This window comes from Nafulsella turpanensis ZLM-10 (genome assembly GCF_000346615.1).
In the GTDB taxonomy this organism is placed as follows: Bacteria; Bacteroidota; Bacteroidia; order Cytophagales; family Cyclobacteriaceae; genus Nafulsella; species Nafulsella turpanensis.
In genome coordinates this window covers 1-230686 of sequence record NZ_ANNU01000006.1, presented here as the reverse complement: position 1 = coordinate 230686, position 230686 = coordinate 1, and the positions used below count along the sequence as shown (strand labels likewise).

Below are 230686 nucleotides of genomic sequence, written 5' to 3'. Positions count from 1 at the left end.
TAATCTATCTTTCTCTGTTGAACCAAAACTATAAGTGGCTCTCCCTGTGTTGGTGATAAGCATCTCCACGGGTTGCTACCTCATCGTCTGCCACTAAATGGGTGGTTAAGGCAGCAGCAATCTCGGCCAAACCAAACAATAAGTGCGGCAGGTATACATAATCCGCAAAGCCAAAGAACCATGGCGAGGTGGCCAGAAAACCACCTACTATCCCGTCAATCCACAGGTGGGTTTTCATTGATAATTTTCTGCTGGCCCCCATTTCGTAGTCGGTGAACAGGCTGTAAAGGATGCCACTCACACCAACTGCTACAGGTATCCAGGTTTCCCAGCCGCCGGCATCAAAATTAAATAACCAGGGAGAGGCGATGAGTAGTAAACACATAAGATAATCCATTACCCCATGTGTTTTGGTTGATATAAATCTCATATCTGAAAAAATTATGTTTAGAAAAAGTTGTAAAATATTTATTTTACTTGGTGAGGGATTATACGGGCCGGCTCTGTTTTGTTTGCATAAAGACAGAAAAATTTTTCATATTTTATTGTAAATGAGTTGGAAAGGTGTTTGTAGGTAACAAGGCAGGGCACTGGTTTTGTGAAAACAGACTGTACGCCCTAAATTGTATTCCTGTAGCAGGATACCTTTCCTTCTCATTTTTACTTTAGGAATTAAAATGTGGAACATGACGAGAAAAGGTAGGCTCATACCCTCATGCCGGAACAAAAGAACAGATGAAGTCAGAAATAAAAATAAAACTACATGCGCAGTGCCTTCAGTGGGTGGCAGGACGAATAGAAGAAGCCACAAGAACAATGGAGGAAACCCAAGCAGCTGCGAATGAAGAAACTAAAAGCAGTGCGGGAGACAAATACGAAACCAGCCGGGAAATGATGCGGCAGGAGCAGGATAAAGTCGCCTGGCAGCTGATGGAAAATTTAAAGCTGAAGAAGGTGCTGGATAGCCTTAAGCCTGAAATTACCCACGAAAAAGGACAGTTAGGTAGCCTGCTGCGAACCTCAGAAGGAAACTTTTACCTCTCGGCCAGCCTGGGACAGTTAAAAGTGGACGGTGAGGTATATATGATGATTTCGCCGGTTTCTCCCCTGGCGCAAAAGCTGCTGGGTAAGCGGAAAGGGGAAGAGGTCCAGCTGAATGGCCGCCACTTTTATATTGAGGAAGTCCTTTAAACCAGAGAGACAAACAGAATGGAATTTATCATTCCAGAGCAGAGCCGATCATCTTTTTATTTATTGTATAGAAGTATTTAGTAGCGCGATATGAGCGGGGCACACAAGTCGTTTTGCAGGGATTGTTTCAGCAAAACCTGACAAGTGACGAGGGGCTTAAAAGCACGCTGAGCTATGTTTTCAGGGTGCTGAACGACCTCATTTATTCAGAAAAAGAAATGTTAAGTTCCAACAAAGAGTTGCTGAAGACTATAGGAAAGGATTAAGGAGAGCAGTGTCATCCTGCATTATCCACTTTAGTCCTTTCCGAAATATAAAAAAACTAGAGCATCCGGATAACATGCCTGCCAGTGTTTGGTTGACAAAGAAGAGATGGCTTTTAACCGTCTGATAATCAATATTTTTTGTAGCTAAACGATTTTTTATGGCAAATGTAGCAATAAACGGATTGGGCCGTATCGGGAGAGCGGCCCTGAAGGTTATTCTGGAAAACGAAGATCTCAATCTGGTAGCCGTCAACGACCTGGTGCCGGCCGATAACCTTGCTTACCTGCTTCGGTACGATACCGTTTACGGTCGGTACCAGAAAGCAGTGGAGGCGGAAGGAAATAAACTGCTGATTGATGGGAAAGAATACCCGGTTTATAGTGAGAAAGATCCGGCTAAGCTTCCATGGAAGGAGCTGGAGGTAGACCTGGTGTTTGAATGTTCAGGAGTATTTACCAAACGTGCCGACCTGGAGAAGCACCTGAAAGCAGGCGCCCGCAAAGTTATTTTATCGGCCCCGGCAAAAGAAGATGATATACGCACGATTGTCTATGGCGTAAATGCCTGGGACGAGCAGGACGATATTATTTCTACCGCCAGTTGCACTACTAACTGCGTATCGCCGGTAATGGAAATTCTGAATCGTCGCATTGGCGTAAAGAAAGCCAACATGACCACCATTCATGCCTATACTTCCAGCCAAAACCTGGTGGACGGGCCGCACAAGAAAGCCCGCAGAGGACGTGCCGCCGGAGCCAACTTTGTGCCTACCACCACAGGGGCAGCTATTGCCGCGGCTAAGGTAGTGCCTGAAATAGAAGGCCGGTTCGATGGAGCTGCTATTCGTGGGCCGGTACCTGTAGGTTCTATTGCCGATGTAAACCTGGTAATGGAGCGGGAAACTTCAGTGGAGGAAATCAATGATATTTTCCGGGAAGAAGCCGAAAGTGAACGCTACAAAGGAATACTAGGTGCTTCTGATGATGAACTGGTATCATCAGACATCATTCAGGATTCCCGTCCTTCCGTAGTAGACCTGAGCATGACGCAGGTAGTTGGCGGTGACCTGGTAAAGGTAATGAGCTGGTACGATAATGAGTGGGGCTATGTAAACCAGATGGTGCGCGAAGCCAAACATGTACTGAGCATGCAGCATGCAGAGTAACTTTTGTTGATCGTTGCTGGTTGTTTGTGACAGTAGGGCATGTCTACCCTTCCATGAACAATGGGAAAACACCTCTTTTCCTAAATCTTTAAATTGGTTACTGAATACTATCTGCCAACAACCAACAACGGTCAACTAACCAAAAAAAGCCTACTTCTTCTTACGTTTCTTTCCTCCTTTTACCTCCTGATCAGCCTCCTTCATCAGGGCTTTCCAGTTGGTGCTCTTTTCTTCGCTTAAGTCGAGGGTCTGGACATAGGCTTCCTTGTCAATTTCCAGTACCCGAATTTCCTTGCCCAGGAAGGATTCTACGGCTTCCAGCATCTCTGTTTCCTCAGGGCTGCAGAACGAAATGGCCGTTCCTTTATGAACGCCGCGGCCTGTTCTTCCTACGCGGTGTACATAATTTTCGGGCTGGTCGGGTATATCATAATTAATAACATACTCAACATTGGGTATATCAATGCCTCTGGCGCTTACGTCTGTGGCAATCAGCATTTGCTCTTTATTGTCCTTAAACTGCCTTAGTACCTCTAAGCGATCCTGCTGTTCCTTTCCGCCATGAATAATGAGGCTTTTAATGTCTACACGCTCCATTGCCTTCGCTACTCTTTCGGCCCTTACTTTGGTGCGGACAAAAACCAGCATTTTACTGTCGGGCTTTTCCTTTACCAGGCGCTCCAGGAAAAAGCGCTTATCGTCCATTTCAATAAATGCAACCGTGTGGTCCACGTTTTTTGATACCCGGTCTTTAGGGGATATTTGAATGCGAATAGCGCGGCGAACAAGAGAATAGGCTAGCTCTTTTATTTTCTCATCAATCGTAGCCGAAATGAAGAGAGTTTGCCGGTGGCGGGGTAACTGGGCGATCAGCTGGCGTATATCCATCAGAAAGCCTTTTTCGAGCATATGGTCGGCTTCGTCGAGTACCAGTATTTCTACTTTGTTGAGCCGGATGAACCCCTGGCTCACGAGGTCGAACATACGGCCTGGAGTGGCTACCAGTATATCGATGCCCTTTTCGAGCTGTGCAATTTGCGGCTCCTGGTCCATGCCCCCCACCACGCACATGGTATTAACGCGGGTATGACGTCCCAGCTGTTCAAATACCTCCGTAATCTGGATGGCCAGTTCGCGGGTCGGCACCATAACCAGGCATTTGATTCCTTCTTTGCGCTGAAATTTCTTTCGCTCGTGCAAAAGGTGCAGCACGGGTATGGCGAAGGCCGCTGTTTTACCAGTACCGGTCTGGGCGATGGCCAGCACATCTTCTCCCTTTAATATGGGCGGAATGGCCTTGTACTGAATATCAGTAGGGCGTTTAAAACCCATTTTGTCAAGGCTCTTTTTAATCTGGGGAGAGATGGCGTAATCTTCGAATTTCATGCTGCAATGATTAAAAACCGATGGAATTTGCTGCTGTGTTGGAAAGCAGAAAGGTTTGTTCCATTAGGCACGACAAAGATACAAACTTCTCAGCCAGCCTAGTGCGGGTCTTTTACTTATTTTAAGAGAGTAGCCGGCTTAGTTCGGAAAGTTATAGCGGTCGCCGTATAAAGATTCGATGTAGCGGAAGTACCAGAACAGCTCATAGTTGAGTTCAAGCCCGTAATCTTCCATCGGGCTATAGTCAATTCTGTTTTGAAAAGGATAATCGAGTGAACCATTCATGGGTTGCAGATCAACTTTTTCGTTCCAGGACCTGACATAGCGTTCATTCCAACGCTCATAGTAAGAGGGTGAATAATAACTTACAGGTCGTGCATAGGTAGCTTTCCAGGTCTGGAAGCCTGGGTCAAGGATAATGAGCTCATGTTCTTCTCCATCGCCCTCCTGCTGGCTTACCAGGTTAGGGGAGGCTGGTGCATCGTTTTGTGGAATGCCTCCGGGAGAGCAGGCGGCAAGACTAAGGAGACAAAGGATATATAGGAACTGTTTCATAATGCTGTTTTCTTTATTTAAGAACGCAGCAATCGGGAAAATAGTTGATTTGCCCCTTCAGCGGTTAAAGCCAGGGAGTATTTTGGGGTAAAAGTAATAACATTGCCCTTTTACTAAAAGCCAGGTGCGATGGATTGACTGTCCAGTCTACAGTTACTTACTGCTGCTACTATTTTAAAACCACCTAAAAGGGCAGTTGCTCAAGGTCTACATTTCCGCCGGTAAAAATCAGGCCGATGTGCTGACCCTTCCAGTGCTCTTTGCTTTGTAAAACAGTGGCTAAGGGCACCGCAGCCGAAGGCTCTACAATTACCTTCATGCGCTCCCAAATCAGGCGCATGGCCGCAATAATTTCCTCTTCCGAAACCCGGATGATTTCCTGCACATGCTCCTGTATGAGGGCAAAAGTTTTTTCGCCCAGGGAGGTGCGGAGGCCATCTGCCACCGTATTGGGGCCCGTCTGGGGAATGAGCTTTCCGGCCTGCAGCGATTGCCAGGCATCGTCAGCCCCGGCAGGTTCTCCTGCAATCACCCTGGTGCCGGGGGAAAAGTAGTGTGCAGCAAGGGCAGAGCCGCTGAGTAATCCTCCGCCACCCACAGGAGTGATGAGTATATCAAGTGGCTCGGCTATCTGCTCGAACAGCTCCATGGCAGCGGTAGCCTGGCCGGCAATTACCCGGTAATCATTGTAAGGGTGTATAAAAGTAGCACCGGTCCGTTCCACCACAGCCTCCAGCGTATCTTCCCGGGCCTGTAAAGTCGGCTGGCAAAAAATTACTTCCGCCCCATACTCTTTTACCGCAGCTACTTTTACCTTCGGCGCATTTTGGGGCATTACAATGTAAGCCGGAATGCCAGCCTGTCGGGCAGCGAGGGCCAGGGCCTGGGCATGGTTGCCGCTGGAGTGGGTGGCCACTCCTTTTTGCCGTTCTGCCTCCTCGAGCGAAAAAACCGCATTGGCGGCTCCACGCATTTTAAAAGCGCCTACCTTTTGCAGGTTTTCGCACTTGAAGTAGAGCTGAGCGCCTGCCATTCGGTTAATGCTTTGGTTGGTCAGCACAGGGGTCTGGTGAACATAGGGTGTAATGCGCTGCCGGGCAAGTTGAAGGGCCGGCTTATCGGGCTGGGAATCAGAAGGTGAAGACATCGTACAAAAGGTTTATTAAATGATTGTTAAATCGGGCTCCGGCCCAGCAAAGGCTACTTAATTTTTCCGTAACACCTCCTGCTTTACTTTAACCATAAGTTAAAAGGCTTTACGCTTTGAGGTAATAGTTTTTTTGCAGCTTTGTAACAGAATCAGGAACCAAAGTAAACCTTTTATTTTAGACATGAAACGAGCCGGCAGAACTTTTTCTCCTGCAGAGAAATGCTTTAAGGCTTGTTTAAGAGACCTTTAAAACCAACACTCAAACAGATGAAAAAACTGAATGCGTATTTTTTATTAATGCTGATGATGGGGCCTGGCTTTTTCACAGCTTGTGATGACGAAGGAACTGAGCCTGCCTTTGCCGCGCCTGAAATTGAGGCGGTAAATCCGGCGGTGGAACAGCAGCCGGGAGGAGTGGCTAATATTGACCTGAGTGTAAATGCTGAAGCTGGCATCAAATCCATAGAAGTGTCCGGCGATGCGGAAGGAAATGTCGACTTTGTAGCAGATGATAATACCCAGGTAGTTTCTTATGACTTTAACCTGCCCGCAGATGCGGCAGAAGGGGATGCTTACGAGCTGGTGTTTACAGTAACAGATAATCAGGAAAGAACAGCATCCGCCAATGTAACAGTAACGGCTACCGCTACTCCTGTTAATACCATTGTGGTGGAGTCGAGCGAAGAGGGGGTAGGAAATACCACCTGGACTTCAAATAACATCTACGTTCTTTCCGGGCTCGTTTTTGTAAACGAAGGGCAGACACTTACCATTGAGCCGGGCACTATTATTAAAGGCACTGCCGGTACTGGTTCCGGGGCAAGTGCTCTTGTGGTGGCCCGTGGTGGTAAAATAATGGCCGAAGGTACTGCTGAGGAGCCGATTATCTTTACTGCCCTGGAAGATGAAATTCAACCCGGTGAGGTGAAAAGCACCCTTCCTCTTACCGCCCGCGGCCTTTGGGGAGGACTGATGATTTTAGGAAATGCATCCATTACCACCCAGGCGGGAGAAGCCGGAATCGAAGGTATACCGGTAGAGGAAACCAGGGGCATTTATGGAGGCACAAATGATGCAGATAATTCTGGTGTACTCAGGTATGTGTCCATTCGCCATGGGGGTACTGAAATTGGTGCAGGAAACGAAATTAATGGCCTTACCCTGGGTGGTGTAGGCAGCGGTACTACTGTTGAGCATGTGGAGGTCATCTCTAATAAAGATGATGGTTTTGAGTGGTTTGGCGGTACCGTAAATACCAAATACCTGCTATCGGCCTACAATGGCGATGAAGGAATGGACTATGACCAGGGCTGGAGAGGGAAAAACCAGTTCTGGTTCGTGTACCAGGATACAGAGGGCGATAAAGGCGGGGAGCATGATGGAGGCAGTTCGGACTGCGAAACCTGCGAGCCCTACTCCATGCCGGTAATTGCCAATGCCACTTATGTAGGCGGCGGAGCCAACACCCTGCTGGTATTCCAGGATAATGGGGCCGGTACTTATGTAAATTCCATTTTTGCGAACTATAGCGAAGGTATCCAGGTAGAAGATTTGGAGTCGGGAGAAGATAGCTATAACCGCTTTGTGATGGGCGAGCTGGCTATTCGTAACAACATTTTCCACAATGTGGCAGGTAACGATGCTACGAAATACATCGTCCTTTCCACAGGCGCCAACGCTGGAACAGACTTATCTGCCGAAGCAGGTTTTGCCGATAACATTACCTTAGACCCTGAATTTAACAGTCTCTTCCTTCCTGCTGCGGATGTTTCCGGTGCGGGCGTAGTAGAAGGAGACTTCTTTACCACAGTCGATTTTATAGGTGCTTTTGACCCAGCAGCCGAAACCCCCTGGCATGCCGGCTGGACCGAGTGGTCGCAACATGTCCAGTAAGACTGACCTTATTGGATCCCGAGGGAGGGCTGGCCGGAAGGTTAGTCCTTCTTTATTTTTAAGGGAATAAAGTTTGTTAATTCAGTGTTAAGAATGGCTTTTATTTATAATAATTCAATAAAGGCCATTTTGAAGCTCCGGCGGTCCCGAGCCGTAAATTTGCATAACAAAAAAATCGGGATCGAATGAAAAAGTCAGTTTTATCAATGTTTATGCTCTTGTGTGCCTTTGCGGCTATGGCACAAAGCGGAACTATCAGGGGCCAGGTTATAGAAGAGGCTACCGGCGAGGCGCTGATTGGTGCAACGGTAATGGTCGAAGGAAGCACCACCGGGGCCACCACCGACCTCGACGGCCAGTATACTATAAAAGTAGCGCCCGGCACTTATACGTTAAAAGTATCCTTTATTTCTTTTAATCCTCAGGAAATAAAAGAAGTAGCAGTAAAGGATGGAGAAATAACCGTTGTTCCGGTGGTCCGACTTTCCGATGCCACCACCCAGCTTCAGGAGGTTGTAGTGGAGGCCGAAGTGCTGCGCGACTCAGATGTGGGTTTGCTGACAGTACAGAAAAGGTCAGCCAATATGCTCAATGCCATTTCTTCCCAGGCCTTCAGCCGCACAGGCGACAGTAATGTAGGGGCTGCCATGAAGCGCGTAACGGGAGTTTCCGTTGAAGGAGGCAAGTATGTGTATGTCCGGGGCCTTGGCGACCGCTACAGTAAAACGAACTTAAACGGAGCCGATATACCGGGGCTTGACCCGAACCGCAACTCTGTTCAGCTGGATCTTTTTCCTGCTAATCTCATCAGCAACATCGTAGTATATAAAACCTTTATGCCTAACCTGTCCGGCAACTTTACAGGTGGTTATGTTGATGTGGAAACAAAAGACTTTCCTGATGACTTTACTTTCCAGTTATCAACCTCTACAAGCTATAATACACAGGCCAGCTTTAATAACAATTTTTTAACATACGAAGGAGGAAGTCTCGACTTTCTGGCTTTTGACGACGGAACCAGAAGTTTTCCTCAGGCTATTGATGTGGAAGACCGGGAGGCCATTCCTGCCCGTAGCTATACCAACGATGCGGCAGCCGAAGAGCTGACGTCCCTTACAAAATCCTTTAATAAAGAGTGGGTGCCTAGCCAGAGCGCAGCACCACTCGACCATAAATTTGCCCTTTCCGTAGGTAACCAGAAGGAGCTCTTTGGAAAACCAGTGGGCTACCTTGCCAGCCTGAGCTATTCCCGATCTTTTGACTTTTACGAAGGGGGAAAGTACGGCCGTTTTTCCCAGTCCGGTGTTAGTGCCAATGTTAATTCTTTAGTCGAAGAAATTAACCTGAGCGATGCAAGAGGGGTAGAAAACGTTTTGTGGAGCGGTATGCTGGGCGCTTCCATTAAACTGAATAATTTCAGTAAAATAGGCTTTACTGCTCTGCATAACCAAAGCGGTGCAAAAGAAGGCCGGCAGCTGAATGGCCTGAAAGTAACCGGCGACGGGCAGATGGATTACTACACCAACACCCTCCTTTTTGAAGAACGTTCGCTAAGCTCCTTTCAGCTTAAAGGCGAGCATGCTTTAAATGGCGGTGAAGGACTGCGGGTAGAATGGATTTCTTCTTACACGCTTTCGCAAATGGATCAGCCGGACCTGCGCTTCTTTACCTATGGCAACTACGGCGTGCAAAGCCGCGGCCTGCGCATAGAGCCTTCTATTGGCCAGCCTCCTACCCGTTATACAAGAACGCTCAATCAGTTCAACTTCGATAATAAACTGGACTTAACCCTTCCTTTTCAGCTGTGGAGCCAGGAAGCGAAGTTCCAGTTTGGAGGAGCCTATGTGTTCAAAGACCGGAGCTTCCGCGAATTCCAGTATCGCTTCGACTCGGACCGCACGCAGTTCGGGGGCGATCCGGAGGAGCATGTGTCGGACGAGAATATCTGGACCAGAGAGAACAGCGGAGGGGTGTATGTGTATGATGCTTATGATGCCCGGAATAATTATGAAGCAACGGAATCGGTAGGCGCCGGCTATGTGATGATTGACCTGCCGCTTACAGAGCAGCTTCGGGCAGTGGCAGGGGCCCGGGTAGAAAAAACCAATATCTTTTTTACCAGCTTTGCGGCCGACGATCCAAAGCTGAAGAGCCAGTACGGAGCGTTGAAAAACAAAAAGCTGATCGATAACCTGGATATTTTGCCATCGCTCAATCTTACTTACCAATTGGGCGAAGATATGAACCTGCGCGCTGCCTATGGCCGAACCCTTGCCCGCCCGAGCTTTAGGGAGGTGGCGCCGTACCAGTCATTCGACTTTGTAGGAGGCTATAGCTATGTGGGTAACGATACGCTGGAGCGTACACTGGTAGATAATGTGGATGTCCGCTGGGAGATGTATCCTCGCCCTTCTGAAATCCTTTCTGTTAGCGTTTTTTACAAGAATTTCCACAGTCCTATTGAGGCTACTTTTGTGCCTCTTTCGGTGAACCCGCTTTTAACCTGGAAAAATGTTGGCGAAGCCAGTGTCTATGGGCTGGAAGTAGAGGCAAAGAAAAACATGGGCTTTATCCATGAAAAGCTGGCTAATGTAAACATGGGTACCAATCTTACACTGGTGCAGTCGGCAGTGTCCATTGCGGCGGCAGAGCTGGCGATTAAGCAGCGTTTCGACCCCGGCATGGAGGCCACCCGCCCTATGGCCGGACAGTCGCCTTACATTATCAATGCTTTTATGGCTTATCAGAACGAAAGTTATGAGGTAAACCTGGCTTATAACGTTCAGGGCGAAAGGCTGTCTATCGTATCGCAGTATGCTCCGGGCGAAGATGTATATGAAAAGCCTGCGCCTTCTTTAAACTTTAATATCTCGCGTACAATGGCGGAAAGGTGGAAAGCCAAATTAAGCATTTCCAACATTCTTAACCCGGCATCGGAGTTTGTGCACAAGTTTAAAGGAGAGGAGTATATTTTCCAGCAGTACAAAAAAGGAAGAGACATTAGTGTAGGTGTTTCGTACGCAATTTTTTAAACCAGCTTCAATCCTGATAAAAGAGACTGCTCATTCGGGCGGTCTCTTTTATTTTACGGCTTTTCTCAGGTTTGGCAGGTGCAGGATGTGTTCGGTCCTTTTTTTTGCATCAGCCGGTTTGGCATTGTTGCTTTGGTTAACTTCTTTTTGAAGTTGGCACCCGGGGTGATTTTATGGGAAAATAAGTCGTTTTTCCTATACTGTGGAAAATTTCTACACTTTTACCGATAATTAAGATGTAAAAGTGCATTCCAAAAATGTATTTTATTTCTGGATAATAGAATCAAAAATAGCATTCTCTATAATTATAGTTCTTTCTGCTTCGGAAATGCTCTTCAGGAAGGCTTCTGCTAAGGGTGAATCTTCAGCAGGTGTGGAAAAAATCCACAATAATTTAGGGTATAGTTATTTGAAAAATAATATTTTAAGCTAAACGGGCCTTACTGGTGTTTAAACGTAATTTATTCAAATAAGTGTCTTAAATACTTGACTTAATGGATTTTAATTAGGTAATTCACGGCACCTCCTTACTCATAAGTGAGTCAGGGTATTTTGTGATACTAATAAAAGTACAATATCGGGTTAATTTTTTTAAGACCTATGAAAAAGACAATTTTTACCTCTTTAAGCTTTTTACTGTTGCTGACCTGTAGTTTCGGCAGCGCTTTTGCCCAGGGCTCCCACGAAGCCAGACGGCTGGGTTCGACTTCTGCACCATATGGTTTTTATGAGTATCTCCCCAATGATTTTAAAAGCTCCTCCCGGGAATTTCCGCTCCTTATCTTTCTGCATGGAGCCGGAGAAAGAGGAGACGGGCAGAGTCAGCTCGACCAGGCTGTAAAGTTTGGCCCTGGCAGGGAAATTAATAATGGAAAGGATTTTCCCTTTGTAGTTCTTTCTCCCCAAACAGATGACTACTGGAGTGTGCATGAGCTTGACGAGTTTATAGCGTTCGCCACACAAAAGTATAATATTGATGAGGACCAGGTATACCTGACGGGGCTCAGTATGGGGGCTATGGGATTGGTAGACTACCTTGAGCAGCACTCAGATAAGATTGCTGCTGTGGTGCCTATTGCAGGTAGCGGGGACCCGAGTAAAACCTGTAACTATAGTGATGTGCCGCTGTGGGCCTTCCATGGCGACAGAGACCAGGTAGTGTCGATTAACGGTTCAAAAAATATTGTTAATGCCTACAATAACTGTAAGCCAGCGCCTGAACCAAAGGCAAAGCTAACGATAATGAAAGGGAAGGCTCACTGGGGCTGGAATGATGTGTATGATGGCAGCCTGGGCGATATATATGGCTGGATGCTGCAGTTTTCTAAAAACGGAGACCTGGATAAGGAAGAATTTAAGCCGAACAAAGCACCTGATGTAAATGCTGGTAATGACCAGTCCGTGACTCTTCCTGTAAGTAGTGTACAGCTGAAAGGCAGCGCTTCTGATAGTGATGGAAAAGTAGTGAGCTATGCCTGGAGGAAGTTGAGTGGTCCTTCGGTAAAAATGGAAGGTAAAGAGAGCGGTACCCTAAAGCTATCGAATCTGGAAGAAGGCACCTATACGTTTAAGCTAACAGCTAAAGATAATGGCGGTGCCGAAGGGGCAGATGAGGTAAGGCTGGTGGTAAAGGCTGAGAAAAAAGAAAATGTAGCGCCAGTGGTAGATGCAGGGAAAGACAAAGCCACTACCCTGCCCGATAACAGCCTCCGCCTGGAAGGTAGTGCCTCTGATAAGGATGGTCATATTGTTAGCTATAAGTGGGAAAAAATAGAGGGACCATCTGTAAAGATGGAGGACAAAGAAAGTAAGATGCTGCAGCTGAAAGAGCTGGAGGAAGGTACATATACTTTTAGGCTTACCGCCAGAGATAATGGTGGAGCCGAAGCAAGTGATAATGTAAAGGTGATGGTAAGGCCTGAGGAGAAAGAAAATAAGGCACCCGTAGCAAAGGCCGGATCTGACCACTCCGTTACACTCCCGGTAGAGAAACTGGTATTGAAAGGCAGTGGTAAAGACCAGGATGGTGAGTTGGTTGCTTACAGCTGGGAGAAAATCAGTGGCCCATCCCTTGCCATGAAAGGAGCTTCCACGGCAAGTCTTACCCTCAGTAGTTTGCAGGAAGGTAACTATACATTCCGCTTTACGGTAAAGGATAATGATGGGGCGAGCGGTAGTGATGAAGTGAAGGTGAAGGTACAGCCAGCGCCGGAAAAGGAGACAGGCATTACCGCCTATGCCGGAGAGGATGATGAGGTGGAGCTTCCGCTGAATGGCAACATGGTGATTCATGGCAGTGTTTCGCTTGTTAACTGTCAGGCAAAATCTTACCGTTGGGAAAAGGTGAGTGGCCCTTCTCTTACAGTTAAAAGTAATAAAACAGCTAATCTGGAGATAAGTAATCTTCGGGAAGGGGTATATACCTTCCGGTTTACTGCAACTGCCAGTACCGGCCAGTCCGACTCAGATGAAATGAAGCTGAGGGTATTGCCGGCAGCGGTGGCCGAGGGCAGCGATGATGAGGAGGAAGATGGTAATATTGAAGGTATGGAGCGGGGTTTGCATTATGCTTATTATGAAATTGCCCCAAGCCGCCCCTGGAGTAGCTTGCCTGATTTCTCTGGTTTAAGCCCGGTAAAAACAGGAACGGTGGATGAAATATCTGTTTCGCCCCGGGAGCAGGACGATTTCTACGCCTTTACCTTCGAGGGATATATTGATATTGACGAGGCCGGTACTTACTTCTTTTATACCGATTCAGATGAGGGCAGTAAGATCTATATCAACGACCGCCTCGTGGTAAATAATGATGGAGTACATAAAAGTAAGGTGGTATATAATGATGTTGAACTTAGTAGCGGCCTGCACAAGATAAGGGTAGAGTACTTTGAGAATTCAGGAAATGAAAAGCTCTTTGCGTCTTATAAAGGACCGGGCGTAAACTTGCAGGAAATTCCGGCAGAGAAGCTGTATAGGGAGCCGGGAAGCGGCAACAGGAGCGGAATGTCGGCAGGCCTTGCCTTTACTTATTACGAGAATAAGGAGTCTAAAAACAATGCATGGTTCCAGCTGCCTGACTTCAGCCGCCTAAAGGCTGCGAAAAGTGGCGTAATCGCTAACTTTAGTCTTGAGCCTCGTGAAAAAGACAACCACTTTGGTTTTGTATATGAAGGTTGGATCCAGATTGAAAAAGCAGGTTACTACACTTTTTACCTGAACTCCGACGACGGCAGCAAGCTCTTTATCAATGATAAGCTGTTAATTAATAATGATGGGTGGCATGCTTCGGCCGAAAAAGCAGGCAGTGTGCAGTTGGAAGCGGGTTACTACCCTATTCGACTAGCCTATTATGAACATGAAGAGCTGGAAGTTCTGGAAGTGCAATGGAAAGGTCCTGGCTTTGACAAGCAGGCAATTCCGGCTTCGGCTTTGTATCACCAGCCGGAGCAGGCGAAAAAAGCCGCCATGGCTGGAGCGGGTAAGAGAAGTACCGATGGCCTGTCGGGCGATGGAAAGAGTGCGCAGGCGGTGGCTGTAAGTCTGTATCCAAACCCGGCCCGTAACATTATTAACCTTCAGTTAAATGGTTTGGAAGAGGAGGCTGTAACCCTCACGATTATGGATATGAGTGGTAGAAGAATTCATAGTAACCGTTACCAGGCGGCAGGTACAGGTCAAAATCTTCGCCTCGACCTGCAGGAAATGCAGCTGGTAAGAGGAACCTACCTGATGGTGATAGAAAATGAGGCCAGAGAACGGATAAAGACGATGCGCTTTATGAAACAGTAATCAGTAATTGTCAGCCGATCAGTAAAAGAGGCGGCTCCTGTTTGTGGGGCCGCCTCTTTTTATGTGCTGTTCCGGACTTTTTTCTACAGCCGGGAAAGCTTTTCCTTCAGGTATTCGAGCTGTTTTTGTACCTCCGAGAGAGCTTTGCTCTTTTTTTTCTGTTCTTCGCTATTGTTGGCAATGCCCTGCTCAAGGGCAATTTTGTCGGCTGCATTTTGCTTCAGCTCCTTTTCCAGTCGCTCCTTTTCATAAGCATTACGTTCCAGGTCTCGCTGAAGCCTCTCTCCATCGCGCTGCGTATTCCGGAGCTCCTTGCTTAAGTAGCTTTCGGCATCTTCGGCTTCCTTGATCTGGTGTTGCAGGTGCTGCTTGTGCAGGATAAAGGGCAGGCTTTCCATCTGGCTTTGAATAGCGCCAATCAAAGCTTCATCAGCCTCCGCAGAATAGCCAATCCACAGACGGCTTTGGGTACTGTCGCCATTTACCTGGGCATATACAGTGGTAGGATCGTCCTTGGTTTTCCAGTAGGTTTCCTTTATCTCAATAAAGTTCTTTTTTTCCCGGGCCTTCCCTTCTTCTTCAAGATAATTAATCAGGTATTTTTTACTTCTTTGTTCACTGTATGGTACCTGCACACTAAAGCCGGAATAGGATTGGCCCATAACGTTCATTTTTTCTTTGCGATAAGTCGTTTCCTGTGCCTGGAGTGGCAGATGCTGCAGGATGACCAGGAGTAGCAGAAGGCTGCTGGCTAAAGCTCTCATAGAAATAGGGTAATGGTTTTCAGGAAGTTTACAACGTACAAAAAACATAATATTTTACCGTTGGTTACTTATCCTACAAATGTAGGAGCAAATTAGCTGTCAAATCGTTTATCTTTACTTATAAACATGCATACAAAAGTTTTAATTACCGGAGGAAGCGGTTTACTTGGCAGCAGGCTTACGGCCCTACTGCTCGAAAAGGGCTATAAAGTAGCTCACCTCAGCCGTAGCCGAAATTCCGACGGTGAAGTAAAAGCCTTCCTGTGGGATCCGGCAAAGGGAATGATAGAGCCGGGTGCGGTGGAGAGTGCTCACTACGTGGTGCATTTGGCAGGCGCATCGGTCGCCGATCACTCCTGGAGTAAGGAGTATAAAGAAACCATTATAAAGAGCCGGAGCGAATCTACGCAGCTGCTTTTTCAGGAGCTTAAAACTACCGGCTATCAGTTAAAGGGATTTATTTCGGCCTCGGCAATTGGCTACTATGGCGATGAAAACGGCGCTCACTGGCTAAATGAGAGTAGTCCGGCCGGGCAGGAGTTTCTGGCGCAGGTGTGTAAAACATGGGAAGCTGAGGCTGATAAAATAGAGAGCTTAGGGATACGACTGGTAAAATTGCGGATAGGGGTAGTGTTAAGTACAGAAGGAGGAGCCTTGCCGCAGTTATTAAAACCCAGTCGCTTTGGGCTGGCTGCACCGCTGGGAAGTGGCCGGCAGTACATGAGCTGGATTCATATCGATGATTTGTGCGGCATTATTATAAAAGCCATAGAAGATAGTAGCATGAAAGGGGTGTATAATGCTGTGGCGCCGGAACCGGAAACCAATGAACGTTTTATGGAGATACTGGCCGGGGTTCTTGACAAACCGTTTATTGTTCCTGCCGTGCCTGCCTTTGGTATAAAGCTAGCCATGGGCGAGCGGGCGGGTATGGTGCTGGGAAGCCTGAGGGTGTCTTCAGAAAAGATTGAAAACGCAGGATATGCCTTTCAGTATGAAGGATTGCGCCCGGCCCTCCGGCAGCTGCTGGACTAAGACATAAAGTTGTAAGAGGTTTGTTTTACCGGAAAAAAGCCTTAATTTGCGAGGCTGAAGATTTTTGAAAATAACAGATTTTTTATTTATGAAGGAAAACGACAAAGAAAATTTAAAGAAGAACCAGTCGGCCGGTACTAGCGGCAGTAAAGATATTGCTTCGAACGGAGAAGAGAGAATTCCGGAAAAGAAAGCCAGCAACCAGGTAGATAACCGCCCAATCAGCAAGAAAGAGGAGGCTGGTAAAGAGCCTAAGCACCCGTTGGAGAAAAAAACGGCAGTAGAAGAGGCGCATGAGCGTAAAATAGAGAAAAGCGGAAGCAGCGAGCGGTCTGAAACCAAGACCAAGAAAATGCGCAAGAGCAATATGCCTGCCAGTGCACTCGAGGAAGAAGAGGTGCCGGTAGTGAAAAAGGCTTCAGAAGAAGATCAGCTTATTCGCCAGGCTTTTATTGACCGGGACTGGAACGAGATCAAGAGCTCCAACAGCTGGGCCATTTTTAAGGTAATGTCGGAGTTTGTGGAAGGCTTCGAAAAGCTGGCAAAAATTGGTCCATGTGTATCTATATTTGGTTCTGCCAGAACAAAGGAAGACCACCCCTACTATAAAATGGCCGAAGAAATTGCTGCCAAGCTGGTGCGTCATGGTTATGGTGTAATTACCGGTGGCGGACCAGGTATTATGGAGGCGGGGAACAAAGGGGCCTATAATGAAGGAGGCAAGTCGGTAGGTCTTAATATTATTCTGCCCTTCGAGCAGTTCGATAACCAGTATATTGACCGCGATAAGCTCATCACCTTCGACCACTTCTTTGTACGCAAGGTAATGTTTGTAAAGTATGCCCAGGGATTTATTGTAATGCCCGGTGGCTTTGGTACCATGGATGAGCTCTTCGAAGCGCTTACCCTTATCCAGACGAAGAAAATCGGGCGCTTCCCTATTGTGCTGGTAGGAACCGAGTACTGGTCTGGCCTGTTTGACTGGATTCGCGAGGTTATGCTCACGAATGAGAAAAATGTAAATGCAGAAGATCTCGACCTGGTTAACATTGTTGATACGCCTACCGAAGCCGTAAAAGTGATAGATGATTTCTACAGTAAGTACTTGCTTTCTCCAAACTTCTAACCTTGACAGCACGGGCTGTGAAAGCAGTTTATTGCTACAATAATTTCAGGAGAGGCTGCCGACAAGGGGCCTCTTTTCTGTTTAACAGGGTTTGCCGTTATCCTTATCAGATAATGTGCCTTCACTTCCGGGAAAAGAGAATTATCTTAGCCCCTATTGCGTTATCACCTTTGGGTGTTTTGGTGGCAGCTGCTCCATAGTGAAACATTTTAAGGATCATCTGCTTAGGACAATAAGCCCAGCCTGCAGGACGAAAAGGAGGAATCCTGTTATATTTGTAATTGAATATGCGTAAACAAAAAGAGACCAAATCCACAGCGGTAATCGATATACCCGAACCAACCAAAGCCCCTGATCCGACGGGCGAAGCTTATATAGAAATTTTTGGTGCCCGGGAACACAACCTCAAAAATGTAGATGTAGCCATTCCGCGTAACCAGCTGGTAGTTATTACCGGTATCAGTGGCAGTGGTAAATCATCCCTTGCTTTCGATACCATATATGCCGAAGGCCAGCGCCGCTATATGGAGAGCTTCTCTGCTTATGCGCGCTCGTTTATGGGCGGTATGGAACGGCCCGATGTGGACAAAATCAGCGGACTAAGCCCGGTCATTTCTATTGAGCAGAAAACCACCTCCCGCAACCCCCGCTCCACCGTGGGTACAACTACCGAAATTTATGACTTTATGCGCCTGCTTTATGCCCGGGCGTCGGAGGCGTTCTCCTACCTGAGTGGCCAGAAAATGGTGCGGCAGTCGGAAGACCAGATTATTAACCACCTCCTGCACAGCTTTGATGAAGCAAAGCTGGTAATATTGGCTCCCGTAGTAAAAGGCCGGAAGGGGCATTACCGTGAGCTGTTTCAGCAAATTCGAAAGGGAGGTTTTACCAAGGTGCGGGTCGACGGGGAGATACAGGACATTGAGCCCAAAATGCAGGTCGACCGCTATAAAATCCACGACATCGAAATAGTAATTGACCGGATAAAAGTGCAGGAGAAAGATCGCTTTCGCCTGAGCCAGTCAGTTACCGAAGCACTTAAACATGGCAATGGACTTGTAATGGTGCAGGATGCCGATAGTGGAGAGCTGCATCATTTCTCCAAATTCCTGATGGACCCTAAAACAGGCCTCTCCTACGATGAGCCTGCGCCAAATTCCTTTTCCTTTAATTCCCCTTACGGTGCCTGCCCTAGCTGCAATGGCCTGGGTACGATTGAAGAAATCACCCGGGAATCTATCATTCCTAACCAGCACCTCAGTATTAGCCAGGGCGCCATTGCCCCGCTGGGCGAGTACCGCGATATCTGGATATTCAAGAAAATTCAGTCCATCCTTAAACACTATAAGGTAAACCTGAGTACACCGGTAAAGAATATGCCCGATGAGGTGCTGGACGTGCTGCTGTATGGTGATAATATTCCGGTAGAGGTAAAATCGAAAAAGTATCCCGGATCTAACTGGAATACAAAGTTCGAGGGCATTATCACTTTCCTGGAAAAACAGCGCGAGTCAGGCTCCGATAAGATGGCCAGCTGGGTGGAAGATTTTACCCTTGCCGTTCCCTGCCCGGAGTGTAATGGGGCGCGTCTGAAGAAAGAATCGCTGCACTTCCTCATTGACGGGAAAAATATTGCCGAACTGGCTATGCTGGATATTCAAAGCCTGGCCGACTGGTTCGAAGGACTGGAAGGCAGGTTAAATGAGCGGCAGCAGGTAATTGCGACCGAGGTGCTGAAGGAAATTCGTAAGCGAATCCGCTTCCTCTTAGGAGTAGGTCTCGATTATTTACACCTGAATCGCCCGCTTAAAACGCTTTCCGGTGGTGAGGCACAGCGTATCAGGCTGGCTACCCAAATTGGTACCCAGCTGGTAGGTGTATTGTACATACTCGACGAGCCAAGTATAGGCCTCCATCAGCGCGATAACGTAAAGCTCATAAAAGCCCTGCAGGACCTGCGCGATTTAGGGAATTCGGTGCTGGTGGTGGAGCACGATAAAGACATGATGCTGGCCTCCGACTATATTCTGGACATTGGCCCGGGTGCGGGTCGCCACGGCGGGGTAGTGGTGGCGAAAGGTGCGCCTGATGAATTCCTGGAGAGTGGCGGCAAAACAGCCGATTACCTCAAGGGAATCCGCAAAATAGCCGTGCCGGAAAAGCGCCGCAAAGGGTCCGGAAAATCATTAGTGCTGAAAAATGCCAGCGGTAACAACTTAAAGGGTATTGACCTGAAGCTTCCGTTGGGGCAGATGATTTGTATTACCGGCGTGAGTGGTAGTGGCAAATCTACGCTCATTCACGAAACACTCTATCCGCTGCTCAATAAACATTTTTATAAATCCAATAAAGACCCGATGCCTTATGAGTCTATTAAAGGTTTGGAGCATCTGGATAAAGTAATAGAAGTAGACCAGTCGCCCATTGGGCGGACCCCGCGCTCAAACCCTGCTACCTATACCGGTGTGTTCACCGAAATCCGTTCGCTCTTTGCTGAGCTGCCGGAGGCCAAGATACGGGGCTATAAGCCAGGTCGCTTTTCCTTTAATGTTAAAGGAGGGCGCTGTGAGGAATGTGGTGGTGCCGGCCTGAAAGTGATTGAAATGGACTTTTTGCCCGATGTGCATGTAGAGTGTGAGGTGTGTAAGGGCAAGCGCTACAACCGCGAAACACTCGAAGTCCGCTTTAAGGGCAAATCTATTTCCGATGTGCTGGATATGACCGTCGAGCAGGCGGTGGAGTTCTTTGAAAATCAGCCAAAAATTGTGCGCAAGGTAAGGACGCTGAACGATGTGGGGCTTAACTATATTACCCTTGGCCAGCATGCCACTACCTTATCGGGTGGGGAGGCCCAGCGGGTAAAATTAGCCACGGAGCTATCGAAGAAAGATACAGGCAAAACCATTTATATCCTCGACGAACCCACTACCGGCCTGCACTTCCAGGACATTCAGCACCTGCTCGATGTGCTTAACAAACTGGCCGATAAAGGCAATACAGTGCTGATTATTGAGCATAATATGGATGTGATTAAAGTGGCCGATTATGTGATTGACCTGGGGCCGGAAGGGGGAAGCGGGGGCGGACAAATTATTGCCCAGGGCACGCCCGAAGAAGTGGCCAAAGCGAAGCAAAGCTATACAGCCATATTCCTGAAGGAAGAATTAGCGACTGCTTAACCTCTGTTTAATTCTGTAGTTTATATTACATGCTGTAATTTATATGCTGGATACCGTTTATATTGGATTATTATTTTGACAATATAAACATTTGCATATGAAACTACTGTCTACCGTTTTGAGCAGCCTCAGAGCAGGTATTCTGCTGATTTTGCTCTTCCTGTCTGCGAGTGTGCAGGCCCAGCTCCGTGGCGATTCCTTTGCCGAGGCTAAGGCAAAGGGCTCGGCAACCGTAACTTTCTCTTATATCGAAACTCCTGGTTTTGCCATGAACCAGGCAGGGAAGGTGAGCGGCTTCTGTGTGGAGATTATGAATGAGTTTGCGAAATGGCTGCAAAAAGAAGAAGGGATTGTTTTGAATCCTGTTTACTTCGATAAAGACTCGAAGGACTTTGCCAAGTTTATGAATAGCATAAAGGGCTCCTCAGGAGGAGTATTTGGTCTTGGCAACATCACTATTACCGAGGAGCGTAAAAACTCTTACAATTTTAGTCCTCCTTTTATCACCAATGTGGCCATTCTGATGACCAACAAAAGTGTGCCGAACCTGAACAGCTTGGAAGATATCGCCAGTGGCTTTAGTGGTATGACACTGGTGGCAGTTCGGGGAACGCTGAATGAAAGGCGCCTGCTGGCACTTTCTGAAAAATACTACCCAGGTGTGAATGTGAAATATGTAGCCTCCATTCCTGAGGCACTACAGGAAGTTGCCCACAACGAAAAAGCTTTTACGGAGCTTGACTTTACTTATTACCTGGAAGCCCTTAGCAAGCGTATGCCTGTAAAACGCCATCCGGTTGGTGATGAGGATTCTGAAAAGTTTGGAATTATTATGCCAAAGAATAGTGACTGGGCTCCGGTGATGGCGCGCTTCATGAATTCAGGCTTTGTGGGCAGTACTGAATACCGCAAGCTGATTGTAGATCATATGGGGCCGCACGCACTCAAGCTGCTCGATGCTGTTTCAAACAACTGATGGGATAAAAAAGAAAAAGCTGCCCTCATAAAAGGGCAGCTTTCCTCTTTCAACCAAAACATTAAAACCTATCAACTATGAATAAGCTAATTGTATTTAGTAAATTAATTTAATCGATAATTGGTTCCTCAAAGGTAAAAAAATAATCATAAGAATTTAAACTTTTCTATTTGTCATATCAGGCGGCATCCATAACATGCTGAAAGTCATTGAGATGTGAGTTGTTTGATGAAGTGTTACTTGTATCTGTTCATTTTTATCTTCTTAAAATAGGCGTCCATTCGGCGCATTTTCTTCTAAATATTTGTCGTTTTTCCTCTGCCTGCTTCTTTTAAAATTTATATCCTAAAAAAATTATTACCGAAAGTATATTCTTACCTATCTTCTTATGTGAGATTAGCTTTTCGGCACTCCCGGGTAAGTATTTTCCTTTTAATTCTTAATCTCCCCGGAATCGCAGAAACAAATAAATTTCTTATCACTTTATAAAATTAGCTATTACATTAGTGCCCGTTAAGGGAGTTTTAATTCAGAAAAAGAGTGATATGGCACCGGTCAAAGAACATCAGGAAATATCAATTCAGATCCCCAAAACAGATAAACCAAGGGTAGTGATCATTGGTGGCGGCTTTGCCGGCCTGCGGATTATAAAAAAGCTTGAAAAGGAAAATCTGCAGGTGATTATGCTGGACCGGCACAATTACCACACCTTTCAGCCGCTCCTGTACCAGGTAGCTACCGCCGGCCTGGAACCAGGCTCCATTGCCGGTCCCCTGCGACAGGTTATGGAAGAGAAGGAGGATTTCCACTTCCGGATGGCTAAAGTAACCCGTATTAACCACGAAAAGAAAACAGTAAGCACTCCCCTGGGTGAGCTGAGTTACGACTACCTGATTATTGCCTGTGGAACAAAAACCAACTATTTCGGTAATGACGATAAGTTTAAGGAAGCTCTGCCCCTGAAACAGCTGCCTCATGCGCTGAACCTTCGCTCCCATATACTCCAAAATTTTGAAAAAGCCGTTAATACCTCCGATCCGGAGGAGCTTAAAAGCCTCATGAATGTTGTGGTGGTAGGAGGAGGCCCTACCGGGGTAGAAGTGTCGGGTGCGCTGGGTGAGCTTAAAAACCATGTGCTGCCCAAGGATTATCCCGAACTGGATTTCCGGCAAATGAAGATTTACCTGGTAGAAGGGCTGCCGCACCTTTTAAACGGCATGTCGAAAACAGCCTCTAAAAAAGCAAATAAATACCTGAAAGACTTTGATGTGAATATTAAGCTCAATGCCATGGTCGACTCCTATGATGGCAAAGAGGTGAAGCTAAGTACCGGAGAGGTACTCAATTCCCAAACGCTCATATGGGCTGCAGGGGTGAAGGGGAACACCATTCCCGGCCTGCCGGAAGAATGTGTTAAAAAGAGCCAGTACCTCGTCGATGAATTTAACCAGGTACAGGGAGTAAAAGATGTTTTCGCGGTAGGAGATGTTGCTTTAATGGAGACCAGGAAAACCCCTAAGGGCTATCCTATGCTGGCTCCGGTAGCAATACAGCAGGGCGAAAACCTGGCAGAAAACCTCCTGCGCATAATCCGTGGGGAGAAAAACCTCCAGCCCTTCCGCTTCTTTAACAAAGGCTCTATGGCTACGGTAGGCCGAAACCGGGCCGTAGTGGATATGCCCAACGGCCTGAGCTTTGGAGGTTTCGCCGCCTGGACCACCTGGATGTTCGTACACCTCCTCTACCTCATCGGCTTCCGGAATAAGCTGGTGGTATTCAACAACTGGGTCTGGAATTATTTTACCTACGACCGGGGCATCCGGCTCATCATCCGGCCTTTCGATAAAGAAGAAAAAATTAAACAGCAGGAATCGGAGCAGTAGTTTTCGTTTGAAGAAACAGCGAACATAGCCGCTGGTAAGGGTGCTTTTTTCCTTTTACCAGCGGCTTTTACCTTTTGTACAAATCCTCTTTACAAGTTGCCGGCAAATCTTAACTTTGTGTATACTAGCTTGTAAAAGGCTTAGGCCTTTAGGCTTTGGAGGCGCGCTTATGACTCGGAAAACGGTTTACTGGATTTGCCAGATTGGTGGCTGGTCCCTGTATGCAATCATTAACATCTCGTTCAACATCATGTTTGGGGTGCAGGATGTACAGCAGTACTCTTTCCTGTTACTCTCCGTTGTATATATGCTGCTGGTTACCCATGCCTTCCGGCATTACCTGCATAACCGGCAGTGGCTCAAGCTTACCACCGGAAAGCTTATACCGCGGGTTATACTGGCGATTATAATTATGAGTATGCTGGTATACCTGCTGCAGGCCGTTACCCTTATGCTACTGGGGCAGCAGTCCCTCTCCTATTTTGATTTTTCTGAAGTGCTGTTGATGTTTCTCTCCCAGGTAACGATTTTCTTTATCTGGAGTGTGCTTTACATCATGTACCATTATGTAGAGCGATACAACTCCTCGCTTAAATATGAGGCGGCTATCAATGAAATGACGCTCAACAGGCTTAAATCGCAGTTAAACCCTCATTTTATGTTTAACGCACTCAATAGTATTAGGGCACTGGTCGATGAGGAGCCTTCAAAGGCAAAGGTGGCCATTACCCAGCTGAGTAATATTTTACGGAACTCTCTGGTTATGGACAAGCGAAAGGTGGTAAGCTTTGCCGATGAGCTGAAAACGGTAAAAGATTACCTGGCACTCGAAGGCATTCGCTTTGAGGAACGACTCCAGACGTACTTTAATATTCACCCCGAGGCCGGAGATTTTTACATACCGCCGCTGATGTTACAAACGCTGGTGGAAAACAGTATTAAGCATGGCATCAGTAACCTGATAGAAGGGGGAGAAGTAAGTGTGGAGGCCTTTGTAAAGGACCGGAACCTGCATATATGTATTCGCAACAACGGGCAATACATAAACGGAGTAAAACACAAAAACGATTCTGGTCTGGGGCTTGAAAATACCCGCGAGCGGCTTAAATTGCTGTATGGAGAGCGGGCGTCTTTTAAAATTTCAAATGAGAATGAGCATACTGTCCTTACCGAATTAGTTATTCCTGAACATTAAACCTATGAAAGCACTAATTGTAGACGATGAACGGCTGGCCCGAAAAGAATTAATGTCGCTGCTCTCCGACTATACCCAGATAGAGGTGGTGGGTGAGGCAGTGAATGTAGATGATGCCTATCAAAAAATAAAAGAGCTGCAGCCGGAACTGCTGTTCCTGGATATTCAAATGCCGGAAAAAACCGGCTTCGACCTCCTGGAGATGCTTGAAGATGTACCTCAGGTTATTTTTACTACGGCCTACGATGAGTATGCTATAAAAGCCTTTGAAGTAAATGCGCTCGATTACCTGCTAAAGCCTGTGCAGCCTGAGCGTTTAAAAGAAAGCATCCATAAATTAACTTCAGTTAGGGAAAAGGAGGAGGAAGGTGTTGAGCGGGATAAAACCGCTAAGCTGGGACCAAACGACCAGGTATTTGTAAAAGACGGGGATAAATGCTGGTTTGTGCGCCTCAGTAAAATTCGGCTGTTTGAGTCTGATGGCAACTATATAAAAGTTTATTTCGATAACCAGAAGCCCATGATTCATAAATCGCTGAATGCGCTGGATGAACGGTTAGACGATAAGGTTTTCTTCCGTGCCAACCGGAAGCATATGATTAACCTGAACTGGGTAGATAATATTGAGCCCTGGTTTAATGGCGGATTAATGGTTACACTGCAGGGAGGAGAAAAGGTAGAAGTAAGCCGTAGGCAGGCGACGAAGTTCAAGGATATGATGAGCCTGTAAGAGGTGTATGAAGGCTAACCTCTCACCCTGCTGATAAGCTCCGACTCTACCTGCCAGTCTTTTGCCAGGCGAAGGATAGCAATTGCTTCCATTTCGGTGATGTGGCCTTTTTCATTATTCGATTTCCACACCCGGTGCAGGAAATCTATTTTTTGTTCTTTGGCGATGGAAACCTTGGCAAGATAATCGCGTGCACGATCGAAGGCATCGAGATACTCTTCTGCAATAAAATTCTGCGCCCATTTCAGTTCTTCTTCAGCATCGAGCTCCCCGGCTGTTTTTTCCAGGAGCTGCTGTTCATTGTCGTCCAGCCCGTGGTACTGAAAAATGATGCTTTTTAAAAGCAGAAAGGCTTTCTTTTCTTCTTTATTCATGCAGGCGAGTCTTTTGCTCCTTGGCAAATATAACATTTTGCCCCAAAATTTAAGGACACTTTTTATTTTTTAGTGAAATTAAGCCCTCATTCTTCCGTCATGAGCCGACTCGCAATCTCATCGGCCAGTAATTTACCTGAATCAGTCAGCAGCAGAGAGCCGTCCTCGTAATAAATATACTTCTGCTGGAAAAGAGAAGAAAGTAGTTGCTCGTTTTCTGCCTTTAAATCAAATGCATACTGCTCCTGCAGGTAGGCAAGACTGCAGCCCCAGCGGGTGCGGAGGCCGGTCATAATATACTCATTAATCATATTCGCCCGCTGCAGCTCTTCCCGTTCAAATGCCGGTTCATTTTTTGCCAGGGCTTTCAGGTAACGGGCATTATTGGCAATATTGTGCTGGCGGCTGTGGCCGTTAAAGGAATGTGCGCTCGGACCCAGCCCAAGGTATTTCTTCTGCTGCCAATAGCTGCTGTTATGGCGCGAGTAGTTGCCCGGCAGGCAGAAGTTGGAAATTTCATACTGTTCATACCCGGCCTCCTGTAGTCTTTGGAGCAGAATTTCGAACTGCCGTGCGGCATATTCCTCGTCTATCGGTTTTAACTTTCCCTTCTTTAGCCAGTTGCCAAAAGCAGTCTGGGGTTCGATGGTGAGGCAGTAGGAAGATATATGCTCCGGCCGGAGGGCGAGTGCCTGCTCAAGGTCGGCCAGCCAAAGCGTATCATCAGGAGAAGGAATGGCATAAATAAGGTCAATACTGATATTTGAAAAGCCAGCTTCACGGGCAAACTTAATACTGTTTTTTGCCTCCCGGGCAGAATGGGCCCGGTTTAGCGACTGCAAATGGGCATCATGGAAGGATTGTATGCCAATGCTGAGTCTGTTTATTCCTGCAGCATACAGCTCCTGTAGCTTTTCCGGCTTAAGATCATCCGGATTCGCCTCCAGGGTAATTTCCGGCTCATTGCTTATCAAAAAATTATCTTTAAGGGCCAGTAAAAGCGTTTCTACTTCCTCCCGGCTCAGCAGAGAAGGTGTTCCACCGCCAAAGTAAACCGTTTCTACTTCTTCCCCTTCCAGGTAATCTTTTTGCAGTCGTATTTCCTGAACAAGCGCCTTTACCAAAGCATCCTTATTTTTTAAATTGGTGCTGAAGTGGAAGTCGCAGTAATGGCAGGCTTGCCTGCAAAAAGGAATGTGTAAATAAATTCCGGCCAAAGATTCTGTATAGGTTAAAATAAAGACCCCACTGCAAACAGACAGTGCAGGCGTACAGCAAAGGTAACAAAATTAGAGAGGCCGGAGTGCCGGGCAGAATAAAGAATATACAGCACCTCTACCCGGAGGTGATAAAATTCATTTTTATGCTTAAAAGCATGTGGGTTTATTTTTTAAATTTGTACATGCCATTGAAAGTCAGCCTGTTTGTTTTATGTTGCTTTGCTGCTATCCTGCAGGCAACAGGCCAGCATGTGCTTCTGGTGAAGGCCGGTACAGATGCAGACCGGCAAGTGCTAAAAAGCTATTCTTTCAATAGCACCCCGGAAGGAAGCGAAGTGGCAGATGCTGAAATAAAAGAACTGCTTGGCGCTTTAAGGGCTGATGGCTATTTACTGGCTGATACCATTTCGGTAAACCGTGGCCTGGATAGTACAGTGGCCCTGTTTGTCGTGGGAGAGCAGTTTCGGTGGGCGCGGCTGGAGGCGGGGAACGTGGAATCTGACCTGCTCAGCCAGACGATTTTCCGGAGAAAGCTTTTCGATAACCGTCCTTTCTATTATGCACAGGTAGCTCGCCTGCTGGAGCAGCTGCTCCGTCTTTCCGAAAACTCCGGCTATCCTTTCGCAGCCATCCGGCTCGATTCTGTTGCGCTGGAAGGTAATGTGCTGCAGGCAAGCCTGGCTATTCATAAAGGTCCTTTTATTGTGTTTGATACACTTGAGCAGGAGGGGCAGCAGTTGCTTAATTCAAAATTCCTATCAAACCATGCGGGTATAAAACCCGGCGAACCCTACAGCCAGCAAAAGCTCCGGCATGTGGGAGATCGGCTGCGGCAGCTGCCATATATAAAATTAAAGGGAGCGCCTTATGTAAGTTTCCAGAATAACCAGGCTACCCTGCATGTGGAGCTTGACAGGCAGCGGGCTAACCGGATTGATGGCATCATTGGTCTTGTGCCTGATGCGCAGGAGCCGGGACAGTATATTTTTACAGGCCAGTTCGATTTACTTCTTCAGAATCCTTTCCGGAGAGGAAAGCGAATAGCCCTGCACTGGCAGCGGCTTAACAGGGCTTCACAAAATCTGGAAGTGGCATACTTTCACCCTTATGTATTTAATTCCCCGCTAAGTGTTGAACTGGGTTTTGAGCTGCTGAAAGAGGCAGAGGCCTTTGTTAACAGACAGGTTCGGGTGGAAGCACAGCTACAACAGGGAACTTATAATATATTAAAATTGCTTTTGCGGCAGAAGGATGCTCGCCTTCTGGGGGAAGCTGCAGGTAAAGATTATGCTGGCTTTAAGCTGGCGGAATATGGGCTGGGCTTTAGTCGTCGCAGGTTGGATAGCTGGCAGGTTCCACGAAGGGGGTATGAGTTTTCGGCCGAAGCAATGGCCGGGCGAAAGAAAATTCGTAGTCTTCCGGCGGGTGTGGCCGACGACTCGTTGCTGGCAGGAAGTGTAAACATGCAGTACAGAGCCTCCGGCCGATTTGCTTATTTCCAGCCGCTGGGTCGGCAATGGGTGCTGGCTCATCAGCTGCAGGCAGGCCTGGTAGCAGATGAGCGGCTGTTTCTTAACGATCTTTTTCGCATTGGAGGGCTTAACAGCCTGAGAGGATTTCGGGAAATGAGTTTCTTTGCTTCAGACTATGCCCTCAGTCGATTAGAGCTACGCTGGCTGGCAGGAGCCGATACTTATTTCTTTGGTTTCTATGATCAGGCGTGGATGCGGTATTCTTCCGGAAACTTACATCTGAAAGACTGGCCATTAGGTCTCGGGGCGGGACTAAATTTGGGAACTAATGCAGGGATCTTTAATTTTATATATGGGTTGGGGAAAATGCAGGGGCAGGCACTAAATTTTGCTCACTCGCAGGTTCACTTTGGGTATATAAATCGTTTTTAAATTATTTGATTAGCCTTCGTAAACAGCTAACTTGCAACGGCATATCGTACTTCTATGTATCTGAATATATTATTTGCATTTTTGTGGGCGTTGGTGGTGAGCCTTTTTTCGGTGCCTTCCATCATTCATGTTTCGCACACCAAAAAGCTCCTCGATGAACCTAATCACCGGACCATTCATGCAGTTATGACCCCGCGGCTTGGAGGGTTAGCGATATTTGCAGGCTTTATGTCGGCGATTACCATTTTCGGCCAGTTTAGGGAAGGAGTTCAGCATTTACTGGCGGGTTGTGTGCTGCTGTTCTTTATTGGGGCGAAAGATGATGTTATCAGCGTATCGGCTTTTAAAAAATTTTTTGTGCAGATGGTTGCCACCGGCATTGTTATGATTATGGGCGATGTGCGTATTAGCAGCCTGCAGGGTTTTCTAGGCATATACGAGCTGGAGGTTGGTATCAGCTACGCTTTTACCTTTCTGGTTATTGTCGGGATCACCAATGCCATAAATCTTATTGATGGGCTCGATGGGCTTGCGGGAACCATTATTCTAATTATTTCTCTTTGTTTCGGTACCTACTTTTGCTTTTACAGTATCGAGTATGCCTTTGTTGCCTTTTGTTTGGCAGGTGGTATGCTGGGGTTTCTTCGTTATAATATTTATAAAGCGAGAATCTTTATGGGCGATACCGGTTCGCTGGTGTCAGGCTTTGTAATTGCCGTTATGTCGGTAAAGTTTCTGGAAATGAATGCCGTTCCTTCGGCTCCTGCCACTGCAGTAGCCGTACTCTTTATCCCTGTTTTTGATACGCTTCGGGCTTTTGTGCTTAGGATTGGCAACGGAAAGTCTCCTTTTGCACCGGACCGAAATCACCTGCATCACCGTTTTCTGGCTATGGGGCTGCCGCAGATTATGGTGGTTGTATTAATGCTGATGCTTAACCTGCTGGTGGTTATTTCTACCATTTGGTTTTCGGGTGCAGGCAATACTTTATTGCTGGTTTCCCAGATTGCTTTTGCTGTTCTTATCAGTGTATTTCTTGAGTTTCAAAGGCGTAAGAGTGTGTATGCAAAAGTTTAATCGCTATTTTCTTCTGCTTTGTTTTGTTCTTGGTGGGGTGCTGTCTGCTCATGCGCAGGTAGAGGTTGGGGGGCAAAGCTTTTCACTTGTAAAGGACCTGGAAGAAAACCTGTTAGAGTACAGCAAGTCGCAAAATACCTATGTGCCTTATGTGCAGGGAACCCCTTTTAATTCCTCAGCTGCGGTATTTGTTTTGCCGCTAAAGGAATATCAGGACTACCAGTTGCTGATACAGCCTCCGGCGGAGGCTGCGCTGCTGATAAACAAAAGCATAGTTGATTACTACAGGAACGGGGGCAGTAAGTTTTACCCTATTGATAGTTTGCGCCGCCTGTACGGCGATTCGTGTGTAATATCCATTTTTCACCCTTCTTTTCATCCTCAGGAGCTGGAAGTGAAAATTATAAGCCGGCAGCCTTATAGCTACGCCGATGCCGGCAGTTCCATCTCTGAAGACTTTCTGGAGGTATTCGAAAGGCGTGGAAAAAGCTTCAACAACTTCTTTATTATTGGAGTGCTGCTCTTGCTGGCGGTTATGGCTGTTCTGCGGAATGTTTTTCCGAAAGTGTTTAGCAGTTACTATGATATAACAAGAGCCGCAGCTCTGCGCGTGAGAGACGAAGCAAACTTTACCATGAAGTTGAGCGGCCGGGGCCATCTGGCCTTCCTGGTGTTTTACAGCCTGCTGTTCGGTTTTTTGCTGATGGTGCTCCTGCAAACTGCCGGCGAGATAGAAACTGTTTTTAGTTTCCTAATTGTAAGTGGGTTTGGTACCTACTTATATGCATGGCTCCTGCTTTCGGTTATCGTTTTCTTTTTCCAGCTGTTTAAATACTGGTTGCTCAGAATTGTGGCAGCTGTTTTTAATGTACCTGATTTTGCAGGTATCCACTTCTTTGATTTTCTGCGGTTGTCGCAAATCTTCTACACCCTTGTTTTTGTGCTGGTGCTGCTCCTGTTTTTAGGGGCCGATGCCTACGTTGGTACAGGTTCTGTAATATTGATTAGAGTGGTGGCTGTTTTCGCGGTAATTAGGCTTTTCTTAATCTTTTTTAAGCTTTTACATCTATCCTCATTTAGAAAAACCTATTTATTTTCTTACCTTTGCACCACAGAAATACTACCCCTTTTAATTGGACTCAAATTTCTCATAATATAAGGTTTCTGTTGTTTTTAAGGTATGACAAAAAAAGAAAAAGAGCCAAAACTAAGAGAAGTCAAAAGCATTCTGGTGTCACAGCCGGAGCCCGGCGACCAAAAATCACCTTATGGTATTCTTGCGGAAAAATATAAGCTCAAAATAGATTTTCGTCCTTTTATCCAAATCGACCCGGTTTCCCTGAAGGAGTTCAGAAAACAAAAGGTGGATATTCTTGCGCATACGGCCGTCATCTTTACCAGCCGCAATGCCGTTGACCATTTTTTCAGACTCTGCAATGAAAGCAAAATAGAAGTGCCTGCCGATATGAAGTACTTCTGCATATCTGAACAGACAGCTAATTATCTGCAAAAGTATATTGTGGTGCGAAAAAGAAAGGTTTTTACCGGCTATCGTACGGCCAATGACTTGATTGAGATACTGAAAAAGCACAAAAACGAGAAGTACATTTTTCCATGCTCTAATATCCGGAAGGAAGATATTCCTGTTTTTATGGAAGAGCAGAACATTAAGTATACGGAGGCGATCATCTATAAAACTGTTGCATCGGACCTTTCTGACCTGGCTGATGTCAACTACGATATTATCGCTTTCTTTAGTCCCTCCGGTATCAGTTCTCTTTTTGTTAATTTCCCTGATTTTGAGCAGAAGGAAACCCGAATTGCGGCTTTTGGTCCCACCACAGCGCAGGCGGTAAGAGATGCAGGACTTCGACTTGACATTGAAGCGCCTCAGCCAAACGCTCCATCCATGACGGGTGCATTGGAATTATACATTAAAAAGGCGAACAAGGTAAAATAATAAAAAATAGGAAATATTACATTCGGACCAATTGTCTCCACAACATTTTTAAATTGCGGGCATTATAATAAAGTAGAAAATCTACTATATTTATTCTCCGAACAAAAATGTTATGAGAAAGACCATTGGCCTGAGCTTATTTTTTTTGCTGGTCCTGGGGTCGTTTTCTGCTTTTGCCCAGCAGGATGCCCAGTTTACGCAGTATATGTTTAATACTCTTTACTATAACCCGGCTTATGCAGGGGTAGACGGGGTAACTTCCATTACGGCAGCACACCGAACGCAGTGGGCCGGGCTAAGAGGAAATCCGGTTACACAAATCATTAGCTTTAACACACCGGTATTCCGCTTAAGCAGTGGCTTTGGGGTACATTTTATAAATGATCGTTTGGGGGCGCAGAATAACCTGCAGTTCCAGGCCTCCTATGCCTACCACCTGCACCTGAAGGAGCTCAATACCAAACTTAGTTTTGGTGTGCGGGCCGGAGCAAATGCTCTTTCCATTGACGAAGATGAATTTATCCCTAATCAGGCGGATGATCCGCTTTTGCTGGGAGATCAGCCCTACGACCTGCGGCCCGATATGGGGGCAGGGGTTTATTTCCAGTCGGAGAAAGTATTTGGCGGTGTTGGTTTTAGCCACCTGTTAAAAGGCAGGTTTTCGGATAGCGACCTGAACCGGCAGCCGCTTACGAACCATATGAGTGTAATGTTCGGTTATGACTACATTTACGGTCGTAAAATTACACTTACCCCCTCATTTCTGGTGCAAACCGATTTTAACCAGTACATATTTACCCTAACTGCCATGGGAAACCTGGATGAAAAGTACTGGTTGGGCTTATCTTTTCGCCAGGGGGAATCAATTAATTTAATTACGGGTTACAGTGTACTGAAAGACAAATCTTTACGTTTTGGATATTCTTTCGACTTCGTGGTAAAAGGGGTGGGGGCAAAATCTCCATCGGCTATTGGCTCTTCGCATGAAATTTCGCTTACCTATACTTTGCCACAGCCAACCCCTTCGGGTAAAAAGATTATCAGAAATCCAAGATTTCGCCACGATTAGTAAATAAAAAATAATCTTTTGCGTTAAAATAATGTTGAAGATTAGTTGAATAAGTGTTATGTGTTTTTTCTGGTAAATCCTGAAAAATATTACAGGTAATATATTTTGTCAGGTATTGATAAGGAAAGAAATCCTGAACCCTATAATTTTGGGGTATTAGGTTGTTGCTTGGACCAAATAGATGTTTTATTAAAAAAGGTGTTATGAATAAAATGCTGTCCCACAGGAAGGCTATTTTCTTTGTGTTGTTTTTAGCCTCGGCTGCCCTACAGGGGTGTAGCCTGTTTGGTGGTGGATCTGGTGAAGACTATGGCGAACTGGTTGGTGTGCAAGGTCGAGAAGGTTGGGTAATGACTGTGCCTTATGGTATGGTGGTTGTTCCTGCCGGTACTTTCCACATGGGCCAGGCCGACGAAGACATCGCTGCCTCCCAAATTAACTTTAACAAGCAAATTACCGTTGGCAGTTTTTACATGGACGATACGGAAATCACTAACAATGAGTATCGCCAATTTGTCAATGCAATGCTTGAAGACTCAGCCAGTACGCTGGGCGAAGACTTTATTATGCAGGAGCTTTATCCTGATACCTCTGTGTGGCAACGCGACTTTGCCCACCACATGGGCGACCCTCTGGTAGAATACTACTACATGCACCCTGCATTTGACGATTATCCGGTAGTAGGTGTAGACTGGGAAGCAGCGCGTTATTTTGCCGACTGGCGTACCGACTACCTGAATGCTTACCGCGTAAGCCAGGGAGATTTCGTGATGCCTGATTTTCGCCTGCCTTCCGAAGCAGAATGGGAATATGCTGCCCGTGGCGGCCGCGACATGGCTACCTATCCATGGGGTAACCCTTACATCAGAAATGCAAAAGGCTGTATGCTGGCGAACTTTAAGCCAGGACGTGGTAACTATTACGATGATGGTTTTGCCTATACTGGTCCTGTAGCCTCTTATTTCGCCAATGATTTCGGCCTGTACGATATGTCAGGTAACGTAGCCGAATGGTGCGAAGATGCTTACAACCCTGCATCAGTTCCTTTGGTGTGGGACCTTAACCCAACCTACTTCGACGAAGATCAGCCCCGCAAAGTAGTACGCGGTGGCTCCTGGAAAGATATTTCCTACTTCCTCGAAACAGGTACCCGTAATTTTGAATACAAAGATTCAGCTCGCTCTTATATCGGCTTCCGTCTGGCCATGACTCACTTGGGCCGTTCGTCTGGTATGGAGTTTTAAGCTTCAACAAAATAGAAAAAATCATCATAAACTAAATAGTGACAATAATGAGTAGAAAGAAAGGTGGATTCCAGGCGATGCTTTTCAGCACGATTATGCCTAAAATATATGGCATTGGTGGAGCGGTAGTAATTGTAGGTGCTTTATTTAAGATTCTGCACTGGCCAGGTGCAAACTTCATGTTGATCGTTGGTTTAGGTACTGAAGCCCTTATCTTCTTCTTAAGTGCCTTTGAACCGCCTCATGCCGATCCGGACTGGTCAAAAGTATATCCTGAACTGGCAGATGACTATACAGGTGCACCGGTAAGCCGTACGGCTGTAGCTGCTACCTCCGATAGCGGATCAGTAACAAGAAAGCTCGACCAGATGCTGGAAAGTAATAAAATTGGACCGGAATTGATTCAGAGCCTGGGCCAGGGCATGCAAAGCCTTGCCAACTCAGCCAAACAAATGGGTTCTTTATCAAATGCTGCTGTAGCAACTGAAGAGTATGCTAACAATGTACGCCAGGCTTCCAAGTCACTGATTGATATGAATAAATCTTATGGCGCAACCGTTAATGCAATGTCCGAAATGGCCAATGCTTCGAAAGATGCCAAAGAATATCATAACCAGGTGCAGGTGGTAACCAAAAATCTGGGTGCTCTTAATGCAGTCTATGAAATGGAACTGCAGGATGCTAACAGCCACGTAAAAGCGATGAACAAATTCTACGGCAGCATTTCTGCTGCAATGGAAAGCATGTCGCAGGCCAGCAAAGAGTCTGAGCAGTTTAAAAAAGAACTATCCTCTCTTACCAGCAACCTTAGCTCACTTAATAATGTGTATGGCAATATGCTAACAGCCATGCGCGGTAATGGAAGTGCGCGCTAATTTAAATGTTTAAGAACCCCATAAGCAATAAATAAATATGGCTGGAGGAAAAGAAACCCCAAGGCAGAAGATGATCGGGATGATGTACCTGGTACTGCTGGCGCTCCTTGCACTGCAGGTGAGTAACACCGTACTGGAGAAGTTCATCTTCATCAACCGAAGCCTTGAAACAACCGTAGAGGAAACGAATGTCGGCAATGCCAATACAGTAAGCCGGATCCAGACTCAGGTAACGGATGCAGGTAACCGTGCGGCCGACGTCAAGGTGCTGAAAAGTGCCCAGACAGTACGTGAACGTACCAAGGAGGTACTCGATAACCTGAATGACCTGAAAGAAAAGCTGGTGGAAATAACCGGAGGTTATGACCCTGAGAATCCTGAAGTTCCGCAGAACGTAGCCGATGAGGAGACCATGGCGAACTACATGATTAACCAGAAGAACGGAGAGGAACTGCAAAGGGTGTTGAATGAGTATGCTGCTTTTCTTGAAGAAGCATCCGGTATTGAAACCACCCCTATCGCACTCGATGCAAAAGACAATCCGGTTTTTGCCAATGATCCAAATCAGAGAAACAAGAACTTTGCGGAGCTGAATTTTGCCAACACTCCCCTTGTAGCCGGTTTAGCGACCATTACCCAGTTCGAAACAGAAGTACTGCTCCGTGAAGCGGCGGCACTCGATAAACTGGCCCGCGATGTGGGTGCCCAGGATATTAAATTCGACGTAATTGTTCCTATGGTAACCCCTGAAGCAAAAATAGTGGCTGCAGGTACAAAATATAAAGCTGACCTTTTCGTAGCAGCATCTTCTTCAGGTGTAGACCCGGAAATGTATGTGAATGGAAAAGAAATTGATGTGGTAGGCGGTATGGGTAAAGTGGAATTTATAGCTTCTGCCGGAGATTATAATGAAGAAGGACTTGCCCGTAAAACATACGAGTCGAAGATTACTGTTTCTGCCCCGGGTGGTAATGATACTACCTTTACAGCAGTGCAGGAGTACTTTGTAGCCAAGCCGGTTATCCAAATACAGTCAGCCGCAGTTCAGGCACTTTACCTGCAGTGTGGAAATGAGCTGAATGTACAGGTGCCTGCCTTAGGAACTAACTACAATCCTGACTTTAGTGCAACGGGTGCTACCGTTTATGAAGGAAATAAAAGAGGACTTGTAACCGTTGTACCAAATGCAGCCGATGTGGTACTTACTGTTAAAAATGATGGGACTGTATTAGGTGCTGAAAAGTTTGGTGTACGTCGTGTACCTAAGCCTGAGCTGGTTCCTTATAGCGGAAACCAGCCACTCGACCTTAAAACCGGAGTACCTGCCACTCGTCTTCGTGAATTGACAATGCGTGCCATTGCTGACGAAAGCTTTGCAGAGTTCCTTCCGAAGGATGCAAACTTTAGAGTAGCGGAGTATACTGTGTACCTGGCAAGAGGTAACCGTCCTGTTGATAATGCCAAGGCAAGCGGACCGGAAATTGACCTTCGCCGCTTTGCTGCAAAGGCTAAACCAGGCGACCGTTTGGTAATTGAAGTGACTAAAGTTCAGCGTCTGAACTTTAGAAAAGAGATTATTGATGTGCCAATGGGTACGCCTATCTTTACGGTACAGTTGAATTAGTAAATTTTTAGAGGTTATGAAGAAATTATGTTATGTATTGGTTCTGGGAGCTTTTATGACTATGGCAGGTGTCGAAACCTCCCAGGCTCAGGAAACAGTCCTGGAATATAACCCGAACTCAGTTCACCCGATTCGTGATTCAGATATCCTTCTCAAAAAAAGAATCTGGAGGAGAATTGACCTGGAGGAGAAGCAGAATAAACCTTTCTTTGCTTTCAATAATGAAATAAGCAAGATAATGGTTGAGGCGGTGAAAGCCGGTGTACTCACTCCTTATATGAACGACTCCTTAACTACCCGTATGCCACGGGAGGAGTTCCTGGAAAGAATAAAGTTACCTGAAGTGGCCGGAGGTTTAACGGAAGAAGAAAAGGCAATGGGTTTTGGACAGGAGGAAGCTTCTGGCTGGGATACCGGCGCCGGCTGGGGAGATGAACCGGCAACTGATACTGCTAAGACAACCGTAGTGGAAGATGCGTTTGATGAGTTCCTTCCTCGGGATATGAACATTCTGGAGCTGATGGAAGACATGATCTTTGATAAGAAGCGCAGCCGCCTCTACTGGGATATTCAGGCGGTTACCCTCATCATTCCGGGAACACGTTATGAAACCGGACTACAGAAAGCTGTAGCAACCTTTAAATATAAAGATCTGGTAGAACTGTTCCGCAGCATGCCGGGCGAGGCAATCTGGTTTAACCCACAGAATAGTGGTGCACACCTTAACCTGTCTGATGCCTTTGCACTCCGACTGTTCGATGGGCGCATTATTAAAGTAGGTAACCCTGATGATGCCCTCCTTGTTGAAATCTATGACAAAAGCCCGAAAGAAGGGCTGATGGCCTCGCAGTGGATAGAAATGGAATTACTTGAGCTCGAGCACGAACTCTGGGAATACTAAGCTATAAAATAAACATCTATAAAAAGAGGAGACAGCAATGTCTCCTCTTTTTGTTTCTAAGGAACAGGAGTCTATCTATAAAAAGGAAAGAAGATAACAACAGGAGAAAAATCAGCTTAGCTGCTCTTTTAACAGCCGGGCTTTATCCTTCCCTACCACTTTGGCAATTTCCTCCTCACTGGCTTCTTTAATCTTTTGAACAGAGCGGAAATTCTTCAGCAGTTTGTCGGCAGTAACTTTACCAATTCCTTTCATCTCATCTAATTGAGTAGTAAAAGCTCCCTTACTGCGCTTATCGCGGTGATGGGTAATGGCAAAGCGGTGGGCTTCATCACGTATACGCTGGATGAGTTTAAGCGATTCCGACTTCTTATCGATGTGCAGCGGGTAAGGGTCTTCAGGGTAAAAAATTTCTTCCAGCCGTTTGGCAATGCCAATGATTGGAACCTTCCCATACAAATCCAGCGCCTTCAGGGCGTCAACAGAGGCGCTAAGCTGTCCTTTGCCCCCGTCCACTACAATTAGGTCAGGGAGGGGCTTTTTCTCCTCCAGCAGCCGCTTATAACGTCTTCCAACCACTTCGTTCATAGAGGCAAAGTCGTTAGGACCGATAACGGTTTTAATATTAAAGTGGCGGTATTCTTTTTTTGCAGGCTTCCCGTTAATAAAGCATACCATGGCAGCAACAGGGTTAGTGCCTTGTATATTGGAGTTATCGAAGCATTCGATCCGCATTGGTGGGTCTTTTAGCTGCAGGTCCTGCTGAAGCTGCAGCACTACCCTGTTCTCTTTAAGACGATTGGTTTCAAGATTGCTGAGCCGTTCTTTTTTATGGTAGAGAGCATTTTTGAGCGACATTTCAATCAGCTTTTTCTTATCACCAATTTTCGGAACGTTAATTTGCAGTCTGTCTGCCTCGATCTCCAGCGGAACATTGGTAATTACTTCGTTGGCGGTACTGTTGTAACGTTCCCGCAGCTCCACCATTACCAGGGCCAGGATGTCCTCGTCAGTCTCTTCCATCCTCTTTTTTACCTCTACCGTTTTGGTAACCGTAACCGCACCATTAATGATTTTGAGGTAGTTGATAAAGGCGTACTTGTCGTCCGTTACGATCGTAAGTACATCAAGGTCGGCAATGGAAGTGCTTACTACCAGGGACTTCGACTGAAACTTCTCCAGCAGATCAAATTTTTCCTTAAAGCGCTGGGCTTCTTCAAAAGCGAGCTTTTCTGCGGCCATCTGCATATGCTCCTTAAAGAAGGCCCGCGGTAAGGAGAGGTTGCCTTTTAGTATGTTTACGGCCTGCTCAATGTCCTTCATATAATCGGCTTCGGACTGAAAGCCTTCGCAGGGCCCTTTGCAATTGCCAATGTGGTACTCCAGGCATACCTTAAACTTTCCTCTTTCAATATTTTCTTCGGAAAGGTTGTATTTACAGGTACGGATATGATAGAGGCTGCGGAGAAGGTAAAAGACATTGTTCATCGCTTTTACCGATGCAAAGGGACCATAATAAGAACCAAGACCGGGAATCATTTTCCGGATGGCAATAATCCGCGGAAAGCGCTCGTGCGTTACACAGATATAAGGATAGCTCTTATCGTCTCGCAGGAGTATGTTATAGCGCGGCTTGTTCTTTTTAATAAGGCTGTTTTCAAGCAGTAGCGCCTCAAATTCATTATTAACAATGGTAAACTCAATAGAGGCTATCTCAGAAACCAGCTTTTGTGTTTTCCGGTTAACTCCTTTTTGTTTGGTGAAATAACTGCTAACTCTTTTCCTGAGGTTTTTAGCTTTGCCAACATAAATAAGCTCCTTCTCAGCATTATAATACTTATAAACGCCAGGTTCAGCAGGCAGGTGGCTGATTTGTTCGGGGGTGAAAAAAGGAGTTTCCATTTGCTATAAAACTGTTACAGCAGGCGAAAAAGCTTCCGCCTGCTGTAACTTTTACTATTATATGTAAAAAAAGTTTAAAGCTGTTTCTGCTTAGAATTCAATCTCATTCGGGTCAATGGCAGGTCTTTCGGGAATTTGAACAGAATCTGCCGCTTCGCCTTCCAGTCCCTCACCATAGCCCTGTTCAGCATAAGCAGTGCAGTTGAGCTCAACGCTTACAGGCTTGGCAGGGGTTTCAAAAGTAGTTTTATCAATACTCAACTCGGGGTCGTTATATACCTTTAGCATAAACTCCTGCCAGATAGGCATGGCTGTGCGAGCACCCTGCCCTGAATACCAACTTTTAAACCGGATGTTGCGGCTATCGCCGCCTACCCAGGCACCGGCCACAAGCTCAGGGGTAACACCCATAAACCAGCCGTCGGAGCCGTTTTGCGTAGTACCCGTTTTACCGCCAATTTCAATATTATGACGTAACTCGCGTGAAAGGCCCATGGCAGTACCTCCTTCAATTTGAGTAGCTCCCTGCAGCATGTGTAGCATTACATAGGCCGTTTCCTCATTCAGTGCCTCCACCGTTTTCGGGTGAGGGTTGTACAGAACATTTCCGTTTTTATCTTCAATGCGGGTAACATAGTAAGGTTCGGTATAAACGCCTTTATTGACAAAGGTGCTGTAGGCGCCAACCATTTCATAAACCGAAACATCACTGATTCCCAGAGACAAGGCTAACACAGGCTCAAGGTGGCTCTTTATGCCCATCCGCTGAGCCAGGGCCACCACATTTTCAGGCCCAACCTTGTACATGATATTGGCCGTAACAGAGTTGATGGATTTTGCCATCGCTTCCCGCAGGTTCATAGGCTGGCCTGAGAATTTACCATCGGAGTTATCGGGGCTCCAGGTAGGCGGGTCGCCGCCGGTCTGGTAGCTTTGTGGTACGTCAAAAACGGTGTAGCAGGGCGAGTAGCCGTTTTCAATGGCCGTGGCATACACAAAAGGCTTAAAGGTGGAACCAGGCTGGCGCTTACCCTGCTTTACGTGGTCGAATTTAAAGTGTTTGTGGTCGATACCACCCACCCAGGCCTTTACCGCTCCGGAATAAGGGTCCATAGCCATAAAGCCGGTATGGAGGAAGCGCTTGTAATAGCGCAGGGAATCCATGGGCGACATGAGAGTATCAATTTCTCCCTTGTAGGAGAAAACTCTCATAGGCGTTTTCGTTTTAAGAATGATGTCGATGGAATCAGCCCCTTCGCCAAACCTCTTTACAAGAGAGCGATAGCGCTCGGTTCGCTTCATTTCACTCTCGATAAAGCCTTTCAGCTCTTTGTTATCTTCACCGAGCCAGGGATTTTGACCTTTCCATTCGTTGGCAAAAATCTTCTGGAGTTTCGCCATGTGGCTGTTAACCGCATCTTCGGCATAACGCTGCATGCGGCTGTCGATGGTGGTATAGATTTTAAGTCCGTCTTCGTACAGGTCATAGCCATTTTCACGTGACCAGGAATGTAAGAAGTCCTTGATGACTGAGCGGAAGTACGGCGCCGGTCCCTGGTTGTGGTTCTCGACATTATATTCGAGATCCAGAGGAAGTGTCTGGAAAGAGTCGGCCTGGGCAGTAGTGATAAAATCGTACTTTTCCAGCTGGTTAATTACCACATTGCGGCGGTGGAGGGCATTTTCCGGATTGTAAACCGGGCTCAGGCGCGAAGGGGCCTGTACAATGCCCGCAAGGAGGGCTGCTTCGTGCACATCCAGGGCATTGGGGGTCTTGTTGAAGAAGGTTTGGGAAGCTACCTTAATACCAAAAGCATTACTGCCAAAGTCGACCGTGTTCAGGTACATGGCCAGTATTTCCTTTTTGGTATAGGCTCTTTCGAGGCGTACAGCCAGTATCCATTCTTTGGTTTTGCTGATGATGAGGTCCAGCGCAGGATTGATGCCATTCAGCTTGCCCTCGTAATCCTCATCGGTACGGAGGTTAAAGAGGTTCTTCGCCAGCTGTTGCGAAAGGGTGCTGCCACCACCGGCATTCTGGCCCAGCAGAATCGATTTTACTGCCACCCGCATCATGCCTATTTCGTCTATGCCAGCATGTTCTTCAAAGCGAACATCTTCCGTAGCCACCAGGCTGTTAACCAGATTAGGCGATAGCTCGTCGAAGGTGGCATTCACACGGTTTTCGCGAAAATACTTGCCAAGCAGTACATTATCGGCGGAGTAAAGCTCGGAAGAAAGGTTGTTCTCCGGGTTTTCCAGTAATTTAAAGCCGGGCACTCCTCCATAGAGGCCCATAAAATTAATGCTAACTGTATACACATACAGCGGAAAGGCCAGGAGGCCTCCAATAAAAAGCACCCACAACCCGATAACCACGGAACGGTAAATCTTCGACTTAGACGAAGGTGTTCCCTTTTTTTTCTTTTTTGGCGTTTCTGCTGCCATTCTATCAGTTATAAAATTTATTAAAGAATTTTAAGTAGCTGTCGATATCCTTGGAGTCGTAGAGAATCTGGAAGTTATCTCTGGAAACAACAAAGGATTGAACGTTTGCGTTCTTTGCCTCCTCAGGAATTACCTTGCTCCTGTTAATAGCCCGGAGATACTGCACAGCTGAGCTCCTGTCGGGGAACTGGTTTACATACACCATGCTGGTTTGATCGTTCAGTCGCAGGTTAGTGGCTTTAAGGTCAGGCGTTTGCTCGTACTTCAAATTAAAGGAATCTACCGCTGCAATTAATGGATCTGCAAGTTTTTTTTCATTTTCGTACTTTATAATAAAATAATGCGGCTGATTGAAGTCCTCGATAAAGCGTGTTCCTTCAATTTTAGCTTTATTCTCGGCAAATTTATAGCTGGCCTGCAATAACTCCTGGGCATAGGCTCTTAGCTGATCATCGGTTGTTTGCTCAATAAACTGATTTAGTTCGTACTGGTAAGGAGCGGCACCATCGGTTTTTCCTTTTACCATTATCTGGAGCAGGCGGAGGTGGTCGCTAAAGGAGTTTTCAGGATGCTCCTTAAGGTTTACCCGGAGGAGGCTGTCGGCTCGGGTGTAGGCGCCGGAATTATACCATTCGTATGCCTGTGCATAGGCTTCCTTCAGAAAGACGGTTATTTGGTCGCTTTCTTCCAGGTAATTAGGGTTAAGCGCTACTTTAGCAAAAGTAGTATTAGGATATTGCTGTACCAGCTCATTCTTATACTGCTCTGCCAAGGCATCGTCTTTCCCTTTGTGCAGCAGGTAGAGTTCGTACAGGACTTCCGGCCTTAGCTCACTTTCGGGGAACCGCTGTAACAGCGTATCGAAGGCGGCAATGGCCCTGCCATACTCCTGGAGATCGTAGTTGTAAATTTTCCCAAGCTTATAGTAGGCATTTTCTATAGCTGCCAGAGCCAGGTCCTGCTCTTCTTCGGCAAAAGGAAGTTCGTTGTAGTACTCCAATGTGCGGGAGGCGATAATTTCATCTTCGTCGGGCTGAATGGGCGTATCGGTAAGTGCGCTCTCCTGCTCCATGGCCTGGGTAATTACATTAGTATTTTCGCGCTGATCGCCACTGAGGATGCGCCAGTTATCCTGCAGCGGGCGGTCGCCCCAGTTCTTGATAAACTCTGCCTGCCCAATGCCCAGGAGGTTTTGATTGTAAAAGTACCAGGTGGCCTCTCTGTTCTGCAGATTGTCGGTAAGGCCGAATTTATCGCGAACGGTATTAAAGCCGGTGCGGACATTTACCTGGTTCATCCGCTGCTCATCTATCAGCTTTGCCTGTCGGGCCTCTTCTTCCATTTCCTCCCGCACTATCTCTTCGAGGTAAGTGCGCAGGCTCAGGCTGTCGAGCTGCACCAGCCGTAGGAGGCTGTCCTGCAGTTGAACAGTATTCAGCTGCGTGAGGAGCTCCCCCAACACTTCCCGCCGCTGCTGTACCTGTGCATAGTCGGGCTCGTCGGGCGGGAGGTTTTGCAGTGTACTATCATAATAAGCTTCGGCCAGGCGATAGTCATTAAAGGTATCGTAGTAGAGCTCGGCCAGGGCCTGGTAGGCATAGCTTTTCTGCCGAGGGTTATTGACACTTGCCTGGATAGATTTTTTATAATTTTCGATAGCCGCATCCAGGTTTCCCTGCCGGGCCTCGAAATTCCCCAGCTCATAATATATTTTATCGCGGTACTCCCGGTTTTTCTTGTCTTTGAGTAGTTTTTGGAAATAGCGGCGAATTTCCTTTTCATCCGCTTCCTGCGCCAGGTCGAATACCTGCGCCATGCTCAGACGGGCAAAAAAGCTCAGTTCGTAATCGGGGTTGCTTTTAAGGCTCTTTTCGAAGCTTTCATAAGCCTGCTGGTCGAGCCCCATTTGCTGGTACAGCTGCCCCAGTATATAATAGAGGCGGGCTCTCCCTTCATCTTTGGGAGTACGTGGAGCGGCCTCCTCAAGGGCGGCAGCCATATAGGGCCAGTCCTCCCGCTGCCGGTAAAAATAGGCGAGTGTCTGGTAATACTTTTTTAAATTTTCTTTATTTAATTTTTCCTTACGCAGGTAATCAGATACTGCTTTCGCGTTATTGAGCTCATTATAATCGATAAAAGTACGCATCAGGTTAATGAGGGCCCGGTGCCGGGCATCATCATCTTCGCTGTTAACATTTACGTACTTAAAGGTTTCGACGGCGTGCTCATACTCACCCTTATAAAAGCGTGTTTTGCCAACGAGAATATAGCTGTCGTCGACCCACTTGCTGTGTTTATGGCGATCAATGGCAATGGAAGCTTTCTTTAATATATCCTCAAGCTGAGGCTGCAGAGTACTTATCACAGAGGTATCTACCTCCGGAAATATAGGTAGCAGCTGGTTGAAGTTGCGTTCCTGTGCATCGGCCAATGCATCCTCCACCTCTTCCATTTTTTCTTTGGCAAGAAAATAGGCATTGTAGCGGGCGGTAATATTGTGGTAGATGTTGGCCACAGGACCTTTGCGTTCGGCTGCGCAGCCTGCCAGAAATAACAGGATATAACAGCAGGCAAAAGCGCGGGAAAGGGGAAAGCGAACGTTTAGCAAGCCAATTGTATTTTTAATATGAATAAACGCCAAAGACTTAAAAATTAGTACATCTATTTATTGTAATTAGTTTAAATACATACTTTTGTATAGAAGCGAAGTATAAAAGTTACCACCAAAATTAACACCAAGCAGGCTTGAAGTCCAAAAAAACATTGTCGGACTGGTTGTCGAACCGGTATCTGCTGATTCTCAGAAATGAAGAGAACTTTGCAGAACGTACTACCATCAGTTTTACCTATGCAAAGTTAGTAGTATTTCTGGTAAGTATTTTCCTGATTGTTCTTTTGATTAGTCTTTACCTGGTTACCACTATTCTTTCGGCCTGGCTGGACCCCCGGCATGCCGAGGTAGAGGCCAATCGCCAGCTGATCGAGCTTTCGCTTACCGTCGATTCGCTGGCCTTAGAGGTGGATAGAAAGGAAGAGTTTATTAAATTGTTTAAGCGCCTTTCGAGTGGAGAGGTGGCACATGATACCCTGAGTGAACTTAAAGCCTCGGCCGAAATACGTAGTGTAGAAAAGGAAGAATTGTTGCTGGAAGATCTTCCGGCAGTTGACTCAGCCCTGCGGTCGGAGTTTGAAGGGAGCCTCCTGTACGATAAAAGCCTGAGCAGCAGCAACAGTGAGCTGCAGGAAATATTCTTTTTCTCACCAATTTCCGGTATGGTGTCTGCTCCGTTCGATACGAAAATTGAGCATTACGGGGCCGATATCGTTTCAAAGCCAAATGAGCCTGTAAAAGCAGTGGCCGATGGAACAGTACTGCTTTCGGTGTGGACACAAAAGGAAGGTTATGTGGTGGCTATTCAGCACCGGACTGACCTGGTATCGGTTTACAAGCATAATTCGGCCCTGCTAAGAAAAGCCGGAGAATTTGTTCGGGCGGGTGAAGTCGTATCGATCATTGGTAATACAGGAGAGTTAACTTCCGGGCCGCATCTGCACTTTGAACTGTGGTACAATGGCAATCCCATCGATCCGGAAGAATTTGTTTCTTTTTAGTGGGGGCAGGTATCGGGTATGAGGTATCAGGAGCCGGGAGACATAGGACAAAAGATAATAGACGTAAGATAATAAGATATAAGTGGCAAGATGAGGTAAAGGAGAAGGAAAAGTTTAGCTTATTCTATCATTCACTCCTTCTATCATTCAAAATTAATCAGCATATTAACCCAATAGTATTATGTTTAACAAGCACGAAAAGAAAGCAGTAGAGGAGCAGCTTACCACCAGTAGCAATACCATCGGAAAAGGAACAAGCCTTGTAGGGGATATTGAAACTTTCGGGAACATCCGGATTGATGGAAAGGTTAAAGGAAATATAACCAGTAAATCGAAACTTGTGCTGGGCGATTCTTCTTTTATAGATGGAAACGTGCTGGCGCAAAATGCCGAAATAGAAGGAGAAGTTACAGGCCGTGTGGAAGTAACAGAATTATTGATTTTGAAGCCATCTGCCAGAATAAAAGGCGATATCATTACGAATAAAATGGTAGTGGAGGCCGGTGCTGTATTCAACGGATCCTGCCAGATGGGTGCAGATGCAAAAGAAATAAAAATTACCGATTTTGATCATGCCCCAGGAAGAGAAGAAGCCCGAAAGGTTAGAAAATCAGAAGAACCGGAAGCAAAGTCCGCTTAATGAATATATGAAGTATTCAGGCCTTGCTTTCCAGATGCTGGGAGCCATAGGCCTGGCGGTGTGGGCAGGTTGGGAGCTGGATCAGTACCTCGGCCTGCGCTTTCCTGCTTTCCTGATAGTTTTTACCTTAATGTCAGTTACCGCCTCCATTGTACTTACTATAAAAAGTTTACCAAAGGAATAGATGAACAAAATTGTGTGGCATGCCCTCAAGCTAACGGGCTTTACCCTGGGTATCGCCCTTTTACTGTTTTTGCTAAAGCATTTTACAGCCACTCCGCTGGTCCATGACAGCTACATGACCCTGCTGCTGTTTATGTATTTGTTGACGCTGGCAAGCTCCGTATTTGTTTTGTATGGAGTGCGGAATCACCGCGAGCAGTTTAATGCTTTCTTCTTTCCTGCCATTATCTTCCGCCTATTTGCCAGTATCATTTATATAGTAATAGTGGTGCTAATGGGAGTGGAGCATATTTTATTCTTCGTGCTGGACTTTTTTGTCCTGTATTTGTTTTTCCAGGTGTTTGAAATTACTTCGTTAATGACTAACTTGCGCTCGCATTTGGAAAAACGAGGCAATGAAGATAATTGAAAAGGCGAGATCCTTCCCTAAACAATTAAAAATCAGCATTTTTGCATTATTGGTCTTACTGGCTGTGGGCGCTCCATCTTTTGCTGCCGATGGTGGTGAAGATGAAGGCTTTAGTGCCGGGGACATGATTTTGCACCACATTGCGGATGCGCATGAGTGGCATTTTTTTGATGGAGCCTACGGGACTCTTTATCTCCCGGTTATAGTATACTCGGAGGAACACGGGCTGGATATATTCTCTTCTTCAAACTTTTACAATGAAGCACACGAGCTGGTGCCGTACAATGGCTATATAATGGACCACGGGCATATTGTTGCTGAAGATGGGGCTGAGCTGTTGGACCTTTCCATTACCAAGAATGTGGCTTCCATGTTTCTGAGTGCGATTATTATGCTAATAGTGTTTGTTAGTATAGCCAATCGCTACAAGAAAAAAACCATGGAGGCACCAAAAGGCCTGCAGTCCTTCCTGGAGCCTATTATTATGTTTGTGCGCGACGAAATCGCCATCCCGAATATTGGCCCGAAGTATGCCCGCTTTCTGCCCTTCCTGCTTACCCTGTTTTTCTTTATCTGGATTAACAACCTGCTCGGTTTATTGCCTGGTGCAGCAAACGTTACCGGTAATATTGCAGTAACCCTGGTATTAGCGGCCATTGTATTGGTTATTACCCTTGCCAGCGGTACTAAAACCTACTGGGGCCATATTTTTAATACCCCGGGTGTGCCGTGGTGGCTAAAGACTGTGCTGCCAATTATGCCACTGGTGGAGTTTATCGGTATCTTTACAAAGCCGTTCTCCCTGATGGTCCGTTTGTTTGCCAACATCACGGCGGGTCACATCATTATCCTGAGCTTGTTTAGCTTAATATTTATCTTCGAAAGTGTGGCGATTGGTCCTGTAAGTGTTGCTTTCGCTACCTTTATGTACTTCCTGGAGCTTTTTGTAGCCCTGCTGCAGGCTTACATCTTTACCCTTCTGGCGGCCATGTACTTTGGTGGTGCGGTAGAAGAGCACCATCACGACGAGGAGCATGTAGATCCTGAAACGGAGAAGGCGCTTGTTTAAGTTGAGAAACCATTTGTTTATTTATAAATCATAATTTCAATTATGTTACTAACTATCTTGTTAAACGTTGGCTTAGCCGTATTTGGTGCCGCTATTGGTGCTGGTCTTGTTGCATTAGGCGCAGGTTTCGGTATCGGTCGTATTGGTGGCCAGGCGATGGAGTCAATTGCCCGTCAGCCAGAAGCTGGTGGCAAAATCCAGACAGCGATGATTATTGCCGCTGCACTTATCGAGGGTGTATCTCTCTTTGGTGTGGTAGTATGTCTGCTTATTGCACTGGACGTTGCCGGTCTTGCAGCGGCTGCAGCAGCTCTTTAAGAATTAAAAGAACCGGCTTAGCCATTAGGGCGGCCGGTTCTTTTTACTTCGAATAGTCAGGTAAATAAAATCATTATACTTAAGTAATATAAAGCAAATGGAATTAGTAAACCCCGGTACCGGTTTAGTTCTCTGGACGCTGATCACCTTCTTAATAGTGCTTTTTCTGCTTCGGAAGTTCGCATGGGCGCCGATAGTGGATGCGCTGAAGCAGCGCGAGTCTTTTATTGAAGATTCGTTAAGTGCCGCTGAGAATGCTAAAAAGGAAATGGCGAACCTGAAGGCCGAGAACGAGCGATTGATCGATGAGGCTAAGGTGGAGCGAGACAAGATTATCAAAGAAGCAAATGCCGCCGCGAAAAGAATCGTGGAAGAGGCCAATGCAGATGCATCGAAAGAAGCACAGAAAAGAATTGAAGAGGCACGAGTGGCTATCAATACAGAAAAACAGGCAGCCCTCGCCGAAGTAAAAACCCAGGTGGCAGAGCTTTCAGTTAAAGTTGCTGAAAAATTAATGCGCCACGAGCTGAGCAGCGAAGCTTCGCAAAAGGCACTGGTGCAGGATTATATTAAAGACCTGAACGTAAACTAAGAGCTTAAGAAGGAGATCCAATGTCAGAGATAAGAGTTGCTTCCAGATATGCCAAGTCATTAATCGAACTGGCCAAAGAAAAAGGAGTACTGGAAGAAGTGCATAATGACATGCAGTTGTTCAGCCAAACGGTAGAAAGCAACCGGGACCTTTACTTAATGCTGAAAAACCCAATAATGGGTAACGATAAAAAGTATGCAGTGCTAAAGGCCATTTTCGGAGATAAAGTAACGGAAATGACCAATGCTTTTTTTAAAATTGTTAGCCGCAAAAACCGGGAAGAAAATCTGCCGGCTGTAGCAAAGGAATTTCATGCCCGCTACAATATTGAAAAAGGAATTGTTGCAGCGGAAGTAACCACTACCTTCCCCCTGACAGACGAGATGAGGAAAGAGTTCAGGGCTATAGTAGAGAAAATAAGTGGTAAAAAAGCGGAATTGTCAGAGAAAGTGGATAAAAGCCTTATTGGCGGATATGTGCTGAAGGTAGGAGACCGCCAGATCGATGAGAGCATCCAAAGCCGATTAGTGGATCTGAAATCGAAGTTTAGCCACAATCCTTATATAAAGGAATTTTAATAGCAGGTGTGCAGTTGCACATTTTTGATATAGTATAAAAAACAGAACGCATATATAATGGCAGAAGTAAGACCAGACGAGGTGTCAGCTATTTTGAGAGAACAGCTGTCGAATTTTCGTACAGAAGCTGAACTCGAAGAAGTGGGCACCATTTTGCAGTTAGGCGATGGTGTTGCCCGCATTTATGGGTTGTCTAAAGCACAGTCAGGTGAGCTGCTGGATTTTCCGGGCGAGCTGACAGGCATGGTGCTAAACCTGGAAGAAGATAATGTGGGTGCGGTATTATTAGGAGACTACAGCCACGTAAAAGAAGGAGATACTGTAAAACGCACCGGCCGTATTGCCTCTATTAGAGTAGGCGATGGTATGGTAGGTCGCGTGGTAGATACCCTTGGTTTACCTATCGATGGTAAAGGCCCTATCAGCGGCGAGTTATTTGAGATGCCCTTGGAGCGTAAAGCACCAGGTGTAATTTACCGCCAGCCGGTAAACGAACCGCTGCAGACAGGTATAAAGGCGATTGACTCTATGATTCCGATTGGCCGTGGCCAGCGTGAATTAATTATTGGTGACCGCCAGACAGGTAAAACCGCTGTAGCGATTGATGCCATTATTAACCAGCGAGAGTTCTACGAAAAAGGCGAGCCTGTTTTCTGTATTTATGTAGCCTGCGGACAAAAAGCCTCTACGGTGGCTAACATTGTGGCTGCCCTTGAAAAAGGTGGCGCCATGGATTATACGGTAGTAGTATCGGCTTCTGCGGCTGACCCTGCGCCAATGCAGTTCTTTGCGCCATTTACAGGTGCGGCCATTGGCGAATTCTTCCGCGATACAGGTCGTCCTGCCCTTGTGGTATATGATGACCTTTCAAAGCAGGCGGTAGCTTATCGCGAAGTATCACTGCTTCTTCGTCGTCCTCCGGGCCGCGAAGCCTATCCTGGTGACGTATTCTACCTGCACTCCCGCTTATTGGAGCGTGCGGCGAAAATCAACGCCAACGATAATATTGCACAGCAGATGAACGACCTTCCTCCTTCACTGGAAGGAAGAGTAAAAGGTGGTGGTTCTTTAACAGCCCTTCCAATCATCGAAACACAGGCGGGCGACGTTTCAGCTTATATCCCAACAAACGTAATTTCTATTACCGACGGCCAGATATTCCTTGAAACCAACCTCTTTAACTCAGGTATCCGTCCGGCGATTAACGTAGGTATTTCAGTATCGCGTGTGGGTGGTAATGCCCAGATTAAGCCAATGAAAAAAGTGGCCGGTACGCTAAAGCTTGACCAGGCCCAGTTCCGCGAACTGGAAGCATTTGCCAAGTTCGGTTCCGACCTCGACCCAGCTACTAAGCGTACCATTGACCGTGGTCGCAGAAACCTTGAAATCCTGAAGCAGGCTCAATATTCGCCGGTTGCAGTAGAAGAGCAGGTAGCAATTATTTTTGCCTCAACAAAAGGCTTTATGGACCGCGTGCCGGTAACAAGAGTAAAAGAGTTCGAAAAAGAGTATATCTCTCTACTGCGCGCCCAGCACCAAACGGTACTGGACAGGCTTAGAAAAGGAGAGTACAGCGATGAGCTTACCGATACCCTTACCACGGTAGCGAAAGACCTGGCAAAAAGATACGAAACCAAATAAGTAAGCATTTATGAAGCATCCGGTTGTTAAGCCGGATGCTCATTTTCTATATTGCTCAACCATGGCAAACCTAAAAGAAGTAAAAAGTAGAATCGGTTCAGTTACTTCTACCCAGCAAATAACCAAAGCCATGAAAATGGTGGCTGCGGCAAAGTTGCGTAGGGCACAGGATGCAATTACCCAATTGCGGCCTTATGCCGAGAAGTTAACAGAAATATTGCAGAATCTGTCCTCTGCCAATAAGGAAGGAACCGATAATGTGTATGGAGAGCAGCGGCCGGTAAACAGGGTACTGATCGTGGCAGTTACTTCTGATAAAGGCCTTGCCGGCGCATTCAATACAAACGTGATGCGCCGGATAAGGGTATTGCTGGAAAATGATTTCCGCGAACAGCATCAGCAGGGGAATGTGGAGATCCTGCCTATCGGAAAGAAAGCTCTTGATTATTACAAAAAAGGAGATGTAAAGCTCCATACCCAGTTTTCTGGGCTCTTCAGTAACCTTAGCTTCGATGAGGCAAGAAGTGCAGCGGAGTTTGCAATGGAGAATTTCGTGAACGGCACTTTCGATAAAGTAATTGTGGTATACAACGAGTTTAAAAATGTAGCCACACAAATCATCCGTGCAGAGCAGCTGTTGCCTATTCTTCCAGCCGAAAATGAAGAAGAAGAATCAGCAGCTACAGTAGATTATATTTATGAGCCTTCAAGAGAAGAAATTGTACAGGAGCTAATTCCTAAGTCTATCAAAATCCAGTTTTACAAAGCGCTGCTCGATTCGAATGCCTCGGAGCATGGGGCTCGTATGACAGCCATGGATAAGGCAACGGATAATGCCGGTGAGTTGCTGAAGGAGCTTAAACTCGTTTACAACCGTACACGCCAGGCAGCTATTACAACAGAAATCCTGGAGATTGTAGCAGGCGCAGAGGCCCTCTCCAGCAGTCGCTAAGAAGGTACTGAACAAATAATTGATAAGCCCGTTTTCCAAACGGGCTTTTTTTATCTCTAAAATGCACCAAATCCGGAAGCTCTTAAAGTTCTTTATCTACAGTAATCTGCTAATTAGCTGCTGTGCAGTTGCCTTTCTGCTAACCGGAAAGGAGTTGCTTCAGGTGGAGGTGAAGGAAGTTAAGCCCCTGGCTTTAATTTTTAGTGCCACCTTTCTGATTTACAACCTGAATATATTTCTCGTTTACCAACTCAGGAAAAAGCGAGTTTCAGGAAGAAAGATGGACTGGTTTTTTCGTAACCGGCATGTAATATACATTCTCCTGCTATTAAATACAGGCCTGCTGCTTTGGTCTTTCCCTTACGGGAGCTGGCAGCAAAGTCTGTTCTTTTTGCACCTCGGAATAATATCGCTTTTATACAATGTGCCGGATCGGTATGCGAATACTGCTTTTCGCTCTATCCGAAGTGTACCACTGATAAAGGTCTTTTTAATTGCGTATGTTTGGGCGGCCATTGGGGCTTTTTATCCGGCACTTGAGTACCAGCAGGCATTCCAGGAAGCTATCATATTATTCGTCCTTTTTTTTCTTTTCATTCTGGCAATTACGTTGCCCTTCGATATCCGCGACTACTATGGTGATAAAAAGCGGAGTCTCCTGACGGTGCCTGGCGTAATCGGAATAAAGAATACCCGGAAAGTGGCTGTCGCTTTGCTGCTCCTGTATGCTATAGGTATAGGGTTCATCTATCAGCATTGGGCAGCTTCCTTTTTTATTGCTTTAACAGGAGGGGCCCTTATTGCTTTTTCATCTGAAAAACGCCCCGATTGGTATTATACAGGTGGCGTGGATAGTCTCCTGCTTTTACAGTATCTTTTAATGCTGGTGTTGTAGCCTCTCAGGTAACTCTAGGCAGTATTACCCGTATAAAATAGGGGAAAGCATCCCCCCTCATTATCAATTCATTAAAAAAGGTGGCGGCTCAACTATGCCTTCCTGTTATTTTATTGATTAATATAAAGCATACAATTGAAAACAAAGATATATCAACAAATAGCTTTACTAACCTTAATAGTAAGCATTCTGGCTGCCTGTAATTCTGAGCAGCAGCAAAGCAACAGTGGAGGTACAGCCTCTGAGTTCAGCAGGTTCTTTAATTTTTCCTCAAAGGTAGATGTGGATGAGCTTAGTAATGCAATGCAGAAAGAATTATTGGATTCGGCCGGCATCTATCAATACCTTGAAAAGGAAGAGGTCCCGCCCAAACTGCAGAAAGACTTTCTTACCTTTTATAAAGAAAGAGAATATATGCCAGCCTGGCTGGATGAGGATGGTATGACAGGGGAAGCAGAGGATCTGATAAAAGCGGTACAAAAAAGCCATGAACACGGTTTAGACCCTGAGAACTACCGCCTGCAGGTACTCGACAGCCTTCGCCGGGAAGTGGAAGCAGATAATGCTGAAATGGAAGATTACCAGCTATTCGATAAAACTTATACCCTTTCTTATTTAAAGCTGGCCAGCCATTTACTGGCGGGTGGCCTGGAGCCCGAAAAGCTGGATGCGATGTGGGAAACCAGTAGCAGAAAAAAAGACCTGGCTCCCTACCTGGCAGAAGCTTTGGAGGAGGAAGAAATTGTGGAGTCATTAGAAAGACTGGAGCCTTCTTTTGCCACCTATGAGGGCTTAAAGCATGCGCTTGCACATTACAGGGAGCTGGAAAAGCGGAACGAAAAATGGATAAAGCTACCGGGAAGCCTGGTTTTAAGGCCGGGAGACTCGACGGAATATGCTGCTCAACTGGCTCGAAAGCTCTATAGCCTGGGCGATACAGAGGAGCAATTAGAAACAAGAGGTGTCTATACTCCGGAATTAGCCGCTGCAGTGGCTTCTTTCCAGGAGCGCCATGGGATAAAAGAAGATGGTGTTGTGGCAGAAAACACACTGGCAATGCTCAACGTGCCCATCAGTGAAAGAATTGACCAGATAAAGCTGAACCTGGAACGCCTCCGCTGGATGCCGGAAAGACCAGACGGCCGTTATGTGGTGGTAAATGTGCCGGAATATATGCTCTATGTGTTCGAAGGGGCCGACAGTACCTTACAAATGCGTGTGATTGTGGGGGAGGCCTATAATTCCACCACCCCAATCTTTAATGATACCATGGAGTATATTTCCTTTAGTCCTACCTGGACGGTGCCGATGAGTATTGCTACAGAAGAAATGCTGCCCCGCCTTCGGAAGAACCCAGGCTACCTGGGCAGCCGTAATTTTAAATTATATGAAAGCTGGCAGGAAGATGCCCCTGAAGTAAATCCTTTTAAAATAAACTGGAATAAGGTGGAGCCCGATGAATTTCCCTATCGGATTGTGCAGCAGCCAGGTCCTTCGAATGCTTTGGGTCGAGTGAAATTCATGTTCCCGAACCGCTTAAGCATATATTTGCACGATACCCCTTCAGATTATTTGTTTGATCAGGCTGAAAGGGATTTTAGCCATGGCTGTATCAGGGTGGAGAAGCCGGTAGAACTGGCAACCTACCTCCTGCAGGAAAAAGGCTTCGGGCGCGAAGAGGTGATGGAAATGATGAATCTCCCGGAGCCGGAAAATGTTACCCTGCCGGAAGAAGTTCCGGTCTTCATCGAATACCGGACCGCCTGGATGGGGCAGGAGGGGCGTGTACATTTCAGGGAAGATATTTACGGGCACGACCGTACCCAAATGGGTACTTTCAAAGAGGCTCTTGCAAGTACGGAACCGAAGGCCGGTAATTAATACATATTTACCATCTTTTTGAGCCCTGCAGGCACCTGCAGGGCTCTTTTTTTGTTGTTTTACAGAACATCCTTACCTTTAGAAAAGGTAAAGACCACCAAAAGAATAAGAGGAACTGAGAGTGGCCGGAGGCATAGCAACTCCTGCTCTATCAGTATAGCCTGTCAACTCATTAGTAAATAACCAGTGGCAAAACTTAAAACAACCTATTTCTGCCAGAATTGCGGTGCCCAGTCTCCGAAGTGGATCGGCAAATGCCCCTCCTGCGGCGAGTGGAATACCTATGTGGAAGAAGTAGTGCAGAAAGAAGATAAAAACACCAAAAGCTGGCGCTCCGAACCAGAGACAGGAGGAGGCAGCTTTAAGAGAGTCAATAAGCCCCAGCCCATAACCGGCATTGCCTATGAGCACCAGTCACGGTTTAATACGGCCGACGGGGAGCTGAATCGTGTATTGGGAGGAGGCATTGTACCGGGTTCCCTGGTATTGATTGGTGGAGAGCCGGGCATCGGTAAATCAACCCTGATGCTGCAGATCGCCACTGCCATGAAAAATTTTAAGGTACTTTATGTGAGCGGGGAGGAAAGCGAGCAGCAAATAAAGATGAGAGCCGATCGTATGCAGGGCGTTAGCGAAAACTGCTATATCCTCACCGAAACCAATGTGCAGAATATTTTTAAGCAGATTGAGCAGCTGCAGCCCCAGATGCTGATTGTCGACTCCATTCAAACGCTCCATACCAGTTATGTCGAATCAGCTGCAGGCAGTGTATCGCAGGTGCGCGAATCGACCTCAGAACTGATGAAGTATGCCAAGGAAAGCAATGTGCCGGTATTCCTCATTGGCCACATAACCAAAGAAGGCTCACTGGCAGGCCCTAAAGTGCTCGAGCATATGGTCGATACCGTGCTGCAGTTCGAAGGAGATCGGCACCTGAGCTACCGCCTGCTCCGCACTACTAAAAACCGCTTTGGCTCCACTTCGGAACTGGGTATATATGAAATGCTGGGAACCGGGCTAAGAGAGGTAAGCAATCCGTCGGAAATCTTAATCTCGCAGCGGGAGGAAGAGTTGAGTGGCGTGACGATTGGCGCAACCCTGGAGGGGAATCGTCCGCTTCTGATAGAAATCCAGAGCCTGGTAAGCCCCGCCACCTATGGTACTCCCCAGAGGAGCAGCACGGGTTATGATGCAAAACGCCTGAACATGCTGCTGGCGGTGCTGGAGAAAAGAGGAGGCTTCCGCTTAGGCATCCACGATGTATTCCTCAATATTGCCGGTGGCTTAAAGGTAGAAGATCCGGCCATTGACCTTGCGGTATGCGCCTCCATCGTATCTTCTCTCAAAGATGTTTCCATTTCCAGTCGCATTGCTTTTGCCGGTGAGGTAGGGCTAGGTGGGGAAATTAGGGCTGTTAACCGAATTGAGAACCGCATCAGCGAAGCAGAGAAGCTTGGATTTCAGGAAATCTATATCTCGAAGTACAATAAGAAGGGGCTGGACTTTAGCCAGTACACTATAGATGTTAAACCAGTCAGTAAGCTGGAAGAGGTGTTTATGAAGCTTTTATAATAATTTTGAAAATTTTGCAGTAAAAGGCTGTCTTCCGTATATTCAGGAACGACAGCCTTTTTTATGGAGATCTATGGAAAACGCATTAGCTAAAAAACTCAAATTACAGCCCGGGGAGAAAAACCTCATCCTGCAGGCGCCGGAATCTTTTTTGCAGGCCATTAAACCTATACCCTTTGATGATTCGCCAGAAGGAAATAACTATGATTATGTGCAGCTTTTCGTCAGAAATATTGAAGAGCTGAATGCACAGGCTCCCAAAGCATTAAAAGCGATAAAAGAAGATGGGAAGCTATGGTTCTGTTATCCTAAAAAAAGCTCCGCCCTTCATACCGACCTCCATCGCGATAAAGGCTGGGAGGTGGTATATAAGGCCGGCTACGGAGGAGTAGCGGCTGTTTCTATCGACGAAACATGGTCGGCATTACGTTTCCGGCACGAAAGCAAAGTAAGTCGTAAGGAAGGCTCTATGGTAGGGAGTTCAGAAAAATCCGCTTCTGAACGGATACTGGAAATGCCCGAGTACATCCGGGTGGCCCTTGGGGCTCATCCAAAGGAAGAGGAGTTTTTTAACAGCCTCGCCTATACCCACCGGAAGGAGTATGTGCAGTGGATAACCAATGCGAAGCGGGCCGATACCCGCCTGCGCCGCCTGCAGCAAATGCTGGAATTGCTTCGAGAAGGCAAAAGGGGGCGGTATAGTTGAGGTAGAAGGCCATAAAAGAATATTGACAGGGAGCACATTTATGAGCAGGTGCCTCTTGGTCGGAAAGGAGAGCTTATTGTTATCTATTATGAAAAAGGAGATTACTTTCTGGCCCACCAGCCCTTTACCGTTGAAGAAGGACATATTCTTCGAATGGAGCCAAAGGCAACGAGTAAAGTGGATATCAGAGATTTTCTGAAGAAGTTCAGCCAAACGGAGGGTTTAACCGCTTCCCGCTAAATCAGATCGCCAAAACGCTCCCTAAAGCCTTTAACTCCCTGGAGCCCTCCGGTATGGATAGCCAGCAGGCTTGTGCCCGGCTTAAAAAAGCCTTTTTGTACCAGATTGTACAGGCCAAAGAGCATTTTACCTGTGTAGATGGGGTCGAGCGGAATGCCGGTTACCTCCCTGAAAATATTCATGAAGTTGAGCAGCTCCGGTTTCCATTTGGCGTAGCCGCCAAAGTGGTAATCTGTCATGAGCTGGTAATTATGGTAGAGTTGCCCGTTGTACTCCTTTGTTAGCCTGTCCACCTCCGCTTTCAGGAAACTGCCGCCCTTCAGTACCGGAAAGCCCAGCAGCTGCTTTTTCCGGTTCATGCCCGCTACTAAACCAGCTAAAGTGGCACCTGTGCCACAGGCGGTGCAGATATAATCATAGGCGCTGGTTTCAAGGTCATGTATAATTTCGGCACAGCCTTGTACGGCCAATGCGTTTGAGCCTCCTTCCGGTATCAGGTAAAACTTTCCAAATTGTTCCCTTAGCTGTAGCATCACCTCCGGCTGTTCCTTTTCTTTATAGGTGGACCGGCTCATGTAGCGAAGCTCCATGCCCTGCTCCTGCGCAAAAGCCAGCGTAGCATTGAGCGGAAGGTGTTCTTCTCCCCTGATGATGCCAATCGTTCGAAAGCCAAACGTTTTGCCTGCGGCCGCAACAGCAGCAATGTGATTGCTAAAAGCTCCTCCAAAGGTAAGTAACACCTTCTGTCCCTGCTGGCGGGCGGCCTGTAAGTTATATTTGAGCTTTCGCCATTTATTTCCGCTGATGTGTGGGTGCAGGAGATCTTCCCGTTTTATCCAAAGCTGCACCTTGTGCTTGCTCAGCACAGGATCCTCAACTAACTGAATAGGAGGAGTCGTGATTGGTGAGGAAAAAGGAAGGATATCCATTTCGATAAATCGTCTCAATGCCTGATCCTTACAAATATAAGAAAACGATGGGCTTCAAATCTTCATTTTGTATAAACACCTGTGGTTACGGGCAAAGTTATCTTTACCCGCTCCTCCTGTATCCTTTGAATAAGCACCTGTCTTTCGGTAGCTTAGCATATCAACCTATAATTTCCCTATCTTTGCAGCAGTATGAAGAATTACCAGGAAGAACAGGAGGACGACGAGCTTTTTGAGCATCATCGTATGGTCGTAGACCCAAAACAGCAGCTGCTGCGTATTGATAAGTTTTTAATGGACCGGCTGCCCAATGTAACCCGCAACCGGGTACAAAAGGCCATTGACGACGAATTTATTAAGGTAAATGAACGACCGGTTAAAAGTAACTATAAGGTACGCCCTGGCGATGTAATTACCATTGCCCTGCCGGAACCTCCGCGCGATACAGATATTCAGCCAGAAGATATACCGCTGGATATTTTATTTGAAGATGATGACCTGCTGATTGTGAACAAGCCTGCTGGTATGGTCGTACACCCTGCTTATAACAACTGGACAGGTACACTGGTTAATGCACTGGTACATCACTTTCAAAATTTGCCCACCATGCCTGAAAATGAAGGGCGACCCGGTCTCGTACACCGAATAGATAAAGATACCTCGGGCTTGCTGGTAGTGGCCAAAACAGAACTGGCCATGCAGGGCTTAGCCAAACAGTTTTTTGACCATAGCATCGAAAGAACCTACTATGCCCTGGCCTGGGGAGAGCCCCAGGCCGAAACAGGCACAATTAATGTAAATTTAGGCCGTTCCTTAAAAGACCGGCGGGTAACCGCTCCTTTTCCGGAAGGCGATATGGGCAGGCGCGCCGTTACCCACTATAAGGTATTAAAGAATCTGCGTTATGTTTCGCTTATCCAGTGTAATCTGGAGACAGGACGTACGCACCAGATTAGAGCCCACATGAGTTACATCGGCCACCCCTTGTTTAATGATGCTACCTACGGAGGCGATAAGGTGTTGAAAGGCACCAGGTTTAGCAAATATAAGTCTTTTGTAGAGAACTGCTTTAAGCTGCTGCCTCGCCAGGCACTTCATGCAAAATCGCTCGGGTTTAAACATCCACGCAGCGGCGACTGGTTACAGTTTAATACCGATTTACCGGAAGATTTTACAACCGTTCTGGAAAAATGGGAGCACTATGTGCAGTATAATTGATGCCAGATAAGGAAACCGTTATGCTAAAACTTACGAATAATAGTAAAGAGCAATATTTTTTCAGCTTATGACAAAGAAAACAGCTTCGAAGAAAACAGCCAGCCAGGAACAGGATACGAATGCCAAAGAAATAGACCGGGTTGCGGTTAAAGTAGTAGAAGAAGATAAAAAACAGGAAACCGCCGATAAAGCGGAGCTAAAGCCTAAAGCAAAAAGAAAAGGGAGAACCAGCAAAAAGAAATCTGCTCAAAAGCCGAAGACCGGAGGAGAACCGCTTGCTGAAAAGGAACAGAAGCAGGAAGGGGCGGCAATGGCAAAACAGGAGAATAAACCAGAGCCAGCAGAAGCAAAGCCAAAACGGGCAAAGAAAAAAAAGGCAGCGCCTAAGGGAGAACTAGTAAAGCAGGAGGCCGGACAAAGGGCAGAAGCAAGGAATTCGGAAGCTCAGCAAGCAGCTGAAAAACCAGCAGCGAAGCCAAAACCAAAAGCCAGGAGAAGTGCAAAAAAAGGATCTAAGGCTAAAGGGGGAAGAAATGCTGCGGAGGCTCCTGAACCATCAGGAGGTGCTGATAAAGGCATGGAGGTAGTAAAACAGGAGGCAAAACGGGGAAACCATGTAGTGGTAGCCTCCCGAAATCCGGCCAAAATTAAAGCAGCCGAGCTGGGTTTTAGCCGTATGTTCCCGGACCAGGAGTTTGTCTTCGATGGCATCTCTGTAGCTTCCGGCGTAGCCGACCAGCCGATGACGGACGATGAAACTTTTATGGGTGCCCTGCACAGGGCCCTCACAGCACAACAGGAGCAGCCTGAGGCTGATTACTGGATTGGTCTGGAAGGTGGCCTGCAGGAAGAGGGAGATGATTTCTATGCCTTTGCATGGATTGTGCTGATAGGTCCGAAAGGAATGCAGGGGAAGTCCAGGACAGGGACATTCGTGTTACCGCTGGAGGTAGCGGAATTAGTCAGGGACGGAAAAGAACTCGGAGAGGCTGATGATATCATCTTCGGAAAAACAAACAGCAAGCTTAGCAGCGGAGCCATCGGTATACTTACCCACGGGCTGATTGACCGTGCCGAATACTATGCCGGTGCGGTGGCCATGGCCCTTATTCCGTTTAAAAATCCGGAGCTTTACGCGGTAGAGGACACTCTTATTGAAGTGGAGGTCTGAATTCCTCTGTATTCGTAACTGCCGCTTTAAAGTAAAAAGAATTTTCCCTGCTCAGGGCTCCTATTTTAAGCGTAAGCAGGCAGCAGAGCAGGTAAAGATGGCTTTCTTTACTTTCCTGTGGATATACATTTACCTGCTTAGGTAGTGTTTTGGAGTAAAGGTTTTACTTACTTCAGGCTGATGGGGTGCGTAACTATTTCTTCTTCACCTTAAAAATTCTGGCTTCCTTTTCAGTTAGCTTTTTTACTTTACCATTTTACAATCAGCTTTCATCACTTTTTAGCTGATTGTAGTAGTGCATAATTTTAATTAGATCAGTTTTCTCCCTGTGGTTTAACTTATTGGTTTCAATAAACTTTTCTACGGCCTTTCTTTTATCCTTCATCATCTCCAGCAGTAAATCATAATCTGCTTTGCGGTAGCGGATGCGTTGTTCAACCACAGGGGTGGCATCTGAGTAATCCTCAATACTGCTCTCCGGAGTAACCAGATATAAGGTTTCGTAGGGGACCATTATGTTATAGGTACGGGGCGAATACGGATCGTTATACCAGCGTGGAATATAATAGCCTCTGTAGCGGTATGAGTGAGGGTTCGCATTTCTGATTTCGGTTTTAAACTCCGTTTTGGAGAGAAGGGAGATGTGCGGTCCCTCATAATTCGCTTCAAAAAACAGCATGATGTCATAGTTCTGGCCTGCCAGCGGGTATGGGAGCGAGTAAAAGCGGCGGTGCCTTTGCAGCTCATGGTCATAGAAGCGAAAGGAAACAATCTGATTCGCATCGAATGACAGAATTTTGTTGCCTGTATTTATTTGAAGCAAACCGGTTTTTCGGTCGGAATAATAGCTGAGTTTTCCGTCAACAACCTGACCATCGGTTAAAATTACCTGGCCATCGAACCAGAGGTCATCCTGTATTTGAGCCTTTGCCGGAGCAAAAAAGCCTACCAACACAAGAATGAGCATATAGGGTAAGAGTTTCATACAAATTGATAATTACAGCTGTAATACTATTAATTTTCCAGCAAATAACGTGCGGCTTTATTTAAAATCGCTTGGCTTCCTAAGAAAAGCAGGCATTGAAATTAAGGCTATTGAACAATAAGCCTTCTCAGGAGGTTAGGGCGCATAAGTGCTCGTTTATTCTTAGCACTAACAAAAATTCCTGCAAAACAATGCCGCATGTAGAAGAAAAATATCAATCCCCTGCTACACCAGTGGCTGTATTTATGCTTTTTCGCCTTCAGGAAGGCAGGAAGTGGTGGGGCTTTCGGCAAATGGGACTTTCGCGGCAGTACCTCAGCGGCCTGCAAGGTTTGAAATTCGGTGCCATGATGGGAACAGGGGCCGGCGCTGGCTTTAGTATAAAGCCCGATTTTGGCCGCTACGCTGTTTTTTCCAGCTGGCAAACTGAAAAAGCGGCAGAAAATTTTATACAGACCTCTCCTTTCGTTCGCTCCATTCGGCAGCGCTGCCAGGAAGTGTACACCCTGAAAATGCTTCCCGTTTCAGCTAAAGGCTACTGGCAGGGGAGCAATCCCTTCTTGCCGCTCCACTCCCTTACTACAGACTATAAAGGTCCGCTGGTAGCGTTAACCAGGGCAAGTATCCGCTTCAGCCGTTTGTATGATTTTTGGCGGCATGTACCCGGAGTAAGTGCAGAAACCCAGCAGGCAGAAGGACTGCTGGCGCAGGTGGGCATTGGTGAGTGGCCGGTGATACAGCAGGGTACCGTCAGTCTCTGGCAAAGTCAGGAGAAGCTAAAAGCTTTTGCTTACGGAATGCGGCGGCACCAGGAGGTAATTCATAAAACCCGCAGCCGGAACTGGTATAGCGAAGAGCTTTTTGCCCGTTTTATTCCCCTGCAGGCCACGGGCAGCTGGAATGGTAACGATCCGCTGGCTGCCTACCTTTCTCTATCCTAACTTTCAGGTTCCTGAGTAGTAGAATGATATTAAGGGGATCAGAATGTCTAATTCAGTAATAAGCCCAGAGAAGACGCTATACTCCTTTTTTCCAAACCTCAGGCGGCTTTTTATCCTCTTTCCCCAAAAAAGTTATTACAAACAACTAACAACTACTATTTCAGCTTCTTTGCCTTATTCCAGTATTCATCCATTTCAGCCAGTGTCATGTCGCCCAGCTGTTTGCCTGCTTTGGTACTTTCCTCCTCCAGGTATTGGAAGCGGCGGATAAATTTTTTATTGGTCAGCTCAAGGGCCTCTTCAGGATTTATATCAACAAAGCGGGCATAATTAATGAGGGAGAAGAGCAGGTCGCCAAATTCGGCCGTTGCTTTGTTCTTATCAATTTCCTTATCTGCCGCTACATTAAACTCCTCCTTAAATTCCTGCATTTCTTCTTCTACTTTTTCCCACACCTGTTCTTTATGTTCCCAGTCGAAGCCTACACCCCGGGCTTTTTCCTGAATCCGCATGGCCTTAATGAGTGCGGGCAAGGAGCGTGGCACCCCACCGAGCACAGACTTTTTGCGGCCTTTTTCCTTCAGCTTTATTTTTTCCCAGTTCGCCTTTACTGCTTCCGCATCATTGGCTTCCACATCGCCGTAAATATGCGGGTGGCGGTGAACCAGTTTATCACTAATACTGTGGAGCACATCCGATACATCAAAGTCCCCTTCCTCAGAAGCAATCCGGCTGTAAAAGACCATGTGGAGCATCAGGTCGCCCAGCTCCTTTTTCACTTCCTCCATATCATTGTCCAGTATGGCATCGGAGAGTTCAAAGGTTTCCTCTATGGTTAAGTGGCGCAGACTGCTAATGGTCTGTTTCTGGTCCCAGGGGCAATTGAGTCGCAGCTCATCCATAATCGTGAGGAGGCGGTCAAATGCCTCGAGCTTTTCTTTCCTTTTCGGGTCCTGTGGGGCTTTGGGTGCTTGCATCTCTTTTTGCTTTAGAAACTTTGCCTTTCGCTTATGCGTTTTGCTAGTATATCGTAAATTTGCACAAATAACAGAACAATGACTACTTTATTATTAGGAATAGCATTTATAGGCCTCTTTTTTATCCTGATGTCGGTACGCCTGATACTGGTAAAAGACGGTCAGTTTAAAGGAACCTGCGCATCGCAAAGTCCTTTCCTGAACAAGGAAGGTGGCACCTGCGGATTCTGCGGTAAAAATGTGGAAGCAGGAGAAGCCTGCGGTAAAGAGGAGGTGGAAGAGAACGAGGTTAATAAAGTTTTATCTAAGTTTTAGTTCTGTTGTGCAGCCGCTCTTTTGCGGTGCAAGCTTCCAGTTTTCAGCGGCACTAAAAGGGTATCTGTTTTTCGGCTAATTAAAACAATATGAGGCTTAGAGGTATTCTTTTAGTGTAATTTTTTTTAATACCTTTGCTCACCAAAAATCAGGAGAAACCATCTGTGGCATTAATTAAATCAATATCCGGAATAAGAGGAACAATTGGCGGACAAAGCGGAGAAGCCCTTACCCCCCTTGATGTAGTGAAATTTTCAGCCGCCTATGGCAGCTGGATGAAGGCGAAAACAGGCAAGACAAGCATTGTAATTGGCCACGATGCCCGCCCATCCGGCGATATGGTATCCCGCCTGGTAGCGGCTACCCTGCAGGGGCTTGGTATCGATGTTATTGACCTTGGCCTGTCGACTACACCTACTGTGGAAATGACCGTTACAGAAGAGCAGGCCGGTGGTGGTATTATCATTACTGCTTCTCATAACCCGGTACAGTGGAATGCCCTGAAACTGCTGAACGATAAAGGCGAATTTATTTCGGGCGATGAGGGAGCAGAAGTACTCAAGATTGCCGAAGAAGAATCTTTTCAGTTTGCGGAAGTAAAGAAGCTGGGTGAATACAGCCAGAGAGAAGACGCTATTGAAAAGCATATAGAAAAAATACTGGCCCTGCCCCTGGTAGATGTGGAGGCCATTAAAAAGCGCAATTTTACCATTGCCGTTGATGCGGTAAACTCTACCGGAGGCATTGCCGTTCCTCAGCTGCTGAACGCCCTTGGGGTGAAAAACGTAGAGAAGTTCTTCTGTGAACCGAACGGACTTTTCCCTCACAATCCGGAGCCGCTACCGGAGCACCTTACCCACATCTGCAACGAAATTTCAAATGGTCGTTTCGACCTGGGCATTGTTGTTGACCCCGATGTTGACCGCCTGGCACTCATCAGCGATAATGGAGAGCCCTTCGGCGAAGAGTATACCCTTGTGGCTGTAGCTGATTATGTTTTAAAACAAAATGGTGGCGGCAATACTGTTTCCAATCTTTCCTCTTCCCGCGCACTAAAAGATGTTACGGTAAAGAGAGGCGGTACTTACGAAGCTGCAGCAGTTGGCGAGGTTAATGTGGTGGACAAAATGAAGGAAACCAATGCCATTATCGGTGGTGAAGGCAATGGCGGTATTATTTACCCTGAGCTCCACTATGGACGCGATGCATTGGTAGGTATTGCCCTGTTCCTGACGCACCTGGCCAAATTCGGAAAATCGGCTGCCATGCTGCGTTCTACTTATCCGAACTACTATATCTCAAAAAACAAGATTGAGCTGACGCCGGAAATTGACGTGGACAGGGTGCTGGACGAAATACGCCAGCGTTATGCCAAGCAGCCGGTCAATACCATCGATGGTGTAAAAATTGAGTTTGATGAGGAGTGGGTACACCTGCGGAAATCCAATACCGAACCTATTATCCGCATTTATTCTGAGTCGGCTTCAAAAGCAACGGCCGAACACCTGGCAAATAAGATTATCTCTGATATAAAGGAAGTTATTTCCACCAAAATAGAAGAATAAAGCCATGAGGGTATACCTGGACAATGCGGCCACTACTCCGCTGGATAAAGAAGTTTTTGAGGCCATGACGCCTTATATGCTGGAAATGCATGGTAACCCTTCCTCTATCCACACCCATGGGCGCGAAGTCCGGTCTGCCATTGAAAAGGCGAGAAAGAAAGTAGCTGACCTGCTCAATGCGGCTCCTTCTGAAATATTCTTCACCTCCGGTGGTACCGAAGCCGATAATACTGCTATTCGCTGTAGTATTGAAACCTACGGTATTAAGCATGCCATTACCTCCGCAACTGAGCACCATGCCGTACTCCATACGCTGGAGCATTTGCAGAAAAGCGGAAATATTCAACTAAGCTTTGTGGAGCTGGATGAAAAGGGAAATGTAAAGCTCGACCACCTGGAAGAGTTACTGAAAGCACATCCGAACAGCTTTGTATCGCTGATGCACGGCAATAATGAAATTGGCAACCTGCTCGAATTAAGCGCAGTAGGTGAATTGTGCGAAGAGCATAAAGCTATTTTCCATTCCGATACCGTGCAAACCATGGCGCATTACCGTCATGACCTGTCGAAACTGAAGGTGAAAAATATTGTAGGTGCCGCCCACAAATTCCATGGACCTAAAGGAGTCGGTTTCCTGTATGTTGCGGCCGATCATAAAATCACCCCATTCATTCATGGTGGAGCGCAGGAGCGGAATATGCGCGGTGGTACCGAAAATGTTTATGGCATTGTGGGGCTGGCAAAGGCACTTGAAATTGGTTATCGCGATATGGAAGAGCACCAGCGGTATATCCAGGGCCTGAAGGATCGGATGATCGCGGGATTGCAGGAGAAGATTCCGGGTGTATACTTTAACGGAGAGTCGGGCAATTCAGAGCGAAGCCTTTATACCGTGCTCAATGTAAGCCTTCCACCGAACGAAGACAACGATATGCTGCTCTTTAACCTCGATATCCAGAAGATATCCGCCTCCGGCGGGAGTGCCTGCAGCAGTGGTACTTCTATTGGCTCCCACGTACTGGCAGCCATTAAGGCAGATGCCAACCGTGGAGCCGTTCGCTTCTCCTTCAGCAAATGCAATACACCCGAAGAGATTGACTATACCGTAGAAAAGCTGGCCGAGCTGTACGGGGTCGAAGCGTGAGGGGGAGTTAAAAATTAGGAATTAAAGTAAGGGGAGAAGCCTTTCTCCCCCTTATAAAATCAAATGGAAGCTCGCAATTTGCGGGCTTTTTTATTATTTTAACTATATGAAAATGAAACGTTTAAAAGGAATAAGCATAGGCTCCGGCCTGGTCATTGGAATAGCCGCGGGGCTTGTGCTGGGAAGCTTAGCCTCTGGGGTTGCTGCAGGGGTCGTTCTTGGGATTGGCGGTGAGGCAATTGTAAGGCAGCGGGAAGAGAAGAAGCAGGGAAAAAAATAGAGGCAGCTGAAGGGTATACTCCTCAGCTGCCTATTTTCATTGAACATTCATCATTGTGCATTATCCCCTGCTCCACTCCCTTATCTTCTCCAGCAGCTCTTTCTGGGTGTCCAGCGTTTTATTATCGGCGTACCATTTATGTACCCGCTGAATAAAGTCTTCCTTGCTCAGGTTAGCGGCTTTGGCTTCCATTACCATTTGTTGTGCTGCCACAGGTCTTGGTCCCCAGCTGCCCAGTTCCTGAAGACTACCGGCCTCCAGAGCAATCAATTTCGGGATAGAACGGCCACCATTGGTCAGGTACTGGTCCATTACCTCCGGGTGCTCATCGCGCAGTAATAGTTGCAGCTCTATTTTTTCACCTGCATACTTAGCCGCCTCAGCAATAACAGGGACAATTTGTGCTGCATCGCCGCACCAGGCTTCCGTTAGCACTACCCACACCATCTTTTTGTCGAGTGTATCCAGTACTTCGCGAAGTTCGTTGATGAGGAGAGTGGTTTTAATGAGCCTGCGCATCCGCTGCATATTCAGGCGGGTGTATTCCACCATAAACTCAGAATGATCGGTGCCAGTGGTCTTATTCTCAGCCAGCAGCTGTTCGGTGAGTTGTATATACTCCTGGAAAGAAATGCCTTTCTGCAGGATTTCAGTATTGAGGACCGGGTTGTTCATAAAATTCGTTTTAATATTTAAAAATGTTCAGGGGTAACTTGCAGCTTCTTATTATTGAAGCCACTCCTGCCCTTTTTCATGTGCAAAAATAGTCAGTAAAGAAGAAACACTTTGTGACCTTTATCACAATTGAAAGTATTTCCTCAATATCTCATGTTCAAATTTCGATGGATTAAACCACTCGCTTTAGCACCATTTCCTTAAGGCACTGCACCCAGCTGGGGTGGTCATTCAGGCTTTCGACGAGCTGCCATTTTTCTCCCCCTGCCTCAATAAAGTTTTCTTTAAACTGATGCCCTACTTCTACAGTCGTTTCCAGGCAGTCGGCTACGAAAGCAGGCGAAAATGCCAGCACTTTTTTTATACCCTGTTTTGCCAGGGCGGGTATTACATCATCGGCATAAGGCTGGATCCATGGGTCTTTTCCAAGGCGCGACTGGAAACAGGTGGAGTATTGTCCTTCTTTAAGGCCTAACCTTTCTGCAAGTAAGCGGGTGTTGTAAAAGCATTGGGCCCGGTAGCAAAGCTGGTTTTGCGGAGTATAGCTTCCGCAGCACTGCTCGTTTAGCTGGCAGTAATCGCCGCAGGAGCCTTTAAAGATTTGCCGCTCCGGCACTCCATGGTAGCTGAAAAGAAAATGGTCCCAGTCTTCCTTTTCCATATGCTTTCGGGCCTGCTGCTCAATGGTCTGGAGGTAAAGTTTATCGTCGACAAACTGGCTGACGAACTGGATGGAAGGAATGGTTTGCCAGGTACGCACAATTTCCATTACCTTATCGATAACAGAGCCGGTGGTGGCGGAGGCATATTGGGGAAAGAGCGGAATCACGATAATATTTCCGACAGGGCAGCTTTTCAGCTTTTCAAGGCCACTTGCTATACTCGGACTTTGGTATCGCATGGCCAGCTCCACCACAAACTCCTCGCCCAGCTCTTTTTGCAGCAGGTCGCGCACGTCATAGCCGTAGAATTTGAGTGGAGAGCCTCGCTCCACCCATAGCTTTTCATACTCTCTGGCCGATTTGGGAGCACGAAAAGGAGCGATAATACCATTTACCAGTGCAAAGCGCTGAGGGTAAGGTATATCAATCACACGGCCATCCATTAAGAACTCCCGCAGGTACTTCCGGACATCAGGAACTTTGGTGCTATCGGGGGTGCCAAGGTTTACCAGCAGCACTCCCGTTTTAAATGTATTTTGTACTTTCATGCAACCACTTCAGGCAGTAAAATTTGCTTTCATACAAAACTAATCAAAATTGGAGAAAGAAGTTTGTCCATTCCCTGATGTAAAAGTGATGGAGGTTCTGCAGTATTTTCGGCATCTGCTAACTTTTCCATGTATTGTTGGCTTATAGCTAAAGAAGGGCTGTATAAATACACCCGGCATGGGAATGGCATAAAAAATAATCAGCCTGCACTCCATGCATTGCCTTATCATTTTTAATTGACATTATGAGAACCACCGACCTTACCCTATCAACATTTTCCGGAAACCAGCTGCTCGCCCAGATTGACTGGCCTGCGGGAGGGCAGCCGCTGGGGTTTGCTGTTTTTACCTACTGCTTTTCCGGCAGGCAGCAATCGGCGGTCGAAAATATTAGCCTTGCCCTTACCCAAAACCGGCTGGCATTGCTCCGGCTCGACTTTAGTGGCTATCAGAGCAAGGGCGGCCATGGTATTGCCCAGGCCGAAGACCTGCTGGCGGCGGTAGAGTACCTGGCGAAGGAGAAAAAGGCTCCTGTATTGATGATAGGGCATTCTGTTGCTGGCGCGGCAATGCTTGCGCTTTCAAGTCAGCTTCCGTCAGTAAAGGCCATGGTTACCATTGGCGCACCGGCGCATGAAAAGTACCTACAGCCGGTTTTGGATGAAGATGTGCACGACGACGAATATGCAGAAGTCGTTTACAGCGAAACCCACCACTTTAACCTCGACCTTGAGCTGCTGGATGCTTTTGACGAAAAGAGGATGCAGAAACAAATTCCGGAGCTCAATAAGGCACTGCTAATCATGCACTCTCCACAGGACAGGCACATCTCTGTCGATAGTGCGGCAGAGCTGTACACCTTGGCGCGCCATCCTAAAAGTTTTATTACCCTCGACGGAGCCGACCATTTTTTGAGCAAAGCAGAGGATTCGCTCTATGCCGGTAATATGATTGCGGCCTGGATGCAGCGCTACCTCCAGCTGGAGCAGGCTGATGAGCTGCGGACCCATATGGAAGTGGTAACCCGTACTGCGATGGGAGGCTTTACTACCGAAATACGAGCCGGAAAGCACAGTCTGCTGGCCGATGAGCCGCTTTCCTATGGTGGAGCTGACCTGGGTCCTAACCCTTACGACCTCCTTAATGCTGCCCTTGGTGCCTGTACCAGCATGACTCTCCGTATGTATGCCGACCGGAAAAAGTGGCCCCTTGAAGAGGCTGTTGTCCACCTGAAGCATGATAAAACCTATGAAGAAGACTGTGCTGCCTGTGACGAGAAAGGGGGAGGCAAACTGGACCGGATTGATCGCGAAATAGAGCTGGTAGGTAAGCTTACTGATGAACAACGCCGTCGCCTGATGGAAATAGCTGATAAATGTCCGGTGCATAAGACACTGCTGGGAAACATCCGCATTTATTCTCAGGAGCTCAAAAAAGAGGAGTGAAAGCAGCCTGTTTAATGCTGTTCATTCAGACTCCAGTCGTACTCCAGATAATCAATTTTGGCGTCCTCCTCAATCTGAACAGGGGTATACTGGTTCAGAAAGTCGATGAGGCTTCCTTCTTTGGTAAAATCTCCCTTGTACCAGTCGAACAGTTTAGAGAGTTTTACCTTTTTGGCGCCTATTTGGTTTCTCTCCGGGTTGGCGAGGAAAGTTTTTGTCTGCTCCCTTAGCTGTGCATGGAGCTTTTCGGCTGTGTAGGCCTCTCTGCGGAGCTTCGGGCAGGAAACAGCTGCGCAAACCAGTGCAAAATGAATACGCGGCTCCTCAAACTCTTCCCGGATAATATTATGTTCAATATTGTTGAGGTCGTATTCTTTTCCGCCTATCTCTATAAATTCTATGTCCCAGGGGGAATTCACAAATGGAATCTGGATGACTGTACCGATATCTTTGATGCTTTTTAGCGGGTAATGTTCCAGTACCAGGTCGATGGTATAGGCATTGTAGGCATTAATCCAGTAGGCAAGCTTTTCTGCCTCGCTCCATTTTTCTCCCGGCGGGTTTTCTTCCAGCAGCCGCAGATAGTTTGTAAGCTGCTCCCGGTCCTGCATAAACCCTTTATAATCGACCATGCCTTTTTCATCTACATGCTTTTGCAGGAGCAATGTCCAGGATTCGTGGCCGGGCGGTTCCTCTGCCAGCGAGGCAGGCAGACCAATACTTCCGCAGGAGGGGATGCTGCAGGCCTGGAGGCTGAAAAGTAATATGCTGAAGAGGATGTGGTTAAATTTCCTTTTCATTAAAATAGAGGAGGAGTGTCTGGGTTTTTCTCTCGATCAATTTTAAGGCTGTACTTCATCAGAGGGGCAGAGCTTACAATGGAAATTATGACCATGGAAATGATGGCTACAAAAATTTCATTGGTAATAAAGCCCTCATGTAAAGCAATGGCCCCTAATATAACTTCAAGAGTACCATGAGTGTTCATGCCAAAGCCAACCGCCAGTGCCCGGTATTGGCTAAACCCACCCAGGCGAGCTCCAATGGTGGCACCGGTAATCTTACCCGAAAAGGCAATAACAGTAATTGCCAGCACCAGTAAAGGGTTAAAACTTTCAATGAAATTGATGTAGAGGCCGATTGAAACGAAAAAAAGCGGGGCAAAAATATTGTTGATAAACTGGTGCAGAATTTCTTTTGCCCGCTCCGTCAGGTGCTCCGAGTCGCCGAGGGCCACGCCTAAAATAAAAGAACCAAAGATAGCATGAATACCAATAGATTCAGTAAAGGCGGCTGCCAGAAAACAAAGGGCCAGCGAAAGGGAGAGCAGGCCTCCAGGCCAGGCCAGTTTTCGGTTAATCCAGGGGAGGGATCGATTAATAAGGCCCCTGCCAACCGTCAGCATTACAAGTGTAAAGCCAATAGTAAGGGCGATGGTGGAGCCAATGCTCATGCCTCCATCATTAGTCCCCATCATGCTCAGGATGACCGAAAAAATGAGCCAGCCCAGGATATCGTTTACCATGGCCGAGGCAATAATGAGCATGCCGATAGAGGACTTGAAAACGTTCAGGTCCATCAGTATACGGGCTACAACCGGCAGGGCTGTAATGGCCATGGTAGTGCCAATAAAAAGGGCGAACACTAATACTTTATCCTCATGGTAAAAGCCAAAAAACTCAGGCCACAAGTAGGGAAAGATAAAGCCAAGTGCAAAGGGAAGGGCTAGGGAGCACAGGCTGGTAAAAATAGCCTGCTTGCCCTGCTGTTTAACAATGTGCAGGTCGACCTCAAGGCCGGCAATAAAAAGCAGCAGCACTACGGCTACCTGAATGATGCCATCCAGCACCAGGGCAGAGGGGCCTGTTTCCGGAAAAAGAAAGGAAAAAGCGTCAGGATCAATGGTGCCTAAAATGGTCGGACCGAGCAATATACCGGCAAAAATTTCCCCTATCACCGAAGGTTGCTTGAGTTGCCTTGCCACTTCAGCCAATACCCGGCCGGCGATCAGCATTACGCTTAGCTGAATGAGCAGGTTAATTACTTCATGGTGGGCAAGTTTATCCATTAATAAAAGCTAATCTGCATCGGCCAAAAGTTTCCTGGCTTTCAGGCAGTAAGTTTTCCGGCTTATCCGGAGCCTCCGGATAAAATTTTTGATCGACAACCCTGCCCTAAGTTATTTGGAGAGGCAACAGGTTTCGTTATTTTTACCTAAACAAGGGTATGAAAACAGTACTTGCATTGTACTTCCTCTAAAAATAATGAAATAATTAAGGAATTGAAATAAATCCTGAAGAAGGATGATGCCGTTGTCTTTTTAACAGGACATACCCTGTCAATAAAAGTCATAAAAGCAGGGGTGTAATAATTTACAGGAAAAGCATGGCGGGTATCATTAAATATTCGGATATTTAAATAATGGAATCAGTACAGAATTTTCACTGGAGGAGTTTTCGGTATGTTTGCTAAAGTAGCGGTAGCCATTGCAGCTTCTCCTACGCTGGAGGCTTTACTGGCAGAGTCAAAGCGCCTGCAGGATCTTCTAGGATCTGAAATTCTTTTGCTGCATGTTAGGAGAGACAGTGAGCAGGAAGAAGAAGAGTTTTTGAGGGAGGCGGTAAACAACAGCAGGTTTAGCCCTGAAAAAACTCAATTGTTCTTTGAAAATGGAGATCCTGCAGAAACCATTCTGGACTTCTGTAAGAAGCAAAAAGTTGACCTGCTGGTAGCCGGAGCCCTCAAGAAAGAAAATATTTTCCGCACGTACCTGGGCTCTATTGGTCGCAAAATTATTCGGGCAGCCAACTGCTCTATTCTTATTCTGGTAGATCCATCGGAGCAGCCCAACCCTTTTCGTGAAATTGTAGTTGATGGGAGTGAGCATCCGCTTACTCTTAAAGCAGTGGAAGCCGCCTGCCTGATGGGGCAAAAGCAGCAGGCAAGCCATGTACATATCTTAAAAGATATAAAACTTTATGGTTTAACCATGGCCATGGCTGCTGAGGATTCTGAAGGTATCTATGCCGAACAAAGAAGAAACCTGATACAGGCCGAAGTGGAGCATGTACGGAAGTACCTTCAGCAGGTAAATACCGAAGGCTTACCGCTAAACATTAAGATTATTAGCGGCAAAATGGGCTTTGAAATCAGTAAGTTTGCCCGAAAAGTGGAGGCTGACCTGATTGTTACTGCCGGTCCTCAAAAAAAGCTTGGGATTTTAGACCGGATCATGACGCACGATTTAGAGTACCTGCTGGCAGATATTCCAACCAACCTGCTGATTATACATTAATTTTTTATAGCTGAGTCTGATGTGTTGTGGTGGGCGTTAATGCGCTGCAAATCAGTAGTTTAAATTAAGTTTTCAAACATTATTTTTTTAGGATGGAAAGCTTAGGGCATGATGAAGTCATTAAACTGCTGCTTCAGTTAAGTATCATTCTGCTTGCGGGTCGTTTGATGGCTGAGCTGGCACGTCGCTTCAATCAGCCTGCCGTGGTGGGCGAAATTTTCGCCGGAATTCTGTTAGGTCCTACTGTGTTTGGAATGCTTGCCCCGGATACTTTCAATGCATTTTTCCAGGCAGGAGGCGCTTCTTTCCTTGTTTTTGAAGGGGTTATACAGGTGTCGGTTATCCTGCTGCTTTTTATTGCCGGCCTGGAGGTGGAGCTGCAACTGGTATGGGCGCAGGGCAAGCAGGCACTCAGCACCAGTATTATGGGCCTTATTTTTCCGCTGGCTATTGGCTTTGTATTTCCTTTTTACTTTTCTGAGTTTTTCGACCAGGGAGCGGAGGCAGAAACATTCACTTTTGCCCTTTTTGTAGGTACTGCCATGTCTATTTCTGCTCTGCCTGTTATTGCCCGTATTTTAATGGATCTGGGCATTTTCAGAAGTAAGGTAGGGATGCTCGTTATTTCAGCCGCCATGATTAATGACCTGCTGGGCTGGCTCATCTTTTCAGTCATCATTAGTATGATGGGAACGAGCGGGAGTCATATGAGTCTTGAGGCGACCATTCTCCTTACGCTTGCGTTTACCGTTTTTATGTTAACCATTGGAAAAAAACTGATAAACCGTGTGCTTCCGGTTATCAATCGCCGGTTTGCATGGCCGGGAGGGGTGCTTTCTCTTTCGCTGAGTGCCTGCTTTCTGGCTTCGGCTTTTACAGAGTATATTGGAATCCATGCCATTTTCGGGGCCTTTATTCTGGGCGTAGCCCTTGGCGACTCGGCCCATATGCCGGAACGGGCAAAGGAAATTGTGCATCAGTTTATTAATAACATTTTTGCCCCTATCTTCTTTGTGTCTATTGGGCTGAAGGTAAACTTTATCCAGAATTTCAACTTATGGCTGGTATTGGCTGTGCTGATTATAGCCTTTGTTGGAAAGGTGGTAGGCAGTGGCCTTGGTGCCCGCTGGGGAGGGTTGGAAAAGCGGGAGTCTGTGGCGGTAGGTTTCGGTATGAATGCCCGGGGTGCCATGGAAATTATTCTTGGCCTGGTGGCCCTTGAGAATGGAATTATCGGGGAGCAGTTTTTTGTGGCACTCGTTATTATGGCTATTATAACAAGTGTGATGAGCGGTCCGCTGATGAAGATTTTCTTGAACCCGGCCAAAGCTTAGCTGCTCTGTAAAAGATTGCTGGAGTCCCGGAGCCAAAATGTTGTATATTTGAAGCCTGGTAGCAGGTCTTTTCCTTCGTTCCCATTTAAGTTATTAAGCATTTCGCACCCCTATGTCATTTTCATCTCTTGGTTTATCGGCCTCTTTAGTAAAAGCAGTTGCTGCACAGAATTATACAGCACCCTACCCCATTCAGCAGGAAGCAATTCCGGCTATTCTCCAGGGAAAAGATGTGCTGGGCATCGCCCAAACAGGCTCCGGCAAAACCGCCAGCTTTGTTTTGCCTGTTCTGGAAAAACTTCAGGGTACAAGAGCATCCCGGAATCGCTTTGTAAAAGTGCTGGTATTGGTGCCTACGCGGGAGCTGGCGGTGCAGGTAGGAGATGTTTTTAAAACCTTCGCGGGCAGTCTTCCGCAGAAAATAAAAACCTTTGCCGTGTATGGCGGGGTCTCCATTAATCCGCAAATGATGCAGATAGGAAGTGTAGAAGTGCTGGTGGCGACACCGGGCCGACTGCTCGACCTGGTTTCGTCTAATGCCGTGCACCTTTCAGAAGTAGAAGTATTGGTGCTCGATGAAGCAGATAAAATGCTGAACATGGGCTTTGAAGAGGAAATGAACCGAATCCTTGCTCTTCTGCCACGGAATCGCCAGAATATTTTGTTTACCGCCACCATGGATGAGGAGGTGCAGGATATCACTACCCGTCTGCTGAGTGATCCGCTAAGAATAGAAATGGAGGTGGAAAAGCAAAATCCGGATTTAATCAAGCAGCTTGCTTACCTGGTAGAGCCGGAAAGGAAAGGGCCCTTCCTAAGGTATCTCATCCGGCAGGAAAATATGAAGCAGGTGCTGGTATTCGTCTCCTCTACCCGAACGGCCGATAACCTGGTGGGGAAACTGCTGAAGAATGGTCTGCAGGCCATGGCCCTGCACAGTAAAAAGAGCCAGGGCGCCCGAACAGATGCTCTTACAAAATTTAAGGCAGGCAAGCTCAGGGTGCTGGTAGCCACCGATCTGGCCTCGAGAGGAATTGACATTCAGTTTCTGCCCCATGTCATCAACTACGACCTTCCCCGCTCACCCAAAGACTATATCCACCGGATTGGAAGGACCGGCCGTGCAGAGGCCGAGGGTGAAGCTATTTCACTGGTCAGTGCGGAAGACCTTCATCATTTTAAAGTAATCCAGAAGAAGGCCGGTAAAAAAGTTTCGCTGGTAGAAACCGACGATCTGGATTTGAGTGGCTACTAAGGAGCCTTCTCTTGCCCGGCTGTAGTTCTGAAATGAAAGATACAACTTTCAAAACGCATTTTCTACCCGAAATGCAACAACCCCTTATTGCCTAAGCCATAATTCACGTTAAAATAAAAACTTTACATTTCGCTGTAGGTATTAAACAGAGCTGAGCAAGTCGAAGGTACCAGATACTTCAGGTAGCTAATTTTTTGAATCATATAAAAGAATGAACCACATCGATTTTTCTTTACCTCTTCAAAATCCGGTACTTATTTTTTCGATTGTACTCTTTATCATTCTTTTTGCGCCTATTCTTTTAAGCAAGCTCCGAATTCCACCAATTATCGGGCTCATTATTGCAGGGGCTGTCATTGGTCCAAATGGCCTTAACCTGCTGCAACGCGATTCCAGCATTGTGCTGTTTGGCACCGTAGGGCTGCTTTACATTATGTTTTTGGCCGGCCTGGAAATAGACATGGCCGATTTTAAAAAGAATAAGTACAAGAGCATGCTGTTCGGCTTTTTTACTTTTAGTATTCCCATGCTGCTGGGGTGGCTGGTGGGCTATTACCTTATGGAGCTTTCTCTTAATTCTGCCATTTTGCTGGCCAGTATGTTTGCCTCCCACACCCTGCTGGCCTACCCGATTGTAAGTCGTTTTGGTGTAATTAAAAATAAGGCGGTTAATATAACCGTAGGCGGAACGGTTATTACCGATACCCTGGCCCTGCTGGTGCTGGCCGTAATTATTGGCATGGAGCGGGGGGAGGTAGGGCAGGAATTCTGGCTGCGGCTTTCGGGCTCTCTCCTCGTGTTCGGGAGCATTGTGCTGGTAGGTATTCCGCTGGTTTCGAGGTGGTTTTTTAAGAAACAGCAGGATGCCGTGGCGCAGTATATTTATGTGCTGGGCGTTGTGTTCTTTTCGGCTTTTATGGCTGAGCTGGCTGGTGTAGAGGCCATTATCGGAGCCTTCCTTGCCGGCCTGGCCCTCAACCGGATCATTCCGCATACCTCGGCTCTTATGAACCGCATAGAGTTTGTAGGAAATGCTCTTTTTATTCCTTTTTTTCTGATAGGGGTAGGTATGCTGATTGATTTCGAAATTTTTATATCAGGATCAGATGCACTGCTCATTGCCGGGCTGATGACGCTTACGGCCACCCTGGCCAAATTTTTGGCGGCTTACCTCTCCAAGCTGAGCTTTCGCTTTTCCCGTTCAGAGTTCCTGATGATGTTTGGCCTGAGCAATGCACAGGCGGCAGCCACCCTGGCAGCGGTGCTCATTGCCTACAATGTAATTACAGGTGTTAGTCCTGAAGGGGAGCCGATACGCCTGCTGAACGAGGATGTGTTGAACGGTACTATCGTCATGATCCTGATCACCTGTACCATTAGTTCGCTGGTGGTGAACAAGGCCGCCCGGGAAATTGCCCTGGTGGAAGGCGAAGAAGAACATGAAACCGGCCCTCGCTTTAAAGTAAATAACCGCTTTCTTATTCCTGTATCGAATGCCGAAACCATTGAGCACCTCATAAGCTTTACTGCTTTATTCAAGCAAAAGAAAGCACCTACAGACTTTTTTGCCCTAAATATCCAAACAGAAGAAGAAAACAGCAGCAAGGGCAAAAAGCTGCTGGAGAAAGCGCAGAAAGCCGGGGCCGCCGCCGATACCACCGTGCGGGCAATTTCGCGTTTCGATATTAACATTGCCAGCGGAATTCTTAATTCTATAAAGGAAAACCGTATTACCGATGTGGTGCTGGGTATGCACCAGAAAGGCAGCTTTACCGACACACACTTTGGACAGCTGCTCGAAAATGTGATTAATGGCACCGGAAATACCCTTTTTATTTATAAGCCGGTGCAGCCGATAAATACCATAAAAAAAATGGTGGTGGTAGTGCCGGAAAAGGCAGAGTACGAGCCAGGTTTCTCCAAAGTGCTAAATCGGCTGCACCTGCTGAGCAAAGAACTGAGCGCGCCCATGCTCATTTATACCAATCCGCTTACCCGCGACAAGATAAAAAAAGGTATGGAAGCGGTGCAGCATAACTTACCCCTTCATTTTCATGCCCTTGAAGAGTGGGAGGACTTCTTAATTATTTCGCGCGACCTCCGGCAGGACGACCTGCTGGTGGTGCTGAATGCCCGGAAAGATACGCTTTCCTACAATAAGCTGTTCGACAAACTGCCCCGCCAACTTTCGAAATACTTCGAAGGCCACAACGTGCTGATGGTATACCCCGAGCAGTACCGCTAATGTTTTTCGAGAGGACCTGGAAATTAGGTTGGGATTCGGGGCCGTTTAGCGTAAATCCCCGGAAATGCGTCCACCCATTAGGCCGCCCTGCAAAGGCCTGGTATAAGATAATGGCATTAGTACGCCCCGCACATTAACCCATCAGGCCACTGGTGCTGAAACACAAATTTTTCTACCTTTGTCGCTATGGCTAAAAACGAAGAAAACAACCTGTTTAAGAAAATAGTAGCACATGCCAAGGAGTATGGCTTTGTGTACCCTTCAAGCGAAATATATGATGGCCTGCAGGCCGTATACGACTATGGCCCCTATGGTGCCGAGCTGAAGAAAAACCTGAAGGAACTATGGTGGCAGGCCATGACGCGCCTCAACGAAAATGTAGTAGGCCTCGACTCCGCCATTTTTATGCACCCGCTTACCTGGAAAGCCTCCGGCCACATCGACAGCTTCAGCGACCCGATGATCGATAATAAAGATTCCAAGAAGCGTTATCGTGCCGATGTGCTGCTCGAAGAGAAAGCCGCTGAATATGAAGATGCAGGTGACAAGGAGCGGGCACAGGAGCTGCTGAAGAAAACCGGCAGGCTGCTGGAAGCCGAAGATTTAGAAGGTGTGCGCGAGCTTATTATCAGCGAAGGGATTAAATGCCCTGTCAGCGGAACAGCTAACTGGACAGAGGTGCGGCAGTTCAACCTTATGTTTTCGACCGAAGTAGGTTCTGTAGCTGATGAGGCTAATAAGATATACCTCCGCCCGGAAACGGCGCAGGGGATTTTCGTCAACTTCCTGAATGTACAGAAAACGGCCCGTATGAAGGTGCCTTTCGGTATCGCCCAGATTGGTAAAGCCTTCCGGAACGAGATTGTGGCCCGTCAGTTTATTTTCAGGATGCGTGAGTTTGAGCAAATGGAGATGCAGTTCTTCGTTCGCCCAGGCACCGAAATGGAGTGGTACCAGCAGTGGCGCGAAACCCGCCTCAGGTGGCACAAAGCCCTGGGTATACCTGAAGAGGATCTGCGCCTGCACGATCACGAGAAGCTGGCCCATTATGCCAATGCGGCCCTCGACATTGAGTACCGCTTCCCCTTCGGCTTTAAAGAAGTGGAGGGTATACACAGCCGTACCGATTTCGATTTGAAGAACCACCAGGAGCTAAGCAAAAAGAAGCAGCAGTACTTCGATAATGACCTTAATGAAGAGGGTAAGCCTTATGGTAACTATATACCATATGTGGTGGAAACCTCTATCGGTGCCGACCGCCTCTTCCTGATGCTCCTCTGCAATGCTTATAAAGAAGATGTGGGTGTGGATGCCAAAGGAAATGAGAAGACCCGTATTTACCTGAAGTTTCACCCGGCTCTGGCCCCTGTAAAAGCCGCTATTCTGCCGCTGGTAAAGAAGGATGGCCTGGCCGAAAAAGGAAGGGAAATTTACGAGTCGCTCAAGTACGATTTTAACGTGGTGTATGACGACAGTGCTGCCATTGGTAAGCGTTATACCCGCCAGGATTTAATTGGTACCCCTTTCTGTATAGCGGTTGACCACCAGACGCTGGAAGACGATACCGTAACCATTCGCTACCGAGATACCACCGAGCAGAAGCGGGTGCCGGTAAGCCAGCTGCGCGAAGAAATAGGTCGTGAGGTATCGGTTACAAATATTTATAAGAGCCTCTAAAATATTACACCGGTTTGTAAAACACCGGGGCCTGTTGCAACTTATATCTTTATTAGGAGAGAAAGAGTATGCATACAGGCCTCGGTGTTTTATTTTTGTTCCTTTTTGGGTTTGGGATCGCCTACTGGTATGTGAGCAGTCGGAGAGGTGCAGCCATTGTGCCTATTAATCCTGGTTACCGGAAAATACTTCAGCAGAGCTGCCTTTACTACCAGCGCCTTCCTGCTGCCAAAAGACCTTCCTTTGAGCGGAAGGTACAACATTTTATTATGCTTAAGCGCTTTGTGCCGCGCCAGCTTGTGCAGGTAACCGCCGAAATGAAGGTACTTATTGCCGCTGCCGCCGTGCAGCTTACTTTCGGGCTGCCACACATTTACCTCCGCCACTTCAAGACTATCCTCATTTATCCCGATACCTACTATTCCACTATTTCCCGGAAATACCACAAGGGTGAGGTTAATCCGGCCTGGGGTATTATTGTGCTCTCGTGGCGCAATTTCGTGGAGGGCTATGTTAACCCTGGCGATAGCATCAATCTGGGTCTGCATGAAATGGCCCATGCTCTGCGGCTCGAAAATGTAATTCGCAATGCGGAGTATGGCTTCCTGAATGAGGAATGGATGGATCAGTGGGAGGTCATGAGCCTGCGGGAACTATACAAATTACGGAAGGGGGAGAGCCACTTCTTTCGTGAGTATGCAGGTGTAAATGAAGAGGAGTTCTTTGCCATTGCCGTGGAGAATTTCTTTGAGCGACCTATGGAGTTCTGGAGCCATATGCCCGAGCTCTACCGCGTCCTCTGTCAAATCCTGAAGCAGGACCCCCTGGTGCTGTACGGGTACAGGAAAGCTTCCTGAAATTAAGACCTTAGATTTGAGACAATGGACAATAGAAGCGAAACATGAGATAGGAGATGATGGAGCGGGGATAAGAAACAAAGATTTCTTTTGCCGGCTGATAAATAAAGCCTTTATTTGAGGTGGATTTTCAATGGTGGAAGTCGGGCAATGGTACGGACAGACTAAGCTTTAATTTTTACGCTTAATGTCTTACACTCATAGTCTAACATCTCAAGTCTAACATCTCAAGTCTAACATCTCAAATCTACTACTTCATGATGCACTGGAAGCAATTACTTTCGGCACAACGTATCGATAAAAAACACCCGGCTTCACATGCCACCCGCAGCGCCTTTGAGCAGGACTACGACCGTATTATCTTCTCCTATCCCTTTCGCCGCCTGCAGGATAAAACCCAGGTTTTTCCGCTTCCGAAAGAGGATTTTGTACATACCCGCCTTACGCATAGTCTGGAAGTAAGCAGCGTGGGCCGTTCCTTGGGCAAAAGAGTGGGTGAGGCCCTGGTGCAGCGGCACAAAGAACTGGCCGAAGCCGAAATAAGCCAGTACGACTTTGGCGCTATCGTGGCCGCTGCTTCCCTTACACACGATTTGGGTAACCCTCCCTTTGGCCATTGTGGCGAGGCGGCTATTTCCGATTTCTTCCGGAATTCATCCACCGCTCAGCTGATTCGTCCGCACTGCAACGGAAAGGAGTGGGAAGACCTTACCCGTTTCGAGGGTAACGCCCAGGGCTTCAGGCTGCTGAATAAAGAAAATTACCAGGGGCTTAAGCTTACTTCGGCCACGCTGGCGGCTTTCAGTAAATACCCCTGCGAGTCATATCTGAAAGAGAAAGATTCCTCTCGCATCAGTCAAAAGAAGTACGGCTTTTTCCAGAGTGAGAGGAGGGTTTTCGAGCAGGTGGCCGAAGCCACTGGCATGCTTAGGTTGGGCAGGGGCGAAGATGCCAGCTGGTGCCGACATCCGCTTGCCTTTCTGGTGGAGGCCGCCGACGATATCTGCTACCATGTGATTGACCTGGAAGATGGATGCCGTATGGGGCTCATCAGCTTTGAGCAAACCCGCGACCTGCTGGGAGCGCTGCTGGGGAGCAGGTACAAGCCCGAAAAGCTGGAGCGCATTCGAGGAAAGAATGAAAAAATAAGTGTGCTGCGGGCCATGGCAATAGGAGAACTGATTGAACAGGCTTCTGCTGTTTTTCTGGAAAATGAAGAAGACATTTTGCAGGGCAGGTTTGAAGAGAGCCTGGTAGACCTTGTGCCGGCGGCGAAAGTAATGAGTGATGTTAAGCGGATTTCTGTAGAAAAAATATACCGCTCGCAGGTAGTGCTCGAAACCGAAATTGCAGGTTTTGAGGTACTGGGAGGTCTGCTCGATGCTTTTATCAGTGCTGCTTATTTTAAAAAGGTGGATCCGCAGGCTTTTTCGCCCCGCCACCGCTCTACCCTGCGTCTCCTGCCGGAAGAGTACGATCCGGCCGGGCAGGAAACGGTATATGAACTGGCCATGAGCTGCCTCGATTATGTATCGGGCCTCACCGACAGCCATGCAGTGGCCCTTTTCAGGAAGATAAAAGGAACCGCCCTGCCAGTGCTATAGGAAGCGAAGGAGTTTAATTATTCTTAAATAATATAACTAAAGTGCAACGGGAAACCAGGGGAGGTGCTGGAAATCAGTGTAATAAGTAAGGGGCTTTTTTTGTAAAACAAAGAAAGCTATTTTATACCTTTGCAGCTTATCTGTAGCAGCATGTGGAATTTACTGGCATCTTTTATATTAAAATTCAGGCTTCCTTTAATTCTGGCCATAGGGTTGGTTACGGCTTTCTTTGCCACTAAAATACCCCAACTGGAGCTTTCGTACGAATATGCCAATGTGGTTCCTTCGGACGACCCGGATATGGTGTTCCTGAAGGAGTTTAAAGATCGCTTTGGGGAGGACGGTAACGTGCTGGTAATTGGCATGAAGGACAGCAGCGTATACCAGGCTCAAAACCTCAGGCGCTACAAGTATATGAGCGAAGAAATGTCGCGCATTAAAGGGGTTGAAGGCGTGCTCTCGCTCCCGCTGCTGCAGCGGGCGGTTAATGATCAGGAAAATCGCAAATTTGTGCTGGAACCTATTTTCGACGATGTTCCTGAAGATCAGCAGGCAGTCGACAGCTTATTGCAGCTCGCCCTCGATCAGAAAATTTACAGTAGTCAGCTGATAAACCCTTCGAACGGGGCTACTCTTATGCTGCTGACCATCGATACCTCAATCCTGAACTCGGGCAAACGCTCTTCCATGATGGACGATATTCTGCTGGCAGGGCGTCAGTTCGAGGAGAAGACTGGTATTCAGCTTCATTACGCCGGTATCCCTTTCGTGCGCTCCGTCATGACTACCAAGGTGCAGGCCGAGTTGAAAATGTTTCTGGTGCTTTCGGTGGTGGTAACCGCTCTTATTTTGCTGTTCTTTTTCCGTTCGTTCAATGCCGTTATTTTCCCGGTAATTGTTATTGGGGTCATGATCGTCTGGTCGCTGGGCAGCCTGGTGCTGCTTGGCTATAAAATTACTCTGCTTACGGGGCTTATTCCGCCCATTATTGTGGTTATTGGTATTCCAAACTGTATATACCTGCTCAATAAATACCATCAGGAGTATGCCAAGCACGGGCAGCAAATACCTGCCCTGGCACACATTATCCATCGCATTGGTTTTGTTACCCTCATTACTAATTTTACTACGGCCGTAGGCTTTCTGGTGCTGATGTTTGCCGATATTACCATTCTGAAGGAATTTGGTATAGTCGCCGGTATTAACATTCTGGCAACTTTTGTGGTCAGCATTATCCTTATTCCGGCCATCTTCTCCTACCTGAAAGCGCCCTCTCCGCGCCATCTCCGCCACCTCGACTCCAGGCCGCTCGAAAAGGTAATTACCGGATTTGATCTGGTGGTACACCGCCACAAATACAGTGTGTTTGCCGTTACGGCCGTAATACTGCTGATTTCAATTGTGGGGATGTTCAAAATTCGCTCCAACGCCTATATGGTGGACGATATACCGGAAGATAGTCAGGTAAAAAGAGACCTGGCATTTTTCGAGCAGAACTTCGGGGGAGTAATGCCGCTGGAAGTGGTGGTCGATACCGGACGGCCACGTGGGGTCATGAACCTGCAGACGCTGGAGAAAATAGAAAAGCTTGAAACGTTTTTTGCCGCTCAGGAGCACATTACTCCGCCTGTTTCCCTGGTAAGTTTCTTAAAAGCCACCCGCCAGGCCTTTTATAACGGACAGCCCCAGTTTTACGAATTGCCCGGTAACCGCGAGCGGGCTTTTATTCTGCCCTACCTCCGCAACAGCCAGGAGAGTGAAAAGCTGAGCCAGTCTTTTGTCGACTCCACAGGCCAGCTGATGCGTATTTCCATGAAAGTGGCCGATATTGGTTCCATTAAAATGGATTCGCTGATTACGCAGGTAATTCAGCCCGAAATAAAAGCTGCTTTTGGTGAAGATGAGCAGGTGTCGGTAAAGATAACAGGTACTACCCTTTTGTTTATCAAAGGAAACCAGTTCCTGATCCAGAACCTCCGCTCCAGCCTCCTGATTGCTTTTGGCGTTATTTCTATTGTAATGGCGCTGCTCTTCCGGAATGTCCGGATGATCATTATCTCCATTATTCCAAACCTGGTGCCGCTTTGTGTTACCGCCGGCCTTATGGGTTATTTCGGTATACCACTGAAGCCCAGTACAGCCTTAATTTTCAGTATTGCCTTTGGTATATCGGTAGACGATTCTATTCACTTCCTGGCCAAATACCGGCAGGAGCTCTTTTACAATAAATTCTTTGTAGCAAAGGCCGTAAGTGCCAGTTTGCGGGAAACAGGGGCGAGTATGATTTACACCTCTATCGTACTGTTCTGTGGGTTTATCATTTTCGCTTTCTCTGATTTTGGCGGAACAGTGGCTCTGGGTATCCTTACCTCCACTACGCTGCTTTTTGCCATGTTTACCAACCTTATCCTGCTCCCTTCGCTATTGCTGGCTTTCGATAGCGGTAAATATCCGAAAGATGAGTATGCATTGATCGAACATTACGAGGAATTCTATACTGAAAGCGAAGATGAAGAAATTGATCGGAGCCAGCTGGAAGTAGAGCAAACAGCAGGCTAAACTATCTCAGGAAAAGGAGTCGTCCCTATAACTTTTTCCTTTTGCCCCGGTTGTTTTTAAGCAGGGCAGCTTTTGGCGCATGTTACCGAAAGTGGAGTAAGAGGCGAATATCGTGCAGAAACTGGAAATAGGAGTAGTGTGGATGTATATAAACTAATAACTGAAACGGTTCCGGAATTTTTCTTTGTCTACCACCTGGAAGAAAAGAAAATTATGTTCGTGAGCCCGCAGTTTTATGAGCTGGCAGACGGACACGAAGGGTCCGACCATAATGAACGGCTCCGTTCCTACATCCACCCTGAGAGCCAGCAGGAGTTTGACCGTTTTTTTGATGACCTTTCCTCTGAAAATGATTATGCCGGGCGGGTAGAGCTACAAACGGGCGAAGATATGGGAAGTATTAAATGGGTAGAGCTGTTTACCTTCCCCGTCGATGATGAAAAAAATAAAGTTCGACAAGTGGTCGGGCACATAATTGATATTACCGACAAAAAGGAGAAAATGTCGGTGCTGAAGGAAGAGCACGAAAAGCTCGATAGTGTTCTCAAAATCCTGGCTCATGACCTCCGGGCCCCTTTTTCCCAGGTGTATATGATTGCCGATATCCTGATGCGGATGATGAGCGATGAGGAAAAGGATCGTTATGGTTCTTATATAGGCATGCTCCAGAACCTGGGAAACCGCTCCCTGGTGCTGCTCGATAACCTGCTTCGCCTGGTTTCGCTGCAGGAGGGTACGCTCACGCTGGACCTTAAAAAGCACGACCTCCGCAAGCTTGTGGATGGGGTCATGGAAAACTTCCGGATTAATTTTAATGAAAAGAGTATCGTCAGTACCATTAAAGCTCCCGATTTTGCTGTTGTAGCCGAGGTAGATAAAATTCTCCTGGAGCAGGCCATCAGCAATCTGGTATCCAATGCCCTCAAATTTACCCCCGCTGGAGGGGAAATTGGAGTTCACATCCGGCAGGAAGACAAAGAAGTTCAGATAGAAGTACAGGATAACGGGATTGGTATTCCGGAAGATCATATTCCCGACCTGTTCAAGGAATTTTCTAAAATAAGGCGCAAAGGCCTGAAAGGCGAAAAATCCACCGGTCTTGGCCTTGCCATCAGTCAGCAGATTGTGCAGCTCCATGGCGGAAAGATACATGTAAAGAGCCAGGTGCAGCAGGGCACTACTTTTACAGTAGAGCTACCACTTCATTAATCAGTACGAATAGTTGGTTTGAGGAGAGAAAGGAAAAGAACTTGCTTATTCCCTTCTCTTGCTACAAAATTGATCGAAAGCGAAGAAGTGTCATGGAAGAGCTGGGTAGGAGCAAGTATCTGCCTGCAGAAAGCAGAAAAAAAGAAGTCCCACAGATCTTCGTTTTCGGACTCGTGGGACTTCGGAATATTTCATTTTCCGCTACTTCTTGTTAATGGTAATATACCTGAAGGGCCATAATTTAGACATATCCTGCTCTACCTTTTTCCCGTTGTGTTGAAAACTCTTAAAGTCATTGTCTCTTTCTTTTTCATAAATGAGAGTAAGAGTATCGGTGAAACCTTTATACTCCAGAAAATAAGTTTGTGTGTGTCCATAGGAAGCAAAATAGCTCATTCCATTACTTACCCAATGAGTTGCGAAAGTGTCCTTTTGAATATCTGGAACAAACGCCTCTACCTCCAAGTCTTCAATTACCTTTTTTTCCCCTTTCTCCAAATACCACACAGTAACTTCACCTATAATCAGTTCGCCTCCCTCGTCTTCCAGCACGAATCGTATTGGGGAAGGAACATCAAAACTTGGCCCTGGCTTTGAGCAGGAGATGAAAAATAGCGGGATTAGTAAAAGGATTATTAAATTTTTCATGATTAAGTTTTTAAACCCCTGGTATCAGAAAAGGGTTTTTCTTTATCTATTTAAAGTTTCACCGGCTAAAAGAGCAATGATTAGATATAAAATACAACTTTTAAGCGATTAAATTAAAATGTTGTAACATTAGTCTCCTGCGCGCTTTCTAGGAAAATTACATGCTCATTGCTTACTTCAGTCTTATCAAAACCAGCTGACTTTTATCATATTAAAGCGGATTCCCCTATATTTGCAGATTATTGATTTGAACAAGTAAAATCTACTTTTTGTGAAGTATCGCGAGTATAAAGGTATCAGTTACGCAGCGCTGGCAGATGATATTCTGCAGTACTGGAAAGACAATAAAATCTTTGAAAAGTCGGTAGATAGCCGGGAAGGAAACCCCAGCTTTACCTTTTTCGAAGGACCTCCGTCGGCCAATGGTACGCCGGGTATTCACCACGTAATGGCCCGCGCGGTAAAGGATATTTTTTGCCGCTACAAAACACTCCAGGGCTTTCAGGTAAAGCGTAAGGGTGGCTGGGATACACACGGCCTGCCTGTAGAACTGCAGGTAGAAAAGGAGCTGGGTATTACCAAAGAAGATATCGGTACTAAAATTTCGGTTGAGGAGTACAACCGGAAGTGCCGCGAGGCGGTAATGAAGTTCAAAGACCAGTGGGATGATCTTACCGAGAAAATGGGCTACTGGGTCGACCTGGATAACCCCTACATTACCTTCGAGCGCGATTATATGGAGAGCCTCTGGTACCTGCTTAAGCAGCTGTACGACAAAGGACTGCTCTACAAAGGCTATACCATTCAACCTTACTCACCGGCTGCCGGTACCGGCCTGAGCTCGCACGAGCTGAACCAGCCGGGCTGCTACCGCGATGTAAAAGATACGTCCATTACTGCCCAGTTTAAGGTGGTTCGCAACGAGCGCTCAGAGCCTCTTTTTGCCAATGCCCAGGGCGATGTGTTCTTTATTGCCTGGACCACCACTCCATGGACGCTCCCGGCCAATAACTCCCTGGCCGTAGGCAAAAACATTAACTATGTAGCCGTAAAAAGTTTCAACCAGTATACATTCGAGCCTATTACCGTAGTGCTGGCGAAAGATCGCGTAAGTGGCTACTTCAATAAAAAAGCCGAAGGCATTGCACTGAGCGATTATAAGCCCGGCGATAAACTGATTCCTTTTGAAATAGCCGGTGAGTTTAGAGGCAGCGAACTGGTAGGGCTCGACTATGAGCAGCTGATGCCTTACATTCCGCTTGAAAAGCCGGCTTTTACCGTGTTGGAAGGCGACTTTGTAACGACTGAAGATGGTACCGGGATTGTGCACCTGGCGCAAACCTTTGGCGCCGATGACTATCGTGTATCGGTAAAACACCATGTGCCGGGCGTTTTCGTTACGGACGAAGAAGGTAACCAGGCCCCGATTGTCAATAAGCAGGGCCGTTTCGTACAGGAAATTACCGACTTTGCCGGTATGCCGGTGAAGAATTATGCCGGTGAAGACGAAAGCGATGCAGAATACCGCTCGACCGACGTAAAAATCGCCATTAAGCTGAAGGAAGAAAACAGGGCCTTTAAGGTAGAAAAGTACGAGCACAGCTATCCGCACTGCTGGCGTACCGATATGCCTATCCTCTACTATCCGCTCGAAAGCTGGTTTATTAAAACCACGGCAATGAAGGATCGGTTGGTGGAGCTGAATAAAACCATTAACTGGAAACCAAAATCGACCGGCGAAGGCCGCTTTGGCAACTGGCTCGAAAACCTGGTCGACTGGAACCTGAGCCGCAGCCGCTACTGGGGTACGCCCCTGCCCATCTGGCGCAGCGAAGATAAGAAGGAGGAAAAGTGCATCGGCTCCGTAGCTGAGTTAAAAGCAGAAGTAGAAAAAGCCATTGCCGCCGGTTTTGAGCAGAAGCCCATCGATGCCGATTTCGACCTGCATCGCCCGTTCGTAGACGATGTAATTCTGGTAAGCGACAGCGGACAGCCCATGCGTCGCGAAAGCGACCTTATTGATGTATGGTTCGACAGCGGCGCCATGCCTTATGCGCAGTGGCACTATCCGTTCGAGAATCAGGATGTATTCAAAAATAACTTTCCGGCCGATTTTATTGCCGAAGGTGTAGATCAAACCCGTGGCTGGTTCTTTACGCTCCACGCCATCGCCGGTCTGCTGTTCGATAACGTGGCCTACAAAAATGTAATTGCCAACGGCCTTGTGCTCGACAAGAATGGCAATAAAATGAGCAAGCGCCTGGGCAATGCGGTCGATCCCTTCAAAACCCTTGCGGAATATGGTCCTGATGCCACCCGCTGGTATATGATCAGCAATGCAAATCCATGGGATAACCTCAAATTCAACATCGAGGGAGTACAGGAGGTGCAGCGCCGTTTCTTTGGTACGCTCCAGAATACCTATAACTTCTTCGCGCTTTATGCCAACCTCGATGGTTTTACTTTTTCCGAAGAAGAAATTCCAATGGCGGAGCGTACGGAGAGTGATCGCTGGATTATTAGCAAACTGAACAGCCTGGTGGTGGAAGTGGAGCGGGCGTATGACGAGTACGAGCCTACCCGTGCCGCCCGTGCCATCATGGACTTTACTACCGACGACCTAAGCAACTGGTATGTTCGCCTCAATCGTAAACGTTTCTGGAGAGGTGAGTATAATGCCGATAAGCAGGCTGCTTACCAGACGCTCTACACCTGCTTATTAACTATCGCTAAGCTGGGTAGTCCTATTGCACCTTTTTATATGGACCACCTCTACCGCGACCTGAATGGTGTAAGCGGTAAGGAAGAGGCAGATTCAGTACACCTTGGCCAGTTTCCGGTGGCTGATGAAGGCCGCATTGATGCGCAGCTGGAGGCTAAAATGGATAAAGCACAGCTGGTGTCATCGCTGGTACACTCCCTGCGCAAGAAAGATATGCTGAAGGTGCGCCAGCCGCTGAGCCGCATCCTGATCCCAATCCTTAATCCGGAAACCCGCGAGCAGATAGAGGCCGTGGAAGATCTTATTCTGAGTGAGGTAAACATTAAGGCCATCGAATATATCGACGATACCAGCGGCATTCTGGTGAAGAAGATAAAGCCGAATTTCCCTCGCCTGGGCAAGCAGTACGGCCCTAAGATGAAGGAGATCAGTAAGGCCGTGGCGCAGTTCGGACAGGAAGATATTGCCGAAATCGAGCGTCAGGGCCAGAAGACCATAGAACTCAGCGACGGACAGGTTATCCTGACCCGTGAAGATGTGGATATCACTTCAGAGGATATTCCGGGCTGGTCGGTTGCCAGTGAAAACGGCCTGACTGTAGCCCTGGATGTAACCCTTACAGATGAGCTTCGGCAGGAGGGTATTGCCCGCGACCTGGTAAACCGTATCCAGAACCTGAGAAAGGATATGGGACTAGAGGTGCAGGATAAGATAAAGATAGCCGTAGAGCGAGGCGATGAGCTGGTTGAGGCTGCCCTGGAAGCCAACCATGACTACATTTGCGCCGAAACACAGGCTCTTTCACTGGAGCTGCAGGAAGAAGTAGCCGATGCCACTGAGCTGGAAATGGATGAACTTAAACTACGGGTAAAAATAAGCGTATAAAACCCAGAACATTTCCTTCTAAGAAGCCCTGCCTTGTAATGAGGTGGGGCTTTTTTCTTTTCATAAGAGGAGGGGACAAACTGATACTTTAGAGGGGAAAGATAACAGCTTCCTTCTTTTTATATAGAAGCCCTTTCGGGAGTGTAGGAGCGTTTCCATCTAATTGTCCGGGGCTTTTCTTAGCCAAGAAAAAAGCGGCCCGAAGGTATCGGACCGCTTTTGGTTAGTTCTCTCCTGGCGTATGCCAGGGATAATTCCTTTGTTCAAAGGAAGCTCATCATTCCCTAATGGTTACAATCTTACCAGTCTGGCTGCCAAATTCTGTCTGCAGAATGTAGAAGAGCATGCTGCCGGAATCTTTATTCAGCTGTAGCTGCTCTTCGTATACCTTTCCGGCTTCCATTTCTCCATTAAACAGGATGCTGTGCTGTCTGCCATCCATAGAGTATACCTGCAGTACGGCCTGGGTCGCGGTTGGTGAACTGAACCGGATAGTGGTTACCTCTCTTGCAGGATTTGGAAAGGCTATCAACGACAGGGAGTTATCAAGGTCGGAAGGTGCCTTAAATTCGCCATCAGAGATGCGAGCTGCTGCCGAAGAAGTTTGAGAGCCGCAGAGCAGGTTGTTATTGTATGCATCCAGTATTTTGGCAAGGTCAAGCGCTATTGCATAATTTGGATCTCCGCCACCTTTGCCCTTATTGGAAATATAACTGCTTTTAGTGCCATCAAAACCATACTGGGCCAGAAGGGCCTCTGCCTGTTCCGCAGCCAATGCTGCGCTTGCGCATTCATAGGTATCAGAATTTTTATTTAGTTGATACGTCATTAAATGTTTTGCCAGCTTGTAAGCAGCATCACTAGCCATTTTTGCATATTTCCTTCCATCATTCTGTCGCTCATCTAAGATTAGTACTGCTAAATTACATGTAGTAAGGGTGAAACTGGATGTGCCGCTTGTCCATAAAGTATGAGGTAAATGATCATCCAGTAGCCAAAAGTCTGCTTTTTCGCCACCATTTTCTCTGGCTTCCATTACTTTATCATATTGGTTGCCACCTGAGCAGGAGCTCCAGTTCTTCCAGTAGCCTGGGGTACGGGCATTGCCGCCTGGAGGTGGTATATTGTTAATCTCAAATTCAAGGAAGATTAAATCTAGTTCATCGCTTCCATAGGTATTTAGCGGGAGTGGAATGCTGGTGCCTGCGCCGATCTCAAAGCAGTAGTTGCCAATAGCTTCTCCCTGGTTAAAGTCGCCACCGCCGTTTATTACCTGCGGATCGTACCAGGAAACATCCTGAAGAACACCATTAGCATCTCTGTATTTGATGGAGACTGTAAATGCTGCGCCAACATTTGTCTCACAAATGGTATAAGTCTGGTCTTTGCTTAGGACTAAGCTTTCAAACAACATACCATCTGCATCGTTTGCTACTGTTTCAGTTATTGGCTGTGGTAAATCCCCACCAGAAATGGTAAATGACCACTGCATTGTTGGATCGACTACTCCATCAGTAAGCTTTCTCAGCTTAATTTTGCTGCAGGCTTCCACATTAACTGTCAGGCTTGCTTCGCTATCGCAGCTCTCTTCAGGGTATTCGCGAGATACAGTAGCATAGAAAGTATGAGAGCCTACAGCTAAATCTTGCATGTCTTCAATAACGGTAGCCCGTGCTGCATCGCTGTACCAAACAACATTATCGGTAGAAAGAGCTCCAATCTCATCATTGTAGCTACTTAAAGCAACTCCTACCATTTCTCCTTCGCAGAAATCAGCAGTTGCATTTTGTAGCGCAGGCGCTTCAAGAATTTCAATAGCTAGTTCTGCTTCGCTGTGGCAGCTTTCGCTATCTGTATCTGCGTAAGAGCGGCTAACAGTAGCATAGAAGGTATGAGGGCCTGCAGCTAAATCGCCTGTTGATGTAACCATAGTAGTTCGTGCCGCATCGCTGTACCAAACAACATCATCAGTAGAAAGAGCTCCAATCTCATCATTGAAATCAGCTAAGGTAGTATTGCTCTGCTCATCTGCACAGAAATCAGCAGTTGCATTTTGTAGCGCAGGGAGGGGGTTTACAGTCAGCTCACCCTCATCCGGATCTGATTCGCAACCATTACTACCTCTTACTTTAACATATACAGCGGTTCCTTCTGTGGCATTTGGTATGCTTAAGGTATTGCTTGTAGAATAGGTGCTGTAAGCTCCGTCTCCAATCTTCCAGGAATATTCAAGCGTTCCAACACCGCCATGTGGTGTCGCGGTAAACTCTGCTGTTCCGCCCTCGCATACTACTTGATCATCCACAGTTACACTTGGAGTTACATCAAAGTTACCCCATGCTAAGTCCTGTAAAGAGGCCTGTAATGAATTAAGCGAAGGAGCATTCCTTGTTTCCAGTAAAAAGCTTGAAAAGCAGGGAACGCTTCCAAAGAGATCGCATAAGTTTACACTTCCTTCAAAAAATGAACCGGTAACATAGCCAGGTCCACCACTCTTTGGAGCATAGCTCCAGGTTTGGCCCTCAAATGTTACAGAAGGCACAGGATATAATTGATTGTTAACCATGGCGTCTTCGCTGCTAGTTTTGCCTGTAATCTCATTTAGTTCACCATGTGATCCTCCAGAACCTACCCACTCATAAATTGAAATCAAAGGTTCACCACCTCCATTGGTAAAGTGGGTAAGAATTAAGAGATCCCCTATTTGGTGCTCACCACTAAAGCCACTAGGTGGGGTTCCAATTGGAGCAACCTCATCTTTAAAGAACCAAAAGCCAATTTGTGCATCTCCATTAATGGCAGTTCGGTCTCCGAAAAAATACAAGTTACATCCAATTAAGGCTGCTCCAGCATTGGAAATGTCTCCTTTGTCGTTGGTGTTACCAATGTTCCATGTCCATTCCTGTAGCGGATCTCTATCTTGGGAGCCCATAGTAAATTGATCATCACCAGTGTTGTTAGCGTCTCTTTTTAAAGATTTTACAGTTACAGTGCTGCCTGGGTCATAAATTGAGGCCCAGTCACCAGGATTACCATCGACTGTAATGCTCTGTCCTGTAGATGCAAGAGGAACAGCCATTCCCAACAACAATAAAAATGCGGTAAGTAGTGTAAATTCTGCTTTTAAATGCCTCCTGAAGAAGCAATGAAAAAATGTGTGGGGTGTGTTAGGACAGGGATTTTTCCCGGTCCGGTTGTAAGAATCTTTCATAATAAAAAAGGTATGGAGTTTTAAAAAATAAGGGGGAGATACACGAAAGTACCTCGATGAACAGATGCAGGCAGATTAACTGCTTTGGGAGTAGGCAAAGGGGTAGCCCTGCCCGAATGGGGTGCTTTGAGTGAAAATGCTAAAATGGGAACAGAAACTTTTTAGTTATTTAATCTTACTGTTTTAATAATTCATGAGAAAAAGCACTCCAAAACAGCTACACACGCATAAAACAGGAAAAAACATTGATGTCTCCTATTAATAAAGGATCTTTGTTTTGCTGGGGCGGCTAAAGAATTTTCCAGGCGCATTTCCTGAGCGACTGAGGGAAAGACTACCAAATTTGGGGTGTAAAAATCTGTTTCCACAGGCTCAAAAAATTAATTGGTTAAACCAATAATTAAGAAGAAAAACATTCTCCGGATAATACCCGAAGTGTGTTAGCAAAGTAAAAATAAAAAATCGTAAAATACTAATTATAGTATAGAATAATTTACTGTAACTGATTGTAAAATAGGCACATATGTTATTAGGGTGCAATGGCCTGTGTGGTCGCTAGCTTTTATTTTTGTACCTTATTATTTGTGAAATATTTATTTAAAAAAAAGCTGCTTTGGCTAACGCTGATCCGGGTGCTAACTGCCTTCGGCTGGAGAAGTTTCAGTTTTTTACAGATTAGTGACTTTTTTGCAAGAGTAGTTTCGGAAAAATAAGGAATAATTACCTTCTTTCTCTCTGTTTCGTCAATAACCCATGGAGAGGATAAGTAACTTAATTGCTGCTGAGTAGGTAATACGGTTTCTTATTTTTTGGATGACATGTACCAGCTTTTTGACCGGGATTACCGGGTTGTAAGAAGGGTAATAAGCCTGTATTCTCCCGAACAGAAGGCTTCCTTTCATGTGCCAACAAATTAGACTTTTGCCTGTTCCTAAAAGAAAAATATGAACTGGCTGCTTTTTTCTCTCGGTGTCCTTCTTGTTGTTTTTACTCTTGTTGATGCACTCTGGACCTCTCTTTGGGTAGATGGTGGCGCGGGTCCTTTTGCCCGCAGGATGAGCCAGGGCTTATGGTCTGTTACTCAAAAAGTGGTAAAAGATTACAACCATCGGACTCTCAGCTTAGCCGGACCAGGTATTCATACTATTACCGTTGTAGCATGGGTGCTGATGCTCTGGGGTGGTTGGGTCATGGTTTTTGCCTCTGACTATGATTCACTGAAATATTCACGGCCTCATGGTTCTACTGATCTGTCAGGGATAATTTATTTTGTAGCTTACACTCTTTCCTCCATGGGGAATGGAGACTATTATCCTGCGACTGATGGATGGGAAGTGGCGGCTTCTTTTACCACGGTGAGCGGTATTTTTATGTTTACCCTGGTGGTGAGCTTTTTAATGTCGGTGGTTCAGGGGGTAACGCAGAAAAGGTCCCTGGCCGGCCAGATTGCCGGTTTAGGGAAGACATCAGAAGAAATTGTTTTAAATGCATGGGAGGATGGGACCCTTCGTGGACTGAATCCGCAGATTATGTCCATTCTGCAGCAAATCGGACAGCTCACGACTCAGCAGTTAGCTTATCCTATTCTGCACCGCTACCATGGGGCTATTCCGGAGCGGGACAGTGCTCCCACTATTGCCATTTTTGATGAAGCACTTACGCTCATTCGCTTTGGCATAAAAGAGGAATACCGGCCACCAAAAGCGCTGTTGAAATCGGCTCGTTCTTCAGTAGACAGCTATTTAGAAACGCTTAAAATGGCCGCTATCCAGCCCTCAGCAGATGTTCCTTCGCCACCCGATTTAGAAAAGTTGAAACAGGCAGGGCTGCCTGTTGTAAGTGAAGAGGAGTTTAAAAAGGCGCTGGAAGGAGAGGAGAAAAGACGAAAATTATTAAAAGGCCAGGTGACTGCCAACGGCTTTCGCTGGCCCGGGAGTGGCAAAAGCCCTTTTCAGCAGAATTAATTGATAGACATGGATAAAGTAAACTTTTTCTTTAGCGGATGGGAGCCTATTCTCCGGATTTTTGTGGTTGGAACTCTGGCCTACATCATACTCATTATCCTGCTTAGAATTTCGGGGAAGCGTACACTGGCCCAGATGAGCGGATTCGATTTTGTCATCACCATTGCCATTGGCTCTACTTTTGGTCGCCTCATAACCGCAAAAGGGGTATCGCTGGCAGAAAGCGCCGCCGCCTTTGTCCTGCTCATCTTTTTACAGTATATCATGGCTTATCTGGATGTAAAGTGGCCCTCCTTCTCAAAGGTACTCAAGTCAGATCCTTCCCTGCTCTTTTACCGGGGGAAGTTCCTGGATGGTAACCTCCACCAGAATCGGGTAACAAGGAAAGAATTATTGGGAGTAATCAGGCAAAAGGGAATTGGTTCAATGGAAGAGGTAGAGGCTATAGTGCTTGAGCCTGCGGGTAAATGGTCAGTTATTCCAAAATCTTCCGCGGCAGGAGAGGGAGAAGGTTCTTCTCTCCGAAATGTGGAAGGGGTTCAAAGAGAACAAGAAGGTAGCTGAGAATAAAATTAAAGCCTCGTCTCTTTTTAAAGATCGTAAAGCAGCGGAGAAAAGCCGGCTGCTAAATAAATATCACCTCATTTACAATATCATGCCCAAATTCGGCGCGGAAAAGGGCAAGTACTTTGCTCTTGCTTCCATTGAGCTCGTGTTTTAGAGGAGCCGACTTGAGTTCGATGAACATCACCTTATTTTTGATGAAAATTTTATTAGTGCGGCGGGCAATGGGTGCACCCATAATCTTTTCCCAGGAGCTAATCAGCTGGGCTTCGTCGAAACGATCTTTTAGTCGGTAGGTATTCAGCAGGTCCTGCACGGCTTCTTTCATGGTAAATACTTCTGCTTTTCGGGAGCTATACTTTTTATGCATGAGGTGCGCGTTTTGGTTACTGAGAATAACGAAGGTAATAAGCCGCCTGCTAAGAAATGCTACCGTCAGGGCATTAAAGTTTTCCACTTATCCACAATACCCTGTAGTTATTTGCTAACGGTGTGGGCATACCAATCCTTCTGGCTATTCAGCCATTATTCTCCTGGCCTCCCCGGCCTCTATTCTGTATACCCTAACTTCAGTATCGCTTAATTGTTGAAAAATTCGCTCGGTTCTTTCGGGGCGGGCATCGGTAACGAACAGCTGCCCAAAGGCGTGGCCGCTTACCAGCTCCATTAATTTGGCAATGCGGTGGTCGTCTAGCTTGTCGAAAATATCGTCGAGCAGCAAAATGGGTTTGTAGCCCTTGTGCTGGCGTATGCTGTCGAAATGAGCGAGTTTTAAGGAAATGAGAAAGCTTTTTTGCTGACCCTGTGAGCCAAACTTCTTCAGCGGGTGCCCGTCAATTTCAAAAACAAAATCATCTTTATGGATGCCGATATTGCTGCGCTGCAGGGCCAGGTCGCGCCGAAGGTTATTCCTGAGCTCAGCTTCCGGGTTAGCTACATCCATATTGGATTCGTAGCGGATGCTCACTGCTTCTTTGCCTTCCGACAGGTTCTGATAGTGGCTCAGGAAATAGGGAAGGTAGTCCTGCAGAAAGTCCCTGCGGGCCTTCAGGAGCAGCTGCCCAAATTCGAGCAGGTGCCGGTCGTAAGGCTCGAGCAGGTCGCGGTCGAAGGTATTATTTTCGGAGAATTGCTTCAGCAGGCTGTTTCGCTGCTTGAGTACATGGTTGTACTGGAGGAGCCACAGCAGGTATTGCTGGTCGATTTGTGAGAGGATGCTGTCGAAGAACTTTCGTCTTGTTTCGCTTCCTTCCCGGATTACATCGGTATCGTTAGGGGCAATGAGCACCACCGGGTACCGGCCAATATGCTCACTCATTTTATCGTAATCTTTTTTATTGCGCCGGAGCACCTTTCGCTGCCCCTGCTGCAGGCTGCACTGGATGGTTTCCTGCCTGTCTTCTTTCCGGAACATGCCCCGGATAACCATAAAATCGCTTTCGTGCCGGATATTCTGCACATCTATGGGGTTAAAAGCACTTTTTGTAAGGCTCAGGTAATGGATAGCATCCAGCATATTGGTTTTGCCGCTTCCGTTACTTCCTACCAGACAGTTGATTTCCGGCGAAAATTGCAGGTTTATTTCTTCGTAGTTCTTAAAATTTAGCAACTCCAGCGATTCAAGGTGCATTAATTTTTTCTTTGTAAGAGGTTTTTACTTAATTTCGCAAAGTTCAACTATATACAGTGGCGTTTCCAGGTATTTAAACCGGGATTCGTGCAAAAGTGCCGGGCTGCTTTGAAAAGGGCTGCTCAAAAGTAAAACTATTCTCTTTAATAATGTTTACTTTTTATAGGTTCTTTGCAGAAAGAGGAGATGCTTAATGCTCTGTATATGAGTATGATACTAAAGTGATGTATATTTAAAGGTAATTAAATTTTAATATGGCGACAGCAAAGAGCAAAGAGCAGAAGGGTAACAGTGCACCATCGGGAGCAAAGAAAGATAAGTTTTCGAAAGAGACCTACATGACCTGGTTTGAGAGCATGCTGCTGATGCGGAAGTTCGAGGAAAAAGCGGGGCAGCTTTATGGCCAGCAGAAAATCCGAGGCTTTTGCCACCTCTACATTGGCCAGGAAGCCTGTGTGGCAGGAGCAGTATCTGCTTTAAAAAAAGGAGATAAATATATTACAGCGTACCGCGACCATGCCCACCCGATTGGCCTTGGCAGCGACCCCAGGACTATTATGGCCGAATTGTATGGAAAAGAAACCGGTATCTCGAAGGGGAAAGGTGGTTCTATGCACATGTTCGATAAAGAGAATAACTTTTTTGGAGGCCATGGTATAGTAGGCGGGCAGGTGCCGCTGGGTGCAGGAATTGCCTTTGCCGAAAAATTCAATAAAACAGATAACCTTTGTGTGTGCTATATGGGCGATGGTGCCGTGCGGCAGGGTGCATTTCATGAGGCGCTTAACCTGGCCATGCATTACAAGCTGCCTATTATATTTGCCATTGAAAATAATGGCTATGCCATGGGTACCTCTGTAAAAAGAACCTCTAATGTAACGGAACTGTACAAGCTGGGGTCGGCTTACGACATGCCAAGCGAGCCGGTAGACGCCATGAGTGTGGAGGAAGTCCATAATGCTTTTGAAGCGGCAGCAGAGCGTGCTCGCAAGGGAGAAGGGCCAACACTGCTCGAGCTACGCACTTACCGTTACAAAGGACACTCTATGTCCGACCCGGCCAAGTACCGTACTAAAGAAGAGCTGGCCGAGTACAAAGGAAAAGACCCAATCGAGCAGGTGCGGAAAGCCATACTCGAAAAAGGCTTTGCAAATGAAGATGAGCTGGCAAAGATTTCGGATAAAGTAAAAGAGCAGGTGGCCGAATGCGTGAAATTTGCCGAAGAATCTGACTACCCGGATCCATCAGAAGCTTATCGCGATGTATATGCACAGGAAGATTACCCATACCTAGAGGATTAATCTGAGAAAGGCTATTATTTATTTCAATAATTGCATAGATTTGCAGCCTTAAATATTGTATAATGGCAGTAAAACAAAAGAAGACTCAAAACGCTAAAGGCGGTAACGAGCTGTTGGAAAATCCGGAGGCACTGGCGGAGCGTTTAAGCAGAACAGAAGATTTTCTGGAAAAGAATAAGAAGCTGGTATTTGGTATTGGCGGAGTATTGGTTTTAATCGTGGCAGGTTTCTTTGCCTATAAAACCTATATGAACAACCAGAACCAGGAGGCCCAGACAAATATGTTCCAGGCTATCTATTACTTTGAAGCCGACAGCCTTAACCAGGCCCTCAATGGCGACGGTAATTATCCCGGCTTTCTGGAAATTATCGATGACTACAGCGGGACAGATGCCGCCAACCTGGCGCATTACTATGCCGGTGTTGCTTACCTGAAACAGGGTGAGTTTAATGAAGCCATTGAGCATTTGCAGGAGTTCAGCTCCGATGACCTATTGGTGCAGGCCCGTGCTTATGCCCTTATCGGCGATGCTTATATGGAGCTGGAGGATTATGCCACTGCTGCCGAGTTCTACGATAAAGCGGCTAATTACAAGCCAAACGAGTTCTTTACACCACTTTACCTCTCACAGGCAGGCTTTGCCTATGAGCTTGCCGGTAATTTGGAGGCTGCATTGAGCCGTTATACAGAAATAACAGAAAAATACGTAGGTGCCAATGAGTACGAGAATGCCCGAAAACAGAAGGCAAGGCTGGAAGCAATGGCATCAAACTAATACCTGAAAGGAATACGAATGTATAAAGGGATAAAGTTGAGATGCTTTATCCCTTTTTTATTTTATGCCTTTGAAGCAGTGGGCTTTACCCTCAGGGGACGCTGCGATAAGCGTAAAAGGAGCAGCAGGAGGTAAATCTCCACCACTTATGGAGGCGAAGTATATATTGATATACCTAAAGAAATGCTTCTAATACATCTGCCGAAAGCAGGTGAGAACAATAGCGTATAAACCCATTAACACAATCATATGGCCAGCACAATTAAAAACCTGAGCGACCACAGCAATAAAAACCTTATTAACATTGCTCATAAGAAATTTGCCATAGTCGTATCGGAATGGAATGAGCAGGTAACCGAGTCCTTATATAACGGCGTTGTAGAAACGCTGAAAGAACATGGAGCCCGCGAAGAAAATATTATCAGCGAAACAGTTCCCGGCAGCTATGAGCTAAGCCTGGGAGCACAATGGATGGCGCAACAGCCGGAAATTGATGCGGTTATATGCCTGGGGTGTGTTATACAGGGAGAAACCAAGCACTTCGATTTTATTTGCAATGCGGTAGCGCATGGCTTAACCCGTGTAAGCCTCGACTTTAACAAGCCAGTAATTTTTGGCGTGCTTACTCCTAATACCCTCCAGCAGGCACTCGACCGGGCAGGTGGCAAGCATGGCAATAAAGGAGATGAAGCAGCCATTACAGCCATTAAAATGCTGGGAATGCAGCAAAAAATAAGACAGTAACCGCTAGTTTCTAAATGTTGTAGAAGAATCCCCTTCCTCGTTTTATTCAGAAGGGAAAAGGAGCAGACTAAAAAGAAACCTGATTTTCAGTTTCTTCCCAAGACTAAAGACTAAAAACATATGAAAGTCCTCAAATTTGGAGGAACCTCTGTAGGTACTCCCGAACGAATGCAGCATGTGGCAAGGCTGATAAGCCGGGAAGCCGGGACAAAAATCGTGGTGCTCTCTGCTGTATCCGGCACCACCAACACCCTCGTGCGCATTAGCGAGCATTTACGTGCCGGAGAAGAGCAGAAAGCTGCTATTGCCATAGATGACCTGTATGGACAGTACAAAGAATTTGTACGTAACCTTCTGACGCAGGCAGAGGAGCGAAAGCAGGCTGAGGAGGTACTGGAGGAGCACTTCAACTTCCTGAAGAACCTGCGCAAAGTAGGCTTTACCACCCTGGAGGAGAAGGAAGTCCTGGCCCAGGGCGAACTGCTCTCCACCAGGCTGTTTCACCTGTACTTGCAGGAGCAGCAAATCAATGCTGTTTTTTTACCCGCCCTCGATTTTATGGTGATAGACGACCATAAAGAGCCGGTATTAGATAAAATACAGGAAGGCCTGCGTGAGCAGTTGAGCAGTTTTAAGGATAAAAAGGTATTTATTACGCAGGGCTTTATTTGCCGAAATCACCTGGGGCATGTCGATAACCTCAGACGCGGTGGGAGCGACTATTCCGCTTCCCTGATTGGCGGTGTGCTGCATGCAGAAGAGGTGCAAATCTGGACCGACATCAGCGGTATGCATAATAATGATCCGCGGATTGTTAAAAATACCCATCCTATTGCCAGACTGTCGTTCGATGAGGCCGCGGAGCTGGCTTACTTTGGTGCTAAAATCCTGCACCCTTCCAGTATTTTGCCTGCGCAAAAATACAATGTCCCGGTTCGTTTGCTCAATACCATGGAGCCCGAAGCGGAAGGTACCCTCATCGGGACTGAAACAGAAAGCTCCGGGGTAAGAGCTATTGCCGCGAAGGATGGTATTACGGCTATCAAAATAAAGAGCGGTCGTATGCTTATGGCTTATGGCTTCCTGAGGAATGTTTTTGAAGTGTTTGAGCGCTATCGCACACCCATTGATATGATTACCACCTCCGAAGTGGCCGTGTCGCTTACCATCGACGATAATTCTCACCTGGGCCAGATTGTATCAGACCTGAGTGAATTGGGCCAGGTGGAGGTAGATAAGAACCAGGCTATTATTTGCCTGGTTGGCTATCAGCTGGCCGAGCAGAGAGGGATTGTTACCAGGGCCCTCGAATCACTGCACCACGTTCCCCTGCGCATGATTAGTTATGGAGGAAGCAAGCATAATGTTTCTATCCTCATTGATGCGCAATTTAAAAACGAGGCCCTTAATAGCCTGCATGATAATTTATTCGGCGACCAGCAATAAGTGCTTTTTGCACCATGTTTTGAGGAGTAGGAAGTGCTGCTTTCTACTGAAAGGAATAAAAAAAAGCAGGCTTTTGTATATCAGAGCTAAAGCGGTTCCTTTAGTGTAAGAGGACTCGCCTGCTGGCATGGTACAGGATTCTATGACCCGGATACTGGAGCTTACTTTATCCTGTTCCATGAGCTTTAAAAGGAGGTTTTTGATAAAAAACAGATTAGACCGCTTACCTTTTTGCGCTGGCGCGTATTAATGTGTAAAGTATGGCAATAGTAAAAGGGTTACCGGGTGTGGATTAATTGGTAAGGCAATATAAAGACATACCCTCTCTCTCTTCAACCCTTCCAGAAGAAAAGCCTGTTTCGTGAGAAACAGGCTTTTTTTATATTCTTTTACTCCAACTGTTTAGCAGCTCTTATCACTATGGCTTAGCGACTGTGCATAGGCACTTCTATCAGGAGTAGCTCACTGTTTTCGGTTGCTTTTACGGTAATCGCATCGGTTTCGCTAATGCCAATGGCGTCACGCTGCCCAAGGCGTTGGTTTGCCACCTCTACTGTACCACTGAGCACGAATAAGTAAACCCCCTGCTGCTGGCCGTGGAGCTGATACGGAAGCTCTTTTCCTGCCTCCAGTGTACTAAGAGAGAACCAGGCATCCTGGTTAATCCATAGCGCTTCCTTACTGTCTTTCTCCGGCGAAACAACTGTTTGCCAGTTATTCAGTCGGCTGGCGGGGTCGAAGGTTTTCTGATCGTAGCGGGGCTTGATGTTTCGCTCCTTCGGAAATACCCATATCTGCAGAAAGCTCACCGGTTCCTCCTTCGAATGGTTAAATTCCGAATGAGTAAGGCCCGTACCTGCCGACATAATTTGTACATCGTTGGTTTTGATAGGATGCGCATTACCTTCACTATCGGAATGAGCAAGGGTTCCCTGAAGCGGAATGGACACAATTTCCATGTTATCGTGCGGATGTTCGCCAAAACCTCTGCCGGGTGCCACCCAGTCATCATTTAATACTCTTAACATCCCGAAATTGATTCTTTCAGGATCATAGTAACCTGCGAAGCTAAAAGTGTGGTGCGATTTAAGCCAGCCATGATTGGCGAAGCCACGGCTGTCGGCTTTATGGAATGTGGTCTTCATGTATCGTATTTTAAATTTTTCGGTTGTTGTTTCTGCACTGATCCAGGAGAGCGTTTAATTCCTTTGCCTGCTGCTCATCGAGCGATTGAAAGCGGCGAATTAAATCTGGCATCATCTGGTCGGTCTTTTTTAGTAGCGCCAGCCCTGTTTCGGTGATAGAAACATGAACCTGCCGGCGATCTTCGCTGCTTTCCTGCCTTTCGACCAGCTTTTTGAGACGAAGTTTCTCTACCAGGCGGCTCACATTCGACATTTTATCGAGCATTCGCTCATTTAAGGTAGCAACGGTTACAGGGGCTCCCTTCATTCCTCTTAAAATTCTGAGCAGGTTATATTGCTCCGGCGATAGTCCGAATGGCTTCAGGAACTTCTTATTCAGGGCCGCTACCCAGTTACCGGTATAAAGAAGATTGACCATCAGTTTATGATGTTCCGACTCAAAGCTTTCCTGCTGAATTTCTTCTTCCAGTCGCATAAGTATTTACTTGTATATACACTTATTGTAACGACATGTTTTTGATTAAAGTTCGCTAACTGCTGGAGATGGGCTATAGAAGGTATAAATCCGGCAGAAGGAAGAGCCTTCTGCCGGAAGCTTTTTAATTTACAAAGGCAAAAAAGACCAGCCAGGTAATTACAAGAATCGGGAGCAGGAAAGGAACAGAATAGCGGATTAGATACCCAAAGAAAGAAGGCATTTTAATACCAATCTGCTCCGCAATAGACTTCACCATAAAGTTTGGTCCGTTACCAATATAAGTCATGGCACCGAAGAACACTGCGGCAACGGAAATAGCTTTCAGTTCCAGCACCGAATCAGGATAGGCGCCACGGGCAAAGGCAATAACCTCCTGCATATTGGTAAGTTCGGCGCCTTTAGAGGCCATGGCCGCGGCCAGGAAGTTCAGGTAAGTAGGGGCGTTATCAAGAAAAGCAGAGAGCGTTCCCGTTCCCCAGTAGAGGGTATTGGGGCCTATAAGAGCAGCACCCTCTTCCGATTGGGCGAAATTTCCTACCAGCTCCAGGGCGGGCATCATGGTACCAAAAATACCGATGAAGATAAACGCTACTTCCCGGATGGGCTCAAAGTTAAAGTCATTGGAGGAAAGTGCTTCCTTGCTTGCAAAGCGGTAGGAAAGGTAAGCCACCGAAAACATTATTATTTCGCGAATGTAGGAAAAGACCTGCCCATGATAATGGATGCCGGGCACATACTCAGGAAAAACGTTGGGGTCGATAAACACCGCCACAATAATAATGGCCAGCCACCCGAAATTTCGGGTCCCGATAATGGTGATTTTATTTGAATGCTCCGGTTGTTCGCTTTCCGCCTCATCAAGACCTTCCTTGTTCCGCTTATCGACAAAGTAAAACATTACTGCCAGTATGGCCAGCGCGAGTAGCCATGGCAAAAAGTTATGCTCCAAGGTCCAGAAGAATGGAATGCCTTTAAGAAAGCCCAGGAAGAGTGGCGGGTCTCCGATTGGCGTTAAAGAACCACCTACATTGCTCACCATAAAGATGAAAAAGACAATGTGGTAAGCTTTTATGCGGCCCCGGTTCAGCCGGATGAAAGGACGAATCAGGAGCATAGAGGCACCGGTGGTACCAATAAGGTTTGCCAGTACCGAACCGATCAACAGCAAACCAACGTTGGTGGCGGGGGCCGCTTTTTTGTCAACATTAATGAGTATACCTCCGGAGGCAATATAGAGAGAGGCCAGTAGGGCAATAAACTGAATGTACTCGAAGAGCGCGTGAATTACGCTGGCTACATTGAGGAGGTAAAAGATATAGTAAAGCACCACAATGGCTGCCAGGGCCACTGCAATCAGTGGATAATTTTTATGCCAGAAGTGCTCGTAGAATAGAGGCCCGGTGGCTATCATCAGTAGTAAAAGCACAAAAGGAATTACCATCCAGATGGGTGCCTGGGCTATGGAGTGTTCGCCATCCTCATGGGCTTCTTCTTCCGGATGCACCTCCTCCGCATGCACTTCCTCCTCCTCTTCGGCAGGGTGTTGGGGAGCTTCCTGTACAGCAAGGGCTGTCGGGTTGTTTCCGGCATATGCCGGAGAGGAACTTAGACTACCTGCAGAGAGCAGGGTAAGAGTAATGAGTAACAGTTTGATATAGGAAATAAATTTTTTCATCGGCAATTGCTTTCTACACCTGACCATAAATGCGGTCCCATCAAAAAAAAAGTCCATGTAGGATGGTGATACCCACAAGGCTTTTAATGTTTAAACACCTTTTACTGGTGGCAGAGTGGAACTATGGGCCTAAAAATAAGAATTAGATTAATTTTTTAGTAAAACTAATCGAAATTTTATTTCAACGGCAGTTCCACACCACCGGAATTATGTGGTAATCCCTACAACAGGAAAAATTTAATACAGGCTTAACACAGCCCTTTTAAAATGATAACATTGTCCTTATACAAGTTCCTTTAAGGCAATTTCAAAGGCTGATTGTGCCAGGCCCCTTCGATCGGAGTTGATTTCATGAACCTGCTCCAGGGCCTGACGGATAATATCGGAGGTGTCGGTGAAAATGGCTTCATCGGTTACCTCCACCTCATCGCTCATGAGGTAAGCAAAAACCCGGGCCATGCCACAATTAGCAATAAAGTCAGGAATAATACTTACCCTTTCATCGGTATACTCCATGGTTTGGCCAAAAAAGATTTCCTGATCTTTAAAAGGTACGTTAGCCCCGCTGCTTACCACCTCCAGCTTTCCTTTTATCATACGTTCAATCTGCTGCTGGCTTACCAGGCGCGAGGCAGCTGCCGGAATAAATATTTCGGCCTCCACATCCCAGATGCGGGCATCGATTTCTTCAAACGGAATAAGTCCTTCCGCCCTTAACGTATTTCTTTCCCGGTTAAGAAACAGCGAGCGCACCTCCTCGTAAGGAATTCCTTCGGGGCGAATAAGGCCCCCATCGCGGTCGATAATACCTACAATTTTAACCCCCATTTTGGCCAGATAATAGGCTGCAGAGGCGCCAACATTGCCCCATCCCTGGATAATGGCTCTTTTCTGCTGTAGCTCACCTCCCCATAAATGGTAATAATGTTTTACCGACTCCGCTACACCAAAACCGGTAATCATATCAGCTACCGTATATTTTTCTTCTACGGCAGGGCTGTATTTTGCATCTTCAATAACTTTGCTCACTCCCTGGCGCAGCTGGCCTATTTTTTGAATCTTCTGTGGCTCACTTGCTTGAAAATGGCCGTTAACCACACCTTCCTGAGGGTGCCAGAGCCCGTAATCTTCGGTAATAGGAATTACTTCATGAATCTCATCTACATTGAGGTCGCCGCCGGTACCATAATAGTTTTTGAGGAGCGGAATAACCGCTTTGTACCAGCGTTCAAGAACACCCTGCTTGCGAGGGTCGGCCGGATTAAAATTAATACCTGACTTGGCGCCACCAATGGCCGGACCCGATACCGTAAACTTTACCTCCATGGTTTTGGCCAGAGATTCCACCTCGTGCCGGTCCAGGCCCTGGCGCATACGGGTGCCGCCGCCGGCAGCACCATTACGGAGGGAATTGATGACTACCCAGCCTTCGGCTTCTGTTTCAGGATCTTTCCATTCAAAAACAATTTCAGGTCTTTTATTTTCAAACTTCTCAAGCAGTGCTTTCATTCTCATGATGATTGGATTCAGGGCAAAACTAAAAAAAATATTATATTTTCCCGTACAGCTGGCCTCCGCAGCTATTCCGGCGGGCGCCCGTTACCGAGGCAAGGCAGTTTATTTCGCCGCGGAGCCGGAGCACACCCAGCAAAGCAAAAATAAGCGCTTCCTTGTATTCAATTATCTGCCTTTCCGGAACAACTACCATTATGTTGAGCGGCTCAAGTTTTTCTTTTAGCAAGTCGATGAGAAAAGTATTAAAAGCTCCACCGCCTGTAAGTAACAGTTTTTGTTTCTGTACCACAGGTGCCAGCGGCAGCAGTGCAAGGTAAAGCTGTTCCGCAATATGCAGGCAGAAGGTGTGGAGAAGGTCGTTTGTGGAAAGAGTGGCAGACTCCAGCATCGGAAAAACCGCTGCATTTACCCACTCATATCCCAGAGATTTCGGGCCCTCCTGGCGGTAAAAGTCCAGGGAATTAAGCTTTTGTAGCAGCGCATCGTCTTTTTTGCCCTTCGCAGCCATTTCGCCACCGGCATCATAGGCCTGTCCTTCTCTTTTAGCCAGGTAATTGAGCACCATATTCACCGGGCATATATCAAAAGCCACACGCTTTCCCTGCCGGCGGGCCGATACATTGGCAATACCGCCCAGGTTGAGGCAAAAGTCGTAGGTGCCAAACAGCAGCTCATCTCCAACAGGTACAAGGGGCGCCCCCTGTCCTCCCAGGGCAATGTCGAGGCTACGGAAATCATTGGCAACGGGGCAGCCACTTTCGACCATAATATGGTATCCGTCTCCAATTTGCAGGCTAAAGCCCTTTTGCGGCTGGTGAAAAATAGTATGCCCGTGGCTGCTCACTAACTCCGGCTTTAGCTGATGCTGCTCCATAAATTTGCGAACCTCCTGCCCAATGTACCTGCCAAGGTTTATATGAGCTTCCTGAAGTTCCAGGGCAGAAGAGTGGACGAGCGTGCCCAGGGTATGCTGCCATGCAGCGGAGTAAGGAATCGTTGTCGCCTGCTGAATATGAAATTGGTAACCATTGCCCTGCTTCTCTAAATGGCAGCAGGCAAGGTCCAGTCCATCAAGCGAAGTGCCCGACATAACCCCCAGAACGGTATAGCTTGCAGTCGTTTCTGCCATAAATTCAATTTTATTTTTATAGATTTAGGTGGCTAAAAGGAGCCTTTCGGGCACCGCCATAAAGATAATAATAAATTCCTGCCTATGAATGTTGCCATCGATTTAGGAAATACCCGAACCAAAGCTGCCTTGTTCAATGGAACCCATTTGCTTGAGATGGAAGAGGGGCTGCCACTAGAGGCCCTGCCCCAATGGGCGTCGGAAAGAGGAGCCAAGGCCGCAATTATCGGCTCAGTGAGTGCTGCAGCCGAAGCCCTGCAGGCCAAAATAGAGAAAATATGCCCCTGCCTGGTGCTCAACCCTTCCCTGCCGGTACCTTTGCAGAAAAAGTACGAGACGCCGGAAACACTGGGGGCGGACCGGCTGGCGGCTTCTGTGGGAGGCTGGGTATACCGGAAAAAACATCCAGTGCTGGTAATTGATGCCGGAACCTGTATTACTTACGATTTTGTAGATGCAGAGGCCACCTACAGGGGCGGGGCCATTTCGCCCGGTTTGCATATGCGGTTAAAGGCGCTGCATAATTTTACAGCCCGCTTACCGTTAATAGACCATGTGCCCGAGCAAAACCCACTTTTGGGGCAAAGCACGGGCGGGTCTATGTTAAGTGGTGTAGTGAACGGATTAAGTGCCGAAATAGAAGGAATGATTCGGCAGTTCGAGGCGGATGCCGGAAAAGCCGATGTATTAATTTGTGGCGGGGATGCCAAATTCTTTGAAAGTAAAATAAATCGGCCCATCTTTGTAGTCCCCGAATTGGTCCTGATTGGGTTAAATGAGATATTACGATATAATGCACCGGAAATATAGCCTGTTATTTTTAGTTCTGTTTTGTTCTTTACATACAGCCTTTGCCCAGGTAGGGCAGTCGCCCTATACTGTAATTGGTTTAGGTTCTTTGAACTCTCTGGCTACGGCCCGCAATGTGGGAATGGGAGGGGTTGGAATAGCGAACAGCCATTACCTGTACCTGAATAATATGAACCCGGCCCTGCTGGTTCGTAATAGCTATTACACCTCTTTTGAGGCTGGGCTGAGCCTGGAGTCGCGGGAGTTAACCACCCTTGAAGAGCAGGACCGAACCAGTAGCGGCGGACTCGATTATGTTGCCATTGCCTTTCCCATACTGTACGAGAAAATCACCTTTAGCGCCGGCCTCGCTCCATACAGTACTGTAAATTATAATATGATTACTGAACGACCTATTGAGGGCAGTGAGGCTCTTTCACTAATTGCATTTACCGGCTCCGGGGGTACCAGCCAGGCTTATGCAGCTACTGGTTTTAAAATATATAAAGGACTTTCGGCCGGTCTGCGGGCTTCTTATATTTTTGGCGCTATTAATGAAGAAATTACCTCCTCCATCATAAACCGAAATCCGGGTGTGCCTGCTTATGTGGCAAGGTATTATAGCCTTACAAGCTTTTCAGATGTGCTGTTTGCCGGTGGCCTTGCGTACCGGCAACCCATAAGTGGAAAAGAAAACCACTTTCTAACGGCTGGCTTTACTTATGATTTAGAAGCTGATTTAAGTGCTACCCGCTCCGGCAGGATTGAGCGTGCAGGGTCGGTAGATATGCCTGCTCCTGCTGACAGTCTTCTTGAAACAACGGAAGGCAGGTATTTTCTGCCGGCCAGTATTGGCACCGGTCTTGCCTACGAAAAGTTATACCATTATAGTATAGGTGCCGATTTTAAATGGCAAAACTGGGAGGATTATCGCGGTTTTGAAGGCAATCCGGAGGAAAACTTAGGAAAGAGCTACCGGGTAGCCGTAGGCGGCGAGTGGACCCCTGACTATGCTTCGGCAAAAGCCGGAACCTATTATAAAAGGATGACGTATAGAATGGGGTTACAGTATGAAAAAACACCATTTGTCGTAAATAGAGAAAATATAAATGACTTTGGCATAAATTTTGGAATAAGCTTACCGGTTAGCAATGCTTCCAGCATTCATACCACCTTCCTATTTGGCCAGAGAGGAACAACAGACAATGATTTAGTGAGGGAGCGGTACTTCAGGCTTGGCCTGGGAATCACCTTCAATGACAGATGGTTTACAAAAGTTAAATACGACTAAGCAGAACAAATATGAAAACGAAAGCAATTTTACTACTGACATTCTTATTAGGAAGCTTCGGCCTGGCACAGGCGCAGCAGTCCGGATGGAATTGGCCTGAAGATAAAAAGACGGCATCTGCGAAAAATGCCCTCTATACCGATAGCAAAACAATGGGCAGGTACCGCGAAGCTGCAGATGCGCTGTACTGGTTACTGGTAAATGCGCCAGACCTAAATCCTTCTATCTATATTAACGGCTCAGAAATTTACAGTGAGCTTGCTGATGCTGAGAAAGACCCGGCAAAAAAAGAAGTATATGAGGATTCTGTACTTGTACTTTACGACCTGCGCGTAAAATACTTTGGCGATGAAGCAAATGTAATCGATAATAAAGCTTTTTATGCTTATAAGTACAATAAAGACGATAAAGAAGAATTGCCGGAGCTTTACTCTCTTTTAAAGAAGGTAGTGGAGCTGAATGGAGATAAAACTTCTTATGCCAATGCCGTTGCGCTTATGGATGTGGTACGTCGCTATAAAGCTTCCGATGATAAGGCATTAACCGACGAGCAGGTTCTTGACCATTACGACCAGGTAATTGCTATTCTGGATAACTATATAGCCAAAGGGAAAGACGTGGAGCGTATTGAGAAGTATAAGGCCATTGTAGACGACCTGCTGGTGAAAACTGTTACCATCGACTGCCAGTTTGTAGAGAGCAACTTTGGTCCTAAACTAAAAGCAGATCCTCAGAATTTAGAGATTGCCAAGAAGACCTTTAAACTGCTCAAAGCAGGCGGTTGCTCAGATGGAGAGTTGTACATGACTGCTCTGACCACTATTTACAATAATGAGCCTACCCTTGGGCTTGCCAAGCATCTTGCCCAGAAAAAACTGGAGGAGAAAGATTATGCTGCTGCAGAAAAGTATTTCGAGGAAGCAGCAAAAATGGCTAAAAGTAATGTGGAAAAAGGCGAAATTTACTTCGAACTTGCCCAGACTTTTGCCAAGCTTGGCCGTAAGTCAGATTCCCGCGCTATGGCCTATAAAGCAATGGAAGCAGATCCTAACATTGCCTCTAAAGCTTATACCCATATTGGTAACCTGTACCTGAACAGCCAGGAGTGCTATGAGCAGAAAAGCCTTGTACAGGACCGCGCCATCTTTATTGCTGCATACGAAATGTATGAGAAAGCAGGAAATAGCTCTGCGATGGCGGTTGCGGCAAAGCAGTTCCCTTCTGCCGAAGAGATTTTTACTGAAAATAAAGCAGTAGGCGATCAGGTTACTGTAGGCTGCTGGATTAACGAGACAGTGACATTAAGAAAAAGATAATTCTTATATTTGAAGTATAAAGCGGCTAGTTTTTATTAGCCGCTTTTTCTGTTTATGCAAAAGTTAAAAAATCTGCTTGTGTTGCTGGCCGCATGGGCCCTGCTGGGTGCTGCTGCCTGTGGTGAGGAGGCCGAAGAGGAAGTTGCTGCTGATTATGAAGGGCCACTCATCGAAGCCGATAGTGTCCGTACGCTCTACAGCGATTCGGCCATCGTAAGAATTATGGTGGAGGCGCCCAAGCAATTTGAGTATGAAAACGGCGACCGGGAATTTCCGGAGGGTCTTTACCTGGAGTTTTATGAGAGTGATGGTAGTGTCTCCTCCACCCTGCAGGCCGATTATGGTTTCCTGTTTAGTGAGGAAGACCGCTATACCGGTATAGGCAATGTGCAGGTGGTAGGGGTAGAAGGTAACAGAAAGCTCTTTACCGATACCCTCCACTGGTCACAGCCTGAAGAAAAAGTGTATACCCGCTCACATGTTACCATTATCGAAGGCATGGACACCCTGAAAGGCCAGGGACTGGAAGCTGCGCAGGATTTCTCCTCCTATACCATTCTTAAACCTATCGGTAGTACAGTGCTGGAAGATGAAGAGGAGGAGAGTGCAGGGGAAGAAGAGGAAGGAGGAGAAGATGGGCAGAACTGATATCATTATTCTTTCGCTTTGCGTTGGGTTTTTGGTGATTGGGATATACGAGATCATGAATTATGGTCTTGGGCCCTCCTATTTGTGGTTTATGATAAGCGTGGGCTTTCTGCTTTATTACAACTACCGGCGGCGCAGGCAGGAAGAGGAACAGGAGAAAACACCAGGTAAAAAACCAGGAAAGCGGAAGAAGTAAGGGCGCTAACAACTTATGGAATTACAGATTTTATACATTATTCTGGCTTCTATTATATTCTCTGCCTTTTTTTCAGGTATAGAAATTGCCTTTGTGTCTGCAGATAAGCTGCAGATCGAGCTACAGCGCAAACAGGGGGACCTGGCGGGAAGAATCCTGAGCCGTTTTGTACTACGGCCCTCCAGTTTTATTGGTACCACTCTTATTGGTAACACCATTTCGCTGGTGGTGTATGGCTACTTTATGGCGCTGCTACTGGAGCCGCCTATTGCTCGTATGCTGCCGCATAATCTTAATCCCGAGCTGGCCGATATACTGGTGCTGCTCCTTCAAACCATCGTATCAACTTTAGTGGTGTTGATTACGGCTGAGTTTACGCCCAAAAGCGTTTTTCTGCTCAATCCTAACTGGCTGCTAAACGTTTTTGCCATTCCTATTACCCTCATCTGGATTATCATGTACCCGGTGGTGTGGATTATTATCAGCCTGTCAGAATTTATTATCCGGAAAGTATTTGGCCTTCCGTATTCCGAAGATAAGCCGGTATTCGAATTAACGGATCTTAACAATTTTATCCAGCGAAATGTCGTTTCACAGGATGACAGGAGGGGAGACGGCGAGCTGGTAGATACCAAGATATTTAACAATGCCCTTGAGTTTAAAACCATTCGGGTGCGCGACTGTATGATTCCGCGTACCGATATTGAGGCGGTAGATGTAGAAGAAGATATCGAAACCTTAAAGGAAACCTTTGTGGAAAGCGGGCATTCCAAAATATTAGTATACCGCGACTCCATCGACGATATTATTGGTTACTGCCATTCGCTGGAGCTGTTTAAAAAACCCAAGGATATTGCCTCTATTCTTACCCCTATTATTATTGTACCGGAAACAATGCTGGCCAATGAGCTGATGATCCAGTTTATTACCGAGCATAAAAGTCTTGCGCTGGTGGTAGATGAGTTTGGAGGAACTTCGGGTATTGTAAGTATTGAAGATATTATCGAAGAAATATTCGGAGAAATACAGGACGAGCACGATGTGGAAGAGCTGATTGAGCAGCAGATAGGCCCTTCTACCTTCCGCCTGAGTGCCCGGCAGGAAATTGATTACCTGAACGATAAATGGGGCTGGAATCTTCCTACCGGCGATTACGACACAGTAGGGGGGCTCCTGCTGTCGGTGAAGGAAGATATACCCGAAGTGCAGGAAGAGATTACCATAAAAGAGTATAAATTTACAGTACTTAGTATTCAGGGCAACCGTATTGATACGGTAAATATGGAAATAATTTCGGGCGATAACAGTTAAAAAGTAAGCCGTTTTCCGAAAGTTATTAAATGTAGAAAAATCAAATAAAAAATAGCCTTCTAAAGTACATTCTAAGTGCTTCTAAATTTTGACATTACGACTTATTCTAATTATTTTGCGCCTCTTTTAAAAAGAAAAAAATGGCATTGATAAACACAATCAGAGAGAAAATGGGCACCCTTGTGGTGATAGCGGTGGGAGTATCGATACTTGCTTTCGTTATTGCCGACCTGCTGGGCCCGCAGTCTACTTTATTTAATGATGTGGACAGAACGGTAGGCGAGATTGCAGGGGAGGAAGTGACCCTCGAGGAGTTTCAGGCGAAAATGGATGAGCTGGAAGCTCAGTTTGTGCTCCAGAATGGAGGCAGAAACCTTACTGAAGACCAGCGTTCGGCCATTCGTTCGCAGGCCTGGGAAGCACTGATAGCTGAAAAAGCCTTTGCCAAGCAATATGAAGCATTAGGACTGGCTGTAACAGACGAAGAAGTGGTGGACATGGTACAGGGTAATAATATCAGCCCGGAACTGAAGCAGTCATTCGTGAATCCGGAAACCGGAGAGTTCGACCGCAATATGCTCATCAACTATCTGCAAAATGTGCAGAACATGCCTCCGCAGCAGCAGGCTATGTGGTATGCATATGAATCGAACCTGCGCCCCAGCCGTAAGCGCCTTAAGTATGAGTATATGCTCATTAACAGCGATTATGTAACTACCGCAGAGGCTAAAAGAGAATACATGAAGCAGAACAGCGTGGCAGAGGTTGAATATTTGTATGTACCTTACTATGCTGTAAGCGATTCGGCTGTAGAAGTAACAGAAGCTGAACTAGAGGCTTACCTGCAGGCTCATCAGGATGAGTATGAGACCGAAGCGGGACGTTCCATTAAATATGTGACCATTCCAATTCAGCCTTCAGCAGAGGACAGAGAACTCTTTACCCGAGAACTAAGCGAGCTGAAGAGAGACTTTGCGGCCGCACAGAATGACTCTCTGTTTGCCCTCAACAATACTGAGGGTACGCAGGCTTTTGGCAGCTATGCCCCTGACCAGCTCCCGGAAGAGCTGCGTTCTAACATAAACAACCTGCAGGAAGGAGAAGTATACGGTCCATTCCAGAATGGAAACAATTATGTGTTGTACAAGGTGAGTGAAATTGCTGAAGATACACTTGCCCGCGCGAAAGCCAGCCATATCCTTATTTCTGCGCCTGAAGCCGCCCCTGAAGAAGAAAGAGCGGCAGCCCGCGAAGAAGCAGAGGCCCTTTTAAAGAGATTGCGTAATGGCGAAGACTTTGCAACTCTGGCAAGAGAATTTAGCGATGATCCTTCTGCTTCACGTGGAGGAGACCTTGGCTGGTTTACCGAAGGCCGAATGGTAGAGTCTTTTAACGATGCAGTTTTCGGACAGGATGAACCGGGACTCGTAAATCGTGTAGTAGAAACCAGCTATGGCTATCACCTGATTAACGTAACCGAGCCTGAAACAAACACGGTTTATAAAGTAGCAAAGGTAGAAACAGAGCTTGCGCCAAGCCAGGCCACCCGTAACCAGGCGTATCGCCAGGCAGAAATGTTTGCTTCTTCAGTGGAAGATCAGGAATCTTTCGAAGCTCAGGTGAAAGAGGATTCTTTAAATGTCTTTACTGCCAGAAACCTTGGCCAGAATGAGCGCCGCATCAATGATATGTATGAGGCCCGTCCGATAGTAATGTGGGCATACAACGAGAATACTTCTGTTGGTGAGGTATCGGAAGTGTATGAGCTGGAAGATCGCTATGTAGTGGCAGTGCTCACAGATGCGACGGAAAAAGGTGTTGCCTCCTTAAGCGATGTTAGAGACGAGCTGATAGCTAAAGTAAAGAATGAAGAGAAAGCAGCGATAATAAAAGAAAAACTCGCGTCTATTGATGCTGGTACACTCGAAGAAATGGCTGCCGCTTTTGGCCCTGATGCCAAAGTATACACCGCCAGCGACCTTAAGCTGGGTGACTTTTCGCTGCCAACCATTGGCTTTGCTCCTAAAGTAGTAGGAACAGCCTTTGCTTTAGAGCCAGGAGAGGTATCTGAGCCGCTCGAAACGCAAAATGGTGTGGCTGTGGTTAAGACACTCGCTAAAACAATGGCGCCGGAAATTGCCGATTACAATGCTTACCGGGAGCAGCTACAGCAGAGCCGCTCTAACCGAATTCCGTACCTGATTACCGAGGCGGTGAGAGAAGCTGCCGAGATAGAGGACGAGCGTTACAAGTTTTTTTAATACAAAAATTAATATTTGATGCAAAAGGCCGGAAATTCATTTTCGGCCTTTTGCTTTTAAGTCCGGCGAAAAGGCCGGAATTTTAACAGATGGTCAGGTGTTATAAGCTTTAGTATTGACAAGAAAGGAGAAAATCTGCATGAATAATAAAGAGCTGAACTTTGATTCTTTTAGAGAAAAGCTGGAGTATGAATATGAATGGCCCAGCCTCTATACTTTTAAATTTATTGTGCCGCGGAAACAGGAGGACGCTGTAGTGGAGCTTTTTCCGAAAGTAAATGTACGGACGAAGGAGTCGAGTGGTGGAAAATATGTAAGTGTAACCGCTCAGCTAATGGCCAATTCAAGCGATTCGATTATCGAAGTGTATGAAAAGGCCCAGCATATAGAAGGACTGATAGCACTTTAGTGTTATCAGTTTTTTTTTTTCCTCCAGTACGGTAAAAAGTGGTACTGCTGGCGGCACTCAGGTACCGGAAGTCTACTTTCGTAAAACCCTCTCCCGCTTCCCCGTTTGGCATCGTTTGCTGCCCCATACTTGCTTCGATGATAAAGGGCTGTAAAGCCCTGACTTTTTATATTTCGGGTGCTTAATCACTCTTTATGTGCTCTATCCTGCTACTAAAGTATTGTAGATGAAGTGGAGAAGCTCTTTGGCTGTCTTAACAAAGTGCCTTTGGGGTTTGGCTATTATTCTCCTGACAAAAGGATGGATAAAGTTAATAGCTGCCTGATTCTAGTAAGGAATAAGTCTATGTATACACCTCCGGATGAAGTAAAATATCCTTTCTAAGCGATGCATCGTCAACCCCGTCGAAAGAAGCACTTACCAGTGCTTTAAGCATATTATTTACGACATGAGGCTCCATGCCTATAGCTTTCACAAAAGAGTTAATTACTTCTAGCTCTACATCTTCTACAATTCCATCCATGTACGTCATATATACCAGGTCGTAAACCTGTTCAAGGGCTTCATTTTCTCTGGTAGGCTTTTCAAAAGAAAGCAAAGCTGGCATGGCCCTAATCCGGAGGAGCTCTATTTTATAGATGTTAAGCTGCAGCCCCCATTTAAACAGGCAGTTCATAACTCCCTTATCAGCCTCTGTAGAAAGAAAATAGGCAAAGACATTATAAAAACTCTTTCTGAGTTTATTAATGGAAGGTTGATCTGTTAGCAGCTCCATGGTAAAATATATGATGTAATAATTACTGCATAATTAAATACTTTATGTCATTAAAGCAACTTTTATTTTAATATAAGACTAAAATTTTGCACAATAATTAATGTGCCGCTCGAAGGGCAGAAAAAATAAAGACTTTTAACTGCAGGGGTCGAACAACAGGAAAAGATAAAAAGGTATTCCACCTTTTGCGTGAAGAATTGAGCCGGGATGGGTATGAGTGAGGTTTTACTCTTCCTGCCATTGATGTCTGCATTAGTCACATCAAGTGGAAAAAGGCATGGTAGAAAAGGAAAGGAATGAAACAAGCGTATGATAGTAAGGATAAAAGCAAAATTATGTATCTTTATTATGATGAATAGCAAAATTTTATAGTATAAAATAGGCTATGCACGGTGCTTTGTAGTTTTTGCAGCTTACAAATATAAGGGCATGCTGAGGAGGTGTATATATAAGCCCAAATATTTTGGGGAAGGAAGCCTGTACAGGTGGAGACTGCTTCTTCTGGATTGGAAGAGAGCACTTCCTGTATTCATTTTTTGTATATCAGCAGGTCACTTTTCAGTTGTTGGACAACAATTGGGCTTCCAGTTAGAGAATAACCGAAAGGTGGCAGAGGTGCCTTTTAAAAAAATTAATAATCTCATTATTGTACCCGTTCTACTCAATGGCTTTATTCCGCTTAGTTTTATGCTCGATACTGGTGTAAAAACGGCCATTCTTACAGATCGTCTTTACAGTGATTTATTGCAGATTCCTTATAATAGAAAAATTACTTTAAAGGGTGCAGGTAATATACAGCAGGTCGATGCTTACGTGGCTTCCAATGTTTCTTTTATGTTGCCGGAGGTGAGTGCGTATGGCCAGTCGATGCTGGTGCTGGAAGAAGATTACCTGCAGCTCTCCAGCCAGATGGGAGTGGAGGTACAGGGAATTATTGGTTATGAACTCTTCCGCCGCTATGTGGTGAAAATCGATTATGAGAAATCTCTCCTGACTCTTTATGAGCCGGAGGTTTTCCGGCCATCCAGAAGGTATACCGCATATGCCATGGAAATAACAGATACAAAACCAATTATTAGCTGTGCGCTGAGCAGCCGGGCGGGAGGAGAAAAGGAGGAGGTGCGGCTTTTTCTGGATACAGGAGCAAGCCATGCATTACTGCTGCACCAGAAAAAGGATAGTACAGCTCGCTTTCCACTGCCGGAGAAAACCATCTTTGGCTTGTTAGGGCGTGGGCTGGTGGGCGATATTTCCGGCTACATGGGTAGGATTCACCAGTTAAGCATGCAGGAATTTATCTTTGAAGATGTGCTAACCTCTTACCCCAATGACTCCTCTTATGCCATAGCCGAAGAAAGTATCCGTGATGGTACCATTGGGGGAGAGTTGCTGAAACGTTTTACTGTCATTTTCGACTACCCGAATGGTCGTTTATACTTGAAGAAGAATCGGGAGTATAAAGATCCTTTTGTTTTCAGTAAAACAGGACTTATACTAGTAGCCGAAGGGCCGGAGCTAAACCAGTTTATAGTAGTTGAGGTAAGAGAAGGTTCGCCTGCTGCGGAGGCAGGTATAGAAAAGGGAGATGAGCTGATGAAAATTAATTTCACCCGGACAAAGTATCTTAGCTTAATGGATATCAGTGAAAAGTTCAGGAGGCGGGATGGTAAAAAAATTCGCCTTCGCCTTAAGCGGGATGACAAAGAATATAAAACTACTTTAAGGTTGCGAAACATCATTTAAGGGTGCAGGAGCTCCTGCCGATGGTAGAAATAGAAAGAGCTTTTATCATCATTCCATATTAACAGAAGTACCTGACCTGGCAGGTTCATTTTGAAAACCTACCAGAAAATAACTGCCAGTAAAAAATGGGTGGGAAAAAAGAGAAGGATTGGATAGAGCGTCATCATCAAAAGCACAAAATAACGGGAAGAAATTTTGTACTGTGGGGAGCTTCCAAAACCGAATACCCAATTGATGTTGGCAGAAGGAGGCGTAAGCTTATAGCATAAAAAAAGGACGATCCAGCCCAGAAGGGTCATGAAATAAGGTGCCCGGGGGTCATAACCAAGACGGGTAAGCATGAGGAGGAGAACAGCCGGAAGGAAAACATGGAAGAGAGAAAGCAGCCGCAGGTGCAGCGGGTGCTTCTGGTTCCACAGGTAATCTGTCTGGCCGGAAAGCCGCTTCCCGCTCAGGAGCCTAACGACCAGCTCAAAAGTCCAGTACAGCGCCGGAAACAGCACGCCTACCGCTAAAATACTGGTGAGCAGGCTGCTCTCCAGCCAAAGGGCTCCTATCCCCAGAAAAAGGGCAAAATCAGGAAGCCATAAAAAGTTTGCCGGTCCCCAGTATTTCCAGTAAACTGGAATAAGCGCCAGCACAAAAACGGTATAGGCAAGCTTTAGCCAGAGCCCTGTGGTTCCATCGGCCAGAGATGAGGAGTGAAGGCTGGCCTGAAAGCTGCTGAAGTATCCTCCAAAAGTAGTGCTTAGCTGTTGAAAAAGTAGAGTCATATCTGCTCCTGTATCAGTTTCAAAGCCCTGTCTGGGTAATCCGTGATAATGCCATCGACCTGCAGCTGAATCATTCTTTGCTGGTCCTCTACCTCATTTACAGTCCAGGCAATTACCTGCAATCCTCTTTTCCAGGCTTTTTCCAGAAAGTCCTGGTTAAGTTCTGTGTGGAGGGGGCATATAAAATCCGGAACAAAGCCTAACTCTTCCAGCTCCCGCTCCAGCCCCGATAGCTCTACAATTGATAGGCCTGTGCGAACTCCCGGATTCTGCTCCCTGGCCTCCCGCAGCACCCTCTTGTCAAATCCTATCATAACAGCTTCCTTTTCCGCTTTTTGCCCGGAAATAATTTCCATTACCTGCTGTACAAAAAAGCGTGGCGCCGGATGCTGCCGGCCATCCGTTTCCGGCCCTGATTTTATTTCCATCAGGTAAGTGAGGGGAGTATGGGGCGAGGAATAGCGTCCTGCGGTGGCAAGTACATCTGCCAGCAGCGGGATATGAGCCTCTGTATTTTCCTGGGCAGGAAAATCTTCATTATCTGCAGAGCCGCAGTCGAAAGGTTTGATTTGACTATAGTTGAGCTGATAAATTTGCAGGCGTTCGCTCTCCTGCTCCTCCAGTGGTTTACCATCAGGTGACAGGCACAAAGCAGGCGAAATGGTGGCATCGTGGGTAACCACTACCTGCCCATCCCTGGTCATATAAAGGTCCATTTCCAGTCCTTTGGCCCCCAGCTCAAGGGCCTCCTCAAAAGCCTTTAGTGTATTCTCGGGTTCCAGTCCTCTGGCGCCCCGGTGCCCTACCACTATCGGCGTCTTCCTTCTCTCCATAGCTTTCCCATTTTACTTTACATAAATCCAAAGCAGGGCCGAAGGTTTGGAAAAAAGTAAAAGTAGTAGAAATGACTATGGCTGTGAACCAGAAAAGGGACAGAAGAAGGGAGTAATTGTTATTTATAAGGCTAGGCTTTTCAAAAGATGAATTTTAGGTTGCCTTTCCTTTCAGCTCCCAGTGGTCTTTAATTCGCTTTCCTTCCCGGTCATATTTTAATGTGCGGGCATAACGTTCCCCTTTCACATTTCCTTCTTCATTTTCTTTGCCAATAAAAAGGAGTATGGGGTTTCCGTCGGCATCAGTTTTAAACGCCACATCTTTTCCCTTATAGCGTATGCGCTGCAGGGAAGAAGGTGGGTAAGTTTTGGCCATTTTTTTTTGCAATTCCTCATTTATCATACCTTCTTTATTTTGTGCTGTTAAGTAGTACGAAAAAACAGGATTGCAGATGGGCCTGGAGATAGATTTTTACCTTTAATTATCGGCGGTACTTAACAGGAGTATCAGCTAAGCTGCCTTTGCACCTCCTTGCTCAGGGGCGAAACTGCCGGACCGAAGTAATGAGTTAAAACCCCATCTTCATTGATCAGGTACTTACTGAAGTTCCACTCCGGGGGCTGCCTGTTCCACCCATTTTCAGCCGGATTACTCAGCCATTCAAATACAGGGTGCTGCCCTTTTCCTTTTACTACCTGACTCTTTTTTGAGAGCGGAAAACTAACACCATAGTTGAGCTGGCAAAATTCGGCAATGCTTGCATCATCAGCCTTTTCCTGCTCTTTAAAATCATTCGCCGGAAAACCTATTACCTGCAGCTGCTTACCGTATTGCTCTTGCAACTTTTGTAATTCGCTGTACTGCCCGGTATACCCACAGTTGGAGGCAGTGTTCACCACCAGTACCTTTTTTCCTTTCAGCTGACTAAAGTCCAGCTCTTCTCCATTATTAAGACTGGTTTTAAGCTGATGAAAAGGCCGTGAGGGTTTAGCCTTCTGGCTATTCCGGATAATCTTTCCTTTGCTGCTGCCCCCGCTGAATTTCATTACGAGCGGATAGAGTGCCTTTAATATCTTTTGTCTGAAGGTCATTTTCATTGGTTTCATAAATTAAAGATAGGATGAACTGAAAGCCATTTCTGCTTAATAAACTGCACCTCATTGTTGTGGTTTAGCTGCAGGCGATTTAGAAAGGAAAAATACTTTTTTTTCTAATTTGTGTAGCATATATATATATATTGTTGTGAAGGTCGGCTAACCGGTAGAAACTACCGCCGCCTCTCTTGCAATTTTTGTGCTTTAACCTGTGGGACCCGTTCCTGAATTATAAAAGTTAACATGATGAAACCTTTTGAAACTATGAAAAAGCTGCTTTTCCTTTTTGCTCTCCTTGCCGTGCAGGGCTGCCAGACGGATGATTGTGAAGATTACCTTTGTAACACACCTCCCGGCCTCTTTCGGTTCAATATAGTGGATAAAGCCACGGGCGAAAATGTATTTGCGAAAGGCACCTACAGCCCCGACCAGATAGAGGTGGTAAATACCGCAGATGGAGGCGAGCTTGAGTTTACTTTTGTGGAAGAAAACGGACTCAATTTACTCCGTATCCACAGTATTGGCTGGCAAACCGAAACTGTTCTTTCTTCCATTCAACTGGCCGGTGAAGAAGTTTTCACCCTCTTTGTCGATGCAGAAAGGCTTTCAGAAGACTGCTGTGCTTTTACCCGCTACCATGAGGTTAAAATAGAAGGAGCTGAGTTTAGGCTAAATGAGGAAAAAGAAATTTACACAATTCTGGTAGAGTAGTTATATAAAATTTATGAGAAAAAAAACAGCCTGTCGCTCACTGAGCGACAGGCTGTTTAAGTTAGGGCACGAAAGCAATTAAGCTTCTTCCGGGTCCAGGATTTCGTCGATTCTTTCAACGAGGTCCTGATAATGGTAGCGGGTTAAGGTATCGCGGCTGCGGTTTTCGGCCCGGCTTAATTCACGCTGCAGGCGCTCTAACTCGGCTCTTACTACCGGACGGATGTCCGAAAGCTCTACATCTACAGGCGTAAAGCCATAGAATGAGCGGGCACGGCCTGGTATCTGCTGCTGCTCTTCTGTCATAAGCGAACCGAGCTGTGCTACATAAGTACGCTGCAGGTTACGACGGTAGGTATCTGTCGCCTGCCCGTTTTCAAGCTCTGTCCAGATGCCACCGCGAAGGTCGTTCAGCAGGTTCGTAAGGCCGTAATTACTCTCATCAATTGCCTGTGCTTCGATGAGTCTGGCAAGACGGCCCGGATCAAGTACATTTTCCAGAATATTCTCCTGGAGGTCTTTTATCCGTTTTACGCTTCCTGTACCTTCGATTCGACGCAGAACCTCTTTATTCAGCATCCATTCAGGGGTTTCAAAAGCCTGCTCATTCAGGAAATAAACGGCTTCTTCCTGTATTTCGGCTGGTACAGGCTCATACACTGAACCATCCTGATCGTAGGTTTTGTAGTTTTCATACACACCGCCGATGTTACTGGTAACATGGCCCATATAACGATTCCACTGGCCTATTACCTGCATGTACAGCTCTTCAAGGTCTTCGTAATTTTTACCTTCTGCGCTGGTCCATTCCACCAGGTTTGGCACAATCCGCTGCAGGTTCTGGATGCCGTAGGTACTGGCTTTCATAGCGTTGTTGCCCAAATCTTCTGTTTGTGCACGGGGGTCGATAGGGTTACGAGTCTGGCGGCCAAAATCGTAAATAGGGTTGTCGGCACGCTCTACGATCCACTTATTAAGGGTGGCGCTTTCCTCATCGGGAGTACGAGCTTCGGGGAAGAAGGTATAGCCCCACTTTACCGCCCATTTATCGTAGGGGCCAATTTCAGGGTAAAGCGCTACACCTGTGTCTTCAGGCTGTGCTATATAATTAAAACGCGCATAGTCCATAATAGAAGGGGCCGTACCCATTTTTTTGGTAAACTCAGCCGAACGAAGTGAGTCCACCGGATAGGCAAAGCTGGAACCCATATTATGGGCAAGGCCAATAGTATGGCCAACTTCATGGGCAGATACAAAACGAATGAGTCGGCCCATCACTTCATCATCAAACTTTACTTTCTGGGCCTCGGGATTAACGGCAGCAGTTTGGATGAAGTACCAGTTACGGAGCAGGTTCATTACATTATGGTACCAGCCGATGTCGCTCTCCAGGATCTGCCCTGAGCGTGGGTCATGGGTGTTGGGGCCGTAAGCATTTTGTACATCCGAAGCAAAGTAGCGGATAACAGAATAACGTGCATCCTCAGGGCTCCAGTCCGGGTCTTCTTCAGGACTTGGTGGATCCTTGGCAATAATGGCATTTTTAAAGCCGGCTTCCTCAAAAGCTACCTGCCAGTCTTCAACTCCCTGCTTCAGGTATTTACGCCATTTTTCAGGAGTAGCAGGGTCAATATAATAAACAATAGGCTCTGCCGGTTCTACCAGCTCACCGTTCAGGTAAGCCTCCATATCCTCCGGCTTTGGCTTCAGCTCCCAGCGAACAATATAAGTACGCTCAGTGGCTTTCTGCTCATCGAGGCCGTAATCTACCTGGGTGGTCGTGAAAAAGCCCATGCGGTTATCGGCAAGGCGAGGCATCATGGGCACTGCCGGCAGGAGCAGCATGGAATTATTAATTTCCAGCGAAATAGTGCCTGACTCATCATTAGAAGGTGCTTCAGAGGCATTGTAAGTCATTACATTGCGGGCCTCGATATTAATAGGGAAGCTCTTGATGCTTTCGATAAAGGAGCGGTCGCCATCAAGCTTGCTTACTTTGTATTCTTTGCGACTGTCGGCATCCAATCCTATGGAAGGGACATCTTCAGTGAAGAAGGGGCTGGCATTAATAACATGGGAAGAGGAATCGGGACCAATTGCTTCAATATTGAAAGAATAAAGAATAGGCTCGAAGTTCGAATTGCGAACGGACTGATACACCGGTAAAGAATCATTGGCCACATTATCGTAGCTAACAAGGCGGAGTAGAATCTTGTCGTTCTTCTTCTGCCAGCGAATTACCTGGGAGTTTAATTTTTCGCCACCATAGCCAAGATTATTGGCAGTTTTGGCAATACGGGTTACCAGCAGCATTTCGCGGCGAAGCAGCGAGTCTGGAATTTCGTAGTAGTACTTGTCATCCAGCTGGTGTACCTTAAAAAGGCCTTCGTCGGTTTTGGCCTCTTCTGTAATGAGCTTTTTGTAGGGCTTCATCTTACCTTTTTCCTTGCTACCTTCTTTGGCTGGGGCGGCGGCAGTAACAGCAGGCTGTTGCTGGAATACAGAACAGCTGGCCATTAAGCTACCAGCCAGCAGGAGGCTTAGCAATGGACGGAGCCCTTTCGTTGTGAAAGAATACATGTGCAAAATAAAATAAGGGGTTATAGTTTGATGTTAAAACATTATTCGAAGATGTAATTTACTTCATTCTGTTTAAGAAACCTTGCTATAGCCTATTTTAATAAGGGAAAAACTTATTAATTCCATCATTTATGTGGTAGGTGGAGCAAATAGCCCATTCATTTTAAAGTGGTTCCTGAAGTCAATGCAGTGCATTAGCTTAACTATTGGCCTCTGGGCCGGTTGTATCATTGAAAAATAAAAGACAGTAATTTTGAAAGATGTAGCAATTGTGGGTGGTGGGCTGGCAGGATTGATTTCTGCCATTCAACTTGCCGATGCAGGACTGGAGGTGGTTGTTATTGAGCAAAAGGAGTACCCTTTCCACAAGGTATGCGGCGAGTATATCTCCAATGAAGTCGTGCCTTTTCTGAAATCCATCAATTGTTATCCTGAGCATCTGAACCCTGTGCCTATCAGCCATTTTCGACTGAGCGATGTAAAGGGTCAGGAAGTTCGGATGCCTCTCGACCTTGGAGGCTTCGGCCTGAGCCGTTATCAGCTCGACAACTATCTATATCAGCAGGGGCTGGGGCGAGGAGCGGAAGGTATGGAGCGAACAAAGGTAAGAGCCATAGAGCCATCCGCTGAGGGTTTTCAACTGGAGCTGAGTGGCGGTAAAAGGATGGAGGCGCGCCTGGTGTTAGGCGCATGGGGTAAAAGAAGTACGACCGATAAGGCGCTGGAGCGGGAGTTCATAGAGAAGCGAAGCGATTATATAGGAGTGAAATACCACATTAAAGCCAGCCTTCCGCACGATGAGGTAGCCCTGCATAATTATCCCGGCGGCTATTGCGGAGTCGTAAAAATAGAGGGCGATTGCTGGAATATGTGCTACCTGGGCAGTAAGGAGCAGCTGCGGCATTATGGCGGCATAGAGGAGATGGAGCAAAATACATTGGCGAAAAATCCCCTCCTGAAGCGGATTCTGCAGGAAGCGGAATATATTCACGATAAGCCGGAAGTCATCAATGAAATCAGCTTCAGACCAAAGCCAGTGGTGGAAAATGGGGTGCTTATGGCCGGCGATGCTGCAGGGCTTATTACCCCCCTCTGCGGAAACGGCATGGCCATGGCCATCCATGGGGGGAAGTTACTTTCCGACCATATTAAACTCCACTGGCCCCTCCGTAAAGGAAGTCGTGACGTGCTGGAGCGTTCCTATGCAAGAGAATGGCAGCGCCTGTTTGGAAACAGGCTATGGGTAGGGCGCCAGACCCAAAAGCTGTTTGGCAATGCAGCAGCCTCCGGGCTCGCTGTAAAGTTTCTCCGGAATGTAAAGCCCGCCGGCCGCTACCTCATGCAGCAAACGCACGGACAGCCCTTTTAGACTAAGTCTACAGAAATCGCCTCTTTTGTCATACCCGCAGGGTATCTGGTAAGCATCCTTTGCAGAGAAAGTTTTGAACAGGAAGAAAATGCTTGCTGCTCCTACTGGACTGCTCTTTTCATCCAGGGAAAAGCTAATCCCAAAACTGGCCTGAAGGATTCCCTTTCTTCCCGAGCAACTATCAACGAACAACGAATAACGACCTACTCCACACTCAGAATAATCTTTCCCTTACTCTTGTTCTCCTCCATATACGCATGGGCTTCATTTACTTTTTCCCAGGGATATACCTTGTCAATAACAGGGCGGATGCGGCCATCGCGGAGGCGGGGTAGCATAAAGTCGGCCAGCTCCCGGGTAAGGCGCGCCTGGTACTCCGGACTGCGGGAGCGGAGGGTGGAGCCCATAATGCTGAGTCGCTTTTGCAGAATGGGCAGCAGGTTAGCTTCCGGTAACTTTACTCCTCCAAGCAGCGCCAGCATTACCAATCTGCCATCTTTTCGGAGCGCGGAAAGGTTATCCTGAAAATAGGGTGCGGCGACGAAGTCGATGATGACATCTACTCCTTCTCCATCTGTAAGCCGATATACTTCATCTTTAAAAGAACCTTTTTTGTAGTCAATGGCATGGCGGGCACCCAGTTCGAGGCAAATCGGGTGTTTTTCTGCTGAGGCGGTCACCAATACCTCAGCCTCCATTTCGCGGGCAATCTGGATAGCCGCCGTACCGACTCCACTGGCTCCGGCATGGATGAGCACTCGCTCCCCCTTCTGTACCTTTGCCAGCCATACCAGCGCCTGGTAGGCCGTTAAGAACACTTCCGGCAGGGCAGCGGCTTCTGTAAAGTTTAACTCCTCGGGTATGGGCATGGCCATATTCTGGTGCATACAGGCATACTGGGCATAGCCCCCTCCGGGTAGCAGTCCGAATACCTTATCGCCTTTTTGCCACTGGCTTACCTTGCTTCCTGCTTCGGCGACGATGCCGGCTACTTCTAAGCCCAGCAGCGGACTCGCTCCCTGCGGAGGCGGATATTTCCCTTGCCGCTGGAGGGTATCGGCACGATTCACGCCGGCGGCTTTTACTTCTACGAGTATATCGTTGGGGCAACGGATGGGCATAGGGTATGAGCCCGGCTGCATTTGGCCACCCTCCACCAGAATGGCCTTCATTTTATCTTCTGCCATTATTTTATTATTTTCTGTAGCGCAATAGAACTGTTTATTTCGCTTAAATTGAGGAATTCAGCAGTTTTTTCAAAAAAATTAAAGAAGTGCTGTAACCAAATACGAAAATGGGAGTGTCCATGGACGAAAAGCACGCAAAATTTGGAAAAAGAATTACCACAGGCGCTGGAAGACAATGCATTGATGCTAAAAGTAAAGGCCGGGGAGCTCTCCCTCCTGGGCCTCCTCTTCGAGCGTTACCATAAAGCGCTGTACGGCTTCTTTTACCGGCTTACCAGCGGACAGCAGGAGCTGAGCGAAGACCTGGTGCAGACCGTTTTTATGCGGATGCTGCACTACCGCCATACCTTTGAGGGCAAGGGCAAATTTGCTTCATGGATGTACCACATGGCCCGTAACGTGCTGGCCGATGAGTATCGGAAGCAGAAAAAGCAGGGCTATAGGGATGAGCTGGAGAAAGCCGAAAACAATATGGCGCTGAGCGAGGTGCCTGACGACCGGGAAGAGGAACTGCAGCTGCTGGAAAAGGCCATGCGGCACCTGAGCCCTGAAAAGCGGGAGCTGCTCGAAATGAGCAAATTTCAGGAACTGCCCTACCGTACCATAGGCGATATTTTAGGGTGCAGCGAGGGAAATGTAAAAGTAAAAGTATTCAGGGCGGTGCAGGAGCTAAAGTCTGTTTACCACCAGTTAGAAAAGGAGGTTGGTTATGATGGATGAAAAATACATGCCACTGGCGCTGGATTATATAGAAGGGCGCCTGAGTGAGCAGGAGAAGGAAGAGCTGGCAGGCTTGATAGCAGCCGGAGCGATAGACCAGAGGGAGCTTGATGAGCTGGCCCTCTTTTACGGAAAGCTGCCGGAAGAGCTCGTGGAGGTTCCTTCAGAAAAAATGCGCAATCGTTTCTACACCACTTTGGCAGCGGAGCAGGCAAAACAGGTAAAAGCAGCCCGTCCGGGTATCTGGAAACAGCTCTCCCGGTGGTGGCAGGTGCAGTCTTTTCAGCCGAACCCGCAATGGGCTTATGCAGTCATCCTGCTTCTGCTGGGTATAGGCATTGGCTACCAGCTGAGGCCGGTGGAGCCTTATAAAGAGCAGCTGAGCAGCTTATCGCAGGAAGTGCAGCAGATGCGCGAGGTGGTTATCCTCAGCATGCTTGAGCAGCAGTCCCCTACAGAAAGACTGAAAGCCGTTAATATGGGCTATGATTTGCCCCAGGCCGATGCCAGGGTTATCGATGCCCTGCTGCATACACTCAATAACGACCCTAATGTAAACGTACGCCTGGCAGCGGTGGAAGCACTTCGGCAACATGCCGCCCAATCGGCGGTACGGCAGGGCTTAATTCAATCGATCAACCAGCAGAATTCGCCCATGGTACAAATTGCCCTGGCCGACCTGATGGTGGAGCTGCAGGAAAAAGAAGCTGTGGAGCCAATGAAGCAGCTGCTCGAAGAGCCTTCGGTAAACGAAGCGGTAAAGGAAAAATTACAGAAAAGTATACACGTACTCATTTAATCTAATCCTCATGAAAAAACTAAAAATGCTGCTGCTAATGGCTCTAAGCTTATTAGCAGGGAACCTCTATGCCCAGGAACAAAGCAATACCATCGAAAGAACCATCGAATTAGGTAATACCGCAGCCAATACGCTGCTGGTAAAAAACATCAATGGCTCCGTAGAAGTGGAAGGCTACGACGGCAACACCATTCAACTGGTCGTGGAGCGAACCATCAGCGCCAAAAATAAAGAACGCCTGCAGGAAGGGCTGGCCGATGTGCAGCTGGGTATCAAAGAAGACGGCAATACCGTGGTAGTATATTTCGATGCCCCTTTTGCTACGCTAAAACAAGGTAATAGCGGCCGCTGGCACTATAATGTAAACCACAACAATCTCGGCTACGAGTATACCTTCGACATGAAACTGCGGGTGCCGGAAAATATAAAGCTGGAAGCTTCCTCTGTAAATGGTGGTGCAGTAAGTGTGGAAAATTTTAGAGGTGATGTGGAGGCACACAACGTCAACGGAGGTGTATCGCTCTCCAATGTATCGGGCAGCAGCAGTGCCAGAACGGTTAACGGTCCTATTGAAGCGCAACTCAGCAGCCTCCCCGAAGAGGCGGTGGCATACGAAACGGTTAATGGCGACATCAAGGTGTTTTATCCAGCAAAACTGGCCGCCAACGTAAGCTTCGAAACCCTCAATGGTGACTTCTATACCGATTTTGAAGAGGTAAGCCGCCGACCGCACGAAGTAGAAAAGGCCGGAAAAGGCAAAGCGGTGGTTTACCGTATCGATAAAGGCGCAGAGCTGAGTGTAAATGGCGGCGGTGCTCCCTTAAATTTCAAAACCCTCAATGGCGATGTATATCTGCAAAAAAAGAAATAAGATGATGAATAAGATAAAATGGATAACAAGTCTCCTGGTAGTGGGGCAGCTCATGCTGGCGCAAACATTCCTGCAGGCACAAACGGTGCAGGAACAAATTGCTATTCCACTGAGCAACCCGGCAAAGCCCGGCACTTTAAAAGTGAGCATGATGCAGGGCGATTTACTTGTCAAGGGCTACGATGGCAAAGAAGTAGTGCTGCGGGTAGAAATGCCGGAAGTAAAAACCAGTATCAGCCAGGCAAAAAATGGTCTGCGGAAAATCAGCACCAACGGTATAGGCCTCGAAGCCCGGGAGCAGAATAATGTGGTATATATCGAAAGCATGTCGCACAATGGCGAAGGAAATATAGAAGTGCTGGTACCACGGAACTTCTCTCTCAATCTGCATACCGTAAATGGCGAAATGGTAAAAGTGGAGGATGTAAACGGCGAAATTGTAGTCGATAATGTAAATGGTGGTATCATGCTGAAAGATGTACAGGGTTCTGCGGTGCTCAATACGGTAAATGGTGACATTGGCGTAAGCTTCGACAAGGTGAGCCCGAATGCCCCGATGGCCTTTACCAACCTGAATGGTGATGTAGAGGTAGCACTGCCAGCCTCAACTGCCTTTACGGTAAAAGCCAAAACCGAGCACGGCGAGGTGTACACAGACTTTGATATGAAGCTCCGTCAGGATAAGGAGCGGGTAAAAACCTCCGACAGCAAAGGCGTGTATAAGGTTAAAATCGAAGATTGGGTGCAGGGCGATGTAAATGGCGGCGGCCCTGAATACCTCTTCAAAAGTCTGAATGGCGATATACTTATTCGGAAGAAGTAAAGAAAATAATACAGAATAAAAAGAGCCTGTGGGATGTCCCTGCAGGCTCTTTTGTATTTGGAGCAAATTAGCATGAAGCTCCTTTAGTAAATGAGGTTCACTCTACTTCTCAGGAAGTCCCATTCTTCGCCGAGCTTCCTAAGCGGGTTCCATTAGCCTCTCCACTGGAGCTAACCTTCAGGGAAAAGTTGCTACTTGAAGAAAGGCTCCCTTTGTTATTCCCGCAGGGAATCTGATGAAGCAACACTTGTAAAGAAGAGCCAAAATGGAGAATAGCACACCCATTTCAACGATTCACTCTTCCCGAGATGCCCCGAGGGCAGGACAAGGCAGCCTATGTCTGCCATTAGAAGTCTCTTCTACAAGTTTAGCCGCAGGAGGGGATTTGCTATCATCTACCACACTACCTCCAAAAGAATGAATTACCTAATCTGGTATTAGAGCAGGGCTAAAAAGTAAAATTTTTCAGTAGCTTGTAATGAAAAGTTCCAGGGCTCGTCTTGATTGTAGAATGGATGCACAAGCGTTTAAACAACTGATTCTCCCGACTAAAAACCGCCTGTACCGGATGGCGCTCTCGCTGCTAAAGGATAGCGAAGAAGCGAACGATATGCTGCAGGAGACTATGTTGCGGCTCTGGACGCACCGGCAGAAGCTTGCCGAATGCCAGAGTGCCGAAGCCTTTGCGCTGCGCATTACCCGCAACCTTTGTCTGGACAGGATAAAGTCGAAGGGCTATAAAAACCGCGCGGGCCAGGCCGAAATGCCCGACTGGGGCAGTGCCGAAGCCACGCCCTACCGGAAGCTGGAGCTGATGGACAGCGAGCAGCTAATGAAGCGTCTCTTCGCTGTACTGCCCGAACAACAGCAAACCCTTATTCGCCTGCGCGATGTGGAGGAGCTTAGCTATGAAGAAATAGAAGAAGTAACCGGCCTTTCGGTCAATACCATTCGGGTAAACCTGTCGAGAGCCCGGAAAGCGGTACGGGAAAACTTTACGAAAATTAACAATTATGAACTGGAATAGAGCCGAAGAATTACTGGAGCGGTATTATGCCGGCCTCAGCAGTGCCGAAGAAGAAATGGCGCTGAAGGCCTTACTTTCCCGTTCCGATGTACCCCCTCACCTGCAGCAGGAAGCCAGCCTGTTGGGGCATATGAAGGCAGCCGGCGGGGAAGAAAGCAGCCTGGGCGATGATGAATTGTTTGCCCGCCTCGATGCCTCTTTGCAGGCGCAAAAGCCGGAAGCCAAAACCATTCAGCTGCCGGTAAACCGTCTCTGGCAAATAGCAGCTGCCATAGCGCTGCTGGCGATTGGCTACTGGTTCGGAACTTTAAATGCCGATTCAGCCCCTCCGGCTACCGCTTTGGTTGAAGATAGCCGGCAAAACCAGCAGCTTGCCCAGATACAGCAGGAGGTGCAGGAAATGAAAAGCATGTTGTCGCAAAGCTCGCCCAGCCAGCGAATAAAGGCGGTGAGCTATGTGCAGCAAAATGAAGTAGCCGACGACGAGCTGGTGCAGGTACTCATTGAAACCATGCATTTCGATGAAAACGTGAATGTCCGCATGGCGGCCATAAAAGCGCTTCTCCACTTCCGCGACCGGCCGCAGGTACGGCAGGCCTTTGTACAGTCGCTGCAAATACAAAATGACCCAAACGTGCAGCTTCAGCTTATCGACGGGCTCATTAAAATGAAAAATAAGGAAGCCGTGCCTCAGATGCAGGAAATGCTGCAGGAAAAAGAGCTGCAGGAAGTGGTGAAGCACCGCCTGCAGCAGGGTATAGGCGTCCTCATTTAATGAAATAGAAACAGCTGTTCTACTATATACTTTGTTCTAAAATTTTATCGAAACCATATGAAACGATTACTCATTTTAAGTTGCTTACTTGCGGTTCTTCTGCCGGCCTATGCACAGGAATACAGCAAAGCTCTAGGCAATAACCAGCGAATTATTCTTTTACTAAACAAAAGCGAAGTAAAAGTAGAAGGCTATGACGGCAAAGAAATTAAAATTACGGCCCTCGACTATGAAAAACCGCCGGAAAGAGCGGCCGGTTTACGCCCCCTCTATAACAGCGCACAGGATAATACCGGAATTGGTATATCGGTTACAGAAGAAAAGGGTGATGTAGTGATTCGCGAAGCCTCTAACCAGGGAGGGGAGTATATTCTGAAGCTTCCTAAAAATGCCAGGCTCAGCGTTGAGCAGCTCAACTGGAATGGACTGGAAATAAATGTGCAGGACATGAAGAATGAGGTGGAAGTTCAGGCAAAAAATGCCGATATCCGCCTGACCGGTGTGCAGGGGCCCATTATTGCCAACAGCACCAGCGGCGAAATTGAAATCATCTATAGCGCTTTAGCCCCTAATTCGGTAAACATGATTTCTACTGTTGCCAGCGATGTGGATGTAACCATGCCCAAAGGTGCCAAAGCCGATTTTGTGCTGCAATCCGTTACAGGTGAAATTTATACCGATATGGATATCAAGCTGAAAAGAGAAAAAGAAGACGGTGAAATGCGGCTGGTGGGCGGCGGGCAAACCATCGAAGGAAGCACCAATGGCGGTGGTCCGGAAGTCGGGATTAAAACCATCAGCAGCAATATTTACCTCAGAAAAGCAGAATAAGCCATGAAAAAGACAGCAGTAAATAAATTGCTTTTGCTCCTGTGCTTCCTGCTTACGAGCGCAGGACTACAGGCACAACAAAAAGTAATCAAGAAGAATATCCCTTACCAGCAAGGGCAGCAAATTCAGCTGGACCTGCCCATAGCAGAAACCATCAAGCTAAGTGGCTGGGACAGGAATGAAGTAGCCCTGGTGGCGACGGTTAACATCAACAACAATACCCTCAACGAGGCGCTGGTGCTGGAGGTGGAAGAAAGTGAGGCCGCCATCCAGCTGGAGGCGAGCTTTAACGAAGAGATGCTGAAAAAGGGCAGGGCAGCCGATTGCCCCGGCGCCCAAACCAGCTACAGAGAGGATGATGGGGAAGGTTATACTACTTGCACCGACATTGTATATGAGCTAAAAGTACCACGGAGGGCAGACCTGAAGCTGGAAACCATTAGTGCCAATGTTGAGGCTGAAGGCCTGCAGGGCGATAACCAGATTAAATCCATCAGCGGCTTTATCGACTTTAGCTGGCCACAACAGCAGGAGGCCGATATTTATCTGCAGTCGGTTACCGGCGAGCTCTATACTAATCTGGATTTTGACATCCTGAACCAGGAAAAAACACCTCCAATGGTTGGCTACGAGCTTAAAGGCAAAAAAGGCGATGGAGGCCCGCTGCTGGAACTGGAAACCATCAGCAGCAACATCTATCTTCGAAAACAGTAATTAATCTTTAATTTTTCGCGTCTGAGCCCTGCAGCCTGATTGGTTGGCAGGGCTTTTTATTGACTGAATTTGAACATAAAACTATAAATGCCGTTGAATTATACAAGGAATAGATTCAATTATTTTATTTTCTTTCTGCAGATAAAAGGGATTATGCTTCAGGGAAAGCAGAGAAGGAAAGGGAGTAATAAGCAGTGATTTAGCAATGAAGGTGGCAGTAAAAGCTGTTTGCCTTATCAGGGTAGGATATCTGTTTCCAGTTAACTTTTTTCAACCTAATCCTATTCCACGACCCTATGCAAGCCTTAACTATCAGTGGCCATGCCCTGGCCCAAAGCCTCTCCACAAACAAGGCAGTAGGGCTATGTGTGTTCGACGACGACCTGTTAATCCGCGAATGGAACCTGTGTATGGAAAGTATAACAGGTATTCGCAACAGCGATTGTATTGGCCAGCCGGTGGTTAACTTCTTTCCTTTAGAGGAGGAGGTGCAGGCAGAAGAGTACTTTCGAAAAGCCCTGAGTGGCGACTCTTTTATGCTGGAGGAAAAGCCCATTCTCACCAAAGAAGGAAAAGTTTCCGGAAACCGTTTCGACCTTCACTTTTTACCCCTGCTGGGTGAGGAAAGTAGGGTAAAGGGTGTGGCAGTTCTGGTTTTTGAAGCCACTACTCTCCCGGATGCGGCTGATACAGAACGATATAAGACGACTATTCGCTCCTTGCGCTCCTTTCTCAGGTATGCTCCCATGCCGGTTTTTATCATTGATAAAAATTTTGTTGTACAATTATCCAACGACTCCTTTAACAGCTATGTAGGCAGGCAAAAAACAATGGGCTTACCGCTCGACAATGTGTTTAGCCCGGCGGCCTGTAAAAAGCAAAAGGAGGTAATCCGGAAGGTGATAGAATCTGCCGAGGCCGATCTTTCTCATGAGGTACACCTGCTGGAGGGCCGGAAGCTTCACTTTTTTGTTACCCGCTTTCCCATCTGGAATGCAGACGGGGTGGTTGATGCCATTGGGGGCTATGCGCTGGACCTGACAAAGGAAATAGAGCAGCAGGAAATTATTCAGGGTTTATTAGAAGAAACCATTAAACTGAATCATGAGCTGGAAGCCCAGAATGAAGAACTGGCGGAAGAGCGCGAAAAAGTAGCAGCAACCAATAAACGCCTGAAGCATCAAAAGCAGGAACTCCGCAAAACGCTAAGCGAACTTTCGGACCGAAACTTTGAGCTGGACCAGATTATGTACAAAACATCTCACGATTTGCGTTCCCCCCTTACGTCCATTCTGGGGCTTTTGTCGCTGGCTAAGTTAGAGAAAGATCCCCGGATGATACCGGAATACCTGGGCTATATGGAAAACCGGGTGGAAAAGCTGGATAACTTTGTAAAATCAATGCTCACTTATGCAAAAACCAGCAGGGGAGAGTTAAAGGCTGAAAAGGTAGACTGGGAATCAATTATTGAGGAAAGCCTGAGTAATCTTAACTACCTGAGCAACTACAGTAAGATAGCCATAAAGGTTGATTGTCATTGTGAAGAATATCCATGCAAGAGCGACTTACTGCGGCTCCGCATTATCTTTAATAACTTAATTGGTAATGCCATCAAGTATTCCGATTTTTCCAAAAAGCAGCCATACATCCATGTTACGGTTAAAACTTTTCCCGATAAGGCTACCATTTGTATAGAAGATAATGGCATTGGAATAGACCAGCAGTTTATGCAGGACATTGGCAAGATGTTTTTTTGAGCAACAGAGAAGTCTGAAGGTTCGGGTTTGGGCATGTACATAGTAAAACAGGCGATAGAAAGGTTGCAGGGTCATATGGAAATAGAAAGTAAACTAGGAGCGGGAACTACCATTCGCATACACTTGCCGTCCCTCTAAACGCCAGTATCAGGGGAGTTTCCCCAGGAACCTGAACAGCAAAAAGAACAGGTTCAGGCAAAAGGCAGAAATGGTATTCAGCCGCATACTATGGCTAAAGTCGGCCAGGGAAATATTCTTCTGCACCTTTATCAGCCAGTAAATAAAATAGCCCGGCATAGGCAGCAGGAACAGTTGAAAAAGCAGCGCCTGACGCAGGGAATAATAGGTAATATAATAGAAGGTAAAACCGGCAATAGCCAGGGTAAAAAAGGCGGCGGTAAAATAAAAAGTACCCCTTATACCTAACACAAGGCTAAGGGTGCGATCGCCCCGGCGGCTATCCTCGCGGTGCTGGTACACCTGCGTCATTGGATAAGAACCCCACAGCAGCATAGAGCTTAAAAAGGCAGGGATAAGTACAGGAGTCTTCAGGCTTTCCTCAATTCCTCCGCTCCCCAGGCCTACGCACACCATCATAAAAGTAAAAAAGCCCTGGAAAAAGCCTGCAACGAGCCAGCTGGCCAGCGGATATTTTTTAAGCCGGATGGAAGGATGACTGTAGGCACGTGAAACCAGGCTGTACATAATTGCCATTACCGCAAAGGGAAGGCTGATGAACAAGCCCGTAAGCCAGGCGAGGCCATCGAGCAGAAAAGCCGCATACAATAGCTGCCGGCTCACCGGAGGCGGATGCTTTAAGCCACCTATACTTTCCTCATCTTTGTCGAAGTAGCTGTTATAGGCATTACTGGCCGGGTACAGGAAAAGGTGCAAGGCAACAAATATCAGCAATGCAGGTATAATAGATACCTGGTCAGCCACACTGAGGGCAAAAAAGTAAACCGGCATCAGGTAAAAAGAAAAGGGAAGCCGCAGGTGCAGTAAGGTCGATTTTTTGAGCATAGCCTAAACCTTTTGTTTGAACAAGATATTAACTTTTTTACCATTTATTTTGATATGAAAACCTATATATCTGCCATAGGCACGGCTAACCCGCCTCATAAAGTTGACCAACAGGATGCTGCTCGTTTTATGGAGGAGTCTCTGGCACTCAGTAATGAAGAACGGCGAAAACTAAAAGCCCTCTATCGGCTATCGGGTATCCGGAGCCGCTACTCGGTGTTGAAAGACTATTCAAAGTCCTACGGTAATTATAGTTTTTTTCCTAATTCGGAGAACCTGGAGCCTTTTCCCTCTACCGAAGACCGCATGCAGGTGTATGGCGAAGAGGCTACTAAGCTAAGCCTGGAGGCGATACAAAACAGCCTTAGTCAGCTGCCTGGATTTGATGTACAGGAGGTTACACACCTGGTTACGGTAAGCTGTACAGGTATGCACGCCCCTGGTATCGATATCGAAATTGTACGCCAGCTGGGGCTGCCCGGCAATGTGCGCCGCACGGCCATCAATTTTATGGGCTGCTATGCGGCCTTTAACGCCCTTAAGGTAGCCAATGATATTTGCCGGGCCGAGCCGAAAAGTAAGGTGCTGGTCGTTTGCGTGGAGCTCTGTACGCTGCATTTCCAGAATAAAGCCGATGAAGATAACCTGCTCTCCAACGCTATTTTTGGCGATGGAGCGGCAGCTCTCCTGGTTGAAACAGAGCAGCGGGACTGCCTGCAGCTCAGCTTCGAAAATTTTTACTGCGACCTTGCCTATGAAGGTATCAACGATATGGCCTGGCGCATCGGTAACCAGGGCTTTGAAATGCGCCTGTCGTCCTACATCCCTGATTTTATAAAGGGAGGAATTAAAAAGCTGAGCGACCGGCTGCTGGATACCTTTAAAAATCAGTTGAGCGGCAAGGTATACTACGCCGTACACCCTGGAGGAAAAAGAATTTTAAGCTCCATTGAACAGGCGCTGGGCCTGCAAAAAGAAGACAACCGCTATGCTTACGAAGTGCTTGAAAACTATGGAAATATGTCTTCCTCCACGGTACTTTTTGTGCTAAAAGCGCTGATGGGCGATATGAAGAGGAGCGATAATGGTAAGTCGGTGGTGAGCTTTGCCTTTGGTCCCGGCCTTACGCTCGAAAGCATGTTGCTGCGCATTAAAGCTTAATCTAAACTCTTAAACGAATGTCCTTTTCTCTCATTCCTGGGGCTCCCTCTTTTGCTGAACGTAGCAAACGTATCGAAATTATGGACGACCTTAGCGGTACAGGACCCGACTGGAACCAGGCTCTGCGCGAGCTGAAAATAATTAACCAGTACTTGGGTGGCAACAGCGTAACGCTGCAGGGACTGGAGCGCCTGATAAAAGGAAAGACGTTCGATAAACCGCTGGAAATCGCCGACATTGGTTGCGGCGGAGGGGATATGCTGTTGCTGATGGCCAAGTGGGCAAAGGTGAAAGGAATTCCGGTGCGCCTGACCGGCGTAGATGCGAATCCGAATATTATTGAATATGCCAGGAAGAATACCGCCGCCTGGCCGGAAATTGAATATCTGGTCGCCGATATTTTTTCGGATTCTTTTGCTGCCAGAAAGTTCGACATTGTAACCAGCACTTTATTCACTCACCATTTTACAGACGAACAGCTGGTAAAAATGATGAAGAGCCTCCATGGGCAGGCACGTCTGGGGCTGGTGGTAAATGATTTACACCGGCACCCGATCGCTTATCATTCCATTAAACTCATTACGCAACTTGCCAGCCGCTCTTACATGGTAAAACACGATGCGCCGGTATCGGTACTACGGGCCTTCTCCCGAAAAGACTGGCAACAGATTCTTGCACGGGCCGGGCTGAGGAGCTATCAGCTTCGCTGGAAATGGGCCTTCCGCTGGATGTTGCTGGTGGGGCACTAAAAGTCTTCCCCGGCTACTTCTTCTTCTATCTCGGGTGCTTCAGGAAGGTTTTTGAGGTACAGCAAAAAGGTAGTGCCCTGGCCTGGCTTACTTTCTACCTTTATTTTTCCCCCTGTTTTTACCAGCATGTTTTTTACAATGTGCATACCAATTCCCTTTCCACTGGCCTGGCTGGTAAAGCGGCGGAAGGGGCGGAACAGATTTTTGCCATAGCGCTCCAAATCAATGCCTATTCCATTATCCTGGTAAGTAACTACTACAAAACCTTCTTCTTTTGTGCATTCCATGCGAATATGGAGGGGTTCTTCTGCCTTTCGGTATTTAATGGAGTTGCTAAGCAGATTGCGGAAAATGCTGTGCAGGTAGGGGCGAACAAAGGTAATATGCCGGCAGCCTTCGAAGGAAGTATGTATGGCATGATCGACGGCTGAAAGCTCCGGCTTAAAATCTTTAAGGGTGGAAAGGAATTCTTCTTCGATATCGATATCGCGCATAATATCGCCCTGCTGGTTCTGGGCCTCGATGAGCTGAATCATTCCCTGAAGTGTTGTATCCATACGCTCGGCCGAAATATTAAGGTTCTCCACGATTCTCTCTGCTTTTTCGGGTATGGAAAGGTCGAGCAGGCTTAGCAGGCCTTTCATATTGGCAATGGGAGCCCGCAGGTCGTGAGCAGCTGTATGCACGAAGTTATCGAGGTACTGGTTAATCTGGTTCAGCTGCAGGTTTTGCTGCCAGAGGCGCTTATTTTGCAGTTTCTGGTCATGAATATCGGTACAGGAGCCAAACCATTTCATAATTTCTCCTTCTGCATTGTATAAAGGAATGCCCTTGGCAAGGAACCAGCGGTATTCGCCTTCCTTGTTACGAATGCGATATTCTGTGCGGTACTCTTCCTGTGTTTCGACAGAATGTTTCCATCCCTGCACTGCCTGCTCCAGGTCGTCGGGATGGATTCTGTGGTGCCAGTCAAAATCGTCCTCCTGGTTCTGTGGCAGCCCTGTATACTCGTACCACTTATGGTTCAGGTAATCGGGTTTTCCTTCGGCAGTGGCCGTCCAGATTATCTGGGGGAGAGAGTTGGCCAGCTGGCGGAACTCCTGGGCAGCCATTCGCTGGCGTTCTTCACTGATTTTGGCCTCATGGATATCCGTGGCAGAGCCTATCCATTTAAATACCTGCTCTTCGGCATTGATGAGGGGAATAAAGCGAACGATATTCCAGCGGTATTCTCCGCTGTGGTGGCGGATCCTGATTTCCTGCTGGAGTCCTTCGGTATTTTTTACGGCATCGGCCCACAGCGCGCGGAAGGGTCCCAAGTCTGCTGGCTGGATAAAGAGACTAGCGAACTGACCGCCCATTTCAAGGCCGGATAAGCCGGTATACTCGTAAAAAGCCTGGTTGAGATAATCGGGCACTCCATTCGGATCGGTGGTAAAGATAATCTGCGGGATGTTTTCAGCTAAAATGAGAAATTCCCTGGCATCTTTCAGCTCCTTTTCTATCCTTCTTTCGCGGCTTACATCTCTTGATGCAATGGTGGCACCAATCTGCTGACCCTGCTCATCAAAAATCGGGTTGAAAGTTATTTCATAATAATTGCGGTTTATGCCGGGGTCGCCCAGCTCCTGCAGAATAGTGAAGGCTTCTCCTTTAAAAGCCCTATGCCAGAGTTGCTGAAGGCTTTCCAGCTCATTCGGGAGGTGAGAGAGCGTTGCCTTCAGGTCCTGGCCCGGTTCTGGCTGTATACCATATATTCGCTGATATTCCTTTGCGAAGGATTTATTAAAGGCCAGCAGGCGAAAATCTCTGTCACGCGAGCAGATGGCATCTTTGGTGCTATCCAGGATGTTGCGCAATTTAACATTGCTGAGCTTCAGCTCCTGGTTTATGGCTGCCAGCTGTTTTTCTTTTTCTTTTAGCTCAGAAATATCGCGGGTAACAACCAGCAGGCTTTTTACCTCATCCTCTTCATTTAGTTCGGGCGTAATGGTCGTAAACAAGGCTTTTATGCCATTGCTGGTCTGTACATCAGCGGCATACTCCACCTGCTCTTTTTCTGCAAGTGCTTTATGCAGGGCCTGCACATAACGCTGGTTTTGGGCCTGTGGGAGGGCAACCTCTTCGGGCTTTTTACCGATAAAATGGCCAGGCGAAAGGCCTGTGTGGCTTTCAATAGCCTGGTTAATAAACAGGTAATGAAGGGAGGGGCTGTGCCTGACAATAATATCGGGGGTATTCTCTACCAGGGTGCGCCACTTGCTTTCGGAAGCTTTGAGCTGATTTCGGGTATGATGGAGCTCGGAGATATCGCGCCCTTCGGCAATCAGGAACATGACCTCCTCATTTTCGTTGAAGAGGGGTTTAAGGGAAAAATCAATAAAGAGCTCTTCTCCATTGCGGTCGGTAATAATTTCTTCGGAGCGGACAAAGTTACCGCGGGCTGCCTGCATTACCGCTTTGCGAAGGCGCCGGTTATTGGCTTCAGTGCTCTTCCACCAGCCCGCTTCCCAAAAGAAACGTCCTTTCACATCCTTCCACTCAAAACCACAAAAATTAAGCGCCGATTTATTGGCTTCCAGCATGCGCCCTTCGGTATCGAGTAAGCCTGTAAACTGGAAGGACTCATTGAATATCTCTTCAAACCGGCTTTTAAAATAAGCCTCGCGGCTGTATAGGTCGTGTATGTCCTGGTAAACAGCAAGGTAATTTGTTCCAGGGGCACCCTCTGATGCGAGAGAGACAGACCAGCTTTGGGAGTGCCAGCGGTACTGCCCTTTGTGGTTCTTTAGCCGATAATTAACCGTCTGCTGTTTTTCAGGCCTTTGCTGGAATAGTTGCGCTGCTTCAGCTGCATCAGCAGGGTGGATACAGGAAAGCAGCTGGGAAGCTGTTAAGGGAGCATCTGCACCTGTATACTCCTGGAAAGCCAGGTTTGGGTATATCAGCCCATCGCTGCCGCTGAGCCACCAGCCCGGGAAGGGTAGTGGGCTAACGGGCGTTTTTTTACCACCTGAAGCGCTGTTTGTCTGGTGCATAAGGGCTGACTAAACTATTATTAATGTGTAATTTACAAGGAAGGTGGTTTAAATCAAAAAGCGCGGATGGAGGGCTGGTGTACCATTTATGCCATTGCTGGTTTTTAGCGGACCCATTCTACCTTATCTTCTATGGGCTTTCTGCGGCCTTCGGGCCATTTGGTACGGAGCATGCCAATATAGAGGAAACCCAGGAGCCGGTCTTTTTCACCCAGGCCAAAAAATTCTCTTGCCTCGGGCCAGTAGGTAACCCCTCCGGAGCCCCAGTAGCAGCCAATACGATAGGCAGCGGCAGTTAAGTACATATTTTGTACGGCGCAGGCAACGGCTTCCACTTCTTCAATTTCTGGTAATTTTTCTTTTGGGTCGCGCTGCATTCCTATACTGATAATGTGCGAACACTGGAGTGGCTTCTCCTGTAATTTTCTGAACTTATTTTCATCAAAATTCCCTTCGCCTTCTGTTTTGCGGCGGTAAAGGCCCGACTGAAAATCGGCCAGCTGCTGCAGTCCTTTTCCGGTAAAAACCCTGAAGCGCCAGGGTTCGGTAAGGGAATGCGTAGGGGCCCAGTTGGCATTTTCGAGCATTTGCTGAATGATGGTATCCTCTACCTGTTCTCCGGAAAACATATTGGGATAAATGGAGCGGCGCTGCCGCATCAGGCGGTTAATTTCTTCTGTATTAAAAGTGGTGTTCATACCTGTTAAGCTAAGGTGAAAAAGTTTGTACTTTGACCTTTTACAAATAAATAATTTTCAACGAACTGTCAAAACTGTAGCCGGATTCCTGCAAAAAAACTTCTTGCAGCCGCAGGCTGAAAATAACGCTCTCCATACTGTGGGTTAGTGTCATTGCCCAGGCTGTAAACCTCATTAAGCAGGTTGTCCGCTCCGGCAAATACTTCTGCCGAAAACTCCTTTAGCGGGAGCTGGTAGCCCAGTTTCATTTTGAGGAGGTGGTAAGATTCTGCGAAAACGATATTGGCATCATTAAGGGGAATATCTGCTACATATTGCCAGTCGGCCTGCAGGTTTAGCCCTACCCTGCTGTTCAGGCTGATGGAGCTTGCAAGGGTATGAGGAGCCACGCCGGGAATATATTTTCCTTCAAAGCTTTGGCCATTCCGGGCATATTCCTGGTAAAGGAAACGGTGATAAGTATAGCTCTGGCGAAAGCGAAGCTCTTCCAGGAAGCCGGATTCTGGCTGCAGGAGGAGGTAGTCGAGCCACAGTTCCACTCCCTGCTGCAGGGTTGAACCTGTGTTCCGGAACAGCACCACCCCGGAGGCATCCTGGTAGCTGACAATGGTTTGGTTAAGGTTGAACCAGAAGGTGATAAGGTCGTAGTAAAGGCGGTGGTTAAGCAAATGGCCGCGAATGCCCAACTCATAATTCCACCCCTGCTCCGGCGCTAAAGTGGTGTTGAGGCTGCCTTCATTGGTTCGTACCTCGTCCAGTCCGGGTGGCGAAAAGCCCTGGCTGATGCTGCCGTGCAGGCTCACCTCCGGCCGGAATACTTTCGAGGCTCCTATACGGGCGGCAAGAGCTGGTTCGAAGACAATAGGTCCATCATCGGCCCCAAATCCATTGCGGCTGTACAGCCGGTCAATTTCGTAGCGAAGGCGGTTGTAGCTAAGTCCCGCCGTTAGCAGCCATTGCTGCGGCAGCTCGACTTCGGCCTGTGCAAAAAAGAGGTACTGGCTGCTCAGTATTTCATCGCTAAAGTTGAGGGTATCGGGTAGTCCTTCTTCATTATCAAAGTTAAGGGCAGACCGTTGTTGTAGCTGGTACTCCGCGCCAGCGGTGAGGGTAGTGCTGCTACGGCCCCAGTCAAAGCCATACTGGAAAATGGTGCGGCCCCCGCCGGCAAGGGTATTTTCCTTTTTGTAGTCGGTATTAAATGGATGGTCGAAGTAGTGCAGATAAGAATAAAGGGTGGTTTGGTTACGCCAGTCTCCATATTCCCACTCATGGCTCAGGCCACTGATAAGCACATCGTAATTGATGGAAGCATTTTTTTCTGCACTGCCGGGGCGGGCCTGGCGGGGATCTTCCTGGTATTGCTCCGGGTTTAGCCCTCCCGGAATCTGGTAGAATAAGTTGGTGTAGAGCAGGTTTAGCTCCAGTTGCCGGTGCTCATCGAGTTGATGTTCTGTATTAAGCTGGGCTACGGTGCGGGAAAAGGCGCTGTGGTTGCGGTAGCCATCGGTTTGCTGGTGGGCAACGCGTACGCCGTAGCGGTTAGCTGGCTCACCTGTCTGCACTTTTGCATACACCCGTTGCAATCCATAGCTGCCGCCCAAGTAGCCTGCCTCTGTCCTGGCAGCGTCAGTTTCGGTATCGAGCAGGAGCGCTCCGCCGGTGCCAGCTCCATACAAACTTCCGGCGGGGCCTTTAATAATTTCTATCTGGTCGATATTCACCAGGTCGAGGAAATTGAGCTGGGTATCGCCACCGGGTTCGGTAAAAGGAATACCGTTCCAGTAGATTTTTACATTGCGTACGCCAAAGGGTGCGCGAATAGAGCTTCCGCGGATAGATACCCGGTAGCTGCCGGGCGAACGCTGCTCCAGCCGTACCCCCGGCACCACATTAACCGAAGCCAAAAGGCTGGTTTGGTCGAAGCGGCCAATTTCGCGCGGAGCGAGGTGCTGAATGCTACCTGGCACTTCGAGTATGCTCCGGTGCTGCTCATATGCCTGAACAACTACCTCGGGTAGTTGGCCGCTGAGCGGGTATAGCAAAATGGTCGGTAAGTGGCCGGAATCCGGCAGGAGAAGCTGCCTGCTGCTATAGTTGGGGAGGTAAATAATTACTTCTGCCGGCAGTTTCCAGGGAACAGGGGCCAGGCCTAAACTATCGGTATACTGCTGTTGCCCGCTCTGCTGGTGCCGGATGAGCACATTTTCGAGTGGCTCCCCATTTTCCGCATCGGCTACTTTAAGTTGCGCCTGTGCGGCTGCGGAAAGAGAAAGAAATAAAAAAGTAAAAAGTAAAGCTAAAATTCGCATCGAAAAAATTTTACCACAAAGGTAGTAAAAAAGTGCTTGTCGATTATTCAAAACCAGGGGTGCGTTTTTTCAGCTAAATAGGAGGAACTTATTGTGTGGTGAAAAAGGGAGTAGCCAGTTGTAAAGATTAACAGGATTTATGAAACCAATCCTTCTCAGTTTAAGCCTACATCAGGCAACTTAAAAGGTTCTTCCTCAGGTATTCTTTTCGCTTTTGCTTCTGGCCTTCTTTCTCCCGCTTGCAGATCTCCATTATGGTGAAGCTGAGCAGTTCCAGGGAAGTTTGTTCTTTATGGAAGCACTGGTAAACACCATAGCTCTCGTGTAGACTATGCAGTTCTTTATACTCCTCCGCACAAAACCATACAACTTCAATTTTGCTATCGTAAATTTTGATACTCTGGGTAAGGTACAGGAGGTTCGTGAGTCCCAGGTTGTCGTCGAGGAGAACGATATCAGGAATCTTATAAAGGTTAGCTTCAGCTTCTTCCACGGTGGGGAAAATATTTATACACTCCTGTGTAGTAATTCTGAGTTGATTCAGTAGCTGAACGGCTTCAAAGGGAAACCTGCTGGTAAGGAATATCATGAAAGGAAGCGTAAATAAATGAAAATATCTTCTGCTTCCTGCAGTGTATAAAAACTGTACCGATTCCGAAGAATGGGCTTTAAAAGGCTGAAGTGGGGTTTTGGGAATAAATACTGCTAATTCGAATTCCCATAAATGGAGTGCTTTCTCAAAATGGATTTATGGGTATGAAAGAGAATGAACGGGGAAACTACTTGTTCTGGAGTTTTTCGCCAATATCGGCTTTGAGCGTTTCCATCAGGTTTTTAAAGCTGCCTTCGCGGCATCCTTCTAAAAAGCTGTTGAATGTTTGCTTGTGCTGGTCCATATTAAGGTTAAAGCGCTCTTTTTCCTGCTGCAGCTTCCCCTGGGCGCGGCAAAACAGCTGACGGCAGTTATCTTTTTTCTTTTCAACAATTTCGGCAATCTCGGAATAATCGAAACTAAAGACTTCGCGAAACAGGTATACCGCTCGTTCGCTGGGTTCCAGCTTTTGCATGAGCACTTTCATAGCCTGCGACAGCTCTACCTCCAGGTCTATCTTGTGCAGGTCGAAATCAAATGAACCCAGCCACTCGGCATGGAGAATAGGGTCAATGAGCTCTTCGGCATTTTGCCTGATCTTTTTCAGGTGGTTAATGCAGTTATTGGTTACGGCTTTTATCAGGTAAGCCTTAACATTCTGGATATGCTCCCGCTTGCTGCTCAGAAATTTCAGTAAAGTATCCTGCACAATGTCTTCGGCATCCATGAGGTTATTGACCATTTTGTAGGCAATAGATACCAGCATGGGCTGGTACATGACAATGGTTTTATCGATATTTATCGGTTCAGGCACTTTAATTACTATTTTTAAGCAGTATATATTACGGGCAAATATAGCAGGAATGTTGATATTCTCTACATTCGTGTTAGGTTGCTAACAAAAAAGAAGGTTTAATAAATTCACTTTTTTCTGAAATTAAATCCGAGTGTAAGGTAAAAGCTGCGGGCATCGGAAGGAATAATGCCCGGGCCGGGATAGCCATCGGCGCGACGGGTAAAGTAGCGATTGTCGGTAAGGTTGTTTATACCGCTTTCAAAGGTAAACTGCTTAAAGCCATACTGCAGCGACAGATCCATCACATAAAAAGCCGGAATAGGACCAATAACTGCACCCGGCAGGGGGGTGACTGGGTTGGTATTGTCAGCATCGGTAAACTGGGTGGCAACATAGGAATATTGCAGGCTTGCCGCAAAAGTATTTTTCCGGAAGCTCAGACCCGACTTGATATTGACAGGAGGTACGAGCTCTACTTTTTTATTGCGAAAGGCAGTTTGTTCTGAGTTATAATACCTGCCTTCGATAAGTGCCAGGTTCAGGTACAGGTTCAGGTGAAAGGCTGGCTTTGGCTGTAGTAACTGCATTATATCTGCCTGCACAAAGCTTTCCATGCCGGCGATAAATGCATCTGAAATATTGCGTCTTGCCCTTACCGGAATGCCCTTCCTGTTTTCGTTAATGGTACTGATCTTGTCCTTATATTTTAAATAGAAAAGGCTCATGTCGTAGTTCAGCCAGCTGTTGCGCCCTCTCCAGCCCAGGTCTGCGCTGTAGCCACTTTCATCTGTCAGGTTCGGGTCGACATACATATTCGGATTTAACATCCGGAGATCGGTAAAATTAATGGCGCGGTAATTTCGCGAGATATTCCCGTAAAACTCTGTCTGCAAATGGGGCTTATAGCTAATGCCCACCCCTGCCAGCCATACCGGCCGCTGCCGCTTCTTTTTATCGAGCTGCGTACGGGTAGTTTCTACGGGTAGTCCGTTCTCATCGGCAATGTACATCACTTCCTGGTAATAGCCGTCGGTGCGGGTGTCGATCCATTCGTAGCGGATGCCGGGTGTGATACTCCACTGGTCGTTTATCGGGAAGATATTTTCGGCGAAAAAGGCAAGGTTGCGGTTTGGGAACAGGTGGTCCGACACCAGACTGTCTGGGTTCAGGTACTGGAAAGCAGGCTCAGATCCACTATTGGCCACTCCCTGCATTTTATGGGTAAGTCCCTGGTAGTAACGTGTACCGAGCAGCAATACGGCAGGTCGACCTTTTAGGCTGTAGTGCTGCATAAGGCGGGTTTCGTTGCCAAAGTTGCGGAAGGTATCCTGTATAAGTGTTCGGTATTCACCAGTGGGACGGTGCAGTGGATCCAAATCGCCGAGTGCATCTCTGCCTGCATACAGGCCAAAGGTTCTGCTTTCGAGACGGGTTTTATCGCTGAAACGGTACTCCATTAATACGGCCCCTAAATTCCAGTTTACCTTAAACCAGTTGCGATCGCGGAAGGAGAGCTGCGGATTGGCCAGAAACTGCTCATCGGTAAGGCCCCCCGGCTGCTGCGCCAGGTAGTTCATATGGGTATATTCCAGCCCAAGACTAAATTTGTCGCTGATGGAAAACTGAAAATCACCAAAGAAATTATCGACCTCAAATCCGGAGTTGGGGCGCCAGCCATCGCCCTGCTTGTGCTGGTAAAAGGTGTAATAGTTGAAACTGCCTACCGTTCCGCCCAGGCTGTTGAAGGAATTGAAGAGGCCGAAGGAGCCAATGGTTTGGCGGGTGGTAAACTCTAAAGGTGTATCGGAGGGGCCGTCTTTCAGAATGAAGTTGAGCATGCCGCCAAACTGGGTTCCATATTGCAGGGAGGCTGCGCCCCGCACAATCTGGATACGTTCAAGGGCTTCGGCAGGCGGAGTATAGTAGCTTTCGGGGTAGCCGAGCGCATCGGCACTAATGTCGTAGCCATTCTGGCGGGTATTAAAATTGGAGGTGCGGTTAGGGCTGAGGCCACGGCCGCCAATACCAAGCTGCAGGCCGGCACCATCGCTTTCCCAGATGTTCAGGCCCGGCACTTTAGCGTAAATCTGTCGGCTGTTATTAGTGGCCAGGTTGGCGGTAATATCCTCCAGCACAATTACCTCATTCTTCTTCCCTTCGTAAATGGCCGTGCCTTCCACGGCATTCAGGCGGGTAATACCTCCGGTATAGTTTCGTTGTTCCGATATGGTTACCTCTTCCAGAACCTCTTCCAGCTCCTCAAGACTAAAGTTGATTTCAATGCGGGTATTGTCTGCTATTTCTACCTGCCGAACCTGGCTCCGGAGGCCATGGGAAAATACTGCCAGTGTATAGGTGCCGCCCTTGCTTAGGGGTAGGGTATATTTTCCCTGCCCGTTGGTGGTGGTATTAACAGGCGTTCCCTGGATGAAAATATCGGCCCCTGCAACAGGCTTTCCGGTGTTGGCCCTGCTAACCTGGCCGGTAATAACAACCGACTGGCCTGCTGCCGTAAGTACAGTTAAGCTGAAAATGCTACACCAGATGAACAGAACGCTTACTCTCCTCATATTCTTTCTCTAAAAGTTTCCGGCATGCCGGGGCTGTTGCTCATAGGGGAGCAGCCAGTTTTTGTGCGCGAAATTATCAGTTATTTTGCTCAAATCCACTTCCGGATTTACATACAGACGGCTTGGCCTGCCATTGAGGCTCACATAGCTTCGGGCACGTACTTCCGGGGCTTCAATTCCTTTCGCTTCATACTCTGCCGCCAGGAAATGGGCGAACTGCAGAATTAAGTCAGGCTGAGTGGCCATCATTTTTTCCTGCTGAGGCGTCAGGTAATGATGATTCATTACCTCTACCTGCCGGCCGGTGGCAGGGTCTTGCACAAAAAAGGTAATGTGACCTGCTTTCTCCATCAGCATTACCCGCCAGGAAAAGCGGTAGCCCTGCTCGGTCCAGAAGAGCTTGTCGGGGTAAGCAGCGAAGCGGAATGGAAAGAGCAGCTGAAACAGAAAATAAAGACCAAGGAGTGGAGCCAGCAGGCGTGGGGCGGCAGGCTTAAACACCCTCTGTGGAATGTTTTGAGGTACAGCAGCAGAGCGGCCAATTCTCCGGAGGAGGCTAAGCAGACGCTGGTGAAAGCCTTCTGAAAAAAAGAGGAGCGTGCTGAGGATCATGATGTAGGGGAACATGCCAATCGGGAACAGCACAGCCGTAACAATATGGAAGCCGATTACTGCTGCATAAGCCGGTAATCGTGTTCTCTTATACAGCAGGAGAAAAGGAATGCTCAGGTCGTAAAGTGCACCACTCCAGCTGAAGAAGTAGGCTACCCAAACCTTATCGAGGTAAGGACCTAACAGAGGAAGCCCGGTTTTGGCCGATAACCACAGGCGGAGTGGCTGGGCCTCCAGCAGCCAGTCGGGGTTGAGTTTGGCAAGGCCGGCATAGAAGTAAACAATGCCCAGCTGCAGCTTAAAAATGTTGATGGTCCAGGCAGGCACATGGGTACAGCGGAGGCTTGGTTTCCGGCGTACATCGAGCGAAAAGTAGCGATGGGCAGGCACCACACAAAGCAGGAGACTTACCAGGCTTACAAAATAGTAGTGGTTCAGGTAATTGGTTACATCAATCAGCTCTACATAGGTAAAGAGCAGGAAGAAGAGCGGTGCCACCAGGCGGTAGAAAAGCCCGAGCATGATACCGGTGGCAGCCACTGCCATGGTAGCAAAAACAAGGTACATGCCCAGGGTGCCCAACGGCTTTACCCAGCTGAAGCCATAGTAAGTAAAGAAGAAGCCGGGTTCCAGGTAAAGCTGGCTAACCCACCCTTTTGCCATAAACCGGATTACACTGGCCAGCATCATACCGCCAAATATAATCCGGAATACGGCCAGGGGTGCAATGTGCACCTGCCGTGTTATATGCCTGCTCAGCCCGCTCATTACTTTTTAGTCTCCGTCGTTGTCCACGTAAGAAATATTTACGCTCAGGGCCGAAGGCATATCTGTTTTGATATACTGCATCAGCGCTACAATTTCGTCGTACGCAGCCCGGGTTTTATCCGGGTTGTTGACGATGGCCTCTGGTAAAGGCTCAGGAATGGCGGCTACAGCCGAATGAATATTCTGAAACTGGCTGAGAATAGTGGCGGAAAGATCATCCTGAATATTACCGGCTTCGTAAATGGCATCAATGTAATCGTCCAGCCCTAGCCCGTCGGTGCCATTGGCTTCTCCTTTAAAAAGAGCTTCCATATTTAGCAGGTGTGCCTGCATGAGGGGGAGGGAAATGCCGCTGTAAAACGCTTCAGTGGCCCGTGGAAAAACATCGCCCTTCATGGAGTTTACACCAATAGGAATGCCCAACCTTTTATTTTTCGTTATTTCATAGCCCTGGTTAAACTGGTTAACCAGGTTGCTGAGGGAGGTGCCGGCTTCAGTTCCGGTATTGGAAATAAAATCGCCCAGGTAATTCTCGCCGTTATCCGACCAGGCGGTATATACCTCGTTGGCCAGTGTTGTTACCTGATCGGTTACCTCGTGCAGGTACTGCCTGCGTGCTTCGGCATTTTCGGCCGTGGTATAGGCTGCCAGAATTTCTTCCTGGCTGGCGCCGCTAAACAGGAGGTAGTCGAGCGCGGGCAGGCCTTTTTTATTTGAGCTGTAGAGTCCGTTAAGGTCCCAGCTTCCTGCGGCAATACTTTCTTCCACCTCGCTAAAGTCAGTTGGAAAGTGGTTGATGTTCATCCGGAGGTTTACTTCCATGGCAGGGCCAAACTCAAATGGCTCTACTCTTATCCATGAATGATAGGTGGCCTTAAGCGCATCTTGTGCAGCCGCGAGGCTGGCGGCAGTGGGCTGCTCGGTAAATTCATGTATCGCCTCTTCGAGCAGACTGGTAGTGGTGCTGAAATTTGCGTAGGCAGGGAAAATAATATTTTGCCCGATATTGGTAAGCATGGCCTGCTGGTCGAAGTTTACTTCATCGGTTTCTCCGGGACCCTCTTCGGTACAGGAGGAAAAACCGAGCAATGCAAGCAGCAGTAAAGCGAGCGTATATGGTTTGTAAAGGTTCATGTGGGGCAATTTTATAAACGAACAAATCCGCCGGCTGCAACAACCGGCGGATAGGGTTAAGTACTTAGGCAGATTACAGGTTGATGATTTCAGCATCGCTGAAGCCAAAGATTTCCTGTAGTTCAACATTGATAGACTGAAGCGCTTCTTCAGTAGCTTCTGGGTTTTCAAAAGCGGCTTTAGGATTATTGCCGAAAAGCTCGTTCAGGGCCTCCAGCTGCTCATTGGTAATGCTTTTAGCAGGATTGTAGTAAAGTGCGTTGAGGAAAGCTTTTCCTTCAGACCAGTGGTGGTAGAAGTTTCCTGCTTCGCCTGCCTCCAGATCTTTAAGGGCGCTGTTAACATAGTGTACAGCATTGGTAGCGGCCAGTTTTTCCCAGTTAGTGCGAATGGTTTCAATAGCTGCATCGCGCGCCTCCATATCGTTATTATTAATGGCAGTACGGCCAGCCAGGAATGCATTAAAAATTTCGTCGCGCAGGTCAATCACTTCGGAGCGGCCATTGGCATAATGAGCCCAGTACCATGCCTTTTCTGTCGGATCTTCTGTTCCTTCAGGTACTTCGGCAGTCAGGTAATCATCCGGGGCACCAAAATAGCCGAATGCTTCGTCCCAGTGGTGCTGCATGGCGGTGCCTTCACCTTCCACTACTTCGGTATTGTCGACATTCATTTTGTCCTCGCCCAGGTAAACGGCTGTGGCCTGGTAGTAGAGCAGGGCACCCATAAGTCCTTTGGCAATCATTTGCGCAGGCTCCACACCATACTGGTCATATAATCTGCCGCCAATAATGTACTCGTTGGTTCCGCTCAGGGTATCAATGGAAGCAAAATAACCTTCAATTTCTGCGACCGCTTCAGCAGCGGTTTTGCTCTTGATGTTTTTGTCAGTGTCGAAAAGATTATTGGTGTTTTCAAATATAGCATCGAGTTGGTCGGCAGTAACAACGGTTTCGCCATCGTTGGCCGACTTTGCTGCTGCTTCCAGCATGCTCATCATCTGAATGCGGGCAGTCTGTCCTGAGTAGTCTACATTCTCGAAGTTGTAGGTAGCAGGCACCTCTTCCAGCTCAGGCACTATCGGATCCTCTTCAGTACAGGCAGAAAATGTAAATAATGCGGCAAAGCCCAGTACACTGAGCGCTTTGGTAGGGGTAGCCAAAAAGTTTCTTTTCATCGGTTTAGAAGGTTATTTTTATTTAGATTGATTATAAATTGATGTCGCAAAACTATCATTCATAATCTTTGGATGCAAACATTGGCTAAATTTTCTTTCGAAATATCTAAGCTGCTTAAGGGTGCCGGGGCACTATTTTTCCATCTTTGCTCAAAAAGCCTTTTTGGGCAAGCTGCAGAATAGCTTCATTTTCATCGGAATAAGCCTCTACAATCTGGTAGGGAGTGGGGTGAATCAGCTGGTTAATACGTCTGATTTTTTCCCAGTCTTTACAGGCCCTGCCTTCTATTTTGTATCGGCCCTGTACATATTGGGTGCGGGTAGCCAGCCAGTAATCGGGTTGTAGGAAATGCTCGAACAGGGGTTGTGCATAGCAATCGAGTGCACCCGTAGCAAAGCAAATGGCGACATTGCGGCTTCGGAGCTCCTCTATCCGGCTTAGTAGCTCCGGGTTAAAATGCAGCGGCCATTCGCCTGCCCAGTATTCGTACGCATAGGCCTTGAGTTTTTGTGGTGGTATGTTGTCGAGGTAATGGAAGAAATTTTCTTTAAAAGTGGTTTTATTCAGTAATCCCATCTTCTTCCCCAGAGAATATACCCCCATGCTTAATAGATGGAATGCCTTAGGTTTTTCCTTGTGGATAATGAACTTAAAAAATTCTTCCTTGGAGGACTTGTTGTAAACCGTTTGGTTCAGATCGAAAACGGCAATATTTAAAAGGCTGCTGTTACTCATGACATTTATTAAATGTTTGAGCCACAACCTTTTGCTGATGTTGTAAGTTTAGCTCCTTTGCGGAGCAGGCTGAGCTGCCTTCTTTTTATGATTGGCAATAAACACGCCTACAATAATGCCTGCCATGCCTACATAATGCCCTGCAAACAGTGGTTCCCCGTCAATTACACCCCATATTACCGCAATTATCGGAATAAGATAGGTAACAAAGGAGGCAAACATGGGAGTGGTAAGCTGCACCAGCCTGTTAAAAATAATAAGAGCCGCCGCCGTGCCCACTACTCCCAGGATACTCACATACATCAGGGAAAGCCAGGCCCCTTCTACTTCTACTATTTTAGTGGTAAAATCTGTAAAGCCGAATAGGAATATAATGGCAATGGGAACAACAAAAACCAGTGAAATTGCTGTAATGGCTACAGGTTTAAGGGCACTTAACCTGTACTTGATAATATTCAGGTTGAGCCCGTAGCAAAGGGTAGCCAGCACCACATAAAAAGCATAAAAGTTAATATCGCCGAGATTTCCACGGCTGGTGGCCAGTATCAGTACCACCGTACCCACCAGGCTAATAATTAAGCCAATACTATTTCGGCGGGTAAAGGTCTGGCTGAAAAAGAGAGCGCCTATCATCACCACAAAGAGCGGGGTGAGCGCATTGAGTACACCTGTAACGCCGGAGGCCAGCTGTGTCTGGGCTTTGGCGAACAGAAAAGCGGGCAGAAAAGAGCCTACAAACCCTACCATCAGCAAAAACCAGCGGTCCTGCTTTCCAACCTTCCCGAAATTCCGGAGGGCAATGGGAATGAGGAACAAAGCCGCTGTGGCGATGCGCAGGGCCCCCACCTCTCCGGCAGAAAAGGCAATGAGCGATTTTTTGATCAGAATAAATGAGCTGCCCCAAATCAGGGACAAAAGAATAAGCAGGCCCCACGAAAGTGCTCCCGCACCCTCAAGGACTTTTTTAGTTTTCAACAACACTGTAGGCATTAGCAAACACTTCGGCCACTTCATTGAGGGTGGCGAGCACCTCCTCGTAATTATCAGATTCTACCAGGCGGGTGCGGTAGGGCTTAAAATTAGGAATTCCGCGGAAATAATTGGTGTAGTGCCTGCGCATCTCAAAAATTCCCTGTTTTTCTTCTTTCCATTCTATGGAAAATCTCAAATGCTCCTTTGCCACGGCTACCCGTTCTGCCAGGCTGGGGCCGGGCAGGTGTTCGCCGGTTTTGAGGAAGTGTTTAATCTCGTTAAAAATCCAGGGATAACCGATGGCGGCCCTGCCAATCATGATGCCGTCGACGCCATACCGGTTTTTATATTCCAGCGCTTTTTCCGGTGAGTCAATATCCCCATTACCGAAAATAGGAATATGAATATCGGGGTGGTTTTTAACTTCGGCTATATAGCTCCAGTCGGCCTCGCCTTTATACATTTGCTGGCGGGTGCGGCCGTGGATGGTAAGGGCCTGTATGCCCACATCCTGCAGGCGTTTGGCGACCTCTATAATTTTAATGGTGCTATGGTCCCAGCCTAAGCGTGTTTTCACCGTTACCGGTTTGTTTACCCGCTTTACAATTTCGGCCGTCATGGTCTGCATTTTCGGGAGGTCGAGCAAAATACCTGCGCCGGCTCCTTTACAGGCCACCTTTTTTACCGGGCAGCCATAATTAATATCGACCAGCTCCGGATTAGCCTCCTCGGCAATGGCCGCAGCTTCGCGCATGCTCTCTATTTTATCGCCGAAAATTTGTATGCCAATAGGGCGCTCATAATCGTAAATATCCAGCTTCTGCAGGCTTTTGGCGGCATCGCGGATGAGCCCTTCTGCCGAAATAAATTCAGTATACATCAGGTCGGCGCCATTGACTTTACACACGGCCCGGAAAGGCGGGTCGCTCACATCTTCCATGGGTGCCAGCAGGAGTGGGAACTCGCCGACTTCTAAGTTTCCTATTTTAACCAATTTGCAATTATTATTTTTAGCGTAAATTTACGCTTTATTATGAGAAATAACGGAACCGAACTGCAAGATTCTTTTACGTCCAAACCCTGGCGTGCGCTGTTTATCATTATCCTTTGTTTCTTTATAGGTATGTTCGTGGGGCAGTTCTTCGGTGCTTTACTGGCTATGCTCCTGTTTGACCTCGGTTTTACCGAGGTACTACTGGTGGGCACCAACTACCAGAATTCTCCTAACGCCAAATATGTTTTATACTGCCTGCAGTTCGGTTCGGCTCTTGGTGCTTTTATTATTGCACCGCTTTTTTACCTTTATCGCCTTGAACAAAAACCTGTTTCAGCCCTTTTTAACAGCAAGGCGGCCAAAACAATTCCTATAGTACTTACCGTTTTCATTACGCTCTCTTTTATGGTGGTGAATTCTGCCCTTATTGAGTGGAATGCAACGGTCGACTTTCCTCCTTCCATGGAGTCCTTTGAGCGAATTTTACAGGAGCAGGAAGAAGATCTTCGACTTTTAACGGAATTTCTTACTACTTTCGATTCGGCCTGGGATTTTATTATTGCCCTGCTGGTGATTGCTGTATTGCCTGCGGTGGGCGAGGAGCTGCTCTTCCGGGGGCTTATCCAGTCAAAACTGCAGAAAGCTTTGGGGAATCCTCATGTTGCCATCTGGCTGACGGCTTTTATCTTCGGGGCTATTCACTTTCAGTTTTACGGGCTGGTTCCCCGCTTATTTTTAGGAGCTATTTTTGGTTATATATTTTACTGGTCGGGCAGCCTTTTATTGCCGATTGTGGCTCACTTTATTAATAACGGCTTTAGCCTGCTGATGTATTATTTATACCAGCAGGGAGCGGTTGAGTATGATGTGGCGGAAACATCGGCCTTGCCAACCAGTAGTATTCTTGTATTTTTACTTTTAGGGCTGGTTGCCTTCTGGGCTTTTTACTGGTACTTCAGGAGGGCTTTTGCAGAGAGTGCAGTCGAATGAAAAAATGGATTAATGTGTATAAATCAGATAACCAGTACCGGGCCGAAATTGTAAAGGCCGTGCTGGAGGATAACGATTTGCCTGCAGTGCTGGTTAACAAAAAAGACCGAATTTACCATCTAGGCTATTATGAAGTGCATGTAAGCCCCGATGATGTGTGGAAGGCGTTAAAAATTATCTCGGATGATATCACGTTTGAATAGTTATAGTAATCTGCGGCAGCGGGTCATTGCAGCACTGATAGGAGGGGCGGTTATTATTTTCTCCTCCTGGTATAGCCCATGGACCTACTTCGCGGTATTTTTTGTAATTTGTATGCTTACCCTGCTGGAGTTTTATAAGCTTACCGGCCTTGATGGGATGCTGCCGCTTAAATTCTGGGGTACTTTTTCGGGTATGAGCCTGTTTACCCTTACTTTTCTGATTGAAAAGGAACTGATTACTTATCATTACTATGTCCTGATTTTTCCCATAGCAGCGGGTACCTTTTTCATAAAATTGTACAGAAAAGCAGATACAAAGCCCTTTACCAGTATTGCCTATACTTTTTTAGGCATCTGCTATGTGGCCATTCCCTTTTCGCTCCTCCATGTGTGTGTGTTTATCGACGGTTACTACAGCCACGAGATTGTGCTGGGCCTGCTGTTTATCATCTGGGCCAGTGATACCGGTGCTTATTTTGCCGGAACAAAATTTGGCAAGACCAAGCTTTTCGAGCGGGTTTCTCCTAAAAAATCCTGGGAAGGGAGTATAGGTGGTACCGTTACGGCCCTGGCTATGGCGTTTGTAATCTCCTACTTTTACCGTGACCTGCTACCTTTCGAATGGCTGATCCTGGCCCTGATTGCCGTGGTTACCGCCACCTATGGCGACCTGGTGGAGTCGCTCTTCAAGCGGAGTATTGCCATTAAAGATTCCGGTACTTCTATCCCAGGACATGGCGGATTTCTGGACCGCTTTGATGGTCTTTTGCTCTCTGTTCCCTTTATTCTGGCCTATTTAATCCTGTTTTGAAAACCCCTGCGCCTGAATTCCGTTGCAAACGATTGAAACAGGTGGAGTCTGCAGATTATTTTAAATGTTTAAACATTTAATACTGTAATAATTTTTTCATCTTTAAATAAAATCCTTTGAATCAAATGTTTTTTTAATAATAGACTTCTTTCTAATTTTACTCACCTAAACACATAAAACAACCGGGGGCCGAAGGGTGTATATAAGTTACTGATTTACATTTTTTTGCTTCAGGAATTTTTAAGTTAACAGATTATGGCATATATAGAACCTGCTCCCATTAAGGACAGAGAGAACCCTTTCGAATCGATGATGTCGAGGTTCCACATCGCTGCACAGGCGTTGGGTCTTGAAGATGAAGTTTATAATGTGCTGAAAGCACCCACCAAACAGGTAACTGTATCCTTGCCTGTAACAATGGACGATGGTTCCATTAAGGTGTTTGAAGGTTACCGGGTAATCCACTCCAATATTTTAGGTCCTTCGAAAGGAGGGGTTCGTTATGATATCCATGTGAATATCGACGAAGTAAAAGCCCTTGCTGCCTGGATGACCTGGAAATGCGCTGTGGTGGATATCCCCTACGGAGGTGCCAAAGGTGGCATCTGCTGTAATCCGCGCCAGATGTCGGCCGGCGAAATAGAGCGCCTTACCCGTGCCTACACCCTGTCGATGATGGAGGTATTTGGCCCCGACCGCGATATTCCTGCTCCGGATATGGGAACGGGCCCTCAGGAAATGGCCTGGATGATGGACGAATACTCGAGAGCCATCGGTAAAACCACCACCGCCGTGGTAACCGGTAAGCCACTGGTACTTGGTGGTTCCTTAGGTCGTACCGAAGCTACCGGCCGTGGGGTAATGGTAACCGCCCTGGCTGCCATGGAAAAGCTTAAAATTAACCCTTATCAGGCAACCTGTGCCGTACAGGGATTCGGTAACGTAGGTTCTTTTGCTGCCCTTCTGCTGGAAGAACGTGGTGTGAAAATAGTTTCTATTTCGGACCTGTCAGGTGCTTACCACAACGAGAATGGTATCGATATTAACGAGGCCATTAATTACAGAAATAAAAATAAAGGCAGTCTCGAAGGCTTTCCTGGTGGTGAAAAGCTGGGCAGCGGCGAAGAACTGCTGGAGCTGGAGGTAGATGTGCTGGTGCCTGCAGCGATGGAAGATGTAATTACCATTAAAAATGCCCATAATATTAAGGCGAAGCTGATTGTAGAAGGAGCCAATGGCCCTACTTCTGCCAAAGCCGACCCCATTATCAATGACAAGGGTATACTGGTAGTTCCCGATATTCTGGCCAATGCAGGCGGTGTAACCGTTTCGTATTTCGAGTGGGTACAAAACCGTTTGGGTTATAAGTGGACCGGTGAGCGTGTAAACCGCCGCTCCGACAGGATTATGAAAGATGCCTTTGATAAGGTGTACCGTGCTACGCAGGAGTATGACGTGTCTATGCGTATTGGTGCCTATATTGTGGCCATCGATAAAGTATCTAAAACCTATAAATTCCGTGGTGGATTCTAAACCATCCTGGTGTTAAACGGTTAAAATATAAAAGGCTGGTCGGGCATTATTCCGGTCAGCCTTTTTTTTAGAATTATGTTCTTATTCTGCAAGATGTTTTTATTTTTGCGGGGCCTTTATAATAAGGGCACCTCTGAAATTAATTTTACGCATAATGACCATTCATAAAGAAGGACGCCGGCTGTTGCTGATATTGCTGGTGGTGCTGGTAGCCATCAATCTTGCCATTATTTATTTTAATCCGGGGCAGGAGCCGATCCAGTATATCTTCATCGGGATTAGCATCCTTTTTTACATACTCATTCTTCAGTTCTTTCGGAACCCCCGCCTGGTGGCTACGCCAAATGACCGGCATGTGCTGGCCCCGGCCGATGGTAAGGTGGTGGTAATTGAAGAGGTGGTGGAGAAGGAATATTTTAACAGTCCGCGCCGGCAGATCTCTATCTTTATGTCGCCGGTAAACGTGCATGTGAATCGTAACCCGGTGAGCGGGGTAATAAAATATTTTAAGTATCATGCAGGTCAGTATCTGGTAGCCTGGCACCCTAAATCCAGTACCGATAATGAGCGTACTACCATTGTAATTGAATCGGCTTCAGGGGTGGAGGTGCTGTTCCGGCAGATTGCCGGAGCTCTTGCCCGCCGGATAAAATGGTATGTGGAAGAAGGAATGGAGGTAGAGCAGGGTGCTGAATTCGGCTTTATCAAGTTTGGCTCCAGAGTGGATGTGCTGTTGCCTTTAGATGCCGAAGTAAAAGTAGCTGTTGGCGATAAAACCAAAGGCGGGCGAACCATCATAGCAGAGCTTAAAGAATAACAGGAGGAGCAACAGTTCTAAAGAAATGTAAAAGCCGGGAGATTGCTCTTCCGGCTTTCGCTTTATTAATGCTTTATAGTTGCGGCTGCTTTTTTGCTAATTCCATTCCAAATAGTTGGCTCAGGTGCCGGAGCATTTTTTCTTCCACTTCCTCCATTGGTACCTCTTGCCCCAGTTCGTGTGCCAGTGAGGTAACCGCTTTGTCATCTATTCCGCAGGGGACAATATTGCCAAAATAGTTCAGGTCAGTATTAATGTTAAAAGCAAAGCCGTGCATCGTTACCCATCGGCTGCTTTTTACCCCCAGGGCACAGATTTTCCGCGGGTTGCGCTGTTCCTCATGGTCGAGCCAAACACCGGTAAGCCCCTGAATTCTCCCGCTTTCCAGGTCGTACTCTTTCAAAGTGAGGATAACCGCCTCTTCGAGGAGGCGCAGGTACTTGTGGATATCGGTAAAGAAATTATCGAGGTCCAGTATAGGATAACCCACCAGTTGCCCCGGGCCATGATAGGTAATATCGCCACCCCTGTTTATTTTATAATAGCTGGCATGTGCCTGTTCCAGTCCCTGCTCATCGAGCAGCAGGTGAGCCTCATCGCCACTTTTGCCGAGGGTATATACATGGGGATGCTGGCAGAAGAGCAGGTAGTTAGGCGTAGGCTGCTGCAGGTGCTCAGCCTGCTTGCGATTATTGATTTTCAGCTCAATAACTTCGGCAAACAACTTTTCCTGATAGTCCCAGGCCTGCTGATAATCAATCAGGCCCAGGTGCTGGAATGTTACCGTCTTCTCTATAATTGCATTCACGGTTTATCCTTTAGCCAGTTCGCTTTTCAGGTGGTCAATGGCTTTAATTTCAAAAGCATCCGTATCGTTGGCTGCTGCCAGGAAGTACGAAACCCAGTCTGTTAGGTGAATGAGGTAAAAGCACTGCTCCAGCAGGCTTTTACCTTTTGCCTCAATATCGTGTATGTTGGCAGCTTTTTTACTGAAAATTTCACGGCTTATGCGGTATCGTTCCCGTACCCGTGGGTGGTCGTAGGTAGTTTTCAGGAAGTATACCTTGCTGTCTACCAGTACCTGCTCCGGATGTTCCCAGCCCACCAGTTCGTTATGGTTCATTTCCGGGAAGGCATTGGTGTGGCAAAGGTGCTTACCGTTTTCGTTAATTTGCTGCTGAATGCGTACGGCTACGGGGTAAATGCGGGTATCGGCATAAAAAACAGGCAGGTAGCCTTTAATACCATTGGCTAACTTCTCTGCACGCTCAGGAAGTTGGTCTTTCTCTTCATCCAGCAGCTGAATGAGGCTTTCTGTCTGCTGAACAAAGGCGGAGCCGGTCAGTCCTTTATAGTGCAGCATAAACAGCAGCTGTATAACGGAGTATCCCATGTTGGCCCTGGGGCTGTCGGAATCGCCGGGAATATTTATTACATCCAGCTCATTTTCTCTGGCCAGCTTTCCTATTTTTCCACCACTGGTAATGACGGCACACTGAGCGCCGGCCTGTAGGGCCTGCCCCAGGGCTTCGAGTGTTTCTTCGGTATTACCGCTAAACGAGGAGGCGATAAAGAGCGTATGCTCATTTACAAAAGCCGGAATATTGTAACTTTTAGAGATGGTGACAGGCACCTTTATTTCGTCCTGGGTAAGAGAGGCAACTAAAGTGCCGCCAATTCCGGAGCCGCCCATGCCGGCGATTACGATATTCCGGATTTCTTTGCCGGCAGGTTTTACCTTTGCGGCCTGCCCTATTTTTAGCGCATCGCGAAGCTGGTGAGTAAAACCTTCAATCAGGGGTCTCATTTTGTCCATATATTCAAAAACGTTTATAACGGTAACAGAAAAATATATCCAAATTTAGAATAAAAATCGATGGATGATAAACAAGCCACCGGAAAATTGGGTGAAAAGCTGGCAGCAGAATACCTGCAGCAAAAGGGTTATGAGATTATAGCTAGCAATTACCGGCATAGGCGGGGTGAAATTGACCTTATTGCTCAGCACGAGGGGGTGCTAATTTTTGTCGAGGTGAAAACAAGAAAGGGCGGGCCTGCCTGGGGGTACCCGGAGGAGGCAGTCGATGCTAAAAAGGCCCGACTGATAGTGGCTACTGCCAATGCTTACATTTTTGAAACTGACTGGCATGGAGAGATCCGCTTCGATATTGTTTCTGTTCAGTTGGGAATAACCACCCTGATAAGCCATTTCGAAGATGCTTTTTATTAGTGCCGGCTGCTTAGTGGCTAATGATTTCTGGTATTAAGTTGTCAGTAAAAAGTATTAAGAAAGGATATCCAGTGGCAGCGAGCTATGAGCGTTTTCTGTCCTGTTTCCTGACTCTTGGTTCTTACATCTTATGCCCTACGTCTATCATCCATCGTCTCCTCTCCTACACCAGTACCTCATCCGGTTCCTCTGTTTTCTTTTTCCGGGCGGGACCGCCGCCTGGTAAGCTTATGCCCGGAGGAAGGTCATCCAAATCGGGGAGGTTTAATACAGTACTACCGCCGTCGTCATCGTCTTCGCCATTGATGGGGCCGGTTCTCTTTTTCATCAGCACTACCATGCAATAAACCATGACCACATAGGCAACACCGAAAAGTATAATATCTACCATTTCGTTTAAAAAATTTAAAATTCGGTTTTGTATGATCAACAGAATTAGCTTTTTAAAGTTTTGATTAACAGGGCATTCTTCCCTAACTTCGTTGAATTAATCTGCTGGAAATTTTGTACCGTTTAAGGTTACTGTACCTGCCTTTAAAGCAGGTAATTTTATTCTACTGTTTTGAAAAGAAAAATGTTACTGTTGCGTGCTTTCTGAACCACAAAAAATATTAAAAAGGTTTTTCGGTTATGAGCAGTTCCGGCCCATGCAGCAGGATGTCGTGCAGGCAGCGGTAAGCGGGCGCGATGTGCTGGTGTTAATGCCAACAGGGGGCGGAAAATCGATCTGCTACCAGGTGCCGGCGCTGTGTCTTCCCGGCTTAACAGTGGTGGTATCGCCTCTCATTGCCCTGATGCAGGACCAGGTAGAGGCGCTGAAGCGCAACGGTATTTCGGCTGCTTTTTTAAACAGCAGCCAGGACTGGCAGGAGCAGGCTGCTATTGAGCGGCAGTGCCTAAATGGAGAGCTAAAGTTAATTTACGTATCTCCCGAAAAACTCCTGACCGATAATTTTCAGTACATTCTCAGCAAGGCGCAGATATCGCTTTTCGCGATAGACGAGGCGCACTGTATTAGTTTCTGGGGGCACGATTTTCGCCTGGAGTATACCCAGCTGGGGAAAATTAAGGAGCTCTTCCCTCATGTGCCGCTGATGGCCCTCACCGCCACGGCCGATAAGCTAACCCGTCAGGATATACTACAACAGCTCCGGTTGGAACAGCCGGAGGTTTTTGTGGCTTCTTTCGATCGGCCTAACCTTAGCTTAACGGTACACCCGGCACAGGAACGAATAAAACGTATTCTGGAATTTCTGGAAGATCATCCCTTCGAGGCGGGTATTATTTACTGCCTGAGCAGAAAGGCCTGCGAGCAGGTAGCTGCCCGGCTTACCGCAGCGGGTTACAAGGCCGGTTATTACCATGCAGCCCTGTCGCATCAGCAACGCAGCCATACGCAGGATGCTTTTCTAAAGGATGATATACAGATTGTGTGTGCTACTGTGGCCTTTGGAATGGGAATCGATAAATCGAATGTACGCTGGGTTATTCATTATAACCTGCCTAAAAATATAGAAAGCTATTACCAGGAAATTGGCCGTGCCGGGCGCGACGGACTGGCTGCCGATACCCTGCTGTTTTACTCCTTTGCCGATGTAATGAAGCAGCGCAGCATGCTGGAGGAGCTGCCCGACCAGCGCCGTGAGCTGCAGGAAGCAAAGCTGGAACGCCTGCAGCAGTATGCTGAAGCTCATATCTGTCGCCGGAAGGTGCTGCTGGCCTATTTTGGCGAAGTGCAGGATGAAAACTGTGGTAACTGCGATGTATGCCGTAATCCGCACCAGTCCTTCGATGGAACTGTGTTGGCGCAAAAAGCACTCTCTGCCATCGTGCGGGCAAAGGAAACCTTACCTATTTCGCTGCTCATCGACGTGCTCCGTGGTGGCGATACGGAAGAGGTAAGGCGAAAGGGTCTTTTCAAGATAAAAACCTACGGCTCCGGCCGCGATGTGCACCCACTGGACTGGCGCAACTATATTCAGCAGCTTATTAATACCGGTCTGCTGGAAATCGCGTACGAACAGCGGCAGCACCTTCGGCTTAACGAAAACAGCAGGGAAGTGCTGTTCAATGGCAAAAAGGTAGAGCTGTATAAAGTAGAATCTCCGGCAGTGGCTGGGCTGGGGAAACCTAAACCAAAAGCTGAGGCCATTGGTGGTGAATTGTTTAACCGCCTGCGAAAATTGCGCAAGCAGCTGGCAGATGAGCAGGGGGTGCCTCCATATGTGATCTTCAGCGATAAAACGCTGCAGGAAATGGCTGCCGACCAGCCGGTAACGGAGGATAGTATGCTGCAGGTAAATGGGGTGGGCCGCCAGAAGATGAGCACCTATGGGCATGATTTTATTACAGAAATTATGGCTTTTCAGAAGGCTCAAAAAGGGAAAGGCGAAAAAGCACAGGGAGCAACGCATTTAGTGAGCCTGGAATTGCTGCAGCAGGGCTTATCTGTCGAGCAGATTGCCAGGCAGCGGGGTATGCACCCAACCACCATTTACTCTCATGTAGCCACCCTGTATGAGCAGAATCGCTTACAGTCACTCAATTCTTATGTGAGTGAGCGGGAGCTGGAGGCAATAGGAAATGCTATTTATGTCCATGGTATAGACAGTCAGTTAAAGCAGTTATTCGATAGTTTGCATGGTAAATACCCTTACCATAAAATACGACTGGCTATTGCTTTTTACAAAAAGAAGGGAATGAAGGTGTAAAATCCTTCCCTGAACAATTATTTTTAAGGCTTTTTTTCGGCTTCTCGTGGCCTGATGGCTGTTTTTGGCTAAAATTCCCTCTGCTTCCTGTAACCTTTGCTGCTTTTTTTCAGTTTATTAAATGCTTTCTTTCAAAAGATTGCATTGTACCCTTTTTATATACATTTTCCCGATTATGCTTTTTCAAAGAATTTTTCTTACGTCTTCTTTAGAGTACTTGCTCCATATAGCCTGAAAGTTAGGTATTTATGGGCTGAGCGTGATTTTAATGATGATTACAGTACAGGCGTCGGGAATAACAATTTAGTATAAAAGTAATATTTTATAAAATTTTTGCAATCACGTAAGCAAAATTCAGGAGCAAATATTACATTTGTGGTACTTTGCCTCGAAAAGTGAATTTTATCTGAATTCATCCACGCACGGAAACAGAGGGTTAAATTAAATTAGTTGTTGATGAGGAATTTCTACTACAGTTTACCAAAAGACCGGTACTTCCCCTTATTTGCTTTAATGCTGGGCCTGTTGCTGGTCATCCAGTCTGTACAGGCTGCAGATATACAGCCGGAAATAGAAAACCAAACCTTCCATATTCAGGAAAACAGTCCAAAAGGGACCGTTATAGGGACAATAGAAGCGGTTAATGCTACTTCTTATTCTTTTGTTTTGGCGGAAGGAGAAGAGTTGCCTTTCGCACTGGACCCGGCAACAGGTGTTCTGACCGTCAGTGACAGTGCAATGGTAGATTTTGAGATCCACAGCCTGTTCGAGTTTTGGGTGCAGGTAAGGGATAATGAAGGGCTGAGCGAACAGGCCCTCATAACCATAGAGGTGGAGGATGTACAGAAGCCTGTAGTTCTTTCATCAACTGCCACTGATACCACCGAAAATGCAGCTTTGCTGAAGGGTACTTTTCAGACAGGAGGAGCGGAAACGACTGCTGCCTTCCAGTACGGAGAGGAATTGCCGCTGGCCGAATTCGATCCTGTCGGGGCAGAAGGAAGTAAAACAGTAAATGCTGATGCTACTGAAAGTCCAGTGGAGTTGCAGCTGAACGGCCTGACTGACAGTGTTCAATATTTTTACCGCCTGGTAGCCAGAAACAGCGAAGGAGTGACCTACGGAGAAGTGCAGGATTTTCGTACTTTTTCCATTCCAATAGTTAAAAGCATTTCCACACGAGATCAGAACCCTACCAATGTTGAGATGGTGAGCTTCTTGGTGAGCTTTTCGGAGCCTGTCAATGGAGTGGATATAGAAGACTTTGCTTTAGACATTATGCCGGATGAAGGAGGAGAACTGCTTGCTACCATTAATGCGGTCTCCGTTTTAGGCGATTCTGGGAAAGAATATGTGGTGACAGTAAATGATATAAGTCTGGAAGGGAATGGTACCATTAAGTTGCTATTTGTTGACAAAGAAAGTAGTCCGGTAGAAAGTTTGAAAGGTGTAAATATCGGAGGGGAGGGCCCTGAGAACGGGAATTTTGACGGCGGAGAAGTTTATACCATTGATAATGACCCTCCATCTGCCTACGCACTGCTTTACACTAATGAAGATGTACCGGTGCGCTATAGTTTTTCTGTAAATAGCTCGCCTGAAAACCCTGAAGATCTTATTTTTTCTTTTGAGTCCACAAATACAGCTTTGGTTGGTAACAGCAGTTATCAGCTTAAAAAGAAGTCTTCCAGCTGGGAAATTCTTATCATCCCGAGTCCCCATATGTCTGGCGAAACTGATTTGACTATCTACGTAAAAGATGCTGCCGGAAATAAATCTGACCCCCCAATCAGACTTAAAGTGGTGGTTCGTGCAGTGGCCGATGAGCCGCTTCTAGTAGCAAATAGTCAGGAAATAGCGGAAGACGAAACACTTGCCCTGGGCTTGTCTGCCGAACTAATCGATAAAGATGGTTCTGAAACGCTGGAGCAGATAGTAGTGAGTGGCGTTCATCCAGATGCTGTTTTATCTGCCGGAACACCTGATGCTGCTAAAACTACGTATACATTTGCTTCGGCTGCCGAACTGGCCGGCCTTAGCTTTACTCCCCCTCTCAATGCGGCAGGGGTACATGAAATGATACTTTCTGCTACCTCAAGAGAAGAAGCCGAAGGAGATTTGCTTACAAAGAAAACCGCTACGGCCACTAAAACCTTTACCATTACAGTAAAAGGAGAAAATGATGCGCCTGCATTTGCTTTAACCCCATCTTCCTTAGAAGTAGCAGAAGATTTTACAGAAGCACAATATGTAGCCATAGAGCCTGCAGCCGTACCTGCCGATGAACTGGAGCAGACAGTAACATATTCAGTAGCGGTTAAGAATGAAGGAGAGGCTCCTATTGCTACCGTGGTGGTAGAGAATAATGCGGAAGGAAATCCTCAGCTAAAGATTACGGCTATAGAGAACCTGAATGGCAGCCAGACTTTTGTCGTGAAGGCAGATGACGGGCAGGCAGCCTTCAATGAAGCTACACAGGAATTTACCCTTACGGTTACAGCGGTTAATGATGCGCCTGCATTTGCTTTAACCCCATCTTCCTTAGAAGTAGCAGAAGATTTTACAGAAGCACAATATGTAGCCATAGAGCCTGCAGCCGTACCTGCCGATGAACTGGAGCAGACAGTAACATATTCAGTAGCGGTTAAGAATGAAGGAGAGGCTCCTATTGCTACCGTGGTGGTAGAGAATAATGCGGAAGGAAATCCTCAGCTAAAGATTACGGCTATAGAGAACCTGAATGGCAGCCAGACTTTTGTCGTGAAGGCAGATGACGGGCAGGCAGCCTTCAATGAAGCTACACAGGAATTTACCCTTACGGTTACAGCGGTTAATGATGCTCCGGCCTTTAGTCTGAGCGAATCAGAAGTGATAAAAGAAGAGGACTTTGCCGGACCGGTAACTGTTACCCTTACCGATAAATCGCCGGCAGATGAAGGCGAAGCAATTACTTATTCATTGGAGCCTGCTTCTGTAGCATTTGCAGAGGTATCTATTAATAGCTCCAATGGCACCATCACCATTAATCCTGTAGCCGATGCACATGGCAGCCAGGCCTTTACCGTAGTGGCTAATGATGGCGCTGCTACTTACAGGCAGCCTTTCACCCTTACGGTAACAGCTGTAAATGATGCGCCGGAATTTACGCTTAGCCAGACAGCCGTCACTAAAGAGGAAGATTTCGAAGGAACTGTAGAGGTAACGCTGGAAGATAATTCTCCAGATAATGAAGGAGAAGCTATCACCTACTCCCTGTCTCCTGCTTCTGTAGATTTTGTCAATATTTCAATTGACCCTGAAACAGGAAAAATAGAAATTAGTGCTGTAGCAGATGGCAACGGCAGCCAGACTTTTGTCGTGAAGGCAGATGACGGGCAGGCAGCCTTCAATGAAGCTACACAGGAATTTACCCTTACGGTTACAGCGGTTAATGATGCTCCGGCCTTTAGTCTGAGCGAATCAGAAGTGATAAAAGAAGAGGACTTTGCCGGACCGGTAACTGTTACCCTTACCGATAAATCGCCGGCAGATGAAGGCGAAGCAATTACTTATTCATTGGAGCCTGCTTCTGTAGCATTTGCAGAGGTATCTATTAATAGCTCCAATGGCACCATCACCATTAATCCTGTAGCCGATGCACATGGCAGCCAGGCCTTTACCGTAGTGGCTAATGATGGCGCTGCTACTTACAGGCAGCCTTTCACCCTTACGGTAACAGCTGTAAATGATGCGCCGGAATTTACGCTTAGCCAGACAGCCGTCACTAAAGAGGAAGATTTCGAAGGAACTGTAGAGGTAACGCTGGAAGATAATTCTCCAGATAATGAAGGAGAAGCTATCACCTACTCCCTGTCTCCTGCTTCTGTAGATTTTGCCAATGTATCTTTCGATGCCGCTACAGGAAAAATATCCATCACCTCTAAACCTCACTACTTCGGAGAGCAGGTGTTTACCTTGACTGCTAACGATGGGCAGAATATAGTAAACGAAACGGTGACTCTGACGATCAATCCGGTTAATGACGCTCCGGTATTTACCCTCAACCGGGAGCTGGTGAGCAAGGAGGAAGATTTTAGCTCTGCGGAAAAAGTAACACTTACGCTCGAGCCGGCGGTATATGGCGAAGAGGGCGAGGTCATCACTTACAGCCTGAACCCGGCCACTGTTGACTTTGCTAATATGGTTATCGATGCCCAGGCAGGAGTCGTAACCATTACTTCCCTGCCCGATCGGAATGGACAGCAGGAAATAGAAGTAGTCGCTACGGACAACGGTCAGCCAACAGTGGCATCGGCAAGCCAAACCTTTACGCTCAAAGTAGGGGCAGTTCCTGATGGACCCGGACTCGCAGCCGAGCTGGAAGATCAGACCATTTATGAAGATGCAGCTTATACCTATACTGTTCCCGAAGCAGCCTTTGCTGACCCCGACGGGGAAATACTTACCTACACCGCTACTCTGGTTGGAGGCGAGGCGCTGCCAGAATGGTTAAGCTTCGATGCGGCAGCCAGAACATTTAGTGGCCAACCCGATAGCCCTGAAGTAGGTGATTACCAAATTCAGGTGGTCGCAGAGGATGGAAACGGACAATCCGTAGCCGATGACTTTGTGCTGACAGTACTGCCGGTAAATGACCTGCCAACCATTTCTCCGCTGGACGATGTAGTGGTAGAATTAGGTAGCGAGGTGCCCGCCATCCTGTTTACCCTTGCCGATGAAGAAACGCCTGCCGCTGAGCTGACGGTAAATGTAGTGGCAGATAATGCAGCTTTACTTCCTGCCTCGGCCATTGAAATAAGCGGAGAGGGAGCAGAAAGGAAGTTGCTGTTAAGCCCAATGCTGGAGCAGTATGGCAGCAGCGAAATAAGCCTTACGGTATCGGATGGCGAAGGCGAAACGATTGAACACTTTGTCTTTACCGTTGATTTCCGTGAGCTGGCGCTGGATATCCCTACCCTCATTACCCCAAATGGTGACGGGGCCAACGATACATGGAACATCCGCTACCTCTCCCTTTACGAAACCAGTGCCATTCGAATATTCGACCGCAGTGGAAGGCGGGTTTTCGAAACGGAAAACTATTTAAATGGCCCTGAATGGGATGGAACTATGGGAGGCACCGACCTGCCGGAGGGCGTCTATTTCTACGAGATTATATTGAATGGTGGAAAAATCAGCAAGAAGGGTACCCTCACAATTTCCCGATAATGGAAGAAAAGAACGTAGCTATGAAAAAGATTTTTATATTAATTTTTATGGGATGCTTTCTGCTAAACTCCGGGCTATTCGCACAGGAGCCGCAGGAGTATCGCTTAAGCCAGTACTTTCTGCAGCCTCATGCCATTAATCCTGCCTTTTCCGGAATTGAGAATTTCTGGAAAATTAATGCAGGCTACCGCCAGCAATGGACCGGCATGGAAGAGTCGCCGGAAGCCTATTTCCTGAGCTTTAACGGCCTGTTCAAAAAGCAGGATGTCCGAATGAATTCTGTTCGTATTAGCCGCCCGGGTGCCTATGAGGAGCAGGAAACGGATGAGGCTTACCGGCTAAGAATGCAGAAACACGGTTTTGGCGGCTTCCTTAGCAGGAATGATTACAGGGCATTGAATATCACATCCGGCTTCCTGTCTTATGCCTATCATATGCCCTTGAGCAGGAAGCTGACCATGGCCCTGGGAGTGGCAGGCGGGCTAACCCACAATGGTTACAATGCAAATGACTACCACGTTCGCACTACCGAAGATGTAATTTATCAGGCCCTGTTGAGTGGCGGCATTAACCAGACGTATTATGGGCTGAAAATAGGGGGGACCCTGTATGGGCGGAAGTTCTATGCCGGCTACACCGCCTCCCAGCTAATTGTAGGCAGCAGTTCTACCGACGATGTGCTGAGCAATCCCACCACTTATGTGCACCATTATGCCATGGTGGGCTACCAGCTTAACCTGAGCCGGCAACTGGTGCTCCAGCCAAGCATTCTGGTGCGCTACGATAAGGTAAAGGATGCCCGCTTCGATGCCAATGTTAAACTGCGCTTCGATGACCTAATGTGGGCGGGAGTTTCCTACCGCAATAAGGAGGCTATAGCAGGTATGTTCGGCCTTATTCTGAGTAATCAGGTAACGCTGGGTTATGCTTACGAACAGAATACCGGTGAGTTTAACATTCAGAATAACGGTACCCACGAAGTAGTGTTAGGCCTTCGCCTGAACAGCAGAAATCGTGCAACACCTTATTTCTGGTAATCTGAAAAGGACTGATCATGAAGAAACTGAACGATATAATACTAATAGGAGTTGCCCTGCTTTGCCTGTGGAGCATGGGTAGCCATGCAACTGCGCAGGGTCATTCTGTAGCTGCTAAAGCACCTAATGCGGCTGGCTTTGTGTATGATCCGCCTCAAAAGCTGAGCCCTGTTATCAATTCTGAAGCAGAGGAAAGTATGCCGGTGCTTTCGGCCGATGGCAAAACGCTTTATTTTGTACGAATCCTCCACCCGGAGAATCTCGGAGGCAAATTTGCCGGCCATGATATATGGTATTCTAACATGCTGGGCGACAGCAGCTGGAGTAAGCCTAAAAACAGCCTGCTGAACCTGAACAACAAGGGCAACAATGCCATTTTGGGCTTTAGCGAAAAAGACGAAACCGTATACCTGCTCAACCATTACAACTCCAAAGACAGCCGGAATCCCGGAATTAGCTTTGCCCGGCAGGAAAAGCCCTACTGGTGGACGATGCCTGAACCGCTGGATATCCCTGACCTCAAAAAGGATGGCTTTTTTTACAATGCCTATGTAAATAGAGAGGGTAATGTTGCGATTGTTTCCATGAAAACCCGGAAAATGACGGGCGACGAAGACCTCTTCGTAACAATTAAAGGAGAAGATGGGGAATGGAGCAGGCTTAAAAATCTGGGGACTAAAATTAATACGCAGGGCTTCGAAATTACACCCTTTCTGAGTCAGGATGGTAAAACCATGTACTTTTCCAGCAACGGGCATAGCGGCTTTGGCGATGCAGACATTTACCGCGTTCAGCGACTCGACGAAAGCTGGACTAACTGGTCGGCACCCGAAAACCTGGGCCGCCCCCTCAACTCCAAAGGTTTCGATGCCGCCTATAATGAGCATGAAAATGGCACAGTTCTGTTTATTAGTAATCGCGATGGTTACCTGGCCGACATTTATGCCAGCCACATTCGCTCGGCACAATCGATAGAAGAAGAAAGGCTGCTGGCCGAGCAAAAACTCAGAGAGCAGGAAGCGCTGGAGGCAGAAAGAAGACGGCAGGAAGAGGAGGCGAGGCGTTTAGCGGAAAGCAATAAAGAGGAAATTGTACTGGATCGGGTTTATCCGCTGACCGTTAGTATTTATTTTGCTTTCGACTCCCACAGTCTTTCTGATGAGTCAAAAGCAAGGCTTACCGAGATTTTTCAGAAGTATACCAGCGGACAGGATGTGCGTGTAGAACTTATCGGCCATACCGATGCCATTGGTACCCCACAATACAACGACCAGCTCTCTATTAAAAGAGCCAAAGCGGCGGAGAACTTCCTGCTTTCGGCAGGGCTTGCCAAAGAACGTGTCCATACCGAAGGTCGCGGAGAAGCGGAACCTGCTGCGCCTAATGAAACACCTGAAGGCCGCCGCCAGAACCGCCGTGTAAAAATTATGGTGGTCAAGTAAAGCCTTTTCCTTAACCTTAACTGAAGAGCCGGTTCTCCTGTATTTTAATGCAGGAAGGCCGGTTTTTTTAATGGCTGGTGTCTGATTGCAGTAAAGGGTAAAAACCTGCCTTTCGGGTTAGACAAAACCTTACATACCTGCAACTGCTAAATTTTAATCACAGGTATAGTAGCCTCTTTATTAGACGGAAGCCCAGGAACTGATTACACATCAATTGACAAACAATTTATTTCAGGAAAAATCCTAAAAATAGTTTCTTTTGCTTTGGATTAAAAGTTGAAAATTTTAAATTAAGGAAAGTTCAATTTAAAAGCGGAACTGTGAATTTTTCGACTCCCTTTTCAAAGTCTCGACTGGATAGCCTTTCACTTTTTAGTATTTTATGGGCTGTTGCTACCATTTTTCATCTTTTATCCTTCCCTGAAGATGTACGTCTGCTCCATCCGATTAGCTGGCTAAGCGGAGTGGCAGCTGTCGCTGTTTTCTTATTCCCGCGAAGTATTCTACTCCTGGTATTACTCCTTTGCTTCAGGATTGCTGATGTATGGCAGTGGATTCCTTTTATTCCCAACCACATCTTTTTCGAGTTCTTGCTCAATATAGGTATGCTGCTGGCTATTGGCTGGTCCTACTGTAAGCAGTCCAGGGAAAGTGCCACAGAGAGACTTGATTTAGCTGATGCTGGCGTGAGAGAAAGATTCTTTCAGTCATTCGCTCCTGTTGCACGAATAAGTCTGCTGATCCTTTATTTCTTTGCTGTCCTGCATAAATTAAACTGGGACTATCTCAATCCCGCTTCAAGCTGCGGAACCTTTCTGCTGAATGGTATCGCGGCGAAAAGGCTGCCCTTCCTGCCATCCGGTGAGTGGGTGGAGCTGTCGGCGGTGTGGGGTACTCTGCTGCTGGAAGCGGGTATCCCGCTGATGCTCTGTTTCAGACGAACCAGAACGGCAGGAATACTCATTGGTATGGTCTTTCACTTCTTTTTGTCTATCCATCCGCACCGGGGAATATACAGCTTCTCTGCTTTAATGTTCTCGCTTTATGTTCTTTTTACGCCGCCCGATTTTCCACAAAAGCTGCAGGAGGTGCTGCATGCTTTAGGACGAAAGTGGCAAACCGCTCCTTTCTTACTGAAGGCAGTGGGAATGTGTAGCCTCCCTGCCTTTGCGTTACTGGCATGGCTCAACTGGTACGATCGGCTCTACATTGCTGGTTTCCTGTATTGGAGTGCCTGGGCGGCAGCGGCCATGCTGTTATTTGTTTTGGTGCTCCTGGGCGGCAGCGGTTATGCAGGAATAAGGCCTGAAAGCATATTCAGAATAAAAACACCATTTCTCTGGCTTGTACCCGCTTTACTGTTCTTTAACGGAATGAGTCCTTACCTCGGGTTAAAGACGGAATCAAGCTTCTCCATGTTTAGTAATCTTCGTACCGAAGGCGGGAAGACGAATCACCTCTTTATGCCTAATACCATCCGGCTTACCAACTTTCAGGAAGATCTTGTGGAAGTAACAGAAACAGATGCCGAGGAATTTCAGGTGTTGCTGGATAAGGAGAAGTATATTACTTCCTTTGAGTTTCAGCGTGTGGCCAGCGAAATTAAGCGCGATTTCCGGGCGCTGTACAAGAGAAACGGAAAGCAGGATACACTGATTGTGAAAGGGGGTATCAGTAACCGTCCGGAGCTTACCAGCCCTCATTCATGGTTCTTCAATAAGTTCTTTTATTTCCGGTATATCGATAAAGAAGGTCCCTGCAAGTGTATGCACTAAAAAGAGGTAAGGCTACATAAAGACGAGACCTACCCTGTCTTTTTACTTTTTGTCTGGCTATATAGTTGATGAAGGAAGGAATATGCACCAGGAGGAACTGTTTAGCCAGTGCGAAAGACCCAGGCAAAAAATAAACCCGAAGTAAAAAATACCTCGGGTTTGAGTGGAGAATGCCGGAGTCGAACCGGCGACCTCTTGCATGCCATGCAAGCGCTCTAGCCAGCTGAGCTAATCCCCCAATAGCTGTGCAAATATAGACTGCCCGTAAGATATATCAAAATGGGCGCTGTGCTTTTCTGTAAATTTTTCTGTAATAATCGGAGTGCAGGTTGGCTTCCACTACTCCCAGGGAGGAAGAGGCATGTATAAAGAGCACTTCGTTCCGCCCACGTACTTCTGTTACCATGCCTACATGGGTTATTTTGCCTCTCCGCTTATTGGCGGCAAAAAAGACAAGGTCGCCCGGTTGCAGTTCGTAAATGCTTACAGAGCGTCCATAATCACTCTGACCGGCTGAAGTACGTGGCAGATCAATGCCCGCTGCGCGGAAAGACGTTACCAGTAAGCCGGAGCAGTCCATGCCCGAACGGGTAGTGCCGCCCCACTTATAGGGAGTGCCGATAAAGCTTCGGGCGGTCGATATCACTTTTTGTTGCTGGCTATCTGCCTTCTTTGCTGATACCGAACGACTGCCGCTTTTACTACTGCTGCAGGAGCTAAAGGTAAGGCTGAGCAGGCAGAAGGTAAAGAGCAGGTAAAAGCCCCTGAAAGCAGCAGTGTTCCGTTGGTGCATGACAAACAAATTTTTTGGCTACCTTAAAAGTAATTTATTGAACGTCAAGAGGCAATACTAACGTACCATCTTTTGGCATATTTTCATAATGTGTACCTTTACATTGAGCTATGTGTGGAATAACCGGTATTTTTGCCTTTAATGAAATTGGCCGCATTGGCCTCATTCACCTCTCTGCTGCAACCGATGCACTGCAGCAGCGGGGACCCGACAGCCGTGGTGTCCATACCGACTATTTCGTAGGCCTCGGCCACCGCCGCCTTTCCATTATCGACACCTCCGCCGGTGGCGCACAGCCCATGCAGGATGGAGCCGGCCGCTATACCATTGTGTTTAATGGCGAAATCTATAACTACCGGGAGCTGCGTGAACAGCTGAAAGCAAAAGGGTATACCTTCCATTCCGATAGCGATACAGAGGTACTGCTGAAGATGTATATCGAATACGGAGAAAGATGCCTGCAGCAGCTGAATGGCTTTTTTGCTTTTGCAGTGTATGATGCGCAGGAGGAAAGCCTCTTTATTGCCCGCGACCGGATGGGCATTAAGCCGCTGCTCTATTACCAGGATACTGACCGCTTCCTCTTCGCTTCTGAAATGAAAGCCCTGCTGGCTTTTGGCCTTTCGCGTGAGCTTGATTATAATACACTCTACCTCTACCTGCAACTAAATTATATCCCTGCCCCGCATAGTATGCTAAAAGGGGTGCATAAGCTGATGCCGGGCCAGTATTTAAGATTGCAAAAAGGAGATATTTCCCTTTATAGCTGGTATGAAATTCCTTATGAGCCGAATAACCTCAATCCGGAAGGCTTAAGCTATGAGCAGCAGCAGGCAAAGCTCCGGGAGCTGATGGAGCGTTCGGTGCAGCGCCGGCTTTTGGCCGATGTGCCGCTTGGGGCTTTTCTGAGTGGAGGGATTGATTCCTCTGTCATCACCGCCCTTGCCAGTCGGCAGGTCGATAAGCTTAATACCTTCAGCATTGGTTATAAGGATGAGCCCTTTTTCGACGAAACCCGCTATGCCCGCCAGGTGGCAGATAAGTACAGAACGGAGCACACCGTCTTTTCCCTAACAAATGCAGATTTGTATGCCGACCTCCATGCGGTGCTGGATTATATCGATGAGCCCTTTGCCGATTCCTCGGCATTGCCGGTACACATCCTGAGCCGGCATACAAAACAAAGAGTTACGGTAGCCCTGAGCGGCGACGGGGCGGATGAGCTTTTCTCCGGTTACAACAAGCATGGTGCGGCTTTCCGGGCCCTGCAGGGTGGCTGGAAGGCAGGTCTTGTCCATGACCTGCTTCCGCTCTGGAAAATGCTGCCAAAGTCTCGTAATGGAGCTCTCTCCAATAAATTCCGGCAACTCCAGCGCTTTGCTGAAGGCATGCGGCTGCCGGCTGATGAGCGCTACTGGCGCTGGGCAGCCTTTGGTACAGAGGCCGAAGGCCTGGCGCTCCTTTCTTCCGCCGCAAAGGCAAAAATGGAAGAGGCCCTGTATCAAGAGCAAAAAAGAAATATTCTTCAGCCTATAGAAGAGCAGGATTTCAATACTTTTTTGTATACCGATCTGCAGCTGGTGCTGTCGAACGATATGCTTACGAAGGTCGACCTGATGAGCATGGCCCATGGGCTGGAAGTGCGGGTACCTTTTCTTGACCATGAGGTAGTCCGTTTTGCTTTTGAGCTACCGGTGGAGAGCAAGATAAACGGGGGCATGAAAAAGCGAATTGTGCAGGATGCTTTCCGGGACCTGCTGCCTCCTGAACTCTACCAGCGGCCAAAGCATGGCTTTGAAGTGCCCTTGCTGAAGTGGTTCCGCACCGAATTGCGCAGCCTGATTGAACACGATCTCCTGGCCGATCATTTTATAGAGGAGCAGGGCGTTTTTAACCTTTCTGAAGTTCAAAAGCTTAAAAAGCAGCTTTTCTCTAATAATCCGGGCGATGTGCATGCCCGTATCTGGGGCCTGATTGTTTTTCAGCACTGGTGGAAGAGGTATATGCGGTGAGCTGCTAAATTTATGTTTTTGCTTGCAGGGACTTGTCGTTTTCACCTATTTTTGCTGATAGTATGAATGGCTACACCTGAGCCACAATATTTCCCATCTATGCAAAAGCCTGCCGTATCAGTAATTATTTCGGTTTATAATAAATTAGAATGGCTCAGGCTGGTGCTGGCGGCCCTGGAGGTCCAGACTTTTAAGGATTTTGAGGTGATAATTGCTGATGACGGGAGCGGGGACGACTTTAAAAAAGGACTGGAGGAGTACAGCAAACGAAGCCCGCTGAAAATAAAGCATGTGTGGCATGAAGATAAAGGCTTCCGAAAAACCCGCATTCTCAATAAAGCAGTAAAAGAGGCTGCCGCCGCTTACCTCCTGTTTATTGATGGTGATTGTGTGCCGGACCCTCATTTTGTGGCAGATCACTGGCATAATCGTGCCATCAACACATCCCTTGCCGGCCGGAGAGCGAACTTATCGGAGCGGCTGACAGCACAATTAAATCCCGATAAAATAAGAAGAGGCTTTTTATCGAGCCTTGCCTTTTACCGGCATGTGTGGATGGATAGCTTCCGGAAAAGGAGCAAACATGCTGAAAAATCGCTCAGGCTGCCGACCTTTCTATATCGATTGATGCCAAAAAGGTCGAAAGGAATACTGGGCTGCAATTTTTCCTTACACAAGCAGGACCTGCTGGAGGTAAATGGCTTTGATATGCGCTACGAAGCCCCCGGCCATGGAGAAGATACCGATATCGACCTCCGGCTGAAATGGGCTGGCAAGAAAGTGAAGCTGTTAAAGTTTCAGGCCATACAATACCACCTGTACCACCGAAAACTGGAGCGGGAAAGCAACAATCCGGTTATTTTTGAGCAGGTATTGAAAAATAAAGAGGTAGCTACCCGCTATGGGCTGAATGAGCTGGAGTGAATTTCTGCGGTTGCGGTATCAAAGGCATTCCCTCACCTTCTTTGGTAAAGACTGAACCACCAGCTCATAGGAGTCTCTGATCCATTCTTTTAACAGTACATCAGGCACCGAACCATCGGTAAGTACCGTATTCCAATGCTTCTTGTTCATATGGTAGCCGGGCAGCACCCCTTCGTACTGTTCCCGCAGTTCCACCGCTTTTTCCGGCTCACACTTCAGGTTGATGCTTTCAAAGGTATCCATATCGGTGAGCGCAAACATTTTGCCACCCACCTTGAACACCAGTGTTTCTTCCCCGAAAGGAAAATCTTCCGTAGCTCCCGGCAAATGCAGGCAAAATTCGCGAAAGGCTTCGATATGCATGTTTGGGAGAGATTAGAAGTTAGAGGTTAGAAGATAGAAAAAGTCTATTCAACTTCTAACCCCTAATTTCTATCTTCTAACTTCTGTTGTTCCTGGCTTCTTCTCTTAGCTTCAGGTCGAGCTCTTTCAACTGCTCTTCGCTGATGGGGCTTGGGGAGTCGATCATTACATCGCGGCCACTGGTATTTTTCGGGAAGGCAATGAAGTCGCGGATGCTGTCTTTGCCGCCCATAAGTGCACAGAGGCGGTCGAAGCCAAAGGCAATACCACCGTGCGGAGGAGCACCATATTCGAAGGCATCCATCAGGAAGCCAAACTGCTTGCGGGCTTCTTCTTCGGTAAAGCCGAGGAGTTGAAACATTTGCTGCTGCAGACCGCGGTCGAAGATACGGATAGAACCACCGCCTACTTCTACGCCATTAATCACCATATCATACGCATTGGCGCGTACGGAGCCGGGGTCATTTTCCAGCTTGTCCATATCCTCTGGCTTGGGAGAGGTAAAAGGGTGGTGCATGGCATGGTAGCGCTTCGTTTCCTCATCGTACTCCAGCAGCGGGAAGTCCAGTACCCATAGCGGCTGGTACTCGTCAGGCTTGCGAAGGCCGAGTTCACTGCCCATGTGCAGGCGCAGCTCATTCATGGCCCTGCGGGTATGACTGGTGTCGCCGCTCAGTACCAGCAGCAGGTCACCAGGCTTCGCTTCCATTTTATCAGCCCAGGCTTTTAAATCTTCCTCACTGTAGAATTTATCGACCGACGATTTAAAGCTACCATCGCTGTTGTACTTCACATACACAAGGCCTTTGGCACCAATCTGCGGGCGTTTTACATAGTCGGAAAGGGCATCGAGCTGCTTGCGGGTATAATCGGCGCAGCCTTCCGCTTTAATCGCCACCACCAGTTCGGCCTGGTCGAATACATTAAAGCCTTTGTTCTGCGCCAGCTCGTTCAGCTCCACGAATTCCATACCGAAGCGGATGTCCGGCTTATCGGAGCCATAGAGTCGCATGGCATCGGCATACTGCATGCGTGGGAATTCCTTAAACTCCACACCTCTTACTTCCTTAAACAGGTGGCGGGCCAGTCCTTCGAAGGTATTGAGAATGTCTTCCTGATTCACAAAGGCCATTTCGCAGTCTATCTGCGTAAACTCCGGCTGGCGGTCAGCACGTAGATCTTCGTCGCGGAAGCATTTTACAATCTGGAAATAGCGGTCGAAACCACTTACCATCAGCAGCTGCTTAAAAGTCTGGGGCGATTGCGGCAGGGCATAAAACTCGCCGGGATTCATGCGGCTGGGTACCACAAAGTCGCGTGCCCCTTCGGGAGTAGATTTGATCAGTACCGGCGTCTCCACCTCCATAAACTGCTGGGCATCGAGGTAACGCCGGGTTTCCTGCATCATGCGGTGGCGCAGCTCAAAGTTTTTGCGGACGATATTGCGGCGCAGGTCGAGGTAGCGGTATTTCATCCGCAGGTCTTCACCTCCGTCAGTCTCGTCTTCTATCAGGAAGGGAGGGGTTTTTGACTTGTTAAGGATGGTGAGCTCCTTTACCCGTATTTCCACATCGCCGGTAGGGATGTTAGGGTTTTTATTGTAGCGCTCCACCACCTCTCCGGTGGCCTGCAGCACATACTCGCGATGTATTTTTGAGGCCTGCGCCAGTATTTCGGGGCTACTGACACCTTCTTCAAAAATAAGTTGGGTAACGCCATAGCGGTCGCGGAGGTCAATCCACACCACGCCGCCCTTATCGCGGACGGTTTGCGACCAGCCACATAAGGTTACTTCTTTTCCTTTATCTTCGAGGCGCAGTTCGCCGCAGGTATGAGTTCTTAACATGTAAGCAGAATTCTGTGTCAGTAAAAAATGTTTATATGTCAAAGTTAGCAGAAGAAACGCTTTCTTAAAATTGATTAACCCCCTGATTCGCTTTTTTTCTGAAGATTCTTCTGATTCTGGTCCTGAAAGGGAAGGAGTGCTGCGGTTTCTGTACTTCAGAGGCGTTTGGCGGACTTGTACCGCCTGCGTATTTTTGTATCTTACAGATAAGGAAAAATAAGTTAATGAAGAAGATCAAAATATTTTCGCTGCTGGCTATTTGTCTGCTGGCGATGAGCTTTCAGCAGCCGGGCCGTCTGCAGCGGGTAAAAGTGACTGATGGCATTAGTGTAAAGCTTCCCGAGAATTTTACGCTTGTGCCGGAAGAGGCGCTGAGCGAAAGATATATCTCTACCCGCCAGCCCATTGCTCTCTATACCAGCCCTAACGGACAGGCGGAGTTTGTGATAAATGTTTCCAACAATCAATGGCAGCACTTCGACCTTCCGCTGGTAAAAGACTTTTACAAGGCCTCCCTGGGCGGCCTGTATTCCGATATTGATTTTATGAAAGAAGAAACCACCGAAACCGATAAAATGCCGGCAGCGGTATTTGAATATATTGGTTCAGGCCAAAGTGAGGAAGGTGTTATCCGGAAGAGTGAGGGCTTTAGTAAATATACTTATATCGCCTATGTGCTGGTGGAAGGAAAAGTGGCTATATTTTCTTTTACCGCCCCGGCTAAGGAAAAAACAATATGGGCTCCGGTGGCAGCAGAGATAATGGAGTCGCTGAAGCTTAAAAAAACACTCTGAGATGTTATCGGTTTATACGGATGAGCATTTTATGCGCGAGGCCCTGAGGCAGGCACAGCAGGCTTTTGAAGAAGGCGAAGTTCCGGTTGGGGCCGTGGTGGTATCGAACAATAAAGTTATTGCCCGCGCCTATAACCAGACGGAACGCCTGAATGATGTTACCGCTCATGCGGAAATGCTGGCCCTGACGGCGGCAGCCAATTATCTGGGCGGCAAATACCTGAGCGATTGCACCTTGTATATAACGCTGGAGCCCTGCAATATGTGCGCCGGCGCCCTCTACTGGGGCCAACTTAAAAAACTGGTAATCGGGGCTTCCGATGAGCAGCGGGGCTACAGCCGCATGACACCTTCTCTACTTCATCCTAAAACAGAAGTGGTGAGTGGGCTGCTGGAGGCGGAATGTAAAGCTCTCGTGGATGACTTCTTCCGGCAGTTGCGGAAAAAGCGCTAAGGGGTTGCGTTTGTTATGTGCATGTTTTACCTTCGGTGCTTTACACAGTCCCGCTTTTTAAGCAGACTTTTTTATATTTTTGAATCATTGTTTAACCTTTTAATAATTTTTACATATGGCATTTGAACTTCCATCCTTACCCTATGCGTCTGATGCGCTTGAACCACATATCGACAAGCAGACCATGGAAATCCACCATGGTAAGCATCATAAGGCGTACACCGATAAGCTGAACGCAGCCATCGAAGGCAGCGATATGGCGAACAAATCTATCGAAGAAATTCTGAAGAACGTAAAAGGCAATACCGCAGTACGCAACAATGGCGGTGGTTATTACAATCATAATCTGTTCTGGAGCGTAATGGGCCCTAATGCAGGCGGACAGCCTTCTGGCGCTCTGGCTGAAGCTATCAACAAGAAATTCGGCTCTTTCGACAAGTTTAAAGAAGAGTTTGCCAATGCTGCCGCTACCCGTTTCGGTTCCGGCTGGGCATGGTTAATTGTAAAAGACAATGGCGAAGTAGCCGTTACCTCTACCGCCAACCAGGACAACCCATTAATGGATGTTGCCGAAGAAAAAGGCACCCCTATCCTTGGTCTTGATGTATGGGAGCATGCCTACTACCTGAAGTACCAGAACAAGCGCCCTGATTACATCAGCGCATTCTGGAATGTGGTAAACTGGGATGCTGTGTCTAAAAGATACGAGCAGGCGAAATAGTAGCAGAGACGAGACGGGAGACGTGAGATAGGAGACTTTCGTTCTCTTGCTTAGCAAAAAACAAGAGAGGCTTTTCTGACAAAGGAAAGCCTCTTTTTTTTGCCCTTATCTCATTCTCACGTCTCAAATCTCCCGTCTAAACGGCCTTCTCCTCTTTCATCTTCTTCAGGTCTGTCAGCTCATCGCGCAGGCGGGCGGCCTCCATAAAGTCAAGTTCTTTGGCGGCTCTCTCCATTCTTTTCTGAGTTTCCTTGATGAGTTTCTCCAGCTGGTCTGCATTCATATAGGCCACGACAGGGTCGGCGGCAACAGACATGCCTTCCTCAGGGCCGGCATAGAATTTCTTCTGTTTGCCCACTTCCTGCTTTTTAGAGTCAGCTACTTTTGTCTGGCCAAGAATCGATTCGCGTGATTTTAATACGGTAGTTGGCGTAATGCCATGCTCGGCATTGTACTCCATTTGGATGGCACGGCGGCGGGTGGTTTCGTCTATCGCCTTTTGCATCGAATCCGTTACTTTATCGGCATACATAATCACATAGCCATTGGCGTTACGGGCGGCACGGCCGATGGTTTGCACCAGGGAACGTTCGTTCCGCAGGAAGCCTTCCTTATCGGCATCCAGAATGGCTACGAGCGACACTTCCGGAAGATCGAGGCCCTCGCGGAGCAGATTTACCCCTATCAGCACATCAAATTCTCCCAGGCGCAACCCACGGAGAATTTCTACACGGTCAAGCGTCTTTACCTCTGAGTGGATATAGCGGCAGCGAATATTGGCCCTTTCCATAAATTTGGTTAGTTCTTCGGCCATGCGTTTTGTGAGCGTTGTTACCAGTACCCGTTCATTTTTTTCTGTCCGTTTATCGACTTCCTGTAGCAGGTCATCGATCTGGTTCAGGCTGGGGCGTACGTCAATTATCGGGTCGAGCAAGCCGGTAGGGCGAATAATCTGCTCTACGACTATACCTTCCGACCGGCGGAGCTCATACTCGGCAGGGGTGGCACTCACGAAGATGGTCTGGTTCATCTTATCTTCAAACTCGTTGAAGGTCAGCGGCCGGTTGTCCATGGCCGATGGGAGGCGGAAGCCATAATCGACCAGGTTAATTTTACGGGCACGGTCGCCCCCCCACATCGCCCGCACCTGCGGAACCGTAACGTGGCTTTCATCGATAATCATCAGGTAATCGTCCGGGAAGTAGTCGAGCAGGCAGAAGGGGCGGGAGCCTGGCTGGCGGCGGTCGAAGTAGCGGCTGTAGTTCTCCACGCCGGAGCAATAGCCCAGCTCCCGAATCATTTCCAGGTCAAACTCCGTGCGCTCTTTTATGCGGGCAGCCTCCAGCAGGCGGCGATCCTTCTCAAACATGGAAATCTGGTCGGTAAGGTCGTACTGTATTTCCTTTATTGCCTGCTGCAGCACATCCTTGCCGGTTACGAAGAGGTTGGCCGGAAAGATACTGATAAGTCGCTCATCAGATATCTTTTTGCCACTTTCCGGATCAATACGCTGAATAGCCTCTACCTCATCGCCCCAGAAAATGATGCGGTAGGCAAAGTCAGCATAGGCCACAAAAATATCGACCGTATCGCCTTTTACCCTGAAGTTGCCCCGCTTGAATTCGCCTTCCGTTCGGCTGTAGAGAATATCGACCAATGAAAAGAGGAACTGGTTACGCGGAATACGGTCACCTTCCTGAACCTTGATTACATTTTTTCCGAACTCCTCCGGGTTTCCGATACCGTAGATACAGGAAACAGAGGCCACCACAATTACATCGCGGCGGCCCGAAAGGAGTGCCGAAGTAGCACTGAGGCGTAGCTTCTCAATCTCTTCATTAATGGCCAGGTCCTTTTCAATGTAGAGGTTAGAGGTAGGAATAAAGGCCTCCGGCTGGTAGTAATCGTAATAAGAGATAAAATATTCGACTGCATTATCGGGGAAGAACTGCTTAAACTCGCCATACAGCTGGGCGGCGAGGGTTTTATTGTGGCTCAATACCAGGGTAGGCTTATTTACCTGCTGAATAACATTGGCGGCGGTAAAAGTTTTGCCGGAGCCTGTTACCCCCAGCAGTACCTGCGACTGCTCCCCGGCATTAAGGCCCTGCACGAGCTGCTGAATGGCTACGGGCTGGTCGCCGGTGGGTTCGTAATCAGAGACTAATCTAAAATCCATATATAATGTGCTGATTTGCTGATGCGTAAATGTGCTAAAAACCACTTGGTGACACATTTTACTGAGTGGCCGAAGCTTAATTTTACGTCAGTTCAAGTTAGTGATTTTTCATCAAGGGCTAAAAGGCCTTCATTCAGAACAAAAAAATGAGCAAAAGTGTGCACTCCTCCCAAAAATATTAGGATTAATTCAGCCATTTGAGTTTTATAAGTTCAGAGAACCCACACGTTAGCCTATTCCAACATCAGTACATCAGGAGTTCCAGATTTCCCAGGCCTTTTCTGCCTGTAGCTGCAGCATTTCCAGTCCGTTCTTTACCTGTGCCCCCTGGGCTTCACCTAACTGCATAAAGCGGGTTTTGGCAGGGTTGTATACCAGGTCATAGAGAAAGTGCTGATGGGTGAGGAGTTGGTAATCGAGCGGAGGGGCCTCTTCAGTATGGGGGGCTGTCCCCAAGGGGGTTGTATTGATTATCAGCTGGTGTTCCTTTAACAATTCTGGCTGAGCTTTTAGGGCCTGATAGCTCAGCAGCTGCGGCCCGGCCGTTCTGGAAACAAGTTGAAAAGGGATGTTCAAATCCTTTAAGGCGGCGCTAACAGCTTTGGAAGCACCTCCAGTTCCTAAAACGAGTGCCTGCAGTTCTCTCCTGCTCTTTGGCAGCCATTGCTCGAGCGATCGCTTAAAACCAAAGTAATCGGAATTATAGCCGGTAAGCCTCCCGTTTTGCAGGCGGATGACATTGACGGCACCTACTTTTTTAGCGCTCTCCTCCAGTACATCAAGGTAAGGAATTACAGCCTGCTTATGGGGGATGGTTACATTCAGTCCCTCCAGTTCAGGGAGGCAGTCCACAAGCGATTTAAAACCTGCGATTTCAGGCAGCTCGAAAAGCTCATAACGGGCATCTGCAATATCTTCCCTGTTAAACTTCTCACTAAAATACTTTTTAGAGAAAGAGTGGCCGAGGGGATATCCAATTAAACCAAACAGGCGCATAATATTATTTTTCAGGGCCAACCTTATCGGCCGCTATTTTTTCGATGGCTACAATCATAAAAATGCCAAGGGCCATGAACAAAACTGCCGATAGTACTAATGGGTCCTGTCCGGTCACTTCCGCATAAACAGTAGGGCTTACACTTTCCTCGACCACTGCTTTCCGAACGCCGTGGCTGTCTACCCGGTACAGTAGCGCTTCCTTCCATGGCCATACCTTATTTAAGGAACCGACCATAAAACCTGCCAGCAGGGCCACGGCCATATTGTAGTAACGGTCGAGCAACCACGAAATCAGGCGTACAAAACTGAGCAATCCTGTAGCGCAGCCCAGTGCAAAAACAATAATAACGCTAAAGTTAAGGTCGCGAAGGGAGCTGAGGATATACTCGTACTTACCAAAGAGGAGCAGAATAAAGGCTCCTGAGATGCCGGGAAGTATCATGGCGCAAATGGCTACGGCTCCTGCAATAAAAATAAACCACAGGTCGGTAGGCGTTTCGGCCGGAGCGGCAATGGTGATATAATACGATATTCCAATGCCTATTAAGCCAAACAGCGCGACCCAGATACTCCACTTCCTGATTTCTTTAAACACCAGTATGGCCGAGATGATGATGAGCCCGAAAAAGAAGGACCATACCTGTATAGGATAGGTTGCCAGCAGGTACACAATTAGTTGGGCCAGTGTTAGTAAACTGGTAACAATGCCACCAAGCAGTACCACCAGAAAGGTGCCGTTAATATGTTGCCAGAAATCTTTAAGGCGTTTCGCCTTTAAAAGCTCCAGGGCTTCTACATCGAAAGACTTAATGGTATCCAGGAGCTCCTGGTAAATGCCGGTGATAAAAGCAACCGTACCGCCCGACACACCCGGAACAACATCGGCTCCGCCCATACCTATACCTTTCAGATACAGAAGAAAGTAATCTTTAAAAGTTCTCATGCAGAAATAATTGCCAGTCCGGAAGAATGATATATCCGGTAAAATTAGCGAAGTTTTAAATCAGAAAACAGCAATAAATGATACAGGCTTCCCCTGTGGAGAGAAGCCTGTTTATAAATAGATTCTGCTATTATTTTGTTTCGGAAAGGAAATGGCTAAAAGTATCGCCACGCAATCCAAGGCGGATGGTCTCCAGCGGAATCACTTCATTTGGAGCGATATTTCCAAGGTTTACATTGGCGCCCAGCAATTTAATAAACCACACCTGCTGAGACTTTTGCGGAGCCTCCCAGATAATTTTTTCGAAAGGAATTTTGGTGAGAATTTCTTCTACCAGGCCGGAGCGTACCTCCCCACTGCTGCGGAAGAGCCCAACATTTCCTCCTTCGCGCGCTTCACCAATTACCTTCCAGGCACCGGCATCCAGCTCCGCCTGCATCAGGTTAATCCATTTGTAAGGCGGAATGATTTTATCGGCATCTTTAGAGCCTACCTCTGAAAGTACTGTTACCTGCTCAGATAGCTGGCGGATATACTCACACTTCAGCTGGTGGTCCAGTTCAATAGAGCCGTCCGATACCTCGGCATGCGTTAGTTCGAACTCGTCCAGGATACGGCGGTAGTCGTCGAACTGGTTACGGGCGATAAAAGCCTCGAAGAGCGTGCCGCCAAAGTACACTGGTATATTTGCTTCTCTGTATACCCGGAGTTTCTCCTTAAGGTTTGGTGTTACAAAGGAGGTGGCCCATCCCAGTTTTACAATATCTACATATTCGCTGGACATGCTCAGGAAGTCTTCTACTTCCCTTATGCTCAGGCCTTTATCCATTGCCATGGTAAAGCCAAAATCCCGCGGTTTCTGTGTCCTGTCAGGGATTTGCGCTAATTGGTAATTCATGCAAATGCTTTATTTTCTAAATTGGTCAATGATCTTGTACAGTGCTTTTTGGGTCTCCTGCTTAGGGAAGAAGTCAAAAAGCAAGGTATGCTTGTCAAAGTCCAAAATTAAAGCATTTTCCAGAAAATTAAAGGCTTCCTTATATTTACCTGCAGAAATTAAATAAACAGCCGCCCGGTAATTGAGTTCGGCATTATCCGGCAGCTCGTCCAGGCCAGCTTTTACAATAACCAGTGCTTTATCAAACTCATTCTGCTCATAGTAAATTAAAGACCAGTCGAGCCAGATGCCCGGGTTGCAGGGGTCATGCTGGCTGGCTTCCTGGTAAGCATCGAAGCTGGACATGATATTACCTATCTTGTACTCTGCTTCGGCCAGCGTTTGCCAGTACAGCGGGTTATTATTGTCGTACTTTAGGGCCCTGGTAATAAAGTGGATAGACTCGTAGGCCCGGTTCTGCTGCATCATGCAGGAGCCTATGCCAAACCAGGCCTCATCGTAAAGGCCGTCCATTTTGGTAGCCTTCTGGTAATATTTTACGGCCATATCGTAAGTGCCCAGCTTTTCATAGGCGGCACCAATACAGCAGTAGGTTTCGGCACTGGGGCCTTCGTTCTTATGTGTGTTTTTGTAAGATTCCAGTGCATCGGAATAGCGGCAGAGGTTCATGAGCGAGTTGGCCATATTAAAGTGGGCCGAAGCAAAGCGCTCATTAATGGCAATGGCAAACTCATAGGCTTCCACCGCCTCGTCGAAACGGGCCAGCTTATTGTAGATAATGCCAATGTTATACCAGGCATAATAGGAATAAGGGTCGCGGTCGATAAACTTCTGATAGTAAGAAAGGCTGCTTTCGAGCTGGCCGGTTACATCAAGGCAGTAAGCAAGTTCGTAGAGCGAGTTCTCATGATTGATGTTTAGCTCAATAGCCGATTTGTACTGACTGATGGCTTCTTCATACTTGCCAAGGCTCTGGTAGGTAAGGCCAATCTGGTAGTGCACCTCATCCTTATCGGCCGAGAAAATAAGTGCCTTTTCATAAAGGGCAATGGCCTCGTCGTACCGGCCGCAATGCGAGAGGATGTTGGCTTTTAATGAAATTACCTCGGAGTCGTTGGGCTGCAGGGCTTCCGCCTCCTCCAGTATTTCCATCGCCTCGGTATATTTTTCCAGATGCGTAAGAATCTGAATTTTTAAACCCAGGATTTCTGTAGAGAAAGGGTATTGTTCGCTGGCCCTGGTGCAGGCCTTAATTGCTTTTGGCCATTTGCCATTATTGATATAGAAACTAATAATGGTTTCGTAAGCCTCCAGTTCAAAATAAGAATTATCAGCACTATTCAGCTCCTCTTCGAATTTTCTGATTAGCTCCTTCTCTTCTTGTCTTCTTTTATAGTTCTCTGCCATTCCGTTTTCAACCTTTAATTCTTATCATCTAAGATAGCACATTCAATGCCAGAAATAACAGAGGGCGTAATAAATTAGGCCTAATTGAAGCATTTCAGGCTTTTAACTGCTGACAAGTCCAGCGGATACTTTCTTCAAGAGGAATAAATTGATAGTCAAGTGTTTGGCGGATCTTTGTGTTATCGAAAATCAGCTGCTGCTGCGCAAGTTTTAGGGTTTCTTTCGTAATAACGGGCTGTTCTCCCATTAGGCGCGATCGCAGTCCTTCGAAATAATAAGCGGCTTGTAAGAGGTAAGAATTTACCTGAACAGAAGGGGCTTTTTTGTGCAGGTATTTAGCGGCAAGTTCGAAAAAGTGCCTGTAAGAAATATGGCCGGCAGAAAGGATGTAGCGCTCACCTGCCTTTAAAGCTCCTTCGAGGGCCAGAAGGGTGATATTAGCCACATCGCGGGCATCTATGTAATTCATGCAACCCCTTGTATAAAAAGGCCTTTGCTCGTTTACATACTTAAACACCTGCATGCTGCTTTGGTCCCACGGACCTGGAGCGAGTACGAGAGCAGGATTTAAGATTACTACTTCCAGGCCTTCCACACCTCCGCGAAATACCTCCATTTCGGCCAGGTGCTTGCTAATGCCATAAGCGGTATGCTCATCGGCCTCCGACCATTTAAAGTTCTCAGTTATTTTGCCGGCTTTAGCGGAACGTCCTATGGCAGCCACAGAGCTGATATGAACAAAGGTGCTGATGTTTTGCTGCAGGGCTACATTTACCAGGTTGGCCGTTCCTTCCTGGTTTACCTTCATGAGCTTATCGGCATCCTTAGCATGATAAGAGACCATGCCTGCACAATGAATAATTTTACTGCAGCCTTTTAAGCCTTCCTGCAGGGAGAGGATGTCCAGCAAATCGCCCTCAACCCATTCAATTTTTGCTTCAATATCCTGAAGAAGGGCGAGATTGCTGTTCTTTCGCTTCATTGCCCGTACAGCATTGCCCTCCTGAACCAGCTTCCTGCAAATGTAACTGCCAAGCAATCCGCTGGCACCGGTAAGAAAAATCATGAATCGAGTAAAGAGTTATTGAGCAAATCCAGTGTGAGCAATTTATCGAAATATTTCTTATTAATCGAATCCGACAGGCTTTCCATATGGCGGATGTTGTGCATATCGCTGCCTACGAAGCTGATGAGCCCGTCGTCGATGAGCTTTTCGGCTGTTTTTTTTGCCATGGGCGAGTAGTAGCCGGAGAGGGAATTGAGGTTGAGCTGCAGGAGCGCTCCTCTTTCGGCGATATCGCGGGCCATCTGGTAATTTCCCTGTATATAAGAATACCGCTCCGGGTGGGCAAAGATGGGCTTAAGTCCCTGCGACTGCATTTTGAATATAGCGTCGAACAGAATAACGGGCTGGTTTATAAAGCCGGTTTCGAACAGAATATAATTTTTGCCGAAAGTCAGTAGCTGCTCAGGCTTATCCAGCAGGGCATAAAACTGCTCGTCGAGGTAATATTCGGCGGCAGCGTTTATTTCTATATCCAGCTGTTGCTGCCTTGCTGCCTCCTGTAATTCCTCCAGTTTCTGGCGGATAATGGCCGGTGTATTCTGGTAAAAATCGCTCATGATATGGGGCGTGGTAATTACCTTTCGGTAGCCCAAATCGCGGAAGTGCGTTAAAAGCTCCAGCGATTCCTCCAGCGACTTTGCGCCATCATCGATGCCTGGCAGCAGGTGGGAATGAATATCCACACTTAAGGGCGCAACGCTGGTTCTTTTCTTTTTCTTCTTTAAAAAATCTAGCAAAATATGTTTCAGGAATTTTAATTTTAGAGAATAGAAAACAAAAATAATAAGGAAGCTTTCAGGTGCCAGCCACCAGCAGCTACTTATTTATCCTCATAGTACCCGCTGCCATAGCCATAGCCGTAACCGTAGGCATACCCTTTTCCATGCTTTTCTCCGTTCAAAATAACGGCCATATTCTGAAATTGATTGATGGTTGTCAGGCGGTTTAAGGTTTTAAAGAAGGATTTTTTTGAATATTCTGCCTTAAACACATAGAGCGGTAAATCTGCCTTCTTCATAATCAGGATACCGTCTGTTACCAGGCCTACCGGGGGTGTATCAATTACAATCACATCGTAGCGGGTTTTAAGGGCCGCCAGTAGCCGGTCAAAATCTCCATTCATTACCAGTTCCGAGGGGTTGGGAGGCATAGGGCCGGCAGGTATATAATCGAGTCCTGTAATACTGCTGGTTTGTACACAGTCCTCAATATTATGCTTCCCAATAAGCACTGTGCTGAGGCCTTTTTCAGAATTCTCTCCGCCAAAGGCCTGGTGCACTTTAGGTTTGCGCATATCGAGGTCGAGTACTACCACCTTTTTTCCGGAGAAGGCAATAATACCAGCAAGGTTAATGGTAACAAAAGTTTTGCCTTCGCCACTTACAGTGGAGGTGACAGATATTACCCTGTTCTGCTGCCTGGCTGCCAGAAAATCCATATTGGTGCGGATAGAGCGCATGGCCTCACTAAAGGATGATTTTGGATTTTCGGCGACTATTAAACTTGCGTGTTGTTTTTTTATCCGGGCAGCCGGGAGGGCGCCCAGTACTGTTACCGCACTTAATCGCTCTACTTCGCTAATATTGGTGATCTTATTATCAAGAAAATAGCGGGTACCAACAAACATGAGGCTAAGGAACAAGCCTGCCATTAGTCCAATGCCATTAATCATCAGCTTGTCAGGCGAAATAGGCGACGCCGGCAGGCTGGCAGATGAAAGTATTTTAAAATCCGTAGTAGTACCGGCACTGGCAATCTCAAATTCAATTTTGCGCTCCTGCAGGGTAAGAAGAAAGCCTATCAACTGCTGGTAGTTTCGTTCAATGCGGTTAAATTCCGTTCCTTTCGAAGGGAGCTGCACAAAATTAGCCTGCAGCGTTTCCCGGCGCTCTTCCAGCTTATTCAGCTGTTCCTGAAGTTGTAGCTGGTAAAGTGCTACTGCCTGGTAGAGCTCTTCCTTCAGTAAATTTAGCTCTTTCTGCTTTAGCTGATAGGCTTTTGTATTTTCATTATACGATTCAAGGAGCAGCCTGCTTTCATCTGCCAGTTCATTCACCTTTTCCAGCTTTTCTGTAATGGACGGTGGGAGCAGTGGTTCGCCTGTACTGCTAAAACTGCCTTTATGGAGGGAGGAGTTGTTTTTTGCTTGCTGTTCGATATTGTGGAGGGCACTGAGCTGCCTCCTTATTTCAACCCGCTGACTGTCTATTTGCAGCATGAAGCCGATGGTTTTATTGATATCGCCAGTCAGGTTAGTTGTTCGGTTATCGATGGTAAAACTCTCGAAATAGTTTTCGTAATCTTCCAGTTTGGCCTCAGTTTCTTTTAGCTGGGCATTTAAGAATTCAATTTTATTAACATTGGCCCTGTTCTTTTCCTCTTCTGTATAGCGGAGGTAAAGATTGCTCAGCACATCGACCAGCACACGCGCCTTTTGGGCATTGTGATCGGTGAACGAAACATTAATTGTTTTGGCACTAAGGTTTAGTACCTGAACTTCCAGCTTATCGCGTAAATATTGTATAAGCGCATTGTCGCTGTTGAGGATAAAGTAGTAAGGATCCTTGCCGGTTTCTGTAGTATAAATATCCGTCGGCACCAGTACCAGGTCGAGGTAAGGAGTTTGTACCTTTTCGCCAAAGCGGTAACGTTGACTAAATTCCTGTCCGTTTGCGTCAAAGCGGAGCTGGTAATAATCTTTATCGAGGAGGTCGACAAAGATTTTCTTATTAAAGAAAGTTTCGTCTTTTACCAGGTACTGAATTTCGAAAGGGGCGCTGCGGTATTTTTCGTCATCTAATATTTTACCTTCTGTAAAATAGCTCACATCAAGGTCGAGTGCCTGAATAACCTGGGTAAGGAAAAGCTTTGAGCGGATTAATTCAATTTCTTCAGACATTCCGCTGACATTCCGGCTGGAGGGAGGATTTTGCATTTCCTGAAAGCCGAAAACCGCTGCCTCACTCTTTATATCCAGCTGCAGTACCGACTCCGATTTATAAAGAGGCTTGGTGTAGCGGATAAAAAGATAGGAAGCCAGTACACAGAAGATGAAAATCCCCAGTACGTAGGGCAGGCTCTTGCGCACTACACTAATGAGCTTCTCCAGGTCCAGATTGCTTTGGCTGCTGTTTTGCTCATCGGGTATTTCGGTCCGAAAATTGAACTCGCTCTCTTTCAACTTTATAAAAGTTTAGTAATGGACCCCAACAGGCTCAGGGATTCAAATTTACAATAATCACCAGCAGGGTCAGTGCACTGGTTACAAGACTTACAACCGGAGTTATATCCCGAATAGTTTCCGTAAGTACCTTTCGCATAGGCTCTACATATACAATATCGCCGGAATGTACCTGCAGGGATGCCTGCCGCATTCCTTCTATAGTACTTAAATCAATGAGCTGCACCTGTGGATTATCCAAATCGCCGCTGATAAGGCGGATGTTATAGGCCTTTCCTTTGCCTGCTATACCGCCGGCCAGGGCCAGTACCTCCAGCAGGCTCATATTTTCGTTAGGCAATGGAATTACCATGCCGCCGGTAGCTCCCAGTACCACCACCCGTTTATTGACGAAGCTGGTAAGAACAAAAGACTCTTTATAATACTCGTTGTAGGCCCGGGAAAGAACACTGTCGGCCTGCGGGAGGGTATAGCCTTCCAGCTCAATTTCGCCTATCATCGGAAGCTTTACAAGCCCGTTTTCCTGTACCAGGTATTTAGGGGAGCTGCGGTTTTGCTGAGCCTGGCCTGTGCCGGCACCTAATTCCCGCATCAGGGCAAAATCGGGATCAATAATACGCTCGCCTTTATTGGTGTAAACGGCTACTTCCAGCAGGTCATCTGGCTGTATGGTGTAATTCCTTTCGGCCTCCGCCACTTCCATCTTTAACATTCCGGGCTCCAGGTCCTCTACCCGGAGCATTATATCCTGTTTATAGGCTCTGCAGGAGCCCGCGAGGCCGGCAATAAGTCCAAAACAAATAAGTCGGAAGATAAACTTTGTCATACACATTCCTTAAAGGCCCCGGGCAAATTCTTTAAATGTAGGAAGCTGCAGGTCTTTTTCAGACAGTAATGGCTCCCCGATGGCCGTGCCTCCAGGTGCGGGCCATCCGGGTGCAGACCAATCAATGTTCAGGTCCGGGTCATTCCACAGAATACCCGATTCGGCGGGTTTATCGTAGTAGTCGTTGCACTTATAGAGCAGTATGGTATCTTCCAGAGCCAGAAAACCATGGCCAAAGCCTTCCGGAATATAAAACATTTTATGCTCTTTATCATCCAGTACCGTTTTATAATGCTGGCCGAAGGTGGCCGAATCCTTCCGAAGGTCTACTGCCACGTCGAGCACGCTTCCCTTTATTACCCTGATAAGCTTGGCCTGCTGGCTGGGCGCTTTCTGGAGGTGAATACCTCTCAGCACACCTCTTGAGGAAAAGGACTGGTTGTCCTGCACAAAATTGTCTTTGATGCCTAATTCCTTTAATTTTTTATATTGATAAGCCTCGAAAAAGAGTCCCCGCTCATCGTGCAAAATGTTTGGGTATATTTCCAGTAGTCCTTCGATTGGCGTTTTTTTAAGGCGCATGGTTTATAATTTTCTGAGTATTTATCTTCTTTACAGGAAAGACAGGTGGTTTGCCCAATTCATCAGCGGGTAATTTCTTCAATGGCTTGCAGGTAACGGTCAATCACAATCTTTTCATCGAACTTCTCTACCGCAATTTGCCGGCTCTTCCGTCCCAGTTCTTCCCGGTGGTGACTGTCGAGCTGGTACATCCGCTCCATTTTATCAGCCAGGTCCAGGGCATCTTTCGCTTTGCAAAGATAGCCATTTACCTCATCCTGTACTATATTATTGCAGCCGGGTACATCGGTGGTTACAATAGGTTTTCCGGCGCTGGCGGCTTCCAGCAGGGAGCGTGGCGTTCCTTCCCGGTACGAAGGGAGTACCACGCAGTCGGCATGGCGGATGTAGGGGAGCACATCATCTGTAGTACCCAGGTATTCCACACATCCTTTTTCTTTCCAGCTATCGATAACAGCCAGGGAAATTCCCCTTCGGTGGCCCGGATCCGGGGCACCCATCAGCTGGAACCGGGCCTTTATTCCTTTTCTTTTTAAAATTCCGGCAGCTTCTACATACTCGGCTATTCCTTTATCATATAACAGGCGCGAAAGGACCAGGAAAGTAAAGGAAGTATTTTTTATCCGGCCGTTCGGGGAAAAGCGGGTGGTGTCAATGCCCGAACCGGGAATTACTTCTGTTATTTCGGGCTTTACCAGCTTAAATCGTAGAAACAGGCGCTGGTCGTCTTTATTCTGGAAGAATACTTTTTGAGGAAAGCGAAAAGCAAAGCCGTACAGGCGGCGCGCAATTTTGGCAACCGTTGAATTATTAAGGAAGACGGTTCCCAGGCCACTCACATTGTTAATGCAGGGGATGCCCAATGCCCTGGCTGCCAGTGTGCCGTACACATTAGGTTTTATTGTGTAGTGTAATACTACATCGGGTTGTATTTCTTTATAAGCTTCGTACAGCTTCCGGATGACCCGTAACTCGTGGAAGGGGTTGGAGCCGCTGCCCTGCATTTTTACCGGAATAAACCGGCAACCGGCTACTTCGAGGCGGGCAGAGTATTCATCGGGAGGTGCAATGGCAAATACCTCCATGCCTTGGGCCTGCAGCGCTTTTATGAGCCTGAGCCGAAAGTTGAAGATGTTCCAGGAGGTGTTAATGACAATAGCAACCTTTTTCATAAAGTAGTCCCCGTACTTTTTGTACAGGGGCCATATTTTGCAGATAAAGTTATTCGCGCAATTTTATTTAAGTTTACAAAATTAAGTATTATCTTTTTAACTATTTAGGTGAAAACCAATTAAATAGTACGGCAAAACGCAAGGGACCGGAACCTCTCATTGGGCTTTTCAGTTATATAATTGTAAGAAAAACAATAGAAATTCATACCTAAGCATATAAAAAAGACTGAATGATAAAAACCTTTTCTACAGCTCCCCGGCAGGAAACAGCCGTGCTGGTGGCGCTTACAACTCCCAACCAAACAGCTGAACAAACGAACGAATACCTTGATGAGCTGGCCTTTCTGGCAGAAACCTCCGGTGCTCAAACCGTTAAGTTCTTTACCCAAAAGCTTGAGAAGCCCGATATCCGCACCTTTGTAGGCAAGGGAAAGCTCGAAGAAATTAAGAGCTATGTGGTAGCCGAAGGGGTCGACATGGTTATTTTTGACGATGAGCTAACTCCTTCGCAGGTTCGAAACCTGGAGCGCGAGCTGGAGGTGAAAATTCTGGACCGAAGCCTGTTAATCCTGAATATATTTTCCTTACGGGCTAAAACTGCCCAGGCGAAAGCCCAGGTAGAGCTGGCCCAGTATCAGTATCTGCTTCCCCGTCTTACCCGTATGTGGTCTCACCTTAGCAAGCAAAAAGGTGGTATCGGTATGAGGGGGCCAGGTGAAAAGGAACTTGAAACAGACCGTCGTATTGTACGCGATAAGATTGCTTTACTGCGCGAAAAGCTCGACAAAATAGAAAAGCAGAGTGCCACCCGTCGCAAAAATCGCGATAAAATGGTACGCATAGCGTTGGTTGGCTATACCAACGTGGGCAAATCCAGCATTATGCAGCTCTTATCCAAGGCCGATGTATTTGCCGAAAACAAGCTGTTCGCCACGGTGGACTCTACTGTTCGAAAGGTAGTCATTAACCAGATTCCGTTCCTGCTGACCGATACTGTTGGCTTTATCCGTAAATTGCCGCACACCCTGGTGGAGTGCTTTAAATCTACGCTCGACGAGATTAATGAGGCAGATATCCTGATGCACGTGGTCGATATTTCGCACCCGGCTGCTAATGAGCAGGTTGAAACGGTTAACGGTACCCTGGCCGAAATTGGCGCTGCCGATAAGCCTACCTTAATGGTTTATAATAAAGTAGATGCCCTGCCGGAGAATTACCTGGAGGAGGCGCCTTCGGAAGAAGAGCTGACAGAAGCGGTGCAGGAAGACCCGGTCTGGATAAACCTTCGCCGGCTGCGCCAGAATGGAAACGGTAAAGAAGGAAATGAAAAAGTGTTTGTATCGGCCCTCAAAAAACAAAATGTGGAGGAGTTACGCCAGCAGGTTTTTGAACTGGCCGCCGATCGCCACTATACCATTTTTCCTAACTACCTGAAGAACGAGGTGTATTAGTTAGTTGGTTAGAGAAGGAGCAGGATTTCTTTCTTTGCAGACCAGGCCCCGAAGCCTCCCTGCCGGAAAAGGACTGAATGCTGAACGAATAATAATTTAACGGAAGCCTGTAAGCGATAAGCTGCAGGCTTTCCTTTTTTTGGTAGAGCCTGTTTTGCTTTGTGTCTGGGAAAAGGTATTTCTTTAAAGCGTTTTTTAATTGTGGTTTATCCCAATAGAACCTGAGGTTTTTCTTGTTTCCCTATCTTTCGTTCGCCCCAGGTATTATCTGGAAAGAATATCTCCTTGGAAAGGAACTATTATACAAAATAATATGCTGGTTGTAGTACTGATTTTATCTGCTATAATTAAATTTAACAGATTGTTCAGTTGCTTTTAATAAGTGCTTTTGAACTCATAGCTCACCTGTATGAAATTGAATAGGAAAGGAGAAGGAGGAGGCCCTTGTCCCTCTTCTGTGGAGAGCGGTAGTTACTAGTTTTGGGGTGTAGCAAATATTTTCGTTGTCGAATACCCGGGGCTCAGGCATAATAAATCCCAGAATAAAACATGATGTTAAGAGTGTTATTGGTGTTAATCATGCTGCTTCCAGCCTGCCTGGAAATGGTGCAGGCTCAGTCAAATGAGCTGAAGTTTGAACATCTTACCAAAGAAGACGGGCTTTCGAGTAGTGACATTACCTCTGTCGTACAGGATCAGCAGGGCTTTATCTGGATAGGAACCATCGACGGATTGAATCGCTACGATGGCTATACTATTAAAACGTACCGCAGCAACCTCGATGACTCTACCAGCCTCTGCGATAATAAAATTAGTGCCCTTTATGTAGACAGTGAGGGAGTGCTGTGGGTTGGAACGGAGAATAACGGACTTAGCCGTTATAATAAAGATACAGACTCCTTCACCAATTTTGCTCCCAGGGTGTATGACCCCAAAAGCCTTTCCTTTCATTTCGTTACTTCCATTACAGAAGATGCCCACCATAACCTTTGGGTAGGCACCTTGTCAGGTCTCAATAGGTTTGACCGGAAAACGCAGCAGTTTAAGCAATATTTCAGAGAAATTGAACTGGAGGTAAGTGCGGAAACCATTCTGCACCTGAAAGAAAGAGGGCTTCCCTTTTCCGTATTAGAGGCCCTGCAGAAGCTGGAGCAAAGAGTATTTAAAGGACAGGAGCATTTTTTGGCTACCCTGGCGCAACTGCTGCCGGAAAAGGATATTGCACAGTATAAACAGATTATTTTCTCTCTTGTAAATCTATCCACCGAAGCAGAAAGTATCCGGTCATTAGAAGCCGATGCCAGCGGGAATCTGTGGATTGGATTTGAGCAGGAGGGGCTTGCCCGCTTTAATCCAGCAAGCAATGAGTTAAGTCGGTACCGGCATAATGCTGGCGATACCAATTCCCTGAGTAACGATGAGATTATGAGCCTTCAGCTGGATGGCAGCCAGCTGTGGATAGGGACCAGGGCAGGAGGATTAAATCGCCTGGATATTCAGAAGAACAGGATTTTTCGCTATCCCTACGAGAAGGAAAAAAGCCATATAAAATGTATTCTGAAGGATAGTAAGAATACCATTTGGTTTGGCGATGGTTATGCACTGAGCCGGTATAACCAGCTGGAAGACTCCTTTCTGCGCTATGAGTATTACGATACCCGGAGTTCCGGGCAGGCTGCACTGGCAGTAAGCACCCTTTATGAAGATGTGCAGGGAAACCTGTGGCTGGGTGTTCAACAGGGAGGCGTAAACCGGACGATTGTGAACCATCCCTTTGTGCATTTTGCGCAAAATTCTACCACCAGCACAGGCCTCAGCAAGTCCAGTGTTTCTTCTGTACTGAAAGATAGTAAAGGCAATTTGTGGGTGGGATATTTTACTATGGGCATTGATTTTTGGGATGCAGAAACTAATGAAAAAACTCATTACAGTTACAATGTTCAGGATACCAACAGCCTTGGAGAGGGTACTGTATTTAAAATATTTGAAGCAAGTGATGGAAGAATCTGGGTAGGAACTTACCGGGGAGGGCTTCAGTACTTCGATGAATCTACCCGCAGTTTTATCACTTACAGGCATGAACCTGCCAATCCGCAGTCTATCAGTGGGAATGATATAAGAGATATTACCGAAGATGCAAGTGGGAACCTCTGGGTTGCCGTACATGGAGGAGGGGTGAGCCGGCTGAACCTGAGAACAGGTGCCTTTAAAAATTATAAGGCTAATTACCCCGACTGGCAGCACTCCCTGTCGAACGATTGGGTGTTTACTGTTTTTGCAGACAGCAAAGGCCGGGTTTGGGCCGGGAGTGTGTCTGGTGTAAGTGTACTCATGCCGGAGAAGGAGCACTTTATTAGCTATAATCACCAAAACAGCACATTGAGCCACAATAGCGTTCGTTCCATTTTTGAAGACAATAAAGGCCAAATTTGGATAGGTACTGAAAATGGCCTGAATAAATTCGATGAGCAGCGCCGGGATTTTGTCGTATATACCGAAAGAGATGGGCTCCCGAACAACTTTATCATGGGAGGGATGGCCGACCAGGAAGGAAATTTATGGATTAGTACAAACCATGGCTTATCAAGGTTTAATGAAGCTGAACAGAGCTTTCGTAATTACAGTATGCTGGATGGTCTTCAGTCCAACGAATTTTTTCCGGGGGCTTATTTTAAAGGGGAAGAGAATCAATTCTTCTTTGGCGGAAAGAATGGTTTAAACAGCTTCAATCCCTCTGCAATTCGCGATAATGCTTATAAAACACCTGTCGTTATTACTGATTTTAAGCTTTTTAACAGAGAGGTTGCAATAGGTGGGGAACAAGCTCCTTTGCAGAAGCACATTAGCCAGACCCATGAAATTGAACTTTCGTACGACCAAAATGTCATGAGTTTCGGTTTCGTAGGCCTCAACTTCGTTCGACCGGAAAAGAACCAGTACGCCTACATGATGGAAGGCTTTGAAAAGGAGTGGAACTATGTGGGGAACCGAAAGGAGGCCACCTACACCAACCTTGACCCCGGGGTGTATACTTTTAAAGTGAAGGCAGCCAATAACGATGGGTTGTGGAATGAGCAGGAAGCTTCGCTGAAAGTAACTGTACTGCCTCCTTTCTGGCAAACCAGCTGGGCTTACGGCTTCTATTTCTGTTTTGTGGCAATAATGCTTTACGCCTACAGGAGCGCCACCGTTTACCGGGAGCGGCGGAGAAGCAGGTTGCGCCTGGAGAAGCTGGAGGCAGAGAAAATTCATGAGCTGGATACGCTTAAGCTTAACTTCTTTGCCAATATCTCCCATGAGTTTCGGACCCCCCTCACGCTTATCGGCGATCCGGTCGATAAGCTGGTGTCGGAAGGAAATTCCCTCAGGATTGATGAACGGCAGGGGCTGTATCAGCTTATCCAGCGGAATTCACGTCTGCTGCTTCGTCTTATAAACCAGTTGCTGGATATTTCAGCGGCCGATGCAGGAATGATGAAGCTGAGGGTAGTACAGTGGGATATTGTGCAGTTTACAAGGAGCATAGCCGATGCCTTTGCTTACAAAGCAGAGCAAAATAGTATCGTATATATTTTCGCTCCCGGTACTGATGCTGCGGAGGTGTATTTTGATCCGGATAAGCTGGAAAAGATTTTGTTTAATCTCCTTTCCAACGCCTTTAAGTTTACACCCGAGTGTGGAAAGATAGCGATAAACCTTTCAGTGGTGGATGATGCCACCCAATTACCGGCCCGCCTGCAGAAGGAGGCTTCGTCCATACAATATGTTAAAATAGCGGTGGAGGACAGTGGCGTAGGTATTCCGCCGGAGGAGAAGGATAAAATATTTGAACGCTTTTTTCAGGTGGAGAAGAAAGGCTACCGAAAGAAGGGAGCCGGTATTGGCCTGACCTTGGTAAAGCAGTTGGTAGAACGTCATTATGGCGAAGTGGAGGTAGTAAGCGAAATGGGTAAAGGAAGTACGTTTACTATCTGGCTGCCGGTTGCTGCTGAAAGCTTTGGTGCAGATGAGTTTGAGCTTGCTGACGTTAAAATACCGCAGGAATTCGGGATGGAAAGTAAGCCGGGTGCTGAGGAGGCTCCGGAGATAAAGGAACCTCTTCAGGAGAAAGTTTCTGCAGATTCACCTCTTCTGCTGCTGGTCGAAGACAGCCATGATGTAAGGCATTACCTTCGCGATAACTTTAAAGGAAAGTACAGGATAGAGGAGGCGAGTAACGGGGTCGAGGGCTTTGAGAAGGCAGTCAGTAAGATGCCGGACCTCATTATAAGCGATGTTATGATGCCCGAGCTCAGCGGCACGGCGCTTTGCCGAAAGCTCAAGAGCAGCGAAAGCACCTGCCATATACCTGTTATTTTGCTGACAGCACAGGCGGCCGAGCATAACCAGCTGGAAGGGCTGGAAACAGGCGCCGATGATTACATTGCCAAGCCATTCAGTATTCCGGTATTAAAGGCAAAAGTAAAAAATCTTATTGCGGTCAGAAAGCTGCTGAAGCAGCGCTTCTCTGAGGATCCTGACTTTAAACCAGCCGAAGTAGCGGTAAACTCGCTTGATAAAAAGTTCATGGAGCGCGTATTGCAGATAGTGGAAGAAAACATGGCTAATTCACGCTTTAGTCCCGATGTGCTGGCCAGTGAGCTGGGCATGAGTCGTTCGCAGCTGTATCGTAAAATGAAAGGCCTTACCGGCTTGTCTGTTAGTATTTTTATCCGAAACATCCGCCTGCGCGAAGCTACCCGCCTGTTGAAGGATAAGGGACTGACCATTGCAGAAATTGCTTACGGCACGGGCTTCAGCGACCCTGCCTACTTTAGTAAGTGCTTTAAAGAAGTATACGCGAAAACACCAACCGATTATATCCAGGTAAAATAGAGGCTTTGCCTTTTGTTCTGTACGAAATTTTGTACAGGCAAGGCTTTAATAGCCCCTGACCCAAACGTTAAGCACAGCAATGAGTGAGTGATCTTGGTTGAAGAAACTATGCTGCACTACCTGCAGAGGAACGGCTCTATATAAATACCCGGGTGCCGGAGTAATTCTGTCGGAATTCGGTAGGGGTGCAGCCGTTCTTTTTTCGAAACAGGCGGTTAAAGTATGAAAGATTATTGAAGCCACAGTTAAAGGATACCTCGGCCACTGTTTGGGTAGTATCGATAAGCAGGTGGGAAGCATGTCCCAGCCGGATTTCGTTCAGGCTTTCAATAAAGGTTCTGCCAGTGCGCTTTTTAATAAAGCGGCTAAAGGATACTTCCTGCATGTTTACTGTTTTGGCTACGTCTGCTAAAGCAATGTCTTTATTAAAGTGGGCTTCCATAAACTCAAAAGCCTTTTCAATGCGACGGCTGTTGTAGCTGAACTGCCCATCTGAGAAGGATGCATTGGACAGGGTGCGCATATCCCGCGAAAGGGAAAGATCGTGCAGGATTGACATGAGTTCGAGTACAGAATCAAACCCGCTCATGGTGGTAAGCCGCTCAATTCGTTCGCGGAAGGCAAGGGTGGTTTCTCTGGAGAATAGGATGCCTTTTGAGGAGCGTTCCAGCAGGGAGCGCAAATGGCTTAGCTGGTTGCGGCGGAGGAGCTTTTCATCGAACAGGTCGCGATGGAACTGAATGGTAATTTCATAAATTTCTTTGCTTTTACATTCATGGGTAAACCACCCGTGCGGCAGGTTACTTCCTACCAGCACCAGGTCCAGTTCATCGATTACCTCTACATTATCTCCCACAATACGCTTAGCTCCCTGGGCACGATGTACAAAATTCAGTTCAAACTCTTCGTGTATGTGCAGCGGAAAGCTAAAATCATGCTTTACTCTTTTAAAGAGGGTAAAACAGTCGCTGGCATTTAGGGGCGTAATTTCCCGGTAAATGTTACGCAGGTGCTCGTTCATGCTGTAAGTGTTAAATAAGTACCGGCTTGCGGTTGAATAAATTTAATGCTTTCTGACTGGTTTTCCATTCTTACCGGCTTATTGTTTTTATAGAAGAGAAGATCAGCTGCTATCGGTAGAAAAGCCGTGGAGGAGGGTGTTCAGGGGTTTGTTCGTTTAATGCAAAACCATTACAGGGCTCTTATGAGCGATAAAGTAGTGCCTGGATGTTGCTTCCTTTTGCTGAAGTAGGATTTTTCGGTTTGTTTAATATGAGCAAAGTCACTGCCTGGGAGGTGGTTTTTCTGCCATCTTCTTCAAATAAAAACCAGCTCCGGTCAATGAAATGATAAAATAGTATTATATGGGTACTGGATATTGTAGGTATATTTGGTATCAATGGTTAAGAGGTGATAAAGCAAACTGACAGGAAATTTATATGCCATTGGCAAACTCTCTTTCCTGAGTAGCATCATTCACCAACTTACTTGAAGCTTAAAAATCAGCCTGTCTTCTGTTTTGTAGGAAAGAGGTAAAGCCATTCAGTATGTTAAGGATAACATTATTTTGTATAGCAAAGCTGTTTCTTTTCAATGGCCTTTTGGCGCAATCGTTGCCCATTGACCCCAAAGCAACAGAAGAAACCCAAAACCTGTATGTCAACCTGCAACGGCTGGCAGAGAAAGGAGTTATGTTTGGCCACCAGGATGACCTGGCCTATGGAATAGGCTGGAAGTATGAGCCGGGGCGCTCCGATGTAAAGGAGGTGGTGGGTGATTACCCGGCCGTTTTTGGCTGGGATTTAGGCCACCTGGAATTGAAAAGTCCCATGAACCTGGACAGCGTTCCTTTTGATAAAATGCGGGAATATGTGCAGCAGGTGTATACCCAGGGAGGATTGAATACTTTTAGCTGGCACCTCAACAACCCGGTCGATCCGGCTAAAACCAGCTGGGACCATCAGGATTCAACCATTCAGCAACTCTTTGCCGATAAAAAAGCGATGCGGAGGTACAAAAGGTGGCTCAGAAGAGTGGCTCGCTTTATGAAAAGTCTCGAAGGCCCCGAAGGAGAAGCTATCCCGGTAATATTTCGCCCCCTGCATGAGCACAACGGGAGCTGGTTCTGGTGGGGTAAGGGACATGCTTCGCCCGAAGAGTACAAACAGCTGTACCGCTTTACGGTCGAATACCTGCGCGATAAAAAGAACGTGCACAATCTTCTTTATGCCTACTCTCCCGATAAGTTTTACTCTAAAGAAGAGTTTCTGGAGCGCTACCCCGGCGATGAGTGGGTAGATGTGATTGGCTTTGATATTTATCATCGTCCAAACGCCGGAGATTCGGTGGATACTTTCGTGAAGGATGCGCGCCGGATGGTGAACATGCTGAAGGAAATAGGGGAGGAGAGAAACAAGCTATATGCCATTACAGAAGGAGGGCTGGAGCAAATACCCCAGGAGAACTGGTGGACTGAAACCCTGCTGCCTGTAATAGAAGATTCAGGTCTTTCTTATGTACTGGTGTGGCGGAACGGGCGCCCCGACCATTATTATGCACCCTTTCCGGGTCAGGAAAGCGCTGAAGATTTTAAGGCCTTTTATCATAAACCAAAGGTGCTTTTCGGAAGAGAAGTGGCAGCCGAAAACATTTATGCCCCTCCTGTGCCTGCGGAACAGGCAGCGGCTAAAGACAGGAATTAACGTTTCACAGATATTCACTCCTATAATTGATGAAGTTATCTGCAATTGACCTCTGCATCATCATCCTCTACTTAGTAGCAGTGGCTTCCATTGGGCTGTTCATGAAGAACAGGGCGAAGGAAAATAAAGAAGCTTACCTGTTAGGGGGCAACAGCCTTCCCTGGTATGCGCTGGGCGTATCTAATGCCTCCGGCATGTTCGATATTTCCGGCACCATGTGGATGGTGATGCTGGCCTTTGTGTATGGTCTGAAAAGTATCTGGATTCCCTGGCTCTGGCCTTCCTTCAACCAGGTGTTCCTGATGGTATTCCTGGGCATCTGGCTGCGGCGTTCCAATGTTACCACCGGGGCAGAATGGATGCTGACCCGCTTTGGCAAAACCAAAAGCACCACGAAGTCACACACCATTGTAGTAATCTTTGCCCTGCTGAGCTGCCTCGGCTTCCTTGCCTATGGCTTTATTGGCCTGGGTAAATTCATGGAAATATTCATTCCCTGGTCGGCAGTAGAGCCTTATGTTCCCTTTGAGGTGCCTGCGGCTTATGTACCCCACCTGTATGGTTTAGCTTTTACCCTGTTTGCCGTCTTTTACTCTATTTTAGGCGGTATGTCCAGTATTGTGTGGGCCGATGTGCTGCAGTTCATTATCATGACCGTGGGAGCTCTGGTGGTGGGCTATATCGCCATCGATAATATTGCAGGCGGCACTTTAGTCGTACCGGAGGGGTGGACCACCCCCTTCTTTGGGGCTACCCTCGACCTGGACTGGGCCGGTATTATCGACGATGTAAATGAAAAAATTAAGGAAGATGGCTTTTCTCTATTCGGCATATTTTTCTCGCTGATGCTGTTTAAGGGTATTTTAGCCAGTCTTGCAGGCCCTACGCCAAACTACGATATGCAGAAGATTCTCTCAACCCGCTCTCCAAAAGATGCGGCCAAGATGAGTGGCTTTGTGTCGCTGGTACTTATTCCCACCCGCTACCTCATGATTATTGGCTTCACGGTGCTGGCACTCTTAAATTATGAGCAGCTGAACCTCGAAATAGGCGGGCGTATCGATTATGAGCAGATTCTTCCCTCTGCCATTGTTAACTTTGCGCCAACTGGTATTCTTGGCCTGATTCTGGCAGGTCTGCTGTCGGCTTTTATTGGTACGTTTGCCGGCACCCTAAATGCCGCCCAGGCCTATATCGTAAACGATATTTACCTCAAATACTGGAACCCGAAGGCATCGAATGCCATGGTAAGCAACATGAATTATCTTACGGGTGTGGTCGTAGTACTGCTGAGTGTGGTGCTGGGCTTTTTTGCAAGAGATGTAAACAGCCTGCTTCAGTGGATTGTATCCGGCCTCTATGGCGGTTATATTGCAGCCAATGTGTTAAAGTGGTACTGGTGGCGCTTTAACAGCAATGGCTTTTTCTGGGGCATGCTCTCCGGAATTACGCCGGCCCTTATATTTCCTTTCTTCTTCGATGGACTTGATTTGTACTACTTCCCGGTTCTGCTGCTGCTTTCCCTGGCAGGTAGCATTGTTGGCACTTTAACGGCGCCGCCTACGGATACGGAAACTCTCAAAAGCTTCTACAGAAAAGTACGCCCCTGGGGCTTTTGGAAGCCAATCGACAGGCTGGTGAAGGAGGAAGAGCCCGATTTTAAAGAGAATAACGATTTCTGGCGCGATGCCTTTAATGTGGTAATAGGGGTGGTGGCCCAAATGTGCCTTACCCTCCTGCCTATTTACCTGGTTATTCAAATGCAAACCGAGCTGCTCATTACCTTAGCCATATTTCTTTTATGTGCAGCAGTGCTGAAGAAGACCTGGTGGGACACCTTGCCGGAAGACAGGCCAATGACACCGCCAAAAGACCCTAATGCAGCGAAACCGTCTAAAAAAGACCCGGCCATAGTGGCGGATAACAGCTACTAAACCAACTACAAACAGCAATTATAACCATTTACCGGATGGAAAATTATAAAGAAAGACTAAGACAGTTAGAGGAGGCGCATTGCCATTTGCTTAAACGAAAAAACCAAAAGGAAATCCTGGGAAACGGCATCTTTGACAGGTATACCTTCCCTGTTTTAACGGCGCAGCATACGCCTCTTTTCTGGCGGTACGACCTGAACCCGGCAACGAACCCTTACCTGATGGAGCGTTTCGGCATTAATGCAGCTTTTAACTCAGGGGCTATTAAGCTTAATGGAAAATACCTGCTGGTTGCCCGGGTAGAAGGGGTCGACCGGAAATCGTTTTTTGCCGTAGCCGAAAGTGAAAATGGTATAGATAATTTCAGGTTCTGGGAGCGCCCCATTACAATGCCTGAAACAGCAGTGCCGGATATAAATGTGTACGACATGCGGCTGGTGCAGCACGAAGATGGCTGGATCTATGGTCTCTTCTGTACCGAACGCAAAGACCCGAATGCCAAAGCAGGCGATGAGTCTTCGGCAATTGCCCAGTGCGGCATTGCCCGTACGCACGATTTAATAAGCTGGGAGCGTCTGCCCGACCTTAAAACTCCCTCGCCGCAGCAGCGCAACGTGGTGCTCCACCCGGAATTTGTAGCCGGAAAATACGCATTTTACACCCGCCCGCAGGATGGCTTTATCGAGGCCGGTTCAGGTGGCGGCATTGGCTGGGGACTGGCCGATAGTATCGAAAATGCCGTGATAGAAAAAGAAATTGTGCTGGATGCAAAGCAGTACCATACAGTAAATGAAGTAAAAAACGGGCAGGGGCCGGCACCGCTTAAAACGGAAAAAGGCTGGCTACACCTGGCGCACGGTGTACGTAATACCGCCGCAGGCCTGCGCTATGTGCTTTATACTTTCCTCACGGATCTGGAAGATCCAACAAAGGTAATCCACAAGCCTGCGGGTTACTTTATCGCCCCTGAAGGAGAAGAAAGAGTCGGGGATGTATCGAATGTGGTTTTCGGCAATGGCTGGATTCTGGATGAGGATGGTACGGTGTTTATTTATTACGGCTCTTCCGATACCCGTATGCATGTAGCCACCACTACGCTGGGCAGGCTGCTGGATTATGTGCTCAATACGCCTGCCGACGGGCTCCGCTCCGGTGCAACAGTGGCACGGCTTAATGAGCTGGTCGACCGGAACCTGGCCTATATGAAAAATAAACCGGAACCGGTCGCCACAACAGCCTCCTGAAAATGGAAAAAGTAGCAGCAGGCATAAAGAAGGCGCAGCTAAGTGTTTATGGGGCCGAAATGGAGGCGGAGCTCAGGCGCATTCTTGCTTTCTGGGAGCAGCATGCGCCCGATGAACAAAATGGAGGTTTTGTCGGACAGATAGACCATGCAGGGCAGGTAAAGGCAGATGCGCCCAGGGGAGCCATTCTGAATGCCCGTATCCTCTGGACTTTTTCGGCAGCCTATCGGCATACCCAAAAGGAAAATCACCTGCAGCTTGCCCGTCGTGCCTACCATTACCTGATGGAGCATTTCCTGGACAGGGAGTACGGGGGCATTTACTGGTCGGTGAATGCGGGAGGGGCTCCTTTAAATACCCGAAAGCAAATTTATGCACTGGCCTTTGCCATTTACGGACTGAGCGAATACTACCAGGCTACGGCGGAAGAAGAAGCGTTGGCAGCCTGCAAGGAACTGTTTCGCTGGATTGAGCGCTACAGCTTTGACGAGGAATTCGGGGGATATTTTGAAGCTTTCAGTCGCGAAGGAAACCTGCTGGAAGACCTGCGGCTGAGCCCAAAGGACAGGAACGACCCGAAAACAATGAACACGCACCTGCACATCCTGGAAGCTTATGCCAACCTCTATCGTGTATGGCCGGACGCACAACTGGCACAGCAGCTGAAGGGACTGCTGGAAGTATTCCTCAGGCAGATTGTAGATGCGGAAAGTGGTCATATGCATCTCTTCTTCAATCGCGAATGGAAGGTAGCGGCCAACCTGGTATCGTACGGGCACGACATTGAGGCTTCCTGGCTCCTGCTGGAAACGGCAGAAGTGCTGGGCAGGCAGGAGCTGATTGAGGAGGTGAAAGCGCTGGCCGTACAAATGGCCCGCGCTACGGGGGAAGGCCTGCAGCCCGACGGTAGCCTGTACCACGAGCTTGATCGTGAAAAGCAGCATTACGACACGCACCGCGAGTGGTGGGTAAGTGCCGAAGCGATGGTAGGCTTCCTGAATGCTTTTGAGCTAAGTAAAGAGTCTTCCTATATGGAGAAATCATGGAATTCCTGGCAGTTTGCACAAAAATATCTGCTCGACAGGGAAAAGGGAGAGTGGATATGGGGCGTGTGGGATGATTACAGCCAGATGGAAGAAGATAAGCTAGGCTTCTGGAAATGCCCCTATCACAATAGCAGGGCCTGCCTGGAAGTTATTCACCGCTGTAAGCGGCTAGCTGAAGAAAGCAATACAGCAAAAGTCTGATACCAAAATAGAATTACGCAGGAAGGGGGAATGATAATCCCGGTTTCCTGCCAAAAGCCCGTTAGAAATGCGATTGAGCCGTTTACTACTTTCTGCCTTTTTAATCATTTACAGCCTCCCACTGCCGGCCCAGCGGGCTGAAGTAAGGGAGCGGCCGGCCGGAGAGCCTGCTGGGCTTATTGATGAAAAGGCTACCCGAAAAACAAGGATTCTCTACAAAAACCTGCAGGCCTTAGCCAAACAGGGCACGCTCTTTGGCCAGCATGAGGCCATGGCCTATGGGGTTGGCTGGAAAGCGGAAGCCGGCAGGTCTGATGTAAAAGAAATAAGTGGTTCGTACCCTGCCGTGCATGGCTGGGACCTCGGGAAAATCGGTACAGAAAACAGCATCAACGGAGTTCCTTTTAAAGAGGTGCGCCGCTACATCCGGCAGGTATACCGGCGGAGGGGCATCAATACCGTTGCCTGGCATATGGACAACCTGCTAAGCGGCGGAAATTCATGGGATACGACCTATGTAGTAAAAGATATGCTCCCGGGCGGAAAAGCACATGCAGCTTACCTGGAAAAGCTGGATTTGGCAGCTAAGTTCCTGAAAAGGTGTCGCATCAATTTCTTTACCCCTATTCCAATCATCTTCAGGCCTTTTCACGAGCACAATGGCGACTGGTTCTGGTGGGGAAAAGGCTATGCAACTGAAGAAGAATTTATTCAGCTCTGGCAGTTTACGGTCGATTACCTGAAAGAGGAAAAGAAGGTTCATAACCTGATATATGTTTTCTCCCCCGACCGAAGCAGGATGGATTTAGAAAAGGGAAAGGAAGCTTACTTATATGGGTATCCGGGCGATGATTATGTGGATATTATCGGGCTGGACGATTACTGGGATATGGGCTTTGAGGGCAACCCGAAGCCGCTGGCCGAACAGAAGGTAGACCTGATTCGCAGTTTAAAGCTTATAAGTGAACTGGCACTGAAAAAAGGAAAGCTGGCAGCCCTTACCGAAACCGGGCTGGATAAATTAACAGTTCCAGACTGGTATACTGCTCACCTCCTGGGTGCGTTGAAAGCGGAGCTGGAGCCTTTGCAGATTTCCTATGTAATGGTTTGGCGCAATGCCCATACAGGCCATCATTACAGCCCCTACAAAGGGCATCCGGCCGAGCAGGATTTCAGGGAGTTTTGCCGGGATGAGCGGATTCTGCTGGAAGATGATATCAGGAATGTTTACAGACGGAATAAACTGCTGCTGAGCAGCCGGAAAAAACAGCAACAGAGGGAGTAGTAAAAGGGCGGTGCGGTTCCTTTACGCTTCAGGAAGGAAGCCGGCTGTCCCCAGTTTAAATTTCTATCAGCAAATAAATTGAAAATGCAACTCAGGTTATTATTATACTTATTGTTCTTCCTTCCTGCCGGTTTGTCGCTCGGGCAGGGGAAAGAGGGGTTTGTTCAGGTGAAGAACGACCAGTTTATCCGCAACGGGCAACCCTATTACTTTTTAGGAGCCAACTACTGGTATGGCATGAATCTCGCCTCCACAGCCAGGGGGGGAGACCGTGAGCGCCTGAAGCGGGAGCTGGATCACCTGCAGTCGATCGGCATCAAGAATCTCCGTATTATGGCAGCCACCGAAGGCCCCGATACGGAGCCAAACCGTATGCGTCCTTCCCTGCAACCTTCGCCAGGAATGTACAATGAGGAAGTGCTGGAAGGGCTTGACTTCCTGCTGGCCGAAATGGCAAAAAGGGACATGACTGCCGTGCTGGTGATGACGAACTTCTGGGAATGGACCGGCGGCATGGGGCAATATATTTCCTGGGCCGACGGGGTGGAGATTCCTTATGCACCTCCTGCCGGAGATGGGGACTGGGACACCTTTCAGAAGTTTTCCAGCTCTTTTTTCAGTAACAAAAAGGCGAACCGCCTGTACCGTAAGCACCTGAAGTTTATCATTAACAGGGAAAATAAAATTACGGGAGTGAAATACAAAGAAGACCCGACCATTATGGCCTGGCAGCTGGGAAATGAACCTCGTGGCTATAACAATCAGGAAGCTTACCGTAAATGGATTCATAAAACAGCCGGCTATATTAAGCGAAAAGATAAGAATCACCTGGTTAGCATTGGAAGCGAAGGTAACACAGGCTCCCATCATGCAGGGAATGACTTTTACCGGGATCACCTCTCTCCAAGAATCGACTACGCCACCATGCACATCTGGATACAGAACTGGGCCTGGTTCGATCCGAAAAAGTCGGTAGAAAGTCTGCCCGCTGCAATGGAAAAAGCAGAGGCTTACTTACTGGAGCATGTGGAGGCGGCAAAGCGATTAAACAAGCCAATGGTGCTGGAAGAGTTTGGTGTGGCAAGAGATGGCGAAGCCTATGCCCCGGGTTCTCCGGTTGTTGCCCGCGATACTTTTTTTAAGCTTATCTTCGAAATGGTTTATGAGCAGGCAAGAGCAGGAAATGCCGTAGCCGGCGCTAACTTCTGGACCTATTCCGGCGAAGGCAGGCCGGCAGTAGCGGAAGGGGGTAACTACTGGCAGGAGGGTGATGCACTTATGGGCGATCCGCCGCATGAAAAGCAGGGTTGGTATTCAGTTTTTGACTCCGACAGTTCTACCATTGCCATTATCCGGAAATATGCCAGGCTAATGAACCAGCTGAGAACTGAAACAGAGGTTTCGCGCAGGTAATAAGGTAATATTATGGGCTGAAGATTCTTTATACCCTGCTCGGGAGCCCTTTGTTGAATAAAATTTAGTTTGAAGAAGCGGTTTATTATTTATACTTTTCTAAAAGAGTCTGTAAAGGATTATAGGACTATCTTTTAGTGGAAACCCAATTTTTTATTTAAACACACTATAATGCAATACAGAGAACTTGGCAAAACAGGATTTAAAGTGTCGGAAGTTTCCCTTGGAACCTGGCAGGTAGGGGGTCGCTGGGGAGATGCCTTTAATGAAAAGAATGCGGAGGAAATTATTAATACGGCGATTGATGGCGGGGTAAATTTCATTGATACTGCAGATGTTTACAGCGAAGGGCAAAGTGAGGCAGCCGTAGCCAAAGTGGTAAAAAGCCGGCCTGAAGAAATATATGTTGCCACCAAATGCGGCAGGCAAATTCAGCCTCATACGCCGGAAGGCTATACCGCAGATCGCCTCACCGCTTATGTGGAAGAAAGCCTGCAGCGTATGAAGGTAGATACCATCGACTTAATTCAGCTGCACTGTCCGCCCACCGAAATATACAAGCGCCCAGAAATTTTCGGCACCTTCGAGCGGCTGAAAGAACAGGGGAAAATCCGCAACTTAGGCGTAAGTGTGGAACTGGTAGACGAGGCGCTTATGGCCATGCAGTACGACAATGTGGCGACGGTTCAGATAATCTTTAACATGTTCAGGCTAAAGCCAAGTGAGCAGTTTTTTGCGAAAGCCAGGAAAAACAATTGTGGCATTATTGCGCGTGTACCTCTGGCCAGCGGCCTGCTTTCAGGAAAAATGAATAAGCAAACCTCCTTCGGGCCTGAAGATCACCGGAACTTTAACAGAAATGGAGAAGCCTTTGATAAGGGGGAAACTTTCTCCGGGGTAGACTTCGACCTTGGCCTGGAGGCGGTGGAAGAGATTAAGCGGCTGTTTCCCGGCGAAGAGCCACTCGCTGCCCAGGCTATCCGGTGGATTTTGATGTTCCGGGAAGTAAGTACGGTGATACCAGGCGCCTCAAGGCCTGAGCAGGTTCGTTCCAATATTAAAGCGGCGGAGCTTCCTGCCCTTTCCAAAGAGCAAATGGAAGGAGTGGAACGCATCTATGAGCGGTACATAAAGCCCACTGTGCATGAGCAGTGGTAATAGACTGAAAGGGAGCATGAGTTGCCGCCAAGCCGCCTCCGTTTCTGCCAGCTATTAAACAGCATTTTCAGCTGCCCGGTTAGCAGTACTTTGCTCTGTTAGCCGGCAGCTTTATAAAAAGATTTATCTCTAATTTGAAGTGTTTTACCAACTATTAAAAAATGATTCAGAACATTTACTTAAAGTACCTGGCCATCTTCCTGATAGGCTCTTCTGTTTTATCAACCGCCTGCCAGAGCACAGGCACAGCTGAAGTAGAAAACGATGAAACAGACCAGCAGGAGGCGCTTTCAGAAGATAACCGCTTCCTGAACGAGCCTCTGGTCACTGATATCTATACCGCCGATCCCTCTGCTCATGTGTTCAATGGCAGGATTTATATCTACCCGTCGCATGATATAGAATCAGGAATCCCAATGAATGATGATGGCTCCCATTTTGACATGAAAGACTACCATGTGTTTTCCATGGATAGCATAGGCGGAGAAATTACCGATCATGGGGTGGCACTGGATATTAAAGATATTCCTTGGGCAGGCCGCCAGCTTTGGGCGCCCGATGCGGCTTATAAAGACGGGACCTACTACCTCTATTTTCCTGTAAAAGATAAAAACGATGTTTTCAGAATAGGCGTGGCTACCAGCCAGTCGCCTACCGGCCCGTTTAAGCCGGAAGAGCAGCCTATCGCAAAAAGCTTTAGCATTGACCCCGCCGTGTACAAAGATACCGATGGCCAGTACTATATGTATTTTGGCGGAATATGGGGAGGGCAGCTCCAGAGGTGGGCCACCGGAGAGTATAAGCCGGAAGATGTTTACCCTGCGGACAATGAGCCTGCCTTAATGCCAAAAGTAGCCCGTATGAGCGACGATATGCTTGGCTTTAGCGAAGAGGTAAGAGACGTACAGATTCTGGATGAGAATGGAGAACCGCTGCTGGCCGGTGATAACGAAAGACGATTCTTTGAAGCTGCCTGGGTGCACCGTTACAACGGCAAATATTACCTTTCTTACTCTACCGGCGATACGCATAACATTGCATATGCCACAGGTGACAGTCCTTACGGACCCTTTACTTACCAGGGGGTGATACTGAAGCCGGTACTTGGCTGGACCAACCACCACTCAATTGTTGAGGTTGATGGAAAGTGGTACCTGTTTTACCATGATACGGAACTTTCCGAAGGTCAGACGCACCTGAGAAACATTAAGGTTACTGAGCTTACCCACAGGCCAGATGGTACCATCGAAACCATTGATGCTTACTATGAGTAATGTGCAGAAAGTAATTAGCTAAGTGGGCACCTGCCCCGAAAAAGGAGTGAGCGCCAAAAGAAGACCTCCGGTTTCAGGATGAGAAAGAATGCTTTTTCCTGTCCGGAGACCGGAGGTTTTTGCTTATCTTCTGGGAACATCTCCCGGTATCGGTAACTCTTCCGGCTCCTGCTAATAGCCATATAAACGATGAAACACTGATATGAAAATAGAGAAAACCCCCTTTGGCAAACTGGCAGACGGTACTCCCGTGGACCTTTTTACCCTTTGGAATGCGGAGCTAAGGGTGAAAATAATGAATTACGGAGGAACTGTGGTATCGCTGATGGCGCCCGACAAAGAAGGAAAGCTCAAAGACGTGGTGCTGGGATTTGATTCCCTTTCAGATTATCTGAGCGATGCTTACAGGCAGGAGTCTCCTTTTTTCGGAGCCATTATCGGGCGCTTCGGCAATAGAATTGCCGGAGGGAAGTTTAGCCTGAACGGCAATGACTATACACTGGCAACCAACGACGGGCCTAACCATTTACATGGAGGTGAAAAAGGGTTCGATAAAGTTTTATGGCAGGCGGAGGAAGTCTATGAGGAAGAGGGGTTAGGCTTAAGGCTCAGTTATGTAAGTGAAGATGGGGAAGAGGGATACCCCGGCAGGCTGAGGGTAGAGGTTACGTATATGCTCACCAACAAGAATGAACTGCAAATAACTTACCGGGCAGAAACAGATAAAGCCACCATTGTTAATCTTACGCACCATTCCTATTTTAACCTGGCGGGAGATGCGAAGAAGGATATTCTTGATCACGAGCTTATGCTCCCGGCCGACACCTTTATTCCTGTTAATGCTTCCATGATTCCCACCGGCGAGTTACAGCCGGTAGGTGGCACCCCTTTCGACTTCAGAACACCTGAGGCTATTGCGCCAAAGATGAAGGCTGACAATAAACAGCTTACCTACGCGAAAGGCTTCGACCACTGCTTTGTGCTGAATGGAAAGCCGAAAGAATTAAAACTGGCGGCAAGCGTGTTTGAGCCGGATAGCAGGAGGTTGCTGGAGGTCTATACCAGTGAACCTGGTGTTCAGTTTTATACAGGTAACAATTTAACCGGAGCCCTCACCGGCAAAGAAGGGCGAAAGTATTTGCCCCATTCAGGGCTTTGTCTCGAAACGCAGCACTTTCCGGATGCCCCAAACCAGCCGGCTTTTCCCTCTGCAGAACTATGGCCGGGAGAGCAGTACCAGAGCCGGACGATATTTAAGTTTTCAGTAAAGTAAGAGGGAACCTGTTATTAAGAGTGCTTTGCACACTTTCTTAGTGCTAAATATTGTAACTGGCCTGCCTTCATTGCCTGCCTGAAAAACGAATAACCGATAAGAAGAAAAATATGAGCATGGAACAAACCTGGCGCTGGTATGGGCCGGAAGATCCGGTTAGCCTGGCAGACAGCAAACAGGCCGGAGCCACGGGAATTGTAACGGCCCTGCACCATGTGCCCACCGGTGAGGTTTGGGAGAAGGAAGAAATTCTGAAAAGGAAGCGAGAGGTAGAAAGTGCCGGTTTAAACTGGTCTGTCGCAGAGAGCATTCCGGTGCATGAAAGTATTAAAACCCGCAGTGGCAATTACCAGGCTTACCTGGAAAATTATAAGCAAAGCCTCCTGAACCTGGGAGCCTGTGGCGTAGATACGGTATGTTACAATTTTATGCCTGTACTGGATGCCACAAGAACCCACCATGCCTATTTAATGGCCGACGGCTCTACTGCTTTGCAGTACGATGCAGTGGCTTTTGCTGCTTTCGAGCTCTTTTTACTAAAAAGACCGGGAGCCGAGGTGACTTATACACCTGCGCAACAGCAAAAAGCAAAGGCCTTCCTGGATTCCCTTGCTGAGGAAGAGGTAAGCAGGCTGCTTACGACCATTGTGGCAGGCTTTCCCGGGGTGGGCGAAAATTATACGATGGAACAGCTGCAGGCAGCCCTGGATGTGTACAAACATATTGGAGCGGCTGAGCTAAAGCAAAACCTGTTTTATTTCCTCTCTGAAGTTATTCCTGTTGCAGAAGAGGCTGGTATCCGCATGGCCATCCATCCCGATGATCCGCCTTTTCCCATTCTTGGTCTTCCCCGTATCGTTTCCACAGAGGAAGATATAAAGGAAATCCTGGCGGCGGTAGAGAGCCCTGGCAATGGCCTTTGCTTCTGCACCGGCTCCTTAGGTGTAAGGGCAGATAATGATTTGGAAGGGATGGTAAAGCGCCTGGGGAAGCGGATAAATTTTGTGCACCTCCGCAGTACGATTCGGGAGGCAGAAAGCAGCTTCTATGAATCAGACCACCTGACGGGTGATGTGGATATGTTCAGCGTAATGAAGGCCCTGCTGGAAGAACAGCAAAGAAGAAAGCAGGAAGGGCGGATGGATTATCGCATGCCTTTGCGGCCTGACCATGGGCACCAGATGCTGGACGACCTGCAGAAAAAGACTATTCCCGGTTATTCTGCGATCGGGCGCCTGCGTGGGCTGGCCGAACTGCGGGGACTTGAGCTTGGCATAAAAAGAGCTTTTTCGATGGAATAGTGTTATCTGTAAAACAAAACAGGCACCCCTTAAGAGGCGCCTGTTTTGTTAATATATTAGCTGTTTAAACACTGTTATTCCGATACTGCCTCCATTACCGCTTCGTAGGCTGGCTTAGGCTGATAGTCCCTGTCAAACAGTAAGGGATAGCTGCGTCGCCCTTCCATTGGCCAGTCATTTAGCCAGGAGTGCTTGTCAGCCACGCCCCAGAAAGTTACCCGGCTGATTTTGTCGCGGTGTTTATGGAACAGCTCAAACAAATCGGCATAGCGCCGGGTAAGCTTTTGCTGAACAGAATCAGGAAGGCCTTCGGCATAAGGGTTAAATCCTTCCTGGGGTTCGAAAGTCATGGCAATGTCGGCCCCTTGTCTGTTGCTTGGGTTGGGTAGCAGGTCCACATCCAGTTCGGTTATCATTACTTTTACGCCCAGATCGGCAAAGGCGTTAATACTGGCTTCAATATCTTCCAGAGAAGGATAATCAATTCCATAATGGCCCTGCATGCCCACGCCATCTACCTGTATTCCTTTTTCCTGCAGGTTTTTAACAAGGTGTACAGCCGCTTCGCGCTTGGCGGGTTTCCACAGACTGTAGTCGTTATAGTAGAGTTCTGCTTCGGGGTCGGCCTCTTTGGCAAACTCAAAGGCCTTTTGAAGATACTCTTCACCAATAATTTCGAGCCATTTGGTCTGGCGGAGGCTGCCATCATCTTCAAGGGCTTCATTTACCACATCCCAGCCATCTATCTTTCCTTTGTAGCGGCCGGCAACAGTGGCAATATGATCTTCCATCCGCTGGAGCAGTGTATCTCTGCCTACCGTATTTCCTTCCTTGTCTACAAATATCCAGTCGGGTGCCTGGCTATGCCAAACCAGGGTATGTCCTATGGTAAACATATCATTTTCTTCGCCAAAGGCAACATACTTATCGGCCGGTTCAAAGTTATAAACGTTTTGTTCGGGATGGATAGGTCCCATTTTCAGCATGTTCTCCGGGCTGATGGTATTAAACTCTTCCTTTATAAGGGCCACTGCCTCCTCTTCTCTGCCATATACCTGGTCGTAATTAAGGGCAGCGCCTATGTAGAAATCGCCTTCAGCTGCTTCTTTTAAAGAGGTTGGCGTTTCTTCTGCTGCCTGCTCAGAACTGCTGCAGGAGTAGGCCCCTGTGCAGGCAAGCAAGAGGAGAGGAGCAAACCGTTTTTTGTAAAATACACTCATTGTTATGTTTTTAGATGGGAAGGAAAACCCCCCAGGTTTATAATTAGATGTAGCTTAAAAGAGAATCAGTCCTTGCTAAAAGCCGATGGAATTGCCGCCATCTACGGGAAGAATGGTGCCGGTTACATATTTGGCTCCCGCTGTGGCATAGAAGTAAACCGCCCCGGCAACATCAGCCGGCTCTCCCAGCTTACCCATCGGGGTTCTGGATAAAACCTTGTTCCTGCGTTCCGGCTCGCTATCGAATGCTTTGGCCGACATGTCGGTGGCAATAAAGCCCGGGGCCACGCAATTGACACGAATTCCAAGAGGGGAAAGATCAACCGCCATAGCCCTGGTCATTCCTTCCACACCGGTTTTAGCCGCTGAATAAGAAATTACCTTCGGAATTCCGTATTGTGCAGCCATGGAGCTGATGTTTACAATCGCTCCGCTTCCCTGCGGTATCATTACCTTGGCTACTTCCCGGCTAAGGGCAAAAACAGCTGTCAGGTTGGTTAAAAGAATGCGCTGGAAGTCTTCATCCGTTACTTCCGTGAAAGCCTTCTTCTGGTTAATGCCGGCATTATTTACCAGGATATCTATTTTGCCGAACTCCCTGTGAATGCTTTCTACCAGTGCCGGTATTTGCCCGAGCTCAGTAAGGTCGAAGCTTATGGCAGCACACAGGCTGCCCAGCTTTTCTTTCGCCGCCTTTAGCTTTTCCTCATTTCGCCCGATAATGATGGTGCGGATATCTTCCTGCACAAATTTTTCAGCTATGGCATAGCCCAATCCTGATGCTCCGCCGGTTACAATAGCAATTTTATGCTCCGGATTCCTGTTCTCGTTCATTTCTTTTTATCGTTAAAGGCTATTTTTAGCTGATTCTGGTATTAGTTGCCTGGCACGAACTTCGGGTTCAGCTGCATAAAGTAGTCTAAAGTTTTTGTTGGCTTCTCAACCCCTTCCGGTAATGGCTTGCCGGAGAAAGTCTGGAAATAAAGCAGCACTGCATCACGCCACCATTCCGCCTCTTTTTCCTGTATCTCCAGCAGCGTTTTTACATGCTGAAATCTTTCCGGGTCTATCTGCCCTTCCAGGCTATTCCAGCTTTGCTGCATCTGCCTGACGGTGTCTACACCCTGCTGGTAGCGAAGCGCCATTTCATCCCAAAGGGTATTGCCTGATTTCATTTTATAGTCCCAGGGAAGGTGGTGGAACCAGAGGAGGTACTTCTCCGGCACTTTTTCCGGCGAGCCGAATTTCTCTTCAAGAGGAGGGGCATACTGGGCAACGGCATTGCTGCCGCTTGCTGTGCGGTCAAAGCCGATGCCTGCAGAATCGGCCTGGTGGTAGTAAACCGAGGTCCAGTCGGCGCGGTGCTTGTTTGCTACCCAGGGGCCGGGGCCGTAATGGTGCGACCAGGCCATAATGTGGTGCAAACCAAGAGGAGTCATATAATTTACAACTGCTTCGTGAGAATTCAGCATCATCTCCTTAATGTCCTGAACCACTTCCGGTTTATTGGAGAAAGTCATCTTTATCCATTCTTCGGCTATCTCTTCAGAAGAGAGGTAGGGGTTCCAGGCAAGGCGACCAAAGGCGTACCAGTTGGCCTGCCCGAAAGGGTGCCCTGTCCAGTTACGGTCGGTACCGATGTTGGCTACGCCGGCCATGGCGGTTAGCGGATGGTCGTTCAGGCTGCCATCTACCACCTCAGCCACAGTGGAGCCTTTTCCTTCAGCGTATGTGTCAGCTTCCAGTACTTCTTTCCACATTGGAGCGAGGTAGACCAGGTGGGTGCCCTGTCCCAGGTATTCCTGTGTAATCTGGAACTCCATCATAAGCGGTGTTTCGGGCATGGCGCCAAAGAGCGGATGAAAAGGCTCTCGTGGCTGGAAGTCAATGGCCCCGTTTTTTACCTGCAGCAAAACGTTGTCTCTGAACTTGCCATCCAGTGGTTTAAATTCATTGTAAGCCTGTTTGGCCCGGTCTTCCGGCGCTTCTTCGCTGTATACAAAAGTGCGCCACATTACAATCCCACCGTGGGGAGCAAGGGCATCGGCCAGCATATTGGCTCCTTCGGCATGGGTTCTTCCGTAGTTATGGGGGCCGGGCTGGCCTTCAGAGTCGGCCTTTACCAGGAAACCGCCAAAATCAGGAATGTGGCTGTAGATTTCATCTGCTTTTCTCTTCCACCACTGCTGCACCCGGGGATCAACAGGGTCGGCAGTTTCCAGGCCACCAATTTCCATGGGAGCGCTGAAACGGGCGGTGAGGTACACCTTTAATCCATAGGGGCGGAAAACATCTGCCAGCGCAGCAACTTTTCCGAGGTAATCCTCTGTAAGCACCAGGGCATTGGCATTCACATTGGTTAGCACGGTGCCGTTAATGCCAATGGAGGCATTGGCACGGGCATAATCGATGTAGCGCGGGTCAGTATAATCTGGAAGTTTGTGCCAGTCCCAGAGCGAAAAGCCGGCATAGCCCCGCTCCACCGTGCGGTCGAGGTTGTCCCAGTGGTTGAGGATGCGGTGCTGCGTTTTGGGCGAGCTGGAAAGAGAAAGTTTATGGATAGATTGCCGGGTCTGGAGGAGCCTTAAAAAGTGAAAGCTGCCATACAACACACCAGTATCTGTATTGGCGGCAATAACAGTTACTTTCTTTCCCTGGAGCCGGGCAGACAGCAGGAGATAACCTTCACGGCCCACTTCCTTTAGTTTATCTTCAATGTTCAGGCTCCGGATAAGCGGAGAACTTTGGGGGGTTCCGGCTACGACAGCGCCCTGGCGGGAAACTTTTTCAGTAAGCGGAATTGATTTGCCTAACATCTGGCCCAGGCCCCTTTCCAGCTCCTGTGCGACTGCTGAAAGCGTAGGGGAGTTTGGTGCCACAATTATTTCTGAGGCGGACTGCCGGTAGTTTTTAAGCGTTTCCTGATCTTCAACCAGCTCATACCTTAGCCATAGGCGGTAGCCATCTTCGGCCTGCAGGGAGAGCAATCCAAAAAAGAAGAGTATGAGAAACGTTAAAGAGCGGGTGGTTTTTATACGCATCACAAAACTTAATAAGGTACTATAAATAAGCGGCTACAGCTTAGATGCTGCCTTAAAACCTTTCTGGAGCAGGCTGTAGGCTCAGGCAACCTGCGGCTGGCCCCATTGCCCGGATGGCAGGAATCTCTATCCCTTCCTCAGGGAAGATTCCCGGATTATTAATTCAGAATTCAGGGTAATGGTATTCATGGCCACAATGTCTGAAAAGCCATCTAAATGAATGATCAGGTTTCTTACCGCAACCTCGCCCATTTTGTGCCCCGGGTTATTAACAGTCGTAAGGTTTGGCTCGATTACGCGGGAGACAGGATCATTGTTAAAGCCAACGATCGCAATATCCTTCGGAATGGAGATTCCCGCCTGTTTTAATATTTTCATGCAGCCTACGGCGCAGGCATCATTGGCCACAAACACCCCGTCAGGCAAAGGATTCATCTTCAGGATCTCCCCCGCAGCTTCCATTCCTGCTTCTTCGCTCAGGTCATTGGAAATGATGAAAGAATCATCGAATGGCAGCTCATTGTCAATAAGTGCGTATTTGTAGCCTTTTAATCGATCGGCATACACATTTCTTTTGAGGTTGCCGGTTATGTGCACGATGTTTGTGCAGCCCTGCGCTACCAGATGAGAGGTGGCTTTATGGGCTGCCTGCATATTATCAATTACAATGCTGGTGCATTTTGGGTGCTCAGCCACGCGGTCGAAAAACAGGAGGGGAATGCCTTTTTTAATAAAAGGAGAAAAGTGGCTGATGTCTTCTGTATTATAAGCCAGGGAGACCAGTAAGCCATCGACCCTGCTGTTAAACATCGCCATTACATTGGCCGCTTCTTTTTTGGCAGTTTCCAGCGACTGGCTGATAAGCAGGTTATAGCCCGCTTCATTTGCCACCTTTTCCATGCCTGCAATTACAGAAGACATAAAATGGCTGTTAAGCCGTGGAACAATTACACCAAGAGTATGGGTCCGTTTCCTGCGAAGGTTACTGGCAAACATATTTGAACGGTACCCCATTTCAGTGGCGGTATCAAATACCTTCTGCCTGGTTTCTTTATTTACAACGGGGCTATTGTTTAGAGCACGGCTCACTGTTGCGGGAGAAACCCCCAGCCCCTTTGCGATATCATAAATGGTTGTTTCCTTCTCCATATTACTAAAAGGTGTGGATTACAAAATACTGCAATCGGTTTCAATATAATAAGCCTTTCTGGTTTATTTTAATAAAGGACCGGAAAAAAAAGAGCGTAAGGCTGCAAAAATGATTTATTCAGGGTTTAAAAAGCTGAAAGCTGTTGCGGGAACCTCCAGAAACCATTAATTCGCTAAGCGCTTAGTTATCACTGGCTGGCTGCTTTAATCACCTGACTTGGGTTTATTTTAGAAAAAATAGAGAATGTTGTTGCAATCGGTTGTAATTCAAAAGAAATATCTCCAAGTTTATAGGAGAACTCCTGCACAAACAGGGGCAAGAGCATGGGCTCTGGCTGCTGAACATTAAGGCGGTTTACTGAAACAGGAATAAACATTACAAATGAGAAAGTTATATTATCTGACTGCTATTATGGTGCTGCTTTTTACGGAAGTGAGCGCACAGGAGCAAGCTGCCTACCTCGATCCTTCCAGGCCAACAGATGAAAGGGTGCAAAGCCTGATCAGGATTCTTACGCTGGAAGAGAAAGTGCAACAGATGATGGAAAATACGCCTGCCATTTCCCGGCTGGGTATTCCGCCCTACAACTGGTGGAATGAGGCCCTGCATGGGGTAGGCCGCTCGGGGGTGGCTACTGTTTTTCCGCAGGCCATTGGACTGGGAGCCACTTTTGATGATGATTTGGCCCTTAGGGTAGCCAGTGCTATTTCCGACGAGGCAAGGGCTATGTACAATGCCTCAGTTGAAAAGGGATATTATTCCAAGTATGCCGGCCTGACCTTCTGGACCCCCAATATTAATATTTTTCGAGATCCGCGCTGGGGCAGGGGGCAGGAAACCTATGGCGAAGATCCTTTTCTTACCGCTTCATTAGGCGTTGCTTTTGTAAAAGGCCTGCAGGGCGATCATCCTGAATATTTGAAAACGGCTGCCTGTGCCAAACATTTTGCGGTACATAGCGGCCCGGAAAGATTACGCCATGAGTTTAATGCAGTGGCGTCAATTAAAGATTTGCGGGAAACCTACCTGCCGGCCTTCAAGGCGCTTGTAAATGCCGATGTGGAGGCAGTAATGTGCGCCTATAATGCTACAAACGGAGAGCCCTGCTGTGCCAATGAATTCCTCCTCAATGATGTATTAAGAGGTGAGTGGGGCTTTGATGGACATGTGGTTTCCGACTGCGGAGCTATTGTCGACTTTTATGAGGGGCACGAAGTGGTGCCGGGGCCTGTGGAGGCTGCAGCACTTGCCTTAAAAAGTGGGGTGAACCTGAACTGTGGCAGTGTGTACTACCCGCATTTGGTGGAGGCGGTAAAGCAGGGACTGGTAAGCGAGGCAGAGGTGGATGAAAAGCTGGCTACCCTGCTGAAAACACGCTTCAGGCTGGGCATGTTCGACCCGGAGGAGGCAAACCCCTATAATGCCATTGGTATTGAGGTGGTTGATAGCAAGGAGCACCGCCAGCTGGCAAAAGAAGCTGCCCTCAAATCCATGGTCTTACTGAAAAACAATGGTGTACTGCCGCTCCGGAACGATTTGCCAAGGTACTTTATTACCGGCCCGAACGCCGCCGGCATAGATGCCCTCATCGGGAATTACTATGGTGTGAATCCGAACATGGTTACCATGCTGGAAGGGGTAGCCTCCCACATTGCGCCCGGTAGCCAGCTGCAGTACAAGCCGGGAATTTTGCTCGACAGGGCAAACGTAAACCCCATCGACTGGACAACCGGCGGTGCAAAGTCTGCCGATGCTACGATTGTAGTGCTGGGGATTACCGGCTTACTTGAAGGTGAGGAAGGGGAGTCTATTGCTTCGCCACACTATGGCGACCGCCTCGACTATAACCTCCCGGAGAACCAGCTGGATTTTCTGAGAAAGCTGCGGGAAGGGCACGAACAGCCAATTATTGCAGTAATTACCGGCGGAAGCCCGATGAACCTGGCCGAAGTGCATGAGCTGTCCGATGCTGTATTACTGGCCTGGTATCCCGGCGAAGAAGGAGGAAATGCCGTGGCCGACCTTATTTTCGGAGAGGCTTCACCTTCCGGAAAGCTGCCGGTTACCTTCCCTAAGTCGCTGGAGCAGTTGCCTCCTTATGAAGATTACAGCATGGATGGCAGAACCTATCGTTTTATGGAAGAGGAGCCTTTATACCCATTTGGCTTTGGGCTCAGCTATGCCGACTTCTCTTATTCCGACCTGAAGCTTTCGGCTGACCGAATCAAAAAGAACCAGTCAGTGCAAGTAGAGGCGACCATTACCAATAAGGGAAAGTACGAAGGCGAAGAAGTGGTACAGCTGTATTTAACAGATGAAGAAGCCAGTGTAAGGGTGCCGCTTTATTCTTTAAAAGGATACAGGCGGCTAAGGCTGGCTCCCGGTGAATCAGCTAAAGTAAATTTTACCATTACGCCCGAAATGATGGCGCTTATAACCGAAGAGGGAGAAAGTAAAATTGAAAAGGGGCGTTTTAAGGTTTATGTAGGAGGCTCCCTTCCTGGTAACAGAAGCCATGCTCTTGGAATGGCCCGGCCTGCAGAAGGTAGCTTTATGGTGAGATAAAACCCTTCCAGGGGCCGCCGAAGCATGCAATAAAAGATGGGGGGAACATAAAAATAAACAGCCAGCTTTTGTAAAAGCCTGCAGGGACATGCAGTTCAATTATAATAGTTCGTAATGATAGCTTCTTTAAGTAATGTTTCCCTGAAGAGGGTGGCCGGATGGCAGCCAATCAGGACGGCCCTGTGCCTCCTCCTGCTCATTGTACTGGCAGGCTTGTCTGCTGTACGGGCCCAGGCTGTTCCTTCCTATATAGCTGCAAAGGACGGGGAAGGACGTTTTCCTCTCTCCGCCTCGGGAAAGGCAGTGCCTTTGTACATTAGTAATGAGGCTGAGCCAGGGGTAATCAGGGCATTAAAAGACCTGCAGGCAGATATCGGCAAGGTAAGTGGTGCACAACCAGAGCTGCTGCTAAGCGAAAAAGCGCCCAAAGCCCAAGAGGTGGTGCTGGTGGGTACGCTGGGCAAAAGCCCCTTAATTGACCAACTGGTAAAGCAAAAGAAGCTGGATGTTTCCGGTATCGCAGGAAAGTGGGAAACTTTCCTGATTCAGGTGGTTGAGAAGCCCATGCGAGGGGTCGACAGGGCACTGGTAATTGCAGGCAGCGATAAGCGCGGTACCATTTTCGGTATTTATGATGTAGCGGAACACATCGGTGTATCGCCCTGGTACTGGTGGGCCGATGTTCCGGTAAAGCAGCAGGAAAACCTGTATGTGCTGCCGGGCCGACACACCATAGGCGAGCCTGCCGTAAAATACCGGGGTATTTTTATTAATGATGAAGCGCCGGCGCTGTCGGGCTGGGCTTTTGAAAAGTTTGGTGGCTTCAATAGTAAATTTTATGCAAAGGTGTTTGAGCTGATTCTGCGCATGAAAGGCAACTACCTCTGGCCCGCTATGTGGGGGCGCCAGTTTTATGTAGAGGATCCGCTGAACCCGGAAATGGCCAATGATTACGGGGTGGTGATAGGCACCTCCCACCATGAACCCATGATGCGCGCCCATGCGGAGTGGGAGCATTTCGGTGAAGGTCCCTGGAATTACAAAACGAATAAAGAAAACCTGCAAAAGTTCTGGCGTGAGGGTATAGAGCGCATGGGCGATAATGAGAGCCTGGTAACCATAGGCATGCGCGGAGATGGCGATGAGCCGATGACTGAAGGAACAGAAATAGCGCTGCTGGAAAGGATTGTGGATGATCAGCGTGAAATTATTGAGGAGGTTACGGGCAAGCCTGCAGCAGAAACGCCGCAGGTATGGGCTTTGTACAAAGAGGTGCAGGATTATTACGATAAAGGCATGCGGGTGCCTGATGATGTTACCCTGCTGCTGGCCGACGATAACTGGGGAAATATTCGCAAGCTGCCTGCGCTGGGCGATACGCTTCGTTCCGGGGGCTACGGTATCTATTACCACTTCGACTATGTGGGTGGCCCAAGAAACTATAAGTGGATAAACACCAATCCTATTGCACGGGTGTGGGAGCAAATGCACCTGGCATACCAGTACGGGGCAGACCAGATATGGATAGTAAATGTAGGGGACATTAAGCCCATGGAATTTCCCACAGAATTCTTCCTGGATTATGCCTGGAACCCGGAGAAGTGGCCTGCCGAAAGCCTGCCTGCTTATACCCGGCAATGGGTCGGGCAGCAGTTTGGAACCCACCATACAGAGGCTATTGCCCGCATCCTTACTACCTATCTCAAATATAATGGCCGCCGGAAACCCGAGCTACTGTCGCCCGAAACCTATAGCCTGACCAGCTACAGGGAGGCCGAAAGGGTAGTGGCGGAATACAACCAGCTGGTAGAGAAGGCCGAAGAGATATACAGGGAGTTACCGGAGGAATATAAAGATGCTTATTACCAGCTGATACTTTTTCCAGTTAAAGCCAGTGCCAACCTCAACGAGCTGTATGTTACGGTGGCGAAGAACAGGCTGTACGCCCGGCAGGGAAGGGCAGCAACCAACAAACTGGCTGAGAAGGCCAGGGAATTGTTTGAAAAAGATGCTGCGCTCACCCATTATTTCCATACCGAGCTTGCCGATGGCAAATGGAATCATATGATGGCCCAGACACATATTGGCTATACTTACTGGCAGCAGCCGGAAGAGAATACCATGCCGGAAGTGAAGAAAATAGAAGTTCCTGCCTCAGCAAGCATGGGTGTAATGGTGGAAGGCTCAGAGGCCTGGTGGCCGCATGCAGCAGGCGTGGCCGAGCTGCCGGAACTTACACCCTACCAGCCGGAGGGCCGTTACCTGGAGGTGTTTAATCGCGGAAAGGAAGCTTTCCCTTATACAGTAAGCACGGGCGAGCCCTGGCTGCAGGTAAAGCCTGCCGAAGGAAAAATAGATAAAGAGCAACGGCTATGGGTACAGGTAGACTGGGAAAAGGTGCCAAACGGGCTGCACCGGGTACCGCTTACCGTTCATGGCCCGAATAATCAGCAGGTGATAGTGGAAGTAATCGTCCGGAACCCTGCATCACCAGAATTAACGGAAGTCGAAGGTTTTGTGGAAAGCAACGGCTATGTTTCCATGGAAGCCGCACATTTTACCCGCGCCATAGGAAATAAAGAGGTGAGCTGGCAGGTAATTCCCGATTTAGGAAAAACACTTTCGGCTGTTACACCGCTGCCAGGCACCGCGCCCGATCAGGTGCCGGGAGGAGGCAGCCCGCACCTGGAATATAAAATGTACCTCTTCGATACCGGAACGGTGGAAGTGAAGGCTTATCTTTCGCCAACGCTAAACCTGCACAACGATCAGGGGCTGCGCTATGCCGTTTCTTTTGATGATGAGGAGCCACAAATTATAAACCTGCATACTGATGATTCAGAGCAAAACTGGAATAAGGAGGTAGCGGATAACATAAAAGTGCTAAGCTCGAGTCACTACATTAAGGAGCCGGGTGAGCATGTGTTAAAATTCTGGATGGTAGACCCTGCTGTGGTGCTGCAAAAGCTGGTGGTGGAAACCGAAAAGCAGGAGGACTCTTACCTGGGCCCGCCGGAAAGCTTCTATCGTGCTCCGGGCTCAAAGAATAGAAAATAACAGAAACCTTTGCCGGAATATTTTTGCTGGCTTAATAAATTAAATGTGTCATAACAATGGAAACCGATAAACATCCCGGAAGAGTCTTTTTTTTCTTCAGTAGCCTGCTGTTTTGCCTGCTCCTCTTAGCGGGCAGCCTGCAGGCCCAGGAAAAGGAGCATTTTCAAAATCCAATCTTCCCCGGCTTTTACCCGGATCCGAGTATTACCCGGGTGGGAGAGGATTACTACCTTGTTCATTCCACCTTTGCTTATTTTCCGGGGGTGCCGGTTTTCCATAGCAGGGACCTGGTGAACTGGCGGCAGATAGGAAACGTGCTGAACCGCCCGGAGCAACTTGATCTAGACGGGCTGGGGGTTTCCAGAGGAATCTTTGCGCCCACCATTTCCCATCATGAAGGGACCTTTTACATGATAACCACCTTAGTAGACAATGGAGGAAATTTTGTTGTAACGGCTACTAATCCCGCGGGGCCCTGGTCTGAGCCGGTCTGGCTTCCGCAGGTAAATGGCATTGATCCCTCCCTCTTTTTTGATGAAGACGGAAAGGCTTATGTTATCTACAACAGCGAAGCTCCCGACAATAAACCCTTATATGAAGGGCACCGGAGTATCCGGCAGCTCACCTTTGATGCCGAAAATTTAAAAACAATCGGCTCCCCTATTGTGCTGGTTAACGGCGGGGTGGATATCTCCACAAAGCCGGTCTGGATTGAAGGGCCACACATTTATAAGAAAGATGGTTATTATTACCTGATGGCAGCTGAAGGAGGAACCAGTGTACATCATTCAGAAGTAGTACTCCGCAGCAAAGAGGTAACAGGGCCGTATGAGCCCTATGCTGATAACCCTATTCTTACCCAGCGGCATTTACCTGCCGACAGGAAAAATCCTGTTTCCGCCACCGGCCATGCCGATTTAGTAGAAACGCAAAACGGAGAGTGGTGGGCCATTTTCCTGGCTACCCGCCCTTACGATACCAAAGACAGCTACAATATCGGGCGCGAAACATTTCTTGCACCGGTAAGCTGGGAAAGCGGCTGGCCTGTAATTAATCCCCACTTTGAAGAAGTTCAGTACAGCTATGAGCGGCCCGACCTTCCCTGGCAGGGAGAGCCGGACTTTCCGCTAAGCGGCAATTTTACCTACAAAGAAGATTTTAAAGAAAAGGAGCTGCCTTTTTACTGGCTCTTCCTAAGAACGCCCCGCACAAAATGGCACAGCCTGGACCCATACAGGGGGAAGTTAAAGCTGGCGCTCAGGCCTGAAACACTTTCGGGTAAAGGAAACCCTTCCTTTATTGCCAGAAGGCAGCAGCATATCAGGGGCAGCGGCAGTGTCAGCATGGAATTTCAACCTTCCGCCTCAAATGAATTTGCCGGGCTGGTAGCATTCCAGAATGAGGACCATTATTATGCAATTGGGAAAACACTTTCTTCGGCAGGGATGGAAGTGGTGCAGCTGCGCAAAGCAGTGAGAGCAGAAGGTACAAATCCCGCTGCTGCCACCCTGGTATTAGCTGAAAAAGTGCTGTCGAAGCAGGAGCGCCAAAAGCCACTTTACCTGAAGATTGAATTTGATGGAGCTGATTATGCTTTTTATTATTCCACAAAGAATAAAGGGGGCTGGAAGCTTCTTCAGGCCGGGGTGGATGGTACCTACCTGAGTACCCGGGTGGCAGGTGGCTTTGTTGGAACCACCCTGGGTATGTACGCCACTTCGCAGGGAAGCTCTTCTGAAGAAGATGCCGTATTCAACTGGTTTACCTACGAAGGCAATGATGCCGTTTACCGGCAGGCAACTACAGGTTCGGGGGAGGAATAAGGAAATTTTACCACCTGTTTCTAAGCCATCAGCACATATTAAATGATTGCAAACTGAAAAATCAAATATATGAAACACAAATACTTATGGCTAACGGCTGCACTGGTTTCGCTTCTGGGGCTTCCTGTGCAGGGGCAGATAGCAGAGGGCCAGGAAAAATACCTGGGCAACATTTACAGTACAGCACAACTGCCGGGTTTTACCGATTACTGGAATCAGGTAACGCCTGAAAATGCAGGGAAATGGGGAAGTGTTGAACGGACCCGCGATGTGATGGACTGGAGCGGCTTAGATGCTGCCTATAAGCTGGCCAAAGACAATGGTTTTCCCTTCCGGATGCATGTGCTGATATGGGGCAACCAGCAGCCTTCCTGGATAGAAAACCTGCCGCCCGAAGAGCAGCTGGAAGAAATTGAAGAATGGTTTTCGCTGGTTACTGAACGTTACCCTGACATTGACTTTCTGGAAGTGGTGAATGAGCCTTTACATGACCCGCCAAGCGAGGCTGGAAGTGGTGGTGGAAACTATATAGGAGCCCTGGGAGGCACGGGTACTACCGGCAGGGACTGGATTCTTAATTCATTCCGTTTAGCCCGCAAGTACTTCCCCAATGCAGCTTTAATGATAAACGAGTATAATATTGTTGGCAATGCCAGTAATACGCATAAGTACAGGAGAATTATAGAGCTGCTGCAGGCAGAAGATCTGATTGATGCCATTGGTGTACAGGGGCATGCTTTTTCTACTACAGGAGAATCATCTGTAATCACCGCTAACCTGAATTCCCTTGCCGAAACGGGTTTGCCAATATATGTAACGGAAATGGATATTGACGGCCCTACAGATGCGGTTCAGTTGCAGGAGTATCAGCGAATATTCCCGCTTTTCTGGGAGCATCCTGCTGTACAGGGAGTTACCCTCTGGGGCTGGAGGCCCGGCATGTGGAGAACAAATGAAAAGGCGTACCTGGTGAATGAGAATGGGGCAGCACGCCCGGCACTGGAGTGGCTCCAGGCCTACGTTCAGGGAGCATTGACAGCCCTGAACCCGGAATTCTTCAAAGAGCTGCTGCTCTATCCTAATCCTGTGACGAGTGGCAGCTTCAGGCTTAATGGAAGTGAAAGGCTTAGCCAGGTACGGGTGCTGGATTTAAGCGGGCAGCTGCTTAAAGAGGTGAATGTTCAGAATAGTTCTTCTGTTGAGGTTAGGCTGGAGGTAGCACCCGGTCTTTATCTCGTTCAGCTGGTTTCCGGAGAAACCTTCTCGTTCAGAAAGATACTTGTGAAGTAACAGCGCCTACGCAGTTTTAGGTTTTCCCTGACAGCAGCTGCAAGGCCTTTACAGCTGCAGGAATACAGGAATAAATAAACAACATCCTGCAGATGAATGCTCTGCAGGATTTTTTTGTGGGTACTGCTGGCCTGGCAGTATCTGATGAATGCCTAGGCTTTGATTTTGTCATTCCGACGAAGGCGGCCGCCGGGCGGAGGGATCTTTCTTAATCTGAATTTTGGAAGGATTATCTTATTTGGAAAGATGCCGCCTCTGGCTTATGCTTTATGAGTGATACTATATCGGATGAAGGTGCTTCCATGGTGCCTGATGGCAGAAGTTATTCCGGGCCTCGATGGCCGGGTCACGTTGGCCGGGCCACGTTGGCTTCGTTAAACAACTCGCAAGATACCGGCGGGAGGAGGAAGCCTACCTTGAAAGTGCTTTGGTGTAAGTAAACAAACCGGCAATGGTGATTAAAGGAACTGAAGCAGTCTAAGAGGGCTTGATAAAAAAAACATCCCCAGGTTAAAATCCGGGGATGTTTGTTGTTGTATGCCTGTCCCGTCCTGAAATAGCGATACACAAAAAGAAACGTTATGAGACAAGGAGAAGAGCCAGAG

General features: G+C 47.4%; 183 protein-coding genes, 1 tRNA gene and 1 pseudogene. 114 read left to right on the top strand and 71 right to left on the bottom strand.

Going from position 1 to position 230686, the window contains the following annotated elements; genetic code table 11:
* Positions 1-28: 28 nt before the first annotated feature.
* Entirely contained in the window at positions 29-430 is a 402-nt protein-coding gene (locus tag F752_RS23380) for an SPW repeat domain-containing protein (RefSeq protein ID WP_174293624.1), read from the bottom strand.
* Positions 431-735: 305 nt separating this feature from the next.
* Between F752_RS23380 and F752_RS0103770 the strand changes: the two genes are divergently transcribed.
* Together F752_RS0103770 and gap are read left to right on the top strand one after the other, a co-directional pair.
* A complete protein-coding gene (locus tag F752_RS0103770) occupies positions 736-1191 on the top strand; it encodes a GreA/GreB family elongation factor (RefSeq protein ID WP_017730400.1) in 456 nt (151 codons plus the stop codon).
* Positions 1192-1615: 424 nt separating this feature from the next.
* Positions 1616-2623: a type I glyceraldehyde-3-phosphate dehydrogenase gene (gap, locus tag F752_RS0103760; protein WP_017730398.1), complete on the top strand. Its 1008-nt coding sequence runs from the start codon at positions 1616-1618 to the stop codon at positions 2621-2623.
* Positions 2624-2773: 150 nt separating this feature from the next.
* Here the strand turns inward: gap and F752_RS0103755 are convergent, their stop codons facing one another.
* The 3 genes from F752_RS0103755 to F752_RS0103745 all read right to left on the bottom strand — a co-directional run bounded on the left by F752_RS0103755 (position 2774) and on the right by F752_RS0103745 (position 5711).
* The gene (locus tag F752_RS0103755) at positions 2774-4009 is read right to left on the bottom strand and encodes a DEAD/DEAH box helicase (RefSeq protein ID WP_017730397.1); all 1236 of its coding nucleotides are present in this window, start codon (positions 4007-4009) and stop codon (positions 2774-2776) included.
* 138 nt (positions 4010-4147) lie between these two features.
* Complete coding sequence (locus F752_RS0103750) at positions 4148-4564, bottom strand: DUF6146 family protein (RefSeq protein ID WP_017730396.1); 417 nt, start codon at positions 4562-4564, stop codon at positions 4148-4150.
* 184 nt (positions 4565-4748) lie between these two features.
* Positions 4749-5711: a pyridoxal-phosphate dependent enzyme gene (locus tag F752_RS0103745; RefSeq protein ID WP_017730395.1), complete on the bottom strand. Its 963-nt coding sequence runs from the start codon at positions 5709-5711 to the stop codon at positions 4749-4751.
* A gap of 270 nt (positions 5712-5981) precedes the next feature.
* Here F752_RS0103745 and F752_RS23375 point away from each other — a divergent pair, with 270 nt between their 5' ends.
* The 3 genes from F752_RS23375 to F752_RS25155 all read left to right on the top strand — a co-directional run bounded on the left by F752_RS23375 (position 5982) and on the right by F752_RS25155 (position 14428).
* Entirely contained in the window at positions 5982-7607 is a 1626-nt protein-coding gene (locus tag F752_RS23375; protein WP_017730394.1) for a hypothetical protein, read from the top strand.
* A gap of 185 nt (positions 7608-7792) precedes the next feature.
* Positions 7793-10639 (top strand): TonB-dependent receptor, encoded by a 2847-nt coding sequence (locus tag F752_RS0103730; RefSeq protein WP_026135494.1) that lies wholly within the window; start codon positions 7793-7795, stop codon positions 10637-10639.
* Between the two features lie 600 nt (positions 10640-11239).
* Complete coding sequence (locus F752_RS25155; protein WP_017730391.1) at positions 11240-14428, top strand: PKD domain-containing protein; 3189 nt, start codon at positions 11240-11242, stop codon at positions 14426-14428.
* Positions 14429-14511: 83 nt separating this feature from the next.
* On the opposite strand, the gene F752_RS0103715 is transcribed toward F752_RS25155, so the two are convergent.
* Positions 14512-15192 (bottom strand): hypothetical protein, encoded by a 681-nt coding sequence (locus tag F752_RS0103715; RefSeq protein WP_017730390.1) that lies wholly within the window; start codon positions 15190-15192, stop codon positions 14512-14514.
* A gap of 126 nt (positions 15193-15318) precedes the next feature.
* On the opposite strand from F752_RS0103715, the gene F752_RS0103710 reads away from it, so the two are divergent.
* From F752_RS0103710 to F752_RS0103675, 7 genes are all read left to right on the top strand, one after another.
* Positions 15319-16227: a TIGR01777 family oxidoreductase gene (locus F752_RS0103710; RefSeq protein WP_017730389.1), complete on the top strand. Its 909-nt coding sequence runs from the start codon at positions 15319-15321 to the stop codon at positions 16225-16227.
* A gap of 367 nt (positions 16228-16594) precedes the next feature.
* On the top strand, positions 16595-17353 hold the full coding sequence (locus tag F752_RS0103705) for an LOG family protein (RefSeq protein ID WP_236613976.1): 759 nt from the start codon (positions 16595-16597) through the stop codon (positions 17351-17353).
* A 287-nt stretch (positions 17354-17640) separates the two neighbouring features.
* Entirely contained in the window at positions 17641-20532 is a 2892-nt protein-coding gene (gene uvrA, locus F752_RS0103695; protein ID WP_017730386.1) for an excinuclease ABC subunit UvrA, read from the top strand.
* A 97-nt stretch (positions 20533-20629) separates the two neighbouring features.
* Positions 20630-21508, top strand: coding sequence for a substrate-binding periplasmic protein (locus tag F752_RS0103690; protein WP_017730385.1), 879 nt, complete (start codon positions 20630-20632; stop codon positions 21506-21508).
* 545 nt (positions 21509-22053) lie between these two features.
* Entirely contained in the window at positions 22054-23391 is a 1338-nt protein-coding gene (locus tag F752_RS0103685; protein WP_017730384.1) for an NAD(P)/FAD-dependent oxidoreductase, read from the top strand.
* Positions 23392-23560: 169 nt separating this feature from the next.
* Positions 23561-24586, top strand: coding sequence for a sensor histidine kinase (locus F752_RS0103680; protein WP_026135492.1), 1026 nt, complete (start codon positions 23561-23563; stop codon positions 24584-24586).
* Positions 24587-24590: 4 nt separating this feature from the next.
* A complete protein-coding gene (locus tag F752_RS0103675) occupies positions 24591-25316 on the top strand; it encodes a LytR/AlgR family response regulator transcription factor (protein WP_017730382.1) in 726 nt (241 codons plus the stop codon).
* A 14-nt stretch (positions 25317-25330) separates the two neighbouring features.
* On the opposite strand, the gene F752_RS0103670 is transcribed toward F752_RS0103675, so the two are convergent.
* Both F752_RS0103670 and hemW read right to left on the bottom strand, forming a co-directional pair.
* Positions 25331-25690: a hypothetical protein gene (locus tag F752_RS0103670; protein WP_017730381.1), complete on the bottom strand. Its 360-nt coding sequence runs from the start codon at positions 25688-25690 to the stop codon at positions 25331-25333.
* Positions 25691-25776: 86 nt separating this feature from the next.
* Positions 25777-26907, bottom strand: a complete 1131-nt coding sequence (hemW, locus tag F752_RS0103665; RefSeq protein WP_017730380.1) for a radical SAM family heme chaperone HemW — start codon at positions 26905-26907, stop codon at positions 25777-25779.
* A 185-nt stretch (positions 26908-27092) separates the two neighbouring features.
* Between hemW and F752_RS0103660 the strand changes: the two genes are divergently transcribed.
* From F752_RS0103660 to porN, 9 genes are all read left to right on the top strand, one after another.
* Positions 27093-28814: a BamA/TamA family outer membrane protein gene (locus tag F752_RS0103660; RefSeq protein ID WP_160164080.1), complete on the top strand. Its 1722-nt coding sequence runs from the start codon at positions 27093-27095 to the stop codon at positions 28812-28814.
* A 54-nt stretch (positions 28815-28868) separates the two neighbouring features.
* Positions 28869-29891: an MraY family glycosyltransferase gene (locus F752_RS0103655; RefSeq protein ID WP_017730378.1), complete on the top strand. Its 1023-nt coding sequence runs from the start codon at positions 28869-28871 to the stop codon at positions 29889-29891.
* Entirely contained in the window at positions 29878-31050 is a 1173-nt protein-coding gene (locus F752_RS0103650) for a DUF4271 domain-containing protein (RefSeq protein WP_017730377.1), read from the top strand. Before F752_RS0103655 ends, F752_RS0103650 begins: the two co-directional genes overlap by 14 nt.
* 21 nt (positions 31051-31071) lie before the next feature.
* Entirely contained in the window at positions 31072-31851 is a 780-nt protein-coding gene (locus tag F752_RS0103645) for a uroporphyrinogen-III synthase (protein ID WP_017730376.1), read from the top strand.
* 112 nt (positions 31852-31963) lie between these two features.
* Positions 31964-32920, top strand: a complete 957-nt coding sequence (locus F752_RS0103640) for a PorP/SprF family type IX secretion system membrane protein (RefSeq protein WP_017730375.1) — start codon at positions 31964-31966, stop codon at positions 32918-32920.
* 203 nt (positions 32921-33123) lie between these two features.
* Positions 33124-34164, top strand: a complete 1041-nt coding sequence (gene porK / locus F752_RS0103635; RefSeq protein WP_017730374.1) for a T9SS ring complex lipoprotein PorK/GldK — start codon at positions 33124-33126, stop codon at positions 34162-34164.
* A gap of 47 nt (positions 34165-34211) precedes the next feature.
* Positions 34212-35039 carry a type IX secretion system motor protein PorL/GldL gene (gene porL / locus F752_RS0103630; protein WP_040664091.1) on the top strand — a complete coding sequence of 276 codons (828 nt, stop codon included), beginning with the start codon at positions 34212-34214 and terminating at the stop codon, positions 35037-35039.
* A gap of 37 nt (positions 35040-35076) precedes the next feature.
* The gene (porM, locus tag F752_RS0103625) at positions 35077-36663 is read left to right on the top strand and encodes a type IX secretion system motor protein PorM/GldM (protein WP_017730372.1); all 1587 of its coding nucleotides are present in this window, start codon (positions 35077-35079) and stop codon (positions 36661-36663) included.
* A gap of 16 nt (positions 36664-36679) precedes the next feature.
* Entirely contained in the window at positions 36680-37564 is an 885-nt protein-coding gene (porN, locus tag F752_RS0103620) for a type IX secretion system ring subunit PorN/GldN (RefSeq protein WP_040664088.1), read from the top strand.
* A 111-nt stretch (positions 37565-37675) separates the two neighbouring features.
* On the opposite strand, the gene uvrC is transcribed toward porN, so the two are convergent.
* From uvrC to porW, 3 genes are all read right to left on the bottom strand, one after another.
* On the bottom strand, positions 37676-39466 hold the full coding sequence (uvrC, locus tag F752_RS0103615) for an excinuclease ABC subunit UvrC (RefSeq protein WP_017730370.1): 1791 nt from the start codon (positions 39464-39466) through the stop codon (positions 37676-37678).
* 90 nt (positions 39467-39556) lie between these two features.
* On the bottom strand, positions 39557-41914 hold the full coding sequence (locus F752_RS0103610) for a penicillin-binding protein 1A (protein ID WP_017730369.1): 2358 nt from the start codon (positions 41912-41914) through the stop codon (positions 39557-39559).
* Positions 41915-41918: 4 nt separating this feature from the next.
* Positions 41919-44555, bottom strand: coding sequence for a type IX secretion system periplasmic lipoprotein PorW/SprE (gene porW, locus F752_RS0103605; protein WP_236613975.1), 2637 nt, complete (start codon positions 44553-44555; stop codon positions 41919-41921).
* Positions 44556-44659: 104 nt separating this feature from the next.
* Between porW and F752_RS0103600 the strand changes: the two genes are divergently transcribed.
* The 15 genes from F752_RS0103600 (at position 44660) to F752_RS0103530 (ending at position 57202) form a co-directional block, all read left to right on the top strand.
* A complete protein-coding gene (locus tag F752_RS0103600) occupies positions 44660-45526 on the top strand; it encodes a M23 family metallopeptidase (RefSeq protein ID WP_026135490.1) in 867 nt (288 codons plus the stop codon).
* Positions 45527-45707: 181 nt separating this feature from the next.
* Positions 45708-46166, top strand: a complete 459-nt coding sequence (locus tag F752_RS0103595; RefSeq protein WP_017730366.1) for a bactofilin family protein — start codon at positions 45708-45710, stop codon at positions 46164-46166.
* Positions 46167-46173: 7 nt separating this feature from the next.
* On the top strand, positions 46174-46350 hold the full coding sequence (locus F752_RS0103590; RefSeq protein WP_017730365.1) for an AtpZ/AtpI family protein: 177 nt from the start codon (positions 46174-46176) through the stop codon (positions 46348-46350).
* Positions 46351-46758 (top strand): hypothetical protein, encoded by a 408-nt coding sequence (locus tag F752_RS0103585; protein ID WP_017730364.1) that lies wholly within the window; start codon positions 46351-46353, stop codon positions 46756-46758.
* The gene (atpB, locus tag F752_RS0103580) at positions 46745-47827 is read left to right on the top strand and encodes a F0F1 ATP synthase subunit A (protein ID WP_017730363.1); all 1083 of its coding nucleotides are present in this window, start codon (positions 46745-46747) and stop codon (positions 47825-47827) included. Before F752_RS0103585 ends, atpB begins: the two co-directional genes overlap by 14 nt.
* Before the next feature lie 42 nt (positions 47828-47869).
* Complete coding sequence (gene atpE, locus F752_RS0103575; protein ID WP_017730362.1) at positions 47870-48145, top strand: ATP synthase F0 subunit C; 276 nt, start codon at positions 47870-47872, stop codon at positions 48143-48145.
* 97 nt (positions 48146-48242) lie between these two features.
* Positions 48243-48737, top strand: coding sequence for a F0F1 ATP synthase subunit B (gene atpF / locus F752_RS0103570; RefSeq protein ID WP_017730361.1), 495 nt, complete (start codon positions 48243-48245; stop codon positions 48735-48737).
* A 20-nt stretch (positions 48738-48757) separates the two neighbouring features.
* The gene (gene atpH, locus F752_RS0103565) at positions 48758-49315 is read left to right on the top strand and encodes an ATP synthase F1 subunit delta (protein WP_017730360.1); all 558 of its coding nucleotides are present in this window, start codon (positions 48758-48760) and stop codon (positions 49313-49315) included.
* A gap of 57 nt (positions 49316-49372) precedes the next feature.
* Positions 49373-50956 (top strand): F0F1 ATP synthase subunit alpha, encoded by a 1584-nt coding sequence (gene atpA, locus F752_RS0103560; protein ID WP_017730359.1) that lies wholly within the window; start codon positions 49373-49375, stop codon positions 50954-50956.
* Positions 50957-51017: 61 nt separating this feature from the next.
* Positions 51018-51908, top strand: a complete 891-nt coding sequence (gene atpG / locus F752_RS0103555; RefSeq protein ID WP_017730358.1) for an ATP synthase F1 subunit gamma — start codon at positions 51018-51020, stop codon at positions 51906-51908.
* 280 nt (positions 51909-52188) lie between these two features.
* On the top strand, positions 52189-52803 hold the full coding sequence (locus tag F752_RS0103550) for a UbiA prenyltransferase family protein (protein ID WP_152425010.1): 615 nt from the start codon (positions 52189-52191) through the stop codon (positions 52801-52803).
* 135 nt (positions 52804-52938) lie between these two features.
* Positions 52939-54684 carry a L,D-transpeptidase family protein gene (locus F752_RS0103545; protein ID WP_017730356.1) on the top strand — a complete coding sequence of 582 codons (1746 nt, stop codon included), beginning with the start codon at positions 52939-52941 and terminating at the stop codon, positions 54682-54684.
* A gap of 186 nt (positions 54685-54870) precedes the next feature.
* Positions 54871-56256: a DNA repair protein RadA gene (gene radA / locus F752_RS0103540; RefSeq protein ID WP_017730355.1), complete on the top strand. Its 1386-nt coding sequence runs from the start codon at positions 54871-54873 to the stop codon at positions 56254-56256.
* A gap of 73 nt (positions 56257-56329) precedes the next feature.
* Positions 56330-56962, top strand: a complete 633-nt coding sequence (locus F752_RS0103535; protein ID WP_017730354.1) for a YdeI/OmpD-associated family protein — start codon at positions 56330-56332, stop codon at positions 56960-56962.
* A gap of 48 nt (positions 56963-57010) precedes the next feature.
* Positions 57011-57202: a hypothetical protein gene (locus F752_RS0103530; protein ID WP_017730353.1), complete on the top strand. Its 192-nt coding sequence runs from the start codon at positions 57011-57013 to the stop codon at positions 57200-57202.
* Here F752_RS0103530 and F752_RS0103525 read toward each other — a convergent pair.
* A complete protein-coding gene (locus F752_RS0103525) occupies positions 57199-58131 on the bottom strand; it encodes a 1-aminocyclopropane-1-carboxylate deaminase/D-cysteine desulfhydrase (RefSeq protein ID WP_017730352.1) in 933 nt (310 codons plus the stop codon). The two genes, F752_RS0103530 and F752_RS0103525, sit on opposite strands and share 4 nt — an antisense overlap.
* A gap of 192 nt (positions 58132-58323) precedes the next feature.
* Here F752_RS0103525 and F752_RS0103520 point away from each other — a divergent pair, with 192 nt between their 5' ends.
* Both F752_RS0103520 and yjjX read left to right on the top strand, forming a co-directional pair.
* Complete coding sequence (locus tag F752_RS0103520) at positions 58324-59349, top strand: RluA family pseudouridine synthase (RefSeq protein WP_017730351.1); 1026 nt, start codon at positions 58324-58326, stop codon at positions 59347-59349.
* Between the two features lie 67 nt (positions 59350-59416).
* Complete coding sequence (gene yjjX, locus F752_RS26570; protein WP_017730350.1) at positions 59417-60520, top strand: inosine/xanthosine triphosphatase; 1104 nt, start codon at positions 59417-59419, stop codon at positions 60518-60520.
* A 262-nt stretch (positions 60521-60782) separates the two neighbouring features.
* On the opposite strand, the gene F752_RS0103505 is transcribed toward yjjX, so the two are convergent.
* A complete protein-coding gene (locus tag F752_RS0103505) occupies positions 60783-61505 on the bottom strand; it encodes a hypothetical protein (RefSeq protein WP_017730348.1) in 723 nt (240 codons plus the stop codon).
* Positions 61506-61696: 191 nt separating this feature from the next.
* Here F752_RS0103505 and F752_RS0103500 point away from each other — a divergent pair, with 191 nt between their 5' ends.
* Positions 61697-62446: a hypothetical protein gene (locus F752_RS0103500; protein WP_017730347.1), complete on the top strand. Its 750-nt coding sequence runs from the start codon at positions 61697-61699 to the stop codon at positions 62444-62446.
* Positions 62447-62601: 155 nt separating this feature from the next.
* Here the strand turns inward: F752_RS0103500 and mazG are convergent, their stop codons facing one another.
* Complete coding sequence (gene mazG / locus F752_RS0103495; RefSeq protein ID WP_017730346.1) at positions 62602-63423, bottom strand: nucleoside triphosphate pyrophosphohydrolase; 822 nt, start codon at positions 63421-63423, stop codon at positions 62602-62604.
* 78 nt (positions 63424-63501) lie between these two features.
* Here mazG and F752_RS0103490 point away from each other — a divergent pair, with 78 nt between their 5' ends.
* From F752_RS0103490 to F752_RS26190, 4 genes are all read left to right on the top strand, one after another.
* Positions 63502-63738 (top strand): hypothetical protein, encoded by a 237-nt coding sequence (locus F752_RS0103490; RefSeq protein WP_017730345.1) that lies wholly within the window; start codon positions 63502-63504, stop codon positions 63736-63738.
* 164 nt (positions 63739-63902) lie between these two features.
* On the top strand, positions 63903-65303 hold the full coding sequence (gene glmM / locus F752_RS0103485; RefSeq protein WP_017730344.1) for a phosphoglucosamine mutase: 1401 nt from the start codon (positions 63903-63905) through the stop codon (positions 65301-65303).
* 4 nt (positions 65304-65307) lie between these two features.
* Entirely contained in the window at positions 65308-66447 is a 1140-nt protein-coding gene (locus F752_RS0103480; RefSeq protein WP_017730343.1) for a cysteine desulfurase family protein, read from the top strand.
* 112 nt (positions 66448-66559) lie between these two features.
* Positions 66560-66727, top strand: coding sequence for a hypothetical protein (locus F752_RS26190; RefSeq protein ID WP_160164079.1), 168 nt, complete (start codon positions 66560-66562; stop codon positions 66725-66727).
* A gap of 60 nt (positions 66728-66787) precedes the next feature.
* On the opposite strand, the gene F752_RS0103470 is transcribed toward F752_RS26190, so the two are convergent.
* Positions 66788-67402 (bottom strand): thioredoxin family protein, encoded by a 615-nt coding sequence (locus tag F752_RS0103470; RefSeq protein ID WP_017730341.1) that lies wholly within the window; start codon positions 67400-67402, stop codon positions 66788-66790.
* Positions 67403-67574: 172 nt separating this feature from the next.
* Positions 67575-68612, bottom strand: coding sequence for a ferrochelatase (gene hemH, locus F752_RS0103465; protein ID WP_017730340.1), 1038 nt, complete (start codon positions 68610-68612; stop codon positions 67575-67577).
* A 245-nt stretch (positions 68613-68857) separates the two neighbouring features.
* Between hemH and F752_RS0103460 the strand changes: the two genes are divergently transcribed.
* The gene (locus tag F752_RS0103460; RefSeq protein WP_017730339.1) at positions 68858-70057 is read left to right on the top strand and encodes a bifunctional alpha/beta hydrolase/OsmC family protein; all 1200 of its coding nucleotides are present in this window, start codon (positions 68858-68860) and stop codon (positions 70055-70057) included.
* Positions 70058-70068: 11 nt separating this feature from the next.
* Here F752_RS0103460 and F752_RS0103455 read toward each other — a convergent pair whose 3' ends face one another.
* Positions 70069-70857 (bottom strand): DUF547 domain-containing protein, encoded by a 789-nt coding sequence (locus F752_RS0103455; protein WP_017730338.1) that lies wholly within the window; start codon positions 70855-70857, stop codon positions 70069-70071.
* Complete coding sequence (locus F752_RS0103450) at positions 70857-72125, bottom strand: cation:proton antiporter (RefSeq protein WP_017730337.1); 1269 nt, start codon at positions 72123-72125, stop codon at positions 70857-70859. Before F752_RS0103450 ends, F752_RS0103455 begins: the two co-directional genes overlap by 1 nt.
* Positions 72126-72518: 393 nt before the next feature.
* On the opposite strand from F752_RS0103450, the gene F752_RS0103445 reads away from it, so the two are divergent.
* From F752_RS0103445 to F752_RS0103400, 9 genes are all read left to right on the top strand, one after another.
* A complete protein-coding gene (locus F752_RS0103445; RefSeq protein ID WP_017730336.1) occupies positions 72519-73352 on the top strand; it encodes a universal stress protein in 834 nt (277 codons plus the stop codon).
* A gap of 92 nt (positions 73353-73444) precedes the next feature.
* The gene (locus F752_RS0103440) at positions 73445-74686 is read left to right on the top strand and encodes a cation:proton antiporter (protein WP_017730335.1); all 1242 of its coding nucleotides are present in this window, start codon (positions 73445-73447) and stop codon (positions 74684-74686) included.
* Between the two features lie 112 nt (positions 74687-74798).
* Entirely contained in the window at positions 74799-75941 is a 1143-nt protein-coding gene (locus tag F752_RS0103430) for a DEAD/DEAH box helicase (protein ID WP_017730333.1), read from the top strand.
* 211 nt (positions 75942-76152) lie between these two features.
* Positions 76153-78186, top strand: coding sequence for a cation:proton antiporter (locus F752_RS0103425; RefSeq protein WP_017730332.1), 2034 nt, complete (start codon positions 76153-76155; stop codon positions 78184-78186).
* Positions 78187-78372: 186 nt separating this feature from the next.
* The gene (locus F752_RS0103420; RefSeq protein WP_017730331.1) at positions 78373-79863 is read left to right on the top strand and encodes a glycine--tRNA ligase; all 1491 of its coding nucleotides are present in this window, start codon (positions 78373-78375) and stop codon (positions 79861-79863) included.
* A 68-nt stretch (positions 79864-79931) separates the two neighbouring features.
* Entirely contained in the window at positions 79932-80720 is a 789-nt protein-coding gene (locus F752_RS0103415) for a zinc-dependent peptidase (RefSeq protein ID WP_017730330.1), read from the top strand.
* Between the two features lie 257 nt (positions 80721-80977).
* The gene (locus F752_RS0103410) at positions 80978-82324 is read left to right on the top strand and encodes a deoxyguanosinetriphosphate triphosphohydrolase (RefSeq protein ID WP_017730329.1); all 1347 of its coding nucleotides are present in this window, start codon (positions 80978-80980) and stop codon (positions 82322-82324) included.
* 150 nt (positions 82325-82474) lie between these two features.
* Complete coding sequence (locus tag F752_RS0103405) at positions 82475-84883, top strand: efflux RND transporter permease subunit (RefSeq protein WP_017730328.1); 2409 nt, start codon at positions 82475-82477, stop codon at positions 84881-84883.
* Positions 84884-84955: 72 nt separating this feature from the next.
* Positions 84956-86092, top strand: coding sequence for a PAS domain-containing sensor histidine kinase (locus tag F752_RS0103400; protein WP_017730327.1), 1137 nt, complete (start codon positions 84956-84958; stop codon positions 86090-86092).
* A 201-nt stretch (positions 86093-86293) separates the two neighbouring features.
* Here F752_RS0103400 and F752_RS0103395 read toward each other — a convergent pair whose 3' ends face one another.
* On the bottom strand, positions 86294-86740 hold the full coding sequence (locus F752_RS0103395) for a hypothetical protein (protein WP_017730326.1): 447 nt from the start codon (positions 86738-86740) through the stop codon (positions 86294-86296).
* A gap of 271 nt (positions 86741-87011) precedes the next feature.
* Here F752_RS0103395 and ileS point away from each other — a divergent pair, with 271 nt between their 5' ends.
* Entirely contained in the window at positions 87012-90347 is a 3336-nt protein-coding gene (ileS, locus tag F752_RS0103390) for an isoleucine--tRNA ligase (RefSeq protein WP_017730325.1), read from the top strand.
* A 277-nt stretch (positions 90348-90624) separates the two neighbouring features.
* Here the strand turns inward: ileS and F752_RS0103385 are convergent, their stop codons facing one another.
* Both F752_RS0103385 and F752_RS26185 read right to left on the bottom strand, forming a co-directional pair.
* Complete coding sequence (locus tag F752_RS0103385; protein WP_152425009.1) at positions 90625-93426, bottom strand: T9SS type A sorting domain-containing protein; 2802 nt, start codon at positions 93424-93426, stop codon at positions 90625-90627.
* 875 nt (positions 93427-94301) lie between these two features.
* Entirely contained in the window at positions 94302-94460 is a 159-nt protein-coding gene (locus tag F752_RS26185; RefSeq protein ID WP_017730322.1) for a hypothetical protein, read from the bottom strand.
* 42 nt (positions 94461-94502) lie between these two features.
* On the opposite strand from F752_RS26185, the gene F752_RS0103365 reads away from it, so the two are divergent.
* Together F752_RS0103365 and F752_RS0103360 are read left to right on the top strand one after the other, a co-directional pair.
* Positions 94503-95522: a potassium channel family protein gene (locus tag F752_RS0103365; RefSeq protein WP_017730321.1), complete on the top strand. Its 1020-nt coding sequence runs from the start codon at positions 94503-94505 to the stop codon at positions 95520-95522.
* A 9-nt stretch (positions 95523-95531) separates the two neighbouring features.
* Positions 95532-96086 (top strand): DUF421 domain-containing protein, encoded by a 555-nt coding sequence (locus F752_RS0103360; RefSeq protein ID WP_017730320.1) that lies wholly within the window; start codon positions 95532-95534, stop codon positions 96084-96086.
* Between the two features lie 61 nt (positions 96087-96147).
* Here F752_RS0103360 and F752_RS0103355 read toward each other — a convergent pair whose 3' ends face one another.
* Positions 96148-96456: a DUF721 domain-containing protein gene (locus F752_RS0103355; protein WP_026135485.1), complete on the bottom strand. Its 309-nt coding sequence runs from the start codon at positions 96454-96456 to the stop codon at positions 96148-96150.
* Positions 96457-96600: 144 nt separating this feature from the next.
* Entirely contained in the window at positions 96601-97716 is a 1116-nt protein-coding gene (gene recF / locus F752_RS0103350) for a DNA replication/repair protein RecF (protein WP_017730318.1), read from the bottom strand.
* 254 nt (positions 97717-97970) lie between these two features.
* On the opposite strand from recF, the gene pdhA reads away from it, so the two are divergent.
* From pdhA to F752_RS0103330, 4 genes are all read left to right on the top strand, one after another.
* Entirely contained in the window at positions 97971-99017 is a 1047-nt protein-coding gene (gene pdhA / locus F752_RS0103345) for a pyruvate dehydrogenase (acetyl-transferring) E1 component subunit alpha (RefSeq protein WP_017730317.1), read from the top strand.
* 62 nt (positions 99018-99079) lie between these two features.
* Positions 99080-99793, top strand: a complete 714-nt coding sequence (locus F752_RS0103340; protein ID WP_017730316.1) for a tetratricopeptide repeat protein — start codon at positions 99080-99082, stop codon at positions 99791-99793.
* Between the two features lie 249 nt (positions 99794-100042).
* Entirely contained in the window at positions 100043-100537 is a 495-nt protein-coding gene (gene ribH, locus F752_RS0103335) for a 6,7-dimethyl-8-ribityllumazine synthase (RefSeq protein ID WP_017730315.1), read from the top strand.
* A gap of 120 nt (positions 100538-100657) precedes the next feature.
* Entirely contained in the window at positions 100658-101983 is a 1326-nt protein-coding gene (locus tag F752_RS0103330) for an aspartate kinase (protein ID WP_017730314.1), read from the top strand.
* Positions 101984-102408: 425 nt separating this feature from the next.
* Here F752_RS0103330 and F752_RS0103320 read toward each other — a convergent pair whose 3' ends face one another.
* From F752_RS0103320 to F752_RS0103300, 5 genes are all read right to left on the bottom strand, one after another.
* A complete protein-coding gene (locus F752_RS0103320) occupies positions 102409-103128 on the bottom strand; it encodes a pirin family protein (protein WP_017730312.1) in 720 nt (239 codons plus the stop codon).
* Positions 103129-103138: 10 nt separating this feature from the next.
* Entirely contained in the window at positions 103139-103603 is a 465-nt protein-coding gene (locus F752_RS0103315; RefSeq protein WP_017730311.1) for a MarR family winged helix-turn-helix transcriptional regulator, read from the bottom strand.
* 124 nt (positions 103604-103727) lie between these two features.
* Positions 103728-105281 carry a sodium:proton antiporter gene (locus F752_RS0103310; protein ID WP_017730310.1) on the bottom strand — a complete coding sequence of 518 codons (1554 nt, stop codon included), beginning with the start codon at positions 105279-105281 and terminating at the stop codon, positions 103728-103730.
* Between the two features lie 282 nt (positions 105282-105563).
* Complete coding sequence (locus tag F752_RS0103305) at positions 105564-106790, bottom strand: Glu/Leu/Phe/Val dehydrogenase dimerization domain-containing protein (RefSeq protein ID WP_017730309.1); 1227 nt, start codon at positions 106788-106790, stop codon at positions 105564-105566.
* Between the two features lie 40 nt (positions 106791-106830).
* The gene (locus tag F752_RS0103300; RefSeq protein ID WP_017730308.1) at positions 106831-107925 is read right to left on the bottom strand and encodes an anhydro-N-acetylmuramic acid kinase; all 1095 of its coding nucleotides are present in this window, start codon (positions 107923-107925) and stop codon (positions 106831-106833) included.
* A gap of 84 nt (positions 107926-108009) precedes the next feature.
* On the opposite strand from F752_RS0103300, the gene F752_RS0103295 reads away from it, so the two are divergent.
* The 8 genes from F752_RS0103295 (at position 108010) to F752_RS0103260 (ending at position 116146) form a co-directional block, all read left to right on the top strand.
* On the top strand, positions 108010-108735 hold the full coding sequence (locus F752_RS0103295) for a type III pantothenate kinase (RefSeq protein ID WP_017730307.1): 726 nt from the start codon (positions 108010-108012) through the stop codon (positions 108733-108735).
* Positions 108701-110005, top strand: coding sequence for a hypothetical protein (locus F752_RS0103290; RefSeq protein WP_152425008.1), 1305 nt, complete (start codon positions 108701-108703; stop codon positions 110003-110005). The genes F752_RS0103295 and F752_RS0103290 overlap by 35 nt, the downstream gene beginning before the upstream one ends.
* Positions 110006-110016: 11 nt before the next feature.
* The gene (locus tag F752_RS0103285) at positions 110017-111321 is read left to right on the top strand and encodes a tetratricopeptide repeat protein (RefSeq protein WP_017730305.1); all 1305 of its coding nucleotides are present in this window, start codon (positions 110017-110019) and stop codon (positions 111319-111321) included.
* Positions 111322-111375: 54 nt separating this feature from the next.
* The gene (gene lptC / locus F752_RS0103280; RefSeq protein WP_017730304.1) at positions 111376-111969 is read left to right on the top strand and encodes an LPS export ABC transporter periplasmic protein LptC; all 594 of its coding nucleotides are present in this window, start codon (positions 111376-111378) and stop codon (positions 111967-111969) included.
* Entirely contained in the window at positions 111956-112165 is a 210-nt protein-coding gene (locus F752_RS0103275) for a hypothetical protein (protein ID WP_017730303.1), read from the top strand. Before lptC ends, F752_RS0103275 begins: the two co-directional genes overlap by 14 nt.
* Before the next feature lie 15 nt (positions 112166-112180).
* On the top strand, positions 112181-113476 hold the full coding sequence (locus F752_RS0103270; RefSeq protein WP_017730302.1) for a hemolysin family protein: 1296 nt from the start codon (positions 112181-112183) through the stop codon (positions 113474-113476).
* Between the two features lie 140 nt (positions 113477-113616).
* Positions 113617-115737: a peptidylprolyl isomerase gene (locus F752_RS0103265; RefSeq protein ID WP_026135484.1), complete on the top strand. Its 2121-nt coding sequence runs from the start codon at positions 113617-113619 to the stop codon at positions 115735-115737.
* A gap of 139 nt (positions 115738-115876) precedes the next feature.
* Complete coding sequence (locus F752_RS0103260) at positions 115877-116146, top strand: DUF493 family protein (protein WP_017730300.1); 270 nt, start codon at positions 115877-115879, stop codon at positions 116144-116146.
* A 343-nt stretch (positions 116147-116489) separates the two neighbouring features.
* Here F752_RS0103260 and F752_RS0103255 read toward each other — a convergent pair whose 3' ends face one another.
* Positions 116490-116822 (bottom strand): hypothetical protein, encoded by a 333-nt coding sequence (locus F752_RS0103255; RefSeq protein ID WP_236613973.1) that lies wholly within the window; start codon positions 116820-116822, stop codon positions 116490-116492.
* Between the two features lie 714 nt (positions 116823-117536).
* Between F752_RS0103255 and F752_RS0103250 the strand changes: the two genes are divergently transcribed.
* Complete coding sequence (locus F752_RS0103250) at positions 117537-118664, top strand: aspartyl protease family protein (RefSeq protein WP_160164078.1); 1128 nt, start codon at positions 117537-117539, stop codon at positions 118662-118664.
* 98 nt (positions 118665-118762) lie between these two features.
* On the opposite strand, the gene F752_RS0103240 is transcribed toward F752_RS0103250, so the two are convergent.
* From F752_RS0103240 to F752_RS0103225, 4 genes are all read right to left on the bottom strand, one after another.
* On the bottom strand, positions 118763-119437 hold the full coding sequence (locus tag F752_RS0103240) for a hypothetical protein (RefSeq protein WP_017730296.1): 675 nt from the start codon (positions 119435-119437) through the stop codon (positions 118763-118765).
* Positions 119434-120270 (bottom strand): glycerophosphodiester phosphodiesterase family protein, encoded by an 837-nt coding sequence (locus tag F752_RS0103235; protein WP_017730295.1) that lies wholly within the window; start codon positions 120268-120270, stop codon positions 119434-119436. The genes F752_RS0103240 and F752_RS0103235 overlap by 4 nt, the downstream gene beginning before the upstream one ends.
* Before the next feature lie 154 nt (positions 120271-120424).
* The gene (locus F752_RS0103230) at positions 120425-120646 is read right to left on the bottom strand and encodes a hypothetical protein (protein WP_236613972.1); all 222 of its coding nucleotides are present in this window, start codon (positions 120644-120646) and stop codon (positions 120425-120427) included.
* Positions 120647-120777: 131 nt separating this feature from the next.
* Positions 120778-121377, bottom strand: coding sequence for a glutathione peroxidase (locus tag F752_RS0103225; RefSeq protein ID WP_017730293.1), 600 nt, complete (start codon positions 121375-121377; stop codon positions 120778-120780).
* Between the two features lie 252 nt (positions 121378-121629).
* Here F752_RS0103225 and F752_RS0103220 point away from each other — a divergent pair, with 252 nt between their 5' ends.
* On the top strand, positions 121630-122076 hold the full coding sequence (locus F752_RS0103220) for a hypothetical protein (RefSeq protein ID WP_152425006.1): 447 nt from the start codon (positions 121630-121632) through the stop codon (positions 122074-122076).
* A 78-nt stretch (positions 122077-122154) separates the two neighbouring features.
* Here F752_RS0103220 and F752_RS0103215 read toward each other — a convergent pair whose 3' ends face one another.
* Entirely contained in the window at positions 122155-124656 is a 2502-nt protein-coding gene (locus F752_RS0103215; RefSeq protein WP_017730291.1) for a zinc-dependent metalloprotease, read from the bottom strand.
* Between the two features lie 253 nt (positions 124657-124909).
* Between F752_RS0103215 and F752_RS0103210 the strand changes: the two genes are divergently transcribed.
* On the top strand, positions 124910-126025 hold the full coding sequence (locus F752_RS0103210) for an NAD(P)/FAD-dependent oxidoreductase (protein ID WP_017730290.1): 1116 nt from the start codon (positions 124910-124912) through the stop codon (positions 126023-126025).
* A gap of 203 nt (positions 126026-126228) precedes the next feature.
* Here the strand turns inward: F752_RS0103210 and F752_RS0103205 are convergent, their stop codons facing one another.
* Positions 126229-127212 (bottom strand): NAD(P)H-quinone oxidoreductase, encoded by a 984-nt coding sequence (locus F752_RS0103205; RefSeq protein WP_017730289.1) that lies wholly within the window; start codon positions 127210-127212, stop codon positions 126229-126231.
* 141 nt (positions 127213-127353) lie between these two features.
* Between F752_RS0103205 and F752_RS0103200 the strand changes: the two genes are divergently transcribed.
* The 9 genes and pseudogenes from F752_RS0103200 (at position 127354) to F752_RS25150 (ending at position 135667) form a co-directional block, all read left to right on the top strand.
* Positions 127354-127932, top strand: a complete 579-nt coding sequence (locus tag F752_RS0103200; RefSeq protein WP_017730288.1) for an RNA polymerase sigma factor — start codon at positions 127354-127356, stop codon at positions 127930-127932.
* Entirely contained in the window at positions 127922-128731 is an 810-nt protein-coding gene (locus F752_RS0103195; RefSeq protein WP_017730287.1) for a HEAT repeat domain-containing protein, read from the top strand. Before F752_RS0103200 ends, F752_RS0103195 begins: the two co-directional genes overlap by 11 nt.
* Positions 128732-128741: 10 nt before the next feature.
* Positions 128742-129602, top strand: coding sequence for a DUF4097 family beta strand repeat-containing protein (locus tag F752_RS0103190; protein WP_017730286.1), 861 nt, complete (start codon positions 128742-128744; stop codon positions 129600-129602).
* Between the two features lies 1 nt (position 129603).
* A complete protein-coding gene (locus F752_RS0103185) occupies positions 129604-130425 on the top strand; it encodes a DUF4097 family beta strand repeat-containing protein (protein ID WP_026135480.1) in 822 nt (273 codons plus the stop codon).
* Between the two features lie 478 nt (positions 130426-130903).
* On the top strand, positions 130904-131452 hold the full coding sequence (locus F752_RS0103180; protein ID WP_236613971.1) for an RNA polymerase sigma factor: 549 nt from the start codon (positions 130904-130906) through the stop codon (positions 131450-131452).
* Positions 131439-132227 (top strand): HEAT repeat domain-containing protein, encoded by a 789-nt coding sequence (locus F752_RS0103175; RefSeq protein ID WP_017730283.1) that lies wholly within the window; start codon positions 131439-131441, stop codon positions 132225-132227. Before F752_RS0103180 ends, F752_RS0103175 begins: the two co-directional genes overlap by 14 nt.
* A gap of 57 nt (positions 132228-132284) precedes the next feature.
* On the top strand, positions 132285-133058 hold the full coding sequence (locus F752_RS0103170) for a DUF4097 family beta strand repeat-containing protein (protein ID WP_017730282.1): 774 nt from the start codon (positions 132285-132287) through the stop codon (positions 133056-133058).
* Positions 133059-133061: 3 nt separating this feature from the next.
* Positions 133062-133772 (top strand): DUF4097 family beta strand repeat-containing protein, encoded by a 711-nt coding sequence (locus F752_RS0103165; RefSeq protein ID WP_017730281.1) that lies wholly within the window; start codon positions 133062-133064, stop codon positions 133770-133772.
* A gap of 296 nt (positions 133773-134068) precedes the next feature.
* Positions 134069-135667: pseudogene (locus F752_RS25150) on the top strand (ATP-binding protein).
* A gap of 9 nt (positions 135668-135676) precedes the next feature.
* Here the strand turns inward: F752_RS25150 and F752_RS0103155 are convergent.
* A complete protein-coding gene (locus F752_RS0103155; RefSeq protein ID WP_017730279.1) occupies positions 135677-136552 on the bottom strand; it encodes a UbiA family prenyltransferase in 876 nt (291 codons plus the stop codon).
* A gap of 54 nt (positions 136553-136606) precedes the next feature.
* Between F752_RS0103155 and F752_RS0103150 the strand changes: the two genes are divergently transcribed.
* A complete protein-coding gene (locus F752_RS0103150; RefSeq protein WP_026135479.1) occupies positions 136607-137713 on the top strand; it encodes a type III polyketide synthase in 1107 nt (368 codons plus the stop codon).
* 17 nt (positions 137714-137730) lie between these two features.
* Complete coding sequence (locus tag F752_RS0103145) at positions 137731-138462, top strand: methyltransferase domain-containing protein (RefSeq protein WP_017730277.1); 732 nt, start codon at positions 137731-137733, stop codon at positions 138460-138462.
* On the opposite strand, the gene F752_RS0103140 is transcribed toward F752_RS0103145, so the two are convergent.
* From F752_RS0103140 to dusB, 12 genes are all read right to left on the bottom strand, one after another.
* On the bottom strand, positions 138459-141500 hold the full coding sequence (locus tag F752_RS0103140) for a PAS domain S-box protein (protein ID WP_017730276.1): 3042 nt from the start codon (positions 141498-141500) through the stop codon (positions 138459-138461). The genes F752_RS0103145 and F752_RS0103140 overlap by 4 nt on opposite strands.
* 104 nt (positions 141501-141604) lie before the next feature.
* A complete protein-coding gene (locus tag F752_RS0103135; RefSeq protein ID WP_017730275.1) occupies positions 141605-142198 on the bottom strand; it encodes a nitroreductase family protein in 594 nt (197 codons plus the stop codon).
* Positions 142199-142266: 68 nt separating this feature from the next.
* Positions 142267-144510 carry a TonB-dependent receptor family protein gene (locus F752_RS0103130; RefSeq protein ID WP_017730274.1) on the bottom strand — a complete coding sequence of 748 codons (2244 nt, stop codon included), beginning with the start codon at positions 144508-144510 and terminating at the stop codon, positions 142267-142269.
* 166 nt (positions 144511-144676) lie between these two features.
* Positions 144677-145099, bottom strand: a complete 423-nt coding sequence (locus F752_RS0103125) for a hypothetical protein (protein ID WP_017730273.1) — start codon at positions 145097-145099, stop codon at positions 144677-144679.
* A gap of 190 nt (positions 145100-145289) precedes the next feature.
* Positions 145290-145916 carry a sigma-70 family RNA polymerase sigma factor gene (locus tag F752_RS0103120; RefSeq protein ID WP_236613970.1) on the bottom strand — a complete coding sequence of 209 codons (627 nt, stop codon included), beginning with the start codon at positions 145914-145916 and terminating at the stop codon, positions 145290-145292.
* Between the two features lie 107 nt (positions 145917-146023).
* The gene (locus F752_RS0103115) at positions 146024-148468 is read right to left on the bottom strand and encodes a TonB-dependent receptor (protein WP_017730271.1); all 2445 of its coding nucleotides are present in this window, start codon (positions 148466-148468) and stop codon (positions 146024-146026) included.
* Positions 148469-148477: 9 nt separating this feature from the next.
* The gene (locus F752_RS0103110) at positions 148478-149848 is read right to left on the bottom strand and encodes an HTTM domain-containing protein (RefSeq protein WP_017730270.1); all 1371 of its coding nucleotides are present in this window, start codon (positions 149846-149848) and stop codon (positions 148478-148480) included.
* Between the two features lie 6 nt (positions 149849-149854).
* Positions 149855-150982: an imelysin family protein gene (locus F752_RS0103105; protein WP_017730269.1), complete on the bottom strand. Its 1128-nt coding sequence runs from the start codon at positions 150980-150982 to the stop codon at positions 149855-149857.
* A gap of 73 nt (positions 150983-151055) precedes the next feature.
* Positions 151056-152159: a DUF4856 domain-containing protein gene (locus tag F752_RS0103100; RefSeq protein WP_017730268.1), complete on the bottom strand. Its 1104-nt coding sequence runs from the start codon at positions 152157-152159 to the stop codon at positions 151056-151058.
* A 115-nt stretch (positions 152160-152274) separates the two neighbouring features.
* Complete coding sequence (locus F752_RS0103095) at positions 152275-152895, bottom strand: haloacid dehalogenase-like hydrolase (protein WP_017730267.1); 621 nt, start codon at positions 152893-152895, stop codon at positions 152275-152277.
* Between the two features lie 48 nt (positions 152896-152943).
* The gene (locus tag F752_RS0103090; RefSeq protein WP_040664075.1) at positions 152944-153885 is read right to left on the bottom strand and encodes a DMT family transporter; all 942 of its coding nucleotides are present in this window, start codon (positions 153883-153885) and stop codon (positions 152944-152946) included.
* On the bottom strand, positions 153860-154861 hold the full coding sequence (gene dusB / locus F752_RS0103085) for a tRNA dihydrouridine synthase DusB (protein WP_017730265.1): 1002 nt from the start codon (positions 154859-154861) through the stop codon (positions 153860-153862). The genes F752_RS0103090 and dusB overlap by 26 nt, the downstream gene beginning before the upstream one ends.
* A 39-nt stretch (positions 154862-154900) precedes the next feature.
* Here dusB and F752_RS0103080 point away from each other — a divergent pair, with 39 nt between their 5' ends.
* From F752_RS0103080 to F752_RS0103060, 5 genes are all read left to right on the top strand, one after another.
* Positions 154901-155851 (top strand): CPBP family intramembrane glutamic endopeptidase, encoded by a 951-nt coding sequence (locus F752_RS0103080; RefSeq protein WP_017730264.1) that lies wholly within the window; start codon positions 154901-154903, stop codon positions 155849-155851.
* On the top strand, positions 155848-156054 hold the full coding sequence (locus tag F752_RS0103075; protein WP_017730263.1) for a putative signal transducing protein: 207 nt from the start codon (positions 155848-155850) through the stop codon (positions 156052-156054). The genes F752_RS0103080 and F752_RS0103075 overlap by 4 nt, the downstream gene beginning before the upstream one ends.
* A complete protein-coding gene (locus F752_RS0103070) occupies positions 156035-156865 on the top strand; it encodes a phosphatidate cytidylyltransferase (RefSeq protein WP_026135477.1) in 831 nt (276 codons plus the stop codon). Before F752_RS0103075 ends, F752_RS0103070 begins: the two co-directional genes overlap by 20 nt.
* A 255-nt stretch (positions 156866-157120) precedes the next feature.
* Positions 157121-158398: a Glu/Leu/Phe/Val family dehydrogenase gene (locus F752_RS0103065; RefSeq protein ID WP_017730261.1), complete on the top strand. Its 1278-nt coding sequence runs from the start codon at positions 157121-157123 to the stop codon at positions 158396-158398.
* Positions 158399-158552: 154 nt separating this feature from the next.
* On the top strand, positions 158553-159215 hold the full coding sequence (locus F752_RS0103060) for a phosphatidylserine decarboxylase family protein (RefSeq protein WP_017730260.1): 663 nt from the start codon (positions 158553-158555) through the stop codon (positions 159213-159215).
* Positions 159216-159288: 73 nt separating this feature from the next.
* Here F752_RS0103060 and lipB read toward each other — a convergent pair whose 3' ends face one another.
* Both lipB and F752_RS0103050 read right to left on the bottom strand, forming a co-directional pair.
* The gene (gene lipB, locus F752_RS0103055; RefSeq protein WP_017730259.1) at positions 159289-160023 is read right to left on the bottom strand and encodes a lipoyl(octanoyl) transferase LipB; all 735 of its coding nucleotides are present in this window, start codon (positions 160021-160023) and stop codon (positions 159289-159291) included.
* A gap of 3 nt (positions 160024-160026) precedes the next feature.
* Positions 160027-161031 carry a bifunctional phosphoglucose/phosphomannose isomerase gene (locus F752_RS0103050; RefSeq protein WP_017730258.1) on the bottom strand — a complete coding sequence of 335 codons (1005 nt, stop codon included), beginning with the start codon at positions 161029-161031 and terminating at the stop codon, positions 160027-160029.
* Between the two features lie 60 nt (positions 161032-161091).
* On the opposite strand from F752_RS0103050, the gene F752_RS0103045 reads away from it, so the two are divergent.
* Positions 161092-161445 carry a YraN family protein gene (locus F752_RS0103045; protein WP_017730257.1) on the top strand — a complete coding sequence of 118 codons (354 nt, stop codon included), beginning with the start codon at positions 161092-161094 and terminating at the stop codon, positions 161443-161445.
* Positions 161446-161608: 163 nt separating this feature from the next.
* Here F752_RS0103045 and F752_RS0103040 read toward each other — a convergent pair whose 3' ends face one another.
* On the bottom strand, positions 161609-161836 hold the full coding sequence (locus F752_RS0103040; RefSeq protein ID WP_040664120.1) for a hypothetical protein: 228 nt from the start codon (positions 161834-161836) through the stop codon (positions 161609-161611).
* Between the two features lie 196 nt (positions 161837-162032).
* Between F752_RS0103040 and recQ the strand changes: the two genes are divergently transcribed.
* The 5 genes from recQ to F752_RS0103015 all read left to right on the top strand — a co-directional run bounded on the left by recQ (position 162033) and on the right by F752_RS0103015 (position 173618).
* On the top strand, positions 162033-164156 hold the full coding sequence (recQ, locus tag F752_RS0103035; protein ID WP_017730255.1) for a DNA helicase RecQ: 2124 nt from the start codon (positions 162033-162035) through the stop codon (positions 164154-164156).
* Between the two features lie 456 nt (positions 164157-164612).
* Positions 164613-169364 (top strand): tandem-95 repeat protein, encoded by a 4752-nt coding sequence (locus F752_RS0103030; RefSeq protein WP_017730254.1) that lies wholly within the window; start codon positions 164613-164615, stop codon positions 169362-169364.
* Between the two features lie 20 nt (positions 169365-169384).
* A complete protein-coding gene (locus tag F752_RS0103025; protein WP_160164077.1) occupies positions 169385-170401 on the top strand; it encodes a PorP/SprF family type IX secretion system membrane protein in 1017 nt (338 codons plus the stop codon).
* 17 nt (positions 170402-170418) lie between these two features.
* Positions 170419-171843 (top strand): OmpA family protein, encoded by a 1425-nt coding sequence (locus tag F752_RS0103020; RefSeq protein WP_017730252.1) that lies wholly within the window; start codon positions 170419-170421, stop codon positions 171841-171843.
* A gap of 320 nt (positions 171844-172163) precedes the next feature.
* A complete protein-coding gene (locus F752_RS0103015; protein WP_017730251.1) occupies positions 172164-173618 on the top strand; it encodes an HTTM domain-containing protein in 1455 nt (484 codons plus the stop codon).
* A gap of 164 nt (positions 173619-173782) precedes the next feature.
* Here F752_RS0103015 and F752_RS0103010 read toward each other — a convergent pair.
* Both F752_RS0103010 and F752_RS0103005 read right to left on the bottom strand, forming a co-directional pair.
* Positions 173783-173856: transfer RNA gene (locus F752_RS0103010), tRNA-Ala, on the bottom strand.
* A gap of 36 nt (positions 173857-173892) precedes the next feature.
* The gene (locus tag F752_RS0103005) at positions 173893-174411 is read right to left on the bottom strand and encodes a C40 family peptidase (RefSeq protein WP_017730250.1); all 519 of its coding nucleotides are present in this window, start codon (positions 174409-174411) and stop codon (positions 173893-173895) included.
* 110 nt (positions 174412-174521) lie between these two features.
* Here F752_RS0103005 and asnB point away from each other — a divergent pair, with 110 nt between their 5' ends.
* Positions 174522-176423 carry an asparagine synthase (glutamine-hydrolyzing) gene (asnB, locus tag F752_RS0103000; protein ID WP_017730249.1) on the top strand — a complete coding sequence of 634 codons (1902 nt, stop codon included), beginning with the start codon at positions 174522-174524 and terminating at the stop codon, positions 176421-176423.
* Between the two features lie 99 nt (positions 176424-176522).
* The gene (locus tag F752_RS0102995; RefSeq protein ID WP_017730248.1) at positions 176523-177347 is read left to right on the top strand and encodes a glycosyltransferase; all 825 of its coding nucleotides are present in this window, start codon (positions 176523-176525) and stop codon (positions 177345-177347) included.
* Between the two features lie 18 nt (positions 177348-177365).
* Here the strand turns inward: F752_RS0102995 and F752_RS0102990 are convergent, their stop codons facing one another.
* Both F752_RS0102990 and aspS read right to left on the bottom strand, forming a co-directional pair.
* Positions 177366-177710 carry an MmcQ/YjbR family DNA-binding protein gene (locus F752_RS0102990; RefSeq protein ID WP_017730247.1) on the bottom strand — a complete coding sequence of 115 codons (345 nt, stop codon included), beginning with the start codon at positions 177708-177710 and terminating at the stop codon, positions 177366-177368.
* A 76-nt stretch (positions 177711-177786) separates the two neighbouring features.
* A complete protein-coding gene (aspS, locus tag F752_RS0102985; RefSeq protein ID WP_017730246.1) occupies positions 177787-179556 on the bottom strand; it encodes an aspartate--tRNA ligase in 1770 nt (589 codons plus the stop codon).
* 224 nt (positions 179557-179780) lie between these two features.
* Between aspS and F752_RS0102975 the strand changes: the two genes are divergently transcribed.
* From F752_RS0102975 to F752_RS0102965, 3 genes are all read left to right on the top strand, one after another.
* Positions 179781-180350, top strand: coding sequence for a hypothetical protein (locus F752_RS0102975; protein ID WP_017730244.1), 570 nt, complete (start codon positions 179781-179783; stop codon positions 180348-180350).
* 1 nt (position 180351) lies between these two features.
* Positions 180352-180804 carry a nucleoside deaminase gene (locus F752_RS0102970; RefSeq protein ID WP_017730243.1) on the top strand — a complete coding sequence of 151 codons (453 nt, stop codon included), beginning with the start codon at positions 180352-180354 and terminating at the stop codon, positions 180802-180804.
* 115 nt (positions 180805-180919) lie between these two features.
* Positions 180920-181525, top strand: coding sequence for a superoxide dismutase (locus F752_RS0102965; RefSeq protein WP_026135475.1), 606 nt, complete (start codon positions 180920-180922; stop codon positions 181523-181525).
* A 136-nt stretch (positions 181526-181661) separates the two neighbouring features.
* Here F752_RS0102965 and uvrB read toward each other — a convergent pair whose 3' ends face one another.
* The 11 genes from uvrB to F752_RS0102910 form a co-directional block, all read right to left on the bottom strand.
* Positions 181662-183704, bottom strand: coding sequence for an excinuclease ABC subunit UvrB (uvrB, locus tag F752_RS0102960; protein ID WP_017730241.1), 2043 nt, complete (start codon positions 183702-183704; stop codon positions 181662-181664).
* A gap of 252 nt (positions 183705-183956) precedes the next feature.
* The gene (locus tag F752_RS0102955) at positions 183957-184700 is read right to left on the bottom strand and encodes a shikimate dehydrogenase family protein (RefSeq protein WP_026135474.1); all 744 of its coding nucleotides are present in this window, start codon (positions 184698-184700) and stop codon (positions 183957-183959) included.
* Between the two features lie 4 nt (positions 184701-184704).
* Positions 184705-185646, bottom strand: a complete 942-nt coding sequence (locus tag F752_RS0102950; RefSeq protein WP_017730239.1) for a DUF368 domain-containing protein — start codon at positions 185644-185646, stop codon at positions 184705-184707.
* 130 nt (positions 185647-185776) lie between these two features.
* Positions 185777-186544, bottom strand: a complete 768-nt coding sequence (locus F752_RS0102945) for a phosphosulfolactate synthase (RefSeq protein ID WP_017730238.1) — start codon at positions 186542-186544, stop codon at positions 185777-185779.
* 9 nt (positions 186545-186553) lie between these two features.
* Complete coding sequence (locus F752_RS0102940) at positions 186554-187951, bottom strand: tetratricopeptide repeat protein (protein WP_017730237.1); 1398 nt, start codon at positions 187949-187951, stop codon at positions 186554-186556.
* A 94-nt stretch (positions 187952-188045) separates the two neighbouring features.
* Positions 188046-189017: an SDR family NAD(P)-dependent oxidoreductase gene (locus F752_RS0102935; protein WP_017730236.1), complete on the bottom strand. Its 972-nt coding sequence runs from the start codon at positions 189015-189017 to the stop codon at positions 188046-188048.
* Positions 189014-189754, bottom strand: coding sequence for a tyrosine-protein phosphatase (locus tag F752_RS0102930; protein ID WP_017730235.1), 741 nt, complete (start codon positions 189752-189754; stop codon positions 189014-189016). Before F752_RS0102930 ends, F752_RS0102935 begins: the two co-directional genes overlap by 4 nt.
* Positions 189755-189837: 83 nt before the next feature.
* A complete protein-coding gene (locus tag F752_RS0102925; RefSeq protein ID WP_017730234.1) occupies positions 189838-192198 on the bottom strand; it encodes a GumC family protein in 2361 nt (786 codons plus the stop codon).
* Between the two features lie 34 nt (positions 192199-192232).
* Positions 192233-193024 (bottom strand): polysaccharide biosynthesis/export family protein, encoded by a 792-nt coding sequence (locus F752_RS0102920; RefSeq protein ID WP_017730233.1) that lies wholly within the window; start codon positions 193022-193024, stop codon positions 192233-192235.
* Between the two features lie 9 nt (positions 193025-193033).
* The gene (gene rfbC, locus F752_RS0102915) at positions 193034-193606 is read right to left on the bottom strand and encodes a dTDP-4-dehydrorhamnose 3,5-epimerase (protein ID WP_017730232.1); all 573 of its coding nucleotides are present in this window, start codon (positions 193604-193606) and stop codon (positions 193034-193036) included.
* 62 nt (positions 193607-193668) lie between these two features.
* On the bottom strand, positions 193669-194778 hold the full coding sequence (locus tag F752_RS0102910; RefSeq protein ID WP_017730231.1) for a glycosyltransferase family 4 protein: 1110 nt from the start codon (positions 194776-194778) through the stop codon (positions 193669-193671).
* 230 nt (positions 194779-195008) lie between these two features.
* Between F752_RS0102910 and hflX the strand changes: the two genes are divergently transcribed.
* Positions 195009-196229: a GTPase HflX gene (gene hflX, locus F752_RS0102905; RefSeq protein WP_017730230.1), complete on the top strand. Its 1221-nt coding sequence runs from the start codon at positions 195009-195011 to the stop codon at positions 196227-196229.
* A gap of 549 nt (positions 196230-196778) precedes the next feature.
* Positions 196779-201104: a hybrid sensor histidine kinase/response regulator transcription factor gene (locus tag F752_RS0102900; RefSeq protein WP_081604495.1), complete on the top strand. Its 4326-nt coding sequence runs from the start codon at positions 196779-196781 to the stop codon at positions 201102-201104.
* Positions 201105-201240: 136 nt separating this feature from the next.
* On the opposite strand, the gene F752_RS0102895 is transcribed toward F752_RS0102900, so the two are convergent.
* Positions 201241-202125 (bottom strand): helix-turn-helix domain-containing protein, encoded by an 885-nt coding sequence (locus F752_RS0102895; RefSeq protein WP_017730228.1) that lies wholly within the window; start codon positions 202123-202125, stop codon positions 201241-201243.
* 526 nt (positions 202126-202651) lie between these two features.
* Between F752_RS0102895 and F752_RS0102885 the strand changes: the two genes are divergently transcribed.
* From F752_RS0102885 to uxuA, 10 genes are all read left to right on the top strand, one after another.
* A complete protein-coding gene (locus tag F752_RS0102885; protein WP_081604494.1) occupies positions 202652-203806 on the top strand; it encodes a glycoside hydrolase family 26 protein in 1155 nt (384 codons plus the stop codon).
* Between the two features lie 29 nt (positions 203807-203835).
* On the top strand, positions 203836-205740 hold the full coding sequence (locus tag F752_RS0102880; protein WP_017730225.1) for a sodium:solute symporter family protein: 1905 nt from the start codon (positions 203836-203838) through the stop codon (positions 205738-205740).
* Positions 205741-205775: 35 nt separating this feature from the next.
* A complete protein-coding gene (locus F752_RS0102875; RefSeq protein WP_017730224.1) occupies positions 205776-206984 on the top strand; it encodes a glycoside hydrolase family 130 protein in 1209 nt (402 codons plus the stop codon).
* A 2-nt stretch (positions 206985-206986) separates the two neighbouring features.
* On the top strand, positions 206987-208231 hold the full coding sequence (locus F752_RS0102870) for an AGE family epimerase/isomerase (protein ID WP_017730223.1): 1245 nt from the start codon (positions 206987-206989) through the stop codon (positions 208229-208231).
* Positions 208232-208298: 67 nt separating this feature from the next.
* Positions 208299-209516 carry a glycoside hydrolase family 26 protein gene (locus tag F752_RS0102865; protein ID WP_152425004.1) on the top strand — a complete coding sequence of 406 codons (1218 nt, stop codon included), beginning with the start codon at positions 208299-208301 and terminating at the stop codon, positions 209514-209516.
* Positions 209517-209600: 84 nt separating this feature from the next.
* Entirely contained in the window at positions 209601-210929 is a 1329-nt protein-coding gene (locus F752_RS0102860) for a glycoside hydrolase 5 family protein (protein WP_152425003.1), read from the top strand.
* A 171-nt stretch (positions 210930-211100) separates the two neighbouring features.
* On the top strand, positions 211101-212087 hold the full coding sequence (locus tag F752_RS0102855) for an aldo/keto reductase (protein WP_017730220.1): 987 nt from the start codon (positions 211101-211103) through the stop codon (positions 212085-212087).
* 161 nt (positions 212088-212248) lie between these two features.
* Complete coding sequence (locus F752_RS0102850) at positions 212249-213361, top strand: glycoside hydrolase family 43 protein (protein WP_017730219.1); 1113 nt, start codon at positions 212249-212251, stop codon at positions 213359-213361.
* A 202-nt stretch (positions 213362-213563) separates the two neighbouring features.
* Positions 213564-214634 carry an aldose epimerase family protein gene (locus F752_RS0102845; RefSeq protein WP_017730218.1) on the top strand — a complete coding sequence of 357 codons (1071 nt, stop codon included), beginning with the start codon at positions 213564-213566 and terminating at the stop codon, positions 214632-214634.
* Between the two features lie 110 nt (positions 214635-214744).
* A complete protein-coding gene (gene uxuA / locus F752_RS0102840; protein WP_017730217.1) occupies positions 214745-215935 on the top strand; it encodes a mannonate dehydratase in 1191 nt (396 codons plus the stop codon).
* A gap of 74 nt (positions 215936-216009) precedes the next feature.
* On the opposite strand, the gene F752_RS0102835 is transcribed toward uxuA, so the two are convergent.
* From F752_RS0102835 to F752_RS0102815, 5 genes are all read right to left on the bottom strand, one after another.
* Positions 216010-217155 (bottom strand): endo-1,4-beta-xylanase, encoded by a 1146-nt coding sequence (locus tag F752_RS0102835; protein ID WP_017730216.1) that lies wholly within the window; start codon positions 217153-217155, stop codon positions 216010-216012.
* A gap of 75 nt (positions 217156-217230) precedes the next feature.
* Entirely contained in the window at positions 217231-217989 is a 759-nt protein-coding gene (locus F752_RS0102830) for an SDR family NAD(P)-dependent oxidoreductase (RefSeq protein WP_017730215.1), read from the bottom strand.
* Positions 217990-218030: 41 nt separating this feature from the next.
* Positions 218031-220196 carry an alpha-glucuronidase family glycosyl hydrolase gene (locus F752_RS0102825; RefSeq protein WP_017730214.1) on the bottom strand — a complete coding sequence of 722 codons (2166 nt, stop codon included), beginning with the start codon at positions 220194-220196 and terminating at the stop codon, positions 218031-218033.
* A gap of 126 nt (positions 220197-220322) precedes the next feature.
* On the bottom strand, positions 220323-221345 hold the full coding sequence (locus F752_RS0102820) for a LacI family DNA-binding transcriptional regulator (RefSeq protein ID WP_017730213.1): 1023 nt from the start codon (positions 221343-221345) through the stop codon (positions 220323-220325).
* 188 nt (positions 221346-221533) lie between these two features.
* Positions 221534-221722, bottom strand: coding sequence for a hypothetical protein (locus tag F752_RS0102815; protein WP_017730212.1), 189 nt, complete (start codon positions 221720-221722; stop codon positions 221534-221536).
* A 5-nt stretch (positions 221723-221727) separates the two neighbouring features.
* Here F752_RS0102815 and F752_RS0102810 point away from each other — a divergent pair, with 5 nt between their 5' ends.
* The 4 genes from F752_RS0102810 to F752_RS23360 all read left to right on the top strand — a co-directional run bounded on the left by F752_RS0102810 (position 221728) and on the right by F752_RS23360 (position 230081).
* On the top strand, positions 221728-223911 hold the full coding sequence (locus F752_RS0102810) for a glycoside hydrolase family 3 N-terminal domain-containing protein (protein WP_017730211.1): 2184 nt from the start codon (positions 221728-221730) through the stop codon (positions 223909-223911).
* A 114-nt stretch (positions 223912-224025) separates the two neighbouring features.
* Positions 224026-226968, top strand: a complete 2943-nt coding sequence (locus F752_RS0102805) for a glycosyl hydrolase 115 family protein (protein WP_017730210.1) — start codon at positions 224026-224028, stop codon at positions 226966-226968.
* Between the two features lie 56 nt (positions 226969-227024).
* Entirely contained in the window at positions 227025-228791 is a 1767-nt protein-coding gene (locus tag F752_RS0102800; protein ID WP_017730209.1) for a glycoside hydrolase family 43 protein, read from the top strand.
* A gap of 69 nt (positions 228792-228860) precedes the next feature.
* Positions 228861-230081, top strand: a complete 1221-nt coding sequence (locus F752_RS23360; protein ID WP_017730208.1) for an endo-1,4-beta-xylanase — start codon at positions 228861-228863, stop codon at positions 230079-230081.
* Positions 230082-230686 lie beyond the last annotated feature (605 nt).

Coding starts and splice junctions, on each gene's coding strand:
- F752_RS23380 (WP_174293624.1), bottom strand. CDS start 430: ATGAGATTTATATCAACCAAAACACATGGGGTAATGGATTATCTTATG.
- F752_RS0103770 (WP_017730400.1), top strand. CDS start 736: ATGAAGTCAGAAATAAAAATAAAACTACATGCGCAGTGCCTTCAGTGG.
- gap (WP_017730398.1), top strand. CDS start 1,616: ATGGCAAATGTAGCAATAAACGGATTGGGCCGTATCGGGAGAGCGGCC.
- F752_RS0103755 (WP_017730397.1), bottom strand. CDS start 4,009: ATGAAATTCGAAGATTACGCCATCTCTCCCCAGATTAAAAAGAGCCTT.
- F752_RS0103750 (WP_017730396.1), bottom strand. CDS start 4,564: ATGAAACAGTTCCTATATATCCTTTGTCTCCTTAGTCTTGCCGCCTGC.
- F752_RS0103745 (WP_017730395.1), bottom strand. CDS start 5,711: ATGTCTTCACCTTCTGATTCCCAGCCCGATAAGCCGGCCCTTCAACTT.
- F752_RS23375 (WP_017730394.1), top strand. CDS start 5,982: ATGAAAAAACTGAATGCGTATTTTTTATTAATGCTGATGATGGGGCCT.
- F752_RS0103730 (WP_026135494.1), top strand. CDS start 7,793: ATGAAAAAGTCAGTTTTATCAATGTTTATGCTCTTGTGTGCCTTTGCG.
- F752_RS25155 (WP_017730391.1), top strand. CDS start 11,240: ATGAAAAAGACAATTTTTACCTCTTTAAGCTTTTTACTGTTGCTGACC.
- F752_RS0103715 (WP_017730390.1), bottom strand. CDS start 15,192: ATGAGAGCTTTAGCCAGCAGCCTTCTGCTACTCCTGGTCATCCTGCAG.
- F752_RS0103710 (WP_017730389.1), top strand. CDS start 15,319: ATGCATACAAAAGTTTTAATTACCGGAGGAAGCGGTTTACTTGGCAGC.
- F752_RS0103705 (WP_236613976.1), top strand. CDS start 16,595: ATGCCTGCCAGTGCACTCGAGGAAGAAGAGGTGCCGGTAGTGAAAAAG.
- uvrA (WP_017730386.1), top strand. CDS start 17,641: ATGCGTAAACAAAAAGAGACCAAATCCACAGCGGTAATCGATATACCC.
- F752_RS0103690 (WP_017730385.1), top strand. CDS start 20,630: ATGAAACTACTGTCTACCGTTTTGAGCAGCCTCAGAGCAGGTATTCTG.
- F752_RS0103685 (WP_017730384.1), top strand. CDS start 22,054: ATGGCACCGGTCAAAGAACATCAGGAAATATCAATTCAGATCCCCAAA.
- F752_RS0103680 (WP_026135492.1), top strand. CDS start 23,561: ATGACTCGGAAAACGGTTTACTGGATTTGCCAGATTGGTGGCTGGTCC.
- F752_RS0103675 (WP_017730382.1), top strand. CDS start 24,591: ATGAAAGCACTAATTGTAGACGATGAACGGCTGGCCCGAAAAGAATTA.
- F752_RS0103670 (WP_017730381.1), bottom strand. CDS start 25,690: ATGAATAAAGAAGAAAAGAAAGCCTTTCTGCTTTTAAAAAGCATCATT.
- F752_RS0103660 (WP_160164080.1), top strand. CDS start 27,093: ATGCCATTGAAAGTCAGCCTGTTTGTTTTATGTTGCTTTGCTGCTATC.
- F752_RS0103655 (WP_017730378.1), top strand. CDS start 28,869: ATGTATCTGAATATATTATTTGCATTTTTGTGGGCGTTGGTGGTGAGC.
- F752_RS0103650 (WP_017730377.1), top strand. CDS start 29,878: ATGCAAAAGTTTAATCGCTATTTTCTTCTGCTTTGTTTTGTTCTTGGT.
- F752_RS0103645 (WP_017730376.1), top strand. CDS start 31,072: ATGACAAAAAAAGAAAAAGAGCCAAAACTAAGAGAAGTCAAAAGCATT.
- F752_RS0103640 (WP_017730375.1), top strand. CDS start 31,964: ATGAGAAAGACCATTGGCCTGAGCTTATTTTTTTTGCTGGTCCTGGGG.
- porK (WP_017730374.1), top strand. CDS start 33,124: ATGAATAAAATGCTGTCCCACAGGAAGGCTATTTTCTTTGTGTTGTTT.
- porL (WP_040664091.1), top strand. CDS start 34,212: ATGAGTAGAAAGAAAGGTGGATTCCAGGCGATGCTTTTCAGCACGATT.
- porM (WP_017730372.1), top strand. CDS start 35,077: ATGGCTGGAGGAAAAGAAACCCCAAGGCAGAAGATGATCGGGATGATG.
- porN (WP_040664088.1), top strand. CDS start 36,680: ATGAAGAAATTATGTTATGTATTGGTTCTGGGAGCTTTTATGACTATG.
- uvrC (WP_017730370.1), bottom strand. CDS start 39,466: ATGGAAACTCCTTTTTTCACCCCCGAACAAATCAGCCACCTGCCTGCT.
- F752_RS0103610 (WP_017730369.1), bottom strand. CDS start 41,914: ATGGCAGCAGAAACGCCAAAAAAGAAAAAAAAGGGAACACCTTCGTCT.
- F752_RS0103595 (WP_017730366.1), top strand. CDS start 45,708: ATGTTTAACAAGCACGAAAAGAAAGCAGTAGAGGAGCAGCTTACCACC.
- F752_RS0103590 (WP_017730365.1), top strand. CDS start 46,174: ATGAAGTATTCAGGCCTTGCTTTCCAGATGCTGGGAGCCATAGGCCTG.
- F752_RS0103585 (WP_017730364.1), top strand. CDS start 46,351: ATGAACAAAATTGTGTGGCATGCCCTCAAGCTAACGGGCTTTACCCTG.
- atpB (WP_017730363.1), top strand. CDS start 46,745: ATGAAGATAATTGAAAAGGCGAGATCCTTCCCTAAACAATTAAAAATC.
- atpE (WP_017730362.1), top strand. CDS start 47,870: ATGTTACTAACTATCTTGTTAAACGTTGGCTTAGCCGTATTTGGTGCC.
- atpF (WP_017730361.1), top strand. CDS start 48,243: ATGGAATTAGTAAACCCCGGTACCGGTTTAGTTCTCTGGACGCTGATC.
- atpH (WP_017730360.1), top strand. CDS start 48,758: ATGTCAGAGATAAGAGTTGCTTCCAGATATGCCAAGTCATTAATCGAA.
- atpA (WP_017730359.1), top strand. CDS start 49,373: ATGGCAGAAGTAAGACCAGACGAGGTGTCAGCTATTTTGAGAGAACAG.
- atpG (WP_017730358.1), top strand. CDS start 51,018: ATGGCAAACCTAAAAGAAGTAAAAAGTAGAATCGGTTCAGTTACTTCT.
- F752_RS0103550 (WP_152425010.1), top strand. CDS start 52,189: ATGGACTGGTTTTTTCGTAACCGGCATGTAATATACATTCTCCTGCTA.
- F752_RS0103535 (WP_017730354.1), top strand. CDS start 56,330: ATGGAAAACGCATTAGCTAAAAAACTCAAATTACAGCCCGGGGAGAAA.
- F752_RS0103525 (WP_017730352.1), bottom strand. CDS start 58,131: ATGGATATCCTTCCTTTTTCCTCACCAATCACGACTCCTCCTATTCAG.
- F752_RS0103520 (WP_017730351.1), top strand. CDS start 58,324: ATGAAGAATTACCAGGAAGAACAGGAGGACGACGAGCTTTTTGAGCAT.
- yjjX (WP_017730350.1), top strand. CDS start 59,417: ATGACAAAGAAAACAGCTTCGAAGAAAACAGCCAGCCAGGAACAGGAT.
- F752_RS0103505 (WP_017730348.1), bottom strand. CDS start 61,505: ATGAAACTCTTACCCTATATGCTCATTCTTGTGTTGGTAGGCTTTTTT.
- F752_RS0103500 (WP_017730347.1), top strand. CDS start 61,697: ATGCCGCATGTAGAAGAAAAATATCAATCCCCTGCTACACCAGTGGCT.
- mazG (WP_017730346.1), bottom strand. CDS start 63,423: ATGCAAGCACCCAAAGCCCCACAGGACCCGAAAAGGAAAGAAAAGCTC.
- F752_RS0103490 (WP_017730345.1), top strand. CDS start 63,502: ATGACTACTTTATTATTAGGAATAGCATTTATAGGCCTCTTTTTTATC.
- F752_RS0103480 (WP_017730343.1), top strand. CDS start 65,308: ATGAGGGTATACCTGGACAATGCGGCCACTACTCCGCTGGATAAAGAA.
- F752_RS26190 (WP_160164079.1), top strand. CDS start 66,560: ATGAAACGTTTAAAAGGAATAAGCATAGGCTCCGGCCTGGTCATTGGA.
- F752_RS0103470 (WP_017730341.1), bottom strand. CDS start 67,402: ATGAACAACCCGGTCCTCAATACTGAAATCCTGCAGAAAGGCATTTCT.
- hemH (WP_017730340.1), bottom strand. CDS start 68,612: ATGAAAGTACAAAATACATTTAAAACGGGAGTGCTGCTGGTAAACCTT.
- F752_RS0103460 (WP_017730339.1), top strand. CDS start 68,858: ATGAGAACCACCGACCTTACCCTATCAACATTTTCCGGAAACCAGCTG.
- F752_RS0103455 (WP_017730338.1), bottom strand. CDS start 70,857: ATGAAAAGGAAATTTAACCACATCCTCTTCAGCATATTACTTTTCAGC.
- F752_RS0103450 (WP_017730337.1), bottom strand. CDS start 72,125: ATGGATAAACTTGCCCACCATGAAGTAATTAACCTGCTCATTCAGCTA.
- F752_RS0103445 (WP_017730336.1), top strand. CDS start 72,519: ATGTTTGCTAAAGTAGCGGTAGCCATTGCAGCTTCTCCTACGCTGGAG.
- F752_RS0103440 (WP_017730335.1), top strand. CDS start 73,445: ATGGAAAGCTTAGGGCATGATGAAGTCATTAAACTGCTGCTTCAGTTA.
- F752_RS0103430 (WP_017730333.1), top strand. CDS start 74,799: ATGTCATTTTCATCTCTTGGTTTATCGGCCTCTTTAGTAAAAGCAGTT.
- F752_RS0103425 (WP_017730332.1), top strand. CDS start 76,153: ATGAACCACATCGATTTTTCTTTACCTCTTCAAAATCCGGTACTTATT.
- F752_RS0103420 (WP_017730331.1), top strand. CDS start 78,373: ATGGCTAAAAACGAAGAAAACAACCTGTTTAAGAAAATAGTAGCACAT.
- F752_RS0103415 (WP_017730330.1), top strand. CDS start 79,932: ATGCATACAGGCCTCGGTGTTTTATTTTTGTTCCTTTTTGGGTTTGGG.
- F752_RS0103410 (WP_017730329.1), top strand. CDS start 80,978: ATGATGCACTGGAAGCAATTACTTTCGGCACAACGTATCGATAAAAAA.
- F752_RS0103405 (WP_017730328.1), top strand. CDS start 82,475: ATGTGGAATTTACTGGCATCTTTTATATTAAAATTCAGGCTTCCTTTA.
- F752_RS0103395 (WP_017730326.1), bottom strand. CDS start 86,740: ATGAAAAATTTAATAATCCTTTTACTAATCCCGCTATTTTTCATCTCC.
- F752_RS0103385 (WP_152425009.1), bottom strand. CDS start 93,426: ATGGCTGTTCCTCTTGCATCTACAGGACAGAGCATTACAGTCGATGGT.
- F752_RS26185 (WP_017730322.1), bottom strand. CDS start 94,460: ATGAAAGGAAGCCTTCTGTTCGGGAGAATACAGGCTTATTACCCTTCT.
- F752_RS0103365 (WP_017730321.1), top strand. CDS start 94,503: ATGAACTGGCTGCTTTTTTCTCTCGGTGTCCTTCTTGTTGTTTTTACT.
- F752_RS0103360 (WP_017730320.1), top strand. CDS start 95,532: ATGGATAAAGTAAACTTTTTCTTTAGCGGATGGGAGCCTATTCTCCGG.
- F752_RS0103355 (WP_026135485.1), bottom strand. CDS start 96,456: ATGCATAAAAAGTATAGCTCCCGAAAAGCAGAAGTATTTACCATGAAA.
- recF (WP_017730318.1), bottom strand. CDS start 97,716: ATGCACCTTGAATCGCTGGAGTTGCTAAATTTTAAGAACTACGAAGAA.
- pdhA (WP_017730317.1), top strand. CDS start 97,971: ATGGCGACAGCAAAGAGCAAAGAGCAGAAGGGTAACAGTGCACCATCG.
- F752_RS0103340 (WP_017730316.1), top strand. CDS start 99,080: ATGGCAGTAAAACAAAAGAAGACTCAAAACGCTAAAGGCGGTAACGAG.
- ribH (WP_017730315.1), top strand. CDS start 100,043: ATGGCCAGCACAATTAAAAACCTGAGCGACCACAGCAATAAAAACCTT.
- F752_RS0103330 (WP_017730314.1), top strand. CDS start 100,658: ATGAAAGTCCTCAAATTTGGAGGAACCTCTGTAGGTACTCCCGAACGA.
- F752_RS0103320 (WP_017730312.1), bottom strand. CDS start 103,128: ATGAAGACCACATTCCATAAAGCCGACAGCCGTGGCTTCGCCAATCAT.
- F752_RS0103315 (WP_017730311.1), bottom strand. CDS start 103,603: ATGCGACTGGAAGAAGAAATTCAGCAGGAAAGCTTTGAGTCGGAACAT.
- F752_RS0103310 (WP_017730310.1), bottom strand. CDS start 105,281: ATGAAAAAATTTATTTCCTATATCAAACTGTTACTCATTACTCTTACC.
- F752_RS0103305 (WP_017730309.1), bottom strand. CDS start 106,790: ATGAAAGCACTGCTTGAGAAGTTTGAAAATAAAAGACCTGAAATTGTT.
- F752_RS0103300 (WP_017730308.1), bottom strand. CDS start 107,925: ATGGCAGAAACGACTGCAAGCTATACCGTTCTGGGGGTTATGTCGGGC.
- F752_RS0103295 (WP_017730307.1), top strand. CDS start 108,010: ATGAATGTTGCCATCGATTTAGGAAATACCCGAACCAAAGCTGCCTTG.
- F752_RS0103290 (WP_152425008.1), top strand. CDS start 108,701: ATGAGATATTACGATATAATGCACCGGAAATATAGCCTGTTATTTTTA.
- F752_RS0103285 (WP_017730305.1), top strand. CDS start 110,017: ATGAAAACGAAAGCAATTTTACTACTGACATTCTTATTAGGAAGCTTC.
- lptC (WP_017730304.1), top strand. CDS start 111,376: ATGCAAAAGTTAAAAAATCTGCTTGTGTTGCTGGCCGCATGGGCCCTG.
- F752_RS0103275 (WP_017730303.1), top strand. CDS start 111,956: ATGGGCAGAACTGATATCATTATTCTTTCGCTTTGCGTTGGGTTTTTG.
- F752_RS0103270 (WP_017730302.1), top strand. CDS start 112,181: ATGGAATTACAGATTTTATACATTATTCTGGCTTCTATTATATTCTCT.
- F752_RS0103265 (WP_026135484.1), top strand. CDS start 113,617: ATGGCATTGATAAACACAATCAGAGAGAAAATGGGCACCCTTGTGGTG.
- F752_RS0103260 (WP_017730300.1), top strand. CDS start 115,877: ATGAATAATAAAGAGCTGAACTTTGATTCTTTTAGAGAAAAGCTGGAG.
- F752_RS0103255 (WP_236613973.1), bottom strand. CDS start 116,822: ATGAACTGCCTGTTTAAATGGGGGCTGCAGCTTAACATCTATAAAATA.
- F752_RS0103240 (WP_017730296.1), bottom strand. CDS start 119,437: ATGACTCTACTTTTTCAACAGCTAAGCACTACTTTTGGAGGATACTTC.
- F752_RS0103235 (WP_017730295.1), bottom strand. CDS start 120,270: ATGGAGAGAAGGAAGACGCCGATAGTGGTAGGGCACCGGGGCGCCAGA.
- F752_RS0103230 (WP_236613972.1), bottom strand. CDS start 120,646: ATGGCCAAAACTTACCCACCTTCTTCCCTGCAGCGCATACGCTATAAG.
- F752_RS0103225 (WP_017730293.1), bottom strand. CDS start 121,377: ATGAAACCAATGAAAATGACCTTCAGACAAAAGATATTAAAGGCACTC.
- F752_RS0103220 (WP_152425006.1), top strand. CDS start 121,630: ATGAAAAAGCTGCTTTTCCTTTTTGCTCTCCTTGCCGTGCAGGGCTGC.
- F752_RS0103215 (WP_017730291.1), bottom strand. CDS start 124,656: ATGTATTCTTTCACAACGAAAGGGCTCCGTCCATTGCTAAGCCTCCTG.
- F752_RS0103205 (WP_017730289.1), bottom strand. CDS start 127,212: ATGGCAGAAGATAAAATGAAGGCCATTCTGGTGGAGGGTGGCCAAATG.
- F752_RS0103195 (WP_017730287.1), top strand. CDS start 127,922: ATGATGGATGAAAAATACATGCCACTGGCGCTGGATTATATAGAAGGG.
- F752_RS0103190 (WP_017730286.1), top strand. CDS start 128,742: ATGAAAAAACTAAAAATGCTGCTGCTAATGGCTCTAAGCTTATTAGCA.
- F752_RS0103185 (WP_026135480.1), top strand. CDS start 129,604: ATGATGAATAAGATAAAATGGATAACAAGTCTCCTGGTAGTGGGGCAG.
- F752_RS0103180 (WP_236613971.1), top strand. CDS start 130,904: ATGAAAAGTTCCAGGGCTCGTCTTGATTGTAGAATGGATGCACAAGCG.
- F752_RS0103175 (WP_017730283.1), top strand. CDS start 131,439: ATGAACTGGAATAGAGCCGAAGAATTACTGGAGCGGTATTATGCCGGC.
- F752_RS0103170 (WP_017730282.1), top strand. CDS start 132,285: ATGAAACGATTACTCATTTTAAGTTGCTTACTTGCGGTTCTTCTGCCG.
- F752_RS0103165 (WP_017730281.1), top strand. CDS start 133,062: ATGAAAAAGACAGCAGTAAATAAATTGCTTTTGCTCCTGTGCTTCCTG.
- F752_RS0103155 (WP_017730279.1), bottom strand. CDS start 136,552: ATGCTCAAAAAATCGACCTTACTGCACCTGCGGCTTCCCTTTTCTTTT.
- F752_RS0103150 (WP_026135479.1), top strand. CDS start 136,607: ATGAAAACCTATATATCTGCCATAGGCACGGCTAACCCGCCTCATAAA.
- F752_RS0103145 (WP_017730277.1), top strand. CDS start 137,731: ATGTCCTTTTCTCTCATTCCTGGGGCTCCCTCTTTTGCTGAACGTAGC.
- F752_RS0103140 (WP_017730276.1), bottom strand. CDS start 141,500: ATGCACCAGACAAACAGCGCTTCAGGTGGTAAAAAAACGCCCGTTAGC.
- F752_RS0103135 (WP_017730275.1), bottom strand. CDS start 142,198: ATGAACACCACTTTTAATACAGAAGAAATTAACCGCCTGATGCGGCAG.
- F752_RS0103130 (WP_017730274.1), bottom strand. CDS start 144,510: ATGCGAATTTTAGCTTTACTTTTTACTTTTTTATTTCTTTCTCTTTCC.
- F752_RS0103125 (WP_017730273.1), bottom strand. CDS start 145,099: ATGATATTCCTTACCAGCAGGTTTCCCTTTGAAGCCGTTCAGCTACTG.
- F752_RS0103115 (WP_017730271.1), bottom strand. CDS start 148,468: ATGAGGAGAGTAAGCGTTCTGTTCATCTGGTGTAGCATTTTCAGCTTA.
- F752_RS0103110 (WP_017730270.1), bottom strand. CDS start 149,848: ATGAGCGGGCTGAGCAGGCATATAACACGGCAGGTGCACATTGCACCC.
- F752_RS0103105 (WP_017730269.1), bottom strand. CDS start 150,982: ATGAACCTTTACAAACCATATACGCTCGCTTTACTGCTGCTTGCATTG.
- F752_RS0103100 (WP_017730268.1), bottom strand. CDS start 152,159: ATGAAAAGAAACTTTTTGGCTACCCCTACCAAAGCGCTCAGTGTACTG.
- F752_RS0103095 (WP_017730267.1), bottom strand. CDS start 152,895: ATGAGTAACAGCAGCCTTTTAAATATTGCCGTTTTCGATCTGAACCAA.
- F752_RS0103090 (WP_040664075.1), bottom strand. CDS start 153,885: ATGCCTACAGTGTTGTTGAAAACTAAAAAAGTCCTTGAGGGTGCGGGA.
- F752_RS0103080 (WP_017730264.1), top strand. CDS start 154,901: ATGAGAAATAACGGAACCGAACTGCAAGATTCTTTTACGTCCAAACCC.
- F752_RS0103075 (WP_017730263.1), top strand. CDS start 155,848: ATGAAAAAATGGATTAATGTGTATAAATCAGATAACCAGTACCGGGCC.
- F752_RS0103070 (WP_026135477.1), top strand. CDS start 156,035: ATGATATCACGTTTGAATAGTTATAGTAATCTGCGGCAGCGGGTCATT.
- F752_RS0103065 (WP_017730261.1), top strand. CDS start 157,121: ATGGCATATATAGAACCTGCTCCCATTAAGGACAGAGAGAACCCTTTC.
- F752_RS0103060 (WP_017730260.1), top strand. CDS start 158,553: ATGACCATTCATAAAGAAGGACGCCGGCTGTTGCTGATATTGCTGGTG.
- F752_RS0103050 (WP_017730258.1), bottom strand. CDS start 161,031: ATGGACAAAATGAGACCCCTGATTGAAGGTTTTACTCACCAGCTTCGC.
- F752_RS0103045 (WP_017730257.1), top strand. CDS start 161,092: ATGGATGATAAACAAGCCACCGGAAAATTGGGTGAAAAGCTGGCAGCA.
- F752_RS0103040 (WP_040664120.1), bottom strand. CDS start 161,836: ATGGTAGATATTATACTTTTCGGTGTTGCCTATGTGGTCATGGTTTAT.
- F752_RS0103030 (WP_017730254.1), top strand. CDS start 164,613: ATGAGGAATTTCTACTACAGTTTACCAAAAGACCGGTACTTCCCCTTA.
- F752_RS0103025 (WP_160164077.1), top strand. CDS start 169,385: ATGAAAAAGATTTTTATATTAATTTTTATGGGATGCTTTCTGCTAAAC.
- F752_RS0103020 (WP_017730252.1), top strand. CDS start 170,419: ATGAAGAAACTGAACGATATAATACTAATAGGAGTTGCCCTGCTTTGC.
- F752_RS0103005 (WP_017730250.1), bottom strand. CDS start 174,411: ATGCACCAACGGAACACTGCTGCTTTCAGGGGCTTTTACCTGCTCTTT.
- asnB (WP_017730249.1), top strand. CDS start 174,522: ATGTGTGGAATAACCGGTATTTTTGCCTTTAATGAAATTGGCCGCATT.
- F752_RS0102995 (WP_017730248.1), top strand. CDS start 176,523: ATGCAAAAGCCTGCCGTATCAGTAATTATTTCGGTTTATAATAAATTA.
- F752_RS0102990 (WP_017730247.1), bottom strand. CDS start 177,710: ATGCATATCGAAGCCTTTCGCGAATTTTGCCTGCATTTGCCGGGAGCT.
- aspS (WP_017730246.1), bottom strand. CDS start 179,556: ATGTTAAGAACTCATACCTGCGGCGAACTGCGCCTCGAAGATAAAGGA.
- F752_RS0102975 (WP_017730244.1), top strand. CDS start 179,781: ATGAAGAAGATCAAAATATTTTCGCTGCTGGCTATTTGTCTGCTGGCG.
- F752_RS0102970 (WP_017730243.1), top strand. CDS start 180,352: ATGTTATCGGTTTATACGGATGAGCATTTTATGCGCGAGGCCCTGAGG.
- F752_RS0102965 (WP_026135475.1), top strand. CDS start 180,920: ATGGCATTTGAACTTCCATCCTTACCCTATGCGTCTGATGCGCTTGAA.
- uvrB (WP_017730241.1), bottom strand. CDS start 183,704: ATGGATTTTAGATTAGTCTCTGATTACGAACCCACCGGCGACCAGCCC.
- F752_RS0102955 (WP_026135474.1), bottom strand. CDS start 184,700: ATGCGCCTGTTTGGTTTAATTGGATATCCCCTCGGCCACTCTTTCTCT.
- F752_RS0102950 (WP_017730239.1), bottom strand. CDS start 185,646: ATGAGAACTTTTAAAGATTACTTTCTTCTGTATCTGAAAGGTATAGGT.
- F752_RS0102945 (WP_017730238.1), bottom strand. CDS start 186,544: ATGAATTACCAATTAGCGCAAATCCCTGACAGGACACAGAAACCGCGG.
- F752_RS0102940 (WP_017730237.1), bottom strand. CDS start 187,951: ATGGCAGAGAACTATAAAAGAAGACAAGAAGAGAAGGAGCTAATCAGA.
- F752_RS0102935 (WP_017730236.1), bottom strand. CDS start 189,017: ATGATTTTTCTTACCGGTGCCAGCGGATTGCTTGGCAGTTACATTTGC.
- F752_RS0102920 (WP_017730233.1), bottom strand. CDS start 193,024: ATGACAAAGTTTATCTTCCGACTTATTTGTTTTGGACTTATTGCCGGC.
- rfbC (WP_017730232.1), bottom strand. CDS start 193,606: ATGCGCCTTAAAAAAACGCCAATCGAAGGACTACTGGAAATATACCCA.
- F752_RS0102910 (WP_017730231.1), bottom strand. CDS start 194,778: ATGAAAAAGGTTGCTATTGTCATTAACACCTCCTGGAACATCTTCAAC.
- hflX (WP_017730230.1), top strand. CDS start 195,009: ATGATAAAAACCTTTTCTACAGCTCCCCGGCAGGAAACAGCCGTGCTG.
- F752_RS0102900 (WP_081604495.1), top strand. CDS start 196,779: ATGATGTTAAGAGTGTTATTGGTGTTAATCATGCTGCTTCCAGCCTGC.
- F752_RS0102895 (WP_017730228.1), bottom strand. CDS start 202,125: ATGAACGAGCACCTGCGTAACATTTACCGGGAAATTACGCCCCTAAAT.
- F752_RS0102885 (WP_081604494.1), top strand. CDS start 202,652: ATGTTAAGGATAACATTATTTTGTATAGCAAAGCTGTTTCTTTTCAAT.
- F752_RS0102880 (WP_017730225.1), top strand. CDS start 203,836: ATGAAGTTATCTGCAATTGACCTCTGCATCATCATCCTCTACTTAGTA.
- F752_RS0102875 (WP_017730224.1), top strand. CDS start 205,776: ATGGAAAATTATAAAGAAAGACTAAGACAGTTAGAGGAGGCGCATTGC.
- F752_RS0102870 (WP_017730223.1), top strand. CDS start 206,987: ATGGAAAAAGTAGCAGCAGGCATAAAGAAGGCGCAGCTAAGTGTTTAT.
- F752_RS0102865 (WP_152425004.1), top strand. CDS start 208,299: ATGCGATTGAGCCGTTTACTACTTTCTGCCTTTTTAATCATTTACAGC.
- F752_RS0102860 (WP_152425003.1), top strand. CDS start 209,601: ATGCAACTCAGGTTATTATTATACTTATTGTTCTTCCTTCCTGCCGGT.
- F752_RS0102855 (WP_017730220.1), top strand. CDS start 211,101: ATGCAATACAGAGAACTTGGCAAAACAGGATTTAAAGTGTCGGAAGTT.
- F752_RS0102850 (WP_017730219.1), top strand. CDS start 212,249: ATGATTCAGAACATTTACTTAAAGTACCTGGCCATCTTCCTGATAGGC.
- F752_RS0102845 (WP_017730218.1), top strand. CDS start 213,564: ATGAAAATAGAGAAAACCCCCTTTGGCAAACTGGCAGACGGTACTCCC.
- uxuA (WP_017730217.1), top strand. CDS start 214,745: ATGAGCATGGAACAAACCTGGCGCTGGTATGGGCCGGAAGATCCGGTT.
- F752_RS0102835 (WP_017730216.1), bottom strand. CDS start 217,155: ATGAGTGTATTTTACAAAAAACGGTTTGCTCCTCTCCTCTTGCTTGCC.
- F752_RS0102830 (WP_017730215.1), bottom strand. CDS start 217,989: ATGAACGAGAACAGGAATCCGGAGCATAAAATTGCTATTGTAACCGGC.
- F752_RS0102825 (WP_017730214.1), bottom strand. CDS start 220,196: ATGCGTATAAAAACCACCCGCTCTTTAACGTTTCTCATACTCTTCTTT.
- F752_RS0102820 (WP_017730213.1), bottom strand. CDS start 221,345: ATGGAGAAGGAAACAACCATTTATGATATCGCAAAGGGGCTGGGGGTT.
- F752_RS0102815 (WP_017730212.1), bottom strand. CDS start 221,722: ATGTTTATTCCTGTTTCAGTAAACCGCCTTAATGTTCAGCAGCCAGAG.
- F752_RS0102810 (WP_017730211.1), top strand. CDS start 221,728: ATGAGAAAGTTATATTATCTGACTGCTATTATGGTGCTGCTTTTTACG.
- F752_RS0102805 (WP_017730210.1), top strand. CDS start 224,026: ATGATAGCTTCTTTAAGTAATGTTTCCCTGAAGAGGGTGGCCGGATGG.
- F752_RS0102800 (WP_017730209.1), top strand. CDS start 227,025: ATGGAAACCGATAAACATCCCGGAAGAGTCTTTTTTTTCTTCAGTAGC.
- F752_RS23360 (WP_017730208.1), top strand. CDS start 228,861: ATGAAACACAAATACTTATGGCTAACGGCTGCACTGGTTTCGCTTCTG.